The organism is Calothrix sp. PCC 6303, assembly GCF_000317435.1.
Lineage (GTDB): Bacteria > Cyanobacteriota > Cyanobacteriia > Cyanobacteriales > Nostocaceae > PCC-6303.
In genome coordinates this window covers 1153433-1384118 of record NC_019751.1, presented here as the reverse complement: position 1 = coordinate 1384118, position 230686 = coordinate 1153433, and the positions used below count along the sequence as shown (strand labels likewise).

Genomic DNA, 230686 nt, shown 5'->3' with positions numbered 1-230686 from the left:
TAGCACGATTCTCTCGGCTATTCTCACCTTTGCCGTAACTTTACTACTGTTGTTCATGAATGCGATCGCGCAAAATCTCGGTGGGGGAATTGGGGAAATCCTCAACCATTTGTCACTACTGAAACATTACAACGAATTAGTTCAAGGAATTTTTGACACCAGCAGCATCATATTGTTTGCTAGCTACATTATTTTTGGTATTTTTTTAACAGCACAATCAATTGATGCACTCCGCTTTCAGCGACAGTAAAAACCATGGAACAACTCGAAAGACTCCTAAAAATGGCTGAAGATGAACTCACCGAGTACAGCACCGATGCCCGTAAAATTGAAAAAATGCGTCGCAAAATCGGTTTATCTTTGTCCAAAATGCAGCAGGAACAAGTAAAAAAAGAACTACTGGCACAAATGTCAACAGGTGGCATCAATAAGATTGTTGAAGAACAACGGCAAGCAGCAGCTTTACCATTTTGGGGAATTGGTGGTTTAGGTTTATTATTAGGAATTTCCCTCGATCAACCCATCGGTTTAGTTGCTGCGGTAGCCGGAACAGCAGCCGCCATCGCCATTCAAAAATTAGGCTGGAAACTCCAAGCCAAGCGGCTTTTACTCCAAACATTAGAAGATATTGAAGTCCGCTCGAATCAGCTAAAATATGAAAACAAGTAATCCAAAAAAACCTTGGAAATATCTATTTTTACTGGGTCCATTCTTGCTCACAGCAGGTTTAACTACTGGCTTAATTTCCGGGAACTGGGGAATTACTCCCCTCATACTTTTAATACCTGGAATAGTTATAATTATTCTCTGGTTTATTTGGCAAAGTAAACAAAATAAATGGTGGCAAAAACGTTCTACCCAAGCAGGAACCAACGCCATTATTGCCACAATTGCCGTGATTACGATTCTAGGAACTATTAACTTTTTAGGAACCCGCTATCATTTTCGCAACGATTTAACAGAAACCAAATTATTTAGCCTTGCACCCCAATCGCGGGAGTTGGTACGTTCATTACAAAAAAATATCAAAGTATGGATATTTGAGATTAATCAAAATGCCATAGATCGGAACTTACTAGAAAACTACCAAAGACAAAATCCCAAATTTCAATTTGAGTATGTTGATCCCCAAGCCAAACCGGGATTAGTCAAAGAATTTGCCGCAAAACAAGGAGAAGTATACTTAGAGGCAAACAATCAACGTCAATTAGTCCAGGTAATTAACGAACGCGATCGCTTATCGGAAATTAGCCTGACAAATCGTATTCAACAAATCACCAGTGCTAATCCTACCAAAGTTTACTTCCTCCAAGGTCACGGCGAACACCAAATATCTGGAAATGGAGAATCAATTTCCCAAGCAGTACAAGCACTCAACGATAAAAGCTTTACCACCGCAGCATTAAATCTCGTTGAAAAAAATACCATTCCCCGTGACACCAAAGTTTTAGTTATAGCTGGGGCAAAACGTGCGCTATTAAATACAGAAGTTCAAGCCCTTCAAGATTATCTCAACGGTGGTGGTAACATTCTCCTCATGATCGACCCAGATACAGACCTAGGAATCAACCCCCTACTCAACCAATGGGGTGTCAAACTAGATAACCGTCTTGCAGTCGATATCGCAGGCAATGAAGCCTTTGGTCCAGCCGTCCCCATTATCACCGAATACGGCAACCATCCCATCACCAAAGACTTTGGTAATGGCATTTCTTTCTACAGACTAGCACGACCTGTAGACACAACCCCCACACCAGGTATCGAAGCCACACCCTTACTCATCACCAAACCTTACCCCAATAGCTGGGCAGAAAGCGACCAAAAAAGCGAAAAACTCGAATATAACGAAGGCAAAGATCGTAAAGGTCCCCTAACACTGGGAGTCGCACTTTCTCGTAAAGCGGAAACAGTTATATCCCAACCAACACCCACCCCAACTCCAACTCCTACAGCGTCACCAAAGGTAACTCCCACTGCTTCTAGTTCCCCAACTCCAACTCCAAAAACCCTCAAAACCACAGCCGAATCTCGGTTAGTAGTTATTGGCAATTCAGATTTTGCCACCAATGATCCATTTCCCCTGCAACTTAACGGTGATGTCTTTCTCAACTCCGTCACCTGGTTAAGTCAACAAGATCAAAAACCCCTTTCCATCCGTCCGAAAGAAGCAAAAAACCGCCGTATAAATCTTTCAATTGCCCAAATATCACTATTGCGATGGACTTCATTATTATTCCTACCCCTAATTGGTTTTCTCGCATCCGGTTTAATTTGGTGGCAACGAAGATAAGTGAGGTACCCCAACCTGCTTCGCTGAGGTTAGGGCTTCCAACATCACTCGCAGAGCGAGAAGCGGTAGCTAGCAATTATGTTTTGTAACGGGGATTTAACCCCGACACAAAACAGCACGAACTTAACGGGGGCGTGAAAGGCGCAGTAATAAAGGCTTTCCCCTACTCACTACTGCCTTGACGTACTAGGCTGTTGACTCTGTGCTTTTTTGCAGCTAAAAGTTCACGCAATATCTGTGACATAACTTGTTCCTTGTCTCTGGCAAGGAATAGAGATTTGGAGGCTCTGCTTCCAGTCTGGATAAGAGGCAGAGTCTCAAAGTCAGGGTTTCCAGGCAGAGCCTAGAGCACCAGTCCAGTAGAAGATATTGACAAATCAGGCAGAGTATGAATTATTAAAATTAGAAATTTCTTTATTATTAGTTTCAAACATACGAGCAAGAACGTGGAGATTATGAACAACAGCCATACGTCGAAGGTCAAAAAGGTTTTTGCGTAAGCCAATGTAGCGAGCTTTATCTCCTTGCCACTGACCAATATGAGCTAAACTATGCTCAACACTAACGCGCTCGCGGAGTTTCTCACGTCCACTCTGTGTAGTTTGACGTTCCCGTAGCTCTACAAGTAGAGACTCGTCAGGGTGAATAGAGATACTGCGACCTTGCTTACTCTCTGTACATTGAGAGCGTAAAGGACAGGTTTGACATTCGTGTTTGGGGAAGTGGACAACAGTCCCCTCATTAAAGGGTAAACTAACTCCATTGGGACAGCGAATGAAATGATTTTCCCAATCCAGAACAAAGGCATTTTTATCAAAAAAATTACCGTTGCGGACTTTCCATGCCTTGCAAATAATAGTCATATCAGGTGTGCGTTGTTTAACCCAATGACTAGCTAAATATGCACGGTCAATATGTAGCTCTTTGATGTCAAGAGTTGTTACGTTCTGGGCATTTAAGTCGAACTCAATTGCCATAGTTACAGATGCTTCTGGTTCGTTTGCTCTGGTAACACCAACAGCTCTTACCATTTGCAATTCTAAGTCTTTGAAAATATGACGTTTGTAACCATCAATTTTTTGGCTGCGACTTTTACGACCATGACGCATATCCTCATCCTCAATTGAAATGCGTCTATCTTTAGCAACACCTTTACGGAGCTTTGGGGAGCCATCAGATTTCTCCTCAACATCTTGTGATTCAATTTGCCTCGCATCTTCAATGCTCTTGTTGACTTGAGTGCTTGTTTTTTCATCCAAATCAGTTTTTTGTTTGACCCAAGACTCAACTGAGTCTAATGTTTGCAATATTGTAGATAGTGCAACATTACGAGCTTCCGGGTCATCCCAATCTAAATCTAAGGCAGCTTTCAGGCTCGTTCCCGTGATGATTTCTGCACCGATAGTCGCTGTAACGCCTGTAACACCAGAATCGTCCTGTTCATAATTCTGAGCTATTACGAATAATGCTTTCCTTAGTGCATGACCTAACAAATTATACGTGTCTTCCACACGTGCCGCTCCCCATAACGGGCTTGAATCTAAGGCTACTTTTAACGACTTCGGATTGTAACCTTCATGAAAATGTGCCATTTCAACTGTTTTCGCCACAATCCTCTGGTCAAGAGACTTTGACATCAAAAGCGCACGAAATCTAACTAGTGTCCCTTTGCCAAATGGAGCTTGTTCACAATCGAGACAATCTAAAACTAGCTGCCATCGCCTATCCATTTCAATCGCTTCTATTGCCTCGTCATCTGAAACCCCTGTATATGCTTGTAAAATTACTGCAAGTGCAAGTTGTGCTGGTGGTATTGGAGATAAACCAACACTACTGTCCTTGAATACCCTTGCTAACTCCGTTTGGAAGTCTGGGTCAAATAATTCGTGTCGTATTTGCCGCAAAAATACAAATAACTTTGCTTTGCGTATACGTTTCGCAACTTTTTCTTCTTTGCTTGACAGGGAGATTGGAGGTTCCCATATTAATGGACGCATAGTTTGCACTCCTCATACCTTATTCTCCTTATTCTCCTATAAATTAGCCTCTGCAAAAACTATGTATCTTGTCAACTACTTCTACTGGACTGGTGCTCTAGGAACCAGTCGATGACACAAAAACTGTATGAACAAAAAGCGTGAAAATCATATCAAACTTTAGACCCCTAAAGTTAGTTAAATTGCATCTAACTTTCTACGAATCAGACTACTCAAAAAATCGATAATTGTCACCACCACCAAAAGCACCAACATAAATGTCGTCGCTTTGTTATATTCAAACCCATCAATATAACTTTTCAACTCAAAACCAATACCACCTGCACCAACCACACCTAAAACCGAAGCCGCACGGATATTATATTCAAACATCCACAGCGTATAACCTAGGGCAAGTGGTAAAACTTGGGGCAAAATTCCGTATTGAGCAATTTGCCATCTAGAAGCACCAATTACTCGTAAAGATTCTATTGAACGTGGATTAACTGCTTCTATAGCCTGCTGATAAAATTTAGCAAGATAACCTATCGTATATATGGACAAAGCCAACGTACCCGCAGGTGCCCCTAATCCCGTTGCAGCAACGAATATTAAACCGAGAATTATTGATGGTACAGAACGAACTGTATTTTGTAAAAAATTCGCTAACCATTGCAGCCATATCGGTGCAACATTGCTAGAACTTGCGATGGCAATTGGTACTGATACAATAGCCCCAACTGTGGTTCCCCATAGAGACATTTGAATAGTCTGGACTAATGCTTTCCAAGCGTTTTCTAAAACATCGAAATTAGGTGGAAAAAAACGGGAGATAAAATCTGTAACGTAAAACCAAGCATTATTAAGTGTTTCAGTATTAATTCCTATGCCTTCAAGAGACCAAGTATAAATAATAACTAGTAAAAATATAATGGGGATGATTAATAAATTACTTAACCAGGAACGGTTTTTAGTTATTTTTGCTAGGTTTGTCATTGATATACAGTTTGGTTAAGTTGAGCAAATTCTGTAGGCAGGTTATCGCAAATGCCATCATAAATAATACACCCAGCATTGAGAACAATGGCACGTTGGGCAAACTCCATTGCCATACCCAAATCATGCAATACCGTCACAACTGTAATACCGCGATCGCTATTTAACTTTAACAGGGTTTCCATTACCTGTTTTGCTGCGACAACATCCAATCCAGTGATGGGTTCATCAGCAAGGAGAATTTGCGGTGATTGAATCAAAGCACGAGCAATGGCAACTCGTTGCTGTTGTCCACCACTAAGTAAGCTGGTTCTTTGATATGCTTGTTCGCGTAAATCCAGTTGCTGCAAAAGTTCTAATGCTAAATGTTGGTCTTTTTGCGGAAATCCCAATAGAGTTTGCCAAGGTTTTCGTACCCCTAAACGACCACACAAGACATTTTCAACGGCAGATAATTGGGGAATTAACCCACCACCTTGGAACAACATTCCAATTTGGCGGCGAATTTTTGGTAATGTGTGGGAGTTCATTGTGATCCCGTCAATACTAATATTTCCCTTCAGCAAAGGGACAAGTCCAACAAGCGATCGCAATAACGTAGACTTGCCTGCACCATTTAAACCCAACAAAACCACAAACTCACCACGTTGAATCTGGCAATTGACTCCGTTGATAATCGGTCGTTTGAGGGATTTAGAATAGATGCTTTCCAAATTCTGGCAATCAATTACAGTTTCATTCATTATTAAAATATTCCATGTAGAGACGACCCAGTGGGTCGTCTAATCCTTCACGAATCATCCGGTATTATTTACGGATCAATCCCAGCACGTTTGAGAGCATCACGAACAGGTGCCAAATGGCGGGTATGATCAACACGAACTAATTCATTAGAATTGTAAAGATTCCGCAGTAATGAGTTATTTGGCGATTGATTCAGCTTCAACATGGCATTGATTAACCGTTCACGCATAGGTGCTGGAACATCGTCATCAATCGCTATACCATGTGCGGGGACTCCTGGAATTTTGTAGAGAATTCGTAATTGAGCTTTTTCTTGACTGGTAATGTAGGGAGGAAATAGGGCATACTCTGATACTGTGGCAACTTCAGCTTGTCCACGTAACACAGCTTGTAGAGCCTTACTATAGTTACCACCATAGCTAACTTGACCAAAGAAATTGCCCAAGCGATCGCGGTTTTGCACCAACCCGGTTTTAACTAGTTCGCTGGTGGGGAAAATAAAACCTGAACCGGAAGTAGGAGAAGTGAAAGCAATTTTTCTACCACGTAACTGTTCCAGTGTGGCTTTACCCGTATTTTTCCCTTTCAGGGGACTATTGGCAGGAACTACAAAAACAGAATTGTAAGTGTATCTACCAGAGTAGTTATCCCGAACTTCCGCTAAATATAGCTTGGCATTTGCTAACTGCTCTGCCTTCAATGCTGGACGACTGCTCAAAAAAGCTACATCTGCACGATTTGCGCGCAATGCTTCAACTGCTGCGGTATCGTCACCCACTTGCGCTTTCACTGGCATTCCTAATTGTTTGGAAAGAAATGCAGCTACTGAATTGGCTTTATTTTGTAAGTCAGTGGAATCCGATCTGCTAGGAAATACTATTGTTAGACTCTTAGGATTTTGGGCTTGAGCTACAAGATTTGTTAATCCTTCCATTCCACCAACAGAAGCAAATATTCCTGTCAACGCTAATGTCGCAGCACCAGCTCCCAATATAACCTTCTGATTTCTTGACATTGATTAACGTTCCTTACTAAATTTTTGCATTAATATTGCAAATAAATATCAATATTACTAGTATAAATTCTTCAGTATTTTATTCCTAAAGTCAATACTTACAGTTAATTTACTTAGAAATGTGGATTAGAGGGCTTACGCAGTGATATAAAGTATTAAATATGACTTTGAAAAAGTACTCATAAGCTGTTCCGCACCTAGTAGCCTGTCAAAATAAAAATGACGGTTGTAGAGACGTAGCACTACTACGTCTCTACCGGATTGTGGATGTGTATATAACCGTCAAAATAAAATTGACAGACTACTAGTTTTAAAGGGTAATCTAAGGCAGCAAATGCTTTCAGACGCTAAATTATTAAATTTAGATGCGCGTCAGCTTAGTTATTCAGCAAGCCCTAAATAGGGTCTGCTGAAAAAAGCTACAAAGCGAATCTAGATGCCACACAGCTTAAATAATGGTGGTTTTAGAGGTTAGATCTAAAATTCACCCCGCGATTTTTCTCCAAAGTGCATGGTTTTTGAGCATCTAAATGCCATAACCTTGCACTTGTCTGGTTCAACAATGCTTAAAACCCTTGTTTGGCAAAGGTTATAGCTTTAATCAGCAAGCCCTAAATACTTGATTATTTGGCGAGACAAAATTTTTAGATAGTGCTGCATCCCCAGGGATTAGCTGGTTGATCGTTAATACTCACCCAATAGCGCTGATCTGATATCTTCAACATTTCTATTCCTGAAGCATCTGCCCAAAAATCCCATCCGGCAATGCCAGCTTCTCGATCACCATCATGAAATTCTGCCATCCGAAAACCATCCTCCCCCAAAACCTTTAACCCTTGTAATCGACATTGGAGATCGGCGACCATTTGAGAACTTAATGATTTGCCTTGCACATCAGGAACCACAATTACTTTCCCACCAGACCAAGTACCTCTCATTGCCCCGCCATTTGTCATTGTTGAACTCTGAAGTCCCGCTGGTTTCGGTAGACCCATTTTTTTGATGCAAAGCATTGGTAAGACTAGCTTAACGTCAGTATCTCCGCTGTAGGGATTGGTAACAGCATCCGCACCAAATAAAGCATAGGGCTTGCCATCGAGAATGGTTATATTGAGTATGCTCCATGTCATGGCTTTCTGTTGAGATTGCACCTTAACTTCCTCAGTTACGGCGGGGGGAATCGGTGTAGAATGAAACAAGGGACGAGGTTCATCCACCAGGGACACAAGACGCAGGTTGATTGTCACAAAATCCTCTGGCGCGTATTCAAGGGCTTCAACTGTGATAAATTCTTGCTCGCTATGACCAGATAAACCTGTACCTCCAGCCATAAAAGAACGAGAAGCGGACGGCGCTGATTTTAAATATATCTGCTCTGGCTTGAACAAAACGCGAATTAACCCAGTGCTACTGTTTTGACTGATACCAGCTTTAAGGGCTTCTGGGGTACCAACTTGATAAAAGGTGAACCTACCATGATCGTGTACGGGTCGCTCAATCCGTGCTGTGCTATTGCAGTTGATTCTCCAGATACCGACTAGCTGCTCATCAAGATAAACCTCAGCGTCACAGCATCGATGGGATTCATTCTGAAGCAAGATTGTGTATTGTGTACCATGCTTCATTTGAACGTAACCATCTGCTGTTTCCTTACCTTCTGATATGGTGACGGAAAATCCATTGAGTTTCATATTTTTGCTCTGCTATAGCGTTTTAGTTGTAGGGGAACCGTACTCAAAGATGGCAAAAGGTTAAATTAAGTATTGGTATATATCTGTATAATTATAGTTATTTGCTCGTATAAATAATACATCTTTAACTAATGTGGTTACTTGTGCCGTTTTTGTAAATCTTGGCTAAAGATGATTTTGCCTCTACTCCCCTGCTGTCTTCATAACACCTCGTGGGGTGCAGGAAACTCAGTTTTAATCTTGCTGAATTTGACAACTTTGACTTTTATTTTGACGGTTATGTACAAATCCAGAATCCAGTAGAGAAGGGGCTTCCAGTCTTGGTTTTACAATACTAATGATAGAATAGAAGGTGCCATAATCTAGCTCCCGAAGATATTTGGAGGTTATATGACAACTACCACAGATCCTAAATCATCTGTTAACAATTTGCTGCTAAATGTTACAAATGCAAAGCTAACTGTAACGTCAGAGTATTTTGATCAACTTTGCATTGATAACCCAGATCTACGGCTTGAATTAACTAAGGATAGAGAATTAATTGTTATGGCTCCAACGGGTGGTGAAAGTGGTAGAAGAAATCTTGACTTAGCCACCGATGTTAATATTTGGAATCGACAAACTAATCTAGGGGAAGCATTTGACTCATCAACGGGCTATGATTTCACAGCGTTTGGCGGTGGGAAGCTATCACCAGATGTTTCTTGGATTGAGAAGTCTCGGTTGGAGGGGGTAGAAATTGTCGGGTTTATTCCCATTGTCCCTGATTTTGTAATTGAATTGCGTTCGGCGACAGACAATTTGAAATCGTTGCAGGAGAAGATGTTGGAATATCAACGGTTGGGGGTGAGGTTGGGGTTGCTGATTAATCCAAAAAATCAGCAGGTGGAGATCTATCGACTAGGAGCAGCGACGGAGATATTGGAGTCGCCTGATTCCATCGATTGTGGTGAGGTGATGCCAGGTTTTGTGTTGAGTATGAGCAGAATTTGGTAATGTTAAGATTGACTCAACGCTCATCCTTAAACTCACAATATTATCATTCAATTTATTAGGTTCTAAATAGTTGATTATTTGCTAATTAAATCCGATATTTTATTTAAAATACTTGCCACCCCATACAAATCATTATGCCGTCTTTGTAATGTGAATAAATCGGAAAAGCTGTATTCGGGTGTTGGTTGAACTTGCAGTTTGATAAAACGGAATTCGCTACCATTAGTGACTAAGCTATATGCAGGAATTTGGGGAGTTGGGGTTGCCATCATATAGGTTAAGGCTTGGGGAATGGCTTCGATTAAGGAAAATCCTGCTTCTTTTGATTCAATTACTAACACCCATAAAAGTTCTTGGAGAACTAAGATATCAATTCTGCCGCGAACTTCTTCGTCATCTTTTTCTAATGCGATTTTAATGGGATTTTCTGTACGCAGCCGAAATGGTGGACTGTAAAAACCTGCTAGAGATAGTAGAGGAGATATAACAACCAATTTCACTACTTCCTCAGACATGGGATATTTACTGAGGTAGAGAAAATTACTTTTTATTTTGTCTAGGGTTTGTTTTTCAGTTTCGCTTAATTCGGGTAAATCATTTTGCCATTCAGGGAAGAAGCTTAAATCTAAGTTTTCCTGGAGGTTAAATTTTTGTTCGACTTCCCCTAAGCTTAATTCGCTAGCTTGGATTGTTTGTACCATGTTATTTTTGGAGAAATCAAATATCTTCTAAATATAATTTGAGATTACGTGACATAAATGATATCTCGCTCTACATTTTCTCGAATTTGAGGTTTTAATGCCTTCCAAGTAACTAAATCTACCCGACTTCCCAATTGTTCCTCTAAATATAATTTCACGTCCATGTAACGATCGAAAGTAATGGGAGGTTCTAAATCAATTAAGATATCTACATCGCTATCATCTCTTGCTTCATTTCTGGCAACAGAACCAAATAAAGCCAGGGAACGAACACCCAATTTTTTTAAATTTGTTAATAGACTCTTTAAGCTGGCAATGACATCTTCACGCTGCATAAAATTTATCTCTCCAAATAAGTTGTAAATTACATTAAATACGCAATATTGAATGTTCTGGATGTTCTGGATTTGGAATCAAACGTTGATTTTTACAGTCTACTAATAAGTCTAGTGTTTCTAAAACAGTTTGACCAATTAAAATTTCATCGCCAGTGACTAATGTCGCTTCTGTTGTTTCCCTTCCGGCGATTTCAATGATTACGGGTGTAGTTAATCCGACATTTTCTTGTCTGCCGTCTGCATATTTAGCCATTTGTTGACTACGAATTCTCAAACCTAGATACTGGACAATTTCCATTGGAATCACGGTACGTACAGCACCCGTATCTACTAGTGCTTCTGCTTCATAAAAACGTAATTGATTGGGATTAAGTAACCCTCGACTAACTAGTTCTTCATCAATAGAATTGGTTAACTTAACCTTGACCCTAACTTCCCCCATATCTTCATTTTTCACATGTTGCAATCGATTAAATTCAAGCATTTTTATCACCTCATTTCACTAATTAGATTATTCTCAAAATCTAAACTCCCATCAATTTCAAGAGTACATCTGTAGACATTTTGCCGCTGATGTCTGCACCTTCTAATAAACTATCTGCCAAGTCTCTTTTATGCTTGTGTAGATCGACAATCTTATCTTCGATGGTATTTTTTGCTACTAACCGATAAATTGTCACTGGGCGTTGCTGCCCGATGCGGTGAGCGCGATCGCTTGCTTGATCTTCTACGGCTGGATTCCACCAGGGATCCATGTGTATTACATAATCGGCAGCGGTGAGATTTAGCCCTGTACCCCCGGCTTTGAGGCTAATTAGGAATACGTCGCCTTCTCCACCTTGGAAGGCATCGACACGCTTTTTTCGTTCGGCTGCGGGGGTGCTGCCATCTAAGTATTGATACTTAATATTTTGATCTTCGAGGTAGTTTTTAATGATGTGGAGGTGGTCAACAAATTGACTAAATACCAAAGCTTTGTGGCGGTTTTCTAATAAATCCCCTAATACTTCCCCAAACAATTGTAATTTGGAACTGGGTAAATCGCTTTCTGCCATTACTAAACGAGAATTACAGCAAGCGCGACGCAACCGCATAATTTCCGCCAGTACCTGGAGGTGCTTTTGTCCGGCTGTGGAATCGCTGTCGCTGAGTTTAGCGATCGCTTCTCGGCGCAAAGCCTCGTAAAATGCGGTTTCTTCTTTACTTAGTTCCACATGTAACAAAATTTCGGTGCGGGAAGGTAATTCTTGGAGTACCTCATTTTTGATTCTTCGCAGTAGGAAGGGTTGCACCAGTTTTTTGAGTTTGGTTCTAGCTGCTTTATCTTGGTATTTCTCGATGGGGACGGCAAATTTTTGGTTGAAGCTGTCGAAGGAACCCAGTAAACCGGGGTTGATGAAGCGGAATAAGTTCCACAGTTCTCCCAGATGGTTTTCGATGGGGGTTCCGGTGGTGATTAATTTAAACCCAGCTTTGAGATTCATCGCCGCTTGGGAACGTTTGGTAGTCATATTTTTGATGGCTTGTGCCTCATCCAGGACAATGGTTTGCCATTCGATTTGTGCCAGCATTTGGGCAACTTCTTCCTGTTGCAACAAGCCGTAACTACACACCACCATATCGAAAGGTTGGAGTTCGTCGAGGGTTTTTTGGCGGTTGCCGCTACCAAATTGGATGATATTTAAAGTGGGGGCAAATTTTTCGGCTTCGCTGACCCAGTTGCTACAAACGGAGGTGGGAGCGATAATTAAAGTGGCTCCATTTTGAGCGCGGGTGAGGATAACACCTAAAGCTTGGACAGTTTTTCCTAGTCCCATTTGATCTGCTAAACAAGCACCCACACCCCAATGTGATAATCTTGCCATCCAGTTAAAGCCTTCGGTTTGATATTCCCGCAGTTCGGCTTGGAAGGTGGAGGGGATTTCTGGTTGGTAATCTCGCGCTTCCTTCAACCGCTTGATATGTTCCTTCCAATGTTTATCTGCCTTGAATTTGCCCACCTCATCCACAAAATCCTCTAATCCGAAAGTCGCTAGGGGATGGAACCGCATTCCCTTCCCATTGCTTTCCGAATACATCCGTAATTCATCTAGACGTTTGCGGAAAGCTTCCGTCAATGCCACGAATTTGCCATCACCTAGGGGGATAAACCTACTGGGGGTGCGTTCTAGCAATTCCATCAAATTCTGCATGTCCAGCACCAAACTGTCATCTAGTTTCAATTCTCCACTCGCTGCAAACCAATCCTGTTGCCGTTGGATATTCAAACTGAAGTTCTTCAAATCTGCTTGGTGAGAGACGCGGAATTTTTCACCTTCGGGATGTTCAATAATTACCGTATCCCCCAAAGCTTGGAGTTGTAGGAGTAATTCCAAGCAGTCTTCTGGTTCCGGGATTTGCCATTCCCCATTTTCTTCCTCGATTTTACTCAATGTGGGACAGGACGCGATCGCATTCTGCGTCAACTGCTTTTCTTCTCGTAAGTTCCGCTTCGTTTGCAGTCGTTTCCCTGCTATCTCGGCAATTACCGTCTCTCCTCCACTTCCAGGACGGAAATAAGAACCCCCACTCCCAAAAGGGCAGGATAAAAAGGTAATTTTCAACCCATCTGCTAGGGGTAAAAGGTGAACATGGGGAATACTTTGGGCTGGTACTTCCTCTGCACCTGCCATTTCTCCACCAATATCAGAATGGACGGTGACGATACCGGAAACTGCATTAATGGCAGCGAGAACTTGTTTCTCTGCAATTGCGGGGATTTGAAGTTTGTTCTTCTTACCGAGAATTTCGGCGATGCGGCGATGTTCAGAGGTGACTTCAATTACTTTGATACGGGTGGGGGTTTGTTTAATGGTGAGAATTTTGTCCTCTTCTTTAAGTTTGGGAGAAAATTCCAAGGTTAATTTTCCCTGCTTGGTTTTTTTGACGATTAATTCCGGTTCTCCCTTCACAATTTCCACCCTAGTTCCCTTAGTATCTTCCAAAAATACTAGGGGATGTCCGATGAGGGCGCAAATTACCTTAGAGTTGAAGCGATAATCACCTTTGCCGTAGTAGTAAGTGTCATAACTAACTTCAACGCAGCTACAAATCCGTAAATCTTGGGGAGTCAAATAGTCAAACTCTCCCGCCTCCCGCAACCGTTTGAGGGCGATGGGACGACCTTTACTCCATTCTCCCTTTTTATTAATTTTTTGTTCTTTCGCCTGGAGAGTGTAGCTATTATTACTACCAAGCGTCAAAAACCATGCCATCCGATTTTCGCTTTGGATTTGAATCTTAGTCGGTTCCTTATTCAAATTCGCCAAAGCTGTCAAGCATTGTTCCCATTCCTCCACAGGCTTAATTACATCCACAATACTGCTAGTTATCCCAATATCTTCCCGGAGAATTTCCGCTTGGGTATCATAACTACTTTCCGATTTCATCCTTGCCAGTAATTCAGCCGCTTCCATCCCCAACCAGTGGTAGCCTGATGACACAGCATTTTTGTAATAAACCTCTAATAAATCTGAGAGAATTTCGGCACCATCCATATCCACCCAGTAATAGCAAAGAACGTAAAGTAGCACCTCTAAACTATGAGTTTCCCCAGGAAATAAAATATTACCTTCCTGAATAAACCTTTTTTGGGTAACATCCCCGGTATGAACTTGTAGTAATACCTTCAAATAGTAATAAACCATTCTCAACCAATGGTCAGACTGGCGAGCCAACCGGGTAGTATGTTCTAAAGCCTCCTGTAAGGATTTGGGTGAACCCTCCTTAATCAAAGCCAGAATATAAAACACACCACCAGTTGTACTAAAATAAACTGTGCGTTTCCCCGCAGCTTTCCTGAGTTCTGCCAACCCCTGAGTGAAATATGTTGTTGCTCTTGCGTTTTCACCCTGTAAAAAGCACAACCATCCCCAATAGGGAGAAGTGTGATATGTATTCCCCGGTAAAGACTCCAAAATTTCCTGTGCTTCGTCAACACAACCCCGTAACAGGAGTTGTTCTGTCAACATCAAACCCAACAGTTCGGAAGAATGATTACCGGAAGCATCCAAAAAGTTTTCTTGAAGGGTAGCAAAAGCCTCATCCGCAGGCACCAAATGATGGGATGAATATCTTAAAATCATCCACATACAATTGTCATACAAATTATCTGGTAGGCTGGAAATCCACTCCCCATCGAAGGGATTATTGCATACATCTAATAAAATTTCTTCCAGGGATAACTGATTACCCCGGTAGCTAAATTTTTCATAATCTTCAACATGCTTGTTAACAGCATCAGCATCGTGGGAATACAAAGCAATCCGCACTTCTCGAATAAACTGCTGATCATTTTGAAAATTCCGAGCACCATTGTGTGCAAAGGTTCTAACAGGTTGCCCTAAATCCACCGCTTTTGCATACTCAGCAAAATTCCCAGATTTCACCGCATCCCTGGTGGCTATCTCCATCAACAAACTATGACAGCGATAATAGTGCTGTTTGCTTTCCTTCACTATCAAGCCATTTTCAATGAGGCGATTGGTATATGATAGTAGGCTTTGACTAGTAAATATCCTATTTTTTCCATCGTAAATTTCCGCCCGTTCCAAACAACTCACCAAAGAAATAACAGTAAACGGCTCATAAATAATTGAACACAACTGTATAATTTTTTGCTCTAATTGTGATTGCTGGCGGTATTTATCCGCAAGTTGTGCCTGTAGTTTTTGGTTAACAACCTCAAAAGTCATCATGGCGGCAACAGGTATTACTTATAGTTAGTACTGAACTTAGATATTACCAGTTATGTGATGCTTTCTAGCAATTATTAAAGTGAATTATTCAGCATAAAAACCTAAATGGTTAGCGACAGGACGATCGCGCATTGGTAATTTAGTGTGGATAACTGCGTTTAATAGCTTCACTCCATTATTTTCATTGGCAATAGCCAGAGTTGTGGAACCACCCCCATCTAAATTTAGAGCGCTATACACACCCAAATCCACAAATAGTTTTGTCAATTCCGCTTTAGTCATCCCTTCGCTATATAAGGGTTGCTTGCCATCAACTAATACCAACCATAATTTTTTTCCTTCTTTATCTATGCCAACAGCAGCACGGGAATAAGGTTTATCTTTTTTCAAATCTTCTTCTTTTGGTTCTTTCTTTTTGAACTCATATTTTTGGAGATAAAAGCTATTTTTAACTTGATTTTGGAATATTAATACTTCTTCACCTGCTATTCCATGAACCGTACCCTGAGGACAATTTATACTTCCGGTAATTTGCACCCGATTATTCGGAGCAAAACATAAAACATGCCAGTTTTTCTCTGGTTCAGAATAGATTTTGCCATTGGAAATTAATTGCCCCAGGACAAAAGTCTGCTCACTGCTGCGGGGATAGAAATCCCAAGGTGTAGTTTCTTTAAATGGATGAAAGTAGCTACCATTTATCGCTATTTGTAATTTATGCTTAGTTAAAAATTCTGGAACAGTTTGGGCAATTGTTTCACTACTACCATCCTCAACTCCTGGTGTAACAAAAGGCTTGATTTTGGGTTTCGTCAAGTCGATAGTAACAATATGAATTAATAAAGGACGTGGAGTTGATTTAGCAGAACGCTGATAAACAACACCTGGAAATAGCTCTTGTTTTTCATCAATGCGATGAGGGCGCAGAAAATGCAACCAATTATAATAAATTAATGGGAAAGCAAGTAAAATGCCTCCAGCAATGGTCAAGTATTTTTGTGTTTGGGAATATTGATTTAGATAGATATCTAAATGGCTACGTAAATTATTGAGTAAAAGCATTATTCGATTGTACGATTTTTTGCTGTTATTAATTTTCTTTTGTTTGTGAAAAAATCAACACCTGATATATTTAGAGATTATAACTTTTGCTTGAGCCAATTTTATGAATCAACAAGATCGTAACTTTGTTGATAGTAACTTACAAAACCGTTCCTTTCAAGGACTCGACCTACAGGGTGCAGATTTTCGAGGTGCGGATATTCGAGGCTGTAATTTCAGTTACGCACAGTTACAGGGGGCTAATTTTTTAGGAGCGAAAATTGGTCGCAGTCCGAAACTAACAATCATATTAATAGTAGTTGCTGTATTTGTTGCCATCATAAACTTTGTAGCCATTTCTCAAATGAGTTTTGGTGTTGTGGAGAAGACACCAGAGGATACCACTTGGTCGTTTAAAATTGCTTTATTCGTCAGCTTGGCACTAGCCGGATTGAGTAGTGGAATTGCCAGCTTTCTCCAAAATAGTTCAATCTGGCAACGATTAATGAAAATTACCTCCGGTGCCGCATCCGCAGCATTATTGGGTTTTTACTATGGTGGTAGCAGCACAGGCAACAATCCTCAACTAGCGATCGCATCCGCAGCAATAGCCGCTATAATCTCTGCGGTTATCTGTTTTGTGTTTGCTTCCCCATCTCAAGGTTTTTATGGGAAAATTATGGGAAATACTCTCACAAACATTGCGATCGCCATGGCTGGATCGATCAATAATTATGGATTGGCATTTTTAATTAGTAGTTTATCAGCCATTTATTTAAGTTCGGGAAATTTGCTACTGGGAATATTTTATACAATTCTGGCTTTGATTATGGTTGGAATGAGTTTGTTGTGTTTTACTCAAGTTATTAAACAAATTAATAGCGTTACTATAACGTCATTTCAACATGCAAATTTATTAGATGCAAAATTCGACTAAACAATATTCAGTAGTAAGTTAGGAAAATTACTGGTTCCCAGCTACAGCCTAGGAACCAGAAAAAGGCAGCACAAAAACCAAAAAATCCAAGAATCAGCAGCCTAACTTAAATGGTCTTCCAGCAAAGACGCGATCGCATCCGGCTTGATTTGGGTATATTTCTTTCTTCCCATCTGCACCACGCAATTGGGAGCCTTAGAACAACGTTTCATACAGCCTGTGGTGGTAATCTTCACATGCTCATGCAAACCGCGATCGCCTAAAGTCTTTTCTATTTTTGACAACAGGTGTTTACCTCCCCGTTTCCAACACCCAGATTTTTGACAAACCATAATTCTGGCTTTTGGTAAACACTTGCTGGCAGTAGTTTCTACTAATGATACTGGAGTTGCTGTGATGGGACATACAGCCAGTGGCATCACTTCATACGCTTTCAATTTAATTGCATTTTTTCGAGGCGAAAATTTGCTCAATCCAATAACACGAATTGGTACCCCAGGAACCAAAGACAAACCAAGTTCCTTACGTAACTCTTTAGGCAATTTGATTTCTAAACTTCCCACCGCAGAGGATGCAATTGTATTGGATTTTGATAATGATAATTGCAGATACTTGAATTTCTTGTGACTACGATCAACAAAACCCAGAAATTCGCCTTCTAAGTTAAACTCTGATAGCTTCAGGTAATTTTTACCCATTTTATTTTTCATCCAGGGGGTGGGTGTTTTTTCGGCAATTATAGATTGTCTTATTTGTGAAAATATTTAGCTATTTCCCAATAGATACATGACTTCTGACTACTTAAATCTGGAAGTTTCCAGAATTGTCAACTATGTAAGGATTCCCAAAGACCTAATATAATTTACGCCCAGCCCCATGATTTAGTTACCAGGTATCAGAGATTAGTTGGATTCAAATTACCCCTAATTACTGCTAACTATTAAATATGATTAGCACAATTCCAGCATATTTATGACAATAGCTGAAACTCTATAGAGACGTGACATATCAAATCTCTCTTTGCATTTGTGCTGTATCAATTTGGTAGTGTGCCACCCTGTAAAATTATTCTGCCTGATGATGCTAACTAAAAGGCACAAATAAACAGAAATACATTCCTAAACAAACTATTCAAGCTTAGGTTTATTCCTATGATATTCTTTTAGCTTCGTGGGTTTTTGGCAATTTTAGAGGATCTTCCAAATCGTTAAATTCCAATTCCCAGCCGTTTGCCAAAGTAAAAATTTTACCTGCTTCTGAATCAGCTTGCTTAACAACTTCCTCCTCCAAATCTTTCTTGGGAACGTAAACTGTTAAATTTCCTGTGCTATTTTTACGTAGCATTACTTTCATGATTAATCCTTATATTGGTCAGGGTTTTTTTGAATAAGTTCAAGTTCTTTTTTTCGACAACCAATTACAAATCCTGACTCCAGAAAATGTACTGCGTAGATGTAAGAACTCTGTAAAAATGTGCCAATACTGACGACATAACCAATTTCACCTTTATCAGCAAGAACCTTGCCAATTTCTTGACCGGGAAATGTGCCGTCATTCTTCAGCAATTTACGAGTTCTAACTTTATCGCCCATATTGAAAGCGGGTGGCGAATATAATTCCATCTCATCGGATTGTGACATGGGAATACCTCTGCTCTAGTACCAAATTCAAAAGTTCTTGGGTAGTTAAACTACGTTTTTTCTGGGTTGACTCGCGTCGCACCGCATCCAAAACTGATTGAGTTTCTTCACGATTGAGAACAATTCCATGTTGTTGTAACAAACTGGATAGTAGATGACGACCAGAATGTTTACCAACTACCAATTTTCGTTCCCAACCCACTTCTTCTGGTGCGAATGGCTCGTAAGTTGTGGGGTTTTGCATGACACCGTGGGCATGGATTCCTGATTCATGAGCGAAGGTATTTTCACCCACGATTGCTTTCCAAGGTGGAACACTACTACCAGATGCAGCAGCTACCAAACGGGAAAGTTCTAGTAATTTGGGAGTATGAATACCCAAATCAACACCATGCAAGCGTTTTAATGCCATGACTACCTCTTCCAAGGCAGCATTTCCCGCACGTTCACCTAGTCCATTAACAGTGGTATTTACCGATGTTGCACCAGCTTTCAACCCTGCCAAAGCGTTGGCAGTTGCCAAGCCAAAATCGTTGTGTGTATGGATTTCCACAGGTATCTGTAATCCAGTCACTAGTTTTTTGACTTGTGTGTAGGTGGTAAAGGGATCGAGAACCCCCACTGTGTCACAGAAGCGAAACCTTGATGCACCCCATTCTTGGGCATATTGGGTAACATCTTGGAGAAAGCACTCATCTGCCCTAGAAGAATCCTCCCCACCAACAGCAACCCAAAGTCCCTGATCAACAGCAAAGCTGATACTGTCTTTGAGTTGTTGTAGTGTAACTCGCCATTGTCCATGGAACTTGGCAGCGATTTGAATGCCGGAAACAGGTATGGAAATATGAACGCGTCGAAGTCCGCAAGCTATGGAAGCTTGGATATCGGAGATGATAGCGCGGTTCCATCCCAGCAGTCTGGCAGACAAACCTAAGTCAGAAATGGTGGCAATAGCGCGCATTTCTTCCTCACCCATTGCCGGGATACCAACTTCCAACTCATGTACACCGATGGCATCGAGGAATTGTGCGATCGCTACTTTCTCTTGTAAGTTAAAAGCAACTCCTGCTGCCTGCTCACCATCGCGTAATGTTGTGTCATTAATTAGGATTTGGTTCATCTCGAAAATATCCCCAGAGAAGTGTTCGCTATCTCCTTTTTGGGTAAAGTCCCTCAGTTTTTGGGTAATTATGGCTTTGACTGTTAAGGAAATTAAAATTAAGAGCTAGATTTTGACCATGTATTTCAGATACCAGTATTTCTGAAAATCATTTTTATCTAATTCTTATTTGTGAATTTGCAACCCCTATTTACTTTTACCAGTTAGCCTAAATTCATCTGTATAGTAGAAAACGATAAATCATATTATTTAAAAATTATTTTTACTGAAACAACTGGCACTTTTACCGAATAATAACCCTGAAGAGACTTATCAATTATGGTATGGAAGTGTTCAAATTAACTATACACATCCCAAGTAATTGATGGATAATACTTAGTATTTGCATAGGTCATATTCTGCAAAAATACTTAACAACTTATTTGGTTTTCTAACCAATCAAATATTCTTTCTAACTGTTCAATATTTACCAAACCATATTCCCACAACAGCATGGGCAAAGGTGCATTCTCTAACTCCGGATGTCTCAATGCTACTGATATATCGGTTGTTGAAAGGTTAAGCTCACTTTCCAAAAAATGAATAAAATCTGTATTTTTTTGACGTTTAATCATACTCAAGATTCAGTTTATTTACTAAAATCGGTGATTGACTTTCCAAATCATTATGTTTTCCCTAGTTTTAGATAATCTTTTTTACTCGGTTGACAAATATAGCAGGTTATATGACAAATGTCTGTAGCCCATGTTATGCTTGCGTCACTATATATTGATTATGAGTAATGCCAGGTTTCATACAGACTGAAAACAAACCCAAATGCAGATTTATAATCTATCTTGCCTTTGAGTTTGAATTTATCATCTAGTTACAATCATGGCAATAAATATTACCTAGGTAGATAGAAGACTATCTGCCGCTATTATGCTTATAGCAGCTAATACTAAAGTTCTCCCCTCAGTGAGTGACGATTAAATTAATTAAATTTATTAAGGATGTACTCAAGCATCTTCAAGCTAGATAAAACAAGAGTTACAACTTTATATTGGGAGGAGGTACGAGTATTTTAGGATTGATGCACTAGTATTTTAGAAGCAACAAACTGAATATTTATGTACTCATCTGCATCTTTGATATCCCAGATGCTCAGAGAAAAATATAAAAAAGTCGTTGTACTCAAATTTTTGATGCAGGGTATATTACAACGATGTTTCTGTGATGAATTACAAATAGTGATGCTTGCCTGAAAAACTTTAGCGTTATGCAAAATCACGACTTACAGAGGTGTCGCTAGAAGTCTGAGTACAGCGTAACCAAGAAAAACTCGGTTTCTTATATAGGACTGATATTTGATTTATCAAACACACCCTACATATACTTAAATTTTTAAATGCAAACCACAGGCTACCTAGGCTAACAATAATCAAATAGGTTTCTTATAGTATAGTTATAAACTTATAATAATATTATTTTTTTAAGCTTGTTTTCATGAATTTAATTTAGATAAATTGAGCAATCAATCAACACTTAAAAGGTTGGAATAAATACAAAAAGCATAATTCCATAAGTTGGGGCTAATACTTATTTTGATGTTTTTTGGCGAGAAGCAGCAATTAGTAATGGGAAGTGACCTATTATTTTCAAGTTATAGACTTCTTTGCCTAAATCATCTTTCAAGATACTCATTACTCATTTTTTAATATTGGCATCTTCCTATAGATTATATATCTTCAAAAACTAATTAATAAATTATGAGTAGAGACGTAGCATTGCTACGTCTCTACATTATTTTTCGCTGCTATATATGGCAGTTTTCAGAGCAAGCTAATTTCCAATCCCTTGGACTAATTGATCATAACTATCAAAACCTAAGTTATGATATTTTAAAATCCCTTTCTAACATCCTCAATTTATGATGCCTATCTATTTGAAATCAGAATATAAAAACTTTGGCGGAAAACTAGGCTTTTACAAACATCATTCCACTAGTTGTAACTGCGAAATGCGCTTTGCTATTTACCAACCTCCCCAAGCCAAAACTCAAGCTGTTCCCGTTTTATATTTCCTTTCTGGCTTAAGTTCAACAGAAGAAAACTTTATGATCAAAGCTGGGGCACAAAGGTATGCTGCTGAATATGGGATAACTTTGGTTGTACCCGATACAAGTCCTAGAAATACGGGAATTGAAGGTGAAGATGACACTTGGGATTTTGGTTCTGGGGCAGGATTTTATGTGGATGCTAAACAAAATCCTTGGAGTTCCCACTATAAAATGTACAGCTATGTGGTGGAAGAATTACCGCAGATAATTGCCAGTAATTTCCCCGTAAAAGTTGATAAACAGGGAATTTTTGGACATTCCATGGGGGGACATGGTGCCTTAATTTGTGCGCTAAGAAATCCTGAAAAATTTAAATCTGTTTCTGCTTTTGCTCCAATTGTTGCCCCAATCCAATCTCCTTGGGGACAGAAAATTTTGTCAGCCTATATAGGCGATAATAAAGCTGATTGGTATGACTATGATGCAAGTGAGTTAATTAAAAAACACCAGTTTCCTGGTAAGATTTTAATTGATCAAGGTACATCTGATGAATTTATATTAGAACAGTTAAAACCAGAATTATTTATCGCAGCTTGTCATCAGGTGAATCAACCTTTGGAATTACGTTTCCAGGATGGCTATGATCATAATTACTATTTTATTTCTAGTTTTGTTAGGGAGCATATTCAACATCATTTACGGGAATTAGGTATTCAAAATTAGCTTTTATTGCTATTAAAAATAGCCCTTTGCTATCAACTTTAAAATCAGATTTACCCATAACTATTAATTGGTTCGTAGTTTGGCTTTAGCCCACAAAATCTGTGCTAAAGCCAAACTATAGGACTACTATTTGATTTCTGAAAAGACACGTAGGGTGTGTCAGCGACAGCGTAACGCACCATTCATAAGGTTTTGGTGCGTTACGACGTTCCGTCTAACGCACCCTACAGTACCTAATTTTGTTCAAAAATCAAACCGGATTCCTATATATACATTCTTCTAAACCTGATCTATCTTGAGAACTGTAGTTTTCCTTACGTCGCAATAACGTATTTGAAACACTTAAAAAACTCCAGATTTCATTATGGACGAGGTTTAGAAAAATCCTACATTCCAATTACCACACCCCAAAAATAATCTTCAAATGCATCTTCATCTTTGTTGATGTGGAATTGTTTTCCCCAGGAATATACATCTAAGCTGACACGTCCACTATCATCATCTGACCAATCGCCACCTTTAACTGAAATATTACCAAGGATAGGAACCCAATGTGTGGGTAGGGGTAAGAAGGGTTGTTTTCCTCGGAGTAATCCATCTGCGGTAATTAACGCAAATACTACTCCACCTGAATTTATAGCAGTTGTTGCTTGTTCCAAAGCAGCAAATTCACCAAATAAATAGGTATGAATGGTTTTCACTTGACGATAATCAAATAATTCCTTTATCCAACCTTCTATTTCCCAAGATTTAGTCATTCCTGCCAAATTACGGATGATTTCCGGGGAATTTGCCTCAATATTGAAGATAGTATTTTCTGATTCCCGTAATGCTGCCAATACCATCCAATCGCTTTGTGTCATTCTCAATCTTCCCTGACTCCGACGGAGGGTTTGTGATGCTTGGATGAGTTTGGTTTTTCCTTGAAAGCTGCCTTTTTCAAACAGACTGCGACAAATTTGGACGTAGCGAAGAGGTTGTTTGCGGACTAATTCAAAGATAATGGATGCAGGACCACAAAATGGTTGTGCCCCTTGGTTGATTTGGAAGGCATCATTTAACCGCAGTTGCATTTCGGCAAGAAGTTGTTTTTTCTCGACACTTGCCCAAACTCCGGGTTTGGTGGATTTCTCGAAGTCGTTGACTGCTGTGAGTACGTCGGATATTAATAGTTGGGAGTTCATTTTTGGAAATCAGTATAAATAAAATCTACCTATTTATACTGATTAAATCGCGTTAATTACAGAATTTCTCCACACAGCGAGTAAATATTTCAACACCCGTTGCCAAAGCTGTTTCATCAAAATCGAAGCGGGGGTGGTGGTGGGGATATGCTAAATCTTTGGCAGGGTTAGCAGAACCGAGGAAGAAGTAACACCCAGGGATTTCTTGGAGAAAAAATGACATATCTTCACCACCCATGGTTTGGCATTCGGGGACGATGCCGAGGGGAGTTTCTATAACTTCGGTGGCAACTGAACGGACTAATTCTGCCATCTCAGCGTTATTAATTACTGGGGGATACAATAACCAGTGATTGAGGTCATATTTAGCACCGTATCCCTGGCAGATACCACCAATAATTTGGTTGATTTTTTGTGAGAAAAAGCTCGTATATTCTGGGTTGAAGTATCGAATGGTTCCTTTTAAAGTTGCGGTATCTGCAATCACATTCCTCGCATTTCCAGCATGTAATTCCCCCACCGTAACGACGGCAGCATCGAGAGGGTTGACATTGCGGGCGACAATAGTTTGGAGGGAATTGACGATTTGGGCAGCAATAACAACCGAATCCACCGTTTGATGGGGCATGGCTCCATGTCCACCCTTACCAAAAATAGTACAATCGAAGCATTCCACGGCTGCCATTAATGCCCCTGCCCTAACCCCAACTGTCCCTAGGGGAAGATTGTTCCACAGATGTAACCCGATGATGGCATCAACATCAGGATTTTTTAGTACACCCTCAGCAATCATCGGTTTGGCACCACCGGGTGATTCTTCGGCAGGTTGAAAAATAACTTAGGACTTACGCACTGTACAAAATGACTATATTGTGTATCAACGTGAATACGTTGTTTTAGCCTTTTCCAAATTACCCTTTCTTGGTTTATATCGCTTGGTGGAGAACCAAAAAATAAGCTCTAAGCGCTGAAAACCATACCTGCTATTTTGATTTTTCTGTCAATGCGTAAGTCCTATAACTTTAACTTTCCCGGCGAAACTGTGGCGATGTTGGTGGAGGTGGTATGCTGTGCCAAGTGCGATCGCACTATGTCCATCATGCCCACAGGCGTGCATTATTCCCGGATTTTGAGAACAATAGGGGACTTGATTTTCTTCTTGGATGGGTAGTGCATCCATATCTGCCCTGATTGCCAAAGTTTTTATTGGGCTTGGGGATACTTTTTCACCATGGATAATGGCGACTATCCCGGTTTGGGCGATACCTGTTTGATGTTCAATTCCCCATTCTTGGAGTTTTTGGGCAATAAATGCGGATGTGAATTTTTCTTGGAAGCCAAGTTCTGGTTTTTGATGCAGTTGTCTACGCCACTCTACTAACTGGGGTTGGAGGTTGCGAATGGTGAGGCGAATGCTTGACAAATTAGCTGAATTTATGCTGGGGAGTGGGGATATCATTTTGCTTAAAGAGGGAACGAGGAATCAAGAACCCCACCCAAACCCTCCCCGCTAGCGAGGAGGGAAAAAGAAGCTAGTTCCCCCTCCCCGCAAGCTACGGTGTACACACAAGTATCGAATTCCCTATATTTTTTATAATTCCACGCCCGCCAACGGTTGAAACCGCTGTCTAATAGCTGAAGTCATCTACAAGATGACTGAATATTTTTAGTTTTTAGTCCATTTCAATGGACTTTTGCTGTGAGACTGGGATTTTCAATCCCAGGCGAAGTGAGGGATTTACCGACTTGTGTGTACACCGTAGCCCCGCAAGCGGGGTAGGGGGTTACGGGGTGGGGTTATTTATATGGCTCTTGAAATAAAAATGATATCAAAAGTTTTTTGGCAACAATACTTCTAAATCCAAGTTAGATGCAACTTGAGCCAGTTTTTCCACATCTTCGAGATTCTCCAAATATGGAATATGTCCCAACACGGGAACATTGGTGAATTTCTGCACTAATTCGATGGGGGTAAAATCGGCTATCCCCGATTCGCCATCAGGTTGAATAGAGTTGAGAATTATCCCTAAAAGGTTAATTTTAGTTTGTTTGGCGAGGGCAACATTTGCCACAGCATGGGAAATGGAACCTAGTTTGACGGGGACAACCAATACTGTTGGTAATTTCCATTCCCCAGCAATATCCGCCACAGTGAATTCGTTGGTGATGGGGGAACCTAAACCACCCAACGCTTCTACAAGGGTAAAATCAGAATGCGATCGCATTCTGTTCAAACTCTGCCAAACTACACCCAAATCCACCTCTCTATTTTCCCGTGCGGCGGCGATGGGTGGTGCTAAAGGTGCTTGGAAGTATTGGGGTGTTGTTTCCTCAACTGTTTGTTGAAGGTTAAATAATTTTTGGTACCATTCGCAATCTCCGACTCCCGATTGAATCGGTTTCATTAAACCCAGAGTGCGATTGCTGTGGTATTTCTGCCAATATGCCACTAGGGAACTAGTAACAATTGTCTTTCCAGCGCCGGTATCGGTTCCTGTGATGAATAATGTGTTGAACACTTTGTTAATTTTTACTATTTATTATAATTTAGTTGCATCTGGGGTAGGAGTTGGGGTTAATTCAATAAAAGGAGTTTTGGAATCCCCTGGTGTGGGAATAACTGTTGGCTCATTTAAAGGTGGGAGGGGGATTTGAGTCGGGATTGGGTTGGGTGTTTTCCCTTCTTTTGGTGTTTGAGTGGGTGTGGATGTGGGTGTAATGACGGGAAGACTTTGCAATTTAACTGTGAGATTATATTGACTTTCTAATATTCCCGCTACTGGAGTCACTTGAATAATATATTTACCTGTGACGGGTAATATTCCTTGGTAAGCAGGTATTTCCCTAGCAGTAATATCAATTGGCTCGCGGTTGGGTGCCAAAATTGTTAATACCACTTCCCCTGCTTGAATAAAAGATGCGCTTATTTGCTGTCCTTCCTGTCCAAAAAAGGTATATTGAACAGTTTCATTGGTTTTAATTTTGCTATCAACGGTGGCTATATTGGAACTATTAAAGGCGAGCTTTTTACTATAAATTATGGGTTCGCTGACAGTGGGTGATGGGGAAACTTCTAAAGTTGGGGTAGCAGTTTGACTAATTACAGGTGAAGGGAAGGTTTGGGGTGGTAAGACTGTTTCCCGTTCTCTGCTTTGGTTGCGAATAGAACTAACTAATGCCCAAGAACCTACCCCTGCTAAAACCACAACAGCCGTACTAATTGCCGCAACTGCTATGGGACTATCGAGAATAGAACGGGTATTTGGTTCGGGTATGGCTACTGGGGATTTTTTGGGAGTAGGTGGAGTTGGGGCAACTGCTGCGGGTGCAACGGCTAATGTTTGCAAGTTGGAAACTTCTGGAGAATTTACTGGTGTCAGAGATAGTAATGCTTGATTTACTTCATTTGCACTTTGATAGCGATCGCTTGGCACCGAGTTTAACATTTTGTTGAGGATGCGGGCGAATTGGGGATCAACCTGGATAAATTGCTCCCATTTCCAAGTTGCCCTGGTTTCGTCATACATTTCCTGTGGTTGTTTCTTGGTGAGGAGAACTATTGCCGTAACTGCCAACGCATACAAATCGCTGCTGGGATATGCCCTACCTGTTTGCATCTGTTCTGCTGGGGAGTAGCCCAGTTTTCCTACGGGTGTGGGGATAATTTCGCTACCTAGTTGCAGTTTCGTGGCTAATTCCTTAACTACACCAAAGTCGATTAATACCGGTAAGCGATCGCTTTCTCGCTGAATCAGGTTTTCTGGGGAAATATCTCGATGGATTATCCCCCGACTGTGGATATGCTCTAATACAGGTAATAAATTTTTCAGCAAACTCACCACTTCTTTTTCAGTGAAGCTACTTCCTTGATCAAGCAATTCTCGGTATGTTTTCCCCCCAATATATTCTTGTACCAGGAACAATCTTTGATCTTCTTGAAAGCGCTCTCGAAATTGAGGGATTTGACGATGCTGCATCTGGTACAAAATTTCTGCTTCCTGTTGGAATAATTCCTGTGCTTTTTCCCAAGAAAAAGCCCCCGTAGCATTGGGAATCAGTTCTTTAATGGCACAAGGCTCGTTAAAACGCCTTTGATCTTCAGCCAGATAGGTTCTGGCAAACCCTCCTTGACCGAGAATCTTGATAATTTGATAACGATTTTGGAGAATAGTCCCAACAAAAATAGGTGGCTGCATAATTTTATATTAATTAAATTAAATTACAGAGGGATAGTTTTCAGTAAGTCATTGTTGTAGTTTTACTTCATTTTCACATTATTTCTCAGTACACTAAAATGAGAAATACCAGTATTTACATGGATAAATCGTCAATAGGAATGATGATGCCTCGCATATTTTACACCTTGTCTTTACATTCTTTGGATATATTATTTAATTTCAATATCAAGTCTGCTAGTTTATTAATTTACAGTTAGTATCATAAAATATTGAATTGTTCCCGAATTAGGACATGATGGGTGTTCGAGTTCTGAGATTCTCCTTTTATTTATTTAAAAGGTGTAAATCACAGCCGTGGAGTGGAAAATTGGCAAACAGCTATAATTATTACTGCTAGTGCAAAAAGTAAAGTCATTAAATTTCTGGTTGAATCTAGCCTTCCCTGGGGAAAGCTCTTTTGAGCAGCTTGACTTCCATTCTGACTGCCCTAGCGTTGGATATTTCACCAAAATGTTGGGTGTTCGCACCTCAACCAATCAAAATCAGTCACTTCCAAGGACTTTATGTCTTTTAAGCCATCAGGGCTTTGTCAACAAAATAGTTGGGAAATTCGTGAATCATCATCTTACGGAGGAATATTAAATCAGTGAATAGTAAACAGTGAACAGTTATCAGATGATCCTTACTGAAACCTACCGCTTGGAGTGCCACGTTTTCGGAGGCTGTCTTCAAAGAGTCTTCACAGAAAGCTGGTTTGCGAAGGGGTAGACAACACATCACTGATAACTAGTAACTGGTAACTATTGAAATGATCTCGCTGAATATTTCGGACTATTTCGCATAAAGAAGCCAAATCTCGGATGATAAGATTGCCATGAATGCACATCGAGGGTCTGCTGTACTCAGTTCTACTACTTTAAAAGTACAACCACTGCCAACAGCGCTGAATGAAAATAATCGCCTGCGACTATTCTCTGGTTCTGCTAATACAGTATTATCCCAGGAAGTCGCTCGCTATTTGGGAATGGATCTCGGACCAATGATTCGCAAAGGATTTGCGGATGGCGAGTTGTATATCCAAATCCAGGAGTCAATTCGGGGTTGTGATGTTTATTTAATCCAACCCTGTTGTCATCCTGTGAACGATAATTTGATGGAGTTGCTGATCATGGTTGATGCCTGCCGTCGGGCTTCAGCACGACAGGTAACTGCGGTAATTCCTTATTATGGATATGCTCGCGCCGATCGAAAAACGGCTGGTCGTGAGTCAATTACCGCGAAGTTGGTGGCGAATCTGATTACCCAATCCGGGGCAAATCGGGTTTTGGCGATGGATTTACACTCAGCCCAAATTCAGGGTTATTTTGATATCCCTCTAGATCATGTGTACGGCTCGCCTGTAATTTTAGATTATTTAAAGAGCAAGAATTTGGAAGATATTGTTGTTGTTTCTCCAGATGTCGGTGGTGTAGCGCGGGCTAGGGCTTTCGCTAAAAAACTAAATGATGCTCCCTTGGCAATTATCGATAAACGTCGCCAAGCCCATAATGTGGCTGAGGTGATGAATGTGATTGGTGATGTCAGGGGAAAAACAGCGGTGTTGGTGGATGACATGATTGACACTGGTGGCACCATCGCGGCAGGGGCTAAACTGCTGCGTGAAGAAGGTGCAAGCCAGGTTTATGCTTGTGCAACACATGCCGTGTTTTCCCCACCAGCTGTTGAGCGACTTTCCAGTGGAGTGTTTGAGGAAGTGATTGTAACTAATACTATCCCCATTCCCGAACGCGATCGCTTCCCCCAACTTGTGGTGTTGTCGGTGGCTAATCTCCTAGGAGAAACTATTTGGAGGATTCATGATGATAGTTCTGTAAGTAGCATGTTCCGTTAACAACAAATACTAGTGATGCTCCTACACCATACCGCGCTTGTTGGTGTAGGCTTCTCAGGCAATTAATGTTTAATTTCCCAGCAATCAATAACAGCAACTTTCTTCCGCCTGATGAACCCGCAAAGCTGCCTTGTTACTCATCACTCATTACTTATTTTTTAATGTTAGGTTGTTAGCTGACGTTCCAAACTAGCTTCCATACTGCTAGAAAGGAAATGCCCTACAAGAATTCCCGTAGTCAGGTGATAAGAATTTTTATTGAGACGGTGGAGAGTTTCAAAACCACTGCGACGTTGACGATCGTTTAAGACCCGGTAATGCTGCACAATAGTATCAGGACCAATCCAACCTTCACCTTCAATTTGCCCAAGTTGATTGTGTTGCAGCAAAAATGAATAGTTGCGTTCCCCATCATCCATCCTACCTTTATATTGCAATGCAATCTCAGCGCGATCGCTTCCTGGGAAAATTAGCTTTGTTGCCATTGTAAACCAATTGTCCCGGCTCCAAGCAACCAAAGTCATACCCTTGACATTAATTGGCATTCCATCACGTTCTAGCCAACTACCTTGCAGAGTCCAGCGTCCAGGTTCTAAGAGAAAAGCATGTGCCACCTTTTACATTCCTTGTTTTGCTCAACCAGTACCGCCAACACCGCTGATAAATTGGACACAGGGGGCGAATATGTCCAGTATAACCGGAAGAAAAGGAGCAGGGAGCAGGGAGGAGGGGGAATATATAAATTTACTTACTGGAAACAAGGTTGATTCCAAATCAGATCTTTTTTTTTGGGATACTGAACTCCAATCCATCTAATTTGCTACATGTACTTCACCTAAAGGAATTTCATCTGTGGCACCTGTGGCAGATGGGAGATTACCAGGGGTGTTATGCTGTCGCCAATAGGCTAAAACTGCAAATGCGATCGCTTCTTTCAAATCGCTGTTTAATCCCATTTCATCGGTTGTCATCACGGGTATTGGTTCTAACAGAATTTGTAATCTTTTCTTTAAGTACAAATTACGACCACCTCCACCACCAATTAAAACTCTTTGGGGCATCTGTGGTAAAAAGCTTCGGTAATTACTGACAATTGATGCCGCAGTTAGTTCGGTTAAAGTGGCTAAAAAGTCAGCCGAACTAAGTTGATATGGTTGGGCATCACGGATACATTGTTCTAAATATTCCACCCCAAATAATTCTCTGCCTGTTGATTTTGGTGGGGGTAAATGAAAGTATTCTTGAGTTAACCATTGCTCCACTAAAGCTTGGCAGGGTGTACCAGTGGCTGCCCACTCCCCATTCTCATCGTAGGTTTTGATACCCTGACTCAATTGTGTCACTGCTAAATCCAGGATACTATTTCCTGGACCTGTATCCCAAGCGCGAATTTTTTCTAACCAATCACCAGTTTTGGTGGGTATATAAGTAACATTACCAATGCCACCAATGTTTTGGATACATCTAGATTCTTGAGGATGGCTCAATAACGCCGCATCGATTCGGGGTACCAGGGGGGCACCTTGACCACCAAGGGCAATGTCTGCGGCTCGAAAATTGTTAACGGTGGTAATACCTGTAAGGTTGGCGATGACTGCACCACGTCCTAACTGTAAGCTGTAACCAAGGGTTTTTGTCGGGTTTGGGATGCCTTGAATTACTGGCGCTCTGTGGTATACAGTTTGACCATGGGAACCAATTAATGTCGCGGGTTCATGACCTTTTTGGATATCCATTGCAGCCTCTGCGAATGATTGCGCGATCGCATCATCCAATTCAGCTAGTTCTACCATGGAAATAGTCGCACCAGCACAAACTTCTAAAATCCTTTCTCTAAGTTTGGCTGGGTAAGGATAGGTTTGACCTGCAATTAATTTAACTTCGATATCTAAATCTTTACCAGAAATATCTACTATTGCAGCATCAATACCATCAACCGATGTACCACTAATTAAACCAACTATACGAACCATGAAGTTTTTGGTTTTGAGGTAATTTTCAAAATTATACAGGGGAACAGGGGAACAGGGAAAATATAAATGTCCTAATCAAAGTGGCTACAGCTATACCAAACATAACTAGCCTGCGTAGGCAGGCTTTGTTCTTATAGCCCCAGACTTCTAGCTTGAGGGCATTAATCTATTAACTTTTCAAAAGTTCTGATGACTTTTGTTGCAGCAATTCTAATAATTCCTTTTCAATCACTTTATTAACAAACTGGTTTCCCTGTAAATTGAGATGAATATGGTCATGATACAAAGATTTCGGCTCTGAATAGGAGTTAAAGAAGGGGAGAAAATCAATATAATTAATACCTTGAGCTTGAGTAAAATCAACTAAACGTTGTCTGGCTTTTACTTCGTAGTCGTGGGAACCAGGTTTACCAAGTTCCCGCTTTAAAGGTGTCATAACTAGCAAATAAAGACAATTATTTTCTGTTGCCAAAGCTTTAATTTTGGCAATAGCCGTCAAATTTGCCTCAATTCTGTCACCACCTTGTTGTTGAAGTGCAATTAGTTCGGGAATTGGTTGAGGTTTCTGGATATAGCGTTGAAATACTTCCACTATTGCTAACGGGGGCTTAGTTTGGGGATAATTGCGATCGCGTCCCACTGGCAATGATGTTGGTTTCGTCGCAAACAAATCATCAGTATTAATCATCTGCACAATAACTTGCGAACTGAAGCTACCAAATCTTTGGAGATAAGCTAATTCGTTCATTGGTCCCCAGGAATTAGCCGAGGCATTTAATACCTCTACATGTTGTTTATTAATAGTATTTACTGAAGCCAGAGATTTCATCATCAAGCTAGAAACAGTATTTTCCTGATCCGTCCACCAACCTCCATTGGCAATGGAGTCTCCAATTACCAAAATCCGCAAAGTCTCAGCCGCAGGAACTTTCTGGGTGGCAGCACTACGCATAGAATACTGGTTAATCTCAATTAGCTTACCATTACGACGAGTCCGCTGATTCGGCGCAATTAAATACCCGATTTCCTCATCAGCAAGGTAAAGTAAGGGGTTGCCAAACCCAAAACGCCACTTTAATCCAGCTTCCACCAACACAAACAAGCCAAAGGCAATTCCCAAAATCGTTAACAATATCACTTTCATTACTTAGTACAAATGATTAACTAAACGTTAAAAATAATCTGAGTCAAAAGTCATATCTTATACCAATTATTTAGAAATGACCGCTGCTAAATTAACTGAAGTGGATGAGATTATCCATCTTGTTGTCTAAGAGGGTGTGCTTAACTTCCTGTAGATATTCACAGAATATTCCTGTGGTTATCAATTAGTGAATGTTGCAAAAATGAGACAAAATCGTAACAAACACAGTGTGTATTTTGCGAGTTCAGGGACTACAATCGAAACGAACAATCTCATACTGTGAGAAAGAGAGGTTTACGAAGCTATGTCTGATTTAAATCGAGGCATTATGAAGTTTGAGGGTGCCGATTCTCCCAAACTAGTTACAGTTTCCACCGTACTGTTATTAGGCTCAATTGCCGTACTGATTATTTGGGCACTTCAATCTGCCTATGCAGTCAGCTAGAGCTTATAGTGGAAGAATACGGAATTTAAAGTAATAAGATTTTAGAAGTTACGAAAACTTCGTGTTTTTGGTTAATGCAACTTTTATGTCCCCATAAAATTAGGGGCAAACAGCTGTTTGCCCCTACCGAATATTTTCTGTGAATTCATAACCTCCCCTCTTAGCTCTTAGTGTCAACTGCTCTGCGTTACAAAACAGACACATTACTTGTTTTTTAATGCCTGTATAGCCGAAGAGGCAGGGGAGCGGGAAACTGTTCTTGCAAGGAGAAAGATTCACTCTTCTTCGCCGTAGCACCTTGTATAAATTGAAGCTTGACAAGGTTTACAGAATCAAAAAATTATCTCCTGCAATTAATTGCTTTTATAAAAATATTGCTGCACTTTGATGTTTTTGTGGTAAAGTTCCCCAAGAATTGAAAAAATTGTTGTTAGTTTTTGGGTTTTAGATTTTAGAGTTAAATGTAAACTAAAATCCAAATTTGAGGATGCTTGAACTCTGGGGTTTCTTAGTTATATTCGTAATCTGTCCAATTTTGGGAGGATTACCGCTAATTGCTTGGATTACTTTCGCGCTGGCGAAAAAGCAGTTAGCACGGTTCGGAATTGTGAATATGAGCATTGCTGGAGCTTTTTACCATGGGGGAACTCCTGTGGGAATGCTAGCCTTGCTCTCGGAAGCATTTAAGGGTATTGTTGCAGTTCTACTGGCACGGGCTTGTTTTCCTGATGCCTCTGCTTGGGAAATAATCGCCCTAATTACCTTAACTGTTGGTAGATATTGGTTTGCCAAAAGTACCGCTACAATTAACGTCATTTGGGGATTTGCAGTTCATGATCCTTTAGCAACAGCATTTCTGTTGTTAATGGCGACTGTTAGCTTTACAATTATCCGCTCTAGGCAATTTGCCAAGATTGGGATTCTGGTGGTTTTCCCGGTAATTGTGGCGATTTTGCATATCGATGATGGGTTGAGGATTTTTGCAGCGATCGCACTCGCTGTCATCCTAGCTTGGATCGATCAACAACATCCAGATGGTGGGGAAGTATTTAGTCTGGAAACACCAGAAGATTCTCCAGTACCCGCAACCTTTTTCCGTGGGTACCAGGATCTTTTAAGCTTAGATGATGATTTGGAAGCAGTATTTGTCGGTGATAAAGCCGCAAAACTTTCGGAAATTAAACGTTGGGGTTATCCAGTTCCCAAAGGTTGGTTAATTCTCCCCTATGATGATCCTCAAAAGTTAATTGATTTCCTCCAACCATCAGAATTATCGCCCCTGGTGGTGCGTTCTTCGGCGATTGGAGAAGATAGTGAAATTGCCTCTGCGCCTGGGTTATATGACAGTACCCTGAATGTCACCACCAAGCAGGGATTGCAAAACGCGATCGCACGCACCCAAGCATCCCATAATAAACCATCAGCCGTTCAGTATAGAAGTGATACCTATGGTCGCAAGCAACGTAACTTGAAAACAAGCGGTATGGCTGTGTTAGTTCAGCAACAAGTTAATAGCGTCTATTCGGGTGTTGCCTTTAGCCGTGATCCCATCACCCAAGAAGTTGATGCTGTGGTTGTTGAAGCCGTTGTTGGCAACCCCACACAAGTTGTTTCCGGCAGGGTGACACCAGAGCAATATCGCGCCTTTGTAGTGCAAACTGATAATACATCCTTTGTGCATCTAGAAGGCAAAGGTAAAGTCCCCGCCCCAATCATCAAGCAAGTAGCCTACTTAGCTCGGCACTTAGAAGAACATTACTACGGCATACCCCAAGATATTGAATGGAGTTACGACGGTCAAACATTGTGGGTACTTCAAGCACGACCCATCACCACTTTACTGCCAATTTGGACAAGGAAAATTGCCGCCCAAGCAATTCCTGGTATACTGTGTCCCTTAAATTGGTCAATTAATCGTCCATTAGTCAGTGCTGCTTGGGGTGGAATATTCGCTGTGGCAATGGGGGAACGTTCCATTGGATTGGATTTTAATGAAGCCATCACCCTACATTTTTCCCGGACTTATTTAAATGCAACTCTATTGGGGCAAATTTTTCACCGCATCGGTTTACCATTAGAAAGCTTGGAGTTTTTGACTACCAACAGTAAGATAAATATACCTATAGTTGATACCATAGCTAGTAATTTACCCGGTTTCCTTCGCCTAATTGGTAGAGAATTATCTTTAAGACAAGACTTTCGACGTGAACGTCGTCGGCGCTTTATTATTGGTTTGTCACAATTGGCACAAGAAAGTGCTGAAGATTTAGATCCCCCTGGATTATTGGTGCGGATAGAATACACCCTAGATTTACTCAGTCGTGCCACCTATTACAGTGTTTTAGCCCCATTAAGTGCAGCATTTAGACAAAAAATATTTAAAGTCAAAGACTCCGAGATTAATAATAGATTGGCACCGGAAATTGTTGCCATGACAGCACTACAGGAATTAGCGACAGAAGCCAAGAAAATTCTACCTGTTTTTGACCCAGACAATTTATTTGAGGATCTCAATGTTTCCGAAGAAGGGCAAAGAATCCTCTCAGAACTAACACAAATTACCAGACGCTACGGCTATTTAAGTGAAAACAGCGATATTGCTACCCCCACATGGCAGGAAAAACCCGAAGCAGCTAGAGAAATGTTTGTGCAGTTGATGTTGGGAAGTGAACCATCTACTCCAAAACGAAGTCCACGCCGAGGTTGGGTACAAAATCGGGTAGATTTAAATGGGCTGGTGACAGAAACCTACCTGCAACTTCAAGCCGAATTACGTTGGTGCTTTCTGGCTTTAGAAAAACAATGGCTAGATTCTGGGATTTTGCAACAGGCTGGAGATATATTTTTCCTCGAATTTACTGAAATTGAAAAACTCATCACCACACCCGACAACATCACCATTAGCCGTTTACAGGTAATTGTCTGGCAGAGGCGATCGCTTTTAGCACGCGATCGCAATTTGAATACAGCCCCACTTTTGGTGTATGGTGATGCACCACCCATCATACCCGCCTTAATGCCAGCCCTAGAACCCGACCAAGTTATGCAGGGTACCACCGCAAGTCCAGGGCAAGCTGAAGGGCGAATTAAGGTGCTACGAAATCTCCAAGAACTCCCAGAAATTGAACCAGATACAATTTTAGTTATCCCTTATACCGATTCAGGCTGGACAGATTTACTGATTCGCGCTCAAGGAGTCATCGCCGAAACTGGCGGCAGGCTTTCACAATCATGTATCCTGGCTCGTGAATATAAAATTCCCATGATTGTAGATGTAAGTAATGCTACATGGGTACTTCAGGATGGGCAACGTGTCAAACTTGATGCTTCTAGGGGAATAGTAGAAATATCCAACGATTTACGTCCGGAGTAAGGGGAGAATTACTGAATTAAGAAATCGGAAGACAGAAGATAAAAATCCTCAGAAATTGCATAATATTCCAGTTGTCATCCGTATTTATATTCAAGATACACCTATTCTTTATTCCTATCTGTAAAAGCTTCACGAAAAAGTGAAGATCAATACTGACACTTTGAATTAAACACACTATCATTCGATATATCTAAAAGTACCTGAGAGGTTATATGAAAAACACAGTAGTTAGTTCCAACCAAGAAACAAAGTCCGCCAAAAAACGACAGCAGTCTGCCAACTCTATTGATATCGGTTCCCCCAGAGTTCCCATCAAACAGCGCCAAACCAAGCAACAGCAAGAAACACTTAGTGATTGGGCACATGCCAGCTAAAATCAGCTTTCACCTTGGAAGTGTAATAGAAATATTTACCACGATTCGTCAATAACTAGCAATTAATTGGTGGTAAAAAATGATAACTAGACAGGCATATCTCATCCATTTTTCTCTATCTTTAATCCCCCCAATTCCTTCTAAATTCGGATTTGGGGGGATTATTTTATAGCAAATTTATCATATATATGTATATGACTTACGCATTGACATAAAATACTAATAAGTTGCTACGCAGCTAAATCCTATAAATATTCCCCTATCTAGGTGTATTCTGGATTCTGAGTTCTGCATTCCTCAATTAGTTCATGCCCTCACAAATAAAACTCCAACCAGGCACCCTCTGGAATCGTGTCATCACCACAACTGAACAAGCGCTGATATCTGGTGCTTTACTTTCAATTCCTACCGATTGTGAAATTATGGAGGATGAAGGGGTTAATTTTGTTGTCAGAATCTTATCTAACTTAACTCGTAAAAATCAAGCAAAGCAAAAAACCCCTCCAGACTTTAATCCGTTTTTACCATACGAACAAAACTTATGGGTTGCGGATGTTTCCGATACTCACGTCTGTATTTTGAACAAATTTAATGTTGTTGAACATCACTTACTAATTATTACCCGTGATTTTGAATCACAAGAATCCTTATTAACTGCGGATGATTTTATCGCCATGCACGCTTGTTTGGCTGATTTTGATGGTTTAGCGTTCTACAATAGTGGTCAAATTGCTGGTGCTAGTCAAAAACACAAACATTTACAGATAGTTCCTTTTTCCATCAACGAGAATAATATCAAAGTTCCCATTGAACCATTGCTAGCATCTGCCAATTTTCAAGATGGTGTGGGAACAGTAGAAAAGTTCCCATTTATACATGCTTTTGCCAAACTAAACCATGATACCCTTAGCTCTCCTACGGAAGCAGGAAAAGCAACTTGGGAAATTTATCAAAATTTACTGCGAGTGCTAAACCATAACTCAAAACCCTCCCCTTACAATTTACTAGCTACCCGTGAGTGGATTTTGATTGTCACGCGATCGCATGAAGAATACAAGGGTATTTCTATCAATTCTCTGGGATTTGCTGGTAATCTACTCGTCGGCAACCTCCAACAACTAGAATTACTCAAACAATATCGCCCCATGCAGATTTTGCAGCAAGTTGCCTTCCCTAGAAGTTAATTATTTCCCACCCATTCCAGCACTCGATTCCAAGCCCACCAAGGGTCTGGATCTTTTGCCAGAAGTTGACCTTCCTTACTATTAAAATAAACAACATGCCCACCATGGGGAGTTAAGAATAAATCTACCTTGGGGTTGTTGACACAAAGCTGTTTTAACTCTGGAATAATTGCCGGGTCAAAAAATGGGTCATCTTCAGCGTAAATAATCAAAGTGGGTTTATTTAGATGCGGCAGAAAATGTAAAGGACTCGTCGCATCGTAATAACTTTCCACAGAGGGGAAACCTAAGCGGGGAATCACCAACTCATGATCAAATCCCCAAATACCATTAGCCCGCTCAATTGCAGCAGCTTCTATGGTGCCAGGATGAGCATCGTGGATACGCCAAGCTAGCTTTTTCAGCCGGAATGCGATCGCTTTTTCCAAATACTTCCCAATTGGCTGTTGAACTAAATACTTTAACGAGCGATTTGAGTCCACACTTGGACAAATTACTACCCCACCCCCAATATCTTCATCCTTTAGCCCCAAATTCTCCTCACTCTGTATTAACTCCATCCCCGCCTTGACAGCCCACAACGCCAACTGTCCCCCCAAAGAGAACCCCGCAAACCAAAATTTTCCTGGACACCCTAATTGACGCGCCTGTGCCGCAATCCTAACGAAATCTTCCCCCTCGTACAAACCATCTGATGTCAACGCCGGCGAAAGCTCTACCGATTTCCCATGGGCGCGCCAATCAAATAAAACCACCGCATACCCTTCGGCATAAGCTTTACGCCCCAAAATCCTCAATAACCATTGATCATCCAAATCACCCGTAATTCCATAAGTTCCCACAATTGTCCCTCGTGGATTTTCCGGAATTGCCACCAGTCCAAATAACGGTATTGACTTTGCTCCTGTAAAGATTTGTTGCTGATACAAAGGCTCTGGTTCAAAAACCGTTTTCTCCCAATTTCGGCTTGCCCAAGCCGCTGCAAACAGCGTCATCACTAGACCATTCTGTAAAAATTTTGGCGGAATGTATGATGGATAGCACATGAACTCTGGAAATTCTTATATTTTCCATTAATATTTACAATTAATTCATCTTAATATTTATGTTAGATTTAAAAACTTTTTTATAATCAGGAAAGTAATCTTTGTACTCCTCAAAGATTCTTATTTATCGTTAAAAAGTAGTAATAACAATACATAATGCCGAGGATTCTTGTCATAGACGATGACCCCGCTATTTCGGAACTAGTTGCCGTCAATCTCGAAATGGCTGGCTACGACGTTAGTCAGGCGGAAGACGGCATCAAAGGTCAGGCGCTGGCGCTCCAGCTGCAACCCGATTTAGTCATGCTCGATTTAATGCTGCCCAGAGTTGACGGATTTACCGTTTGCCAACGCTTGCGCCGGGATGACCGCACAGCAGAAATTCCAGTGCTGATGTTGACTGCTTTGAGCCAAACCCAAGATAAAGTTGAAGGTTTTAATGCCGGAGCTGACGACTATCTCACCAAACCCTTTGAAGTAGAGGAAATGTTGGCACGGGTGCGTGCTTTGCTACGAAGAACCGACCGCATTCCCCAAGCTGCCAAACACAGTGAGATTCTTAACTATGGCTCTCTCACCCTTGTTCCTGAAAGGTTTGAAGCAATCTGGTTTAATGAAACCGTAAAATTAACCCATTTAGAGTTTGAATTATTACATTGCTTACTGCAACGTCACGGACAAACTGTCTCCCCAAGCGAAATTTTGCGAGAAGTCTGGGGATATGATCCTGACGACGATATCGAAACAATTCGTGTTCATATTCGCCACCTACGGACAAAACTCGAACCTGATCCCCGCCATCCTCGCTATATCAAAACCGTGTATGGTGCCGGATACTGTTTGGAATTACCTGGCACTAACTCATCAGGAGAAACTGCATCAGCATCGGTGGTGGAGTAAATGGACGTATTAGGTTAAGTTAAATTTACTGTAGGGTAGGGTCTGAAATTCTTTTTCCAAGCCTACCCTAAAGAAAGATTGCCCTTACTATCTCATAAAAAAATGGGAGCGCTGCGCTCCCAGTACACTCATTATTGACCAAATTTTTTTCTACGAGTCAACATATAGATTCCTAAACAGGATAAACCTCCAACAACTCCAGATTCTGGAACTCGCGCAGGTGGTTTTACTGGAGAAAGGGCGGAAATCTTACCATAAATAGCTGCGGTTGTAGTTGCCCCCTCCAATACCCGAAACTCTTTTAAATTTGTTTTGCCACCATCTTGGCTAAAACCTGTTAATTCTAAGGTATATTTTTTACCGTTGAAAGCAAAAGTCCGATTGTCTAGTTTAGGTGTGATGTACGCAAAATCTGCATTCTCAATCTCATTTTCAGAAGTATTCGGTGTATTCCTCAAGTTAAAATCAAAATCAAATATTTCATTTTCTTTATTGGGACTATTCAAACCCACATTTAGACTTAAAGAAACTTTATCCACACTAGTGCCGAAAAGTACACTTCCATTAAAGTAAGTTAAATCACCAATTTTGAATAACGAATCTACATTAGTAGTAAAGCTATTTCCCGCAAACTTGAAGCTATTTGCTGGAGTCCCAAATCTGGAATCATCAGGGTCTCCCCAAGTAAAAGAGTCGGTGCCAACACCTGTATATCTTGGCATATTATTGGTGCTACCTGGATCGGGTTTTCCCCATACTCCACTGGAAGCACCAGAGAAAGTTATCGCTCGTATTGGTGTGGAGAGAGTAACTTCGGCGACTGCTGCAACTGTGAATGTTGAGAAAGCCGTGATCAAGAATTGATAAAGTTTCATGTTAGGGTATGACTCCTAACCAGGAGCGCAAATAAAAATGACCGATTTATACACATTAGTAAATTTACGTAATTATTGCCAACCAACCCTAGCAATTTTCATATAATCTTCACGGTTGCTTTTCCTTTTTTCGTGTAAACAAGATAAAATACACCGAAGAAAACCTCTGGTGCTTAATTGCTGTATAGTTTGTCTGATCAAAGTTCACAACTGTAATTTGATGAGGGAGAACTTAGTGATTGCTTCACAATATAGTAAAAAGTTTCATGTTCTATATTTAAATTTTTGGTGAAATTAGATAAAACGTTCCGGAAACGCAATGGTTATTGTTGTACCTGGTAATTCTAGATGAATTGGTTATGTAGGGTCTGCTGAAAAAGTCTTTTAGTGGGGGTAGGGAACGGGGAACAGGCAACAGGGAACAGTTTTACCCTTATTTTTTCCATTTTTTTGTACTCCAATAAATCTGAATGCAAGTTTTTTAAACCTCAAACCCTTATTTCCTTGCACTTTACCCAGATAAAAAATCCTGAAAGTGTTGATAAATAAATGTTTCATAGTTATTCAGCAAGCCCTATGTAGACATCCACAATCTTGTAGAGAGACGTAGCAGTGCTACCTCTCCACAACCGTCATTTTTATCTTGACAGACTAGTAGTTTGCTACTTACAGAAGCCACTCCGTGTCTACCCGCAGGGTATCCCCATCTCAAAACCCGCTTCTTCCTTCTTCATTTGAACTACCTAGGATTAATCAAATTTAATTTTTACAATTGATAAATCATCATCAAAATTATCGTGAGGATTAATAAAATTTAGGTGTTGAATTAGTTGACTCAGATGTTGATTAGAAGTATGGGGTGAATGAGTTAACATTTGAATAAACGATTCTAAACCCCATAATTCTCCATCGGATTTAGTAATTTCATATACTCCATCACTAAAAATATAAAATAGGCTAGATTTTTCAATATTACAAAAATTATCTACATACTTAGCTTCAGGAAACATCCCTACTGGCATTCCTGGTGTGCGTAACAATTTAACTTCATGAGTATTTTTAGATTGACCAGAAATTAAGATTGCTGGTGGATGACCAGCACTAGAATAGACTAGTTGTCGAGTAACGCGATTGTAGACACCATACCAAATAGTAAAATATTTATCATTTTGATGACTCATTTGGAAGGTATCATTTAAAGCCTTTAGAACATCACTGGGTTGGTAATAATTGAGGTTGCGTAAAGCACGCGATCGCAATAGGTTCAAAACCGAGATAGATGGTAATGTTGCTTTCAATCCATGTCCAGCAGTATCCATCAAATAAATAACTAAGTAATCGCGGTCAAGCCAGTAATAATCGAAACAATCACCACCGAGTTGCCGAGAAGGGATAAACTGAAAGTCAATAGAAAATGGTTTTTCCATGGGTGGAGGTAGAAGCGATCGCACATAGTCGGCAGCTTCCATCAGTTCATTTTCTAATATTTGTTTTTGATCCCGTAAGTCACGACTGAGTTGGTGCAGTCGTAATCCTGCACGTACCCTTGCTTGGAGTTCATTTTGTTCGATGGGTTTGGAAATAAAGTCATCAGCACCTGCATCCAAACCTTTGACCCGATCGGCAACTGAGTCTAATGATGTTAAAAGAATAAAAAATGTTGTCGAGAGTTTGGGATGAGCTTTAATCTGTTGACAGACTTCTAATCCATTAATTCCCGGCATCATCCAGTCGCATATAATTAATCCTGGCTGAGATGCGATCGCACTGGCAATTCCTTCTTCACCATTGCTAACAGCAATTACTTCATAACCCTGCTTTGACAGCATCCGCTTCAACAATATTACGACCGCAGGGTCATCATCAATAATTAAAACCTGAAACATACGAGATAGCTGCTCAATATTTTTAACGGTACTCGAAAGTCCCTACCCTCAATGTACTGATAGGGTGGGGATGAATAGCGGGGGTTGAGGATTGCATCTGGAATTGATTTTTGACAAAGTAGTTCCAGATGTATGACGAATCCCGCTTATTTTTCTGGTATGATATTGAGATCTTGAGCATCAATGCCATAAGCGAAAACCAAGCCAATAGGTATATGTTGCAAGAAAACCCTTCGACTTAGCTCAGGGTAAAAGATTTGGGTCTTGGGAACCAGGACTCCTGCCCTTGGAGGGAATGTTAGACCAATAGAACTACGAAATTCTGGAGGCTATTCCCGATGAATTGGGAAGTCCCGTCCGTCTTACGGCGGGTTAGTTCACACTAGTTAACAGTTATCAGTTATGTATTTATCTTTGGGTTGGAGTCCCCTAATTGTGAAGTCTGCCACATGGGGGTGAACTTCACCTAAAAGTGGCAGGTTTGAGTGGGGTTAAATCTCCGATAACTGCTTGCTGATTGTAATTTGTTGCTATCTATTACAAATATCTAATTCAAAAGCGGATTCAACCATCGCAATATTACAGCTTTAAGTTGGTTAAGGTCACGATATGCTTCTTGTTGAAACCATTGTCCCAATGCATCAAATGGTGTGAAATCTCCCTTATTTTGTCCAAACCACTGTCCTAATGCATCTAATGGTGAAAAGGATGAATTAGATTGAAGTTTGAAATCTTGTCCCAAGGGGGTAACATGGGTTCCGGTAAGAATTTGGGTTGCTACCATTCCGGGAAAGCGGGTTTCTAAAATTTCGTGTAAATTTGTGGATTGATCAATGGTGTCATTACTAAATTTAATCAGAAGATTGCGACGAACCCCGTAATCTTCACGAATTAAATCGTTTGTTTGAGCAGGTGATGGGGAAAATTCCACAGCAAAGGGTGATTTGGCAAAACTTGTATTAAATTGTTCCAGGAAAGGAACAGCATCCCGTGCAGCAAAATTATTGAATGAAATTAGGATGTTTCCCGCACGCTTAATGGGGAAAAGACTACCAATAAGTAAATGAAGTTTACAACCCATGCTGTGACCGACTCCGTAGATGGGATAATAACCATTACCCAGTATGCCTCGATCCTCTAAGCGAATTAATACACGCTCAAATTGCAGGAGAACTTGTTGCGCGATCGCACGATGGTCAAATGTATTGACAAATGGTGTCGCAACAATAATATAACCCTGATTTGCTAACTGTTCTAGTAACCAGCGATAGGTTAGGTGGGGTGCTGTTGCCACAAATGCACCTCCCAAAAAATGCACAATTCCAATCGGTTTAGGGGGAATTAGTACCCAACTATCCGTGATTTGCTTCCAATCCATGCCCAAACTATCATCCTCAGTTTCAAAATTCCCAATTTTAGCCAGTATTACCAGACTACAGAGAGCAAAATATTGATACTATTTTTACTTTAAATACTCTCAAAATAGTCTCAGTATCTCCATGTCGTTCTGAATCTGCTTTAAGTACCTTTTCTAAGTAATTCTCAAGCTTTAAGTCCCCAGTAATCAACGACGGCAGTCAATTTTGGATCAGGGTGGCAGGTTTGTGGGATAAACTTCCCCGATAAACTTGCCTTATGTAAATCCGCGTCACAAAACAGACTTATTACTCATTAATCATTACTTATTTTTTAACACTTCTTTATTTTAGAATATTTAGATTCACACAAGGCACTGGTGTTACTCTTGACTCTGTAATCTTTGCATTTCTAACTGTACATCCATGGCAATCTGCAACGCTTCATTGAGAAGTTTTCCATGTTGTGTTGCTCGTTCATCCACTTGCATCGCGCTTAATGCGGGTAAATTACGATCGAAAAGTTCAGTATTTCCCAAGATAAAGTTCTTATTTTCCCGTAACACCCGCTCGGTTTTCAAAGCACGAATTAAATCTGAACGGGTAAGTCGTAGTGCTTCTAAAACTTTTTTTCTTTCTTTGATTTTGACTTCGGGATTTCCTGCTGCTTCAATTTGATCATTAATAAATATGGCTTTTATCACATTATTGTAGCGTTCCACGTCAGCCAATAAAACTTTTAAAGAAGGATTCATTTGTTTACTGACAGTTTGGCGACGCTGTTTCCAAAGTAGATATAATGAGCCTTGGGCGATGAAACTACCACCTATTAATAACAATAGAAATAATATCCACGAAGGAATAGTCAAACCCGGAATAAATAACTTGAGAACAACATCGAAAAATACATAACTGAAGACAACCGTTGCTATCCCAACAAATAATACACTTGCAGCTTCTGAACCCTGGATTTTCTCAATGAATTTATTTAATATTTTTTTAAGTTTATTAGCAATCAAAATTAAATCATCATTCACTGGTAAATTAGTCAATTGTCGCAACTCAATTTGACTGATTTCTAAACCCTGTAAATCATCTTGCACAGTTGGCAATTCCCCGTTTGAAGAAATAGCCTTATATTACTATATATTCATTGAAATCATCAAGGTGACAGATAACATAGTAGAAGTCAGACTGAAAAATTTAATATTTTTGATCTGATTGACAATACACATAAGGCACCATAGATATAAAGTATGCTCTTTATCTCCTTGGGAAAATGCTTTAATCATGGAATCGCAGCAACACAACAAGTCCCGACTCGGATGGTCTTTAGAAGAACGCGATCGCAACTTCATTCAAACGTTGATGCCACTGTTAGAATGGTTATACCAGAACTATTTTCGCGTAGAAACCAGTGGTTGGCATCACATCCCCACTAATGAAAATGAACAAGTTCTAATTGTTGGTTCCCATAACGGTGGACTTGGGTCTCCCGACCTGCCTATGATGATGTATGACTGGTTTAAACGTTTCGGCATCGATAGACCGATTCACGGACTCATGCACCCCAAGGTATGGCAAGCTAGTCCCGATTTAGCCCAGTTAGCGATGAAAGCGGGTGCAATTCCTGCACATCCCAAGATGGCAAAAGCTGCGTTAAGTGGTGGTGCTAGCTTGTTGGTTTATCCCGGAGGTGCACAAGATGTTTTTCGTCCCCATTCCCTGAGACATCAAATTTACTTTGCACAGCGTAAAGGATTTATTAAACTAGCCCTACAGGAAAATTTACCAATTATCCCTGCCATCTCCACAGGGGCACATGATACTTTAATTGTTTTGACTGATTTATACAAAATTCTTCAGCAATTTCACCAGTGGGGAATGCCTTGGCTATTGGGAATAGATCCCGAAGTATTCCCAATTTATATAGGTTTACCTTGGGGATTGGGAATTGGTCCATTGCCGAATATTCCCTTCCCGGTCAAAATTCGTACTAGAGTTTGTCCACCAATCAGATTTGAAAAATATGGAGAAGCAGCGGCAAGCGATCGCGCTTACGTCAATTCCTGTTACAACATAGTTGTGAGTCAGATGCAGCAGGAATTGGATGATTTAGTCAGGGAATCGGCTGTTTAGACAACTTTTGGAGGTCTAATTCCCCTAAATTGTAAGTGAGTAGTGAGTAGTAGGAAAATCCCTTACATACTTCACGGGAAGAATATCTAAGGACTAACTTCTTTTACATTTATTACTCATTACTCATTACTGCCTTGATGTACTAGTTATTCAAACATTTCATTTGAGTAATGCTGAATAACATAATTTTGTGCAGATTCAAAATCAACAACTACTCCATCTAACGTTGCAGTTAGTAAATTATCAATCATCTCTTTAAATTGTGGACTTGGTTTATAACCCATTTTCTTTAAATCGTTACCGTTTAATGGGGCTTGAATATGCTGCAAAATAGTCAGGTATCGCCAAATTTGACCGCGAATTAAACGAGTTGTTCCAGTCCCAATTAAAATTAAAGTTCCTAAGTCATATTGCCGCAGTAACTTCACCACTTGACTATCGGTTTGGGCAATCGAAAAAAATGCGATAATCCTAGCTTCTACATCTTCTAAATTGGATAAGCACCTAATATTATCATCTGACATCTGAAAATTTGTCGCAACTTCCAGGCGATATTCTGGTGCTAGTTGAAGAATAATAGCTTCCAGTTTAATTTGCCAGTGGACTAGTTTACCTTTTTGATCAAACCGTTGTAAACACCGTTGTAAAAAACGCAATTTCCTTAAAAAATCTCGATGAAGTTGGAATTGGGGATGAATACATCTTAAAGCACCCAAATCATTCAATAAAACTAAAGCTGCTTCCCAATAACTTGCTGATAAAATTAGCTTTAATTCTGTTTTTAACCGAGTTTGCAAAGCTGGAGTTTTGCTATTTTCCCTCGCTGTACGTTCATAAACACCACTACTAATTGCATAGCGAATATAGTTTTCGGTTTGTGCTTCCAATTTAAACCCCAAGCGAATCGCAAACCTGACCCCCCGATAAATTCTGGTAGGATCTTCAATAAAGCTATTGGGATGTAAAACCCGCATTTGCCGCATTTGCAAATCTTGTAAACCAGCAAAAAAATCCAGTAACTTACCAGAATCTGGGGGTGTGAGGCGAAATGCGATCGCATTCACGCTAAAATCCCTTCTATACAAGTCTTGACGAATAGAACTTGCTTCAACTTCCGGGTTTGCTGCTGGATAAGGATAAAATTCTGTCCTTGCAGTGGCAATATCTACTAATAATTTTCCCAATTCTGAATTTTGCTGCCAAGATAAAGCTGCCGTCTGGAATGCACCATGAATATCTAAATGTACATCTGGATAAATTTCTTGAATTGCTTTGGCTAATTCCACACCTGCACCCACATCCGCTGCTGCGTGGAAACCATCCACCACCAAATCAATATCTTTAATTTCTAAATAACCCGACTCTTCCCCAGCTAACAGCATATCCCGAACAGCACCACCAACCAAATAAAGATGCCAGCCACGTTTTTCTGCTTCCTGTGCAGCTTGAATTAGTAATTTCCCTAATTCTGGTGTTAATCGACTTTGTAATTCTGCTAAAGTCGGTGTTTGCAATTCTTGATTATTTGTTTGTATGGATAGGTATCGTAAAATGTCACTACGTGTGATAATACCTACTAGTTTTTGTGTCTCAACAACGGGTAAACGCCCAATATCATAGCGAATCATCAAAATTTGCACCTCTGCCAATGTAGTATCAGGGGTAACAAATTTTACAGATGTTGACATATGACTTTCAACAGCAGCATCCTGAAAACCATGGTAGGCAGCAATATCCAAATCACGACGTGAGATAATACCCAATACTTCTCCAGCATCACCAACAACCGTTAGTCCAGAATGTCCATAACGTAACAAAACTTTTTGAGCCTCTGCAACAGTGTTATGGGGATGAATACTACGAACAGGAAAAGACATGAATTCCTTTACAGTTGCCAGTTCCGCTGATTTTGCCAACTCCCAATTCTCCTAATTCCACAACAATAGACTCTTCGATTTTAACTTTGGACTCTAGGCGAAAATCTGATACCTTAAAATTATGCGAAGTTGAGTAAACATTGCACAGTAAAATATTTTATCTTTTAATAATCGTCTGTCTTGGGAGAAGAGATTAATGACCGTAATTTTTCAACTGGCTTTAGTTGCCTTAGTGCTGCTTTCATTCGTCATGGTTGTGGGTGTTCCCGTAGTTTACGCAACCCCTCAAAGTTGGGTTGAATCCAAAAAATTCCTTTGGGTTGGTTCTGGTGCTTGGTTTGCGTTGGTAATATTGGTGGGAGTTTTAAACTTTTTAGTAGTTTAGGCAAGCTTAGTTAAATTTAGCTGAAACCCTGTAGAGACGCGATATATCGCGTCTCTCTTTTATTTTTGAACCAAATCTGGGTGAGATGGGATGTATCGCGTTTCTAAATCACGTAAAATTAAGTAATATTACATTAGATTGCGACTTGTGTTAATTACTCTTGGGTACACTTTCCCCAGGTCCTGCGGTGACAATCACTAATTTATCAGGTTGAATTAGTTCTTGAATTACCTGCTTTACCTGCACCATCGTCACATTGTTAATGCGAGAAGGGAAATCACGGATTTCAGCAGTTGCTAATCCATTACTAGAATTACTGGAAATGATACTAGCAACCTCATCAGGACTAGCTAAATCAACCGGATAGCTGCTGGTAATAGAACGTTTGGCATTGTTGAATTCTGCCTCAGTAATACCCTGTTCCCTAAGTTGTTTTAGTAATCCTAGCGTACTAGCGATCGCTTTCGGCGCGTCACCCGGTGCTGTCTGCATTTGAATCAAAAATGGTCCAGGATTAGCACCTGCGGAAAAGGCACTATAAATACCATAAGTTAAGCCTTGACGATCTCTAATTTCCGTACCCAAACGACTGGATAAGGTATCACCACCCAAAATTTGATTCATGATCAACACAGCGTAGTAACGGGGGTCTTTCCGTGAAATCCCGTTATATCCGATGTAGGTAATCGCTTCAGATTTACCGGGAATTACTGGGTTAAAAGTAGCTATCTTTGTTGGTAATGATACTTTTGGTACTTGAAGAACCGTAGCCTTCCCTGGGGTTTGCCATTTACCAAAAGCTTGATTGAGTAAAGTTTTAACTTGGTTCGGGTCAAAGTCCCCCACAATAGCTAAATTCGTGGTGTCAGGACGGTAATATTGCTTGTAAAAACTCAGCAAATCCTCACGGCTAATTGCCTTCAAGCTGGCTTCCGTCGGGAAGGTGTGGAAGGGATGGTTTTTGGGGTAAATTGCCTGTTGGAACACCCTTCTACCGTAGGATTTAGGATCATCCAGTTGTGCCTTCAAAGCAGTTACAGCGCGCTGACGGGTTAATTCCAGTTGTTCAGGGGGGAAAGTGGCATTTTGCATCACATCCGCCATAGTTTTGACTAATAGGGGCAGATCTGTAGATAAACCTACAGCACCCACCGAGACACCTTCACGACTAGCGCTGAAAGCAACACTAGCACCCTTATCTTCCAGACTTTGCGCCAAAGTTAAAGCATTTTTAGTTGTGGTACCATTCATCAAGTTCACAGCTACTAAATTTGCTGTCCCAGCCTTAGCAGAGATATCAAATCCAGTTCCCGCAACAATTTGACCACTAATATTGATTGTAGGCGTACTGCGATCGCGTAACAAGAAAACCTTTAATCCATTCTTCAATATCACCTGTTCCGGTAACGATTGGGTATTAGAAACATTTGACGCGACTGATTTCGGTAAATATTTAGCTAATTCTGCCGGATCTACAGGTTTTCCAGGGTTAAAATTCTCCACAGTCTTTCCACCACCACCAGCAGAACCTCCTGGTTGTCCATCAGGTTGAGTCGGTTCAAAGAAACCAATGGTTTGTTTGGCTGGGTTCAGGTAGGTTTTTGTTACCCGTTGAATATCTTGGGGTGTAACCTTGGCAATTCCTGCCAAATAACGATCCACAAATTGGTAATCACCAGTAGTAGTCTGGTTATAACCCAATTGAGTCGCTTGGGAAGTAATATCTTGGTTGCCCAAAATAAAGGAAGCTTTCAGCAGGGTTTTAGCCCGGTTTAATTCTGCTGCCGTCACGGGTTTCTGCTGCATCTGAACAACACTTTGTTGCAACACCTCAGCCACCTGTTTCAAATCTTTTCCAGGGGCACCGCTAACGTTAAACTGATACCAACCAGGTTCAATTAGTTCCGATGCAGTAGCACCCACAGAACTCGCCAAACCCGTTTCCACCAAAGCCTGATAAAGTCGAGAACTACGTCCTCCTGTGAGGATGGCATCCATCACATCAATTGCTGGGACATCAGGATGTTTAATATCAGTCAGGGGATAAACAATTTGTAATAGTGGTGTACTTCCCCGCTCCTTCAACACAATTGGTGCTTTTTGAGGTGTAGTTGTAACTTTCTCTACTTTTGGCTGTGCAACCACCTTGGGACGTTTGGGAACCTTCCCAAATGTCGCCTTAATTGTTTTTAATGTGGTAGCAGTATCAAAATCCCCAGTAATTACTAATGCGGCATTATCAGGACTGTAATAGGTTTGGTAATAATTCCGCACCTGTTCTAGGGTAAAATTCTCCACATCAGATTTAGTTCCCCCTACAGGTAAACCATACTGATGATTAGGAAAAGCAGCCCGCATTACAGCCTCACTCAAACGAACACTTGGGGAATTTGCATAACCCTGTAACTCAGAAATAACAACCCGTTTCTCACTTTTGAGTTCCTCTGCACCAATTAATGCATTCTCCATTCTGTCTGCTTCCAGGATGATTAGTGCGTCTAATTTGTCTCGCTGCACTGTTCCATAGTAAGCAGTCATATCGTAGCTAGTAAAAGCATTGAACTGGCTACCCAAAGCACTAAATAACCGCCCAAACTGTACCGGACGGGTTTTTGTCCCTTTAAACAGTAAATGTTCCAGTTGGTGGGAAATGCCGTTTTCCTTAGCCCCTTCATTTCGGGAACCAACCTTATACCAAACTTGAACACTAACTACGGGTGCTGTGTGAACTTCCTTGGTAAGAACAACCAAACCGTTATCTAAAACAGTTTTTTTCACACCCTGAGTGAGAGAAGTTACCGAAGCCACTTTTGTGGGAGTTGCAGCCTGAATCAGATTTCCCGATAGGAAGATGCTACCAAGGAGAAAACTGATAAATAGCCCAACTAAAATCAATGGGCGAAATTTAGGAAAAATCTTCATGGTCAATTATGTCAGAAATTAAGATGCTGAAACCGACCTCTGCTTGGATGGGGAAACCCCTCCAAGTAAGTCGAGTCGCGGAAAGAGAAAACCCAAAGAGTGATCTTTGGAATCACCGTGGCTAGCCTTCGGCGGCAAGCAACAGCCCGGTGAGGATGTCAATACTAGAAGTTTTTTAATTAATTAAATTCCTAGTGTGTCTAAGTAGATAAAAAAATTTAGAAGGCAAAGACAGAACATTGAATAACTAAGCGCATGTTTTTATACTTACTCCTGACTTGCTAAACATCTATCATTTATACAGAATCCTCAAGTTGTGTTCTAATCATGAATTGAGTGTTATGACTGAACCTTATATGTATATGTGCCAAAAAACATGACAAAAATGCCCTCATGTCATTTAAGCAACAAGAGGGCAGGAGGTGTGATGTAAGGAGCAAACTTTAATATTTGCTAAATATTAGCCTAACGAATAGGTGTGACAAAGTAATGGCGATGTTTTGGATATGTTGTGTCAACTACCGGAGAGCATTAATTAGGTAATCGAAGTAAATACCAACTTCGCTTACATCCTCTCCAGACAACATAGAGGTAGTAATATTCTTCATAGCAGCTACGCTTTCAGCAACAGCCTCAATTGGAGTACCAAGAGATCTGTACATTTGGCGAACACCAATAATCCCAATCTCTTCAATTGGCGTAGTGTCTCCAGCCGCAACACTGTAGGTTATCAAGCGCAGATAGTAATCCATATCCCGCAGACAAGTACCAGTCATCTCTTTCCCGTAGGCATTACCACCTGGAGAAACCAGACTTGGACGCTTTTGGAATAGATCTTTCCCAGCTTGTTTAATTATGCGATCGCGGCTCAAGTTTAACACTTGCACCAGGTGCAAACGCCGTTCACTGCTCTTCATAAAGACCCTAATTTGATCTATTTCTCCAGGTTGAAGATACCGAACCTCAGCATCTGCATTCGCAATCATCTTTTTAATAATACTCATTCGCAAATTCCTAAAAGATTTCAATTACTCAGATTCAAAAGTTCAGCTTTTTCCCTAAAGCTGAAAATCATGTTCAGATTAAATTGTGACTTTTCAACCACAACTGGCATCTACAAGATATCCCAAAAGTGAAGTAAGCCTTGACCAGAAAATAGTTCAATTAGGACAGCAGATAGGAAACCAGTCATCGCTAAACGACCGTTCCAAAGCTCTGCTTGAGGTGTGAATCCCCAAATCCAAGAGTTGCGTCTATTGTTAATTGAGAAATCTATATTTGTGTTAGCTGACATGGTTAATCTTCCAAATTTTATGACTGTAACAAATGCCTTAATTGGGTAAATGAATCACTGCTTTAGTGGCTTTACGGAGAGGAGAGATCCATATCTAATTTCCACTGTCTTTTGAGAATTTCCTGATACATAATTTCTCGCAGCATCATATGCTTATGCTGCAATATCAAAAACTCTTGAGTCTGTTCATGAGACATTTGCCCCACTTGCTCGGCAAAGCTTCTAATGCTAAATTCTTGTTCTAAAGTCAGTTCGATAGTGTGTTCCATAACTGCGTCCTCTGATTTTATTACTGTCAAAATTGTCAGTTTGACATTACAGTAGCTATATTTTCTGGCTAGGTTTTTCGTTGATCATTTGAATTCTTTAATACCCGTGTTACAGGAGTGTCATGTCTGTTGGGATCTTTCTTTTGCTTTTTAGTCCCATCAGATTTCTTTTTGGATTTTTTGGCTTCTCTGTTGCCTTTTTTCTCTTTTGACATAATGGTTCTCCAATCGAGTTTTATTGAATGTGATCTTTTAAGTAAGTAGGCAGAAATAAACCGAACTATGTAACAGAACGTAAACTCATCTCAAACCCTTACCCCTACTGCCTACTGCCTACTGCCCACTGCCTTGTCTTAATTACAATTTTCAACACCCACCTACTTATAGCGGTTTTCATATGAGTGAAATACGTTTATCTTGCTCCCCTTTCCCTACAAGGGAAGAGGGGGTTAAGTCACTGTATTGGAGACAAACGAGAATCGCTATATTTATGTGTGATGAAACTTATCTAGAAGCTAACTTTGGTAGTTGCCCTACTTGTTTCAGCGATACTTGTTTAGAAAGGTCGGAATAAGAAAATCCAGGCAAAACCTGCAATAGCTATTAAGCCAAGGTTTAAAAAACGCCCTACCTTCGAGCTTAATCCAAGTGCCTTATCTGCTCTCCCCGCAGTCAAAAGTAGGGACCAGGCTTGAGTTGCCTTGATTTTTTCAAAATGATTGAAATCATCTTTGAAGACGACGGAACTGAACAGAGACGGATTAGTTAAAGCAACATTAGTTTTCATTAGTTTGATTCTTACGTTTTGCAAGAGTGAGGAGGATATACTGTGTGGTAAAATTAGATTTTCTACAAGCTAGTCAACGTACTAATCACACCCAGGTTTCCTCATAGGTGAGAGCTAAAAGTCTATTGAATTTTTCTAAATACTGAGTGAAGTTAAACCGATGCTCATTTATCACGGATTGTTTAGGTTCGATGGCGTAGTCATTCAGCCTACCGAGTTATTCAATCACTAAAGCACTTCTACAGTTTTACTTTCGGTTTTGTGATTCGATATAGACTAAATATAACGCTTTTATTACAAAGCTGCCATTTTTCTTGCCAAATAAAATAAATAATGATATTGAATTTTCTGCTACAAAATACATATTGAAAGCTATGGGGCAGCAACTAGCTTCAGTTGCTGCCCCATGAATAATATTTCCAGCGCTACCAATCGAATGTACAATTTAGGGTCTTATTCTTCAAAACCCTTGTAAAGACGTGGCAACATCTCTACATTTGGATTTATACAAGAATTTAGCAATGCCGTATTATCCGGAAAACTTACGCAGGTGTTAACGCAGGCATTAATACTGTGTCGATGATGTGGATTACACCATTATCAGCAGCAACATCCGGTGTTGTGACTGTGGCATTATTGACCTTTACGCCTTGAGAAGCGTCAATTTTCACATCTTCACCTTCAACAGTTTTAGCTGACTTCAGTTTCACTACATCAGCAGCCATAACTTTGCCGGAAACAACGTGGTAAGTGAGGATTTTTTTGAGTTTTGGAATATCCTTGAGTAACGCATCTACAGTCCCTTTGGGAAGTTTAGCAAATGCCTCATCATTAGGTGCGAAAAGGGTAAATGGACCTTTTCCTTTAAGAGTATCTACTAAACCAGCAGCCTTCACAGCAGCAACCAATGTATTGAAAGAACCAGCAGCAACAGCAGTATCGATGATATCAGCCATTTAGTTTTACCTAGTGAGTGTGTAATTTTGTAACAAGAGCTAGCATTACATCCCACTGTTAGAAATCATGTTTCAGCAAGCGTTTGAAAACGTCTAATTTGTATAATTTCGGCTAAATCATTCCAAAGGTATAGTGAGTTAAACCTCGTCTATTTTGAGAACCGTAGAGCAAACCTTCAAGTCTGAAGTAGCTTTCTTGTATGCCCCTTGCGCTATACGAAGGGATTCATCAGTTTGGGCTTTTGGGGTTATCAACGAACAGAAACTGCTTGCCACTCTTCAATCGCAGTGGATGGGATTTGTAACTCGATCGCGGAACCAGTTACCATCGGTAAAGTTAGGTGAAGGGGAATTTCAGCCTGCAACTGCGGTAGGACAGACTTAATGTCATATTCTGCGACATTCGGTGGGGTTGGTGTATTCTGAGAAATTTCGCTAGAAATATCCTTGGCGGTTAGGGTTTGCCCCATAGATGTTGTTAGCGCCAGTGGTTGAGTGTGATCGAATTTCACCTCATCAGCAAAGCCCACTAGCCGCAGAGAGACAATAGCACTACCTTCAGGATGAATGCGCTTGAAGGCAATTGCCTGCCAGGAATTTCCGGTCTGATCTTGCAGGGTTTGCCGGGATTGATAGAGCATTTGCCCTGGATATTCTTCGATTTGTGTCACAGCAGCAACGGCGGGTAAGGGACTGCAAACAAGCACTAAGACGCAGAGCCAAGCAGCCAGCAGCCAGCGCATCGGGCGAATTTTAGATGCGTTGAAGTAGATAGAGTTCATCACAAAAGTCCTGATAAAGTTAAACAGCAAGTAATAGTTGCAGGGGAATTAGACCCCCAATATTGTTAAAATTTCTGGAAATTTCAGAGTAATTAGGGGTTTTATCCCGAATCGCTTTGGTGTATTACCTGGAGGTTATCGCTTCTCCTGCGGCTTGCCAGGCTGCAAAGCTAGGTGGAAAACCCTGAATATTCTCATAGCCCAATAGGTGCAATGTCATTACCCCCATAGCCGATCGATAGCCTGTTGAACAATACAAAACTACGGGGTTTACCCCGTGGGCATCGCGCACGATTTTGTCCAGATTATGAGTCAAAGTTCGCAGCGGAATATTGATCGCGTTAGGTATATGTCCCGACTCATACTCAGAGGGTTCTCGCACATCCACCAATAGAGTTTGAGGGTTTTCTAACAGGTTTTTCAACCCTCCGACACTGGCAATCGTATAATAGCCTGCGGGAATCGATCCGAGAAAGCGATCTACTTCCGATTCTAGATTGAGGGTTTCTTCAGACATAGTTTGCATCCTTTCTTGAGATATCGATCCAGTCTTCGTAAAAGTTGCTGCTATGATCGGATTTTGCCCAACACCAACCAAGAGGCAAAGCCATAGAGCAAATCCCAGCAATATTGTCTGAGTTAACTTCTTATACATCATGGATTTCTCCTGAAATTAGATTTTCTGGATTTGTTCCGTCAGCCTCAAAAAGAGATGATAAAAATACTCGGTAAAGGTTAGCTGATTGACCTTCGCCAAGTTAGCTACCAAAGCGAACGCTTCGCACCCCTGCAAATAAGCAAGCTACGCAATGACAAATGTATATTTAATTTTGTTGAGGTACTTAGGAACGGGAATTTAATAACATGCAATTTTGCTTGAATATGAAATGGTGCGTTACGCTTCGCTTTTCTTGGATGCCGCAAGGAACCCTACACACCCGACTCTGTGTACTTTATTTAATCCACATTCCTTAAGAAGTTCTGGAGGCTATTCCCGATGAATTGGGAAGCCCACACTGTACTGTTGGCGTTAGCCTGCCGCAGGCATAGGTCAGTGTGTGGTAGTTCACTCTATACTTACGGAGCAATAGCACACAACTTGGTGACTACTTACTACTGATTCCATCAGTGGTTCGTCCACTAATCTCAGTAGGATGGATCTGGTAGAGTGCCATGACTTCCCCGCGACCCCAGGCATCAATCCAGGTTCGATTTATAGCTGGGGAAAGGGTTGGATTTTGATTTTTGACCAATTCCATCACGCGATCGATGTCTTGTTGAAGAGTGATATGCTCGGCTCTACCTGTCACGGTAACGCTGCGCCAATGCTTTAGATCATGAACGTCTTCTACTTGCAAGCAGACTTCTGGATTAGCGTCCATATATTTGGTCTTCATGCCAATTGTGGTGAAGATGTAGATATTTGGCTCTCCAAAATAATACTGCATAGGCACAACGTAGGGATGTCCTTCAAACGTGCAACCCAAATGTCCATGTCCTACTTTCTGTAAGAAATCGTGCATCTCTTTTGTGCTCATTTCATCGATATCTAACATAATTCTCCGGAATAAAGATTTAATTGATTAATCGATTCACAAATGTATTATGGATAGTGTTTCAAAAATGTTGATGCTAAGTTAGATTTAACTGCTTTTCAAGGCTTGGTTCATTCTGTTTAGAGACATTACCCAAAATCCGTTGAGCGATTGCATATGAAGACTGTTGGCAAATTGCTAAACAGTCAAGCATGGTAAGGAACTCGTCAAAATCCAGGGGTTTGGTGAACCATATATCAAACCCAGCATTCAAAGCACGTTGAAGCATCTTTTCATCGACATAGCCAGTCACAGCAATGGCTAGCACTGCTTCTCCTCGCTCTCCAGCTTTGGTTCTTACTTCTTGAATTAGTTTATAGCCATCTTCGTCAGGTAAGGCAAGGTCACTTAGGAGGACATCAGGTTGCCATTGTCTGAATGTCTTCAGAGCAGACTGGGCTAGAAATGCCGTTTGCACCTCCACACCATAGAATTCCAGTAGCAGCGTTATCATGTAACAAAAATCGACGTTATTATCTACAACCAGTACTCGCAACCCTTGGAGGGATGAAAGATTAGTAGGAAATCTATTAAATTTATACATGGCAGTCCCAATTGTGATTTCAGGTGCAACAATGCTAAAAAATCTGGAAACCCTAGGGAGAAGTTAACCGGGCGTAGGGTGACTGATGTCTTAGGAGTAGTCAAGAAATAACTTTTACACTTCGGAAGTTAACTGGAAGAGCATTTCTAACTCAATCAATGTCAAGGTTATTTTGTTGATAAGCCCTATACTGATTGATTCCCCTGTATCATGAGAGGGTGCCGTTTCATTTCTGGGTTGATTTGCTTTATTTGCTTCAGTTACGACACAAAAAGTAAGAAAATAGAACTTACGCAGTGATATTATGCGATCGCGTAATGTCATCTCTAGCAGATCGTGATTTGGCTACCCTTCAATCGAAAGCAAAATTATTGGCTATTCATACTGAGAAATTTCTACTACCACTTAGAAAGTGTATCTCTAACTTTTGTTTGATTTAAATTTAGCCAGTAATCCTATAATTAGAGAATCTATAAAGTTTATAGTGTTGGTAAAAATTGAAGTTATAAATTTCCATTATGAGTTTTATATTTTATGGTCAAGCGATCGCTGCAAGCATCACTTACCGGAATTCAAGAGTCTAAAAGAGCATTTGCCCGGAAGGGGTGGACTCAGGAAAATTTGGCTTTTGAAGTCAACTTGAAAACTCGACAACCAATTTGGCGATTTTTCAGTGGTCGTCCAGTTGAACGTCATATTTTTTTGGAAATTTGTTCCATATTGGAACTGAATTGGCGGGAAATTGCTGCCGATCCCCCAGATGAATTTTTAGATCGGATCGAAGTTCCCCGGGTTCCAACTCTAGATATTGATGCCTTAGTTCAACAAGTGCGATCGCAATGCCGGGAAAAAATTCAAGACCAATGTGGGATATTACAATTATTAGATATCGGTCATCCCGTTGCGATCGATGACATATATATTGATGTCAATATTCTAGAAGAAATTCCCAGTCAACAATGGTTAGATATCTCTAACCTGCAAAACATTAATCGAGAAGAATTTGACCGCTTTGGCTTAGGTGAGATTGAGCAAAAACAAATACCAGGTATGCAAGCAATTGAAACCTACTCCAAGCTGAGGGTGTTGGGTAAACCAGGAGTAGGTAAAACTACTTTCTTGCAACATCTCGCTATTCAATGTAACCGAGGCATATTTGCAGCAAATCTGGTTCCTGTTTTTATCGTCTTGAGGAATTTTGTTGAAGAGTCTAGGATCAGCGGCGAGTTCAGCCTATTAAGCTATATTCGCTCTTACTTTCTCACGTCTAGAATTTTAGACCCCTCAACCATTGAAACCTTGCTTCAGGCAGGCAGAGTTTTAGTGCTGCTTGATGGGATGGATGAAGTTCTTAACCAAGAAAGTAATGCTGTTTTAAGGGAAATTCGCAGGTTTTCGGACAAATACCACAAAAATATATTTGTAGCAACCTGCCGAACAGCAGCTCAAAAGCTAACAATCCGAGGCTTTACCGATGTTGAGGTTGCCCCGTTTACCCAAGAGCAAATTACCACCTTTGCTCGAAAATGGTTTGCAGTATTCAGCAAAACAGGTAATCAAGCTGGGCAAGTACAGTCTGGTAAGTTTATTCAAAAGCTGGACTTACCTGAAAACTGGCAATTTCGCCAACTCGTCATCACACCCCTATTTTTGCATCTTGCTTGCTGGGTGTTCCATGGTCAAGAAAAATTTCCCACTAAGCGGACTGATTTCTATAAGCAAGGGTTAGATCTGCTTTTGGGAAAATGGGATGAAGCTAGAGGTGTTGAACGAGATGACGTTTACAGAGGATTTTTACTACCACAAAAGCTCAAATTATTGAGCCAAATTGCAGCAGCAACCTTTGAAGAGGGTCAGTACTTCTTTGAGCAACGTGTAATTGAGGAATACATTGGTGACTATATTCGGAATTTACCTGATTTACCAATGGAGCCAGAGGAACTGCAATTAGAAAGCGAAGCGGTGCTAAAGGCGATAGAGGCACAACATGGGCTACTAACAGAACGAGCGCGGGGAATTTTCTCTTTCTCCTATCTAGCATTTCAAGAATACTTCACAGCAAGAAAAATCGTCGCTAGTCATAACCTCCAAGCATTGGAGCAAGCTTTGGGAGGATTAGTTAGTCACATCACTGATCCTCACTGGCGCGAAATCTTCCTGTTGACATCTGCCATGCTGCGGAGTGCAGACGGGCTGATGCAGTTGATGAAGCAACACATTGATGCACTCCTCGCCCAAGACCCTTACCTACAAGAGTTTCTGACTTGGGCAAGCCAAAAATCTAGTAATACCCCGTCGCAACCAAAGGTTGCGACAGGACGGGCATTTTACCTTGCCCTTGCCCGAACTCCCCACATAGCTTCTCATTTTGCTTTGGCTTGTACCCTCGATCAGGGGATGTTTCTGGATGTGGTATTAGATGATCTATTGCTGGAATGTGCAATTGATCGAAGCCAAGATTTTGCCTATGCTCATGCCTGTGGAGATGCTCTCGGCAACATTTTAGGTATCGTTTTGGATGCTGGACTCCATAAATCCCTGCAACAACTGAGGGAAGAATTACCGAATCCAAATCAAAACCAAGAAAAATTTCAAGCCTGGTGGCAAATACATTCTTCAGCCTGGGTTGAACAATTAAAAACGACGATCGTTAATTATCGTCATATTGATCACCACTGGCAGTTTAGCAAACAGCAACAGCAAACCCTGCAAAGCTACTACGATGCTAATCAGCTACTGCTGGATTGCTTGAATAGCAATTGTGAGGTGACAGCTAGTATCAGGCATGAAATTGAAGCAACTTTATTATTGCCGACTAAGGAACTTGAAGAGCGGGAATGGCAATAGACTTGTCAAAACAAAATAAAAGACAGGAATAAACCTGTCTTAAAGTCAATAGTCAAACTTCCATTTGACTGGAAATTTGGCATATTATTTAATTTTAAATCTAGAAAAATCCTAGAAATTCATTTCGGCTGCTTGGACTTTCTCTACTTGTTTCTTCTTCAGAACAAGCATGATTTGCGCCAACATGGTTAAGCAAACAAAAGCGACTAACCAACCAACACGGCTAGCGTCTTGAAGGACGATTTCGGCATCTTTTTGACCAAAACCACCAACATTAGGATTATTGGTGAGGAAATCACCAGCTTTTACAGATTGACCTTCTGATACAATTAGCTCTGGTCCAGCAGGAACTTTTTCGGTGACGGTTTCACCAGATTCTTTCTGGATGTTAACTGCATATTTCACATTACCATCACCATCTTCTTCCTTAGCGATTTTGGTAATAGTACCAGCAGCAGGTGCTGTGTATTGGTTATTGTTGCTTCTTTCGCCTGTGGGGTATACTTGTCCGCGTCCACGGTTAGCACCTAAGTAAACAGGATATTTACCAAAGTGAATACTTTTATCGGTTGCGGGGTTAGGAGAAAGAACAGGGAAGACGATTTCCTGGTATTGTTCGCCAGGTAATGGTCCGACGATGAGAACATTATCTTTACCGTCACCGTAGGGTTGGAAATAAACGTCACCAACTTCTTTTTTCAATTCTTCAGAGATGCGATCCTCTGGAGCAATTTTAAAACCTTCTGGCAACATCAAGACTGCACCGACATTTAAACCTACTTTAGAACCATCCGCACCAACTTGTTGGAGATTGGTATCGTAGGGAATCTTAACTACCGCTTTGAATACTGTGTCGGGTAGTACAGATTGGGGAACTTCGATTTCCGAAGGTTTGGCTGCCAAGTGACAGTTTGCACAAACGATTCGTCCTGTCGGTTCGCGGGGGGTTTCTGGGTAGGTTTGCTGTGCCCAAAATGGGTAAGCTGATGCTGCTTGGGGGAAAGCAATGCTACTGCCAAAGAAGAATGTGACAGATGCGATCGCAATTAGCAACGATTTGGTAATTGCTGTAGTCCAGCGGCTTAAGTGCGCTGTGGGGGTGGCTTTTCTCATCTCAATAAGGACAAAGAATTTCTGATAATGTCTAGATAACTTGAAGTCAACTGATTTAGAAATAGTTTTGAGCGCTAAGTATAAGTTCTGAGGGATGAATGCTAGTACAAGAAGGTCTAAATTAGCTTCTAACTAACTCTTTTCTCTGAAACTTTCACTCTTTGCTGTCAAACTATGACCACCAGGGTTCTTCCTCGGTACGGAAGTCGGTTTCTGTCCAAGAGGTGAGTGAGATTTTGTCGTCTTGAACGGCAGCATGGCTCAAAGCCAAAGACCTTGGCGCAGGACCGCGAACGACCTTCCCTGTAGCATCATACTGTGAACCGTGGCAAGGACATTTAAATTTGTTTTCTGCCGCGTTCCAAGGAACAACGCAACCCAAGTGGGTACAAATCGCGTTAATTCCATAGTCGGTGATGGTTTCTTTGCTTTCGACGACGATGTAGGTGGGGTCGCCTTTCAGCCCTTGAACGAGAACGCGATCGCCTACGTTGTGGGAGTCCAGAAATTGGCTCACACTCACGTCATTACCTAAAGCGTCTTTTGCGATCGCTCCACCACCACCTGTACCACTAGCAGGGGGAATAAAATAATTGACAACGGGATACAATGCTCCCAAAGCTACACCAGTTACAGTCCCAAATGTGAGAAGGTTCATGAACTGGCGTCGCCCCATATCGGGAACATCCATCGATTCTGAAAATTCAGCCATGATCTCAGCGCTTTTTTGTATTTTGTTAACAGTTGGATTTGAGTTCTAGTTTTTCTTGAAACTCTTGCCGAAATTCAACAAGAGGCAGGGGGCAGGGGGAAAAGGAGCAGGCGTTCCCAGAGCGTCAGCCGACGGGGGGAAATAACTTCCACGCTTGCCGACAAGCGTTGCCGAATATGGGTTTGATTTCCCCGCTTTTGCTGAGTGGTTATCGTACCCTTGCGTGGAAGCAAGCCACAGTTGGGATTGAATCCCCCGCTTAGTACTACTCCCCCTGGCTCCCTGCTCCCTACCCCTTTTCCTCTTTTTCAAGGTGCTAAGAACCAACGCTATGCCAGAATTCTCCCTTCAAAGTTATTTCTAGCATCTTTTATGGTACCATTACATTTCTTTATATTCCTATCATACTTGAGTCACGTAAATTAACATCATCAAGAAATGTAAAATTAGAGGTGAGAAAATTTTACGAACGAGACAAGAATGACGGGACAAGAATTGCGCCAACTGTTGCTTGATAGATGGGGACGCTCCTATGATGTCCAGTTACGTCGCACACAGGGAAAAATATTCTTACAAATTATGTGGAAATATATAGAACAAGCTTCTTTTCCACTCAGTGAATCAGAATATCAAGAGCATTTGGATAGTATTGCTAATTACTTAAACGCGATGGGGGGAGATACCCAGGTAAAAATATTTATTCAGGAAACGCGGGAAAAACCACGCTTGGGTAAAGCTGTAAGTGTTCCTCTGGATTTGGGGGAACGGGCTGGGGAGTGGCTAATTGATTAGGATGTAGAGACGTGAGATGTCACGTCTGTCTATATTCTGTTACTTCCCAATTAATTTCACAGCACCAATTCCCCCAAAATACAACACCAACACTGCACCAGCTAGTAAACTCTGGGTTAACGGGTCGGTGGAGGGGGTAATAATTGCACCTAAAACAACCGCACCGATAATTACACTCCTCCAACCGGAGAGCATTTGCTCGGATTTGACAATTCCTAGTGCTGCTAGCAGAAATTGAATCACGGGAATTTGGAAGGCTAATCCGGTACAAAAAAGTAATGAGAGAATAAACTCAAAGTATTTTTCGATTGACCATGATTGTTCCACTACATCAGCGCCATAACTGATGAAGAAGTTTAAAGCTGCGGGTATGAGTAAATAGTAGGCAAATACTAACCCACCAAAGAATAGCAAGCTGGAACCTAGCATCACAGGTAGGATTAAGCGGCGTTCCCGTCTGGTTAACCCAGGGAGAACAAATTGGATGATTTGGTACAGGATAAAGGGACTCGATAGCAATAAACCTGTGTAACCTGCGACTTTGAAAGAAACAAAGAAAAATTCCCCAGGTGCTAGCTGTAAAAATTTGATACCTTGAGCGGGAACTTCTAGTAACTGAACCAAAGGTCGGACGAAAACGAAACAAGCGATCGCACTCACGACCAAAAATATCAGTGAGTAGAATATCCTGCGTCGCAGTTCCTCTAGATGATCGAAAACTGACATCTCCACTTCATTTGGCAGATCGTCTAAGGGATCTATCTCAGAATTCCCATATTCTTCGAGTTCTATACTCGATGCTGTCGCTGTGTCATGGGTATTAGTCATGGGTGTTAGTCATGGGTCAAGGAGCAGGAATGCTTTGTTAACTATTGTATCCAACGCTGCCACTACCACAAAAGATTTTTGTCAAATCTGAGGATTTTTCCGGTTGCTTAAGGGTTTAGACTGCATATGTAAGTAGAAAGCAGGGTTGTAAGTATGCTTGACATTTATGAAAGATTCTAATCACAAAAATGGTTTGTGATGCTGCTACAGATTAATCTTTCTCAGGCAAGAAAATAACACTATTTTTCTGCTATTTTGCAAACTTATCTACATCATCATAATGTATCTATTGTTATCTAGTAAATTTATTTTTCCGGAGTTTTTATGCATAGGATATTTTACTTAGTTACGCTTATTCTACCAGCAATTATTTTGAGCATTGGTAGTAGTAATTTTAATCAGGTTAATTTATTTATAAATAGTTTTATAGATCCCAACTCAGCCGAGAGTCTTAAAAATCAGGTTCAAAGCCCAACATATCTAAATCCATATCTAACAGCAGCTAGAGATGATCGTATGGAAGATTGTTTGAGATCAGGAAACTGCAAAGATTGATACATATTCTTAATTAATTATATTTTAATATTAGTTAAATTATTGGATTTATATATCAAATTTTATTAGGAAAATTTGACTGACTTTTTCATGGCTTTTAACAATCTAGAACAATAAATAATATTTATTTTTTAAGATATCTAATCACATATTGGGGAACCAATTAAAACTGATTAAGTCCTAGATAAAGGGTATTTTAACTAAAATTTTGAAGCTTGGCTTTATTTTTTAAAAGCGAAATATTACCCAAAATAAGTGAATTTAGCTTAAATTGTGCTTATTATCGCTATTTATATTTATTTTGTTATTGAGAAAAATATTAATACTTACTGAGTCAATAAAAAGGGGTAGTCTAATCATGCATATATTTTTTATTTATAAATCAATTTACTTATTCAGGTGACTTTAGACAAATTAAATAATAGTTTTGTTGACTATTTTTCGGTAATTCTTATTTACTGAACTAATGAATATAGTACAAAAATGTTTAAAGTTTTCAGATATTTTTTCGATCAAAAATAAATCATATCATTGAAATTTTGTAAAGATACCTATTAAGGAAATCCGGAATCAGTCGATTTGAATGTGTGGTTGGAATAGAAGAAAAATAAATAAACGCAGGAATTATAAATAGGAAATATACTTACCCTGCAAAACGTTAAATTATTTTCCCGAAGCAAATGAGATTGGTTATGCTCAAAGAAGATTTAAAGAGATTCTATCAGGCATCCAATCCGAGCAGACCGCTAATGATGGGAAATGCTGTAGATCGCCAATACTATATCGATTTTGCAGAAGTAAGGGGTGGCAAGATCATCGAAGCGTTGCAGCGCACCATCACCCGGATTTCGCCGGATATGCCAACGTGTCAGTTATTTACAGGTCATATTGGATGTGGAAAATCCACCGAATTGTTGCGACTCAAAACTGAGTTGGAACAAGAAGATTTTCATGTCGTCTATTTTGTTTCCACCCAAGTTTTGGATGTGGTGGATTTAGATGTTACGGATATTTTGCTAGCCATCGCAGGACAGGTGAGTGAGAGTTTGGCAGCGATGAAAATCCAAATCAAACCTAACTATTTCACCCGTTTATTTGGGGAAGTTGTGGATTTTCTACAAACACCGATTGATTTGGGAGTTGAAGCTGAGTTATCGGTGGGAATTGCCAAAATTACGGCTAAAACCAAAGAAAGTCCGAAGTTACGGCGACGTTTGCGGGATTATTTGGAACCCCGTACTGAAAGTATTTTGCAATCTATCAATCAGGAGTTGTTAGAACGGGCAAACAAAGAACTGATTTCTAGAGGTAAAAAGGGATTAGTTGTCATTGTTGATAACTTAGATCGGGTAGATATTCGGCTGTTGCCTTCGGGACGTTCTTTACCCGAACATTTGTTTATCGACAGAGGCGAACAACTCAGCAAACTTAACTGTCACGTAGTTTACACAATTCCCCTCGCCTTAACTTTTTCCAACGATAGCGTGCAACTTCAGCACCGCTTAGGGGGAGGTATTGCCCCGAAAGTGTTGCCGATGATTCCAGTACGTCATCGCAATGGAGATATTTTTGCTCCAGGTTTAGATTTAATGCGAGATTTGGTTTTAGCACGGGCTTTTCCGAATATTGCCCCTGGTGATCGGCTAAAGTTAATTACACAGGTCTTTGATAACCAAGACAGTTTGGATCGGTTGTGTTTAGTTAGTGGTGGTCACGTTCGGGATTTACTAGGGCTGTTATTTGACTGCCTGCGGGAACAAGATCCGCCATTCGATCGTGATTGTGTGGAACTCGTGATTCAACGACACCGAGATTTTCGGGCTAATCCCATTGATAAGCACGAGTGGGAATTAATTTTTCAAGTCGTGAAAGAACAAAGGGTGAGGGGAGACATTGAGTATCACACATTACTACGTAGTTTGTTTGTATTTGAATACCGAGATCGCCAGGGGGCTTGGTTTGCAGTTAACCCAGTTTTAGCCGAGACAGAGAAGTTTAAATCATGGTTGGAAAACACCCAGCAGCAGAAAGTATCGTAGCCGGAAACGAGCGCGCTCTCAAAAGTTTGCAAAGAGCGATCGCATTTTCCCAAGGAGAGTTTTCTTTGTGTTTGGTGTGCTGTAACTATGGGGTATTACGCGATCGCGTAATCCAACAACTGAGGCAAAACGAGGAACCAGGGGACAGCTTAAATTTAGCTCAGGTGTTTCTACCATCCAGCGGGATGAGTTTGTATTCCACCATCCATAACCAATTGGGTGATAATCATACGGATGCATTACTAATTTTGGGTTTGGAGTCGGTGGCATCGTTAGATGATATGCTGCGAACCATCAATCAGATGCGGGATGAATTTCGCAAAAGGCACCAATTCCCGATGGTGTTTTTTGTGAATGATGAATTACTTGGGAAATTGCGGCGATTTGCCCCCGATTTTACCAGTTGGGCAGCAACTCCGATTCGCTTCGAGATGACAACATTAGAATTACGGGGACTACTCCAGGCAAAAACCGATGCATTGTTTGCCGAAATCTTAGATATTCAAAACACAGTTGAGCGCAAGCGTGATTTCCACACTACGTTAGGGGAAATCTGGGACTACAGCAGCTATGAGTTTCGCTGTGCAATTAGAGAATTACAAAATCGTGGGATTGATTTAGAGCCAGAATTAGACGCTTCATTGGCATTTGTGGCAGGTTTAGATGATTATGCTAGTGATCGCGTTGATCATGCGATCGCGTATTTTCAAATCAGCCTCAAATATTGGCAAACCCAAACAGACAATCAACCAATTCCTTCCCCACAGTTTCCCCCTATTCCCCCATCTCCCCAGATGTTGCGGCAAGGAGTAGTAATTTATTACATTGGCTTGTGTTATCTACGTTTAGCTGAACGTACCCACCCAGAACATCGTCAACGGTGGCAGCAAGCAAAATCTTATTTTCAACGCTGTCTACATGTGTTTGAATTGGCACAGCGTGAAGATTTGATGGCTCAATTTATTGGGCAGTTGGCAGAGGTTTTACAGCAACTAGAAGAATGGGATGAGTTAGAGAAGGTAGCAAAACAATCACAGCATCTCCATGAAACCTATGGTAGCCACATGCATATGGCATGTGATTATGGATTTTTGGCACGGGTAGCTGAGAAAAAAAAACAGTGGATGCAGGCAAGTCAATATGCCAGGGTTGCCCTGTGGCAGTTGTATGAAGCCAAGAATAAAAATGATATTCAAGAAAACCTCTTTCCCTGGTTATTGGGACAAATATATCGCTTAACCCTGGCTCAGGTATTGCGAGAATTGGGAGAGGCGAAAATCGCCCAAGAACAACTAGATTTAGCCACTGAAGAACTAAATACAGCTTTAGAAAACAGTGATTACCGTTACGATGCCTTGAGATATATTAGGCTTTTGCGGGGAATGCGATCGCTCTATTTCCAAGCAGGGCTATATTTGGAAGCATTCTATATCCGACAACGCAGACGTTCTGTAGAGCAACAGTACGGCTTACGGGCATTTGTTGGGGCAGAACGTCTCCAACCTCAACGCCAAGCCACAAGCCCTGTATTTGGCTCTCCTGTACCCGATGGCAGTGTAGCATTAGAAATTACTGCCTCTGGAAGAGAACGGGATGTCAATAATTTAATTTCCCGAATTAGCCGTCCTGATCACAAAATTACCGTAATTCATGGACCTTCGGGAGTCGGAAAAAGTTCAACTGTCACCGCTGGATTGGTACCAGCATTGCAACAACAGGCAATTGGTGATCAGATGGCTATACCTATAGTTTTATCTGTTTACACCGATTGGATCAAAGAATTAACCAAAGCAGTCACCGATAATTCCCAATCCAAAATCTTTGACAATCACAACAAAATTGGTCAAGATTTTCAATCCTTAAAGATTTTCAAACCAATTCCTTTAACTCACTCTAAACTAAAACATGGATCTGTTAGCCAAGTTACCCCAGTCAATTCTACAGCTAAAATTATTCAACAATTAGAAGAAAATGGTCGCAATAGCATCATTACAGTTTTGATTTTTGACCAATTTGAAGAATTTCTATTCAGTTGTGTAAATTCTGCAAAACAACAGGAATTTGATCGCTTTTTGCGAGATTGTTTAAATGTGGCATTTGTAAAAGTAATTCTTTCTCTGCGGGAAGATTATCTACATCACCTATTAGAATTTAAACATTTGGCTTCTGTAGAACCCATAAATAATAATATTCTCGATAAAAACATTCGCTACGAATTAAAAAATTTCTCCCGTGAAGATGCAAAAGCTGTAATTCAACGTTTGACGGCACGCAACCCGGAATTATACGGCATGAGGCAACCGTCCGGGTATACTCCCCAAGCTGTATCTCACCTAGAACCAGAACTAATTGATGCTATAGTTGAGGATCTTTCGACTGAATTGGGAGAAGTCAGACCAATTGAATTACAAGTAGTTGGTGCCCAACTTCAAGATGAACGAATTGTCAGTTTGGAGAAGTATCAACAATATCGACCAAATAAATTAATTGAACGTTATATCAGGGAACTAATTCGAGATTGCGGCAAGGAAAATGAACAAGCTGCATTACTAGTTTTATATTTACTCACAGATGAAAATAAAGGTCGTCCCTTTAAAACCCGTGCGGAATTAGCTGCGGAATTGGAAGATTTGGAAAATGTCGAAAAGTTGGAATTAGTTTTAGAGATTTTGGTACGTTCTGGTTTAGTTGTACTTTTTCCAGATGTTCCCGAACGTTATCAACTAATTCATGACTATTTAGTACATCTGATTCGCTACATTCAACAAGCAGAATTCAGCCTCCAAGAACAAGTGAGGAAGCTTCGGCAACAGGTACAAAGCCGGGAACAAGAAGTCGCCAAATTAGAAAGTGAACTGCGTCGAAATAAGCAACTAGTTAAACAACAAGAAACCCAAATTCAACCGGGTGCGGATTTATTAACTGAACTGCGGGAACTGCGAAAACGCGAAGAACTCAGCCGTACCATTAGTGAAAGGTTGGTGGCTGAATTAGAACAGCAAAAACTCCAAGGGGAATTAATCGAGAAAGAAAAACAACAGATTAATCAAGGCAAGGTTAACCGCATTCTCAAAACAGCTTTAGCAGCTTCAATTTTTGGTATCTTAGCTTTAAGCGTCTCCATTGGGATGGCAGTCTACCAAGGTAGACGAACTGCAATTACTGCTACCCTTGCCGCTAGTGCCTCTAGTGAAGCCCTATTTAATTTAGGTCATGATATTGATGCAGTGGAAGAAGGTTTACGGGCTGGATACAAACTGCAAACTGTTTACTCTGCCGATATCATAACTCAGCAAAGTGTCAAAACTGCTTTATATCAAGCTGTTTATGGTATGGGCATTAGGGAAGTTAATCGAATTAATGGACATGTGGGAGAAATTAACTCTATTGCTTTTAGTCCTAATAGTTCTTTAATTGCTTCAGCCAGTAACGATTACACAATTAAATTGTGGCAGGCAAACGGCAAAGAATTACACACTTTGCGAAGTCATAAAAAGCGAGTTAGTAGTGTGGCATTTAGCCCTGACGGGAAAACAATAGTCTCAGGAAGTGCTGATAGTTTAGTGAAGTTGTGGGATATTAATGGCAATTTAATTAGAACATTTACACCTCACGGTGGTGTGGTTAGTAGCGTTGCTTTTAATCCTGTTGATAAAATTATCGCCTCCGGTAGCATAGATGAAACTATCCGGTTTTGGAATTCCCAAGGAAAAATTCTGGAAACTATCTCAGTTAAGGATGGGGGAGTCAGGAGTTTGGCTTGGTCTCCCGATGGACAGATTTTAGCCTCGGCAAATAATAATGGAACAGTGAAGTTATGGGGTCGTGATGGCAAATTATTAGCGACTTCCAAACGACATACCGACCCAGTATTAGTTCTAGCTTGGGCACCAAATGGTAAAACCCTAGTATCAGGGGGTTTAGATCAAAAAATTAACCTTTGGCAGCGTGACGGTAAATGGTTACGGACATTATCGGGACATCGAGGTGGGGTGACAGGGATTACTTTTAGTCCAGACAGTCAAACTATTGTTTCCAGTAGTAATGACAAAACTATTAAACTTTGGACTCTAGATGGAGTTTTGCAAGAAACCATCAAAATAAGTAACAGTTGGATGAATACTGTTACTTTTAGTCCTAATGGGAAAACTTTGGGTTTGGGAAGTCGAGATGCGGTGATTAGTTTGTGGAGTTGGCAATATGCACCACTGAAAAAAATCTCTGCACATAAAGGCTATATTAACAAGTTGAGTATTTCACCCCAAGGTGATTTAATTGCCTCTGCTGGGAAAGATGGAACTGCAAAAATTTGGGATATGCAAGGAAAATTTTTACATCTTCTCACCCAAGAAAAATCAGAAGTTTTAGATGTGAGTTTTAGCCCTGACGGGAAAACTTTAACTTCGGCAGATAAAGATGGCGGAATTAAATTGTGGAGTCGTGATGGCAAACTAATTAGGACATTCACGGGACATAAAAAAGCTGTGTATACTGTTGGTTGGTCTAGTGATGGTAAATTCCTTGCTTCCGCTAGTGGAGATACAACAATCAAACTCTGGAATCCTCAAGGTCAGGAAATATCTACACTATCTGGACATACTGATCCTGTAAACTGGGTGAGTTTTAGCCCTAATGGTCAAATAATTGCTTCTGCTAGTGATGACAAAACAGTGAAATTGTGGACTCTTGATGGTAAATTAATCAAAACATTAACAGGACATAAGCGTCCAGTATTTGCAGTGGCTTGGTCTAGTGATGGTAAAAACCTTGCCTCTGCTAGTATTGATAGTACAGTTAGGTTATGGGACTCTGAGGGAAAAGAAAAAAAGATTTTTAAGAGTGGTGGTGAAAGCTCGATTAATGTTGGTTTTAGTCCAGATGGTCAAACTATTTTCACAGCTAACTCGGAAAAATTGCAACTGTGGAATCTCAAAGGTGCATTAAAGATTGCCATCAAAGCCGATTGGGATGAGTTTACTAGTATAAATTTTACACCTGATGGCAAAACTATAGTTAGCGGCAATGCCAACGGGGAGATAGTTTTTAGGGACACAGTAGACTTAGAACTCGAAAGTTTACTGAAACAAGGCTGTAGCTTTTTAAAGGATTACTTAGATAATAACTCGATTCTGGCATCAAGTGATGCCGATGCTGGTAAACAACGATCTTTGTGTCCCATAAAAAATTGATACAATGTGCGATACTCTTGATGTAAGTGAATATTGCGTTAGCGGAGCTTAACGAAGTTATCGCGCTTTAGAATTAAAGCTAATTTAAATAAGATACACATCCAAACATACGGAATTTTTTTATGAAGAGTGAAGATAAGGCAAAACAAATTATATCGCCTTGGTGGCGCTTGCCTGTTGAAACTCTATTTCCGGATCAAAAGTTTGATGGACAGTTGCAAAACCCTGGGAATGAGCAAATTTTTGATTTTGATGACGTAATCGCATCCGCAAATCCAATCGCCAAAATTACCCAAGAAATCACTTACTACCCAGAAAAAGATCAACAGGAACTCTTTGCTATATTTATTTCTGGACTGGGACAACGCGAACACGAATCTTCAAGAAGAAGTCGTAGATATGCAGAGAAACTTGCTACAGGGATTGTCAATTTGCATAATGCCTCTTTTTTGAAACAGTATCCAATTATTGGTTTTATTAATCATTATCTGGATTGGATTAACGCAGCTTTAGATAGAATTGGTTTATCAGGTAGCTTCGTAATTGTCAATGCAGCAAAGTTAATTAATTATGCAGTAGAAAATAATATTACTTTAAATTTTTCAGGTGATAGCTTAGGGACAATTTTATTGGCAAGGGCAATTAGGCTTGCTAAGAAAAACTTTGTTAACAATCATGCTTTGATGTTTGATTTTCCCACAAGGAAAATTCAAGAAAAAATTTGGGAAAACCGCACTAGTAAGTTGATAAATGTCTTCTTATTTGGTAACGGTTATCGTCAGTGGGTAAAGGGTCCAAATTACATTATGGTTAATATTCAAGGAGATCCTTTGACAGATAAATTCGGAATCACACCCCAAAGAGCAATTAAACAAAAACGAGATGATATCAAATTTTTAATATTTCCCCGTTTGTTTCCAGAAGGTAGCTTTGAAGCTCATAATATGATGTTTACTAACGAACTTCTACGGCAAACTTTCATCAAAAATGAAATTGAAGTTGGTGATTTTTTCGGCTTATATAATAAACTTAATCAAGGCACTCTAGTTATTGCATCAGCAGATGAAGTACCTTGGTCTAGTGATATCAAAGATTATACATGGAATCCAGATAGTCTCAAATCAATTACATTTTAGTAAATTTGCTTTTTTATGGTGTAACATAAATTTGCTTTCCTGCCTCCAAGACATTCAAACCCGACATTCCTATAGAAATCGGGTTTGGTTTTTGTTGGCGTAGCCTGTGCTTTGCACTTAAAAATTTAAGTATATGTAGGGTGTGTTATGTCTTTAGCCTAACGCACCAAAATTCGGAAGAAGGTGCGTTACACTTCGTGATAACACAACGCCAGTCACCTTATGTCGGGGAACCCGCCAACAGTGCTGGCTCCCCTACCTGTGTTTCATAAATCAAATATGAGTCCTATATGCAACATTTTATCAGCAAGGGTAGAATATCTATTCCTGCAAAACTTACACCTTATCTATTTTTATTTCCATCTCTGTTTGTTCTGGGAATTACAGTCTTTTTACCTGCATTCCAAGCATTTTATTTAACGTTTACCAATATTACAGAAATTGGTGGAACTCCTGAATGGGTAGGTTTTAAAAACTTTATTCGGCTATGGAATGACCGCATTTTTTGGCAAACTTTAGGTAATACTCTACTTTATATCACCATTGTTGTACCAATTTTAGTGGTTATTCCTTTAGGTTTAGCTATTTTAGTCAATCAAAAATTACGAGGTATAACCTGGTTTCGAGCGGCTTTTTATAGTCCGGTGGTTATTTCTATGGTGGTTGCTGGGATTGCTTGGGGTTGGTTATATGAGGAGAAAGGATTAATTAATAGTTTACTCAAAAGCGCGGGTATTGTAAAAGAAGGGATTAATTGGTTAGATCCGCGTTATGCAATTTTTAGTGTGATGGCAGTGACTGTATGGAAAGGTTTAGGCTATTACATGGTGATATATTTAGCGGGTTTACAATCTATTCCCGCAGATTTATATGAAGCTGCATCAATTGATGGTTCGGATGGAATTCGTAAGCATTTAGATATTACTTTACCTTTAATGAAACCATATTTAGCTTTGGTATGTGTGATGTCAGCTATTTCTGCAACTAAGGTTTTTGAAGAAATATATATTATGATTCCGGGTGCTAGAAATAGCTCTAAAACTATTGTTTATTATTTATATGAGCAAGCTTTTAATAATTTGGAAATTAGCTATGCCTGTACAATTGGGCTAGTTTTATTTTTCATAATTATGGTGCTGTCAATTTTACAGTTGCTATTTAGTCGGGTTACGAAACATTCAATAGGGTGATTATTTACCCAAAAACTTCTAAATAAACCTTGCCTATTTTGAAAACTGTAGTTTGCAATCGAAATTGTGAGTAGGCATAGCCAGCCCTACGGGCTTATGCTAGTCTGCGACAAGCCGCTATGCGTCTACGCAATGACAAAACTCCACTTTTCATAATTGAGGAGATTTAGATGCTTTGCTAAACTACAATTAAAATTGATTTTGGGAGGAGACAAACATGAAAGCAATGATGATGACTGCACCCGGAAATCCTGAAGTGTTGCAGATGCAGGATGTGCCTAAACCTTCTCCAGGAAATACTGATATCTTGGTAAAGTTGAAAGCGGCAGGTATTAACCCCATTGATGTGAAGTTGCGATCGCGTGGAACGTTTTATCCTGATTCAATGCCTGCTATCCTAGGTTGTGATGGTGCGGGTATAGTTGAAGCTGTAGGTTCACAGGTAACGAAATTCCGCGTAGGGGATGAAGTATATTTTTGTAATGGTGGTTTGGGTAAGCATCAAGGTAATTACGCAGAATATACAACAATTGATCAAGGTTTTGCAGCTTTAAAGCCCAAATCTGTAAGCTTTGCATCTGCCGCTGCTACACCTTTAGTTCTAATTACAGCTTGGGAAGCTTTGTATGAAAGAGGACGCTTAGAACCTGGGGAAAAGGTGCTAATTCACGGGGGTGCTGGTGGTGTGGGACATGTGGCGATACAATTGGCAAAGCTAAAAGGTGCCAAGGTTTGTACCACTGTTAGTTCAGATGAGAAAGCTAACTTTGCTCAACAACTTGGTGCTGACTTGGTAATTAACTACAAGCAGACTGATTTTGTTCAGGCTGTTTTAGACTGGACACAGGGAGAAGGTGTTGATTTAGCTTTTGATACTGTTGGTGGCAAGGTTTTAGAACAGTCTTTCCCAGCAGTTAGGGTATATGGGGACATTGTGACGATTTTGGAACCCAAAGCAGATACTGTGTGGAAAGTAGCACGAAATCGGAATTTGCGGGTGGGGATGGAATTGATGTTGACACCGATGCAGTTGGGAATGCTGGAAGCACAACAACATCACGGGGAAATTCTCGCAGAATGTGCAACTTGGATGGATGAGGGTAAGTTAAAGGTGAGTGTGAGTCAGGAATTTGGGTTGACGGAAGCGGCAAAAGCTCATAAGTTACTAGAAACTGGGTCAATGACAGGTAAAATTGTTCTACTGATTGAATGATGAATGATAGGCGGCATTGAATAATTTAATTTTTGATTTAATTTTTGATTTTGATTTATTTTTTAAAAACGGAGAATTACGGAGAAAGCTAGCAAGTTTTCTCCAGAATATATTCGGTGTCATATTATTTTTTCTAAAGCCGCGTGTGTTTTTATTTGGGTTAATTTGCCCAATCTTAATCTCTTCATTTTTACTACCTTTACCTGTTAATGCACAGTCACAATCAGAACGTGTTGATTTGACAGTTGAGTTACTACAAACTCGGATACATAATCCTGTACTTCATGAGGGTAATCTGACGATAGATTTACAGGGAATGGTGATTGATTTAAGACCCGAAAATTCTCTGTTTCGAGATACCTTCTATCAGTTGTTACGCAAAGAACTCCAAAAAACAGGTACAAAACCTTTAGGATTAGATTTAAGTAATTCTTTGGTGCAAGGTGATTTTATTGGAACTGATTTGGGAGTCAGAACAACTTTATATCCAGATAATATTTCTCCAAATTTTACAATTACTGAGCAGGAACAAATCCAACATCTACGAGATGTATGTTTAAATTATTTGACTTTGGCTTTACCTAGCGCTAAAGATTGTCGTTCTTTATTAGGTAATGGTTCCCCGAATAATCATAGTGATATTAGTGTGTTTCGCAGTCCTCTAAGCATAATTAAAACCCGCTTTAATGGCACTGTACAATTCTCTAATACATTTTTCCTTCAGCCTTTAGATGCTCAAGGTGCTATTTTCAATCAAGGAGTAAATTGGAAAGAGTCAAGATTTAGCCGTGAGATAAATTTTAATAATACATTTTTTCGGAAAATAGCAGATTTTACCAGTACTATATTTTTTGATCGGGCAGATTTTAAAGAAGCACAGTTTCAGGAAACAGCTTTATTTATTAATAGTGACTTTGAAGAAAATGTTAATTTTTCCCAAGCAATTTTTCAACAGATAGCAAAATTCAGCCGTGTGAGATGGTGGGGAAATACTGATTTTTCTCAAGTCAGATTTGCCAATCAGGTACAGTTTACAAAGGGATACTTTCATCAATTTTTACTATTAGCAGAAGCCACATTTGAGCAAGCAGTAACTTTTAGAGAAGCACAATTTAATCGTGTTGTGACATTACGCGGTGCTAGTATTCTCAATCAAGCCGATTTTAGTGATGTTAGATTTGCCCAAAAATCATATTTAAATGTGTCGGGATTGGGTTTTAATTCCAATCAAGCCAAAATTTTAGGTAATCCTGGTGAAATTGGCAAAATGTTGTCTGTTTCTAGTTTACAAGGGAACCAAAATGTGCTTAGAAATTTAGCTCAAAATTTCCGACAGTTGCAGCAAATTGCAGATATGAACCAGTTGGAATATACTAAGCAGCAATTACGGTTGGTGGAGTTAAGTCGTCGCTTATTCGGGACAAATATTAATAGCGCTTCTTTAGAAAGATTAGCAGATTTAGGTTTTTCCCAGACACAAGCAAAGGCAATAATTAACCATCGGCAATTGGAAACCTTTACCACCAAAAATGAGTTACTTACCTTACCAGATGTTGATTTTGAAACCTATATTCAAATAAGCGATCGCATAAACGTGGGAGAACCACTATTATTGGTGGGATGGTTACTGCAAGCTTGGACTTGGTTTGCCCTGTCATTATTGCTGTTGCTATCTGGTTATGGTACAGGTTTCTGGCTGGTGTTCGGTGTGGGCTTGATTGCGATCGCATACTTTGGTTTAATCTATTGGTTGATTGATAAGTTTCGTCGCTTACTTCCTAAAGCAATTATCCCCACTTGCTACGAAACCACGTCAATGCTAACTAGTTTTACAGTTTTTACATTTTTCGGATTGTTGGCAATTTTTCGCAACGCTGAATTCCCTTGGTTGACATTGGGATGCTTGCTATTAATTATCGTCCCAATCCCCATGATTTTAGTTATGCGTCTCTACCAGTTGGGGAGATTTCACGAAAAACTTGATGTATCCTACTTTTGCGAAGATGGAACCATGCGACAACTGAGGTTACTAATTGGCAGATTGCCCGTTATACCTAGGAACCAATCATTCCGCGATCGCTATATGCCAATTCTCTGGGATAAACGGTGGAACTGGCTCAACTATTATGATTTTAGCTTGAATAATTTACTTCGTATTGGTTTTAATGATATTCGTCTACGGGATGAATTTCTCCCCGGTATCATTGCAACTTTAGCTTGGTATCAGTGGAGTTTGGGCGTACTTTTTATTACACTGTTGTTATGGACTCTTTCCCGCACCATTCCTGGATTGAATTTATTGATTTACTTGAAATAGTGAACTAAAATTAATCTAGATATCTGCTCTAGCTACCACAATCGTTGAATAGAATAAGCATCAAAGGCTACATCGGCACTGATGATGGGAATGTTCTCTACCATTGCTTGAGCAATTAGCAAGCGATCAAATGGATCACGATGATGTAGGGGTAGCTTAGAAATGATGGCAAGGTGTTCTGTTGAAATATTTAAAAGCTCGATTCCATTGGCAATAATCTGTTGCTCAACCAACGTTTCAATAGACATTCCCAGATTCAATTTACCCAGATTCAATTTAATTGCAATTTCCCAGATACTCGCAATGCTCACTAGATTATCGTTATTCTCAATCTGCAAGCGTATTTCGGAAGTAATTCTCGTATTTCCGCTTGCAAACCAAATAAAACTGTGAGTATCCAACAACTGTTTCATTCCATGTATTCCCTGAAATCTTCCAACGGTTCGTCAAAGTCTTCTGAGAGTGTAATCAAGCCTTTAGCACTGCCAAACCGTGGACGAGGTTTTCGAGTTGGTTCTAATGTAGCAAGACGCACCACAGGTTGATTATCCTTTAAGATAACAACTTCCTCGCCCTGCAATGCTGCCTCAACCATATTAACCAACTCTGCCGATGCTCCTGTTAAAGAGATTTGCATAGTCACCACCTTTAAAATCTATGCTCCGATTCTATCAAGAATGAGATTTTTTAACCATGTTTGGGCGTTTAAGTCACCTACCTAAAGACGACAGTCCGTTTTGCTTCGGAGTTAAATCCCCGTTACAAAACAGACTTATTACTTGTTACTCATTACTCATTACTCATTACTTGTTTTTTAATCCACTATTCCCGCAACTTGAACTTGACTCAAGCTGTCTTGTGAATAATATTCATCATTAAAGTAGTAGTAACTGTGGTTTTCGTTTCTCGGATCAACTGCATTGACAACTTGCCCTAGGACATTTTGACCAGATTTTTTGAGTAAATCCTTCGCAAACCCCGCACTACCAATATCAGCCACTCCTGGACGCACTACAAATAATACACCATCTGCCATTTGACCCAATGCCGCAGCATCAGCTGCAACGCTAATTGAGGGTGTATCAATAATCACAAAGTCAAAGTTAGCAGCAAACCTTTGAATCAACGTCGCCATCCGCTTGGAGTCTAAAAGCGAAGCTGGACTGGGGGGAACAAGCCCGGAGGTGAGAACATAGAGATTATCCATGACTTGGGTAGTTGCACCCCACATATCCGATTGCCCAACGATAACGTTACTCAAACCCTCGCTGTTAGGTAAATCCCAAATTTGGTGCTGTGAGGGACGGTGTAAGTCGCCATCAACGATTAATACCTTTCGTTCCATTTGCGCGATCGCCATTGCCAAATTCGCCGCCACTGTGGATTTACCTTCTTTTGGCACAGAACTAGTAACAACAATTACTTTTAATTCCTTATCTGCACTGAGGAATTTCAAGTTAGAGCGTAACATCCGGTAGGCTTCACTAATGGGGGAACGAGGAGTTTCTCGGACTACAACCCGTGGAACTGAAGTATCTACATTATTACTAGGTATGAGGGATGATTTTTGTTTATTTAAGGCAGGAATTACACCCAATAAAGTCAATTCCATAAATTCTTTGGCTTCATCAACATTCTTGATGAATTTGTCTCGGCTTTCTACTAAATAGATGGTTGCTAAGGAAGCTAATAAACCTAATAAACCTGCACTCAAATAATTAACCATGGGAGAACCCATTGCTTCATCTGGAACTTCAGCTTGGCTAATAATTTGAGCATTGCCGAGATTTTGACTTTCAGTAATGCGGCTTTCCTGAAGTTTTTGTAGTAATGAAGAATAGGTTGATTGAGCAGCTTGAACTTTCCGTTCTAACTCTCGTTGTTGCTGTTCTAATCTTGGTAAACTTTCTAATCGTTGACGATAGGATGCTTCTAAACCAGATAATGTTGCTAATTGGCTAGCTAATCCTAAGCGTCTGGATTCTAACCCCACTAATTCTGTAGAAATTTTTTGTTTTAAATCCCCAGCTTGGAGATTGCCCAAGGATGGGACTTCGTAACTACCAGAAACATCACCAACTCGGCTTTGCAAGATACTTTTTAAAGCTGCTGCTTTATTCTGTAAATTAATAATTTCTGGATGTGTATCCTGCAAAATAACACGTCTGGTAGCAAGTTGTGATTCTAATTCATGAAGTTCTTTAACTGCATCTTTAACCCCCTCCGATTGGCTCAAGGAAGTCATTGCTACTGCTTGTTGAGAATTCACACCCAGCATAGCGCGAGATGATTGTGCTTGGGCGCTAGTATCGGCAATTTGGGATTTTATTTCATTGATTTGCCTCTGCAAATCCTTAACCATTTCAATAGATTTAGTTGCCTCTTCCTGTAGTGAAACAAGTTTATTTTTCTCTTTAAATTCCCTTAATTCTGCCTCAACTTTCCGCACCATTAACTCGGCACTGGGAACTTGTCTTTCAAGGAATTTGCGTGCGGCTGTAACTGTACTTCGATGGAAAGCAACATTATGCTCTACATAAGAATTCATTACACTGTTAACAACTTCAGCTGCGCCTTTAGGATCATTACCGCTGTAGGCAACTTGCAAGATATCAGTTCCCTTGACATCTTTTACCGATAACTTTTTGATAAATTCACTAGATTTTAGTGGCAACCCTTTATCGTCTTTCAAATTTAGGGTATTAATGGTTTTATTGACGATTGGTAGGGAACGAATTACCTCAGCTTCTGTATTGAGGGGGCTAGTTTTTTGATCTTGGGCAACAGATTCTAATTTCCCAACTTCTGTACCAACACCTGTCAGGGTAGAAATCCCATTATTCCGTTGAAATTGGAGTTTTCCTTCAGCTTCGTATGTTGGTTTTTTTTGAGATGAAGCTATCAGCGATAGTAGAAATATTGGGAAGAATACACCCAATCCTGGAACCCAGCGTCGCTTGAGAATATGCCAGTATTTATCAAAGGTGAAAGATTCTTGATTTTCCATTTGCTTCTATTTTGCCTTCGCTGATAATAATTTATTTCTTAACAAGAAAGATTATAAGGAATTTTATGCCACTATTTTTAAATTTATTTAAGAAACTAGAAAAAATCTGAAAACTATGCATTTACTTGCTGATGAACAGTATAAATTGCATCAATAACTCGTTGTAATTCTTCATCTGTGAGGTTTGAACCAGAAGGTAAACATAAACCATCTTTAAATAGATTTTCTGCCACTTCTCCACCAATGGATTCGCATGATGCAAATACTGGTTGTAAATGCAATGGTTTCCACACGGGACGGGTTTCTATTTGTTGTTTGGCAAGTTCTAAACGCACATGTTCTCTATCTACACCAAATTTTTCAGCATCAATAGTTAAACATGACAACCAACGGGTGCAGGTACCAAAATCAGCCTCCGGCATAAATTTCACACCCGGTAAATTTCCCAAAGCTTGCTGATACACATCAAAATTGTGTCTTCTAGCTGCCACACGCTCGCCCAAAACCTGTAATTGTCCTCTACCAATCCCTGCTAAAACGTTACTCATGCGGTAGTTAAAGCCAATTTCTGAATGTTGGTAATGGGGTGCTGCATCCCTCGCTTGGGTTGCCAAAAATCGTGCCTTGGTGACTAATTCCGGTTGATTGGAAACTAACATTCCCCCACCAGATGTGGTGATAATTTTATTCCCATTAAAGGAGTAAATTCCAATTTTGCCAAATGTCCCGGGAGTTTTTCCCCTGTAGGTTGCACCTAAAGCTTCCGCTGCATCTTCAATCAAAGGAATCTCATATTGGTCACAAATTTGCAAAATCGGCTCAATATCAGCACTTTGTCCATATAAATGAACCAAAAGTACAACCTTGGGTAATTTACCCATTTTGGCACGTTTTTCTATAGCTTCACACAACAAATCGGGATTCATATTCCACGACTTGGTGTCACTATCTACAAATACAGGTTTGGCATTTTGATAAATGATTGGGTTAGCACTTGCTGCAAAAGTCAAAGTTGAGCAAAAAACCTCATCTCCAACACCAACATCCAATAACCGTAAAGCTAAATGAATTGCTGCTGTCCCTGAACTAACTGCTGCTGCATATGCCGCACCTGTAACTTCGCAAAACTCTTGCTCAAAAGCATCAATATGGGGACCAACGGGGGCAATCCAGTTAGTTGTAAAAGCTTCTTGTACAAATTCAAGTTCTTTCTTTCCGATATGGGGGGTAGAAAGTAAAATTGTTTTTTTCATTTTGGCTAGCTTAAATTTAATATTATTTTAAAAAAACTGGAACAAATAAAATGAAATTAATTCCTGATTTTAGGAATTTGATAGGCAAGCAATAAGTCTTACCTAATTATTTATTACCTAAGCCGAAGCATTGGAATTTCTGGTTTGTTCTTCAACTAGGCAATTATATTGTTCTTTATTTCTGATTAAAGGTAAATTCATACAGTCGAGCGATAGGCTGGAAAGAAACTTGTTTCTATAAGCTTTTCTGATTTAGTATTTAATGATTTTGCACGTAAATCTGTCAGATAATTATATTTATTCTCATCTAAAATCAAACGCAATGTCATAAATGTATGCTGGAGTTTTGAAAAGCCTTTTTTGAAAGAATAGACACTATCTTGTGATGCACCAACCCCACCTCCTAAATGTAAAAACTCATTCCCACGCGATTTAGCCCAATATCGAGCATAATCTGTCTCTAAGCTACTAGGAGATAAATGAATAAATTTATCCTTTGTTCCCCCTAAAGTACTTTGAATTATTCCACAAACTTCAGTATATATACCGACACAAGCGACTTCATTTTCGTACTCTACTATACATAAGTGGAGTTTATCTCTTAATATTTTTCCCATTTCACGATAGTAATCTAAATCAAAAGAATAATATCCTTGTGATGCTCCCACCCGATTCATTGTCTCTTGATAAATGTTTGTAAATTCATCAAGATATTCACTCAAAGGAACTATTCTTGCCTCCATTCCCAAACGTTTACATTTATTGATTGTACTTTTGTGACCAGACCTTGTTGATGACCATATTTGTGATTCAGTAATTCTTAAATCAATAGATATTGTTTGTCCATTAATTATCAAGTTATCTTCTGATAAAATCTCACAAAAATTCTCATTGAGGATTGGATGCATTCTTAAAAATACCGAACAAACTCCCTTAGAACTGAAAATTTGCTTCATTTCTCGCATTGCTTGTTTTACAAACTCTAGATTATTTTTAGCGGCTTCACTTAAGAGGATTCCGGTATAACCATAGGGTGATAAAACGTCAAAAATTTCGTTTTTAGTTGCTTGTTCGGGAACTATATCATCACAACTACGCAATAAATAAGGAACAAAAAAAATCTGATCGCCATCAGCAATCAAAATAGCTTCAGGAATTGCTTTTGTTCTTCTTGCTTCCAATAAAATATATTCAGGCAAATGATAAATATCATGCCGGATAGTTTGTAATGTTTGTGACCACAATGAATCAGTTAAGCCGATGACTTCTATTTGCATAAATTTAAATATTATTAAATACTAATTAAGACTTGCTAGCTGTATTCACATGGCATTACTTCGTCAGACCAAATTTCAGGAAATACTACCGGATCTGTGTAGTCTGGTTCCCCATTAGGTAATTTACGGCAAATTGAATCTAGAAAATGGTGAATTTGTCTACCATTATTCCAATAGGGTTGATAGCAATTTGTTTCATCTTGTAAATGAACTGCCATAGCCAAACGAACTTGGTCACTAAGATTGGGATAGCTACCATGAATGGTCCAACCATGATGAAAGCTAATCTGACCTTTTTTCATTACCATTGGAACTTCAACTACATTTTTACCCTCTTCAATATATTTTTGCAAGATTTTAGGTAAATCTTGCTGATTAAAATCCCTTAAATGTTCTGTTCCCGTCCACTTGTGGCTACCATCAACCACGACTAAGGGAGCACGGTTCTCTTCCGAATCGTAAAAAGGTATCCAAGCTGCAAGTAATTTATTGGAGGTACAGTTAGAAGAATAGGCATGATCAGTATGCCATCCTACTGCTCCCTTTCCTAGCGTCTGAGTCGGTGCTTTATAAACTAACTGGTCTTCAAATCGTCGAATACTTTTACTTCTAGTTAATCTGGCTGCGATCGCACCAATAATTGGTTGTAGAGCCAGCTGTTTCAACTCGTTTTTTTGCAAAGAGACAAATTCATTGTTGCGAATTTCATCTCCATCTCCTGACTGCCAATTACTATACCCAGTTTGAGAAGGAAGCGTGGTATCTCTTTCTCCTTGATAAAATTTTTGACTGCCAATGATTGCTTGGTCTATGATTTCATCGGGAATGACTCTGGGAGAAATGTACCAGCCATGGTCCTCGTAAAAAGTAATATCTTCCTCGGTGGGTAAAAGTGCTGCCTGCTCTGGTGATAAATAGTAAGTAGTGGTTTTCATAGAAAGATTTTTTATTGTTTTGATTTCAATTAAGCTAAGGAATGTGAATTAAATTATAAGTGCAAAACTTGGTTGAAACCTTTTTTAAACTTATCGAAGGTTAGTTAACGATTTATTCTATCGGTTTTTTTGAAATTATTGTACTACATTCTTAATACAACAAACCTTTTCCAGAACCAAAATCAACTAAAGTATACTTACTTAAAACTCTTGGAATCGACGATAAAATATTTCTAAGTGTTTTCAAAGGAAGTGGATCGTAAATAACTCCATATTCTCTATTCTTGCTTTTTATAGTTAGTTTAGTTAAGTGAATAGAACCGCAGGTATCAACATTATATTTTTTATCAAATTCCTTATCAAAGTATAGACCTACAAGTCTACGTAATAAGGGAAAACCATTTTTTAATATATCCTGAGCTAGTTCTAAAAAAGTACGTTCACTCACAAACTGACGTATTTTTACAAGGATAGATGCAGGATTATCAACATTTTCTTTAAGTTTGAAAATCATAGTCAGACTCCTTGCAAAATCAAATTTATTGCCCAATATAGCACAACATTAATTGGTCACTTTATGATTCAAGCATTTTTCTCGTGCTAATTGTCTTTATTCATTCCTTAGCTTATAGTAATTGAAATATTCACCATTTAGAGTATTCCAAATTGCTTCTTGAGAAAGTCGCGTTCAGCCAAAATATATTGAAAATACAGTGTTTATTCTGAGTAATTAGTCTGAACCACTTTTGCAGGACAACCATATGCTAAACATCGTGATGGCAAGAATGTAACTACTACTGAACCTGCACCACAGGTTGTATATTCTTCAATATATATATTTGGAATGACTTTTGATCCAACCCCTAAGAATACTCCTTTTCCCAACTTTACTGTACCGCAGAGGTGACATCCTGGTGATATATGACAATAATCTTCAATAATACAATCATGATCAATAGTTGCTCCTGTATTTATGATGACATGATTTCCAATTTTTGAGTCTGTATTAATCACAGAATTAGACATAATTACCGTACCGGAAGCAATTTCTACACCGCAACCAATTTGGGCGGAAGGATGAATTGCAGTAGTAAATGAATAACCATAATTATCTAGTTTTTTGGCAATATGACGACGAATTTGATTATTCCCAATTGCCACAATCCATTGACTGCGATCGCATTCAATTTCTGCTAGTATTTCCGGTGAGTTTTTTTTTACAGGTATACCATGAATATGGGTTAATCCTAATGGTGGATTGTCATCAACAAAAGCTGTTACTTTTCTCTCCTGTTTACATAAAATATCTGAAATAACTTTTGCATGTCCACCACAACCATATAAATATATATCCATACTTATCCCCTAAAGGAAAACAGTTATTACCAAAAATTTTTACGAAAAAAATATTATCTTCTATTGATAAAAGTTCTAACTGTTTCTCTGGAAACCTAAAGCTTGATGTTGACTAGTTCTGAACATTGACTTGACTGTTTTCACTCACGAAATAAATGAGAAGCATTGATTGAGGAACTATAAAAATCCGACAAATCAATTAATTAATTTTCCTGCAATTAACCTTTAAATTCTTCTGATGTGGCATAACCTTCTTGGCTAATCCCATCTTGCTGTAATACCTTGAAGACTGTCATAGCAAATATCTTCAAATCCAGTAACAAATTCCAGTTATCTACATACCAGATATCCCACTTAAACTTGTCTTCCCAACCAATGGTATTACGACCATTTACTTGTGCCCATCCTGTAATTCCAGGCTTTACTTCATGACGACGTGCTTGTTCTGGCGTGTAGCGATCAAGGTACTGAACTAGTAATGGACGCGGACCGATAAAACTCATATCACCCTTGACCACATTCCAGAGTTGGGGGAGTTCATCCAAGCTAGTCTTACGCAGCAACTGTCCAAAAGCAGTCAAACGCTTTTCATCAGGGAGAAGATTACCTTGTTTGTCTCTCCCATCTGTCATGGTGCGGAACTTATAAAACTGAAAAATCTTGGAGTCTTTACCTGGACGGGCTTGGGTAAATACCACTGGACTACCCATTTTGAAGTAAATAGCGATCGCAATTACCAACATCACTGGTGATAGCAACAATAATGCAGTGGCTGCCACTATCCGGTCAAATGCATACTTGATAAATCGAATACGATTTAACCAACTAATAAATCGAAGATTTCCACTAATCATACTTGTATATCCTTATACTTTATACCATCAGCAATCCCTGTAGACTCTTTAGAGTCGCTATTGTGATGAATGCTTACTAAGTCGTAGCGGCAAAACATCTGCATTCGGGAAAAATAAGCATTGAAATTCCTCAGCAACCTTGATTTGATTGCAGCATGTTAGATATTCAAAAGTTTGCAATTACTGACCCATGGAGAGTGTATCCGGATTAAAGGCAGATCTGTTGCCAATCTGGCATTAAATATTTTGTGGATAAAATTCTGTTAGACCTGTAACACTATACAGATAAAGCCTCCGCATACAATTGGTCATGTAACTTAATCACTTGTTCTAGTTCAAATACTGCCATGCGATCGCGTCCCCGCTGCGCTACAATACCAGCTTCTATAGGGTTGTCTAGCACGTAAGCGATCGCATTAGACAAACCTTCTACATCTCCAACTTCCACCAAAAATCCACAACCATCTTTTAATAAATCCTGAGTTCCACGAATTGAAGTACCAATCACAGGAGTTCCCAAACTCATAGACTCCATTACACATCTAGGTAAACCTTCCTGCTCTGAAGCCAGTAGAGTAGCCGTTGCTACGCGCATTAAAGTCGGGATATCTTGGCGTAATCCCAAAAAGCGCACTTGCTTCTGTACCCCCAATTCAGACGTTAACTCTTGCATTTTGTCCATCAGTGGACCATCTCCAGCAAAAGCCAAGCAAACTTCAGACTTAGCTAGTTTGGCAAATGCTCTTAGTACATCTTCAGGATGTTTACGAGGTATCAACTCAGCTACCGACAGCAACAGTTGTGTCTCTGCTGTTAAACCTAATTCCTGACGTACCTCCTCAACTTCTCTATCAGAAATCTTATCAGGATTGTAATAGTCTAAATCTACCCCAATTCCTGGCATATAGCAGAGATGCTGGGGTGAGACTAGCTGATGACGTTTTGCTGCTGCTTCATCCTCATGGTTAATCACAACTAAATAGTCTGTCCAATTACCCGCAAACTTTTCCAAACTCCGAAAAACAGCATTTTTCAGAGGTTTTCCAGCAGGATGAAAATGAAACCCGTGAGCGGTGTAGATAACTTTGGTTTTGAGTTGCTTTCGCAGATTTCTCAGTGCATAGCGCGTAACAAAAGCCGCAACTGGGGTATGTACATGCACGATGTCATACTGTCCTCTAGTAACAATCTCTTGAATTGCACTGGGGGTTTTGAGAAAGTTACGGGGATCTAGAGGATTACGCGACCATTCCACATCCCATACACGATCAAAAACCTGATGACAGCGATCACAAGCAGAAATCCCACAAGCGATCGCATCAACTTGCCAACCTTGATTACGAAAATGTTGGGCAAATGGTAGTAAGAATGCACGTAAAGTAGCGGGAATTGTTGCTACCATTAGAATTTTTTTCATTTTTGCCTTTATAAAATTGTTTAGGAGTTAAATTGGCACATATCATCAATTTCCACAGATTTAACAACTCTCATACAAATGTTCATATTTAGATACTATAGAATCCAATGAAAATGAGTTAATAACTCTGGAACGAGCAGCTATTCCTAATTTGTCTCTCGCTTCCATATCCATAGCAATTAATTCTTGCCAAGCATCTGCTAAGGCTTCTGGATTCCTTGGAGGAACAACTTTTCCTGTATCACCTACAATCCAACTAGCATCACCAACATCCGTCACCACACAAGGTACACCACAAGACATTGATTCTCCTACAATTAGGGGAAAGGCTTCCCCGTAAGCTGAAGCCATTGTCATAATATCTAAAGCTGGAATAATGTTAGGGATATCTTGACGTTCTCCTAACAAATAAGTTTTATCTTCTAATCCTAACTGCTTAATTTTATCAAGTAGAAAATCATTTTTATTATCAACATTAGTCCCTGCCAAAACAAATTTAACATCGGGAAATTTTTGAGATAACAATACAGATGCATTCAGAAAGTTAAGATGATCTTTCATCGGGTGAAAGCGGCACATCAAACCAATTAAAATACAATCTTTTGATAAATTTAATTCCTTTCTAAACTTTAATCTCGATTCGACCGATGGTTGAAATGATAAAACATCAAAACCATTAGGAATAACACAACTATTTTCACAGCTATACCCTATCGCCTCATGCTGTAGTTTACTATTTTTGGAAACAAAAATAGTTTTAGCGATAAATCTAGAAAAATATCCACATACCCTAATGATTACTCTAGTCATACTTTTTTCTAATTCTAGAGATTTAATTGAGTGGTGAATACTCCAATAAACATGACTAGGGTTTGATGAGAATAAATTAGCAAAATAAGCTGCTAAATTACCATGGTACATCCACCCTTGAATCACATCTGGTTTGACTTCATTAACAATCTTCATTAATTGCCTGAAAGTATTTGGAGTTGGTACCCCTCTTTTCATTCCCAAGGAGTACACAGTAATTCCTAAATTTTCTAATGGAATCCCAAAGGTTCCGTAATCCATCAGCGAAACAACGCTTGCTTGAAAACGTTGTTTATTTATCTTAGTAAGTAACTGGTAAAGCATTACTTCTGCACCGCCAGTACCAAGTCCAGTAATAATAAATATCACAACAATAGGTTTGTTGTTAGAGGTATTATGATTAGATAGTGAGATTTCATTCATGATTTAAAAAAAAGATAAATATCAAACAGTGGAAGTTTTGTTGATAATAAACAGTAATGCAAAGATAGATGTTAACAGAGCAAAATTACTGGTAAGAAAAATTCGTGGATCTCCTGCTGGTTGGAAATCTATCCAGATTATTGCAACTAAAGGGTATAAAAAAATCATCCAATCTATTTTATTTAAATGATTAACTAGAACTATTTCTATGTAACGACCAATCCAACCATATATATATGTGACTAAAACCAAACCTAACCATGAAAAGCTGTAAATTCCAAATGCTAAAAAAGCTGATGGAATTTCAAAATCATTCGTTCCCACAATGAATTCAGTATTGTAATAAGAAACAGTATTTGGTTTTTCAAAATTTAGAATTTTTTGTGGGATGAAAGAAATAAACCCATAAAACCAATCAACAAATAATCGCATATCATAGTTACTGGTAAAAGAAGCATCAAGTGAATGTATGGGATATGCAAAATTTGATAATATTTTCAAGAACCCTGAGCCAGAATCATCTTCTCTAGATTCGGAAAAGGTATTGACAACCCCATCCAAACCTTCAGATATTGCGCTTAAGCTCCAAAATAATTGTTTGCCAAATAATATAAATAATAAACTGAAGCCAGCAATTGATAAAAAGGGTAAAGAAAAAAGACGTTTTGTTTTTAAGGTATAAGCAAAGCAAAAAACTAATAAATAATATATAAATTGAGCACGACCAGCTGATATAGAAGTTGCAATAAAAGCAGATAAAAAAGACAAACAAAGTCCCAAAATATTTTTCAATTTATATTTAGTATTTTTATTAAAAAGCAGAGAATAACTAAATAAATAAGATGACATAAAACAATAATTCATCAAATGCTTGAAAAATAGTAAAGGACCACTATCTAATAAGCTTGAACGAATTAATGTAGCATTAGTTAATGCATTAATTACACCACCAAATTGCATACCATATATATGAATAGATAGCATAGAGATAATTAGCAAGGTAAAGGCATATAAGATTATTGTCTTATCACCGTTGCTTTTAATAATTACCTTTTTTCCTAATCTTTGTGCTGATTTAGAAAAAAAACCAAAAAGTACAAAAAAATATCCTATATAAACAGCTATTAAAGTTTTTATATTACTGCTATAAATTTTATCTGATATACTCAGTTCATACCTTGAGTTACCTATATCTGCTTCTAAAAAAAAGCCAGGTAAAGGGTAAAGTAATACAAAAATAATATGAAATAGTGTTAAAAAATCAGGCTTCAATATTTTTTTTCTATTAAATTCTACAAAAAAAATAAAAAAGATTAGACCTAGGTATGCACTGGCTAGCATATTCTTATTCCTTTTATAATTTTACGCATATCCCAATAATTTTAGATATTTATTAGTTCCCTGTTCAATGGAAAAATCAAGAATCTTTTGCTTTAAAATATCCCTGTTTAAAGGTGATTCAAGTAAATCTGACATAGCAGACGATAATGCTCTTGGATCCCCAACTGGAACTAAAGATCCATATTTACCTGCTTCTAAAATTTCACTTGGACCACTAGGACAATCAGTTGCAATGACAGGACACCCACAAGCCATTGCTTCAATTAAGACAGTTGGTAAACCTTCCCAGCGGGATGATAGCACATATCCATTTGCTCGGCTCATATATGCATATGGGTTATCAACAAATCCAGGTAAAGAAACATCTTCCCTCACTCCTAGTTTATTAATCAGTTCTTCTAATTCACTTCGTTTTTCACCCTCACCTAGAATAAGCAAACGAGCATGTCTTTGTTTTCTTAAAAGTGCAAAAGCTTGGATCAAATTCATAAAATCTTTCTGCTCTGTCAACCGTCCTACAGCTAAAAATACAGGTGGTGAACCTTTTCTAAACCACGGATGATCCAAAGATGATTTGGCTTTATTAATCAAATCAAAATCAACAATCGGATTATATATAGTACGAACTTTTCCTTTACTTAGATTTAGCTGACATTCCAAATCTTGGGACACACCTTGTGAAACACCTACGATAGTATCGGCATAAGGATAAAGTTTTCTCATTAATGGAGTAAAAAACCTAGCTCGTATTAACTTGGATTTAGACGCGGATAATGTATTATGTTCTACAAGTATAACTTTGCTTTCGGTGCGAGATATTTTCTTTGCTAAAACAGTAGCTAAGTTAGCCTCACTTAAATGAGAAATAATAGCATCCGGCTTGTGCTTTCGTAAGTAATTCGATAGAGGTAGAATAGATTTTAGCGATCGTCCGGCTGCTAAGTTAATCACCCTAACTTTGTCTGGTATTTGACTCAGATATGGTCCATCTGCATTAATTAAAACTAAATCCAGAGAAACATTAGTCTTCAACATCCCTTTGAGCAGATTAATAACTATTTTTTCTGCTCCACCACCATGCAAATTAGGTATAAAAGTAGCAATTTTTTTGATAGCCATAGTTTTTATTAATTAGATTAGATAATTATTTAATATAAATTTTAATTCTTTTTTCTATCGACTGTTTTGTCAACTAACTTTTCCCAAGATTGAACAATTTTTTTTAATTCAAATCTCTCAATTCCTTCTGAGGCATTTTTACTTAGACGTTGACGTTCCTGTGGATCAGATATTAACCGAGCAATTGCTGTACTTAAAGACGATATATTTTCATTTTCTACTAAAATTCCATCTATTCCGTCACGAATAATTTCTCTAGGTCCACTAGGACAATCAGTTGATATTACAGGTAAACCACATGCCATTGCTTCGATAATAACATTTCCAAATCCTTCATAACGAGAAGATAAAACAAATATATCTGCACATTTTAAAATAGGAAATGGATTATGAAGTCTTCCTGGGAATACTACTTTATCATTTAAACCCAAATAGTCTCGCCTACTTTCCAGTTCTAAACGAAGCTCTCCTTCTCCTAAAATTAGTAGTTGCCAATCAGGATAAATACCTGCAATCTTGTGAAAAGCATCTAATAAAATATCAAAACCCTTTTGCTCAGTTAAGCGACCCATTGCCACTATCAATTTTTTGTTTTTATCCAAACCTGGTATCTCGGAAAATATATTGGTATTGTCACAGCTTGTATCTATATTTATGGCTAATGGGTTATAAATTATGGCTCTTTGTTTTTTAGGCAACCAATAAAAATATTCATCAACACCTTTACTTGTACTCACTACTTGATTAGCAAGAGGATAAGTTAATCTTCGCAAGTACTTCCATATACTTTCTGTGGCAACATCTGGATTATTTTGCTCACTAACAAACACTGGATACTTTGTATTAACCAAAGCTAGCAATGTTAAAATGTTAGTTGTATCTAAAATTGATATAACAATATCAGGATTAATTTCTGCAACTGTTTTTCTTACGACCCAAAGGCGATAAATATTATTAAAAATTCTTTCAATGAATGTTGATGAGTTTTTAGCAATATCTAATGCCCTAACATTAATTTTATCAGGCAGATTGTAAAAATATGACTTATCGCTAGAAATGCTAATTAAAGATACTTCATACCCTTTATTGATAAAACCTTCAGAAAGTAGAATTATAGCTCGTTCTGCGCCTCCTGAACTTAAACTTGGTGTTATAAATGTTATGTGTGCCATAAACTATATTGGGGTGAATAATTATTTGTAAAGGATAAATATGAAATGAAAGTCATCAAGAAATATTGACTTTGCTAGTTTGGGGTAATTTTTTAATCACATAGATAAGTAAGTAAGAAAAGCAAAACATATATATACAACTTGTTGATAAGGCAATGCCTTTAATTCCCATCCAATGTATAAAAACAAAGTTCAACGAAATATTTATAGCTAGATTAAAAATTGATACTTTGACAAGTACGTGATTAAAAGTTAACGAATTAATCAATATAACTACCAAAATATTAGCGATATAAAAAGGTATCTGTAGTGCAAAACATGCTTGAATTTGAGACACTAATTCCGCATCAGATGCTGTAAAAGAACCTTTTTCTAATAAGAACTTAATTATATTTTGTGAGAACAGAATGATAAATATAGTTAAAGGTAATGTAGTTGCAAATATAAGGGATAGATAGCGCTTGAGGGTATGACGTACACCAGCCCAATCTTCATGGGCAATCATTTTTGAAAAGTAAGGAGTAACAACGGTTCTTAATGCAGTAACAGCTAGGTTTATGGGTAATACGGTTAATTTATTACCATAACTTAGTGCTGCAACACTTCCAGGTGCTAACATCGCAGCCATCGAGTCATCCACTAAACCAGCACTTGAGATTAGACATGCACCAGCAATAATTGGTCTATATACGTTAGTTATATGACGCAGATTGTTATTAAAACCATACCATCTTGGTACCACTGAAGTGCCTTGTTTATGTAGTGCAAAGCCGATAACAATAACTTCTAAAAATGTGCCACATAATAAACCTCCTGTTAAAGCAAATGCCCCCAGTGAATTAGTAAGTAGCAGAAATAAGACGCTAGTAGTGGGAGTAATGATTGGAGTAATGGAGGTCAATGCGAAACGTTCACCTGCATTTAAAATGGCTCCCCACACAGTAATCACTCCAGATAAGATAATTACTGGTGCGATCGCATACAGAAGCTGAAAAGTTAAATCTAGTTTTTCGAGGCTGAAGCCTGTAGCTATTTTTGGCAAATACAATGGTGCGCTAATCAATAATAGTACTGTTGTCAATACAAGTACTCCTACCCCGCAAAAAGTTGCTCCAGAAAAAAGTTCTTGAGCAGCTTCCTTACCTTCTTGCTCACGGACTCGAATATAAGTAGGAATCAAAGCAGCATTAAATGACCCCGCTACTACATTAATAATGAATGCTGGAACTACATAAGCAATTAAAAAACAATCAAGTGCATCCCCAATGCCAAATTTCCAGGCAACAATTAATTCTTTTGCGATAGTCACTATTTTCACAAAAGCTGTGATCAAGATAACTGTCACTGCCGAACCAAATATTTTTCGGTTAGTTGATCCGCTAGTTAGATTATTCCAGAATCCAAAAATTGTTTTGTAATTTACTTTTTTTGTCATTGATATTTATTCCCATCAACACATCATATAACTATTAAAGTTCTGAAAGTTTTCATCGTGGCTTAAAAAAATATTGACCTGAATAGGTATTATTTTTATTAAAATCTACAGTCACTGTATGCAACAAAGAATTATAACCTGTAGAATTTTCCCAAACATCTTTATTGGCAAACCTAATTGAATATTCTGGACGCTTATATAGTTTGGGGGACATATCCGGTAAGTTTAATAAAACTTGATAACTCCCGGTATTTATCGACTCTGGAATACCGGCAGTAATGTCAATAGTTTTTTTCTGATTGTGTATCCAGGTTCCAAGATTTTGCTCTATAACTAAATAATATTCATCTTGAGTTTCTATGTTTCGTAATATTATCTCTATTTGATGTTGATTGTAAGGACTAGCCCATCCACTGTTATTAATTTCTAATTTGATTGAAAAAATACCGCCCGGATTTGATTTTTGTGTAATTGTTGAACTGAGTAAATTGAAACGGTAGCCTAATTTTTTACTAATTGTGTCGATACAGCCTTGCAATTTCCATTTGTTAAATATTTCTTTACCATCTTTAATACTTGTATTTAGTGTACTCCAGCGCATTTGTTCTAATTCTCTTAATGCGTTTGAACAATCATAATATTTGCCTGTATGATCTGTACTTGTAAGGGTACATACTTCTCCACCTTGTAAGACATACATATTTTCCTTATTTAAAAATTTTTTTTGTTGAGCTATCTCAAATGAATCGATACTTTTGTATGTTCCTCCGTCATCTATATCAGCTAAAAAACAATCATTATGAAATCCGACTCTTGCTCTATTACTCAGGTTAAGAGCTTCTTCTTCTGTCAAATTGTTATTATTTTGAAAAATATCTGTTTTATCATGCGGATATCGAATCGCTACCATTCTCTGACTTGGCAAAACCGCTAAAATTTTGAGCAATATTTCTCTTTTAATACTAATATCTTGATCTAAGCCATTTGTAGAACTATGCCATTCTCCCCAACGACCTATAAATCCTGCTTCCATATAGGCAATTACATCATAATTTTTTTGTAAAATAGGCTTTAATTGCTCAATATGAGATAATATGATATCTTTTGGAGCATCAGCATTATCTTCAAGCCAATTATAGGAAAAACGAATAATCATTTTTAGCCCTGCTTGTCGAGATAGGTTGCAGTCATTAGATATCATAGTCAGATAATTTTCAGAGATTTGCTTATCTCTAAATTCTGATAGAAGATAGATGCGTTTTATTAAGGAAATTCTATCCTGTTTAATTTTTTGTAAATCAATCAAATTTAAAGGATATACTTTGTCTTTTTGGTCATTTTCTAGTGGATCAAATGATACATAAAAACCTCGTTCTGGATTTTCAAAATTTTCATCGCTAACTTCATAATATGTAGTGATACTAGTTGAAGCACCTGTAGGTAATATAGTTTGATATGCAAATAAAATTACCAAAAACATCAGTATCAAACATTGTATATATCTTTCTAGCTTCATTAAAGCTGACCACCTTAATAATTTCTAGTTTATACTCTTCGCGGATGAATATTGCTTAATAAAGTATCACTTGATGTCGTATTACTGATATTTTTTATCAAGGCATCAGAAAATGAATTATTACCTAAATACTTCGGTTTATAACCTGGTACTATTTGCTCTAACAAAAACATGATGGAGTTTGTATCGTTCTTAGTGGCAGACTGACATAAAGCATCTACTGTAATGCCCAAGTTTCTGGGAATAATTCTGCTAGCATTCCTCACCATAAACAGCTTTTCATGTTCGGTTGGATCGTATTCTTCTCCTTCAATAAACAACTCTTCAAATAGCTTTTCCCCTGGTCTAAGTCCGGTGAACTTAATTTCAATATCTTTGTTAACTTCGTACCCAGAAAGACGAATTAGTTCCTCTGCTAAATCAACAATCTTCACAGGTTCACCCATATTCAACATTAATACTTCACCTCCACGTCCAAGTACTGCTGCTTGCAGGACTAATTGAACTGCTTCGGGAATAGTCATGAAGTAGCGACAAATATCAGGATGGGTAACTGTGATCGGTCCACCTGCGGCAATTTGTTGTTTAAATGTGGGTACAACGCTACCCCGACTGCCAAGAACATTGCCAAAGCGGACGGCAACGTATGCTTTGCCACTTTGTTTTGCTGCTTCCAAAACTAACATCTCGGCAACTCGCTTGCTAGCACCCATGACATTTGTAGGATTGACTGCTTTGTCGGTGGAAATCATCACGAAATGATTGACGTTGTACTGCAATGCTAAGGTGACTAGATTTTGAGTCCCGATGACGTTGTTTGTGATGGCTTCTCCAGGATTTGTCTCCATCAGAGGGACGTGCTTATGTGCAGCTGCATGGAATACGACATCGGGCTGGAATTTCTCAAAAGCATGTTTAAGTCTGTCTCGAAACCGAATATCGGCAATGAATGTGAGTATATCGGGTGTATGTCCTTGAACTTTGCCATCATGCTTGAGGACTTGAACAACTTGTTGAAGTTCTTGCTGAATGTTGAATATGGAGTTTTCACCATGTCCCAGGAGTATAATTTGTGATGGTTGGCATTTGAGGATTTGCCGGGAGAGTTCGCTACCAATGGAACCACCTGCACCTGTAATTAAAACTTTCTTCCCTTTGATGAATTGGGATACCTGGTGAACGTCTGTTTGAACTGGTTCACGACGGAGTAAATCTTCGATGCGAACATCTCTGATGCTTTCTACTCGAACACGTCCGTTAAGAATCTCATGAATTCCAGGTAAGGTACTGGTGTGAATCCCTGTTGCTTGACAGATGTCAACTATTTCCCGAATCACTTGCCCAGCTACGGTTGGCATGGCAATGATAACTCGATGGATACCCATTATCTGGACTATTTCCGGAATGCGATCGCATCCTCCCACAACTGGGATACCACGGATCCTCAAGTTTAGCTTTTGGGGATCATCGTCAATGAAGGCAACCGGACGCAACCCTAGTTGTGGACTACGTTGCATATCTTCAACTAACGAAATGCCTGCACTTCCCGCACCTATTATCAATACTGGTTGTTGAGGATTGAATACTGACCTTCTCTGTTTAATTCGCTCTGTCACACGAAAACTAAATCTCAATCCACCAATAAATACACATGATAGTAATCCATCGATAAATGGTAGTGATTGTGGTAGTTCATCAACCGTAAATGGCACTGTACTATCAAGAATATCAAACACGATTGCCTGAACTACCACTGCTGATGCAGTCAAGACAATTACATATACTAATTCTTCGATACTTGCATAGCGCCAGTAACGGCGATAAAAACCAAGGCTCCAGAAAACAGAAATTTTAATAAGTATGAATAGTGCTGTTGCAATAGTTAAATCTGATAGGTATTCCTGGATGCTAAGATTCCCATCCAATCTTAATATCAGTGCTAACAAAGGGGTAATAGAAAAGATAATAATATCTAGGCAAAATAGATGACGATTTCGCAATTTTAACAATTTACTGGATAGGCTATTGAGCAATTTTTGAACAATCCAGTGGGAAATAAAAAATAACAAGTTCATATCCGTCAAACCCTCCTAGAGAAAAATTTCATCATCTGAGTGCCGAATAATTTTATTTGGACTGGAACTAGTAAAACATGGTTGGCTATATATTATTAATTAAATAATACTGCTGACCAGCTAACTTCTATAGAAACATTAGCTACCTATAGCTATCTATCTATTAAATTCAATTAGATGAAGTCTTCACTACCAAAGCTGATTTTTGAAAACTCAAGTTACTATCTTTCCATCTATATACAGCTTACATTTAAATTCTATTTAAGTTGCTTGATCTACATTCTCAACATCTAAAATTATGATTTGTGATAAGGCTTTGGTAAACATCTAAATTAATATTTTATCTATATAGATATTTAAATGTACTTCACATTCGCTAATTGCTCACTTACTTCGTAATACAACTATTTAGTTTTATAGTAATTATTTATGACATACGACTCGATATCCTCAATAAAATTTTTTAAAAATGAACTTTATCTCACAAGGCAAGTTGTCAGATACTTAAACTGAAGGTGTTTAAGGTCATTATTAATAAATGCTGCTTTTTATCTATCTGTAGTCTTTGTATCAGTTTTCAATATTTATTTTGTGCCAATTTGGCAGAACTTTGATGCAGAAGTTGAATAACCTGATCTCTGCTGTCTATAAATTACGCAATTTGGCACCGGGAATTATATTTTTTTATAGCATTGACTAAACTATAGTGAGAATATTTTTCACTCACAGGTCTTGGAAAGGGTAAAAATAATCAAAAAGTCAGACTAAGTGACTATTTGTAGGGTGTGTGACGCTACGACAATATAATCAGGGAATCATTAATATTTCTAGCGTCACGCACCGATGATAACTACGGTTCGATTGGTACGTTATTAAAAAGCAAGTCTCTAATAATTTACCAAGTAAACTTTGAGCGTCTTGATAAAGTTTATGACTTATTAGTCGTACCCGGCATTTTTGGGCAGCCCACTAGATAAATCCCCGCATTGTAAAATTCTGTGTCAGTCACAAAATCTCTCAATAATTTGGGAATCTGAATACTTTCGTTGAAAAAAGTACTAATTTTTCTAAACCTTAGCTTCCAACGACTTGAGTAATTCTGTGTTGACTCCAGATTCCCGTGTCAGGGCAATTTTTCCAGTACGGGCAATTTCTTTGAGACCAAACTTTTGTAGTACTTGAACAATCGCCACCATTTTACCAGGATCACCCACGACTTCAAGAGTCAATGAATCTTCAGCAACATCTACGACTCGCGCTCTAAATATTTGAGCTAGTTCGACAATTTCCGAACGATTGCCACTACTTGCATTTACCTTCAACAGCATCAACTCCCGTTCAACACAGGGTGTTTCTGTTATATCTAGGACTTTGAGGACGTTAATTAATTTGTACAGCTGTTTGGTGAGTTGTTCAATAATGCGGTCATCACCGGGTACAACCATCGTGATTCTGGAAATTCCTGATTTCTCAGCAGGTCCAACGGCAAGGCTTTCAATATTAAAGCCACGGCGGGCAAATAAACCAGCGATGCGAGAGAGAACTCCTGCTTCGTCTTCTACAAGTACGGAAAGGGTGTGTTTCATGATTGCCTACGCAAGCTAGGATGGGGAATGAATATCCTGCAATGCTGACTGGAGTGTGATAGTGAAAGTTTAGAAGTCTATTTTAAACTTAAACCTGTACGGAATTTCTATTTATTTTCAAATTTAGTTGCGTTGATTTTTCTGACATCTTCTAGTGTGTTGCAGTTAAAGAAAATTTCCGGGACAGAATCAGGTAAAACAGCAACGGGATTTTGTGCCAACCATTTTTGGAAAGAACGTCCACCCTGATTGATAAATTCGTTCAAATGAGGTAAGCAAAGTTGGCGGTAAAAGCCACATAGGGGTTCCCAACCTTTGTCATGTTTGACAAGTGCAGCGATGAAATGGTCTTCTGTTTGAGTTAATTTATTTGCCCAGGCTTTGAGAGTTTGCACATCTAAATTTGGTAAATCACAAGCAAGTAATAGTACCCACTCTGTTTCTACTGTTGCTAATGCTTGGGCAAAGCCCACAAGTGGTCCATGGTTTTGAATATCGTTAAATTCCTCTGATATATGCATTTCTTGTACAAAATTACAAGTATGCGGCAACAATTGTTGATAACGTTCTTGCCAAGGGGTCACTACTAGGACTCGCTGGGAGCAAGATGCAGCAACTTCATAGACTTTTTGCAGAAGGGGTATTCCATTAATTTGCATTAGGGCTTTATCTTGCCCCATTCGTGAACTTTTCCCTCCAGCTAAGATAATGGCTGTTAGAGAAACTTCCTCTGACTTAGTGAGTCCGTCGGTAGAATCAATTTCCATAGTGCTAGTGGTATGTCAATAGGACTTACGCAATAGTAACGAGGAAACAAGACTTTGAGTAGGCGTAAGCCAGCCCTTCGGGCTTATGTTACTCTACGTAGCTTGCTTCTCCGGAGGAGTGAAGCCGTTCGCGCAGCTTGTCGCTTTGCGACTCAACATCTACCTTACGTCGCAATGACGTAACTGCGTAGTGATTGCGTAAGTCGTGATTTAATTAGAATTCTCTAAAAATATGTTGTAATTTCGTTAGTATTTCGGTAAAGCAATATTTACACAGCCTAGAGTAAGCCTGATCCATACAGGGGGAGGTGTAAGCTGATGTGCAACAAGCCCTACATAAGCCAAAAACACAAAATAATTGTAGTGCGGGCAGCGTTCGATGGTTCCTGAGCCTGTCGGAACGAAGTGTACCGGAGGTAAGGACTGAGCGCTCACGCCGAAGTCTTGCCCGTGTCTTATATATAGTGTCTTATATAAAAATTAGATGCGTGGCAGCTAACTCTGATAACGTTAGCTCTGTAGCTAATCAGAATTAGAATTTGGAGGAAGCAGCACGATATTAGTAGTGGGAGTGGTTGTTGCTAAGTTTGAGCGACGCAAGTCTTTGGCACTTTGAATTTTTGCCAAGGGCATGACATTTGGAGTTTCGCTCAATGATGGTATTGGCTTGCTGGGGATTGAGGTGTTTGAACTAATGGCTGCTAAAAGGTGAAGTAAAAAAGTGATGATGGCAGCTTGTATGAGTTTTTCCAGCATAGCTTCTCTCTCCAGGGGGATGACAGCAAAAGTAAAAGTGTTATGTGCCAATTTACTTTGTACTTGGATCTACCGATTGGATTAGATCATATCCGGATGAATTGGGCTAAAAATGGCGATAATGTTACAAATCAACACTATAAAGGAATATTTAAGGATTTTCTGGAGAATTTTGCTGCTTATTTCGGTACTCCATTTTTTGTTCGGTTTCCTGGCAAAACCATCTACCGCAAGATATCGATAAAATGTACCTAAAGTAACTATGAGCAGACTGCATGATTCCTATCGTCATTGAACAATCAGGTCGCGGTGAACGCGCTTTTGATATCTATTCCCGCTTATTGCGTGAACGCATTCTGTTTTTAGGGCAGGCTATTGATAGCAATGTGGCTAATTTGATTGTTGCCCAACTTTTATATTTAGATTCTGAAGATTCGGAGAAGGATATATATATGTATATCAATTCTCCTGGTGGATCGGTGACGGCGGGTATGGGTATTTTTGATACGATGAAGCATATTCGTCCTGATGTCTGTACGATTTGTACAGGACTTGCTGCAAGCATGGGTGCTTTTCTGTTGAGTGCTGGAACTAAAGGTAAGCGGATGAGTTTACCTCACTCACGGATTATGATTCACCAACCTTTGGGTGGGGCACAAGGACAAGCAACTGATATTGAAATTCAAGCTAAAGAAATTCTTTATCACAAACGTCGTTTGAATGAGTACCTGGCTGATCATACTGGACAACCTTTTGAGAAGATCTCAGAAGATACTGAACGCGACTTTTTTATGTCTCCGGAGGAAGCGAAAAATTACGGCATCATTGATGAGGTGATTGATCGTCATGCGGCTGGTAGTCGTCCGATGGCTATTGTTTAATAGTTAACAGTTAAGTGTTATCAGTAAAAAATCCCACCAATTGGTGATAGGTGTTGGTGGCGGATTTAAATCCGTCACTATGTACCCTGATTAGTGATAACTGTTTAACTGTTTACTTAGAGGGTGTTTATTAATACAATATTAAGTAGGTGTGTTACGGCTTAATAACTACTTCGGGTTGTTCATCGGATTTTTTGAGCCGTAACGCACCGATTATTTGGTGGGTTAGGCTTGAAGCTTTTCTTTGATGCCGCAAGGAACCCTACGCACCCTACGCTTTAATAATTATTTTATAAACAGGCTCTTAGATATTTTTGGCAGATATATCGGAACTAGCGAATTTTCTAAAATGTCGGTTCTAAGGGTAAAGGATCCATGGGTGTGGGTTGAGATTCGAGATATCTCAAGAAATCTTCTATTTCCTCGGTGCTGAGGAGATGACGCGATCGCTTATTGTAAGTGTTAATCAAATATTCTCTACCTTGGTCGGTTGTCCAACCTAAACGCTGCATTTGTACGCCAATTTTGGCAATATCATCTGATTGATCGATAGTCTCAGCTTTTTTCTTCCGTTTGCTGCTGCTAGTGGCTGTTGTTGCCGTAACTGGGGGAACTTCTTCGATAGGTGTATAACTGCGTGGAGTAAATGGCATGACGTTAGTGGATGCAACCGGGGGAAACTCTTCTTCTGGTGGAGTAAACGGCATAACGTTAGTGGATGTAACCGGGGGAAACTCTTCTTCTGGTGGAGTGAACGGCATGACGTTAGTGGATGCAACCGGGGGAAACTCTTCTTCTGATGGAGTAAATTCATTGCTTATCGCCAAGTCTTCCATCGGTTGCTCAAAAAATGTTGTTGCAGCAGTCTCAATTTGAGGCTCAAATGGCAATTCTGCTAAGAACGGTTCTGGTTGAGTTGTTTCCATTGTCGCTGGAATTGCTGGAAACTGATCTTCTGATGGTTCACTGACATCAAAATTATAGCTGGGTTGCTCAACTGGAATTTCGGTTTTGGTTGCAGTTTTAGTTTCTGCTTTCTTTTTCGTTTTGGTGGGGGTTTCTACAGGTGTGGATTCTATAACCTCAGTTGTAGCTTGTGGTTGCTCTTGGGGCTGTTCTTGAGGCTGTTCCAATACTTGTGGGATGGGTGCAACCACAACATCGACACGCGGAGAAATATTAGTTAGATTTAATACAGATAAAGCTCTTTCTCTCGCACGGTCTTCAGCTTCTTCAATAGTTTCAGCTGATGCCATTCCCGTCGCATAGGTAGTATTATTAACAAAGTTAGAGACAGTCTCACCCTGTAACGGCGAGGTATCTCTGACTTTAACTGAAACTTTAACTATATACTTGCCGTGATAAATCTGAACTAACTCACTAATGAGGCTACCTGTCGGATATGAGTTATGGAATGCTGCCAACATAAAAAAAACCTGGGGTTTGAGGGTGTAGAGATGAAGGGTAGAGGGAGAATTAAAACAAGTCGCAATGGGCTACGCCCCGCTGCGCTAACGCAAGTCGCAAGTAAGTTTTGTGACGGGGATTTTACAAGGCAGCTTTGATTTGTGTTAATCCGCAATTCATGCGCTTCGATTGTAGCATGTGGTATTAGCAGTAGTTTTTGGCTACAACTGATAGAGTCCATGTAATTTTGCTGTCAATGATGTACTATTTACTCAATTTGATATCCAGAAGTATTTTCGGGAATGACGCTCTAAACCTACAATAATGGAGTAATGGTTTTACCTCACTGTTTTGTCAGTTATTTATCTAACTGTTATCGATTCTACATTTGTACAGTTGGTTTCTGGCAATTTATCCTAGTAAAAAGTCGGAGTCCTATGACCTAAAAGCACCTACCAGTTGCACAATTTAACACCTGTGATTTTCTCAAGTCTCAATCTTGAATTTCCTTCCGGGAGGCTAAATTAAATCCAGCCTGCCATTATCAAGTAGAGATAAACAGCTTTACAAAAGTCACTGTGTCCTAACTAACACCTAGGAAATAGCCAACTACACAAGCTAGCGGCTGTTTTGGGAAATAACCCATCAAAGGTCATTAGTTAGATTGTTGAACTCAAGGTAGTTCTTGGATGTAGATCAACTCTAAGGTTGTCGTGCAGTGAGAAGTTTCGCAGGAAGTATTACTTCTTGGGCAAACTTCGGTCGTCCTCTCGCAGGACTGTGAGGTTCACAAGCAAGGAACCATATTTACAACACCCAAAAAATGATGTTTTGACCAAAGGTCGGTTCACTGCATGGAATTTTCAATCGCTACACTCCTTGCCAATTTCACCGATGATAAATTGGTAGCTCGCAAACTGTTAGAAAAAAAACTCGGTTGCGAGGATGAAGTCAGTTTAGAAAAATTACAAATTACATTGGAGGTTTTAGAAAAGCTGGGGATTTTGGTGAAGGAACGAGGTAAATATCGCCGTGTACCCGAAGAAGGAGTAATTGAGGCAAAACTGCGCTGTTCTAGCAAGGGTTTTTGCTTTGCAATTCAAGATGTGGAAGCTGCTGAGGATATTTATATCCGCGAGAGTCATTTGAGTAATGCTTGGAATGGCGATCGCGTTTTGGTGAAAGTCCTGAAAGAAGGTAGCCGTCGTCGTTCTCCTGAAGGTGAAGTTAAGTTGATTCTCGAACGCTCGAATCATACTCTCTTAGCCAGAATTAAGCAGGTAGAAGCAGGCTTTCGGGCTGTTCCTCTAGATGATCGGTTATTGTTTGAATTGAAGCTTCAAGCAAATAATGGTCATTTTGAGGAAGCCATTGACCACTTAGCACATGTGGAGGTTCTGCGGTATCCTCTGGCACAGTACCCCCCTCTGGGGCGGGTTGTGCAAATTCTTGGTAGTGATGCAGAAGCGGCTGCCGATATCGATTTAGTCACCTGTAAACATGACTTATCCCGGACTTTCTCAGATAACGTGTTGGATGCTGCGAGCAAGTTATCTAAGAAAATTCTCAAGGCTGATTTAAAGGATCGCTTGGATTTGCGTGGTAATTTCACCATCTCACTAGGTAGTAATTCTGACTCTAAGCTGGTAGAAAATGCCTTGAGTTTGGAACCTGCTGAAGATGGAAATTTGCTATTAGGTTTCCACATCAGTGATGTTTCCCACTATGTCCAACCAGACGAAATCCTTGACCGTGAGGCACTCAAACGGGGACGGACAGTGTATTTGGGCGAATTAGTCCTACCCATGTTCCCAGAGGGGGTAATCGAAAGATGTGCATTGGTGGCAGGAAGCGATCGCTTAACTGTTTCGGTGCTGATTGAGATTGAGCCAAAAACCGGGAAAGTCGTAGATTGGCGAACTGAACCCACCGTTATCAAGGTGGATAAACACCTAAGCGAACAACAAGCAACCGACATTCTCAAGAGTACAGGCAGAAAAACCAAAGATACTGCCGAAATTAAAGAGATGTTAACTCAGTTGCAAAGCTTAGGCAGCTTGCTCAAACAAGCACGGGTTAGTCGTGGTAGCCTCCAGTTAAATTTACCATCCACCCAAAACCCCTACTACGACGAAGGAACCCTCGGCTGTGTAATCGGCAGTGATTCACCAGTGCGATCGCTCCTTTCAGAAGTGGTGCTACTTGTCAACCAATTGATGGCAGTCCATTTCAATGCTTTAGCAATTCCCGCAATTTGGCGTGTCCAAGGAGTACCAGATTCGGAAGATGTCCAAGAAATGCTCAAATTAGCGATTAATTTGGGAATTGAACTCATGCTTCCGGAAGATGTGGATGTTCAACCCCTAGATTACCAACAGCTAACTCAGGTATTTGCCGAATCAGCTTCTGAGCAAGTCTTAACTTACCTATTACAAGACACCCTCAAACCAGCAGTTTACACAACTAATAAAGCTGCACACTTCGGATTAGCATTACCCGAATATCTGCACTTTACATCCCCGCTACGACGCTACCCGGATTTACTCATACAACGGGTTTACTACAGCTTGATCGAAAATGGACGCGATCGCCGTAACACCCGCGTGAAGGAAAGAATCAACTTACGTTCCTCCAACAGCCATGATGAAATCAACTGGAACGTTTTAGCACCCGAACTGCAATCGGAAATCCAAAGCGATTTGGCAAGGGTAATCACCCAACTCAACGATAGGGAAAAGGAAGTTCAAGAAGCAGAAGCCGATTTAGCAGGTTTACAACGTGCTTCGTTGATGAAACAACGCATTGGTGAAGTCTTCAATGGTGTAATTACTGGTGTTCAATCATACGGGTTCTTTGTGGAAATCGAAGTTGCACCCGGCGAAAACAACATCAACACCATCACACCCTTGCGAGTCGAAGGATTAGTACACGTCAGTTCCCTCAAAGACGACTGGTACGAATATCGGGCAAGGCAACAGGCATTATTTGGACGCAAAAATCGTGCATCCTATCGATTAGGCGATCGCGTTGCCGTTCAAGTTAAGAGTGTTGACTACTATCGTCAGCAAATCGATCTAGTAACCGTAAATAGCGAAGGTATCGCTAAAGGTTACGGTATCAACGACGACGAAAACCATATCTACCCAGAAGTTGATATGGAACCCGATGAACTTCAAGGTTACGAAGACGAAGATTGAGAAAAAAGTAAGTAGGGAAGAAGGGGGATAGATATCCTTTAACTGGGAGCGCAGCACCAGCAATAAATCAAATAAACTCATTTTATCCCCCACTCCCCCACTCCCTCACTCCCCCACTCCCCCACTCCTCACTCCCCCCATTCTGTGTCAAAAAAACCCCTCATTGTCGCTGTCTCAGGAGCATCCGGACTCATATATGCTGTTCGTACCCTCAAATATCTACTTGCTGCCGACTACCACATCGAACTAGTTGCTTCCAAATCCGCACAAATGGTTTGGCTGTCAGAACAAAATATCCGAATGCCATCAGAACCCATTCAACAGGAAGAATTTTGGCGACAACAAGCAGGTGTAGAAACTGCGGGAAAGCTGCGTTGTCATCATTCCGGGGATGTCGGGGCAAACATAGCTAGCGGTTCCTTCCGCACCCTAGGAATGATTGTAATTCCCTGTAGCATGAGTACTGTTGCCAAAATCGCCACGGGTTTAAGTTCCGACTTACTCGAACGTGCGGCAGATGTACAACTCAAGGAAGGGCGTAAACTAGTTATAGTACCCCGTGAAACTCCTTTTAGTGTCATCCATCTACGAAACCTCACTACCCTAGCTGAGGCAGGAGTCCGCATAGTTCCAGCAATTCCCGCTTGGTACCATAATCCCCAAACCATCGAAGATTTAGTTGATTTTGTAGTTGCCCGTGCCTTAGATCAATTAGATATTGATTGTATTCCCCTACAACGTTGGGAAGGAAGAAAATAATGTATTTTTAATAAGGGTCTTTAATCATGAGTTTGTTGAGCAACAGAATCTAGATCTATTTTCCCAATTAACCCGCACCCCTATTGAGATATGCCTGTAATTCGTTTAATACTCTTAGTGACAATATTAGGGGGACTAACATTACTGTTAGCATACAACTGGTCGCCAGTACTACCATTGAAATTTTTTGGTATGGCAACTCAAGGATTACCCTTAGCAATGTGGATTTTATTTAGTACTGCTGCGGGTGCGGCAACAACTGTATTTATTAGCGGTTTGTTTGGATTCTCAAATTATTTTGGCAGAAAAACCCAACAAAATAAAGTCAAATCAGCTTCAGCATCACAGCGTACCCAGACTTCTCGTGAAGAAGAACCCACAGGTAGCTATGGGAATTCTTCCACCAGGGGAGAAAATAAAGACAAACTACGGGATTCTACTTCGGAGAGAGTTAGCGATCGCGTAAACCAAAAACTAGATAATGAATATGAGGATGATGACGATTGGGACATGAACCGAAATACTGATGATTGGGAATTTGACTCAGAAGAAGAAACTCCCCCTCAAAATAGAAAACAAAGAGTGAGGGACACTGACAACTATCAACCCCAACGACAGCCAAAAAACACCCCTCAATCAAATTCTACCTATTCCTACAGCTACCAAGAACCCAAAGGTTCCAGTGTTGGCAAAACAGAATCAATTTATGATGCCGATTATCGAGTCATCATCCCACCCTATCCATCATCACCTGAGGAAGCACCCACCAAATTACAAGATGAAAGCGAAGATAATGAAAATCAGGATGATGATTGGGGTCTTTTCGACGAAGATGATGATTTTGAAGACGAAGATAAACCTTCAGACGGCGATTCATCCAGGGTATCACGCCAAAATAATAACCGAAAATAACAACCAAACCTCGTCCATAACCAAAATAACCAAAAGTGGAGTTTTCTCAGGCTTTACTCCTGCAAAGAAGCAAGCTATGTCTACTCACAATCTCGACTTCAAACTACAGTTTTCAAAATAGGCAAGGTTTGAATACTTTGAAAGCGAATGTTGCATAGCCAGATGAAGCTAGATTTTACAATCTTCCCGCGATTCTTGCCTCACTTTACCCATCATTGCTGCCTCCTGCAAAGCCATAAAAGCATTAAAGTCTTCTAACTCATACCTACTTGCCAGTAAGCACCGTAGCTGATTTTCTGCTTCCACTGTCAAATAACCCTTGCTTAAAGCTTCTTTAGCTATATCACGAATTGTATCCATGTTAAAACCTCACTACGCCACACCTACTTTTTCAGGCTGATTCCAATCAAATATGCACAAAGAATCAATGTCTCAACCATTTATTTTGTGAAGCTGTTTTCTCGTAGTTAGAGCCATAAGTAATGTTTTACACCTCATCTCGAAGACTTTCAGATTCAAAGCATCTTGACTACGACAAAAGTAGATAAATTCCAGTAACAAAAACAACCAATATTACACTTATTCGATTGTAGTTGGCTTAGAAAACAACCTGATTTTAGAAGTCTCAGTTACATAACTGCCGCTGACTAATACTGCTGACTTGTAATATTTTAATAAAGTTTCAGTCAAGCAAATTTAAAACTTCTGTTAAGTCTAAAGATATCGAAGCATTTATTCCTAAGTCACCTAACAACTGTTATCAAATTCGTTATAAATTCATTCTTTGTTTATTATGTCTTAATCTAAATATCGTTAATATTACCTATGTAGAATAATATAGTTATTATCGTAAAAATGGCAAATAGTGATTTTCATCCGCAAGAAGAGGAATTTATCGAAGCAAGAAACTATTGGGAATTGGAAAAACTATATATTGATTTAGCATCCTCAAAAGGAAAAGCTTTGACACCCGTTGAAAAGAAGTTTTTAAGAGGTTTACTATGTGGGTTTAGTCCTGCGGAAATTGCCACTACAGTTTATAAAAGCCGCAGTAGTAGCACTGTCAGAGTATATCTTTCCAATGGTTTGTACAAGTATTTAGAGGAGATGTTAAGTAACCAAACTCAAACAAATGTGAAAATTAAAATTTGGAGTCGAGTAACTCAGTTATTAGAGAAAGCAGGATATAAAAAAAACAGTTTAATTGAAGCAGATAATCACCTAATTAATAAAAATCAACCTGATAATAATTGCACACCAGTTAAAAATTCTCAACAAAATTGGGGTGAAGCTGTCGATGTAAGCATTTTTTATGGAAGAAAAGCTGAAATTATTCAACTCCAGCAAGCAATTATTGAAGACAAATCCCAGTTGATATTTATCTTGGGAATAGCTGGAATTGGTAAAACAGCTTTGTCAATCAAGTTAGCACAACAAGTTCAAGATAACTTTGAATTTGTATTTTGGCGTTCACTACATCTAACTCCATCTCTAGATATAATTCTCAATCAATTGATTGAGTTTTTATCACCTTTAAGTGAGTTAAAAGCTACAGACACAGTTGAAGAAAAAATTAATCATGTACTTGAATATCTACGAACTTATAAATGTCTAATAGTGTTTGATGCTTTCGACTCAATTTTAACTAGCGAATCACCTGATCAAACTGTTGTCCACTTGGAACAAGCACCTAGAATTAGACAAATTGATATCAATCAGGAATCTAAACTACACCAGATTCATTATCGTCCAGGTTATGAAAAATATGGTGATTTAATTCGACGCTTAGGTGAATCGCAACATCAAAGCTGTATTTTAATTACAAGTCGTGAAAAGCCTCAAGAAGTAAATGCTTTAGGAGGAAATATACAAAGGGTTCAAAACTTTAGTTTAACCGGATTATCCGACAGCGAAAGCGCTGAGGTACTGAAAGCAAAAGGTCTGACTAATTTAAAACTAGATGAATGTGAATTTTTAAATAGTATATATAATGGTAATCCCCTATTTTTAAAAATAGTTGCAAGTACAATTAAAGACTTATTTTTTTGTGATATAGGTAGCTTTATTGAACAACAAACAATGATTTTTGGTGAGATAAGAACTATTTTAGATAGCCAATTTCACAGTTTAAATCTGATTGAGCAGCAAATATTGTACTACTTAGCATTTAATTCAGACTTGTTGTCTTTAGCGCAAATTAATAAAAATATTGCACCCAGAATATCGCAACGCTTAATTTTGGAAGCAATGGAATTATTGCAAAGAAAATCTCTAATTGAGCATCAAGATTATAAATTTACTATTGCACCTGTTTTTGTTCAATATTTGACGGAGAGATTAATTGAGGAAAATCTGATATTTAGTCATCAACAAAAAGCTTCTTTCTTAATTAATCATTCTTTGTTTGAAAATTATTTAAAGAAACATTTTCGTGCAAGCAGTCAATAAACTTTGAGCGAAGATGATTATCAGCATAAGAGTGTCTTAATCAAGATTAATATGAATTCCCATAATCAAAAACTAGGTATTGATAAAATTATGCTTTCAGTGAAAAAAAAATCACATAAGCTAAATTTGGGATAGCTTAGAGATCCAAATAATTCTTTGTGTGTGTTTGGCAATTGAGGCGTTCTAAGTGATACACTATTGTTTGTATATTTGTTCGATAATTGTTAGAAAGTGTTCGATTTTATTTTTTTAGAAATTGCTATTATTTTCTCCCAGCTTCAACTGTTAAACTCTCCGAAAATATTTAATGTATGTTTGTAGAGTTTGCGAAATAAACCTTTTTAGTCATGTATCAGATATGGTGGTGTTTTTTCGGATTTTATGAAGACAAGCACAGGCATTTATCAGGTATTTTCAGTAAAATCTTTGTTTTATTTATTACTATTGATCAGCATTGTTAGTAGTGTTCTTGTTCTCTACCAATTTAGCTGGAGTGGTTTTGGACAAGATTCAAATAAATCAAAAAGTATAGAGACAACAATCAAAGACGGAAAGATCATTAGTGTTAAGAAAACTGAAACTGAACATTTTCAATCAGGTAAGACACTTTGGGATTGGTTAGGTTTAGGTGGTACTTTGGCAATTCCAATCGTTTTATTTCAGTTTCAATCTAATGAACAACGGCGAGCAGAAAAGCGAGTTAAAGTTGAAAAAGAGCAAGCTGAAGAATTAGCGAAAGTTGAAAAGGAACAGGCTGAAAAGCGAGAAAAATTTGAAAAAGATATTGCTGAAGCTAATTTACGTGAAGAGGCTTTTCAGGATTATATTGACCGGATGGCAGCAATTTTAATCAATAAAACAAGTCGAGATGAATTATTTATTGGTAAAGATGGAAGCAATAGTAAAGATAACTCTGTTCGAGATGTAGCGCGTATAAGAACAGTAACTATATTGCGAAGACTAGAAAATGATATGGAGCGTCAAAATAGAATTTTACATTTTCTACAAGATACTGAGCTTTTACCATTTATACTACAAACTGCTAACTTTAGTGGAATTAATCTTAATGGCATTAAGCTCAATGGTGTTAGCCTAAACGGTACTAACTTTACCGATGCTAATCTTAGTGGAGCTAATCTTAGTGAAGCTAATATAAACGGTGCTAACTTTACTGATGCTAATCTTAGTGGAGCTAATCTTAGTGAAGCTAATATAAACGGTGCTAACTTTACTGATGCTAATCTTAGTGGAGCTAATCTTGAGAATTCATATATACAAGATACAAAATTTACAAATGCCGATTTAAGTAATGCAAGGCTTGTAAATGCTAATACATGGGACGAAGAAATGATAGATAATAATTTTGAATTTGTATATGATGATGAATGCGATCCTCAATATAATGGATATGAAAGATGGTACTCTACAAATTTTTCTGGAGCAAAACTCACTAATACTAACCTGAGATTTACTAATTTGAAAGCTGTAAAAGATTTGACATTAGAACAGATTAAAGAAGGAAAAAATTGGGATGAAGCTATATATAATAGCAAATTTTTGAAAAAAATTAGGATTGCCAAAACCATTACGAGACATCATAGATACAATGCTTGAAGATACCAATGAGGATGAGGATATTGATGTTGAAAAACTTATTGGCTATCAAGTTGAAATCAGAAATTATATTGACAGCGACACAAAAAAAGTAATCAAAGGGGAAATGACTGGGTTTAGTAAATCAAACAAATATGTGAATGTAAAAACTTCAGATGGAGAACAGTTAAATAAAGTTAAAATAAAACAAGTTTATATTTATATTCCTGAGTGTTAGTTTTTTGAAAGACGCAATATATGCTGTCTCTACAAGGTTTTTGCTTTTCTGTACTTTATTGATCAAAAATCTGCTGTAATGATGATCTGAGTGTTGATCTGTAGATTTTGAGTAATGAACGATTTATTAAAAGGACTTAATTTATACTTAGTCGGAATGATGGGTGCTGGTAAAACGACGCTAGGTCGTTTATTAGCAAAAGATTTAGGCTATGGCTTTGTAGATAGTGATGATGTAATTACTAAAGCCGCAGGTAAAAATATTAGCCAAATATTTGCGGAAGATGGAGAAGATGCATTTCGTCAATTAGAAAGTGATGTCCTCGGACAAATTGCTGCTTTTACCCGCTTGACAATTGCGACAGGTGGGGGAATTATTTTGAAGCGCGAAAATTGGAGTTATTTGCGTCAGGGTTTAGTGGTGTGGTTGGATGTCCCTGTTGCAGAATTGGAAAGACGGTTGAGGGAAGATACAACCCGACCATTATTACAGGATACTGGGCTGGAAGAGAAACTGGTATCGCTGATGGAAACGCGGTACCCACTTTACTCCCAATCTGACCTCAAAATTACCATCCAAGCCGGAGAAACACCCGCAGATATTGCCCAACGTATCATCAGGGATATACCCAGTGTGTTGAAAAATCCTGATAACAACTGAAATTAGGGCAAACGGTTGTTTGCCCCTACTGAGAACTGCGATAAATTACAAGTTTCTGGGTTGACTTCCCCTAATTCTGAGCACATAGGTGGGATAATCCGTATGTAGAAATTCTCGGTCACAAGTTAAGCTTAAATTAAAGCAGCAAATTATAGTGCTTTTTATTCTTCTTACAAACTATTTTTGAAGGCACAGCCACCCAAAAAAGTTTGCGCTAAATACCTATTGCTGTTGATTTATTGATTTATAAATTTTAAGGCTTGAGATCAAGGGAATGCTAGACCAAATTTTTGATTATCTTCATTTTCATGTCAGTGTTGAAGCACCGATAGTCCTGCTGGTGTTGATTTTCCTAGAGGCTATATTATCAGCTGATAATGCGATCGCACTTGCGGCAATTGCCCAAGGATTAGGGGACAAAAAACTCGAACAACAAGCGCTGAACTTCGGTTTGGTGGTTGCCTATGTGTTGCGAATCACTCTTTTGTTAACAGCGACATGGGTACAGCAATTTTGGCAGTTCGAGCTACTGGGTGCATCTTACTTGTTGTGGCTGGTGTTTCAACATTTTACCTCCGAAGAAGACGAAGAACATCAACATCATGGTCCAAAATACGCTTCATTGTTGCAGGTAATCCCTGTCATTGCCCTCACCGATTTAGCCTTTTCGTTAGATAGTGTTACTACTGCGATTGCTGTATCGAATGAAACTTGGTTAGTAATTACTGGAACTACAGTTGGTGTGATTACACTGCGGTTTATGGCTGGTTTGTTTATTCGCTGGTTAGATGAATATGCTTACTTGGAAGATGCAGGTTATATTACTGTGGCTTTAGTGGGGTTACGGTTGTTGCTGAAAGTTGTGAACGATGCACTCGTACCACCACAGTGGATTATGGTAAGCGCGATCGCACTCATCCTCGCATGGGGTTTTTCCAAACGTAACAAATCTGAGGAAACTCCCGTTGTTGCTGAAATTGAAGAACTAGAAAAACAAGAAGCAACAAAATAAGTTAACAACGTGATGTATTCGGTTTGCAGCAGTTTTCAACTATTTGAAGCACATCAAAGGTAGGGGTTTAGCAATGCTAAACCCCCTACATCGTGGTCTATTTACCTAAAAATAGTTGTAGGTTCAAGAACAATTTTATTTTGATACACAATTAGTAGATGAATTCCCAATCCTGTAGAGACGTAGCAGTGCTACGTCTCTACGTTATTATTTACTCGTACAACCAGGATTTAATTTGAGGTTCCCAGCTAACTAGTTCCTCATCCTTGAACCACAGCGAAACCTCTTGCTGTGCAGTTTCCACAGCGTCAGAACCGTGGATAATATTACGACCAATATTAACCCCAAAATCACCACGAATAGTTCCAGGTTCCGAAGCAAGAGGATTAGTTGCACCAATCATTTTTCTTGCAGCTGCCACAACCCCATCACCTTCCCAAACCATTGCTACAACTGGACCAGATGTAATAAAATCTACCAACCCAGCAAAGAAAGGTCTTTCACGGTGAACACCGTAGTGTGACTCAGCTAATTCACGGCTAACCTTCATAAATTTTAAGCCAACCAGTGTAAAACCTTTAGTTTCAAACCGACGGATAATTTCACCCACAAGCTGACGTTGCACACCATCGGGTTTAATCGCTAAAAAAGTGCGTTCCATTATCTTACTCCTGGAAATTTTTAACTAGTCCAAGGACAATAGTCCACAGTCGAGGGGTAATAGTCAAGAGCAAATGTCCGATTAGATAGTTATTCCCCATTTCCTGTTCCCTGTTCTCCAAAAACTATTATTCAGTTAACTTCTCCACCCAGCGATGAATGAGTTAAATTTAATATTCGTGGGCGATACGTGGAGATATAGTAAAAAATGGGTGTTGAGTCAACTGCTAAGACTAATGAGGTGGTGAATCCTCCCGCTAATGCCAAAAAAGCAGCATTGGAGATTAGTAAAAAGCAAAAACAGCTACTTTTACCGAGTAATACGCAAAATTCCTCAAATCAAAGTTGGACAATTGAGAATAGCGAAGATTTGTACCGGATTGAAGGTTGGGGACGACCTTATTTTTCCATAAATGCAGCTGGACATATTACAGTTTCCCCGAAAGGTGAAAGAGGTGGTTCCCTAGATTTGTTTGAATTGGTAAATTCCCTCAAACAGCGAAATTTAGGACTTCCCTTGCTAATTCGCTTTTCTGATATTCTTGAAGATCGAATTGAACGGTTAAACGCTTGTTTCGCAAGAGCGATCGCACGTTACAGTTACCCCGGTGTTTACCGTGGTGTTTTCCCTGTAAAATGCAACCAACAACGCCATTTAATCGAAGATTTAGTTAAATTCGGTAAACCCCATCAATTCGGCTTAGAAGCTGGTTCTAAACCAGAGTTAATGATTGCTCTGGCACTATTGGATACCCCTGGAGCATTGCTGGTTTGCAACGGCTACAAAGACCGTGAGTACGTGGAAACCGCAATGTTGGCAACGAAGTTAGGACAAACCCCCATCATCGTCCTAGAGCAGATAGAAGAGGTGGATTTAGTTATTGAAGCTCACCGTCAATTGGGAATTAAACCAATTTTAGGTGTTCGTGCCAAACTTAGCACCCAAGGAATGGGACGTTGGGGAACATCATCGGGAGATCGGGCAAAATTTGGGTTGACAATTCCCGAAATTATTGAAACGGTGGATAAACTTCGTAATGCCGACTTGCTGGACTCTCTGCAACTATTACATTTCCACATCGGTTCCCAAATTTCCTCCATTCATGTCATTAAAGATGCCATTCAAGAAGCCAGCCAAATCTATGTAGAGTTGGCAGCTTTGGGAGCAAACATGAAATATCTGGATGTGGGTGGTGGTTTAGGTGTGGACTATGATGGCTCCCAAACTAACTTTTACGCCTCCAAAAACTACAACATGCAAAACTACGCCAATGATATAGTGGCGGAGTTAAAGGATACTTGTACCGAAAAAGGAATTGCAGTCCCAACATTAATCAGTGAAAGTGGACGCGCGATCGCATCTCACCAATCAGTCCTAATTTTCGATGTCCTCAGTACTTGTGAAGTTAATCGGGAAAAACCGGAAGCACCCAAAGAAGGGGAATCCCACATCATTAACTATCTTTGGGAAACCTACCAATCAATCAACAACGAAAACTTCCAAGAACTCTACCATGATGCAACCCAATTTAAAGAAGAAGCCATCAGTCGCTTTAAATTAGGCATCTACAGTCTTACCGAACGTGCCAAAGCAGAACGCCTTTACTGGGCTTGCTGTCATAAAATATTACACATTACTCGTCAGCATGAATACGTGCCTGATGAGTTGGAAGATCTAGAGAAAATAATGGCTTCCATCTATTACATCAATCTGTCAGTGTTTCAATCAGCACCAGATTGTTGGGCAATAGATCAACTTTTCCCCATCATGCCTATTCACCGTTTGGGAGAAGAACCTACACAAAGGGGAATTTTAGCAGACCTCACTTGCGACAGCGACGGCAAAATCGACAGCTTTATCGATTTGCGGGATGTCAAATCAGTTTTGGAACTCCACACATTTAATCGTGGTGAACCTTACTACCTGGGAATGTTCCTTAACGGTGCCTACCAGGAAATCATGGGTAACTTACACAACCTTTTTGGCGATACTAACACCGTCCATATTCAACTTACACCCAAAGGCTACCAAATTGAGCATGTAGTCAAAGGTGACACCATGAGGGAGGTTGTTAGTTATGTTCAATATGATGCTGAAGATATGGTGGAAAATATTCGTCAGCGTTGCGAATTGGCTTTAGAAGAGAAGCGCATCACCATCGCCGAATCTCAAAGGTTGTTACAAACCTATGAACAGAGTTTGAGTAGATATACTTACTTATCTTCCTGAGAAATTATAGATCCCCGACTTCAATAAGTCGGGGATCTGAATACCCGCATTCTTTGCTAGATTTGATCTCAAACTAATGCTGTTGCGAAAATACTTCTACCACTCTTTCAACCTCTAAATCCATCAAGTAATCAACAGTCCAATTGCTACAACGTTGCAACATGTGGAATGGATAATTATTGGCAAGTCCCACAACCTGCATCCCTGCACTTTTGGCAGTTTGAACCCCAATTAAACTATTCTTGATTGCTAAACACTCGCTTGGTTGTAAGTTTAAATCAGGGAATTGTTGGTTTAAGCGTTCAACTGCCAGTAAATAACCATCAGTTTCTGATTGACTATTTGGGATGTCATCGTCGGCAATAATAACTTGAAATAATTCTGTTAAATTGGCACGTTGGAGTACGATATCTATCTCTTGGCGAATGGCACCACTAACTAAACCAATTTTCACAGCCTGGGAATTATCATCTGAAACATTATGCAAGCTTCGCACTTGGAAGAGCAAGTCTTCTAAACCGGGATATATGGGTAACTTCTCTAGCTTTTCCAACTCTTGTAAGTATGCTTCAGACTTTTTATGCAATAATTTTGTCAAGTATGCCTCATTAACCACCCTACCACGATTATTTAACAAGTCTCGCAAACAAGCGCGATCGCTCTTTCCAAACCACGTACATTCATATTCACCTTGAGTTAGGGTAAGGTTTTCCCCAAGCAATAATTGCTTAATCAGTTGTTCCTGAATTGATTCGTCGTTGATAATAACGCCGTTAAAATCAAATAAAATTGCCTTTAAGCTCATTCGATTTTGGATTAATTGGACGTTTAGCTTGCTGTAGCTGGTAGAGAAATCTTAACCTTTTGAGGGGCTACAAATACCAATCTCCTTCAATATTTAAGAAAGTCTTGGAGGAAAGGTGATTACAGCAGTTTTCATCTATTCCAACCATATCTAGTACAGTTCGGCGGAAATAAAGCTACCATTAAAAACGGCTGAAAAGCTTATAAAATCATCTTTCTTTCTTTTGCCTTAAGGTACTAGTAGTCTGTCAATTTTATTTTGACGGTTTATATACACATCCACAATCCGGTAGAGACGTAGCACTGCTACGTCTCTACAACCATCATTTTTATTTTGACAGACTACTAGTAGTATAGGATTTAGCAATTATGGTTCACTGATTTTCAAACGCTGGGGAAGGAAACCCTTGTAAATCTCCTTCAGCAAACGACTTTGGACTATAGCTACGCACATTCATCTGTGATAAACCAGCTTCAGCCGAAATAGGTTTGACTCCGGAGGTAATTTGATGAATCCACCACATATCCTGAGTTTGCACAGCCTCAAAACCTGCTGTCCCCATCCAAGCATCCACACTACCCATCCCATAATCACGGATATATGGTTCTTCAAATACATCATTTAGCCATTCCGTTTGTCGGAGTGTCCGCTGACTCCCATCTAAAATTAGGATTTGTCCCCCCGATGTCAATAAGCGGAAACTTTCTTGGAGAATCTTTAAGGATATAGCTGGAGGTGTTTCGTGAAATAACAAAGATGCGGTGACTAAATCAAAACTTGCATCAGGGTATCCAGTTTTTTCGGCGTTACCATGGCGAAAATGGATATCTAAAGCCGCAGCTTCAGCTTTATGTTCTGCCCTCACCAACATATATGGTGATAAATCTAAACCAATAATCTCAGCTTCGGGAAATTTTTGCTTCAACATCAAGGTTGTTGAACCTGTACCGCAACCTAAATCTAAAATTCGACGTGGTTCAACTTTGACAGCATCAATTAAACCTTGACGAATCCAAGTTTCATTTGGTGGTAAAACATATTGAGTAATTGGATCGTAGCTTACCGCAGCATTTGATGTCAGATATCCACCTTCAATCCCGTGGAAATTTTGACTACTATAATAGGACGGAATTTCAACATCTGCCCGACGAATGCGATCGCTCTCTCGATCCCAGTCTATACTTTTGGCATATTCCCCCAAGGCTTTCTCATCAATCAAAAGCCTCACTAACGGGGATAGAAAATGCTCCCATATTGTATCTTGACGAATTGGCATAGTTATTTCTCAGGATTTATCACAAATTTTTTTCACAGAGCAAAAGTTTAAATCTAAACCTTTACTTGACTAAGATAATAAAGTTAACAAAAACACACATACCTTAAAAATTGTAATGGATGTTTCCCAAGTTTGGTTGATGCTGATTCCCGCTGAGGAAGTAGATACAGCAAATTTAATTTATGGAATCGCTGTAAATACCTTTACGTAAGTAGGCATAAGTAAAATAAACTATGTAACTAACTGCAAATTTAACTCAAAGTCTTACCCCAACTGCCTTGTTATAACGACAATTTTTAACACCCATCTACTTAGATATAATCTGTCTATTTATATCTAGCTGCTGAATTTTGCATCATTAACCTGCTACCATGCCCAATCATAGAATTTACAACAACGCACAAAATTTATATTTTCCTTACAATTTCTTCTTCAAAAATTTGATATGATGTTATCAATGCAAACAATATGTTTGCTCCTCACACCACACTTAAGTTCCCTTGACAGTCAGATGTAAGGGAGCTTTTTTTTATCATAAGTGGGAAGCTTTAAAACAAGCTTATAAAATAATCCGAGGTTTATCTTATTTCTCACCAAAATCAAGATTTGGGAATAGTTAAATATCAACCCAAATCTCGACGGCAAGCCTTTTTAGACTTTTCTCCATATACCACTTGACAAAACCTGCCATCGCTTAAGTTGTCACCAATAGACTCTGGGTGGAAACGCTACTGAGTAAGGCTTTCACATTAAGTTGACAGGTATGGGAGAATTCCCATGTTGAGCTTTTTCTGCTTCATGTTATGAGAACTGAAGTAATGCTTTAGAACTTATCCTGCTTCGGTACAACTTTTTCCACCATCAACCCAAAATCAAAGGGAATCTCTCAGTTTTTCAAATATCTACAAGAAGTGTAGATTTATAGTAGTTGAACATTGATGAGTTTTTTTAGTCAGTTAGCTTGGGTGGAGGCTTTGCGTAACCCAAGCTACCAAATACTGTTTTTAGCTTTCCAAGGCGATCGACCCACATCCTCCATTTTCATACCAATAAGGTAATAAATTGTGATACAAACAAATTGATTGTAATGAAAGGAACATAGCCGATAATGACGAAGTGATCCAAAAATAAACAGTAATCTTACTGAAAAATTCTGGTAAATGCTTGATAATACTTCCATCTGCCAGTAAATATACAGTTATGCTCTGTTGCCTTAACCCAGCTTGCCATAATCCACCTGTACCTGATGGTGAAGAATATTGCCCTAATTGCCATGTTCCCTTAGTAATACTGAGAAATCGCTATCGTCCGGTTAAATCCTTGGGTGGTGGTGGTTTTGGCAAAACCTATTTGGCAGAAGATACAGACAAGTTGAACGAAAAGTGTGTCATCAAGCAGTTTGCACCACAAGTTCAAGAAACAGCAGCACTGCAAAAGGCGACGGAATTATTTGAACAGGAAGCGAGAAGACTGCAACAGTTAGGAGAACACCCACAAATTCCCACTTTGTTGGCTTATTTTCAAGAAGATAGTCGTTTATATTTGGTGCAGCAGTTTATCGATGGGCAGAATTTACTCAAACAACTGCAACAGCAAGGAACTTTCAGCGAGGGAAAGATACGGGATTTATTGCAGGATTTGTTAAGTATTCTCCAGGTTGTACATCAACAAAAGGTAATTCATCGAGATATTAAGCCAGATAATATAATTCAGCGTGGAGATGGCAAAATTGTTTTAATTGACTTTGGTGCCTCCAAGCAACTGACAAAAACAGTGATGACAGCAAAAGGAACAACAATTGGTACCTTTGGTTATGCACCGTTGGAGCAAATGCAGGATGGAAAAGTTTATCCAGCCAGCGATTTATATAGTTTGGGTGCAACTTGCTTTCATTTATTGAGTGGAATTCATCCTTGGCAATTGTGGAAAAGTCAAGGTTATGGGTGGGTGAGGAATTGGAGACAGCATTTACAGCAAGCAGTGAGTGAAGAATTGGGGCAAATTCTGGATAAATTGTTGCAGGAAGAATATCAGCAGCGCTATCAGTCGGTTGGGGAAGTTTTACAAGATTTGAATTTCCAGCCAGTAATTGCAACCCCAGTATTACCTTTAGCTTCTACAGTAATTCCTCATTCACTAGCATCAATATTAGCAGCACCACAAAGATTATTAAAAAAGCTATCCAAACAAAATTTTAATTTCAGAAAAATATTACTGGTGGGTACTGCGATCGCATTAGTTGGAACTCAAATATATGGTTATGTTCGCTATGGCTTATTTCCAACTAATCCGATATCTATAAATACCAGCATACCAAGCGGAGTTTTATTACAAAGAACCCTCAAAGGGCATTCTAAAGGGGTTACTTCCATCGCCGTTAGCCCAGATGGCAAAACCCTTGCCAGTGGTAGTCAGGACAAGACCATCAAATTATGGAATCTAGTAACAGGAGAGCAAATCCGCACCATTACTGGGCATTCTGACTTAGTTTGGTCTGTCGCCATCAGCCCAGATAGCCAAACCCTTGCCAGTAGTAGTCGTGATAAGACCATCAAATTATGGAATCTAGCAACAGGAGAGCAAATTCGCACCATTACTGGGCAATCTGACTTAGTTGTCGCCATCAGCCCAGATAGCCAAACCCTTGCCAGTGGTAGTCAGGACAAGACCATCAAATTATGGAATCTAGTAACAGGAGAGCAAATCCGCACCCTCACAGGGCATTCTCGCTCTGTTCAGTCCGTTGCCATCAGCCCAGATAGTAGAACCCTTGCTAGTAGTAGTTCTGACGGAATCATCAAACTGTGGAATCTAGGAACGGGAGAGGAAATCCGTACCCTTACAGGGCATTACGGCCCAGGGGATTCTGGCCTAGTTAAGTCCGTCGCCATCAGCCCAGATGGCAAAACCCTTGCCAGTGCTAGTTTTGACAAGACAATCAAACTGTGGAATCTAGCAACAGGAGAGCAAATCCGCACCCTCACAGGGCATTCTGACTGGGTTATTTCCCTCGCCATCAGCCCAGATGGCAAAACCCTTGTCAGTGGTAGTTATGATGGCACCATCAAACTGTGGAATCTGGAAACAGGACAGCAAATCCGCACCCTCACAGGGCATTCCCGCCCAGTTAATTCCGTCGCCATTAGCCCAGATGGCAAAACCCTTGTCAGTGGTAGTGATGACTACACCATCAAAATTTGGCGGTTGAAGTAAGGATTACACTTTTAAATACACAATGAGCAAAGTAGATATCCAGGGAATTTGTTTGGAACTATATTTTGGCAATTTTAGCGATTTTAGCGAAATGATAGTTTCATTGGTGTGATGCTCTGTGGTGGTGTTATGCGATATTTCGCCTTGGCTAGGTCTGACCTACGCTAAAATTAAAGCATTCAAAAAGTGGAGAAGCTAACTTTGAAAATCTTTAACATAACTATCTCTAATCTAGATGATGACATCAAATATCGTCTACAAAAACAAGCCGAAAAACATGGTCGTTCTCTTGAAGAAGAAGCTAGAGAAATTCTTCGCTCTGCTTTAACAGAAAATAACGAAGATACATCAAATATAGCTACTATAATTAAGCAGCGTTTTGCGAATTTGGGAGACTTTGAGTTACCTGAATTTAAGAGGGAACCTATCCGCGCCGTCTCAACATTTGAAGAATGATTATTCTTGATACAAATGTCTTGTCAGAATTAATGAAGCCCAAAAAATCTGAAATAGTTCGTAATTGGGCTGTTCAACAATCTTTAACTGATTTGTTTACTACGACAATCACTCAAGCAGAGATTCTTTATGGTATCGCTTATCATAAATTGAAATTGAGCATCAAAAGCGTCGCTACGATAATTACTATAAAATTTCAAGTAAGATGAAATCAGCGAAAGAGTATTGCTGTTCCATAATCACAATCGATAAAATGCGATCGCACTGTAACGAGATGATAGTTTCATTGGTGCGATGCTCTGAGGTATTAGTATTGCGATATTCCTACGGAACGCTGCGCGAACGCAATCTTTATATAAGGTTGGATGAAACGAAGTGGAACCCAACATAACTAACTGAGAAAAATCACAAATTTTTAACTGTTGTCAAAGATAATTAATATTTATGTTGTCTAGGACTTACGCACTGTACAAATTAATCATGTAATGCATCCTGTGAAAATAGGTCATTCCAAGGTTTTATTAAATTGATATGTAAAGCCGCGCAGTAGGGGTTTAGCAGTGCTAAACCCCTACAACAAACCTGGTTTTACCTGCAACTATATTTTGCCTTTTTTGTCAATGCGTAAGTCCTATTGTCTACGAAACTGTCGAAAGACGCGATGTATCGCGTCTCTACATTTCTAATAATTCTATTAAAAACAACTCGGCATTATTCCATTCCTAAATTCTGAACCAAAAATGCCCATTTATCGCTCGCTTCCTCAATTACTTTAGTTGTGGGTTTTCCTCCACCATGTCCAGCTTTAGTTTCGATTCTAATCAAAACTGGGTTACTACCTTTGTGCATAGCTTGGAGTGTAGCAGCAAATTTAAAACTATGTGCGGGAACTACCCTATCATCATGATCTGCTGTGGTAATTAATGTTGCGGGATATTTTACCCCTGGTTTTAGTTGATGCAAGGGTGAGTAAGCATATAGTGTTTTAAATTCCTCGGCATTTTCAGATGAACCATATTCGGAAGTCCAAGCCCAACCGATGGTAAATTTGTGGAAGCGTAACATATCCATGACACCCACAGCAGGTAATGCAGCAGCAAATAAATCTGGACGCTGCGTCATGCAAGCACCCACCAATAATCCCCCGTTGCTGCCACCAGCGATCGCTAGTTTCCCAGAACTGGTATATTTATGCTTAATTAACCATTCGCCTGCGGCGATAAAGTCATCAAATACGTTTTGCTTTTGGTGTTTCATTCCTGCTTGATGCCATTCTTCTCCATATTCGGCACCACCACGTAGGTTGACGCTGACATATACACCTCCCATTTCCATCCATGCTAAATTACTCAGTGAGAAGCTGGGAGTTAGGGAAACGTTAAAACCACCATAACCATATAAATAGGTGGGATTATTCCCATCTAATTTGATGCCTTTTTTATGGGTAATAAACATGGGAACTTTTGTCCCATCTTTGCTCTCATAAAATACCTGTTTTGTTTCGTAGTTTTCTGGCTGAAAATCTACTTTTGGCTGTCGATAAATTTTACTTTTATCTGTTTTAAAGTCGTAATGATAAATAGTCCCTGGAACTGTAAAACTGGTAAAACTATAAAAAGTTTCCGTATCACTCCGTTTGCCATTAAAGCCACCAACGGAACCAATTCCTGGTAATTTCACCTCTTGAATAAATTTCCCTTGTAAATCAAAAATCTTGATTTGACTTTGAGCATCTTTGAGATAGTCAACTACAAATTGATGGTTAATAATTCCCGCACTTGTTAGTGTTTCCTGGTTTTGAGGAATAATTTCCCGCCAATTACTATTTTCGGGATGTTTTGTATCAATGGCAAGAATCCGTCCACGAGGTGCATTTAAATCTGTGCGGAAGTAAAAAATACTTTCATCATTATCAATAAAGCTAAAATCGGCTTGAAATTCATTAATTAGTTCAATAACTTCGGCATCTTTTTTGGTTAAGTCTTTGTAGAAAAGTAAGTTTTTTGGGCTAGTTCCTAACCATACAGAAATTAGGAGATATTTACCATCTTCACTTACAGAACCATTGAAACCCCATTCTTTTTGGTCAGGACGTTGATAAATTAATGTATCTTCCGATTGAGGATTACCAATTTTATGATAATAGAGTTTTTGATAGTAATTAACTGCCTCTAATTTAGTCTTTTCATTAGGTTCATCATAGCGACTATAGAAAAATCCTTTGTGATCTTTCGTCCATGATGCACCAGAGAATTTAATCCATTTTAAGTTGTCTTCTAAATCTTTTTTCGTTTCAACATTGCGGACTTTCCACTGTTGCCAATCAGAACCAGATACCGATAAACCATAGGCAATTAGTTCACCATTCTCACTAACTGATAAACCAGCAAGCGATACAGTTCCATCTTCTGACAGTTTATTTGGATCGATTAAAATTTCTGGTTCATCATCTAGATTCTTCAGAGTATAAAGTACACTTTGATTTTGTAAGCCATTATTTTTAAAGAAAAAGTAACGATTTCCCGATTTAAAAGGGGTACCATATTTTTCATAATCCCAAAGTTGGGTGAGACGCTGCTTAATTTTGTCTCTAGCGGGGATTTGATTGAGATAGCTATTGGTTAATTTATTCTGTGCTTCCACCCAAGTCTTGGTTTCTGGGGAGTCAGGATTCTCTAACCAGCGGTAAGGATCAGCAACTTGGATACCATGATAATTATCAGTTTGTTCGCTTTTACGAGTTTGTGGATATGTTAAACCTTGATTAATAGTCATAATTTTACGAGTATTGGGTACTTTTACATGGTACAAAAGTTGTTCCTGACTGGTTTGATTTTGATCTGGTAAATCTTGTAAGTCAGAAATCCGTGCGGTTATAGGTGGTACAAAGCTGATATAGGTAATGATTGTGACTAAGAATATGACAATTGTTTTTTTCATCTCAGGTGGTTTAACAGCTATGGATTAGGAATCCAAATTCTAGCCGATTATCCAATTTGCCACGAAAATGTTGCTGTGATTGGGAAACTATGGTAAAAGCCTTATATTAAAAGACTTTTGAGCCGAATATACCACCAAGTTGTAAAGAAATGAAGCTGATGACAAAGATACAAGGTTTAAGTCTTAAGGAAGTTAAAGCCAAGCAATTGGCTGGTGAGAGCAATAATGCTAAGTTACCTACTAGTCGTTCTTATACGCAAATTTTCCGCGAAAATCTGTTTACGTTTGTAAATGCGGTGTTTTTTGCCATTAGTGTTATTTTCCTATTTCTAAGACGACCTACAGATGCCATATTTGTTGCTTCTATTGTCTTCAGTGGTGTCATTATTGGGATTGTTCAGGAAATTTGGGCAAAACAGAAGCTGGAAAAAATTGCTTTGCTGACTCGCCCTGTAGCCACTGTAGTTCGTGATGGTGAGGAACATACAATTGAACCTGCAGAAATCGTGTTGGGAGATATTTTAATTCTCCGTCCTGGTGATCAGATTCTGGTGGATGGGGAGGTGGTAGGTGAGGGGAAAATTGAGGTAGATGAATCATTATTAACTGGGGAATCTGACTTAATTCCGAAAGTAGAAAATAAACCTGTTTATTCAGGTAGTTTTTGTGTAAGTGGGAGTGTTTGTTATGAAGCCAAGAAAGTGGGTGTGGATACGATTGCCTATCAGCTAATGGTGGGTGCAAGGGAGTTTCGCCAAGTTTATACACCTCTGCAAATGGAGATAAATTTGATTATTCGAGTTTTTCTCTTAATCGCTTGTTTTTTGTGGATATTAATTACTATTAGTTTTTTTATTCGTTCTCAATCTTTAAATGAAATTATTCAAAGAGCAGCTGTAATTGCTGGTTTGATTCCGGCTGGTTTATTAATTGCTATTACTATTTCCTATGTGACAGGTGCAGTGAGGATGTTTGGACAAAATATCCTCATCCAACAAACTAATGCTTTGGAATCTTTAAGTAATGTTGATGTATTATGCTTAGATAAAACGGGAACTTTAACAAGTAATCAACTTAATCTCCAGGAAATTATCCCAATAGATATTTGTGAGAGTGATTTGCGGTCTAAATTAGGTAACTATGCTGCCACTACGAAGGGTGGAAATAAGACTAATGAAGCAATTTTGCTGAGTTGTCCTGGTTATCAAAAGCCGACTGTAACTGAGGTTGCCTTCTCAAGCGATCGCAAGTGGAGTTTAATCACGTTTAATGGTGAGAAGGATCCCGAAACCTATATATTATCTGCTCCCGAAAAAATATTAGATAAGATCCAATTGGATGCTAAAAATTATGATTATATTCAACAAAAAATAGAAGCTGGTTTACGGGTATTGCTATTTGCCAGGACTCCCGATGCAATTATTGAAGATCCTGATATTCCTCAGTTACCCGAAAATATAATTCCTTTAGGTATTCTAGTTTTTAATGATCAACTACGCATTGGAGTTAAGGAAACATTGCAAGGTTTTGTTAAAGCTGGAATTACTCTCAAAATTATTTCTGGAGATAATCCCAAAACTGTCGCGGCAATTGCTTCTCAAGCTGGTTTTAGCGATGAAATTAAGATAATTTCTGGTACAGAATTAGCTGAAATGGACGAAGCACAATTTAATAGTGCTGCTAAAAACTATAACGTGTTTGGAAGAGTGACACCACAGCAAAAAGCCCAACTTGTCAAAAGTTTGCGGGATGCAGGACATTATGTAGCTATGACTGGTGATGGTGTGAATGATGTTTTGTCACTAAAAATGGCTAATTTAGGAATTGCGATGGAAAGTGGCAGTAATGCAACCAGAGGTATTGCAGATATTGTTCTCCTCAAAGATTCCTTTGACACCTTACCGAATACTTTCTTAGAAGGGCAAAGAATTAGAAATGGAATTCGGGATGTGATGAAACTATTTATGGTGCGTCTATCTTGTATTTCGTTACTGATTTTTGCTACAGCAATTGTGACTGATAGTTTCCCATTGATGAATAAACATAGTGCAATTGTAACCCTAATTGGGGTCGGTTTACCAACTACATTTATTCCAATTTGGGCGCAACCTGGAGAACAGCCAAAACGTAGTATGATCCGTTCAATTCTGAATTTTATTCTCCCGGCAACTATCACAATAACTTTAGTGGCTTTGATGGTGTATCTATATTACTTAATTGATGCAATTATAGATTTGCCTCCCACTGCCAGAATGCATCAGGTGAGTTATGATTCTCCTCGCACCGCTTTAGTGACGATTTTAGTATTCTGTGAGTTACTATTAATTCCTTTTCTCAAACCACCAACAACAGCTTGGGTAGCTTCAGAACCTTTAAGTGGAGATTGGCGTTATACAATTTTATCAGGAATTTTAATTGTAGTTTATTTGCTGATTCTATATATTCCGCCAATTCGTGAGTTTTTTGAATTAGCTCCTTTATCGCCAATTAATTGTTTATGGCTGGGATTAATTGCCTTAGAATGGTGTTTGGTGATCCGGATAATTTGGCGAAGTAAATTTTTAGATCGTTTTTTAGGTGTTGATTTAGATTGAAAAATAGCTGAATCAAATTTTTAAAAATATATGTTTGAGATATGTATTTGTATTAATCTGCTCAATGATTGTTATTTATTAAAACTCTTTGTTGTTGTCAAATGAATCAAAATCCTCAATTAAAGAACATCAAATATCCAGTAAGTATATGGGAAATAGCGGCTGTGTTCTTGAGTGCGATCGCACTCGCCGCTACAGGTACTATTGGACTAGGGTTGAAGTTTACCAATAATGCCTTTAAACCGGAGAGGGCAAAGCTATTTGCCGACAGCATCATAGATTACAAGTTTCCTGGTGGTTCCCAAGGGGTGCTAGGATTTAAAATTGCAGGAGCAGAAATTGCACTGGTGAGTGATGGAAAGAAAAAACCAGATTTGCAACTTTTTGCTGCCAGGATTGTTAATGATAGTCAAATGAGTGAAGATGATATTAATCAGGTACTTGATGGTGCTTTTTTAGGCGAAGAAGATAATTTTGTTGTCAATAGTTCTCGTTCAGAAAATAATACACTGTGTAAGTTACCAACAGTAATCGCAATTAAGGAAGGACAATTAAAGCAAGTAGCTAGCAATAGCTCTGTAAGTAAATTTGCTATAACTTATAAAGGTTCTGTTGTCGTTGAGAGACAGCGATATTTTGTAGCGATATTAAGTAGTGGTCAGAATGCAAAACAAGACGCAAAAAATCTATTTAATTCTCTACAGTGTAAGTTTCGTAATCGTTAGTTTACTCATAACCCCGACTTTTTAAATAAGCCGGGGTTCTAGGTTTATTTACAAACCTAATGCGGCTAAAACATCACCTGCATGGGTTGCTGTAGAAACAGCATCATCAACATGAGTAATTTTACCGTTGCTATCAATAACAAAAGTTACGCGTTTAGCGTAACCACCACCATCAACATCAAAGGCTTTAACTAGGCTTTTATCAGTATCTGCTAAAAGGGGAAAATTAAGGTTATATTTTTGGGTAAAAGCCTGGTGTGAAGCTTCATCATCAACACTGACACCTAGAACAACAACATCCTTACTCTTGTATTCTGATTCAGCATCCCGGAAGCTGCAAGCTTGCTTGGTACAACCTGGTGTGTCATCTTTGGGGTAGAAATATAGAACTACAGTTTTGCCTTTGAAATCAGACAAAGAAATAGTATTTCCGTTGGTATCTTTGGCGGTAAATGCTGGGGCATTGGAACCAACTGCTAAAGGCATAATTGATATTCCCTGTTTCAAGATTACTGATTGTGATTTTACAATACTTTACAATAAATAAAACCCAGAAAAATAAACTGGGTTTTTTTTGAGAAAATAAAAATATTTGGATTAAATCCCCAACTCCGTGATAAATATGCCTTTCGCTGATTCTTCAACCCCAAGTACCCTAACTTTTCCTCAGCATATCCTGGAACGTGCAGAGCGATCGCTTGTTTGTTCTCCCTTTAATTTTGCGTTGTTTGATGCCATGCGTAGGGATCGTGTTGCCATGAATGCAGTCACTGGGAATGACGGTGTAAGCAACGGTTACACCAAATACCCCATTTCCGAGTTAGCGGCAGATAATGCCTTAGCATGGCTGATTCAGGTGGGGGTGCTGCGACGGGAAGTGGATGGACAGGGAATTACCGATAGTTTTCGACTCACACCCCTAGGTAGAAGGTTAGTAGAACAGTGTCAGAGTCAAAATTGGCGTAATTCTACATTAAGCGATCGCATCAACGATACAATAACCCGTTGGCTAAGACTACCTTTTTAGGCATGAATCTGGGAACCCTAAAAATGATAGGAATAGAGGTTTTGCGGTTTTCCCACCATGTCACATTTGATTTTAACTTCCCAAGTTTCAGGGACAAGGGTTACAAAGGTATCACCAGGGTATAAAGCATCAGAACAGCCAGCCTTAAACAAGTCACCAACACCCGAAATTTGGGCTATGACTGCTGGAGGAACTGCTTTATTTACCGTTGCTTTAATTATTTACGGCAAACTGAGCATCGACAAATTAAAAAAAAGAATTAGATTTGAAAAATTCCGAAATAAGGAATTAGAGAAGAAATTCAAATTAGCCTTAGAAACAATTCGCAAAATGGAAACCAACCCTGATTTAATCAATTCTAGGGACTTTAACCTCGATTATTTGCGAATGCGAATGGCTGAAGAGGTATTTCATTATGCAATTGTCAACCAAGTTAAAATTAAGGTTAAAGATAAAATTACCCAAGCACTACGTCCCAATAATGCCCAACAAGGCATCATCGGTATCGCTAATAGTGGGGGACGACAAATAGATGAAATTTTTGATGTTGAATACGAAACAGCCACCACAGGACAAACAATAAAACGGGTTCTGTTTCGGATTCAAATTAGGTTAATGAAATTACCAACTCAAACTACTTCCACAACCATCAACCAAATCATTGATTGTGTCGAAACTTACCTCAGTCCCGCTGAAGATCATGATACTTGGCAACCTACAATCCAAGGAAGAATTGCCCACATGCAATGGGATCAGAAGGCAAAACCAACCCCATTGCTGGTATTGGAACAATCAAATGAGGGGGTAAATGTGACATTTCGTACCAACCGACAGCCTAACGCTATCGTCCACTCAGAGGCTAAGAAAAAATAGCAATTTAAGATTTCTTAAAATCAGTAGGAAATCCACTTTCAATACTCAAAACTATATTTTGAGAATCACGAGATAAAACACCATCTTCCATATTAATAATCCGATCAGCGATATCCAAAATCCGGTTATCGTGTGTCACCAACAAAATAGAAGTACCTTGTTCTTTTGCTAAACGCTGCATTATTTCTACAACATCTCTACCAGATTGACGATCTAAAGCTGCTGTTGGTTCATCTGCAAGTACCAATGAAGGATTATTTACCAAAGCGCGGGCAATAGCAATCCGTTGTTTTTGTCCACCAGATAGATTATCAGGGTAGTAGCTTACCCTTTGTGCCAAACCTACCGAACGTAACATATTTTCTGCTCTGTTTACAGCTTCCGGTTGAGAAACAGAATCATCTAATTCCACTGCCATTTGCACATTTTGTCTAGCAGTTAAAAATCCTAATAAGTTATGGGCTTGAAAAATAAAACCAATTTTTCGGCGAATATTTACAAGTTTTTGTTGGTTAGCACGGTATAGTTCTTCCCCCAGGAATTTTAGACTTCCTTCTTGAACAGAACGTAAACCACCAATCAAACTCAACAAGGTTGTTTTTCCCGAACCTGATGGTCCAGTCATAATCACAATTTCACCGGGAAAAATATTTAAATTAATATCAAATAAAATTTGTTTTCGTAGTGAACTCCGACCATAGTAATGATTGAGGTGGCTAATGGAAATTACTGGCTCTTTTCTATTCATCTATCATAATCCTTAACTCTGAGAAATAACTATTAGAAAATATCCGCTGGGTCGGCAGCTTGGAGCTTCCTAACTGCAATTGTTCCGGAAAGAAAGCACATCAAAATTGTCAAAATTAAAACTATGATGGCTCTTTCAAAGGTCATGAAAATAGGCAATAAAGTAGCCTCCCTTGCTTTCTGATAAAGAAAGAGAGCCGAACCAAACCCCGGTATATATCCTAAAATAGCTAAAATAAATGATTCTTGAACAATCACATTTAATAGATATCTATGGGTATAACCGATTGCTTTCAAGGTCGCATATTCTCCTAAATGATCGGTGACTTCTGTGTAGAGAATTTGGTAAACAATTACGGTTCCTACAATAAAACCCATAATTGCCCCTAGGGTGAAAATAAAACCAATTGCTGTATTTTTTGCCCAGAAATCTCGCTCAAAGTCGATATATTCCTGTTTGGTAAATACTCTAATTTCGTCAGATAGATATTTTTCTAATACCTCTTTCACCTGGAGGACATTACTTCCTGGTTTTAATTGCACTACCCCAACTTCAATTAATCCAGGCTGCCGATTATTATTAAATATCCTTAAAAAGTTAGTATCACTAGTTAAGATATTGCCATCTGCACCAAAGGAAGCACCTAATGTAAAAAGTCCTCCAACTTTAACTTTACGTCGTCGAACTTCAGCCGTAACAATCTTTCCTTGGGTAAAATCTGTAGCAATAGGACCAAATTCTAACCGAGATGAACGGTCATACAAAATCACATCGGCTAACTTGATTTTGTCGAGATTTTCAGCGACACCCGGTAGATTAAATATATTTCTTTCGGGATTAAATCCCATCACAAAAATATTTCGGGTGCTGCCTGTAGTAGGGTTTTTCCAGCTAGTAATATCTACATAGATAGAGTGAACAGAGTCAACTTCCTTAATATCCAAAGCTTGAAACAAACGCCTCTGAGAGAAGCTTTTCATCGAAATTAAAGAATTAGACTGATTACTAATTAAGACAATATCCGCTTGCAAACTAGTATGAAAACGGACATTGCTGTAATACAGTGAGTCTTGAAAACCCAACTGCATAAACAACAAAATGTCAGCAAAGGCAATTCCAGCTAATGCCACAATTAAACGAGTTCTTTCGCGTGTTAATTGCAACCATGCTAAAGGTATTTTACGGATCATGTAGAGATTCTAAATTTGAGAATTAGGAGTCAGGAATTAGTGATTAACTATGCCCTTTAAATTGCAATTTGAACTAATACTTTGGCAAATGTTAAACCAGAAACAGTTTCGCTTTCTTTGCTGGGTAGAGCGATTTTAACTTCCACAACTCTGGCATCAACATCGGCTGCGGGATCTGTATTCAGTACGTCTTTTTTACCAACTTTGCGACCAATTTCGGTGACAGTTCCTTGTAATTGTCCGCTAAAAGCCCCGTTATCACTGGTAATAATTGCTTTTTGTCCAAGACGGACTTTTCCAATATTATCTTCAGGAATCTCTGCAACCACCAACATCTCATCCGTGCGTCCAATTTCGGCGATTCCCTCAGCAGTCATGGATTCTCCGGGTTTGGCATGAATTTTGAGAACTTCACCAGCAGTTGGGGCTTTGATATAGCTTAAATTGATTTGGGCTTCGGCTTGGCGAAGATTTGCGATCGCATTGCTGACTTGTGCCTGTGCTATCTGGATATCTGTAGGGCTGACATCCCGAATTTTGTTAAATTTAGCGGCTTCTTCATCAATTTGTCGCTGCAAACTGGCTATGGTTTTCGTGCGGTTAGCTTGAGCTTCTATAATCTGCTGTTCTAGAGTGGTGATGGTTTTGGCTTGATTTGCCCTTGCCTCTGCTACCTGTTGCTGTAAAGTAGCGATCGCTCTTTTGCGATTAGCCTCACTTTCTGCTACCTGTTGCCCACTAGTTTCCGCATTTAATCTTCTTCTATCCCGCTCCTGTTCCGAAATTGCCCCTTCCCGAAATAATTTATCATAGCGACCAAATTCTGACTGAGCATTGCGTCTTTCAGCTTGGGTGCGGGATACTGTTGCTTGCAAACTATCTGTTTGTCCTCCCAATTCCGCTTGTAACCGCTTCACTGTGGCATCTTGGCTAACTCGTTCACCTTTGAGTTGCGCTTGCAAACGGTTAATTGTCGCTTGTTGAGAATCAGCTTCACCCCTTAATTGTGCTTTCAAACGTCCAATAACTGCATTTTGCGCTTGGATATCTCGTGGCGAACCAGCTTTGACATTTGCGAAATTTGCCCGTGATTCCTGTACCTTGGCTTTTGCCTCTTCTACAGCAGCTTGATTTCGAGAAAAATTATCTAAAACTGCAATAATTTGCCCCTGTTTAACACGTTCACCTTCCCTGACTAACATCTGTTCAACCCGTGAAGCAGCATCAACACCAGCAGTGGGTGCTGATAACCTGATCACTTCTCCCTTAGGTTCCAAACGTCCTAAAGCATTAATACTGGATGCAACTGAACTTACAGGCACAGGTTTGTCATTCACATTTGTGAGCTGCTGCCATTTGGCAATAGATAATACTCCCGCTGCAATTAATAACGGTACGAAGACAGCAACGCCCCAAGAAACTTCTGATTTTCCGCGTGGCTGCTCGCCTGTTCTTGATTCGTCTGGCGACCTCGACATGATTTTGTTGCCCGTTGGTGTGAGTTTTGCTAATGAAACTATGGTGACTACAGGTTTTTGAAAACACCCAACAACCCAAAATAAATAAGTATCGTCTGAACAAAAATTTTCCTCACATAAATCAACGGATATCTAAATTAATGTTGTTTGAAGTATGTGAGTTAGGGACTTACAGCAAATAAAATATCCTGTGGTTTGGGTAGCGTTCGATGGTTCCTGAGCCTGTCGGAACGAAGTGTACCGGAGGTAAGGACTGAGCACTCACGCCGAAGTCTTGCCCGAAAACAGAGGCACGGATGCTCCGTAGCGCAGCTTCCCGTAGGGTAGTTTGGCGGGATGGAAACCGACACCGCCAACTTCTCTCTGTTTCACAATAAAAAATTGGATAATTATTTACTTGGAAGCCCCTTAGGATTATGACGGGTTGTAATTGACTACCAAGGAAAAAATATCAGTATCTTTTCGTTGATCAGATATTTATCAATAAATAAGGACTTTCGAGATGTTAAATAATGTACTTTATCGATGAACTCCTTGCCAGATAAAGATACTGTTTAATTTATCTAATGCAAATATTTTGGATACTACAGAGTTTTTCAGAAACGTCATAGGTGAAAATCAGGTACTAAATACTAGAATCTCAAGACTAGAGAATATATTTTTATTCTCTATAGTTTGATACGTGAAATTCATTCTGAAGCTGCAAAATTTTGGAATATATAGGTAGTTTATGAGTAACACTAATAATGTTTTTTAGGAAAAATTATAAAAACATTTTGAAAGGTTATATTTGTTGTTGAGGCAACAAATGTAAATGTTTTCATTTTCTCAAGTAAATTAGATTATTAGTATAGATAAATACCTAAAATTATTGGTTTCATTATTTGCAGAACGAATAACACATTTCTATTCGCAATCTTAGACCTATTATTTCTAACTGTTTGCTCGTGATTAACTTTATCAAATATTCATCAAATGGTGATGTATTATCAAGTTCCTATGATTATTTACCAATCAGAACTTAGAGGATGTTTGAAAAGTCCTCATGTCGGTAGCAAAACGTTCTAGATCCCCCTAAATCCCTTTTTAAGGGGAACTTTGATTCCATTTCTCCACTTTTACAAGCTACGGTGTAAACACAAGTCGGTAAATCTCTCACTCCGCCTGAGATTGAAAATCCCAGTCTCACAGCACAATTCCATTTCAATGGACTAAAAACCAAAAATATTCAGTCATCTTCTAGATGACTTTAGGTATTAGACGGCGAGCAGTGCGTTGCGGGGGTTCCCCCCCCGTTGTAGCGACTGCGGTGGGTTTCAACCGTTGGCGGGCATGGGATTATACTTGTGTGTACACCGTAGCCTTTTCAAGGGGGCTAGGGGTAGGCTGTTGACTTTGAGATGATTTTCACGCTTTTTGTTCATACAATTTTTGTGTCATCGACTTGGTACCTAGGCTCTGCCTCTTATCTGGAATGGAAGCAGAGCCAAAGGACATGCATTCTTTGTGTCCGGTAAGGAATGCATGTCCTTTGGGCTATACACAAGGATTAGAGATGCTTCGCGTTACTTTCAATGAATGTAAATATTTTTATTTATGTACTTATAGGGCTTTTCAGGATTCGATAACGTTTGTGCTGTTTTGGCTAACCCGAAACCTTAGTTTTATTTTTAATTACCAGCGGTTGCAAAGGCAAATTGCCGCTAGAAGGGTTTACTAAGTCAGAGGAAGTCTTGCTGCTACGCGGTGAAGTCTTTGTGATCTCTAATCTATCTAAGACTTGCAAACCCTCAAAAGCAGCTTCTCTGACAATTTGTTCCTGTTCTTGGGTGAGTAAAAGCTGTAAATATTCGGCAATATTTTTTTCTTCTTCCCCATCCACACTAGAATTCTTGAGTAACTTTGTTAGTTGACGAATGGCAATAAGACGTTTGAGAGGATTAATATCAGTTAATTGTGAGATTAAGCGATCGCATTCTCGCTCGTCCCGGTTTCCATAAATACTTATAGTTAGCCACACTAATAAACCTAGGGTTAAAAAAGTCCCTAAGCCTTGTAATATTACTGCACTGGCAACCCAGCCATTATCTGAGTGTAGCCAAATCGCTACCGCCATATAACTCATAGTAGATGCGATCGCACCACTAAATACAGCCATAGTTAGGCGGCGATTTTGAGGATGTAAGAATTTACTCAACTCTTGCCAACGCTGTCGCCAGTCTGATGCTTGAATTGAATATACCGAACCCATGGCTCCAAAGCCAATAAGCAAAGCAAAAACTAACTTCCAGTTCCATAACAGCATGGCAACAAGGACAGTCAAATACCCCAGAACTCTTCCTGGTTCTCGATAACGTTTTAAACCTCGTTGCTTTTTGGCTCCTATCTTGGATACTGGAAGCATCCAGTTGGGTACTTGGTTGATTAATTGCTGCCAAGAAGACGAAGCCTGTGCCACAGTATTTACCTACTTGATTACCAGACTATATAATATATATCTTTTGGGTCAGATTTGCAGAGCTTTTCTTCTTTTCGTGATTACAGCAGTAAAAATCAGCTAAACCACAAGCCTGAGAATATCACCTACAAGAGTTCTTTGCTCAACTTATCGATACTAAATGTTAAGAATAATTGAGTCGAATAAATTAGGTTTTTGCTGGTTTACTGGAAAAATCACAGTTTATTGCCTAAAAACAGAAACTGAGGTCATCAATTGTAAATTGACCATCAAATGCACGGAAAGTAATATGTTGGATATTCTGGGCTTTGACTGTTAACTTTGTGTTGGGTAGATTTTTGGAGTCAGAGTTGTTGAGATTTGCACAGGGCAATGTGCTTTGATCTAGCAGTTTGCGATCGCGTCCATATGCCGAAAGCACAAGTTGCTGTGAACTAGTAACAAAAGCACTAAACTCACAAATTGGTCTGGTGAAGGTTGCCTCCATAAAACCATTTTTGGGTGCAGCCATCAGCACAATTGAACTGAAACGTGTGGGAAATGCTGGGTTAGAAGGCTGTATTGCTATACAGTTTTCAAACTCGATACCAAACTCTTGATATTGATTCTTAACTACTTCAAAACACTTTAGCTTTTCTAAGTTGAGGCAGATTGTGTCAGATGTGGCATTTATTTCTGCTACACTCCTAGACTCATTCACATCCATGACCCAACTCAAGGCTTTATTCTGGATACCAGATTTATTGAGTGCAAACTCAGTTTTTTTAGAGTATACAAATTTGTGTAATTGAAGACTATCAAGTTTCACCATGATACCTCCATGAATGATTATTAATAAATGAAAAATTAATTTTCTAAACATTTGTTTAGTTAAGGTATTGTTAATTAACTTTTGAATTAATACAAATTATAAAGTCCAATTTAATTGGTAAATCGCGCCACTGTATCAGCTTAATAGACTTATCAAGCTTTTAAGGGATTTGATTCTTGCTTGACTTTGTAAAAGTATCTGAAAGTTTTACTTATTCAGTTACCCAGTTTACTCGAACTGTTACATTTGTAATGAGTCTTTCGTTAGATTAACATAAAGCACTGTAATTACCTAAAACTTAAGTGATAGTCACTAGACATCTAGTTATCAAGATCATAGTACCTTTGACCAAATATAGATCTGGAGAAAGTCTAAAAAATTACCATATCTTCATAAGCAATCTACTTAGTTCATATCTACTTGATTTTGATTTGGGATTATCTGACTAAATAAAACAGGGAGCAGAATTACTTACCCAATTTATTGGGAATTCCCTCACAACCTCCAGGAATGGTTCCGCGAGTTTTTTCCCCTCCCCAAGCACAGCAGTAGTAGCGACTAGATTCTGACATCCGTTGAGCATTGCTAAAGTCAACATCTTCAACCACAGCACCTGTATGTTCACCTGTTTGGTAATTGGGAGGCTTAGTTCGACTACGGGGTGATGCAGTTTCCGCAGAGCCAAAAAAGAAGCAAGTTCCGTTTAAATCGGTATTGCTCAGGTCGGAATTATATAAAATGCTGCGTGATAATATAGCTTTAACTAAGTCACAACCACTTAGATCTGCACGAACTAGATTCACTTCTGAAAGATCTGTCCAGCGGAGATCAGTTCCACTGAGGTCTGCACCTGCTAACATCACTCCTAAATCGATCACACGCAAGCCGGTAAGGCGATCTTCAGCATATCCACCACTACCATCTAGTATGGCTCGTCCGAGATGGCGATCGCGCTTTAACGGCGTGAGTAGTTTTGAACGCGAAAGAAAGCGGATAATTTTAGCTTTCCCATTCCCATCAACGCTACTGAGAATAGCGGCTGTACGTCCTTCTGCGATCGCTCTTTCTTGGGGCCAGTCTTCCAGTAACCCTTCTTCATCCAAGACTAAATCAGAAACCCCTTGGAAATAGGAATCGATGGTTTGTTGTTGGGTAATAATATTTTGTTGGACGGTAAGTAAATTTTGCTGAATCGTTAAGTCTTTGGAAATCACATACTGTCTCCAAGCTACGTAAACAGCAATCACGGCAATGAAAATTTGTCCTAACGCACCAAACCATTCAGCCAAGGTTCCTGATGCTTCCCAATTTACTCTCCTTCCCCAGCGGAGAATATCATCACCAATACCAGTGAAGCGAACTATGCCGATAATAGAGGCAATTAATCCGAAAAAACCCACAAAAACTGCTCTATCTTGGGGTGAAAACCACTCACTAATCACTTCAGTCAGCCATGGTAGCAGCATTGCTAGGGACAAAATTAGTGTAAGAACAGTTCCAATTGCCCCAATTAACCAATTATTAATGATAATCCCCGCAAAAATCAGCGATACCGCCACCAGAAGCAACAAAAATGCTCTGGGTTTCACCACTACAGCATTACTAGAATGTCCTTTAAATAAAGAACGTGATTGACGCATTGCAGTGGTATTTTTCGGCGATTGTAGCGATGATATCGCAGCTAAAGCCTGTTGTGTAGTTAATCCATCTGGAATTAAATCACTAGCACCATCAAAATCATCAGGTTGCAAATTGTCTTCCGAGAGAGATTCAGGATTTTCGTAATGGGATGAGTTAGATTCAATCGTCATGCTTTCTTTGATTTAGCCCAGCAGTCATAACTTACGCCATTATAAGCCCATGGTTTAAAGTATCCGCCGCATCCGGGGAAATCATTTGAGCGAGCCAAAAATTAAAAAGGAAAGGCTAACAACCGTTAGCCCTTACAATTTTCAACAGATGGTGTTTTTTAACTGTTATCTGTTCCCTGTTAACTGATTAAGCACCTACTGATTCCTTCGCAGCATATAAAACTTCGGCATTGATATCTTTAAATCCTCTTTCCCGCGCAAATTTTTCGGTGTTGCGCTTCACTTTACCCCGCACAAAACCGGGAATCTTGTTTAATTCTCCCAAACCGTCTTTTGTCCAGCTTAAATCCGATTCTGCCGAAATACCTTTGGTAATTACTTCTTTGGTATCATGTCCACCAAATATTTCTAACAGGTGATCTTCCATTCCCAAGGTGAAGGAGTTATACACCAAATCAGTAACTTGGTTAGTGCCTTCGTAACCTAAAAATGGCTTGTAACCGATGGGAAAATTTTGAACGTGGATGGGTGAAGCAATCACACCACAAGGAATATCCAAGCGTTTACCAACATGACGTTCCATTTGAGTACCGAAAATAGCCGATGGTTCCACCCGTGCGATCGCATCTCCAATTGCGGCGTGATCTTCGGTGATAATAACTTCATCACAATATTCACCAACTTGTTCGCGGAACCAATCAGCATCGTATTTACAGTAGGTTCCTGCCCAAACCACATGAATACCCATTTCCCGCGCTAAAATCTTTGTCATTGCCGCTGCGTGGGTACTATCACCGAAAACAACGGCTTTTTTCCCGGTGAGGTTTTGACAATCGATGGAACGTGAAAACCATGCAGCTTGGGATACATTTAAGGTTTGATGTTCAATAAACCCTTCGTAATTAACATCAGCACCTTGAGCATTAATTACCTGCTGAATTTTACGGATGCATCTAGCTGTTTCCACTACACCCATGGGTGTAGTATCTACGTAAGGCATTCCAAATTCTTTTTCCAAATATTCAGCCGCCATCACACCTAGTTCGCGGTAAGGTATAAGATTAAACCATGCACGCGGTAGATTCTTTAACTCGTGAACAGAGGCACCTTCAGGAATCACCGCGTTAACTTCAATACCCAAATCAGCCATGAGTTTTTTCAACTCAGTACAATCATGTTGATTGTGGAAACCCAGAGTAGAAATACCAATGATATTAACTGAGGGTTTTTCGGTTTTAGCTGTGGGTAGTTCGCCTTTTTTCCGCGCTTTTTCGATATATAGTTCCAGAATTTGCTGCAAAGTCCGATCCGCAGCTTGTAATTCATTCACCCGATAATGGTTAACATCCGCCAGCATCACATCTGATTTTGTATCAATCGATGCCCTCTCCACAAAATTCGCCAAATCTTCTTGGAGAATACTAGAGGTGCAGGTAGGAGTCAGAATAATTAAATCAGGATGTTCTTCAGCATCTTTGCGGGTGATATTATCTACAACTTTTTCCTGTGAACCCCGCGCCAACACATTCCGATCTACTACACTTGTTGTCACCGGAGTAAAATTGCGTTCCCGTGACAGCATCGAACGCATCACATTAAAATAATCATCACCCAAGGGAGCGTGCATAATTGCATGGACGTTTTTAAAAGAGGTGGCAACTCGCAATGTACCAATATGTGCAGGACCCGCATACATCCAGTAAGCTAATTTCATTTATGTATTCTCCCTTTGAGATTCAACAATGATATTTGATAACGTGTGAGAAATTGGGAATGATAAAACTACAGTGCGATTATGCGGTATTTATAGTTTCAGTAGGCTGAATTACCTACAGAACAAAAATGCACAATCGATCAAATTGCTCAACGCTTCTCATCTTCGCAAAACTTCCCCTTTCAGGAAAGTAATGTTGCCAAAGTTAATAAATATAACTTAATACTTTGGGATAATTCTTATCTATTTTCTCTACAATCTTTTACCGAAAATAATGGGTTTAAAGCCCCGTCCTTCTAGGACGGCTTTTTATTGATTAATTCATCAATGTAATCTCTCAGTTTATTTTGCCAGTCAGGAACATCTTTTAGTGCATCTTTTTGTCCAATTCTACCTCTAAAACAAATAGGACTTGCATCTAAAGGGTTTTCGCTGGTAAAACCTAATTTATGTTTTTTCTGAAAAGTCATTTTCATATCCTGCATGTATGTGTATACTAATATATATGCCACATAAAGCCAAATCATGAAAGCCAGGTATCAATATCGTTTCTATCCAACAGAGCAACAGCAGCAGAGTTTAGCTCAGTTGTTTGGTTGCGTTAGGGTAGTCTGGAACGATGCCTTGGCAATTTGTAAACAGTCGGAAAAACTGCCGAGTAACAACGACTTGCAAAAGTTGGTGATTACCCAAGCTAAAAAGACTGATGAACGTATTTGGTTATCTGAGGTGTCCAGTGTCGCGTTGCAACAGTCAGTTGCAGATTTGGGAGTAGCCTATAAGAACTTTTTCGATTCTCTCAAAGGAAAGCGCAAAGGGAAAAAAGTAGGCAGTCCAAAGTTTAAAAAGAAAACTAATCAACAGTCAGCCCGTTTTGTAAAAACAGGTTTCTCACTTCAAGGGGAGCAGGTTTATCTAGCTAAGATTGGTAATGTTAAACCAATTTGGTCTAGAGAATTACCGTCATCGCCTAGCTCGGTAACAGTAATCAAGGATTGTGCTAATCGCTATTTACTCAGCTTTGTAGTAGAGATTGAGCCTGTTAATATTGATGCTAAAAACCAAAGTATTGGTATTGATTTGGGAATCAAAACTTTTGCTGTAATGAGTAATGGTGAAAAAGCTGAAAGCCCAGATTATTCATTCTTAGATAAGAAAATTCGTAAACTTCAAAAGAAGTTGGTGCGACAACCGAAAGACTCACAACGAAGAAATAAGACTCGGATTCAGATTGCAAAACTGCACAATCAAATCGCCGATACCCGTAAAGACTTCTTGCATAAGCTATCTACCAAAATAGTGAGTGAAAACAAAGCTATTGTTTTGGAAGATTTAAACGTATCTGGGATGGTTAAAAATCGTAAACTATCTAGAGCGATTAGTCAGGAAGGGTGGAGAGAATTTAGGACTTTGTGTGAAGGGAAGTCTGAGAAACTTAACCGAGATTTTCACGTTATAAGTCGATGGGAACCTACAAGCCAAGTTTGTTCAGAATGTGGTTATAAATGGGGCAAACTCAATTTAAAAGTTAGGAAGGTTCAGTGTTTAAATTGTGGCACTGAACACGACCGAGACGAGAATGCAGCAAAAAATATAAACAAAGTCGGGATAGGGCATTGCCACGACTCTAAACGGACACAGAGACAGAGTAAGACTACTATCGCCTGGTAGCATCAGTCAGTGAAGTGTCAAGTGTTTCCCCGCTCCTTTAGGACGGTGAGTATGTCAATTTAATCTGAAGGTGGATGAGATGACACTTCCAAAATAAATTTGTGGGAATGGATCAAAAGTGATTTAGGAATGGGTATTAAATAAAATGCAAGTTTTTATTTTGTGGAACAGGCATCCTGCCTGTACAAATTAGATTAACGGGCAAGATACCCATTCCACAAGATATGTATATTATCTAATTGCTAATTGTTAGCGCTAATTCTTCACAAATGTCTTCTAGTACCTCAAGGCAGTAGTGAGTAGGCAGTGGGGGAAAGCCGTTTATTACTGAGCCTTTCATGGTCAAATAACGGTCTAGTTATTTACGCCATGCTGTACTAGTTGACATCCTCCCCACCTTACTTCGTTGTAGCTTGCTTCTGCGAAGTAGTAGGTGGGGATTCCAAAGATCACTCTTTGGGCTTCTTCTTTTCACGAGATAACAAAGTTTTCAATTATGATAGTGTTCGTTGCCAAAACTGTAACCGACTAACAGTCATATTGATTTTAATGTCATAGTCACATTAAAGACTTTAGGGGACAAGGTGACACCATGAAGCAGAAATTTAGTCAGGCTGGGGAGAATTTTCGCCAAAGACGTTATGGTGTAAGTCTGGGGAGACGTTACGCTTTGGCAGCCACCAGTGTAGTTTTGATGGGGGTTTTAGGCTGTTCGCAGCTTAATAGTGGTTCTGGTGCTTTCGCAGAGTCGCGTTTACCCAATAGTGAGTTGCCTATACCAAAACCAAATATGAATTTAGATCCTAAATTAGTAGCAGCAAATACAAAATTCGGTTTTAAATTATTTTCAGAAATTAATCAAGAGAATAAAGAAGAAAATATATTTATCTCTCCATCCAGTGTAGCGATCGCACTAGCGATGACATACAATGGCGCTCAGGGCAAAACCCAACAAGCAATGGTAAAAGCATTGGAGTTGCAAGGGTTGAACTTACAGCAAATCAACTCTTCCAACGCGGCTTTGAAATCACTACTGGAAAATCCCGATACTCAGGTACAGTTAACTATCGCTAACTCTCTTTGGGCAAATCAGCAAGTGGCTTTCAAAGCTGATTTTCTCCAGCGCAATCGAGATTTTTACAAGGCAGTTGTATCAAATATTGATTTTAGTAGTGCTGATACACTAGATATTATTAATGGTTGGGTGCGAGAAAATACCAAGGGTAAGATAGAGAAAATTGTTGACGCAATTGACCCTAACCAAGCAATGTTCTTGATTAATGCCATTTACTTCAAGGGTAGTTGGACAAATGCCTTTGATGCTAAACAAACCACTGAGTCTCAATTTTACCTAGCATCAGGGCAAGCAAAAAAACATCCTCTGATGTCGCAAAAGGGCGAGTATAAATATTTAGAAACTGACGAATTTCAAGCTGTGAGTCTGCCTTACGGGAAAGATGGCAAAGTGAGTTTTTATGCTTTTCTCCCCAAAGAAAAATCAAATCTCCAAACCTTTGCCCAAACTTTGAATGCTGAGAATTGGGAAAAATGGATGAATCAATTTAGTACCCGTGATGGCAGCGTCAGTTTACCGCGCTTCAAGATGGATTATGAAATAGATCTCAAAGATTCTTTAGTTACTTTGGGAATGGGTGAAGCATTTGGCAATAAAGCTGATTTTTCCGGGATTGGCAAAAACTTAGCAATTAGCGAAGTTAAACACAAAACCTTTGTAGAAGTTAACGAAGAAGGAACTGAGGCAGCAGCAGTCACTTCAGTGGGTATTAGGGCAACATCTGCCATCATAAAACCAGAACCATTCGAGATGGTGATTAATCGTCCCTTCTTTACTTGTATCCGCGACAATCAAACTGGAAGTATTTTGTTTATGGGTTCAATTGTTGATCCTAGCTAGTACAAGAAGGCAGGAGGCAGGAGGCAGGAGGCAGAAGGAATAAAGATGTTTATATGAGCTTTTTAGCCATTTTGTAGACGCGTTCGCTCTTAGCGTTCCCGCTAGGGTAGCGGCTTCTCGTAGAGTATGCTTGCCTTATTTGCGCCAAGCTGTACTAGTTTGTTGTTGGAGGGTTTTGACTAATTGGGTGTTCTTAGGTGTTCCGCGTCTTGAATCTTTAGGCTGAATCATCAAGAAGGTAGAGGTGGAGGATTTTTGACCACTGCTGATTGCGAAGATGGTTCTGGTGCAGCCACCTCGACAGTTACACTTTCACCAATATCTAAACCACTACCACGCCGAATCGAGCTTAAAATAGTTTTGATCACAACAGCGCTGGGGACAGCGAGAATTACACCTAATAATCCCGCAATGCGGGCACCTGTGAGAACCGAAATTAGAGACCAAACAGGGTTAAGTCCAGTAAAACTACCCAAAATTCTCGGTGCAATCAAGTTTTCTAGGATTTGCTGAACGATTACCGCCGCAATTAGTACCCTCACCCCCATTGTAAAATCCTGAAGTGCCACCAAAGAAGTTGTGAGGATAATTCCCACCGAACCCCCATAGGGAACAAGTGCCATAATTCCAATTGTCAAACCAAAAAGCAGCCCGAATGGCACCTTCAGCCAAAGGAAAGTTGAAATTAGGGCTGAAGCCATGCAAATTGAGACAATTAACTGGGTGATAAAGAAATTTTGGAAACTCAAGCGCACAGTCTGCGAAAAGGGTTCACGGAATTTAGCAGGCAACCAATCTACCAAACTTTGCCACAATTCTGGTCCGTGCTGTAAGAGATAAAAAGTCAGCACCATCGTCAGCAAAAAGTCAAGTATGCTGGTAAAAGTAATGACCGCCAGGTTCAAAACTTGACCTGCGATCGCTTGCAGCTGTCCCTTAACACGATCGTTAATTTGAACTACCAATGCATCCAAATTAACTGGTAAACCCACAACCTCAGCTTTTTCGTTCAGCAGCATTAATTGCGATCGCCCAGAGTCAATTAACTCCGGAATTCGAGCCACTAATTGTTGTGCTTGTGTTAGCGCCAGAGGGAACAATGTCACCCCTAATGCTAGTAAAATTGATAAAGCCAGTAAAAATACTAGTATGGAAACTTGTTCGCGTCGGGCACCCTGACGTTCCATCCAAATTACAGGATAGTTAAGCAGAAAAGCTAATACCGACGCTCCAACCAAAATAACTATGAGGGAATGAAAATAATCGAAAATGGACGAAATTGCCCATCCATTTAACACAAGTAGCGGTACAAATAATACAATTGCCAGTAATCGTACTATCGGTGTTAGTGTTTGCCACCAGTTGAGGAGCTTGCGTGTCTGCATCTACTAATTGCGGGATAAAAGTAAATATATTTTTTTTATGAACTTGGAGGAGATTCCTCGTAGTTTCACTAAATCTATTATCTCTGACTCAACGACCTGATTCATCTGTCTTGCATAGGATTGCACGAAATTAAATGAAAAAAAATCGTCGATTGAAAAAATCACAGTTTTATAACTCCTTAGATAATAAGTTAGAGGGGCAACAATCAGAGGACGGGTACCTCCACGAAGTTGACTTAGAAGCCTCGTCTTTGCGTAGCGAGGACTCTGGGACATCCAGCATTCAGTTACTTTTATATTTGATTCCGGTTGTGGGATTTTTTCCCTCTTTGTGGACACTATATACCCGGCAGGGTAATCGGGAACAATTGACAGCCAGCCGCTTGTCTATTACTTTGGCACTGACTTGGATTGTCGGATACTTTTTTTTGGGAACAGGGGCAGAGACTTCCGGATTCTTCACGCTACGTCTGCTGATTCTCAATGGCTTTTTGACATCTGGCTATTTTTTAGCCAGTATATGGTTGATATTGAATGCATTACGCGGGCGGAATCAGCGGGTACCAGGATTTAGCCGTTTTGCTGAACGTTTTTTTAGTAAGTACCTTCAATAACTATTTAACCTGAAATTGTCCACAGTAATTTTACGATCTTTGTATCCTATTACTCAAAACATGAAAATAGTATTTCCTATGGCTCTAGTCAAAATCCCTTGAATATTGCCATACTGCTATTAAAACATCGTTAGCATCTCCGGATTAGCTATAACTGGAAGAGAAAAATAGGAAAAATACTATCTATAAGTGTTTTGATGAATACCGCAGTATTAATTTTTGCACTGGTAATCTAAGAATTAATGAACATAAATTGATTTCCCTATTGTCATCAGTAGAACTACTCAGAGAGACTTTGCTTTTACAAGGTAAAGGTGAATCTTTTTCTGACTTCGTGAATATTATTTAGTTTAAGTGTGAGGCAGTCAGTGACCAGTCAAAGAACTTCGCCGGAAGAGAAATATTCGATGGATACCACTAAAGTTAGCGATTCTTTAATACCAAAGATTAAACCTGGACGTTGGTTATTGTTTTGGATGGGAATGAGCGGAATTGCCATGGTATCAGCGACTGCCGGAGCATTATTGGCGGTTTCCTTAACGGGGACTCCGTTGATGCAGGCAAAGCTAAGTGCATCTGAAGCTGCGGTGTTTGATAGCGATCGCATTTCGGGTGGAGGGCTACGTTTTTCGGAACTAACCCGTCCTGTTAATGTTTTAGTCATGGGGATGAGCGTCTTACCACCCGATGTTAAAAATCCCTCAGATGATCAAAAAAAACTCGGATATCTTCCCCAAGTCAATTCCTTTGATGGTCTTTCTGATGTAATGCTGCTGATTCGTTTTGATCCAGAGCAGAAAAAATTAGTTATGCTTTCTGTACCTAGGGATACCCGTACTCGGATTGAAGGACACGGAGTCAAAAAAATTAATTCTGCCAATACTTTTGGTGGACCTGCACTTAGCGCCACAAGTGTCAGCAACCTTCTAGGAGGGGTGGGTATTGATCGTTACGTGCGAATCAATGTTTTAGGTGTAGGTAAGCTGGTAGACGCTTTGGGAGGGGTGACAGTGTATGTTCCCAAAGATATGAAATATCAAGATGATTCTCAGCATCTCTATATCAATCTCAAGAAAGGCAAACAGCATCTCAATGGTGATAAAGCTTTGCAGCTACTGCGCTACCGTCATGATGAAAATGGTGATATCGGGCGAATTCAGCGTCAACAAATCGTCATTCAAGCATTGATGGAACAAGCACTCAAACCCAGTACTTTAACGCGAATTCCGGAAGTTTTGAATGTGATCAAAGAAAATATTGATACAAATCTTTCTGTCGAAGAACTATTAGCTTTAGCTGGTTATGGTGCAAGAACAAACCGCTCAAACATCCAGCAGCTAATGGTTCCAGGACGTTTCAGTGAGAAAAATGAGTATGATGCTAGTTACTGGATTCCCAATAGCGATCGCATTACTAAGCTAATGGGTCAGCACTTCGCTCTAGAAGTATCTAGCAAAAATGATCAAAATGAACCAACTAGACTAAGAATTGCCGTTCAAGATAAAACAGGTGATGAGACAACAAATTTAGAACCACTAGTCAGAACTCTCAACAAAGCTGGTTATAATAACGTTTATATTTCTAAAAGTTGGGGTGAACCCCTAGATATTACCCATGTTGTTGCTCAACAAGGTGATAATGACAGCGCTGAATTAATCCGCAATTCTTTGGGCTTTGGCGAAGTACGTGTAGAAAGTACTGGTAACATCGGTTCTGATATTACTATCCAAGTTGGTAAAGATTGGCAAAAAGGGGGTACCTTACCAACTTTTCCAGTTCAACCGTAACTCGATCCTCGGAGTTTTCAATCGTGCATCGGGAAATTTTCTTAGGAAGTCATTGTTTAGCTGAAACAATGACTTTTTGCTTGTTATGGCGTTTCTATATGAACAGTGACGTTTGCTTCACTCTGCAATAGTAAAGCTGAAAAAATAAGTAATTAGTAATGATACCAATTCAAATAATGATTGCAACACATCAAACAATAGAGACGTAGCACTGCTACGTCTCTACAAATATCTATCTGCCGCATTGTTTTTTCAAATTGGTATGAGTATGTTTTGTCACGGAGATTTAGCGCAAACTTAACGGGGGCTGTGCCTCCGTTAAAGTTTGTAAGACAGACCCCGATACAAAACGCATTGCCGTCGTTCATTGCTGGGGAATTAAACCCCGAAACTTTGTTAAAGATTTGCAGTTGATTTTTAACAGTCTGATGTTGATGATTTACCTTGACATACATTACGGATAAATATTGAGGCAATAATTATAAAGCCCAAAGCTCCACCGGGTTCAGGAACTTTACGTTTTTCTTCCTTATTCCATTTCACACTAGCGATCGCGCCACTGCCAGGATAGCGGTACTGTAATTTGACAATATCATCAAAACCCTCTGTACTAAAGCTATATAGGGAGTTATCACCCCGGGCACTACTTTCTTGAGTGATAGTCACCGATTTTTGATTTTGGGGCTGTCCATTTGTAACTACTGCGTTAGTATTTGTATAACTTTTGCCTTCACCTTGTGAATTTGGCTTATAGGTACCGTTGTTTCTTTTCAGATGTGTTTCTTTATGTCCCTTAATTAGGCTCAGGGCATCAACTTTAAACTCATTTCCACTTTTATCCCAAGCAAAAATTTCTAAGAACTTCCCTCTACTATCTTGATCATCATCCATGTCTAACAGGGAAAAACCAGTTAAATTGACTGGAGCATTAAAAAAATCAAAGGTGATCCAGCCACCGTTTGCTTCATCATCTGGATCATCTGCATTTTTAACACCTGTAATTTTACCACTTGCATTAGTTTGCCAGCCATCTTCTTGAATAATTAAGACATTACCCTGTTCTTCAGTTCCCCAAGTAGTTCCAGTTCGCAAATCGTTATCACCACCAGTAAAGCTAGTGGAGTTACTTTTAAACAAGACTAAAGGCTCTGAACTATTAGGTTTATCTTTACTGTTGGCGCTAATTTTAACTCCCCAATCCTGCCATTGATTACCAATTCCTAGTGAATTACCAGCAGTTGAATTCGTAATTTTTTCACCATTGGCTTTTTTCTCAAAATCTAAATTATATTCTTTTTTGACTGTGTAAAATCCTGATGCAGAAGCTGTTGAAGGAGATAGGATACTGACAGTTGCAGCAATTAAACTAGCCTTAAATAATACGGATAAAAACTGATTTTTTTTGCTAGGTAGATATTGCATATTTTAATATTATGTGGGCTTCGCTGATGTTATATTTACTATCGTAATGCCTGTTAAAAATAATCAAAACCTGTATTAATACTATAATTTTCGTGAAGATTCTGTAGATAAAATCTATCTTTCAGGCTTTTAATATAATGTTCGTATGACATAATTTATTTTATAAAAAATAGGTAAAAAATAGGTAAAAAATAATTAAACATCGATAACTTATTATAAATATTTCAATAAATAAAAATATTGAATAACTTGATAAAATCATGAGATTTATAAAATATCAATATTAAGTCCACCTCCATGGACTAAGTGTATATTTATGGCGTTTCGGTATAAGTCCTCTTGAAGACAAAAAGACTGATCAATCGAAAAGTTCAACAAACATCAAACTAATCACTGCTTTTTGTCAATGAATACCCGATAATGAGAACAACGCTTCACAGTTCTTAACTATTGGGGAAATCGGAGAAAAATGGCACGCGATTTACGGGGATTTATCAAAATATTGGAAGAAAGGGGACAATTACGGCGAATTACTGCCCCTGTTGATTCAGAATTAGAGATCGCGGAGATTTCTAACCGGATGCTGGCTAAAGGTGGTCCCGGTTTGATATTTGAGAATGTTAAAGGTGCTGAATTCCCCGTTGCTATCAATTTAATGGGGACGGTGGAACGTATTTGTTGGGCAATGAATATGGAACATCCTTTGGAATTGGAGGAATTAGGAAGAAAGCTGTCGATGTTGCAGCAACCCAAACCACCCAAGAAGATTTCCCAAGCGATTGATTTTGGTAAAGTTTTATTTGACGTTGTGAAGGCAAAACCGGGACGGGATTTTTTCCCTGCTTGTCAACAAGTCGTGTTCCAGGGTGAAGATTTAGATCTAAATAAGATACCAATGATCCGACCCTATCCCGGAGATGCCGGAAAGATCATTACCCTAGGATTAGTGATTACCAAGGATTGTGAGACTGGAACACCAAATGTAGGTGTGTATAGATTACAACAACAGTCCAAAAATACCATGACCGTACATTGGTTGTCGGTGCGGGGTGGTGCGAGACATCTACGCAAAGCAGCCGAAAAAGGGCAGAAATTGGAGATTGCGATCGCACTTGGTGTAGACCCCTTAATTATTATGGCAGCAGCGACACCTATTCCTGTAGATTTATCAGAATGGCTGTTTGCTGGACTCTATGGAGGTTCGGGGGTAAGTTTGGCTAAATGTAAAACAGTAGATTTGGAAGTCCCCGCAGATTCCGAAATCGTCTTAGAAGGAACAATTACACCAGGGGAAATGTTACCTGATGGTCCTTTTGGCGATCACATGGGATATTACGGAGGTGTGGAAGATTCACCCTTAGTCCGTTTCCACTGCATGACACACCGCAAAGACCCAATTTATCTAACCACATTTAGCGGTCGTCCTCCCAAGGAAGAAGCGATGATGGCGATCGCACTAAATCGGATATATACACCAATATTACGCCAACAGGTAAGCGAAATTGTAGATTTTTTCCTCCCCATGGAAGCACTCAGTTACAAAGCAGCAATTATCTCAATTGATAAAGCATACCCTGGACAAGCACGACGGGCAGCTTTAGCATTTTGGAGTGCATTGCCACAATTTACTTATACCAAGTTTGTCATTGTAGTAGACAAAGATATCAATATTCGAGATCCACGTCAGGTAGTATGGGCAATAAGTTCTAAAGTTGATCCTACCCGCGATGTTTTTATTCTCCCCAATACACCCTTTGATACCCTAGATTTTGCCAGCGAGAAACTGGGTTTGGGGGGACGTATGGGTATCGACGCAACCACCAAGATTCCCCCAGAAACTGAACATGAATGGGGTGAACCCTTAGAATCTGACGCAGATGTTGCCGCGATGGTGGAAAGAAAATGGGCTGAATATGGTTTGGATGATTTGAAATTAGGAGAAGTTGACCCCAATTTGTTTGGTTATGATATGAAATAATTATAAAATTACACAAGCATTTTTGGGGAAATCTGTTAATTTGTAGGGTGCGTTAGATGCAAGAATATACCTCACTTTAAACGGGAATTTTAATGCATTGTAACGCACCAATAAATCTATGAATATAGAAAGACATCCAATATATTTCGATGCAACTAGATTTATGTGGTTGAAAACATTATGAACTATGTAAAATATGCCAGCAAATAGAATTAGAAAAGCAGTGATTCCCGCAGCAGGTTTTGGCACAAGGTTATTTCCCAGTACCAAAGTTGTTAAAAAAGAACTTTTTCCCATTATTGATCGAGATGGCAGAGCCAAACCTGTAATTTTATTAATTATTGAAGAAGCAATTAAAGCTGGAATTGAAGAAGTTGCAATTATTGTTCAACCAGATGATAAAAAGATATTCAAAACCTTATTTAAAAGACCACCCAGTGCCGAACTTTTTGAAAAACTATCCCCTGAAAATCAAGTATTTAGTAAGTATTTAGTAGATTTGGGCGACCGAATCACAATTTTAACTCAAGACCGGCAGGAAGGTTACGGACATGCTGTCTACTGTGCCAAAAAATGGGTTGGAGATGAAGCATTTTTATTAATGTTAGGCGACCATATATATACATCTTACGGTGAAAAATCCTGCGCTGCTCAAATTTTGAATATTTTTAATCAAGTTAATCAGAGTGTAATTGGTTTAACTAAAGTTACATCTGAATCATTACATCAGGTTGGTTGTGTCACTGGTATTTGGCAACAGCAAAAAGATGTACTTTCCGTCACCCAAATAGCAGAAAAACCATCCATTGATTACGCACATCAAAATTTAAGGATGGATGGACTTTGTGAAGATGAGTTTTTAAGTATTTTTGGATTATATGCACTAACCCCGACAATTTTTGATTGTTTAGAACAAGATATTCAGAATAACAAGCGGATGAAAGGTGAATTTCAGTTGACTACTTGTTTAGATAGCTTGCGTCAAATAGAATCAATGACGGGTTATTTTGTGAATGGAAAATGTTTTGATATCGGTTTACCTAGTGCTTATTTACAGACTTTAATAGATTTTAAAAATCGATAAATTAGCGATTATCTGAGTATGTAATTAGAGAATTTGATGAAACCGCATTCGCTGTGTTTTCTACTGCCCTTTACCCATTTGCATCAGCAGCCGTTGAATTGCTAGCAAATCATCAGCTTCTGGTGCCTTAATTAAATAGGTTTCCAAATCGTTTATGGCTTGGGAGAACTGACCTAACTGGTAGAATATCAAACCGCGATCGCGTAATTCCAAAGTCGTATCTGGAAACACTAACAAAATTCTCTCCACCGCTGCTAAAGCTTTTTCTAATTCCTGCTGCTTCAAGTAGATATATTTGAGGTTTGATAACATCCGTGCCAAAATCTGACTAGTTGTCACCTTGGGTAAAAACTCTGGCTGTAACTTTACAGGTTGTTGGTATATTTGGCTGAGTTTTTCTTGACAATCTTGGAGAAACAAAATTTCCCCATCATTAAAAGCATCAACAAAAATTTCCATATTGGGAATATCTGGACGAATCAGAAAATGTCCCGGCATTCCTATCCCCACCATCGGAAAATTAATTCGGCGAGCAAGTTCTAAATATACCACCGCCAAACTGATGGGAATTCCCAAACGTCTCTCAATTACGTCATTTAAAAAACTATTACGGGGGTCATAATAGGTCTCTTTATTCCCAGAAAAGCCTAAATCACCGTAAATATATTGATTTATAGTTTGAATTACCCGCATCGGATACCGTTCGACTGGCAAACGTTCTTGTAATTCACCAGCCATCGTATCTAAAATATTCAAATATTCTTCTGGATCAATACTGGGATATTCTTCCTGAGCAATATATAAAGCCGCCCTTGCCAAATCAATGTACTCATCAGGCTGCTGAACTTCCAAATAAAAATATTGCCGCGCTGATGAGGAAATCATAGATAAATTCTAAGTCAATGGTCAAAAATAAATAACACAAAATACTATTGGGCTGCTTCTTCAAGTCCCATTATCCCCGCCTGTTGTCCATTTTCACAATCGAAACGGTTGTTTATTTTCTGTTCATCTTATCCTAAACCTGCTTCAGCGATTAAAATGTTTTTTTCTGATCATTTCAAAGGTAGGGGTTGGTTTGTGCGTAGTCCAGCCTTAGCTATCAGAGTTTTCTAGTGGGGATAGGAAATTTTTAAGGATTCCACCGAAGAGGCAGAGAGGAAACCCTTCCCATCTGCGCGGAGCAAAGAATGGGTAGGAATTCCCCAAATATTCCCGAAATACCAGCCAACAAGCTTGTATTCAAGATCAAAGTGAAATGGCATGGCGTTGCTCCTGGCACAAATAGTAACAGGGGCAATTTTCTTATCATAGCGATAGTATCTATATATACAAATTAATATTGACAAAAAGTTAAACCGACGGCAGTTTTTTCCCCTTCTACACTGGCGTAGCTGCCGATTTTAGGCTATTCTGCATAAGAATCAATTTATGAGTAAGACTGTCGTCGTTCAGTGCTACTCTGGAAGATGAATATAGCTTGAAATTCAAGCGTCAAACGACTCTATCTGAAATTTAGCTTCAATCAATAGGACCCAGCATGGTCACCACCGCAGAAAAAACAAACATTGGTTACATTACTCAAGTTATCGGTCCAGTTGTAGACGTTAAGTTCCCCGGCGGCAAAATGCCCCCTATCTACAACGCTTTAACCATCAGAGGCACTAACACAGCCGGACAGGAAGTCTCTGTAACTTGCGAAGTACAGCAGTTACTAGGAGACAACCAAGTACGAGCTGTTTCTATGAGCTCGACTGAAGGTTTGGTACGTGGAATGGAAACCTATGATAACGGTTCCCCCATCAGCGTACCAGTTGGTAAAGCCACGCTGGGTCGGATTTTCAACGTTCTTGGCGAACCTGTTGACAATCGTGGACCTGTCAACAACACCGAAACCCTACCAATTCACCGCGATCCTCCCAAATTTACCGATTTGGAAACTAGCCCTTCGGTGTTTGAAACTGGGATTAAGGTTGTTGACTTGTTAACTCCCTACCGTCGTGGTGGCAAAATTGGTCTATTTGGCGGTGCTGGTGTTGGCAAAACCGTTATTATGATGGAATTGATCAACAACATTGCTACCCAACACGGTGGTGTGTCAGTGTTTGCGGGTGTGGGCGAACGCACTCGTGAAGGAAATGACCTTTACAATGAAATGATGGAATCTGGGGTAATCAACAAAGATAACCTGAATGAATCCAAAATCGCCCTAGTCTATGGTCAAATGAATGAGCCACCCGGAGCAAGAATGCGGGTTGGTTTGTCTGGTTTGACAATGGCTGAGTACTTCCGCGATGTCAACAAGCAAGACGTTTTGTTGTTCGTCGATAACATTTTCCGCTTCGTTCAAGCTGGTTCTGAAGTTTCAGCGCTATTGGGTAGAATGCCTTCAGCGGTGGGATATCAACCAACATTGGGTACCGACGTGGGTGCGCTGCAAGAACGGATTACCTCCACAAATGAAGGTTCTATCACTTCGATTCAAGCTGTATATGTACCTGCGGATGACTTAACTGACCCCGCACCTGCTACTACCTTTGCTCACTTGGATGGTACAACAGTATTATCTCGTGGTTTGGCTTCTAAAGGTATTTATCCAGCGGTGGATCCATTAGGTTCCACCTCCACAATGTTGCAACCTGAAATTGTTGGTGGCGATCACTACGATACAGCACGGGCAGTTCAATCAACTTTGCAACGTTATAAAGAGTTACAAGATATCATTGCGATTCTTGGTTTGGATGAGTTATCTGAAGATGACCGCTTAATCGTAGCGCGTGCTCGTAAGGTTGAGCGCTTCTTATCACAGCCTTTCTTTGTGGCTGAAGTATTTACAGGTTCCCCTGGAAAATATGTGAAGTTGGAAGATACAATCAAGGGCTTTAAGATGATTTTGTCTGGTGAATTGGATGATTTACCAGAACAAGCCTTCTATTTGGTGGGTGACATCAACGAAGCGATCGCTAAAGGCGAAAAAATGAAAGGCTAAATCATTTAGCCCAGCGGTCAACAAGTCGAGAATTGGTAGTTGAGCTATTGATTCTTGACTATTGACCATAAATATGATATGTAACTCACTAATTAAGGTATGACATTAACCGTTCGTGTAATTGCCCCAGACAAAACAGTCTGGGATGCTATGGCTGAAGAAGTCATTTTGCCCAGCACCACAGGACAGTTGGGTGTTCTCACCGGACACGCGCCGATGTTAAGTGCCCTTGATACGGGTGTGATGCGTGTACGTGCCGATAAGGGTCAAAGCTGGACTGCGATCGCTCTCATGGGTGGCTTTGCTGAAGTCGAAGAAAACGAAGTCACAATTTTGGTTAACGGAGCCGAACGAGGTGACAACATTAACCTAGATGAAGCTCGTTCAGCCTACAGTGAAGCTCAAAGCCGTCTAGATAAAGTTGCAACTGACGACAAACAAGCACAAATTCAAGCTACTCAAGCTCTAAAACGCGCTCGCGCTCGTTTTCAAGCGGCTGGTGGTCAAGTATAAACACTTGAATGGTAGGTATAAAAACCTACCATCTTGCTTTAATTGCTAGACTCACCTTCGTGCTTACGCTTCAATATCAATAAAGTAATATCATCTAAGGGTACTTGCTTGCCGATAAATTCACGAAAGTCGTGAATTACAGCTTGCTTTATTTCTTCAGGTGATTGTTGCCAATTTTCTTTAATAATTTGCATCAAACGCTTCAACCCGTAATTTACCTTCTTACTATTTTCAGCTTCAGTTAATCCATCGGTATACAACACCACAGCATCACCAGGATAGAGATGGACATCCGCGTAAGCGATAAATTTAGTAATATCTTCTTCTAAACCAATAGTAAATCCTAAATCAGCCGTGTCAACTCGTTGAATTAGACCACCACGACGCACAACTAACATTTCTTCATGCTGTCCGGAAATACGAATTTTCCCATTTTGATAATCCAGCAAACATAAAGACATGTTTTTATCAGTATTCATCCGTTGGGCACTATGATAAATTGTCTGATTGAGAACACTTAGAAATTTTTTCGGATCGGTTTCATTACTAGTTAACAGGGTACGCATAGCGGTTTGTACCATCAACATCAACATTCCGCTTTCCAAACCGCTTCCTGTGACATCTCCAATCCCAATTTTCACACGACCTTCGTGGGAAATAACATCATAATAATCACCACCCATATCGCTAGCTGGTTGCATGAATCCAGCAATATCTAAATCAGGTATTTTATCCAAATCTTCCTGTTTTGGTAAAATCATTTTTTGGACTTCTCGTGTCCAATCTAATTCAGCTTTGATGCGAATATTCTCAGCTTCTAGACGTTTGCTTAAATCATAAATCTCAGCATTTGCTTTTTCGATTGCTGCATCACCATCTCGTAGTTTACGTAAGCTATGGGAAAGTAGTACAAAAAAGTTAATCAGTGCTAGGAATAAACCAGCCGTTTGCACGATTTGCAAAATACTAGCCTTGTTATCAGCATTTCTTTGTTCTTCCGTGGTTAGCTGATTCATCAAGTCTAGCAGCTTTAAGTTGTTCTGAGAAGCATACGCGATCGCATCTTGTAACAAAGCTTCTGGAAGTGCGTCTTTAGAGTTCGTAATTAAAAGCAACTTTTGTTTGTAGGGTTCCCAAATTACTTTAGCATCTTGGATAATCTGCTTACCTTTTGCTCCCGCAGCAGGATCTAAAAACACTGGTTTTCCGTCTCCACCAGTAACCATTTTGCCGACTTCAAACCCTGATAGAGTCTCATCAAATAATTTAGTACTTAAAGCTAATTCTTCTTTATAATTACTCCAACCTTTTTCTGTTGATTGAAATAACTTCACTTGCAGTAAAGATTTAGTCATACGCTGTGAAAGCATTCGCTGTCTTCCAGCTAAATTTATCTTTACAGCATCACGTTTCAAACTTGAAGAAACTATCACATTAGGTAGCAGTACACCCAAGTCGAAAGATAAGAAAAGAGCAGCAGATATCAAAATAGTTCGATATTTTGAATTATTTTTTAACGTATTCAGCTTATCTTTTTTATTGAATTTCATATGTATTTATAACTCTTTGATTTTTCAAGTATTGCAAATATAAATCATCTAAAAAAAGGTCAACTAATTAAAAACTTTTTCAGCATTTTGCTTAAGTATAACTAACGTAATATCATCTAGAAGATATTGCTGACCAATATATTTCCACAAGTCATCAATTATCGCTTGCTTAATTTCCTCAGCGTCCTTTTCCCAGTTATGTTTTACAACTTGAGTTAAGCGTTTTAATCCATAAAGCTCACCATTTGCATCTTCTGCTTCAGTGATTCCATCTGTATAGAGAACTATGACATCACCAGGCAATAATTGCACATCAGCATAAGCAACAAAATCAAAAATATTTTCTTCTAAACCAATCGGAAAACCTAAATCACCTGTATCTATTCTCTGTACCATCCCACCTCTACGGACTATCAAAACTTCTTCATGCTGTCCAGAAATCCGAACTTTCCCATCATGATAATCTAACAGGCATAAAGTCATATTTTTATCAGAATCCATCCGCTGGACATTTTGATAAATGGTTCTATTGAGAATATCTAAAAACTTTTGTGGGTCACTTTCTCTTGATTCTAATAAGGTGCGAACAGCAGTTTGTACCATCAGCATTAACATCCCGCTTTCTAAACCATGTCCAGTAACATCCCCAATCCCAATTTTGACATGTCCATCTTGCTGAAGTACATCATAATAATCACCACCAATATCACTAGCAGGTTGCATAAAACTGGCAATGTCTAAATCAGTTATCTGTCCAATCTCTTGTGGCTTAGGTAAAACTCTTTGCTGTACCTCCCGCGTGAAATCTAATTCCGCTTTCATCCTCAAATTTTCATTATTTATATGATTATTAAGTTGTTGAAATTCTTGATTAGATTTTACAAGTGCGATGGCTATGCTATTAAAAGACTGAACAACTTGTCCCAACTCGTCACGATTATCTAAAGTAATATCAAAAGAAGTATCATCTACTACATTTCCTTTTTTAAAATTATCATTAATCATCCGTTTAGAAGCTATGTCTAGGCTATAAACCGTTTGTTTTACACCTAGATAAAAACCGATAAAAAGATAAGTAATTAAAATAAGAATAAGTGATGTAAAAATTGACAACAATATTTGCTTTCCTGCAAAAGTATCGATCCGCTTTTGAAGAAGTATATCTAATTCAGTTAAACTTTTATCCCATGATACGTAGGTTTTTTTGAGACTTCGTTCAGATGCTGTTATAAAACCCTCATAAATAATAGGATTAAAATTATTATTGAAAGGTACTGTTGTTTGTGTAAGTAAATCAATAGTATTATTTAGTAGTTCAATATTTGCTTCTAACTTAGGACGCAGATTTCCTGTAGGGTTATCATTAAATGAATTCTCTACATTTTTTCTCAACTCCTGATTATATTGTTTTAATATAGCCAATAGTTCAATAAGCTTAACCCTATCATTTATAGAATCTTGTTGACGCAAAATAATTGATTGGGAATGTAACTTAATTTCTCCTAAAGTTCTTTGGATATTTGGTAACTTTAACAAAGTTGCATCCATCATATAGTATGTGTCAATATCTGGATCTAAAATCAAATTAGACTCATCCCCTACATGTACTCTTAATGCATCTAATTGTTGAATTAGGGAACTATATTCAGCATTGATTAATTCGGGTTTAACTGTATCCTGGCGCTGTTTGATTTTTTGCCAACTATCTTTAATTATGTTAAATTTTTCGGTAGTGTTTAAACTGGAAGAAAATTCTTTATCCGCAGTTTCTAATAATTTAAATGCTTGATCAATATCTTTTTTTATCCTCTGAATTTCTTGGTTATTTTCGTTAGTGACAGGGTTATTATTAAGGAACTGTAATTTCGGGATATCTTTCCATAATTTACTCCAAGGACGTAAATAGGCATTACCAAGCATTTCCTTTTCAGTGAAATCATTCTTATTTTGAATTTCTGACCATAAAAGAAAAAATGTCAAGCCTAATGGCAAAATAAAAATTGAGCTAATGAGGATAAATTTTTGAGAATATTTAAAGCGATTCATTAGGTTAATCGCTGGAACAAATATCGATTTCATAGTGTTAATTATGCGAAGATAATGTGAAATTTGAAAAGGAACTTATTTGTTGCTTAGAGGATGTTTAAAAAGTCCTCTTGTTGGTATTAAAACCTTCTCTACTTCCTCCCTGCTAAAAAAGGGATCTCCAAGTGTCCAAAATCACTGCTAAACACTTTTCAAGCATCCTTTTAAAATGAGTAATATATTTACCTAAAAAAGATGAATTATTGTAAAGTTAATTACTTAACAGGAATATCAATCTGAGATCTAAACCCAGTTGTCTATAAAACTGGGTTTTATTATCTAATAAAAATTCAAAATTGCTTATTTTATTGCGAATGTAGCAGTGGATTTATTTTATCTAAGCATCATTATTTTTAACATGAATCAGAAGCTTAGTTTTATCATCAACTTGCTATAAATTCACCAAAAAGCCAGTTATTGTAAATCAGATGCACAGAAATACTGAATTTAGATAACTATAATTCAGATATACTGTGTGTTGTTTGATTAAAAGCCGTTTTAACTAAATTAATTTGAGAGTTAAATTGGGCATCAAGCGTTGTAAATTTTTTAAAGATTTACCTTGCCAGGGTATAGTATTAGACCCCAGTATCATCATATGAATAGCTTTTTTACGCATTCCGATCACAAATTTTGAAAGCATTGTGATTCCAGAACTATTGAGAAAATCTAAATGACGTAAATTCAAAGTTATTCTTGGTGGATCACTCTCCGCGACTTCCTCTAATAAACTGAGAATTGGAGAGTAATCTTCTGTCCCGTTTAGTCTAAGTGTGCCGCTAAAATTAATTGTAGCTGCACTTACATCATACCAAACTTGATAATTTTCGCCTTTAACTTCCATTGTTCAAATATTTTGCTATTGTGGACATATGATAATATTCTAAATAGTCAACTGTACCATTGTGGTGACAGCAACTATCTCTGGTTTTTCTTGGATCAATTGAAATTTCCAGCCTAACATTGCTGAATAATCATTGACCATGCTCAATAAACCCAAACCTGAACTATTTCCAGTCTCATCATTAGCACTTTTCTCCATTTGCTTAAAATACATTTCATTTGGGTCTGAACTAGTTAGTTCTTCAATAAAGTCAACAAAGGTTTGAATAGATTCGGAACTAATACTATTACTGACAAAAAAACGAATTTGATCAGCATCTAATTGCAGTTGAATTGTAACTGGATACTTGACTCGGTAGTTACAATACTTCATCGAATTTTCTAACAATTCGTTAGCAATATAACTAGCTGCTCCTTTTAATTCATTTTGGCGTTGAATTGACTCAGGATTATCGTCATCTTTAGGAACAAATGTTCCTAAATAATCAGCCATAAAATCAGCCGACAATCCATTATTCCGCCAGCGTTCTTTGATGGGAATTGAAGAAGGTGAAAATTTGAGAGTTAGTTGATCTTGGCTTAATGGTTTATCGACAAAATAGCCAAATATTTTATTAGAAATCGAGGTGACATAAGTCATAATCAGAAAATATGGTAATGGGTTTTAATGTTTATTGTGTTATTTACACATTGTCTATGAATTGGGTATCTATCTAACTTGTTCGCAAGCAAATTAACTGTTCTGATTTATTTTTTAACTTCAAGTTGTTTATACTAGATATCTAGGTTAACAACAAAGCTCACATTACAAATGAATGATCAAATAGATTAGTTAATTAATTATTAGCGAAACCTATCTGTATATGTTGCATATAAATAATCTATTCGACTTCAGTATTTGTACCAAAAAAATAATTAACATTACTAAAAGTCTAAGTATGGGTCTAAATGCTTAAACAAACCGAATGGATGGCTTTATTGGTGTCATGCAAATCTTGCTTGATCAACATTGATCAATCGGTTATGTCTTTGAAAGATCTATTTTTTGATAGTATCAGTATTAATACTGAAGTATTTTTGAGTTAAAGATACTCTAAAAAACCTAATAAATCCACTGATTTCAATACTATTCTTTAAGCTTAAAGACAATATGCAAGTTACAAAAGTTAATTAAATGATGCATAAATAAACCATTTACGCGAAGTATGACAGCCTGTCGTTTGACTATCACTCCTATGAACATGAGAATGTAAAAGGAATATTGCACTTAATAATTTTTTGTTACAGAGGGAACACGTAATGAAAAGAATTGTATCTGTATTGCTGTTGGGCATTACCATCTTCACATTTGCCTTTAACCGTCCTGCGTTAGCTGATGCTACCCTTGGCGCAAAGGTTTTCAGCGCCAACTGTGCTCAATGTCATGCAGGTGGTAAGAACTTGGTTAACGCTGCTAAGACTTTGAAGAAAGAAGATTTGGAAAAGTACTCTATGTACTCTGCTGAAGCTATTATCACCCAAGTTACTAAAGGCAAAGGCGCAATGCCTGCTTTTGGCGGACGTTTGAATGCTACTCAAATTGAAGATGTAGCATCTTATGTATTAGAACAGGCTGATAAAGGTTGGAGCTAGAAATAGTTCATAATTTAGTTAAGGTTCGCTAAGGGCATCTGCTCATGGGTAACTTTATGTAAAGCTTAAGTTTTTAAGCTGGTAGAGACGCGATCGCGTCTCTACAATTTTGTATGTAAACCTCGTCTAGATTGGAAACTTAGTTTTCCGTAAAGACTTGATTAGGCGTAGCCAGCCCCACAGGCTTATGCTACCTTACATCGCTGTTTGAGGTATTTGAATTGCTAAAAAAACTCTGAATTTCATCATGGACGAGGTTTAAGTAGTTCTTAGAGATTTATATGCAGCGATTAATTAGGCAGATGACGACGATTGCGCTTGCCTTTGCGATGGGGCTACTGTTATGTAGTCAAAACACCTTTGCGCTTTCTTATCCTCAAACTTCGGCAACTGAGATTTTCCAGTCTGGAATAAAAAAGTTAGAATTTGGCAACTATTTAGATGCAATCAGCGATTTTACTCAAGCTATAAACTTAAAAGATGATTTTGCAATTGCCTATAGCAATCGCTGTCTTGCCTACCTACAACTTCAAGATTACGGCAATGCGATCGCTGATTGCAATCAAGCCATAGATTTAGCACCACATAACTTGGAAGCATATCTAAATCGTGGGATTGCTTATTATCGCCAAGGAGATTATACCACAGCTATCGAGAGCAACAATCAAGCAATTGCTCTTAAACCAGGAAACTTTCGGGCATATTACAACCGAGGAATTGCTACCGCTGCTATGGGAGAATATGATCATGCGATCGCGGACTTCAATCTGGCTTTATCTTTGGTTACTGATGTTCACAGTTATTCCCTAGCCGAAATTTATAATGATTTAGGTTCAGCACAGTTACACCTGACAAACTTTGATGCTGCTAAACATAATTTTTCTCTGGCAATTCGCTTCAACCCAGATGATTTTCGTGCTTATTTTAACCGGGGTTGCGCTTGTGGTAGAAATCATGATTATCCAAACGCAGTCAGAGATTTTAGCCACACAATCAAACTTAATCCAGCTAATGCTCAAGCCTATTTAAATCGCGGGATTGCCCAACATAATTTAGGTTATGAAGAAGCTGCACTTTCTGACCTAAAGATAGCGGCAATTTATTTTGAAAAACAAAACAAAAATTTAGCTTATGAACGGATACTGAATTTAATTAAAGTTGTTCAAAAGCAAATATCACTAGAGTCTGTTATTGGTTAATAAAGCGCTACTCAAAAGAATATATTTTAATTGGGATACTTCGGGGTATTCCTAGTCCCATTGGTAAAATGATTAGAAGTTATTTTTATAAGTTAATTTTTCGGAAAGTAGGGAAATCTGTTAATATTGAACCAAACGTCCGTTTCATCGGTACAGATACAATAGAAATTGGTGATTACGTTCGCATCTACAACGGTAGTTATGTTAGTAATAAAGGAAATAGAATTTATTTTGAAAATAATGTTTCCATTGACCATGGTGTAGATATTAGAGCCTACGATCAAGAAGGTGATCACATAATTATTGGAGAGAATACTTATGTGGCTCCTTATGTTTGCATGGCTAGACCTGGTTTGATAAAAATTGGATAAAAGTGAGCAATCTTTGATTTGAGAAGCGATCGCATTCTCTACATATCCCTGGTGTTGACTGTCCTAAGTCTAATCCGACACCAAAATTAGCGATCGTATGGCATAATTACTGTGCCAAAATATACTGCAAACACAATATAGCTTGAGACGTTGTAATTTTGATGATTGGAGATAAATTGAATATCGAGACAGTAAAACGGGAATGGTTTTCAAATGTTCGCGCTGATGTTTTAGCTGGTGCGGTGGTAGGACTGGCTTTAATTCCAGAAGCGATCGCGTTTTCAATTATCGCTGGTGTTGATCCCAAAGTTGGTCTATATGCTTCCTTTATTATCGCCGTAATGACTGCTTTTTTAGGGGGCAGACCGGGGTCAATTTCGGCTGCAACCGGGGCAATGGCACTGTTGATGATAGATTTGGTGAAACTGCATGGTTTACAGTTTTTACTAGCTGCAACTTTCATCACGGGGATAATTCAAGTATTATTTGGTATTTTTAAACTAGGTCGTCAGATGAAATACGTACCTAGAGCCGTGATGTTGGGATATATCAACGCTTTGGCAGTGTTGATTTTTATCGCACAGTTACCCCAACTCATAGGTAAACCCATAGAAGTATATATTTTAACAGCTATATCCCTAGCAATTATTTACATTCTCCCCCGGTTTACCAAAGTTGTTCCCTCTCCCTTAGTGACATTAGCGGTGATGACCATCGCTGCGATCGCGCTAAAGTTAAAAGTGCCCACCGTCGGGGATATGGGAGAACTACCCACAGCACCACCCTTATTTGCTCTTCCTCAAGTTCCCTTCACCTGGGAGACTTTACAAATTATTTTGCCCTATTCCTTCACCTTGGCAATTGTGGGTTTATTAGCTTCCTTCCTCACCGCTTCCTTGGTGGATGAACTCACCGATACCCCCAGCGATAAAAACCAAGAAGCCAAAGGTCAAGGTATAGCAAATATTATCACCGCATTTTTTGGGGGAATGGCTGGTTGTGGAATGATTGGACAATCGGTAATTAACATCCAATCGGGGGGTCGAGGACGCTTATCAACCCTTTGTGCGGGGATTTTCCTGCTGTTTGCCATTTTAGCCCTGCAAGATTGGGTCAGACAAATGCCAATGGCTGCCCTCGTTGCCATCATGATTATGGTGTCGATTGGTACATTTCGCTGGTCATCCTTTAGGGATATTCCCCGCATTCCCCGCACTGAAACCCTCGTCATGTTAACCACAATGTTTATGACAATTTTTACCCGTAATTTTGCTTTGGGTGTGGCAATGGGAATCATCATGAGTACGGTGTTTTTTAGCCGAAAAATTGCCAAATTGGTGTTTGTAGATAAAGCACTAAGTGAGGATGGGAGCCATCGCACCTATAAAGTGAGCGGACAAATTTTCTTTTTATCGAAGGAAGAATTTTTAGAATCCTTTGATTTTGGGGAAGTAGTCGATCGCATCACCATTGATTTAACCAATGCTCATTTGTGGGATCAAGGTGCAGTAGCGATACTGGACAGAATTGTCTTGAAATTTCGTCGCAATGGTGCCGATGTGGAATTGGTGGGATTGAATCAAGCCAGTGCCATATTAGTTGAGAAATTAGGAATTCACAATCAAAAAGAGGCTTGATTTTGCGTAGCCACTTAGCCACTTCGTGCTGTTATTTAGAGATGATTCTGATTGTTTCTAAGGTGCTATCTGCTAAACCTGTAATTGTCCCCCCCATTCTTTGAACTGTAATTAAATATTCAATGGCAGATTCGCGGATAATTTCTCCTGGGATTAATATGGGAATTCCTGGTGGATATGGACAAATAGTTTCAGCAGATATATATCCGATACTTTTTGATAATTTAAGAGTTTGAGTAGGGCTAAAAAAGGCTTGGCGAGGTGATATTTTATAATTATTTATTAATGTCTGATGTTGGGGAAGTGCCGTTATGTTAGTAATTTCTAAATTCAGCTTGTTTGTAGTACTAAATTGAGATTTTAATTCATGAAAGCCTTGAATTAGTTGCTCTATATCTGCTAGGCTGTTTCCAATACTAATAATAGATGTGACATTTTTGAGTGATGCGAGTTCACTTCTGATATTAAGTTTTTCTTCTAATATTTCATCAGCACTGAATCCAGTTAAACCTAAACCAGAAACATTCACTGTTAAGCGAGTTTTATCTAAAGCCTGAAAGCCAGATAAATTTTCTTGATTTGGACTTTCTAAAACTGATAAACCGGGAATCTGACTAATTTGCTCTTTTGCCCTATCTGCGAGTTTTAAAGTCTGCGACATGAGACTTTCACCAAACAAAGCCATTTGCTGACGTGCTGCATCCAAAGAAGCCATTAGAATATAACTAGGGCTGGTGGATTGAACTAACTGTAATGCTTTGGATACGCGATCGCTATCCACCAGGATACCTTGTAAATGCAGCATTGATGCTTGGGTCATGGCACCAAGGGTTTTGTGGATCGATTGTACTGTAATATCGGCACCTGCTGCTAAGGCTGATATTGGTAAATCACGGTGGAAAGCGAAGTGTGCGCCGTGTGCTTCATCAACCAATAATGGGATATGATGCTGATGGGCAATTTTAGCGATCGCATTCACGTCTCCACAGACCCCGTAGTAGGTGGGGTAAACCATCATTACTGCTTTGGTGTCGGGATGTGCTTCCAGTGCAGCGGCAATAGCAGCAGCTGTGATACTGTGGGCTATATCGAGAATCGGATCGTACTCAGGTTCAATGAATATGGGGATTGCGCCGGAGAGAATTAACCCAGCGATCGCCGAGGAATGTACATTTCGTGGGAGGATAATCTTATCGCCCATGCCACAGGTGGCTAAAATTGCCGCTTCCACACCACAGGTTGAACCATTCACCAAAAACCAAGTTTTTTCCGCACCAAATATATCTGCGGCAAGTTCCTGTGCTGCTAGGATAGCTCCTTCCGGTGCAAATAAGTTATCTAATTCGGTTAATTCTGGTAAATCAAAGCGGAAAACTGCCTCACCAAAGGTATCTAGCAAAGTTTGAGAAACCCCTGCACCCTTCTTATGTCCTGGAGTGTAGAAAGGTGCATGGAGTTGGTTAGCACATTCGATGAGCGCTTTTACTAGTGGCGTTTCGTGATGCGATCGCTTATTGGTCATTCTGGTATTTAGCGGTACTATTTGAATTACACACCAATACCAAAACCTTGTCTAGATGTTCCGGTGGAACGTTTTTAGCTAAGGTGTATTTACCTGAAAATTTCTGTAATTTAGATTATTCATCATCAGTGATTTCAAAGTCGCTGTTGTTACAAATATTGACACGATGAATTTCTTGATCATCTTCATCTTCCCCCATAACTTTCATATCATATAAACAGTTATTTTCCCGATCTTCAAATCTCAGATTCACTGATTGACCTTGCCAAATAGTTTTATCATGAATATCATCAACCAAGTTTTTTCCCCATTTGTCTTCACCTACGCGTGACATATGAACTTCACGAATTCTAAAGCTACTATGATTGCGTAATTTGATGTGGCACAATTCTGCCAATGCAACCTGTGAACTCAAAGCTGTGGTTGAGATGAATAGTGCCGCGATAGTAGTTTTTTTACCACGGTTGAGCAGAGATTTTCCCATCGTCAGTATGACCTTCTAATAAAATGTTCTATTGTAGATAGAATAACTCTACATAGATTTATAGGAATACAACATAAATTATTCTTTAAATGATTTTAGTTAGTGGCTAACATTTGATAATTAGAAGAGAAGATAGTTATTGATGAGCAATTTTTGAAAAAAGTAGATTTTTTCGAGTTGGCGATGTCCTACTGGTTTGATGTGATGTAAAATTAATTTTTGAGATTTATACATGTCTTCCCAACCCCAGCAGTAACCTACTTCCGAACCCAGAATTAGATCAAACATCTCGTTAGGAAATGCTTCAGGTACGTGCATAATTTAAAATCGTACATGAGGAAGTTGTTGGCAGCACTGAATTGCTTTACTCTAGGGAAAATCTTGTTAATGGGTATTTTTTGAGTTACTAACACGAATAATGAAATAACTAATTGATAAAGCCAGAACTGCTAAACCTAAACCAATAATATCAACTCCTTCAACTTTATCTAAGTCGAGAATAATGATTTTTCTAGCGACGGCAATTAGGGAAGTTACAATCACCAATTCAACTTGGAGAACATGTTTTTTCAAATATCCAGTAATATTTTCGAGTATTTCTAGAGCAATCAATACATTCAAAAATAATCCAAAAACCTTGAATAAAGTTTTATAAAAACCGTCATATTCTGATAAAAATAGCTCTTTAAAAGTGAAATTTACCAGATCAAAAATAGCAACTCCAATTACAAATAGCATACAGATTGCAAGAATCTTGGCTACTACTACCTCGATATTTTCTACAAGATGCGTAAAATTTTCATCTCTAAAAACTTCTCGAAATGATTTGAATGTTCTCCTCATCTGGCATTTCCCCTTATAAAGTAGTAAATCGAGTGTAAAAACACAAAAGAAAAAGAATCTGGATAAGTTAGATTGGCGAAGATAGTCACTTCTGATAACTATTAGCTGGTATTTAGTGAGTCTCTTTTGCTGTTTTGTCATAGCCAAAGCTAGAAAAATTACAATAATTTATCAAGAAATCATTGTTTTAAGGTCAATTCTTTTTGCGTATAAAAATAGTTATTAATTGAGGTAAATCCAGCCAAATACTGTATTTATATAGTTTTTGAATTAGGCTGTCCTATATTTCTCCCTAGCTATTGCTTTTGAAGATATATTATTGGGTACATATTCATTCAAAATTACTATAAATAAGCAAGCAGGAAAATTTATAAGTACAGTAAAATTTGTCTAGGACAAGGCTCCTAAACAACTGAGTTTTGAATTATTGATTAAAAAATTGAGAATAATATCAGCTTAACATTCGGATGGTTCCAATTGATAGCGATTAATCATCAAATTAATACTTACAGGTATTAGGCTAACCGCGCAAGCTTTCAATTCTGGTTGGAAAGAATCGGGACAGGATATGGGATGGGTAAGAGTATTCGCTTCAGCATTATCAGCCCAAAGCGCGCCCCAATGGATAGGTACGAAAACTGTACCGGGAGAAATTGACTTTGTAACCTTTGCGGTGAAGCGGCTGATACCACGACGCGATCGCACTTCAACCAAAGTACCATTTTTAATGTTCAAATCATCGGCATCGCGGGGATGTATCTCAATGAAGGGTTCTGGATACATCTGGGCGATTTTTTCAATTCTTCCGGTGCGGGTTTGGGTGTGCCAATGTCCGTAAACCCTTCCTGTGGTTAGAATGTAGGGAAAATTAGCATCTGCTGGTTCTGCTAACCCCAGGGAATGGGAGGGAATAAAATTAGCCCGTCCATTTGGTGTCGGGAAGTAATGGTTTGTGTAGAGTCTGGGAGAATTTCCCCACTGAATCGCCCTTTCTTGGTGAAGTCGTTCATGACTAATATCACTCATATCACAAATACGACCTTGAGTTAGCTGCACAAACTCACTGTAAACTGCGGCAGAATCAACAAACTGAAATTTATCGCCAAAACCTAGATACTCGGCAACCTCAGCGAAAATTCTCCAATCTGCTTTTCCTTCCCCTACAGGTTCTCGGAATGCCTCACACAGAGTCACAATGCGTTCCGAATTCGTCATTGTCCCAGTTTTTTCCCCCCATTGCGCCGCAGGTAGTAAAACATGGGCAAAAGCTGCGGTTTCCGTGGGGTAATATGCGTCTTGGAGAATAGTGAAGGGTGATTTTTTCAGCGCGGCTTTGGTACGTTCCAAATCTGGTAAACTCACCGCTGGGTTAGTAGCTACAACCCAAAGCAAATTTACATCCCCAGTTTCTAAACCTGTAATAATATCCCAAGCAGTACGTCCATTTTTGGGGTTAATGTTGCCGGGGGGAATTTGCCAGAATTTTTCTACTTCTTGGCGGTCTTCTGGATTAGTAATGAAGCGATATCCAGGTAATAAATGTGACAATCCTCCAACCTCTCTCCCACCCATGGCATTAGGTTGTCCAGTAAGGGAAAATGGTCCCGCCCCAGCTTTGCCAATTTGACCTGTAAGCAGATGTAAATTGATGATGCTGGTGACTTTAGCAGTTCCTTGGGATGATTGATTTACACCCATTGACCACAGGGAAAGGAGATTTTTTGCTTCTCCCCAGTAACGGGCTGCGGTTTCTAGTTCTTCAACGGAAATACCGCAACTTTCAGCAACTTTTTCAGGGGGATAGTGTTGAATTAGTTGAGTAAATTCACTGAAATTATTAGTACATTTTTCAACAAATAGTACATCTGCTTTTCCCCATTCCAACAACAAGAAAGCAATCCCATTGAGGAAATCGATATCACTACCAGGACGAATTGCTAAATGTAAATCAGCAACCGCAGCGGTGGGAGTACAACGAGGATCGACGACAACTAGTTTGACGTGGGGATTTTTTTTGTGATGTTTCTGAAAGCGATTAAAAACAATCGGGTGACACTCGGCAGTATTAGAGCCAATAATAAAGGCACAGTCGGTAATTTCTAGGTCATCATAGCAACAGGGGGGACCATCCGAACCTAGGCTTTGGGTATAACCTTTAACAGCACTAGACATACAGAGACGGGAATTAGAATCAAAATTATTAGTTCCCAAACAGCCTTTCAGCAGCTTTTGAGCTACATAATAATCCTCCGTCTGCATCTGTCCAGAGCCATACATACAAAAAGCATCAGCCCCAAAATTAGTAATTGTGGCTTGAATGCGATCGCTAATCAACTCCAACACCTCCTCCCACGTCACCCGCTGAAATTCTTCATCCAGGGATTCCCGCACCATCGGATACAAAAGTCGATCTTTATCAATAGATTCAGCAATAGTTGCACCCTTAACACACACCATACCAAGGCTTGATGGGTGAGTGCGATCGCCTCTCACTTTAAAGTTAGGAATTTTCGATGTTTCCCCAGGTGTAGAAGTAGATAAAACCTCCAAACCACAACCAACACCACAATAGGGACAAAGAGTTTTAGTAATTTCAGCCACGATATGCAACCCGCAAAATTCCAATAACTGTAGAGACGCGATACATCGCGTCTCTCTTAATTTTGTATTCCACAAAAACACACATTATTCTGCCGCATCATCCTGGGCAAACTTGTTATACAAAAAGTCCAGCGCATAGTTCCGCAACTCGTAGTAAGCTGGATCTTCCATCATTTTGGTGCGATAGCCCTGTATAGACGCATCAGCAGTACGTGGACGATCAAAAGGCATCTCTAAAATTTCGCCAATCTTGGCAGCGGGACCATTTGTCATCATCACCAAACGATCAGCTAAAAATAACGCCTCATCAATATCATGGGTAATCATCAACACCGTAATTTGATAATCACGCCAAATTTTTAATAATTCTTCCTGTAATTCCTCTTTAGTAATCGCATCCAGAGCCCCAAAAGGTTCATCCAAAATTAGAACCTGGGGACGAATAGATAAAGCCCTGGCAATCGCCACCCGCTGCTTCATCCCCCCAGAAATTTGACCAGGTTTTTTATCGGCAGCTTCCAGCAATCCCACCATCTCTAAATGTTCTTTGACAATTGCTCGTTTTTCTGCTTCTAACTTCTTCGGATACACCGCATCAACCGCAGTATAAACATTATCAAAAACCGACATCCACGGCAACAAACAATAATTTTGGAACACCATCATCCGGTCTGGTCCCGGTTCGGTAATCTGTTGATTTTGTAACCTGACTTCTCCCTCAGTCGGAGTATTAAACCCCGAAACCATATTTAGTAAAGTTGATTTGCCACAGCCAGAATGACCAATAACACAAATAAATTCTCCTTCCTTTACTGATAAATTTATCCCGTCTAAAACAACATTGGGACCTTTAGCACTAGGATAGATCTTAGTTAGATTTTCAATTACTAAAAACGGCTCATTTTTAACTGGCATGGATTGAATATTGATACTGGAATTAGTTATTTGCATTGGTATTTTTTTGTTAATAATAACTTTCGACTCTTAAAAATGAGAAAACTCTCAATTATCATGCTGTAGCTTGCGTCTTCGTAAGGAATTTTCTTTTACCCTTGTGAAGTAAATACTCCTAAATAAACGCTTCTTCAACTTGAATCTTATCCTTTATTTCAAAACTATTTAGATATTCAATTGGATCAGAAGCGTTGAAAACCTTACCATCAAACATCAAAATCGGTGTGTCGCGTCCAATATCTAGGAAACCCAATTCACGGGCAGCTTTACCATAGACATCAGTCCGACAAACCCGTTCAAGAATATCCACCCAGTTTTTCGGAAAACTAATCAAACCCCAACGGGCTAACTGAGTCAAAATCCACAGCATTTCACTACGTTCAGGGTAATTACTCTTATTTACATAAAACTGGTTAAACTTATTCAGGAATTTTGCTTCTGTACCGTCACCACGATTATAAGGATCAATAAATCCAGGACGAATAAATCCAGGATCAATACCCAAGTATTCTGGGCGACACATCAATTCAACAATTTCTTCCCGATGGCGTTGATCATCGCAGTATTCACAAGCTGCCAACAGTGCTTTCACTAATGCCAAATGTGTATTTGGGTGCTTTTCTGCCCAATCTTCCCTTACACCCAATACCTTTTCGGGATGCCCTGACCAAATTTCTAAATCAGTAGCAATAACAAAGCCCAATCCTTCACTTACAGTACGGGAATTCCAAGGTTCCCCCGCACAATAACCATCAATGGTACCAGCTTTCAAACTAGTCACCATTTGCACAGGTGGAATAACTGTTAAGTTGACATCCCCATCAGGATTAATTCCCCCAGATGCCAACCAATACCGCAACATCAAGTTTTGCATCGATGCTGGGTGAACAACTCCCAAAGTATGGGAAGTTTCAGAATCTTCACTCAAAGCCAGCTTCAAATCTGCAAGGGTGCGGACACCTCGATTGTAAAACTTATTACTCAAAGTAATAGCGTTACCATTCCGAGAAAGGGTAATTGCACTCACAATTGGCACCGGAGTTTTGCCACCAGCACCCAAAGTTAAAGCCAAAGGCATCCCAGCCACCATTTGGGCTGCATCTAGTCTTCCTGTACCAACACCTCTAGCAATTTCTTTCCAACTTGGTTCCCGACTCAAGTTAACTTCTTCTATCCCGTACTTTGCAAAAAAGCCTTTTTCCTTAGCAACAATTAATGGTGCAGCATCATTAAGGGGAATAAAACCCAAGTCGAGAGTCACCTTTTCTAAACCATTGCGTGATGTACTGTACTCCACCACTGATTTCGAGACTTTAGCCGCTGCTGTCCGTTTTTTGGCTTGTTTTTGCTGATTCAGAAAGTAGATAATTTCATTTCGCATCGCATAGTAACTGGGATGCTTCACAACCTCCAAACGTTGACGAGGACGAGGTAGGGGAACATCCAAAATCTGTCCAATATGTGCCTCTGGTCCATTGGTTAGCATCACAACGCGATCGCTAAGTAGTAAAGCTTCATCTACATCATGTGTCACCATGACACAGGTAAGCTGATTTTCATTGCAGATTTTCATCAGTTGTTCCTGCAAGCTACCCCTGGTTAAAGCATCCAAAGCGCCAAATGGTTCATCAAGTAATAATAACTTGGGACGAATAGCTAAAGCCCGCGCAATGGAAACCCGTTGTTTCATTCCCCCCGATAACTCATTTGGTAGTTTGTGTGCGGCATTGCGGAGACCAACTAAATCAATATGATGTTCAACAATACCTCGACGTTCACCTTTAGGTTGATTTTTGTAGACTTCATCAACAGCCAAAGCAATATTTTCCCGCACCGACAACCAAGGTAATAGTGAATAGTTTTGAAACACCACCATTCTGTCTGGTCCAGGTTCGCGTACTTCTTTTCCTTCTAAGGTGACACCGCCAATTGTGGCACGATCTAAACCAGCAATGATATTTAATAATGTTGATTTACCACAACCTGAGTGACCAATTAGAGAAATAAACTCGCCTTGTTGGATCTTTAATTCAATGTTTTTAAGGGCAATATAAGTTTTGCCATCAGGTAAATTGAAAGTGCGATCTACATGGTCAATTTCAACAAAAGTATTCATAAATTTTAGGATTTATATGTTTAATTTTGGCTGTTATAGTAATTTGAAAAAAGAATACAACACATGGATAAACGCAGCAGTTGGAACCCCACCCCCTAACCCCTACCCCGCTTGCGGGGAGGGGAAACTAAATTCTTGTTCCCTCTCCCCAAGCGGAGAGAACTTGGCGGGAGAATTCTTCTTCCGCCAAAGTTCGGGGAAGGGTAATCAAAGAGAAGCCGCTACGCGCCTATAGGGTGGGGTTCTTGATTAAGAGTGCTACAGAATATATTTTTTCAAAAACTACTTTTTTCAACTTTGTTTCATCTTCCTATTTTTGTTCTGCGGGAACTACTAAACTCGCAACCCAACCAATTAATCTATCAAGGATTAAACCAACTAAACCAATATAAACTAAGGCTAAAACTACCTGACCTAAATCACCACTATTGTAAGCATCCCAAATAAAGAATCCTAATCCACCAGCCCCATCGCTACTACCAGCATTCACCATTTCAGCGGCAACAATTGCCAACCAAGCTAAACCAATCCCAATTCTTAATCCACTGAAAATATAGGGAACAGCCGCAGGAAAGAGAATTTTGAAGAAATATTTGTGTCCACTTAGTTTGAGTACACGGGCAACGTTGCGATAATCTTGGGGGATTTGTTGCACGCCAACTGTGGTATTAATGACGATGGGCCAAACTGAAGTAATAAAAATTACGAAGATAGCTGCTACTTCACTTTTACTAACACTTCCAATGGATGGGACAGCCGACAAAGCTATTGGCAACCATGCTAAAGGAGGAACTGTTCTTAAAATTTGAAAAATTGGGTCTAGGGCTTCAAACATTAATTTGTTTGTCCCTGTTAAAACTCCCAAAGCAATACCAATTGTTGCCGCAAAGAAATAACCATAAGCAACCCTTTGTAAACTTGCAAATAACTGAAAAGCTAAACCTTTGCCGTCATCATCATTGAGGAAGGGATTGAGAAAATATTTTTGAACTTTCGCGTCAGAAATAATTTTGAGAGGGCTAGGAAACTCGGCAGTGGGACTAGAACAAAGTATTTGCCAAATAACTAGAAAAATGAATATGGCAACTAGAGGGGGAATTGCTTTTTGCAATTGTTTAGTAACTTGTGAAGCTAGCTTAGATGTTTGAGTAGCTTTATTCGTGCTTCCAGCTATTCTTAGTGCCATATTTATACTTTAGATTGGTGAGGTTGGCGGGGAAAGCGATTGGTGTGAGAATTTATAAGTAAAATGGCTGTTAAGTATTTGGCTTTTTGGGCGTTGCTGATTTGATGTATGAAAACGATTTTCTGTAATGTAAGAAATCCTTGGAAGAGGCAATATATTGCGTCTCTACATTTTAAATTCATACCGTAATTCAGTAACGCCGCTTTTTGCTAATAACTAATAACTAATTAGGCTTTTTTGATTGTCAAACTCTTCAAATAAGCATCTGTGTCGGCGGGGTCAAATTTCACGCCCAAGATATCTTCTACTCCCCTGGAGTCACTTGTGGGGATTGCGGCAGTTTGGTTAATGGCTTTTGCTGCTTCTTTCCAAAGATCTTCGCGGTTAACTTTATCCACTAGCTTCTTGATGTCAGTATCTGCGGGAAGTTGACCCCAGCGGATATTTTCGGCAATGAACCAAGCATCATGACTCTTGTAGGGGAATGAGGTGTTGTTTTCCCAGAACTTCATTGCTACAGGACTTGCGGCTTCAATTCTACCTGTACCATAGTCGATTTTACCCTTAGAGCGATCGCTTATTGCTGTCGCGTCTACTTTTAGGTACTTACCTGTAGAAATGATTTTTGACATTTCGTCTTTATTTTCGGCTTGATCACACCATATTTGTGCTTCCTGTACTGCCATCAATATTGCTGTTGCGGCTTGAGGATTTTTATCTACCCAATCTGAACGCATTGATAGGGCTTTTTCAGGGTGATCTTTCCACATTTCCCCTGTCACCAGTGCTGTATAACCAATTTGTTCTTGAACGAGTTTACCATTCCAAGGTTCACCAACACAGAATGCATCCATTTTTCCAGATTTCATGCTGGCAACCATTTGTGGTGGGGGAATAACGATGATTTCCACATCTTTTTCAGGATCTATTCCTCCTGCTGATAACCAGGAACGCATCCATAAATCGTGGGTTCCACCGGGAAATGTCACAGCACAGGTAAGTTTTTTGCCACCAGTAATTAGTTGTTTGAGTGGAGAACTATCTTTACCTAGATTGAGTTCCTTGTATTTATTAGAAACTGATATCCCCTGACCATTAGTATTTAAACGTGCCAAAATATACATTGGAAGGGGCTGTTTAGTTTTGGTAATGGCTCCCGCTGTCATTAAGTAAGGCATGGGACTGAGAATATGCGCTCCATCAATACCACCACCTTCAGAACCGAGTTCCAGGTTATCACGGGTTGCCGCCCAGGATGTCTGTTTCACAACCTCAACATCGGTCATACCATATTTCTTAAATAAACCCTTTTCGTAGGCAATAATTAGGGGTGCAGAGTCGGTGAGGGCTATAAATCCTAATTTGGCTTTGGTGGTTTCTAACTTGGAACCATTTGCCACTGGTGCTACTGAAGGAGTTGTTCCACCTGTAGAACTGGAGTTATCTACATTTGAACCATTGGAGGAACAGCCATGTACCAGGAGGGTTCCTGCTGCGGTTGCACCTGCGGTGATAATAAATTTTCTGCGGGAGAGGTTGCTCATTTTTTTAAGTTCTCAGAATAAATTTTGACTGTATGAGATCCCCGACTTCTTCGAGAAGTCGGGGATCTAAGACTTTCTAACTTTTGGGTGTCGCACCAAAGTGTTCTATAAGTAAGTTGTGCAATACAGGCTGCAAGTCTTCACAAGCAATGCCTTTGGTGACACAAGTTCCCAAACGGGCTTCTTTACCGACTTTTCCGCCCATATATATGTCAACTCCTTCCACAGCCTTGCCGTTTTTGCGGACTTTGGTACCCATTAAACCGATATCGGCGACTTGGGGCTGTCCGCAAGAGTTGGGACATCCTGTCCAATGAATACGAACTGGATTGGTAAAATCCAATTCTGCTTCTAAAGCTTTGATTAGCTCTAAAGCTCGATTTTTGGTTTCTATTAGGGCAAAATTACAGAATTGTGCACCTGTGCAAGAAACAAGCGATCGCATTAATGGTTCAGGGACTATTTTAAATTTATTCAGTAGAGGCTCTGTAGTCAATATTGCTAAATTGTCATTGGAAATATTCGGTATAATTACGTTCTGTTCTACTGTGAAGCGAAGTTCACCACTACCATAGACTTCTGCTAAACGTGCTAATTCAAACATACTGTCAGCGTTGAGTCTACCTACCGGAATCTGTAAGCCAACATAGTTGAATCCTGGCTGTTTTTGGGGAAATATTCCCAAATGATCGCGTTTTTCCCAATCTATTTCATCTTTTGCTGCTGCTGGCAGTAAAGATTTTCCGATTTTTGTTTCTACTTGTTGGCGGAATACCTCAATTCCCATTTCGTCAATTAGCCACATCAGGCGAGCTTTTTGCCGATTTGCACGCAAACCATGATCTCGAAATACTTCCAAAATTGCTCGACAGACTGCAACCACTTCTTCTGGTGCAACCCAAACATCCAAAGGAATCGCAGCATCACATCGCTTTGCCGAGAAGAAACCACCAACCAAAATGTTAAATCCAAAAGTTTGGGAAGAATCTTCTTTAAAGGCGGGAATAAAAGCTAAATCGTTGATTTCTGCATGAACTGAATTATCACGTCCACCAGTAATGGCAATATTAAATTTACGTGGCAAATTACTAAATTCGCTGTTTCCTTCTCCATTGTTGGTGATCATGTCTTGGATTTGCTGTACCAATTCGCGGGTATCAAACAACTCCGCAGCATCTAAACCCGCCACCGCATCACCAGTAATATTGCGGACATTATCCATTCCTGACTGGATTGTGGTTAAACCAACTTGTTGAAAGTGACGAAAAATCTCTGGTAAATCTTCAATCCTAATTCCCCGCAATTGAATATTCTGTCGGGTAGTAAGATCCGCGTAACCATCATCTCCATAACGCTGTACTACTTCTGCTAAGACACGCATTTGATGACTATTCAGAATTCCGTTAGGTATCCGCATCCTCATCATGAATTTACCAGGAGTTACTGGGCGAAAAAAGACACCCAGCCACTTGAGGCGATGATCTCTATCTGTTTCATCCATCGCCTCCCAACCCAAAGCTGCAAATTGTTCGATTTCTGCTTTGACAGCAAGTCCATCTTTTTCCGCCTTAAACCGCTCAAATTTATTTAAACTTGTGGCGGTAGTAGTCGCTGCGTTTGTCATGGGGAGTTAGGTAGTAAGAGTTAGGAACTAAAAAATAAAGACTAAGTAACCAAGGGATTTACTTTTGAAATAGAACAGCACTTGATTTTTTTCCTTTGGGTTTTAATCTCTATTTGTTATTCCCTAACTTTGTAGCAATTTACTTTTTCTTAACGTAATGTTGAATTTTTTTTTAAATCGTATAAACGGTTACTAAATCTTAATCACATTGCTAAAAGCGTATTTTCACTATGCAGTTTTTACATCATGACTGAAGAATTTTAAGCAAAAAGTACTTTCTAATTTGAGTGCGATCGCAGTTAATTGGAAATAGGGTAATGAGTATCACCGCATCAATCGCCGCGATTTATATCCAGGAAATGAGAATGAGTATAGAAATAGACAAAAAAATCACCCAGAAATCACTGGAATCAGCGCTGTTACAACTGGAAAATGGAGATTTTCAGCAACGTTGGGAAACCACTAAAGTATTGATTAAACTCGGTAATATTGCCATTCCTTCACTGATTGAGATCCTGAATGACGAAGATGCAGAAGATGAATTGCGATGGTACGCGGCGAAAATTTTGGGTGATTTGAAAGATGCTGAAGCTATTCCCCCATTAATGGAATTACTACAAACCACTGATAACGAAGAATTGCAAGTAATGGCTGCTTCGGCACTGGGGCAAATTGGTGTTGAGGCAATTGCAGCACTTTCTTTGCTACTTGCTGATGATACAACACGTCTAATGGCAGTGCGATCGCTTGCTTATATTCGTCACCCAGAAATCATTACACCTTTATTGAGTGTGGTGGATGATGCTCAAGTAGATATCCGTGTAACTACCATTGAGGCTTTAAGTAGCTTTCATGATCCGCGTGTTGTTTCGGTACTGCTTCGCGCAATTGATGATCAAAATGATGCTGTACGTCTCCAAGCTATATTAGCTTTGGGTTTCCGTCCAGATTTACGGGAACAGCTTGATTTGGTATCAAAATTCAAAGCAAAACTTTATGACTCCAATTCTGAAGTTGCTCATGTAGCAGTGTTATCCTTGTCGCGGATGGGAGGTGACACTGCATCTCAATATCTATATGAATTCATCGCATCCCCACAAACACCAATCAAGTTACAGTTAGAGGCAATTCGCGCGCTAAGTTGGTTGGGAACAATCTCCGCTTTAGAATATCTCCAAAACTTACTCAACAAAGTCCAATCCTTGACGCTATGGCAGCAAATTGTTGTGGTTATTGGCAGGATTCAACAGCCAAACCTGACTGCTAAAGCCTCAGAAATCTTGATGGACATGTTGCGGTTATCTCATCCAGCCATTGAAGCGGGTAGTATCCGCAGTGCGATCGCATTTGCCCTAGGACAGCTTGGTTCTATCCAAGCAATTGAACCCCTACAACAACTAATAACAGATCATGATGACCTTGTACGAATTCATGCGATCGCTTCTTTAAAAAATTTGTCAGCGCAATAGGTATGATATTTTTCGGCTTTGTTTGTCAGTCCTTGTTATTTCGTGCAAATTGCTGTGATTAAGCCCTTTATGATAGCATAGGTAATTAATTTTGCTATCTGTTTTCACCAAGTCAGAGAAACTTCTTCGTCGTCATAACCATGCGATCGCCTAACTAGTAACTTAGGTTATTATTTCTTTCACTGATACTTGGTAAAAAAAAGTTGCTAAAAAGTAACTAGATGTAACAAACCTTACCAAATTCCGAGAAAAAATCCGTTAGTTTAATCACAGCCATCAATGTAATTCAGGCTACAAATAAATGCGCGTAGAGCAGTTACAAGCTTTTCTAGCGATTGCAGAAGCAGGTAGTTTTCAAGGAGCAGCGCGACAATGCGGTGTCACTCAATCTACCGTAAGTCGTCAAATTCAGGCACTAGAAATCCACTTAGGATTGGAATTATTTCATCGTACTAACCAGGCAAAACTGACACTAGCAGGTGAGCGTTTGCTACCAAGAGCGCGGAAAATTTGTCAGGAATGGCAAAGTGCGACGCAAGAAATTTCTGACTTAGTAGCTGGAAGGCAGCCGGAACTATGTATCGCAGCAATTCATTCTCTCTGCTCTTATTACCTGCCACCAGTATTACAAAAATTTTGCCATAACTATCCCGAAGTCCAATTACGGGTAACATCATTAGGAAGCGATCGCGCTCTCAAAGTCCTTAAGGATGGACTGGTAGATTTAGCGATTGTCATGAATAATCGCTTTCTTACCACCAGCCGTGAAATGGTAGTGGAATTGTTATATGAAGAACCCATCGAAATTTTAACCGCAGCTACGCATCCCCTGGCACAATATGAATATGTTCCTTGGTCAGAATTGATTCGTTACCCACAAGTAGTATTTAAAGATGGCTATGGGATGCAACGCCTAGTACAGGATCGATTTGATCGTCTTGAAGCTACACTCCAAGCAGTATTGGAGGTAAACACCCTAGATGCCTTTCGGGGAATAGTACGTCAAGGTGAGCTAATTGCATTATTACCCCACTCAGCCCTAGTTGAAGCCCGAAATGATCCAACTTTAGCTGTACGTTCTTTGGCAACTAACTTGAATGTAGCAGATGGTGCAGCCTTAAATCGTCGTGTTGTCATGGTGACAACAAATGATCGTCTGCAAATCCCCCCAATCCGAGATTTTTGGGAATTAGTAAAGGAGAACATTCCACCTAAGAGTGATTCAATTTTACTTTCAGCAAGTTAAAAAACTCAACTTTAAAAGTGAATAGGAAACTCTTAACCGGGAACAGGGAACAGGAAACGGGGAACAAAGTTGGTAACTGGTAACTGGTAACTGATTTATGAGCAATAAATTTCGAGATTTACTAAAAAAAGTAGGTAGCGGTAATCATACATCACAAAGTTTGAGTCGCAGTGAAGCTGCGGACGCAACCAGAATGATGTTACTAGGTGAAGCAACACCTGCTCAAATTGGTGCATTCATGATTGCTCATCGTATCAAGCGTCCCACAGGTGAAGAATTAGCGGGGATGTTAGATGGTTATGAGGAGTTGGGACCAAAACTTCAACCAATTGCATCCCAACGCCAAGTTATGGTTTTAGGTATACCCTATGATGGTAGAACCCGTACTGCTCCTATAAATATAGTGGTAGCGCTGATGTTAGCAGCAGTGGGACAACCTGTGATCATGCACGGAAGCGATCGCTTACCCACGAAATACGGCTTACCATTAGTAGAAATCTGGCAGGGTTTAGGAGTTGACTGGACTAATTTATCTTTAGAAAGAACCCAAGAAGTGTTTGCTAAAACTGGTATTGGTTTTATCTATACACCTAAGCATTTTCCCTTAATTAATCAGATATGGGAATACCGCGATCAACTTGGTAAACGTCCCCCCTTTGCCACTATGGAATTGATGTGGAAGCCCTATAATGGTGATGCTCACATCGTTTGCGGGTATGTACATCCGCCCACAGAAGGGATGTTTAAAGAAGCATTGAAACTACACGGAGCTACAAAATATACGACTATTAAAGGCTTAGAAGGTAGCACCGATTTACCACGCGATCGCACTGCTATTATAGGTTTAGGAAGTGCCGATGGCAGCATTGAAAGATTACACCTAAGTCCTCGTGAATATGGCTTTTCAACTCAAAATGTCCCCTTGGAAACCACCACAGAATTAATTACAGCCATCGAGGAAATATTAACAGGAAAACCTGGAGAATTAATGCAAACCGCCTTATGGAATGGCGGGTTTTATTTATGGCGTTGTGGGATTTGTTCTGATATTAGTATCGGGATTCGTAAAGCTGAAGAACTACTAATTAGTGAGGCTTTAGTTGCAAAACTCCAACAATTAATTCAGGTAATTGCATCACTTTCTCCTCGTTTTGTTCAGGGTATTGGAGTTTAATAGTAATGGGATGAAAATGGCAGCAGATTTGATGAATATATAGTAGAACATGAAAAGCAAAAAACCCTAGAGAAGTTACGGTGAGATATTTATTTATATTTAAAAGAAATGTAGCCTGCCGTAATCAAAAAATCTACCCTGAGTAAGATTAATCTCCCACTATCGTAGCTATTCAATATTGAAAATCTAGTGAATAATTAAACTCGTGAAAGCAACATGTCATGTTCTACATTATTGCATTTCATTTAAAATCAGCTACATACCTATACAATTATTTCCACAATGAAAACGCAAATTCCACTACAAGTATGGGTACAAGCGATCGCACGGGGACTGTATCAACTTGGTTCCGCATTTCTCATATTTTACACCCCCATCATCTTTGTTAACTATGGAAATTTGACTGCTACAGAAGTCGGATTCGCGGTTGGTGGTGGTGCCGTATCTGGTTTTGCTGGTAATATCCTGGGTGGTATACTTACAGACTCGCCGCGATTTGGGCGCAAGTTAACTTTGTTGATGTCTGCTGGTTGCGCGATCGCGTCTACAACTTTAGCGGTGTTTACAGATAGTTTACCGTTTCTATTAATGGTGAATATCATCTTTGGCATCAGTACGGGTTTGTACTGGACTGCGGCAGATGCTTCTGTTATGGATATAACAACACCTGAACAACGACAAGAAGCTTTCTCTGTATTAGGTGTTGCCGATAATCTGGGTTATGGCATAGGAACGCTAAGTGGGGGACTGTTACTAAAATTACTCCATCCTGTGGAATTGGTATTTGCTGCGGGTGCAGTTGCATTCCTGGGTTTATTTATTCTTTTGGCTGTTGCGATGCAGAAAATCCAACCAGAAGCAAGTAACACTCAACAAATCCAAAAAGGTTGGCAAACAGCTTTAACAGATAAAAGACTAATGATTTATCTGTTGGTGAACACATTATTTATCACCTACATGGCTTTAGTCGGTGGCACATTACCCCTATACTTTGTCAACTTTGCCGGGACATCAGATGCAACTGTTTCTAACTTATTTACCTTTGGTTATGTTGGGTTAGGTGCATTGTTACAGCTTCCTGTCATCAAAGCAGTAAGTAAGCTACGTTATATAACTTCCTTAATGATTTCCATCGGCATTTGGGGTGTTGGTTTCCTTTTGGTTGGGCTATTGAAATATTTGCCCAATTCAGGAGAAGTGTATCAAATTGCCATCTTCGGAGTCTTTGCCATCGCCACCATTATTTACAAACCCACATCTTCAGCTTGGATTTCCCAACTATCCCCACCATCACTACGGGGAGTGTATACTGCGATCGCATATCAATGCTGGGCTATAGGATACGTTATTGGTCCGATTATCGGGGGTTGGGCAATCGATCAAACACCTACAGTTGCAGGGAATACATGGCTATTTATCGCTTTGAGTACCCTTTCTGGGTTAGTGGTATTGCAGCTATTGAATCAGCAAAATTCCACATCCACAGAAAAAATTGTCACTGAAAATTAAGTTTGGTAGAGAAATATAGAGACGCGGCATATCCCCCTCTCCATCCAACTTTACAACACCCCAAAAACATGTCCGATAAAAGGCGTACCCAATCTTATCAAGTAACTGATACCAACTTTCGACTTATAGACATTTCCACACCAATCAACTTTGAACAAGTTACCAGTGTTATCGCTTTTCCCTTCACTAATGACGGTAAATTAGTCACAGTTAAGCTTCAACGCGGATTAGATGTTCCTGGTGGACATGTACAAACAAACGAGACTTCTGTAGAAGCAGTTGCACGTCGAGAAACCTTAGAGGAAGCAGCAGTCACATTAGGAGAAATTTCCATAATAGGAATCATTGAATCAGAATATTTTGGTACAGAACCAGATCAACTTACCTATATTCTTGCTGTCACTGCTTTTGTCGCTGAAATCCACCCATTTACAGCCAATGAAGAAGTTTCTACACGTTTAATTATCACTCCAGAAGCCTTTTTAGAAGAATACGGGATCAATCGACAGAATACTGTTGTCAAAATAATGGCAAATTTGGTTAGTAATGCCCAGGCTTATCTCAAGTTAAAATTATCTACAGAGAACACAGATATTTAAAGCAATCAACAGAACTCACAATCGTCTGTCGGTGATGGAGAGAGGAATCACAATGGAAGTACAAAAAGTTAATTGTCAAGAACAATGCGTCAATGGCTGCATTTTGGGTGATAAATGCCCCAACATAGAATTTAGGGAAGCCGCATCCAATTTTATTGAAGGTACTTCCCTTGATGATATGTTGCAAATTGCGGAAGCTGCACGCATGAAAAAACTTACGGAACCCCCCAAATGGGTTATTCCGGAAGATATTTAACCGCTTTGCATAATTCCGCATACTTTTAGAAGTTGGAGATGTCAGTACTAGTAGTCTGTCAAGATAAAAATGACAGACTACTAATTTTTATTTGCAAAAAGTTGACTTTCTTTGACATCAGGTTCTAAAAAATCTTCTGCTTGAAGAATTTGGAAAAGATTGATATTTTGTTCCAATAAACAAGCATGACCGCTTTGTGGTAGTATCACTGTCTGCGAATTGGGGAATATTTGGGATAAACGCTCAATTTCTGGGATGGAAGGCAAAAGTCGATCCTCAATACTGCCCATAAGTAAAATTGGTTGTCGAAGCCGTCGCAATTTAGCTTCATCAATATCAAACTCCCGCAGCAAGGATAATCGCCACAAAATAGTCTCAGAGGGGATTGAACGAATAGTTTTGAGAAGTTCTTCCCTGTCACTATTTGAAATCTGCGTCAATGCAACTAAAAATGGTAATAAACCCACAGCTGCCACATCATAAATCCAGGGTGGCAGTAAATTCATTAATGGCGATGCCCAAGTATACCACGAACGCAGGCGAAAACTGGAGGCGGGATTGATCAAAATAATTCGTTTAAATATCTCTGGTGCTTGAATTGCGACTTTTTGCGCTAAACAACCTCCAAATGACTCACCGCATAGGTAAACCGAACGTTGAGAATTTTTTCCTAATTCTGTATAGATTAAATCTAAAACATTTCTGCTCAATTCGTCCCAACTTGTTAAGTCTTGACGGGGAATTGCCAGACAACGCACATCGAACCCAGCTTCTAAACCCGCAGTTTGCGATCGCAATAATTGTCCAGTACCATCCATTCCTGGTAAATAGATAAATAATGGATAGTCAGGTTGGATTTTTTTTGTCGTTAAGAAGCACGGCTTCAAGTTTACTTTTGTCAAATTCATTTGTTATTAGTCATCTTGGTGTGAAAATTGTCATATATATCATGGTAAAAAATTTTTGCGACTACGTACTGTTAAATGGCTACTTTTAAATTTTATTTGAGTGCTTGAGCTAGATACAGGAGATTTCTGGTAAATGAGTTATAGAAAGGAAATATAAAGCCCTCAAAACTATAAAGCTTAGTATGACAGGGAAAAGATGCCTCCGAAGTAAAATTATTTTTTGTAAAGCAGTGCTAAACCCCTACAGGATATGCATGTGTTGCAAGAGTTTTTTGAATCGATATCAGCTAATTAGCACTATTCTGGGATTTATTTTCCATGAGGGTGCGATTTGTGTTACAGCTGTACTCAAGGACTGATAAACACATGGTTATGCTTAATACCAGAAATTTCACTGCGTTAAGTTCTTTTCGTACAGCTGCCAAAGCAGGTGAATTTTTAGTTACTGCTGAAGTAGCACCACCAAAAGGAGGTAATACAGAACACATGCTAGCAATGACGGCGACTCTTAAGGGGAGAGTTCATGCCATTAATATAACTGACGGTAGCCGCGCAGTTTTACGGATGTCATCTTTAGTTGCGTCGCTAATTTTACAGGAAAATGGGATTGAACCGATTTGTCAAATGGCATGTCGGGATCGAAATCGCATCGGTTTACAAGCCGATTTAATGGGGGCACATGCAGTGGGAATTCGGAATATCTTAGCGTTAACAGGAGATCCTGTAAAAGCAGGCGATCACCCTACCTGCAAAGGTGTATTTGATTTAGAATCAGTACGTTTATTGCAAGTGATTCAAAAGCTGAACATAGGTTTGGATGCAAACGATAAACCACTAACAGATGGCTCATTAGATTTATTTCCCGGTGCCGCGATTGATCCACAATGTCCCAGTTTTTCGGGGTTGCAGAGTCGATTTGAGAAAAAATTGGCAGCTGGGGCGCAGTTTTTCCAAAGTCAGTTAATTACGGATTTTGAAAAACTAGAAAAATTCATGGATGCGATCGCTTGCGGTACCAACAAGCCGATTTTAGCAGGAATATTTCTTTTAAAGTCGGCAAAGAACGCCGAGTTTATTAATCGGGTAGTACCGGGGGTAACTATTCCTCAGCATATTATCGAGCGTTTAAGGGCTGCAAAAGACCCCTTGGAAGAGGGAATGAAAATTGCCGCCGAACAGGTGCAAATTGCTAAACAATTGTGCCAAGGTGTGCATATGATGTCAGTCAAGCGTGAAGATTTGATTGCACCAATTCTCGATATGGCTGGGGTTAAACCTGTTAATTTAGTTACTAAGTAAACATCATATCGACGAATTTCAACAAGAAGCAGTTCTTGCTGGGGGAAAAGAAGCTTTCTAGAAATGACCCCTAACCGAAAAATTTGGGATACAGAGTTACGTCGTTCTCCGACGGCTTTAAAGTAATGAGTGAGGAGTAATAAGTGAGGAAATAATTTTTAATCTTGACTTATTACTTATTACTTATTACTCCAGAATCAGAACCCTGTGGCAAAATTTATAGAGTCGTTCCACTTCTAAAATTATTCCCAGCATGAACCCAACAATTCCGAATCTCCCTAGTGTTTACGAACCCAGTGCCACAGAAGCAAAGTGGCAGCAGTTTTGGGAAGAAAATGATATTTACAAAGCTGACCCCAGCAAAGAGGGGGAATCTTACTGTATTGTGATTCCACCCCCAAATGTAACTGGTAGTTTACATATGGGTCATGCTTTTGATAATTCTCTAATTGATACACTGGTGCGCTACCAACGAATGAAGGGAAAAAATGCGCTGTATCTACCAGGAACAGATCATGCCAGTATTGCGGTGCAAACTATTTTAGAGAAGCAACTCAAAGCAGAGGGGCAAACTCGTTATGATTTGGGACGGGAAAAGTTTTTAGAACGTGCTTGGCAATGGAAGGCAGAATCTGGGGGGACAATCGTCAACCAGTTGCGACGCTTGGGGGTGTCGGTAGATTGGACACGGGAAAGGTTTACTTTGGATGCTGGGTTATCAAAGGCTGTTTTAGAAGCTTTTGTTCAGTTGTATGAGGAAGGGTTGATTTATCGCGGTGAGTATTTGGTGAATTGGTGTCCCGCTTCCCAGTCTGCGGTGTCGGATTTGGAGGTGGAACAAAAGGATACCAAGGGTAATCTTTGGCACTTCCGGTATCCGCTGAGTGATGGAACTGGTTTTGTGGAAGTAGCTACAACACGTCCAGAGACAATGTTGGGGGATACGGCGGTAGCGGTAAACCCGGATGATGAGCGGTATAAAAGTTTGATTGGTAAGACTTTGACTTTGCCAATTATGCAGCGGGAAATCCCCATTATTGCTGATGAGTTGGTTGATCCGAAGTTTGGAACTGGTTGTGTGAAGGTGACACCAGCACATGACCCCAATGACTTTGCCATGGGTAAACGCCACAATTTACCCTTTATCAATATTATGAATAAAGATGGCAAGTTAAACGCCAATGCCGGAGAGTTCCAAGGACAAGATCGTTATGTTGCCAGAAAGAATGTGGTAGCACGGTTAGAAACAGATGGATTTTTAGTCAAAATCGAGGATTATCAGCACACCGTACCATATAGCGATCGCGGTAAGGTACCAATAGAACCTTTGCTGTCAACTCAGTGGTTTGTCAAAATTCGCCCCATGGCTGATAAAACCCTGCAATTACTTGATGGGCAAGCTTCTCCCCATTTTGTTCCCCAACGCTGGACGAAGGTTTACCGCGATTGGTTGGTGAAGTTGGAAGATTGGTGTATTTCTCGACAACTTTGGTGGGGACACCAAATTCCCGCTTGGTATGCGGTAAGTGAGACGGAAGGACAAATTACCGACACCACCCCTTTTGTTGTTGCCAAAAGTGAAGCGGAAGCGCTGGAAAAGGCAAAAACTCAGTTTGGGGAAGCAGTAAAATTAGAACGAGATCCTGATGTTTTGGATACCTGGTTTTCTGCGGGGTTATGGCCCTTTTCCACTTTGGGATGGTCGGATAAAACCCGTGATTTAGCTAAGTATTATCCCACTAGTACCTTAGTTACTGGTTTTGATATCATCTTTTTCTGGGTAGCTAGAATGACAATGATGGGTGTACATTTCACGGGAAAAATGCCCTTTAAAGATGTCTATATCCACGGTTTGGTGCTGGATGAAAAAGGCAAAAAAATGTCGAAGTCGGCAGGAAATGGAATTGATCCGTTACTGTTGATTGATAAATATGGTACCGACGCAGTACGCTACACCGTAATTAAAGAAGTTGCAGGTGCAGGACAAGATATTCGTCTCGATTACAACCGCAAGGAAAATAAATCCCTGTCGGTGGAAGCTTCGCGGAATTTTGCCAATAAACTGTGGAATGCTGCCAGATTCGTCATGATGAATCTTGATGGACAAACCCCCGCAGAATTAGGAATACCCCAACCCCAGGAATCTAGCGATAAGTGGATTTTGTCACGGTATAACCAAGTAGTTAAACAAACCAATAATCTCACCAGTAATTACGCTTTGGGTGAGGCAGCAAAAGGCTTATATGAATTTATTTGGGGTGATTTTTGCGACTGGTATATTGAGTTAGCCAAATCTAGATTACAAAGTGATGCAAATCCGGTTTCCCGCAAAGCTGCACAGCAAATTTTAGGGTATGTATTGGAAGGGATTTTAAAATTGTTGCATCCCTACATGCCACATATTACCGAAGAAATTTGGCACACCCTGACACAACAACCGACAGATTCTAAGCAGAGTTTATCTTTGCAGCGGTACCCAGAGGTTGATGAAAGCCAAATTGATAGTAATTTAGAGGCAGAATTTGATTTACTATTTGGGACAATTCGGGTAATTCGGAATTTGCGTGCAGAAGCAGATGTGAAACCTGGTGTTAAGGTTGCCATCAATCTGCAAACAGAAAGCAGTAAAGAAAAACAAATCCTCACAACAGGTGAGGTTTACATCAAAGATTTAGCCAAAGTTGAACAATTAACCTTTGGGAATCAGGAACAAGTAAAAAACACAGTCAGTCAGACAACACAACTAAGTTCCCAGTCGCGGAAAATTAATTGGCGATTTGTCTTCAAGGTGTTGGGTGCTTTATACTTGTTGCGAATCCTCATAGCTGCTGGTGATGCTTTGGATGATATCCCCCTAGCTGGGAAATTTTTTGAAATTATCGGTTTTGGCTATTCCAGTTGGTTTTCAGCCAAAAGTCTATTGAACACCGAAACCCGAAAGCGGTTTTGGAAACAGATATTTGGTGCTGCTGACAGCTTCCAGTCTAACTTGACAATCGCTGAAAACAATGTGCAGCAAGTTGTTGAGAATACAACCCCACCAAAAGAAGAAGCAATTGCTGGAGTTGTGGGGACTGTGCAGGTTATCTTACCGTTAACAGGTGTCGTTGACATTCAAGCTTTTTGCGCTAAGATTCAGAAAAAAATCGAAAAGCTGGAGTTAGAAGCTAAGTCTCTTTCGGGAAGACTAAGTAACGCTGGTTTTGTCAGCAATGCTTCAGAGGAAGTAGTACAGGGTGTGCGAGATAACCTCACAGAAGTAGAAACCCAAGTTGAGATTTTACGCGATCGCTTGCAGCGTATTCAAGACCATGGCTAACAATAAGTTAGGATAGTTATAGAGAATTGGAAGTTGGGAGTTTGCAGCCGTGAATTTAAAATCAACGGCTATTACAAAACTCCCAACAGATGTTTTCTAGGTTGTAGATGTATTATTTAAAAAATAATTTTTGGGTTTGAAATCAAAATTAATTCTCAAAAAATTAGATTCATAATTCCGAATTTAGCAATTTTAACTTTAAACATATTATATTATTTATAAATTATGTGGTACCTAGCTCAAGTACATAAAAATGAATTTTTAGAGCAGCGGCAATTACGTTTATTAGCACGCCAAGAAGCCGACAACATGTGGGTAATCATCCCCGAAGAGGCATTTATTTTATTAGGAAAAAGTAACTTATTATCCGAAAAATTACTAGTTTTAGTTGAACTTTCACCAACAGGTGATATCAACAGAATTGAAGAAGCGACAGATTGGATATTAAGTTTAGTCCAAACATATTTAGTCAATGGTGTTACACCCGACTCTTTGCAACAAGAGTTTGAACGTGCTGAACAATGGCGACAACATTTAACTTTACAAAATCAAGATTTGGCACGCCGTTCTTTAGAATTGGAAGCACGTCGAGAACAAATTCAGGCTTTAGAAGAAAGTTTGAAAAAAGATAAAGGTGAAATTTCCCCAGATGAATAAACATGAACTACCAGCCCTAAAACCAAAATCATTAGCCACTAGTTATTAAGTTAAACTCTTCTACGAAAAGCTCATATCAATAACTAACAGCTAATGACTAAACTGTACTAGTCTGGAATCTCCAGAAAATTACCTAATACCTGCCAATTGACGGTAAGGTACATCTCTGACGAAATCAACATCCAGTGAAAGTTGCTGTGGTTGATTGCCAGTAGCGTTGAGACTTTGAGCCATTGCCAAGAAGTTTGCTGGATCCCCCGCTTTTGCTTTCTTCTCTTGGGGAATATAACGACGCACTTCTGTTTGCCAGATAATTTGGGGGAAACCCAATTTCCGACGGGTATATTCTTCGTAACGTGGAGATTTGATGTTGAATGGTAATTCACCTTCAGATCTTCCAGGAAGATTACGACGACGTTGGAAAGGAACAATTGAGTAACCAAAGTTGTCGAGATACTCTTGACTGTCTAGCAATTGGTCGATAAAACCGCGAATACCTTTGGTTGCAACTACGATTGACCAAGCAATTTTCTCACGTTCACTGTAAACATCACGTCCTAGCACGCGCTGTACGCATTGTTCAACAAAACGATAGTTGTTGTTGAGATCGTAGAAACTTTTCTTAAAGGTATTTGAAAGAACCAAACCACGAATGAAGTCACGTACGGTAATTTGACCGTTGCGAAGTTGTGATTCAAGGTATGGTTCACGATCAGCTTTAAAGGCATGGAAAAAAATCTGACGGTAAGCCGCTTCGATTAGATTACCCATGTCAGAGCTGGATAGCAGGTTATCTGTTGAGAAAACCCTAGGCTGATCATCACCCGCTACTTCGTAGCTCGCCACACGTTGGTTTTGGCTTTTTGGCGCGTATTGTATTAATGGAAGTGCCATGGTTAAACCTCCATGAGGTTAATCAAAATTAACAGTTATTAACTTCCCAGCAAACTAGGTATACCTAGCTTGGTCAGGACTTTCAGTCTCGCTAGGAATCCTACAAATCAGATTAATCATCTTAACTTGTAGTTTGATTCCCCTGCGCTAACACAGATGGTTGATTTTCCAATCCGTATCAAGATTTAGTGACGTATGATTAACGCACTTAACTTAGCGTACTTGGTTTTGCGCTACCACTGAAATTATGACAAAGGTTTTTTGTCAAAAAAAGCTACGATTCTAGAGAAAAGCTTCCTCTAAAATATGCAGCCTTTGAATTACCTTGCTACATTAGCAAGATTAGCTTTTGTAGTGAGGTTTACAGTAAATCAGTTATGGATAATTTTAAGGGAGTAGTTGAAGCAAAATCGCAGGATTATGATAAAAATTTACAAAACATAAAATTTGACTAAGTTTCATGAATAGCGATCGCATATCAGCAAAAAAGGGGAAAGTTAGTTATCCCCCTTCTAATTGATTAATTTGTTATATTTGATACATAGCTTATGAGCAAAGTCAATACTATCACCCCAGTAAAAAGTAGAACCACTCCCGATGCAGCTTTCCAATCAGCACCACGGATAAAATTCCGTAAGTTGAATGGCTCAACTGGATTATGGAAACGATAAATATTATTGATACCAGGCTGATTATCGCGCCAATGAGCATCATATCTCGCCATCCGAGCAAACGGTAATTCTCCTTCAGAGCGTTGTGGCAAAATTCGTCTTCTTTGGAAAGGAACCGTACTGTAGCCAAAATTACTCAAATATTCGTCGCTCCCCAACAAATCATCAACAAAGCCCTTTAACCCCTTAGTTGCTAAAACTGTTGACCACGCCAATTTTTCACGTTCATTATATACTTCTCGTCCTAAAATCCTTTGCACACACATCTGAGCAAAACGATAATTATTATTCGTGTCATAGTTACGTGAGCGAAAAATATCTGAAGTAGCTAATCCTCGAATAAAATCACGCACCGTAATTTGACCAGCTTTAAGTTGTGATTCCAGAGCCGTTTGACGTGAAAAAACAGTCATTTGCTGTTCATTAAAAATCTGTCGATATGCCGCAGCAATTAACACATCAAAATCCGAACCTGTCAGCAAATTATCGGTTGTAAAAATCCTTGGCTGTTCATCACCAGGAATTTCATAAGCAGCAACACGTTGATTTTGTGATGAGGGTGAGTAATCTAATAAGGGGATAGGCATTGTTATATTTCTCCAATCAATTAACATCTACGCTGAGATTTAGCAGAGATATACCAATTATTTAGTCAACAAGCTCTTCGTTGAAGTTAGCTTGTAACCACTCTTCCCAAATTTAGACTACGGGATAAAGTTTAATATAATCAGCAGATGACATAAACTTTGACAATTAGTAATTTTGTGTAACTATATTCTTATTTATTTGATAGTTATGATTAGTAATTAAAATCCCTGTACCTCTGTTTTTACATTTCACCCATCCAAAAAGCTAAAGGATTTTGAGTAGAACGACAATAGGGCCAGCTACGTAATTTTAATTCAATTTTCATTTCATCATCTGTTGGTGGTTCCAAATTTAACCCTAAGCATAGATGATGTAAAACATCAGCAAATTGTTGATTATGCCCAGCATTACCCACATGAGCATGAGCATATTCATGAGCAACTAAACTCAACCAATCCTCCGGTGCGATTCGTCCAACATCAATCAGAATAATTATTGGCTTGGACAAAATATTACACAGTCCATCAATTCCAAATGACTGAGCCAAAGGAGCCCCAAAAATTTTAATATGATGACGTTCTTGGGGATGAAAGCATTCGTGACAGGCTTGGAGATATTCTTCAAGTTGGGCATTTACCTGAGAAATATTATTACCAATCCAGGTACAAATTTTGATTTGGTCGCTTTGAAGAGTTCTTGTATAATATCCCCACAAAGAATTTTCGATATCGACCATTCCTGGTTCCAAAGCGTAACTTTGTACCACCCGCAGATATTCGTTACCACGAGCAAATGCATCTGTAAGTTGGGAATAGCTCATTTTCGAGAAAGCGATCGCACTTAAAAAAGAAGTAAGAGAACTCCACAAATAAAGATGACCCAATATTGTGGGATAGGCAGCGTTCGATGGTTCCTGAGCCTGTCGGAACGAAGTGTACCGGAGGTAAGGACTGAGCGCTCACGGCGAAGTCTTGCCTGTCCTTGTATTAGTAGCAGGCAAGATGCCTGCACCACAAGAAATTTTGGGATATTTTTTATTTGGAAGTCTCGAATGAGTAATGAGTCTGTTTTCTGACGGGGATTTAGACCACGCAGGGGACTTAAACCAGCAAACATGGTTAAGTTAAAACACCAAGTCATATATTACTCAACAATTAGGAAATTAAACCAGAACGGTGATATATAAAAACTTATCGGCATTTTTACGCTTTTCTCCTAGCTCGAAAACCGTACAGCAAAAATCTTCTGCTACATCTGTTACAGATTGTTACTTTATCTCTCATTTCTGAGACTTGGATCACTACCTTCTTTTATTCTTCAAAAGTAACTTGTTGAGAAAAACAAGTTTTAGTAATCCACTTACGACTAAGGAGAACTCAATGCTTGACGCTTTTTCAAGAGCTGTAGTTGCTGCTGATGCCAGCACTTCGACCGTTTCTGATATTGGTGCTCTCAAAGCTTTTATTGCCAGTGGTAATCGTCGTCTTGATGCAGTTAACGCGATCGCTTCCAACGCCAGCTGCATGGTTTCTGATGCTATCGCTGGGATGATTTGCGAAAACCAAGGCTTAATCCAAGCTGGTGGTAACTGCTACCCTAACCGTCGTATGGCTGCTTGCTTACGCGATGGCGAAATCGTTCTTCGCTATATTACCTACGCTATTTTGGCTGGTGATGCTTCTGTTCTTGATGACCGTTGCTTAAATGGTCTTAAAGAAACCTACGCTGCTTTAGGCGTACCCACCACCTCTACAGTTCGTGCTGTTCAAATCATGAAAGCTCAAGCTGTAGCTCACATCCAAGACAACCCTAGCGAATCTTTTGCAGGTGCTAAGTTACGCAAAATGGGTGCTCCCGTTGTAGATGACCGTTGCTCTTCACTCGTTGCTGAAGCATCTAGCTACTTTGATCGTGTTATTAGCGCTCTCAGCTAATTACAGAGCCAATATTTAAGTTTGCCTTTGGCTACTTTAATTGAGAATAACTTGTTAACACATCTAAATTTTTGGAGAAGTATAAAAACATGAAATCAGTTGTTACTACCGTTATTGCTTCTGCTGATGCAGCAGGACGTTTCCCTAGCTCCTCTGACTTAGAATCAGTTCAAGGTTCTATCCAACGTGCTTCTGCTCGTTTAGAAGCTGCTGAAAAACTAGGCAGCAACCTTGATGCAGTTGCTAAAGAAGCTTACGACGCTTGTATCAAGAAGTATTCCTATTTGAATAATGCTGGTGAAGCTAATTCTACTCCTACTTTCCAAGCTAAGTGCCAACGCGACATCAAGCACTACCTACGCTTAATCCAATACAGCTTGGTTGTTGGTGGTACAGGTCCCCTCGACGAGTGGGGTATTGCTGGTCAACGTGAAGTTTACCGTTCTTTGAGCTTGCCTACCGCTCCTTACGTTGAAGCTCTAAGCTTTGCTCGTACCCGTGGTTGTGCTCCTCGTGATATGTCAGCTCAAGCTTTAGTTGAGTACAATGCTCTTCTTGACTACGCTATTAACTCCTTATCCTAGTTTATTTGGTAGGGTTTAGTATCCTACTTGAAAGTCTGGAAGTTCTTCTTGCATTGCCGCATTTGGTTGTGGAATGTTGAAGCACTTCCAGACTGCTTTTTGTTTTAAAATTTTATTTTAAGATTAGGGCTGAGATCCCAATGGGATCAGGCAAGTTGAATTTATGGACAAACGTTTTTTTAGTTTCTTTAATTTAACAGAAGAGCAAGCGATCGCCCTTTTAGATACTCCTCAAGACCAGATTAGTGAAAATGATTCCCGCTATATTGCTGCTTCCCATTTGATAAATTTTCCCACAGAGCAGTCTATTCAGGCTCTGATGCGGGCTGTACAACAAGATGATCCCGTTTTAGAGAATCGCATTGTTCGTCGTAAGTCTTTGGAAACTTTGGGGAGACTGAAGGCTGAACAGGCATTACCCCTAATTCGTAGTTGTTTGGGAGATGAAGATTGTTATACGGTAGAAAATGCAGTTTGGGCGATTGGGGAAATTGGAACTCAAAATTCAGAAATACTCGAAGAAATTGCCGGACTATTAGCTAAACCGAAGCAAACCTATCGAGTTATTATCCATACCTTAGCTAAATCTAACTACAAACCTGCCTTAGAAAAGATTCGCCACTTTGTTGACGATAGTGATGTACCGACTGCTAGTGCTGCAATTACAGCTGTTTGTCGGTTAAGCCAAGATTACTCTGATATGGGTAAAGTGGTGGCAATATTACAAAATCCAGCGGTATTAGGACGCAGGTTAGCGATTCAGGATTTGATCGATGCACGCTACTACACAGCTATTCCTGATATCAGTAGATGTCCTGTATCTCTAGTTTTTCGCCTCAGAGGGATTCGGATGTTGGCAGAGGCTGGAATCCAAGAGGGAAAGGTCACTTTTGAAACGATTCAACCCGCTCTAGAACAATCTTTGTTTGATCATCCAGAAACTCTGAGTTTAGTACATCGCTACGAGGAACTTCCCCCAATTTCAGCTTTAATTCGGGGATTATATGAAACAGATTTTGGTCGCTGTTATTTAGCTAGTAAGCTGCTGATTGAACAATATGCTGAAGCTGCCCCCTCTGCCCTATTCCAAACCTACGAAGAAGAAGCTTATACCGACTATGGCGCTCATTTTCATGTAGTTAAATTATTTGGTTGGTTAAAACATGCTCCAGCCTATAATTTATTATTGGAAGCTTTACAGAATCAACAACCCCAATTTCAAAAGTCACGGGCAGCAGCAGCGATCGCACTGGGAGAATTAGGCGATCCCGCTTGCATTCCATACCTCAAAGCTAGCCTAGAAACTAAAATATGGGATCTGAAATATGCTGCCCTCATGTCATTAGAAAAACTAGGGGATACTAGCGGACGGGAAATAGCAGCCGCCGATGAAGATTGGTTAGTTCGTGCCAAAGCTGAACAACTCTGTGCCACCCTTTCTTGTTAATCTTATAACTGTTATTAGCTGCGTTCAATGTATTGAAACTAACAGGAAAGTCAAAATAATATGGGGATATTTCACTAATATTAAAACCCCTGTATATCAGGTTTTCAACCTTTAATAAAAGACTAAAAATCATGACAACAGATGCTCTTTTTGACAAACTAAAACACCCGAATCCTCACATTAGAGACCGGGCAATGGTAGAAATTGTTGAAACCCGTGACGAAAATACAATTAGTCGTTTAATAGGTATTTTAGACGATGATGATGTAGTGTATCGTCGCGCTGCTGTCAAGCTTCTGGGATTATTGGAAATGGATGTTGTATCCCCCTTAGTAGATGCTTTGCTTCACAGTGAAAATGTGACTGTACGAGGTAGCGCCGCTAAAGCTTTGGCTCAGGTAGCAATCAATTATCCCGATCAGCCTTTCCCCGAAGTAGGTTTACAGGGTTTAAAGACGGCAATTAATGACCCTAATCCGGTTGTTCATATCGCTTCAGTGATGGCTTTAGGTCAGATGGGTTCGCCTGCATTTGATATTTTGGTAGAATCTTTGACAACTACAGACAATGTGGCAGTACAGGTGGTCATTGTTAATGCCCTAGCTTCTCTAGGAGATCCACGCTGTACTGAAATTCTCACGACTTTTGCTAATGATGAATCGGTGGATTCCTATGTGCGGGAGTCAGCTGTAAGTGCTTTAGCTCGTTTGGATTTAGTCATGAAGAATCAGAGAAAATAGTGATTTATTGGTAAAAAATTTAACGCGCTTAATTTATCCCCGTTCATATATGAGTAATACATCTAACGCCCCAGTTGAATCTGAGCAAGCTTCCTTACAACTAGCGATCGCTCAAACCGATGCTTTACTAAAAGAGGTCAACGAACAAATGACCCTCGGTACTTTTGATTCAGAAAATAAAGAAGTTTTGGCGCGTCTGGTGGAAAGCTTGGGAGATACCAGAGGTCTAGTTCGTCTACGATGTGCTGAAACTCTAGGAGAAATTGGCAAACCTGCAACGCCTTTTCTGTTAGAAGCCCTAGCTAATCATCCCAATGTGGTAGTCAGACGGGCAGCAGCGAAAACCCTAACCTTGATTGCCGATCCTGTTACTGTACCCAATTTACTCCATGCTTTCCTCAATGATGAAGATACAGTAGTTAGGGGGTCTTCCGTTGGTGCGATGGCAAGAATTGGGGAACCTTCGGTTACTTCCCTATTGGAGATTTTAGCAGATAGTAATTTGCCAGAAAGTACCAAAGGTCATGCTGCTTGGGCTTTAGCCTTTATTGGAGCAGAAGCAAAGGAATATTTATACAAAGCCCTAGATTCGGATTCTGTGGATGTTCGCTGTGCAGTAATTGGCGCGATCGCTAAAGTTGCTCAGGAGGAACCGAAAGCAGATTTATTCGAGATTTTAATCAAAGCTCTTACTGATAGTAACGTGGATGTACGTTGTGAAGCCGCAGCCGTCTTAGGGAATTTAGCTTATCAACCCGCCATGCCAAATCTCATTGAGTTATTGGATTATCAGGATGGGGACAGTCGTAAATCAGCCGCATTAGCGTTAATGAAAATGAGCGATCGCGCTGCCTTAGAACCCCTAAATAATGCGTTAGTCAAGGAAACTGAAACAGGGGTTCAAAATGTCATCAAACTGGCAATTTCTCAAATTGAGAAATCACTTCTTGATCAGTAAAATTAACCCTTTATGGTAGAATTAGGCTCAAACTTTCTAAAGTTGTCTTCAGCGTTATTGGATGCAAGGTTTCCAACTCTTTGGTAGCTCGGCAAAGCAGACGTGTTCGCTTTTCTGGGGTAAGTCCTTGGACATAGCTAAAGTCTGCTCCAGCAATACTTTCAAAATCTTCAAAATCCGCACCTGTCAGATCAGCTGCCCGCAAATCAACCCCAGACAGATTTGCTCCATTCATCCTGGCATTACGCAAAAAAGCCCCTGTCAAAAAGCACTTTCGCAAGTCAGCTTGAACCAAACGCGCCGAGCGCAAATTTGCTCCCGTTAAATCGGCTCCACTTAGATATGCACCCAAAAGATTCGCTTCCTGAAGATCCGCATTGCGTAAATTGCAAACATTTAAAGGCTCTCCGTTTAAGTTGGCTCTCGGTCCAATTGCTCCAGATGTTTTATACATAAATCCTTCTGGAAAGATAGTTTGGCTGTCATACCTGGCACCTTTCATTGTTGCGTCCATTAAATTGGCACCAGTCAGATCAGCACCACTTAGATCTGCTCGATACAAACAAGCTCCCTGTAGGTTAGCTTCTCGCAGGATAGTTTTGCTTAAACTTGCTCCTCGAAGATCAGATGCACTCAAATTGGATGCCGTAAGATTCGCTTGACTCAGATTCGCTCGAATCAGCGTTGCTCCAGATAAATTAGAGTTTTGTAAGTCGAATCCAGTGAGATCTATTTGGTAGAGGTCTGCTTGAATTAAAGCCTCGCCAATTTTAATCGCTGCTAGAACATCTTGTGGGCTTCTCTGAGGCTGTCTGCCTGTTATCGATTGCAATTCTGACATTGTTGTTGATCAATACGATGCTATGTCTAATTTACAATCATAAGGTTGGCAACGCTTCTATTTTGTTGAGGAGAATTTATGATATTTTCACCACCAATGACGATGATGGATTTTTTTCGCAAAAGCGAAGGAATTTGGTATATCCAACGCACAGTACATAATTTTGATCTGACAGCAGATGAGTCAGGAGAATCGAAAATTCATGTACAAGTTATTAATCAAAGGGATCCACGGATCAAATTAGTTTGTGAGCCACAAGGGATCGATAGTGCGATCGCATCTGGAGGAGCGAGCTTTATGTGGCAAGCCCATGAAGAAAATAGTAAGGAACCTGATCCTGATAAAGCGGCGGTATTAGTTGATGTACCAGATGATGAAACGGGACGATCTGGCAAGCTGCTTAGGAACCAAGGCTACGTAGAACGAATTCCTGTAATTAGCCGTTACTGGTTTGGTCAGGATGGAATTTTAACCATTGATACTGAATATGAAAATAACCAAGGGCAAGAGCGCTGCTGGTTCATTAACGATGATTTTCGGGTACGAGTCAGCACCATCAGAATGATGAACGGCGTATATTTAATGACCTACTGTTCTGAAAGACGCTGTGTCTCGGATACCGATTTAAAAAATCTACTTGAGCAGAATTTAGTCAGAGCCTCGGCAAGCACAACGCAGCATCAGTGATTACTGGGTGATTGTATGGAGGCTTTTGAGTGTTACACCATAAAAATCGTCACGGATTATAAATCCCCAACTTCCTAAAGAAATTGGGGATCTCAATACTTAAAGAATAAGTACTGCGGACTTACCAACCCAATACAGACGAAGATTGTAATTGAGCATCTGCATCTAAGTTCGGTGTCTCAACTTCAGCATCAACACGGCTTTCAACACAGTAAGAGGCTGTGCTAAAACCTCCAAAGCGTTTCACTGTACTAGTTCGCATCCGCATATTGGGACCAGCAAACCAAAATCTCTCAATGGAACTCATGGTTTCGTAGTCAGTGGTTAGTACTAAACCATCTTCTTCATCCATGTGAAATTCTCCAACAACAGGCATGATCTCTGCATACCCACGTTCCCGTAATAATTTGCCTTGACGAGGGTTATCTGCATCGGGAACGATTGCAAAAATCGTTTTACCTTCGTGGTTTTCCTCTCCTTCTCGATCCCAAGCCATTGTTCCTAGCCAACGTACCCGTGAACCCCCCACCGATAAATTAGGATCAACTTCGTGCATTTGACAAAGGCTGATAATTTCCGGATCGTCTGCATCTAAAGTTTCTACCTGAATTTCCGATTCACCTGTTTCCGAACGTTTAAATGCTAGGTGGTGTGTTGCCCTTGTAGACTTCCATCTTCCAGCACTCAATCGAAAAAATTCCATTGCGTCCATCTAACTTTTGGCTCCTAACTGCTGTTTCCTATGGTTGATTTATTTAGCTTGGTATTGATCTAATCTTAATTACTAAGGTACAGCGACTCTATGTTTGCTTTCAATCTGCTCCGTCATAATTTTTATCGCTTATTACCTTTGTATTAAGTTTTATATACATGATTAATCATAGCTTGACAAAGTAGTTGATTTAACAATCATGTGATATATTAAGAGAAGTTACAAATATTGCTTTAGTGGCAATTTTCGGTGCTATTGGCATAGCCTTGACACCCAAGAATCGTAGCCCCACTGTAAGCGATTCGGTTATTAACAGGAGTGACTTATGGAATTCCCAACCCAATTAAGCATAGAGCAGCAGTTTCGCTTGCAAACGCTCAAAGAACAAGTGAAAAGTCTCAGCCAACAAGAAGCTCAGGACTTTTTGCTAGAAGTGTTACGGCAGATGATGGTGAAAGACAATTTGGTGAGACACTTAATCAAACAAGCATGATTTAGCAAACACCTTGATGTTTGTATTGCATCGCACAAACTTTAGTAAGTATTTCAAATCAACCTAAATAAATCGAATCAGCGAGCCTAGGTAAAGTGAAGTGAACTTAATTTACCTAGGCTCGCTTGGTTGTCAGCTAATACCAATGTTTATTTCCGCCTACTTACTTAAATAAATTATTCAAACAAAAACTCACAGAGACGAAATATGTCACATCTCTAACGGTTTTCAGTTATGATGAATCCTTTATGAATAAACAAGAATTGCGGCGTAATCTGCTAAAAAAACGTCAGTTGATGACACAGCAAGAGTGGAAAGAAAAGAGCGATCGCATTTCTGCCCAATTACTAGATTTTCCGTTGTTTCAGGAAGCTAAAACCATTTTGGCTTATTTCAGTTTTCGTCAAGAACCTGATTTAAGTTGTTTGTATAAAAATTATCACCATCGAAAAATCTGGGGTTTTCCTCGCTGTGAAGGTAAAAGTTTAATTTGGCATATCTGGAAACCTGGAGATGCTTTACAAACTGGTGCTTATGGGATTAGTGAACCTGATATTCAGAACCCTTTAATTAAATCTGCTGAAGTTGATCTAATTCTAGTTCCATCTGTTGCTTGCGATGCGCTCGGCTACCGTTTAGGCTATGGTGGCGGTTACTATGATCGTTTGTTAAGTTCACCACAATGGAAAAATCCGGTAACTATGGGAATCGTCTTTGAATTTGCCTATTTCCCTGAGTTACCCATCGAAGCTTGGGATCAACCCTTAAATTATATTTGTACTGATACGGGAATCAAGATTCAAAACTAAAACTGTTCCAATGCATATTTCCAAACATATAATAATTTGACTTTAGATGACTAATTCTCAAGTGCGAAATTCCCAACTGAAGATAGCTGGTACCTATTTGTTGCTGAGTGCGATCGCATTCGCCACGCTCTTCCCATTATTATGGCTAATTGGCACGGCACTCAAATCCCAATCGGAAAATATATTTCAATCACCACCCCAACTTTTACCTAGCCAACCAACACTTGATAACTTTATTACGGTGTGGCAAAGCAACCCCTTGGGGCAATATCTCCTCAACAGCACTGTGATTGCCGTGGTGACTGTTATTCTCAACTTAATATTTTGCGCTTTAGCAGCTTATCCCCTCGCCAGATTATCATTTCCCGGTAGAGATTGGATTTTCATCCTCATCGTCTCAACCATCATGATTCCATTTCAAATCTTGATGATTCCCCTCTATATCCTGACTGTGCAGTTAGGTTTACTGAAGCGAGAATTTGGTGAATTTGGCACCTATTTAGCAGTAATTTTCCCTAGTTTAGCCAGTGCTTTTGGAATTTTCCTCCTCCGTCAAGCATTTTCCAGTGTCCCTAAAGAAATAGAGGAAGCTGCAAGAATGGATGGTTGTTCTGAACTAGGAATCTGGTGGTTTATTATGTTACCAGCAATTCGTCCAGCCCTAATTACCCTGGCAATATTTGTATTTATCGGTTCCTGGAGTGACTTTCTTTGGCCCCTCATTGTCATCCAAAACGAAAATCTATACACTTTACCTTTAGGGATTGCCAAGCTTGCAGGAACATTTTCCCTGGATTGGCGTTTAGTGGCTGCTGGTTCGGTAATTTCTATAATTCCAGCAATGGGATTATTTTTATTTCTGCAAAAATATATCGTCCCAACTGATGCGGGTAGCAGTGTAAAGGGTTAAGTTAAGCTTGAAAATACCACATGTTCCCAACTTCTTGAAATCAGTCGGGGATATTTTCATTGCCAAGTGGTATTTTTAACCCAGAGACATCTATAGGGATTTTGGGGTATGGGATATATTCTGGCGTTAGATTTGGGCACAACTGGAAATAGGGCGTTTATATTTGATATCAATGGTAAAGTTATCGCCCAAGCATACAGGGAATTGGCGCAGTATTATCCCCAACCGGGCTGGTTAGAACATAATCCCCAAGAGATTTGGCAGGATACTTGTTGGGTGATGGAACATGCTATTAAAAATGCCCAAATTAACCCAGATGAAATTGTTGCTATCGGTTTAACGGTACAGCGGGAAACCTGTTTACTGTGGGATAAAACCACCGGAGAACCGCTGTATAATGCCATTGTTTGGCAAGATAGACGTACAGCAGCTTTTTGTCAGCAACTCCAGGAAAAAGATAATGCAGATTTGATATACGAACGCACTGGCTTGGTACTTGATGCTTATTTTTCGGCTAGCAAGTTAAGATGGTTACTAGATCAATGTCAAGATGTTCATCTCAACAATATATTGGCTGGAACAATCGATACTTGGATACTCTGGAAACTTACTGAGGGTAAAGTCCACGCTACCGACCATAGCAATGCTAGCCGGACGATGTTAATGAATTTGGCTACCTGTCAATGGGATTCACAATTGTTGGAGTTATTTCAGGTACCTATAGAGATATTGCCGCAGATTCAACCAAGTTTTAGTGAATTTGGATTTACTAGTACTGCAATACTAGGAGTACCAATTCCCATCACCGCAGTATTGGGAGATCAGCAAGCCTCTTTATTCGGTCACAATTGTACTAGTCCCGGTTTAATGAAATGCACCTACGGAACTGGGAGTTTTTTGGTAGCAAATACAGGGAATCAGATTATTCGTTCTGGACAAAAGTTAATTTCTACTTTGGCATGGACTCAAGTCAAAAATCACCAGTTGCAAATTAACTATGCTTTGGAAGGGAGCATGTTTACAGCGGGAGCATGTATTCAGTGGGTACGCGATCGCTTAAAATTAATAGCGACTGCTGCTGAAAGCGAAATTATGGCAAACCAAGTTACTGATAACGGCGGCGTATATTTTGTACCAGCATTCAGCGGACTAGGGGCACCCCATTGGGATATGGATGTGCGGGGGGCATTTTGGGGACTTACAGGTGGTGTACAATCACAGCATATAGTGCGTTCCGTCTTAGAAGCGATCGCGTTCCAAGTCAAAGAGGTAGTTCAAGCGATAGAAACATCCAGTTCCATCCCCGTGCAACAACTAGCTGTAGATGGTGGCGCTTGTGAAAACAATTTTTTGATGCAGCTACAAGCGGATATTTTGGGAATTCCTGTAGAACGTCCCGTTATGCGTGATACTACCGTTCAGGGTATAGCATTTGCCGCTGGATTAAGAGTGGGATTTTGGGATAGCGATGAAGTTTTGCTTTCCCAACGGCAAATTGAACGAATATTTGAACCCAGACAGGAACAAAATAAAGTTCTAGATGATTTTCACCGCTGGCAAAAAGCAGTTGAATTAACTAAATCTTGGCAAAATTGAGAGGAAAAGTTATTTCTAGGGACTTCCAGAAAATAAAATATCCTGGAGTTTGGGCAGCGTTCGATGGTTCCTGAGCCTGTCGGAACGAAGTGTACCGGAGGTAAAGTAGCGCTCACGCCGAAGTCTTGCCCGAAAAAACAGGCAAGATGCCTGTTCCACAACAGAAAATTGGATAATTATTTAATTAGAAGTCCCCTAGGACTGACCCTTTCAAGGTGGGTAGCGACTAACGATCTAAACCCGGTTTCTTCTGTCATTTCCCCCTGCCCTCTCCCTCTTATTCATAACTAATCCAGTCACTCCAGCTACCAGCATAAAGCTTCCCTGTGGAAATCTCAGCCAAATCTAAAGCTAGCAAATTCACGCAAGCAGTCACCCCAGAACCGCAATAAACTATGATTTCTGGAGAATTTTCCACATCTTGCCATCTTTGACGTTGAAGTTCTGGGGAAATTGCGTAACCAGAATTATCGGTTACATCTTGCCAAGGATAATTAACCGCACCGGGAATATGACCAGCAATTTTATCAATAGGTTCGTGAATTCCATGATAGCGATCGCGTTCGCGGGAATCAACTAAAACAGCCTCAGCTAAATTTTGCTGTTTTTTCACATCAGCTATATCCACCACCATGTGGGGTTGAACTTGGGGAATAAAACTAGCTGTTTTCGCTTCAGAAATCACATCAGTTACAGGGTACCCAGCACTCATCCACCCAGCAAAACCACCATCAAGCACAGCAACTTGCTGATGTCCCAAGTAGCGCAACAACCACCACAATCGGGATGCAAATGCGAAGCGTGAATCATCATAAGCAACAACTAGAGTTTTTTGAAAATCCACACCCATTGCTGCTAACTTAATTCCTAACTCCTCTGGTTTAGGTAAAGGATGTCTGCCACCATGTTCTTGTACAGGACTGGATAAATCCTCATTTAAATTCAAATAGTAAGCACCGGGAATATGACTAACTTGATATTGTTGCCAACCTAATTGCGAATCCGCAAGAGAAAACCGACAATCAATAATCACAACCTGATCACGATTCTCAAACAAGGATTGGGCAGAAATAATTGAAGATTTGTTTATCATAAATATGTACTGAGACAGAATTAATTACACTCTTTTTTTTCTTGTTCCTGTTCCCCCTTTATCTGCACCAATCAATTTAATTTTGTTTTATCCATCTACTGATAATGCCAGACTCCGAAATGTTTTCCCCAAAACTTACAAGTGATGGTTCATTCACTTTTTTTTCGCAAGAATTTAACGAATTATTTCACAGCCATTTTGGAGCGCGTCAAGAAAGTTTTCAAAAGTTTGCATATCCAACCCAGCTACAAACCCAAGCTCAAAAACCAGTATTACGACTGTTAGATATTTGTTACGGGTTAGGGTATAATACCGCAGCCGCCCTACAAACTATTTGGGAAACTAATCCTCATTGCCAAGTGGAAATAATTGCTCTAGAGCAAAATTCATCAGTTCCCCAAGCTGCTATCGGCGAGGATATTTTTCAACAATGGGACTGTAAATATACAGATATTTTGACTCAAATAGCATATCACCATCAAATTCAAAATCAACATCTTACAGCTAAACTTCTAATTGGTGATGCAAGGCAAACAATCTTACAAGTCATCACATCAGGTTTTCAAGCAGATGCAATTTTTCTCGATCCATTTTCACCTCCCCAATGTCCCCAACTATGGACTGTGGAATTTATCAGCTTAGTTGCTAAGTGTTTACACTGGCAAGGTCTTCTGGCGACCTATTCCTGTGCTGCATCCGTAAGAGTTGCCCTTTTAACTGCTGGTTTAGCAATAGGTTCAACTTCACCAGTGGGGAGAAAATCTCCAGGTACAGTTGCAATGCCATTAGCAGCAGAAACCTTCTATCAACAGATCGATACTCATAAAAATATCCCGATTATCTCGTCTTTTCCCCTTTCTGCGGCAGAAATCGAACATTTACAAACCCGTGCAGCTGTTCCCTATCGGGATCCTCAGCTACAAGACTGTGCTTCTATAATTAGGCAACGACGGCAGCAAGAGCAACTAAACAGCACTTTAGAAAGCACTTATCAATGGCGAAAGCGCTGGAGTTTAGGATAAATCACAAACATTTAAGGGTGAACGCTCACTTGGTGATGAAATAATGTTACGTATTTTACATAATATTGAAGTGATTTCCAATATCTTATTATAAAATAATTACTTAATTTACTTGATTTTACTTACGTACAAGCAAGCCTAGACATGGCTGTACTTGTAGCAAAAAACTCAATAAATCGGGAATGGCTCCATTTTCTGCTATTTAAGTAGTTATCTATAGCTGTCCTACTTTGCACATTTAGCTAGATTTTCCATGGAAATAAACAAATTACATTGCAATTTCGATGAGTTTTGTGATCACGATCACTTATGTATAGATTAGTCTGTCACATATATATATGACATGAGCATGATTAAATCATTAGTATCAAGGAAAACTATGTACTATCACATAGTTTTGTTAGGGAGTTACAGTGTTAACAAACTCTTATACGTAGAAATAAATCCAATTTTTAGCAAACTCACACTAATTATTCCCTGATTAACTTTGCTGGGAGATACTTAAGTAAATCCCTAACTATCTCTTGTAAATTCGGATAGCGAATCTAATTATTCAGAAATTTCCGATTACAATTTACCAAATTAGACTTTTTGGGTTAATTATCGTGTTAGTAAATCTCAGTAAAAAACCTGATTTAACATTCGTAGAGATTGTTCATACTGGAATTGAATATTGGGGAATAATTTAAAACACCCTAAATACTTTCAATAAGAACTCAGCCAATTTAGATATCATAACTTGGATATAGAGGTCGTTTACACTGCCTACAATGTCTAAGAGATTTCAATACTGAACACTATAAACTTGTAAATTTCTTCAAATTGGAGTACCTTCGTGGTTCATAAATCCAATTATACAGGCTCTACTTCCGAGAATTCCGGTCGTTTGAATTCTTCAGCCGTTGCTCCCAGTATCTGTCAAAATCCAAATCAAGGATTACATACACAGCAAAGTTATTCACCCAGCAGATCAAAAGAGGAACCTCTTTTAGAAGCAGTGAATGCTGTAGATACCTGGCTTAACTCTGATTCTAATGCTAAAAGTATTTCCTTGATTTCATTTGTGCAGCAAGTCGAAGGGTCGAAAGTGAATGGTTCTGATTTAGATGTACCCAAAGTTTTAGTTGTAGATGATCATTCTGCCAGTAGAATGGCAGCAGCAGCCTTACTAGCAATGGAAGGCTATGAGGTCATCGAAGCTGACAGTGGCTACACTGCCATTACACTCGTGACCCAAAAGCAGCCAGACTTGATTTTATTAGATGTAATGATGCCGGGAATGGATGGCTTTGAAGTTTGTCAAAAAGTCAAACAAGACGAACAAACCAGACTAATTCCAGTAATCTTCATTACCGCTCTCAACGATAAGCGATCGCGTATTCACGGGATCGAGGTTGGGGCAGATGACTTTCTCACCAAACCTTTTGATCGCTTAGAATTGGCAGCACGCGTCAAATCATTAGTTCAACAAAAACGCTTAAATGAAGATTTAGACCACGCTGAAAAAGTCCTTTTTTCCATCGCCACAGCCATCGAAAGCCGCGATCCCAACACGGGAAATCACTGCGAACGACTTGTCAGCCTAGGAAAAGCTTTTGGCGAATATCTCCACCTTTCGCGCAACCAAGTCAGAGATTTAATGTGGGGTGGATATTTACACGATATTGGCAAAGTTGGTATCCCAGATGCAGTTTTACTCAAGCACGGAGGCTTGACAAGCGAAGAATGGGACATCATGCAGCAGCATGTAAAAATCGGTGAAAGAATTTGCCAACCCCTACGAACTATGCGGGGAGTTATTCCCATCATTCGCCATCATCACGAACGCTGGGACGGTTCTGGATATCCAGATCGACTCAAAGGTGACGAAATTCCCTATCTGGCACAGGTTTTTCAGATCATTGATATCTATGATGCACTGACCAGCGAAAGAACCTACAAGCAAGCCTTTACCCCCGATAACGCAATCAAAATGATGTGGGAGGAAACCAATAAAGGTTGGCGCAACCCCGAACTGATGCAGCAATTTAGCTCCTTTGTTTTAGGTCGAAGCTGATTCAATGAGAAAATTTAAATTAACTTGTTTAGTGAGCAATCCAAAATGGTATGAGTTAACTTATCGTAATTCACACACAGATGATCGCTAATTATGGTAGTTGTAGCAATTCTGGCAGCGGGACGGGGTACAAGGATGAAATCAAACCTACCCAAAGTATTACATTCATTGGGTGGGCGATCGCTTGTCGAACGAGTAATCCATAGTGTTGAACCCCTTTCACCCTCACGCAAGATGGTTATCATTGGATACCAAGCTGAAGAAGTAAAGACAGCTATGGAGCCAATTTCGGGTTTAGAATTTATTGAGCAAACGGTACAACTGGGAACAGGTCACGCAATTCAGCAATTATTGCCGCATCTTCAGGGCTATGAAGGTGATTTGCTGGTGTTAAATGGCGATGTGCCTTTGCTACGTCAAGAAACCATGAAAAACTTGCTGCATACCCATCAAGAAAATAAAAATGCTGCCACTATCCTGACTGCTTGCTTACCCGATCCTCAAGGTTATGGACGGGTTTTTTGCAATGCTGAGAACTTTGTTCAGCAAATAGTCGAGCATAAAGACTGTACAGATGCCCAAAAACAAAATCGCCGTATTAATGCAGGAATTTATTGTTTCCGTTGGCAAAATTTAGAACAGGTCTTACCATATTTAGAAGCAAACAATGCTCAGAAAGAGTATTATCTAACGGATGCTGTCACCCAAGTTAACCCCGTAATGGCTGTTGATGTCGAAGATTATCAAGAAATCTTAGGTATCAATGACCGTCTTCAATTAGCAGATGCCTACGAAATTTTACAACAGCGTGTCAAAGAACAATGGATGATGGCAGGTGTCAGTATCATTGATCCTAGTAGTGTGACAATTGACGAAACTGTAGAATTACAACCAGATGTAGTTTTGGAACCCCAAACCCACATTCGCGGAAACACAGTGATTTGTAGTGGTAGCCATATTGGACCTGGATGCCTAATTGAAAATAGCGAAATTGGTGCCAATGTGACGGTACGCTATTCCGTAATTACCGATAGTTGTATTAAGGCAGGTAGTAAAGTTGGTCCATATGCTCACTTACGTGGTCATGCTGAAGTTGGCGAAGGTTGCCGCATTGGTAATTTTGTAGAACTGAAGAAAACTAAACTTGGTGATAAAACTAATGTTGCCCACCTTTCCTACTTGGGTGACACCACAGCTGGTTCTAAAGTTAATATTGGGGCTGGAACCATTACAGCTAATTATGATGGCGTAAATAAGCATCCCACCCAAATAGGCGATCGCACTAGCACTGGAGCTAATACTATTTTAGTAGCACCCGTTACTCTGGGAGATGATGTGTACGTGGCAGCAGGTTCCACAATTACAGAAAATATCCCCAATGATTCTTTAGCCGTTGCCCGCACGCGTCAAATTATTAAAGCTGGCTGGGTATCCAAGAAGAAAAAAAGTCAACAGTGAGCAATTATCAATTAAGGGGGAACTTTTAACTGGCAAGAGGGAACAGTGAATTCATGGGAAGGAAATTTAAGCAAGGCAGCTTTCTAGGCAGAAAGCTGCCTTATAAATGCCCGAACTTCCCACCCTCTGAAACGAGAAAATTAGAAATAAGGGTAAAACTGTTCCCTGTTAAGAGTTCCCCGTTCCCTACCCTCACTAGAAGACTTTTACAGCTAACGCTGCGCTACGCGTTTCTTGGATGCCCGAAAGGGCTATACAGCAAACCCTAATTAGACCAAGATCTATAAAGTTAATTACTACTTGTAATATTTGTTTGTGTAATGCGTTAGGTTAAGCCTAACCGCAGGAATTATATTTTTACATTTAAGATTTATCAAGAAGATCAATCCTGCAAATAGCGCAGAATATCAATATCATGCTTTTGTTTTTCTAATCAGACAATTTAAAATTACTTATATCTATCTTTTATTTTAGCTTGTAAATTCAGCCAAAATATGTTTTTGGGGCTTTAGTCTGCACAAATGTAAAGAACTACTTAAGAAAATTAATTCTTACTAGAAAAACACTACAAAATGATCAATTGATAACACTAAAAGTTCCTAGTCCGAGATTTACGCTGTGTGAAAGGAGGACAGCACAACTATTCGATTCAACTCTAATTAGATGGGTGTCGAATCAAATATGACAAAGTATGAAAAATGATCATTTTCAAGTTTTATTACGCTTTTTTAAAGCATTAGCAGATGAAAGTCGATTAAAAATTTTGGGGATTTTAGCACATCAAGAATGCAGTGTTGAAGAATTAGCTGCATTACTCCAGCTTAAAGAACCGACCGTATCGCATCATTTGACTAGACTAAAAGAGTTACATTTAGTGACTATGCGTCCAGAAGGGAACGCCCATTTATATCAGCTAAATGCTGTAGAATTAGAAAATATCAGTCGTGAGATTTTTACACCTGAAAAAATGGCTTCTTTAGTTGGAACCGTAAATATAGAAACCTGGGAAAACAAAGTATTAAAAACCTATATTGAAGGTGATTTTCAGAATATAGAAGCCTCTGTACGACTTAAAGAAATTCCAGCTAGTCGCAAAAAGCGTTCGGTTGTACTGAAATGGTTGGCAAGCAAATTTGAGCTAGGAGTTGATTATCCAGAACAAGCAGTGAACGACACCATCAAGCGATACCACCCCGATTGTGCTACCTTACGGCGCGAACTAGTTAGCTATGAATTTATGAAACGTGATCAGGGGATATATTGTCGTTCGGTACAGTAGCGATACAGAACAGAGTTTGAATAAATGAGGTACGGGTAAAACTGAAAATACTGAAATATCAGTATAATTTGTATATTTTTTTGAATATACATTTATATAGATTGTTATATTTTTAACAGGGCTTATCTGCACAAGTCTATGATGAACTGAAGCTACCGCACCATCAGCAATTTCAGTCATTTTATTCCCTATAGAAGGATGATAGCTTTGTAAAAATATGATCAAGTTTTTACCCTGTATCTTATTTAATACTGATATCTAACCACAGATAGATTGACATTCAATGTGTATACACGTAAGTATATACTTTGGGAAGTAATTATAATCATACCTCTACTCACTATTTTTACTTAAATATAAGAAAGGTTTATGGAAAAACTTTACATAAAATTGTCAAGATTCATCAAAATTATACAAATAATCTTTCCATAAATAATTAAGTTTATATAAAGACGGTACACTAAATTTTACCGGTCATGAGCTACTAACACTCAGTACAGCTTAGTTATCAATAACTATTAGCAGGACTTTTGGGTGAATAATGTAGCGTTTGAATGGCAATGATCTGCATCAAACTGAATACCAGTAGGTTTTTATAATGTTAAGAAAAATCATAGTACCAACCGTAGTAATTTCCGGTACAGTGTTAGCTTGTTTTAGCGCTCTGTTGGTTTTACAAGGCTCGAAACCAGTAGAGATCCAAATGGATAACCGCCAAGTTTTTTATGGCGAACTTAAAGATGTATTTACCCCTCCAGTTGCTGGATTAGTTAGTATAGCGATCGCAGTCACGACAGCGACGGTAATTGGGTGTCAACAATCCCTTAAGGAATCATCTGGTTTGCAGCAAAGAATATCTGCACTTGAGCAGCAAATATCCGATAGAGAATCAGAAATTGAGGCACTCAAACTTGCTCCCGAAAGTCCAGTTCTGGCTAAACTAGATTGGTTTTTAGAACGCGATCATTTTCATGCTCAACAAGCGCAAATAGAAACTCTACCGCTAGAAGAAGTCTTATCCTCATTTGAACCAGTTGCTGAACCTGTAGTTAAAGCAAATCCAGGTTATGAGTATCAAGTAATTACATCGAATTCTGCATCAGTGCAGGCAGCAACTTCGATGTTTGCCACCGTACAGCCTTTTGCTGGTTTGAATCGTCGGAAATAAGAACCCGTTTTTTTGTTCCCTATGTTTTTGATATTTGTTAGAAGACGTAGCGCTGCTACGTCTCTAATACTTTTAGCAAGCTCTAAGTTTCCGGATAATCATCATCGTATCCACCATTGCCGGGTAACTGAGGGTTTTTCTTTGGTATATATCCACCTAAGTCAACTGGTTGAGCCTGAAATCCGGCTATTTGCAACGACCACTGTGCCTTAACTATATCCCGCAAGTTGGGGCTTTCAATAGATTCAATTAGCATAATAGCTTGTGTTTGTCTATCGTCAGAACGCAATCGATCATAAAGTTCAGTAGCGCGTTTACGTGTTCCCTCTGCTTGACGAAAAAATAATGCGGCTACAGCTTCAATAGCAATTCCGGGAAGGGTATTCAGCAAGGCGATTTCCGGTTCTTTTGCCCTTAAAGCAGTAAAACCAGTATACATAATTAATAAAAATCCAAATGATGCTGCTGTAATACTAAACCAAAATTGTGATGCGGCTTGAGAAAGTGCTTGGGTGTGATAATTATGAATCAATTCTGCTGCAACTGTGCGGAATCTTTCCTCAGTCTCATCAAGATTCTGGGTAATGCCGGGTTTACAATTTTGAAGTCTGGAATGCTGAACTGCGATCGCAAGTTCTTCTGCTCCTTTAAGTTCTTGTTCTAACTGCTGTTTATTTTTCCCTGATAAAACCGAAGTTGCTAAACCCAATACACTCAAGCTAACTGCTGTGACTCCCCCTACGAGAATCGGATAACCAACTTCATTGGTATCAAAGTTTTGAATTTGATTACTACTAGAATTTAAGGAGCCAGAAGACTGTGACAAAGCTGGTTCAACTGCTATAGCCAGGGTAAAAATTGAGGAAGCGATAAAGCTATGCTTGAAGAGTGCGATCCTTCTTCTGGGAATAGGTGTCGCTGTGGCATAACCGCAAAATTTCTTCCCAAATATAAGATTGAATTTAGAGATTATTTTATACAAAATTAGTGCCTGTAGATGCTATGTTTTCGTGCTTTTGGGTATTTTTTGTTTAAAAGCAGACATACATTATATGAAAAAATTCAGTGTTTGGTGCTTGTGGAGAAAATATAAGATTTAATTGTTCAGCGATTCCAAAGTAATACTTCAAATCTAAAAGCCTAGCAAATACAAGACTTTTGGCTTATCTCCCAGGAAAGTCGATAATTTGATGCAGAGCAAGCAGAGTTAAGATTAGACCATAAGTTAATCTCGTTCACTCGCTAATTACTTTCTATGCAAACTCAAGTTGTTTACTGGATACTTATCGCGGTTATGGTTATCGGTATCGTTGGTGCTGTGGTTCCAGCGCTTCCAGGTACCAGTCTGATTTTAGCCGCAATTGTGATTTGGGGTTTTGTCAAAGGTTCTTGGGCAGCTATCAGCACACCTTTGATTGTGACGGGTATCGTGCTGTTACTCAGTATAGGGATAGATTTTTTAGCTGGTTACATTGGTGCAAAAAAAGCTGGTGCTAGTAAATGGGGACAAATAGGAGCTTTTGTGGGCTTGGTGGTGGGATTTTTTGGTTTGTTGCCTGCACTTCCTTTCGGAGGTCCATTGTTAGGAATGTTACTTGGTCCATTACTAGGGGCAATTATCGCTGAGTATTTATTTTGCCGAAATTGGCAAGTTGCCATTAAAGCTGGTGTCGGGATAGTTGTGGGAACATTAGTGGGGAACCTGATTCAAGGTTTACTTGCGATCGCATGTGTGATAGTTTTCCTATTTTCTACTTGGGGACAAGTGTTTGGAGGATAAATATTCCAAAATCGTAAAAAAATGAGTAGATGTGACTCTACTCAAATAACGAGAAGGATTAAATTTGTAGAAATAAATATAGATTAGATGTAAACCTGATAATTAATAATTAAATCAAACTCAATAGATGCGAACCTGATAATTTTATTTGTAAGAAGTGGTAGATGAATGATTTGCAAAGTAAATCTAGACTAGTTGAATTTGACTGCTTTGCTGTTGCGACGACGATTCAAACCAAACATTGCAGCCAATCCTAAAGCACCCAAGCTTGCATTTACACCAGGTTCAGGAACTGCTGTACCTTGGAGAGTCACGCCATCACCAGTGTTGAAGCTAATACCATCTTTATCTGGATTTTGACCTAATTGACCTAGTTGAATCTCGAAGTTTTTAACATTTCTCAATGTGATTTCTTGAAGACCATCATTAGGACCAGCAGCAGCGATGAGGGATGCGAGTGTTTGACTTACACCATTAACTTTTATGACTCTTGTGGAATCTTTATATTCAACGTCATGCAAGCTCAATACTAATTTTGATACAGTTTCGCCAAGGAAATCAAAGTTGAATAAACCAGTTTCCAAGCGACCTTTTTCTAATGGTTTGCCTTTGTTATCCAAAGCAACAGGACGTAACCAAAATTGACCAAGGGGGGTATTTGTTCCTTCATCTAATTTGCTTGCACCATTATCACCAAAAAAGCTGATATTAACACCACTTTTTTTATAAGTGTTAGCTGTATCTCTGTTGTCTGAGAATAGAAGACTAGCTTTGTTGGTGTCGTTATAAGCAAGACTTTTAACGGTAAAACCAAAAGATTGGGTTTGAATGCAATTTGCGTTGGAAAGGCAAACAGAAGTGTTGTTATTTTGTAGAAGTGCAACTTCACCTTCTTCACCTAAATCGAAGCTGCTAAAGCCTGCTGCATGTGCCGCAGATGACATACTTAAAGCACCAAGACTAACAGTAGCAACTGTTGTGATTTTGACAATTGAATTTAACTTTTGCATGTTTTTTAAAGTTGTTATTGTTTGTTTTGTTGGCTGTTTGCAGTTGTTTTGCTGCTTTTTTGTTTGCAATGTACAAATACTATTCCGCCTACAACGTCAGTGTCACCCCTTAAGGTGAAGGTTTATTCTAACTTGACCACAAGAATAATTTTGGGAAAATTACTTAGATATTGAAATTTAATCAATACTGGTACTTATTCAAAAAGTGTAACAAAATAAGCTTTGCTCGAAATATGAATACTGCTAAAATCCCCTTTCTTTAACTAGATTATTAATCTCTTCAAAAAATTGCAGTCATCAAATATAAAGTTGGATGAGTAAAAAGGAAAGAAAAAGCTTATAAATCAATCAATTCAAGCAAAAAAAACTCGTAAGTAGAAAGCTCACGAGTTAGTAGATTAGGGTTTTTCGGCTGAGGTGTCTAAGATAAAGCTCTTTTGGCTTCAGATGCGATCGCGTCCACGTCATCATTGGCTAAAACCTGTAAAATAGATTTGGCTTTCTCTCCACCTAATTGATCTAAAGCCAAAACTAGACGATGACGAACCTGCCAATCTGGGTTATTTGCATATGTCTCTAACAGGGGAACCGCTGCGGGATTGCCAAGTTCCCCAAAAGCACTAATAGCGGTAATCTGGACTAATCCATTATCTGATGTTAGAGCTTCTTGGAGTAATTCAAAACCCCGTGGTTCCCCCAATGCTCCTAAAGTAGCAATGATACTTAATTGCACAATCCACTCTGGGGTGCTGTGATAAAGCTGTTGCAAGTCGTCAAAAGCTTCCACTAGTTTTAATGCTCCTAAACAATCGGCAGCAGCAGCTTGAACATCTGGCTCTTTGTCTTTTAAAAGGTTGCGGAGTAAACTTAGGGATAACTGTAAATCTTGATCGCCTAGGGTATCCATTTGACTGGTGGCTGAGTAACGAACACGAGTACTAGGATCTTTAATAGCAGTTTGCAGCAGTTCAAAAGCAACTTGAGGTTCTAAATCTCGAAACTGATTTACAGCGCGTAAGCGATCGCCTAAATCTTCCGAAGCTAGTAATTCCTTAACTGATTCCGGAGTAATAGTCATTATAGTTATCTCACTGTTTTTTTAAGCTAACTGTAATTTTCCGTTATTTCCGGTGCATATCACCATAACTTATCCGGGACAGTGAGAACAATCACACTATTAGAGGATGTTTTAACGGGATATTTTAGGGTTTATTTGAAAAAATACTTATATTACAAACTTAAAGAACAAGAACAGTTAATTAAATCAGTGAACAGTTATCAAGGTGTATGGTGGGGGATTTAAACCCAACGATAAACACATCACTCTTGACTGATAACTGATAACTGGTTAAAGTGATTAACTGTCTGTTGGCAACCTTGAATTTATCGAGATTTTCGACCAATAGGTTTAGATGTTACTCCCTTTTCATACCGTAAAGTATATATCCCAGTAGAATGTAATACTCTATACCATTTACCTTGTTGAACACCAATAGAAAGCATTTTACCAATATTCATTTTGGCAGTTCTTGATTCTTCTTCCGACAGATTATCGCCATATAACTCTTCTACCATTGAGTCAATTTGAAAATGCATATCGGGGTTATAGCGCATCAAAATTAAAATCGCGTTGGAAATTGAGTAGTCGTAAAACTCAGGAAGCATCGGAATTGTCCCTGGTTTTCTGCCTACAGTAACTTTCGGAATATCGGAAATGTCAACTACTGGTGGCTTGGGATTTGATGGTGGAGTTTGTTCAATTTCCTGGGTAGGATTTTCTGGGGGATCAGTTGGTGTAGCCTCTTGATTATTCTGAAAAGAATTGGGTTCTAAAAATGCTTGTGTTGAATATTCCGACTTAAAGTGTGCTGGTAATACAGCTTGGTTTTCGTGGATATATCCCGACATTAGCCCTTCGATAGCGGCAACTTGCTGGCGAATAAAAGACAAACGACGTTCTAAATCTGACGTTTCCAGAATATAGCGATCGCGTTCGGCTTCAAGTAATCTAAGAATGGATGGATATTCAGTCATGTTAAATACAATATCTCAAAACTTTTAACTAGTTTCTCAAAATTTGCCCCTGTAATTTTTCTCTTCAAGCTTCTTAATAACTCTTCAGATAGATGCAAAGAACTAAATTATAGCTGTAATGTATGTTTACGATGTAACAAACCTGAATACAACTGGAGGAGTTGTTCACGGTTCGTAACAACCGTATTGCAAGCTTTAGAGTGACTTTATTAGTCACAATAAATCTAATTTCAGCAATTCGGATCGAAGCCCTAGTAATAGGACTTTTACCTACTGAACCAGTACAAGCTATGAAAATTGCTCAGATTGCTCCCTTGTGGGAAACAGTTCCGCCTTCTACCTACGGTGGAATTGAGTTGGTAGTGAGTCTTTTAAGCGATGAACTTGTGCGTCGCGGACACGATGTGACATTGTTCGCATCGGGTGATTCCCAGACGCTAGCACGCTTAGAGCCTGTTTACCCTCGTGCTTTACGCTTGGATCCCGACATTAAAGAACACATAATGTACGAGATGCACGAGGCGAGTGAGGTTTATCAGCGGGCAGCTGAATTCGATATCATCCATTCCCATGTAGGGGTGTGGTCTTTAGCTTTAGCAGCGATGGTTTCTACTCCTACAGTTCATACTCTCCATGGACAGTTCACCAAGGACAGTAGCCGGGTTTTCTCTTTGCATCGGACACAACCGTATGTGAGCATCAGTAACTCTCAACGAAAACTTGATTTAAATTACATAAACACTGTGTACAATGGTATTGACACAGATGCCTATACTTTCAACCCCAAGCCTCAGCAACCTCCATATCTGGCTTTTCTAGGGCGCTTTTCCCCAGAGAAAGGTCCACAACATGCGATCGCCATTGCCAAAGAAACAGGATGGCACCTAAAAATGGCTGGGAAGGTAGATGTTGTTGATAAAAAGTTTTTTGACAGCGAAATAGCACCCCACATAGATGGTAAACAAATCGAGTTCATCGGTGAAGTGAACCATGCTCAAAAGGGCGAATTACTGGGTAATGCCAGTGCCACATTATTCCCCATCACCTGGCAAGAACCTTTTGGTTTGGTAATGGTGGAATCGATGGCGGCTGGTACACCTGTAATTGGGATTAACATGGGTTCTGTCCCAGAGGTTATCCTCAATGGAGCAGCTGGTTTCGTTTGCGAAACCTACGCAGAAATGGCAGCAATGATTCCGAAAGCTTTGGAATTAGACCGCCAAGAATGCCGCAACCATGTGGTTAATAACTTCAGCAAGGAAAGAATGGTGGATGGATACCTGGCTGTCTATGAGAAGATGCTCAGTGATCGTCAAGAACAAAATTCATTCTTCAACACCTTGAGATCCTCTTTAGAATCTCTAACCTCAATCAAGTTTTAGTGACAGGTTAGATTAGCGAGATCCCCGACTTCTTTAAAGGAGTCGGGGTTCTTTCGTTTTTATCTCTCAGTCATCTATGCTACCGCGAAGCCTGTATGCTGGCGAACTTTAGGATGGCGGAAACCAAGAACAATATCTTCTTTCGGGATACCTGCTGCCATCAAATCACCAACTACACCCTCTTCAGTGTCATCATATTGAATCCAAACTTTGTTATTTATTAGACTGATGTGTATCGGTGTCGCATGGAGGTATTGATCGCCACTCCAGCCAATATCTAAAATCAAATATTGCCCGCGATCCTCATCAAATAGTACTTTAGATTGGTAACTATCAGGTACGGCTGTACGATCGTCTGCATGGTTTCGGAGAACGCTTTTAATGATTTCTCTGTATTTTAATTGGGTATCCATCCTACAATTGCCTCACTTTCATCATCAAAGACAACTAATTTGACAATTTGGTTCTTGAGCAGAACTTGCCCTAACTCTATTGTAAACACGCTATTGAAAGTGACTTGAGAAACAGCGAGGTATAAAATTCGCGCATCACCCATCTCATCCAGAATCTGGCGGTAAAGAACATATTGTCCCAGAGCTTGCTCCAAATCTTTCACGTCAGACTGTCCCACGAAACTCTTTACCTCAACCAGGATTTTTCTAGTTGCGTTTTCGGCACTAATCAGACGTTCTGCACCTAAATCGACAGACAAGCGTTTTTTACCAATAGCTACAAAACCGTGTTTCTCATTTTATGAAAAACGGTGAGATATCAAATCACGGAAATAATATCTGTAAATGCAATGCGAAGTTTGCGCGACGTAAGTCGCGCAAACTTCGCATAACTGAGATATATTTAATTGTTAGAAACTACTACAGAATCTCAACTCTTGGTTGTGATGTTGGTGAAAACTGACCGCGAGGTAACTTCATCAACAGGTGCTTACCTGCTTTAAAAGAACGGGCAAGATATTCGCAAGCTTCAATAGGTCTTGCATGTTCACCACAAGTAAACACATCAGCAGCAATATAGCCATTTTCGGGCCATGTATGAATCGAGATATGGGATTCTGCTAATAATGCTAGAGCAGTAACACCATATGGGGTGAACTGATGTGCTATTTTATCAAGCAAGGTTGATTGTGCAGTTGTAGCAGCTTCTTCTAAAGTCCGTTTAATGAACTCAATATCATTGAGCAACTCTGTTGGACAATTGTAGAGTTCTAATATGCAGTGAACGCCAACAGGTGCTGGTGGACAATCGTGAGAAAAATCGGTAAGAGTAGACTTTAATTCTTCTTCGGATTTGAGTTGAAGTCTAACTGATTGGGAACGTTCGAGTTGAATAGTTGCAACTCCACTAGTTGTACTAGGTTCGGAAACAAAGCTGGTATCAACACCATTAACTGCTAATTCGCTCACGGTACCGCCGCCAACTTTATAACGCAAATCTTCCATTTTGTTCTTCCTACAAAAAACATAAAAAAATTGACAATTTTGTTTTGTTGTGTGAATTTAACTAGTAAACTGAGGTCATTTAATACCTCTACTAGTTTTCCCACAAGCCAACTATCATAGCAGTTTTTTTCGGGAGTCAACAAGTTTTTTTGAAATGATGTTTTGTTAGTTGCCAGTAATCAGGATCCAAACTGGTAAAGTTAATAATATGAATGCCGAGCCGAGCGCGATCGCACTGACAGTCAACTGCCGATCAAGATTAAAAGCTTCAGCCAGGATTAAGGAAGCGAACGCTGGAGGCATTGCCATCTGTAAAATAATAACTAGGGCTGTTTTCCCAGTAATTCCCAATAGGGGCAAAAAAGCGCTGATGATCAAAGGGACAATTATCATCTTGACGGCGACACTCACAGCAGCTAAAGGCAAACTATCCCAGGATTGAATTTGACTTAGCCGCATCCCAATCAAAGTTAAAGCCGCAGTCAAAGCTGTCCAAGCCAAAGTATCCAAACATAAAATAGTTAAGCTAGATAAATGCACCTGCCGCAACTGTAAACCCAATCCAAAACTCCATAGAGTCGGATTAATTAAAATCACTTTAGCCATTTGCCAGTAGCTTTTTTGCTCTTCACCAAACCAAGCAGCTATCAACACCCCCAAACCATAGGCACCGATGGTACTTCCTAAAAGATCATAAAATAAAGCCCAAGCAAAGTATTCAGTCCCAACAATTGATAAGGCGATCGGATAACCCAGATAGCCTGTATTTCCTACCATTGATGTCAAAATTAAACTACCTTGGGTTGACTTAGGCAATGAGGTTTTTTGCTTTTTACCAAAATACCCTTGACACTTAATTGCCAACCAAGCTAAAACAACACCCAGAAAAAGCGCAACATATGCAACCGCAGGTGCAACCCAAATTTGCCCTGACAAATCAGCCTTGCGGAGAAATGCCACGACACTGATGGGAACCCCAAACCAAAAAAGAAACTGTCCCAATCTAAGCGGGACTATTGATGGTAGTATGCGTCCTAGGATAAAACCAAGCAATACTAATCCCACCAACTTGATATATAGTTCTGGAAGATTTGCCATTTCAAGAAAAGATAAACTATTGGCGGATGATAGGAAAAAATAGGAGAAAGAAGAAAAAACGCGGGGACAAAGGAGGCAACTTGAAAAAGTAGGAGTGAGATTTGTACGTTGTTCTGATCAAAAAATAATTTCCGACGTTAGTCAAAAGAGGCAGTCCAAATGAAAAAATCACCATCGTACATGTAACTGTCTTCTTTACTACTCCCTACTTCCTACTCACCACTCACTTAGATATTTGTGTTAATTACTCTTCAGTCTACAATCGTTATGGTTTATGGTCATTGCAACAAAACAGGAGTTAGCCCTTGAGTAACGCTGGTTTTTCAGGAAAGCCGAAAAAATCATCTCCCAATTCCGGTGACGATATCCCGGCAGCGTTACGCGATACCCCTGATGTAGCGCCGAAAACCTCCATTCGATTACCAATTTTGATTTTGGGTGGAACTGTAGGGTTTATTGTATTGGCAACACTCAGTGGTTTTTTGTTTTTTGCCAACGACTCACGTCGCGCAAGCGTCGCACCCAAAAACAAGGCTAGTCAGGAAGCACCACCAGCTACATCTACGGTGGCTGAACCATCACCAAGTGACCCGGATACTGATCAAGCCAAAGTAAATGGCTCTTTACTAGGACATTTACCCTACACAGAAGCCCCAGAGTCAGAACTAGCAGCCATTTCTAGCGATGGACGTTATCGAATGATCAACTCTGCCGCACAGCAATTTTTGGCAATGCAACAAGCAGCCCGCAGTGCAGGAGTAAAATTAGTACCAATTTCGGCATTTCGCTCTATTAAAGAACAAGAAACCCTATTTTTTGGTATTGCTGCCCAACGCAACCAAACACCCGCAGAACGGGCTTCTTTATCAGCACCCCCTGGTTACAGCGAACACCACACAGGTTACGCAGTTGACATTGGAGATGGGGCTGTTCCATCAACAAATTTAAACAGCAACTTCGAGCGAACCAAAGCATATCAATGGTTAGTAGAAAATTCTCCCAAATTCTACTTTGAGATGTCCTTTCCCAAAGACAACCCCCAAGGTGTAAGTTATGAGCCATGGCACTGGCGTTTTGTCGGTGATACCCGCAGTTTGGAGATGTTTTATAAAGCGAGAAATCTCAAGCCAGTTCAGAAGTAAATAAAATATTCTATGGTTTGGGCAGCGTTCGATGGTTCCTGAGCCTGTGGAAGGACTGAGCGCTCATGCCGAAGTCTTGCCCGAAAAGATTGGGATGCTTTGTAGCGCAGCTAGTCCCTAAATAACTGTTTGTCCTAAGTTGTGCTTTATTCAAACTCAAAGCATCAGCGCTATAAATATCCCTAGCGCTTGTTATGCTTAAATTATGAGCCTTTTCAGGGGTCATGTTTAGATTTTAAATTGCTTATGATGGGATTTACTGCCTTAAAATAATTGATTGGTTCTGCGACCTACTAAGTAAAAACCGATATGACCACTAGCCAGGACACGGTACGGGCTTTGCGTGAGGCTTTACAATTCTCTCCCGATAACGTACCCCTCAGACAACATTTAGCAGATACGCTTTTGAGTTTAGAATTAGCTCAAGAAGCCGAGCAAGAATATCGCTATGCTTTAGTTTTGAAACCAGAAGCCGTGGATTTAAAGCTGGGTTTAGCTAAAAGTTTTTATCAACAGGGAAAACAATCTCAAAGTTTGGTGATTGTTGAGGATTTAGTTAAACGTTCCGAATGTCCAGCGCTTGCCTACATACTCCATGCCCGTTTGTTGTTAAATGCCGGTGCATTACAGCAGGCTACGAGACAATATGAAAATGCGATCGCAGTTGATAACAAAGTGGCTGATTTGGATTTAGCCCAACTTTTGGGAATTGAGCCAAATTATCCTAGTCGAGATGCAATTGCGAATCGAGTCACAGATCCAACTACGGATGATTTAATGGAGTTTGGCGATAGCAATTTAGAACGTCCTGAAGTTTCCTTCCAAGATGTCGGAGGAATGGATACAGTTAAAGATGAAATTCGCCTGAAAATAATTTATCCTCTCACCAAACCAGAATTATATCGAGCTTACGGTAAAACCATTGGTGGTGGAATCCTTCTTTATGGTCCCCCAGGATGTGGAAAAACATACTTAGCTCGTGCCACCGCTGGAGAAACACATTCCAATTTTATCTCAGTCGGCATCAATGATGTTCTCGACATGTGGCTAGGAAATAGTGAGCGCAATTTACACGAAATTTTTGAACAAGCCCGCGATCACCAACCCTGCGTGTTATTCTTCGATGAAGTTGACGCACTTGCAGCCAATCGAACTGATCTCAAACAAAGTTCTAGTCGAATGGTGATCAATCAATTTCTCTCAGAATTGGATGGTGTCAAAAGTTCCAATGATGGGGTCTTAATTTTAGCTGCTACAAATGCCCCCTGGCACTTAGATAGTGCTTTTCGTCGTCCGGGTCGTTTTGACCGGATTCTATTTGTTCCACCACCAGATAGAGTCGGTAGAGAATCAATTTTAAGGTTACTGTGTCAAGGTAAGCCTGTTGATGATATTGACTACAATTATGTGAGTAAGAAGACTGAACATTTTTCCGGTGCAGATTTAAAAGCAGTGGTTGATGTGGCAGTGGAAAGGAAGTTACAGGAAGCAATTAAATTTGGAATTCCCAAACCATTAATCACAAAAGATTTGGTGTCAGCAGCAGCCAGCGTTAAACCCTCCACGAAAGAATGGTTTGCAACCGCTCGAAATTACGCCCTCTACTCCAACGAGGGGGGTTTATATGATGATATTTTGAAGTATTTGAAAATTTGACTTGTGTCAAACGAGTTTTATAAAAACCCTGCGGGGTCAATTGGCGTGCCATCCCGACGGACTTCAAAGTGCAGATGGGGACCTGTGGATAATCCGGAGGAGCCGATGGCGGCGATTTGCTGTCCACGTTGGATTGACTGACCTTCGGTAACAAATAGTTCGCTACTATGTCCGTAAAGGGTGCTGATGCCTTTACCATGATCGATAATTACGGCTCTTCCATAACCACCGTACCAGCCAGCAAAAATCACAGTTCCCGAATCTGCCGCTCGAATGGGACTACCATAATTACCTGCAAAGTCGATTCCAGAATGAAAGCGACGATAGCCGAGAATGGGATGGATTCGCCAGCCAAAGGAACTACTGATACTAGCGTCACTAGGGAAGCCAAAGATACCAGTACCGCTGGTGAATTTTTTACCTAGGGCTTTTGCTGCTGCTTCACGGGCTTGGGAAATTGCTATTTTCTGTTGAATCAGGCTGGTTAAAGATTGGGAATCTTGTTCTAGTTGATTTTCGGCTGCTGCGAGGGCAATGCGATCGCTATTTAATCTCAGCACTAGTTCTTGCTGGGATGCGGCTTGGGTTTGGTAGTCACTTTTTTGGGCTAATAGTTGTTGCCGAATCAAATCGATTTCGTTTTTTACCTGTTCAACACCAGTTTTTTGTTGAATAATTTGGTTTGCTTCGGCTGTCAATACCTGTAAAATTTTTTGATCTGCTTGGTAAACTTGTTTCAAATGTTGCCGACGGTTCAAAAAGTCATTGATACTGCGACTTTGAAGTAAAACAGTCCAACCAAGACTAGTGGGAGAACGTTGCAGGAAGCGTAACCGCGCCACTGTAGCATTTTGTCTTGCAGCATAGGAACTTTCCGCCACAGCCAAATCTGCTTGGAGTTGTTGAAGACGTGTAGTTGCTTGCTGAAGGCGAGTTTCGCTATCTTGAATATGATTTTCTGTGGTTTGGAGATTTTGCTCTAAACCATTAAGACGAGTTTGGGCTGCATCCTGTAAATTGGTTATGCGATCGCGTTCTTGAATAACTTGTTGTTTTTGCTGCTTTACCTGTTTTTGTTGCTGCCGCAATGTCTCAATTGGAGCATTCTCTACTGGTAATTCTCCCCATGTTGGTGTTGACAAAGAAGCCATCAAGATGTAAAAAGCACAACTCAAAACCCCAACCAATCCTAAAAATAATTGCTTTCTTTTGATATTCAAGCGTTTCATACTGTTAAATTAAGCAAAAGCAGGCTGCAAAAACCAACAGTATTGTTCCCAAAAAAATCTGTAAAATCACAACCTTTTGGCAAATTGGCAATTGTTTGTCAGATACGAACATAAATATATGCCTATGTCAGCATGATTGCATATATCACGCAACGAGGTCGTATGAGTGCAGGTAGAGCAATTCTCTTAATTAGTCTTGTAATTCCCGGTTTAATCATCATGGGTTCGTCACTTTATTCCTATGATGCCGATTACAACGCCCTAAACAGAACCGAAGACTATATCGAAAGATTAGCACGGGATGGAGGTGGCAGTACTCGACAACTGGATTTTGCCTATCATCGCAGTTTGTCACATCGTATCAACGCTTTTAGCGATGGTACTTGGGGATTTATCGGTGCATTGATTGCAGCTATTGGGGTTCACGGTATTGTGACAAGTAATGATGATGATGATTTCAGCTTTAAGCAAGATTTCAAACAAGATAAAAAAAGAGCTTAGAAAGCAATTAGACATCTCTGGAAGAAATTATGTGTTTCTAAAAACCTTTAATGAATAAGTTTAGAAAAACATTTCTAGAGATGTCTATTTCTCCTGCTCTGTTGTCTATGATTTAAATCATGTTTAAGTAATAGACACACAACATGCTGCCATCGTTAGGTAAGGGACTTAGAGGACTCCACAAAAAAGATGATCCAATATTGTGGGATAGGCATCTTGCCTGTTCTTGCATTAGTAGCAGGCAAGATGCCTGCACCACAATAAATTTTGGGATATTTTTTTATTTGGAAGTCTCTTAAACCCCCAAAGTTCGTTAATTATTTAACTTCACTAGCTTCAAACATTTTTACTTTACCTGATTTGACAGCAACTACTACATCATAAGTAGAACAATAAGCAAAGGTTGTATTATTAGCTTTATTATATAAATTCACAACCATCCCCGCACCACCTGGTTGAACAGAAATTGGGTCTAAATCACCAAAGAAATAACGACGTAACTCATCTCCGCTACCAAACATACCTTTGTGCTTAGTTAGCATTTCAATTTTTTGAGAAACAGTCAAACCTGTTGCATCTTTTTTTGCCTCTTTGACAGATGCATTATTTTGAGAAGTTTTGACTGTCATTATATTTATTTCTTTTGCTACTGCTTGATTTGATTGCGAGTTAAATCCATTGACTGAAGCACTACCAATTGCAATAAAACCTGTAAGAGCGACAATTGTGGCGATATTTTTGAGTTGCATGATTTTTGAAATCCTTGAGTGAAAAGGGATGGGATTAAAGTGTTAATTTGATAGGCTATAGAATCACTTGAAACATCTGAATTTGATGTCAATAGTTTCTCTGCCTTTCTTATTTATCAGCATGGATCTGATTCCTGATTTTTCCCTGAGAATCAGGTGAAATGAAGTTAAAACCTTGTCTATTTATTTTTCATCGAGACGTTTCGCTAGAACTTCCAAACACAGTTTTGGTATTGATGTGTGATTCAAATAGATTAAAATTGCTGTAATCAACTATCTTCAACAGCAAAGCCTTGAATAATCTAACTAAAATTGCCAAGGAATTTCAACTATATGGTTCCGTGATTGATGTCCAAGAATTTGGGAATGGAAATATTAACGGTACCTATTTAGTCACCTTGGATGTTTCTGAAAACAAGCATTTTATTCTCCAGCGAATCAATACTCAAGTTTTTCATCAACCAGAGTTAGTGATGCAGAACATGAATGTTTTTACCCAGCATATTGATCAAAAAGTCAAAAAATATCCTTTTGCTAATAACCGTCGCTGGGAAATCCCCCTGGTATTGAAGACACAGGAACAGCAGGACTACATAATTGATTCTAACGGTTCATTTTGGCGAGCGATTAGTTTTATTGAAGGTGCGACAACCTTTGATACAGTTCAGGATAATCAGCATGGGAATGAGGTGGGTTACGTTTTGGGAATGTTTCATAACCTGATTAGTGATTTACCCTGCGAACAATTGGCTGATACTTTACCAGGATTCCATATTACACCTAGATATTTAGAAAATTATCATCAGGTTTTGCAACTACATAACCCTAAAAATCCATCAACTGACGTAAAATACTGTTTAGACTTTGTACGCGATCGCGTAAACTGGGCGCATGTCTTAGAAAATGGCAAATCTCAAGGACAACTATGTTTGCGTCCAACCCACGGCGACCCCAAAGTCAATAATATCATGATTGATAATGTCACGGGGGAAGGCATTAGCATCATCGATTTGGATACAGTTAAGCCCGGTTTAATCCATTATGATATTGGTGATTGTCTTCGTTCTAGTTGCAATTCTCTAGGAGAAGAAACTCAAACCTGGGAGAATGTTGTTTTTGATACTGATATTTGTCAAACTGTACTCCAAGGTTATCTTGGTGTTGCCAAAAATTTTCTCACAGATGCTGATTACAAATATATATATGACGGTATTCGTTTGATTGCGTTTGAATTGGGACTACGATTTTTTACTGATCATTTAGCTGGTGATATCTATTTTAAAACTAAATATCCAGAACACAATTTAGCCAGAGCGTTAGTACAATTCAAACTTACCGAAAGTATTGAATCTCAGGAAGTTTCTATTTGTAACATCATCCACGAACTTCGATGAATCAGCAAGCTTTTTCTCTACTACCATTTAAACTACAGCAAATCCAAGATTTAGGATTGAATCTAAAAATTATCGGAAATATTGCGCGAAATCGCAATAAGTTGGTAATTAACTATCAAGTTATTGGTGATATAGCAGAAGTTATCATACCTCAAGGCAATAATTTACCAATTCGTCAAAATGAACTTTGGGAAGAAACATGTTTTGAGTTGTTTTTAGGAATTAAAGATTCTCCTGGGTACTGGGAATTTAATCTTTCTCCAAATGGTAATTGGAATATTTATAGATTTGACGACTATCGTCAAGGAATGAGAGAGGAAAACACTATCAAATTTCTCCCATTTAGGTTTGATCAAAAAGCCGATACTTTATTATTAACCTTAGAATTTGATTTGGAATCGCTGATTTCTATAAATGATTTATTAGATGTTTCTATCACCAGTGTAATTAAATTTAAAGATGAAACCCTGAGTTATTGGGCAATAAGTCATTCTGCTCAAGTAGCTGATTTTCATCAACGAGATAGCTTTGCTATTCAATTATAGGACTCATATTTGATTTATGAAACACAGGTAGGGGAGCCAGCACTGTTGGGGGGTTCCCCGACATAAGGTGACTGGCGTTGTGTTGTCACGAAGTGTAACGCACCGTCTTCCATATTTTGGTGCGTATACCCTACATATACTTAAATTTTTAAGTGCAAAGCACAGGCTACGCCAACAATAATCAAATCAAAATTGTACTTAACATCACAGAAATTAACATTCTGCTTTCATCATTCAGATTTAGTTTTTTTTACTAATTCTGTGTTTTTATGAACAGTTTCCAGTCTGAGATTTTTCTAATATAAATAGAACCTACGCAAATCAAAATTCCCATTGCCACCAAAACGCAAAGCATAGGGCATAAAAGAAACGAACAGCATGTCGCTTTTCGAGTCAGTTTAGGGAAGCAATCTCACACTATTACTTCTAATGACGCAATCGCATTACTTATGGGTAAGTTCTATAATCAATAATCTGTCTTTCCAAAGAAAATAGCATTCTTCCTAATTTTTATTAATAAGTAAAATCTCAAAGACTTACAAATATTTATCTCAGATATCAGAAAAATTATGTGTGTAACTTGCGGTTGTTCAGATGATGCAGAAGTCACAGTTACTAATTTGGAAAATGGAAAAGTAGAATTAGTTGAATCTCATGATCATTTACACCATCACCATCATCACAATCAACATTCACACACTCATACTTTAGCAGATGGGACTGTAGTAACTCATACACATGAACAGCAAACTTTAGCAGCAACTGCAATTCATTCACACAATCAAACTATATCTTTAGAACAAAATATTTTAGCTAAAAATAACTTAATAGCTGCTCAAAATCGTGGTTGGTTTAAAGGTAGAAACATTTTAGCCATCAATTTAATGAGTTCTCCAGGTTCTGGTAAAACAACTTTATTGACCCGAACTATTAATGATTTAAAAAGCCAGCTAACTATTAGTGTAATTGAAGGCGATCAAGAAACAACTAATGATGCTAAAAAAATTCAAGATACAGGTTGTAAAGTTGTCCAAATTAATACTGGTGCAGGTTGTCATTTAGATGCAGAAATGATTGATCAGGGTTTGCAACAGCTAAACCCTCCATTAGATTCTGTTGTGATGATAGAAAACGTTGGAAATCTTGTTTGCCCAGCTTTGTTTGATTTGGGAGAAAACTCGAAAGTTGTGATTCTTTCAGTGACAGAAGGAGAAGACAAACCAATCAAATATCCACAGATGTTTCGTAATAGCCAAGTTATGATTTTGACAAAAATCGATCTATTACCTTACATTAAT

The 230686-nt window shown here is 39.4% G+C and carries 193 protein-coding genes and 4 pseudogenes (2 of these 197 cut by a window edge); 84 read left to right on the top strand and 113 right to left on the bottom strand.

The window, feature by feature from the left end:
• The 3 genes in view from CAL6303_RS05685 to CAL6303_RS05675 are tightly spaced (at most 5 nt apart) and all read left to right on the top strand, a layout consistent with a single transcriptional unit that may run on beyond the window.
• On the top strand, positions 1-250 hold the 3' end of the coding sequence (locus tag CAL6303_RS05685; protein WP_015196891.1) for an ABC transporter permease. 551 nt of this gene lie to the left of the window's left edge; only the last 250 of its 801 coding nucleotides appear in the window; the start codon falls outside the window, past its left edge; its stop codon occupies positions 248-250.
• Positions 251-255: 5 nt separating this feature from the next.
• Complete coding sequence (locus tag CAL6303_RS05680; RefSeq protein WP_015196890.1) at positions 256-669, top strand: hypothetical protein; 414 nt, start codon at positions 256-258, stop codon at positions 667-669.
• Positions 656-2290: a GldG family protein gene (locus CAL6303_RS05675; RefSeq protein WP_015196889.1), complete on the top strand. Its 1635-nt coding sequence runs from the start codon at positions 656-658 to the stop codon at positions 2288-2290. Before CAL6303_RS05680 ends, CAL6303_RS05675 begins: the two co-directional genes overlap by 14 nt.
• Positions 2291-2667: 377 nt before the next feature.
• Here CAL6303_RS05675 and CAL6303_RS05670 read toward each other — a convergent pair whose 3' ends face one another.
• The 5 genes from CAL6303_RS05670 to CAL6303_RS28365 all read right to left on the bottom strand — a co-directional run bounded on the left by CAL6303_RS05670 (position 2668) and on the right by CAL6303_RS28365 (position 8712).
• Positions 2668-4287 (bottom strand): IS1182 family transposase, encoded by a 1620-nt coding sequence (locus CAL6303_RS05670; protein ID WP_015195906.1) that lies wholly within the window; start codon positions 4285-4287, stop codon positions 2668-2670.
• A 177-nt stretch (positions 4288-4464) separates the two neighbouring features.
• Positions 4465-5262 carry a phosphonate ABC transporter, permease protein PhnE gene (gene phnE / locus CAL6303_RS05665; RefSeq protein WP_015196888.1) on the bottom strand — a complete coding sequence of 266 codons (798 nt, stop codon included), beginning with the start codon at positions 5260-5262 and terminating at the stop codon, positions 4465-4467.
• Entirely contained in the window at positions 5259-6005 is a 747-nt protein-coding gene (locus tag CAL6303_RS05660) for a phosphonate ABC transporter ATP-binding protein (protein WP_015196887.1), read from the bottom strand. The genes phnE and CAL6303_RS05660 overlap by 4 nt, the downstream gene beginning before the upstream one ends.
• 68 nt (positions 6006-6073) lie before the next feature.
• Positions 6074-7021: a phosphate/phosphite/phosphonate ABC transporter substrate-binding protein gene (locus tag CAL6303_RS05655; protein ID WP_015196886.1), complete on the bottom strand. Its 948-nt coding sequence runs from the start codon at positions 7019-7021 to the stop codon at positions 6074-6076.
• Between the two features lie 644 nt (positions 7022-7665).
• The gene (locus CAL6303_RS28365; protein WP_015196885.1) at positions 7666-8712 is read right to left on the bottom strand and encodes a hypothetical protein; all 1047 of its coding nucleotides are present in this window, start codon (positions 8710-8712) and stop codon (positions 7666-7668) included.
• A gap of 390 nt (positions 8713-9102) precedes the next feature.
• On the opposite strand from CAL6303_RS28365, the gene CAL6303_RS05645 reads away from it, so the two are divergent.
• Positions 9103-9708, top strand: coding sequence for a Uma2 family endonuclease (locus CAL6303_RS05645; protein WP_015196884.1), 606 nt, complete (start codon positions 9103-9105; stop codon positions 9706-9708).
• 74 nt (positions 9709-9782) lie between these two features.
• On the opposite strand, the gene CAL6303_RS05640 is transcribed toward CAL6303_RS05645, so the two are convergent.
• From CAL6303_RS05640 to CAL6303_RS05620, 5 genes are all read right to left on the bottom strand, one after another.
• On the bottom strand, positions 9783-10409 hold the full coding sequence (locus CAL6303_RS05640) for a type I restriction endonuclease (protein WP_015196883.1): 627 nt from the start codon (positions 10407-10409) through the stop codon (positions 9783-9785).
• A gap of 44 nt (positions 10410-10453) precedes the next feature.
• Entirely contained in the window at positions 10454-10744 is a 291-nt protein-coding gene (locus tag CAL6303_RS05635) for a nucleotidyltransferase family protein (protein WP_015196882.1), read from the bottom strand.
• A gap of 34 nt (positions 10745-10778) precedes the next feature.
• Positions 10779-11231, bottom strand: a complete 453-nt coding sequence (locus CAL6303_RS05630; RefSeq protein ID WP_015196881.1) for a clan AA aspartic protease — start codon at positions 11229-11231, stop codon at positions 10779-10781.
• A gap of 40 nt (positions 11232-11271) precedes the next feature.
• Positions 11272-15483 (bottom strand): DEAD/DEAH box helicase, encoded by a 4212-nt coding sequence (locus tag CAL6303_RS05625; protein ID WP_015196880.1) that lies wholly within the window; start codon positions 15481-15483, stop codon positions 11272-11274.
• A gap of 84 nt (positions 15484-15567) precedes the next feature.
• Positions 15568-16545: a phosphodiester glycosidase family protein gene (locus CAL6303_RS05620; protein ID WP_015196879.1), complete on the bottom strand. Its 978-nt coding sequence runs from the start codon at positions 16543-16545 to the stop codon at positions 15568-15570.
• 103 nt (positions 16546-16648) lie between these two features.
• Here CAL6303_RS05620 and CAL6303_RS05615 point away from each other — a divergent pair, with 103 nt between their 5' ends.
• Positions 16649-17461, top strand: a complete 813-nt coding sequence (locus tag CAL6303_RS05615) for a pentapeptide repeat-containing protein (RefSeq protein WP_015196878.1) — start codon at positions 16649-16651, stop codon at positions 17459-17461.
• 101 nt (positions 17462-17562) lie between these two features.
• Here the strand turns inward: CAL6303_RS05615 and CAL6303_RS05610 are convergent, their stop codons facing one another.
• From CAL6303_RS05610 to CAL6303_RS05590, 5 genes are all read right to left on the bottom strand, one after another.
• Positions 17563-18159, bottom strand: coding sequence for a (2Fe-2S) ferredoxin domain-containing protein (locus CAL6303_RS05610; RefSeq protein WP_015196877.1), 597 nt, complete (start codon positions 18157-18159; stop codon positions 17563-17565).
• Positions 18160-18610: 451 nt separating this feature from the next.
• Positions 18611-18814: a putative nitrogen fixation protein NifT gene (gene nifT / locus CAL6303_RS05605; RefSeq protein WP_015196876.1), complete on the bottom strand. Its 204-nt coding sequence runs from the start codon at positions 18812-18814 to the stop codon at positions 18611-18613.
• Positions 18815-18816: 2 nt separating this feature from the next.
• Positions 18817-19101, bottom strand: a complete 285-nt coding sequence (locus CAL6303_RS05600; RefSeq protein ID WP_015196875.1) for a nitrogen fixation protein NifZ — start codon at positions 19099-19101, stop codon at positions 18817-18819.
• Complete coding sequence (gene nifV, locus CAL6303_RS05595; protein WP_015196874.1) at positions 19085-20221, bottom strand: homocitrate synthase; 1137 nt, start codon at positions 20219-20221, stop codon at positions 19085-19087. The genes CAL6303_RS05600 and nifV overlap by 17 nt, the downstream gene beginning before the upstream one ends.
• 410 nt (positions 20222-20631) lie before the next feature.
• A complete protein-coding gene (locus CAL6303_RS05590) occupies positions 20632-20835 on the bottom strand; it encodes a DUF2949 domain-containing protein (RefSeq protein WP_015196873.1) in 204 nt (67 codons plus the stop codon).
• Between the two features lie 1134 nt (positions 20836-21969).
• Here CAL6303_RS05590 and CAL6303_RS30230 point away from each other — a divergent pair.
• Together CAL6303_RS30230 and fghA are read left to right on the top strand one after the other, a co-directional pair.
• Positions 21970-22134: a hypothetical protein gene (locus CAL6303_RS30230; protein ID WP_015196872.1), complete on the top strand. Its 165-nt coding sequence runs from the start codon at positions 21970-21972 to the stop codon at positions 22132-22134.
• Positions 22131-22982, top strand: a complete 852-nt coding sequence (fghA, locus tag CAL6303_RS05585) for an S-formylglutathione hydrolase (RefSeq protein ID WP_015196871.1) — start codon at positions 22131-22133, stop codon at positions 22980-22982. Before CAL6303_RS30230 ends, fghA begins: the two co-directional genes overlap by 4 nt.
• A 386-nt stretch (positions 22983-23368) precedes the next feature.
• Here the strand turns inward: fghA and CAL6303_RS05580 are convergent, their stop codons facing one another.
• The 5 genes and pseudogenes from CAL6303_RS05580 to CAL6303_RS05560 form a co-directional block, all read right to left on the bottom strand.
• A complete protein-coding gene (locus CAL6303_RS05580; protein WP_015196869.1) occupies positions 23369-24166 on the bottom strand; it encodes a hypothetical protein in 798 nt (265 codons plus the stop codon).
• 52 nt (positions 24167-24218) lie between these two features.
• Positions 24219-24998, bottom strand: a pseudogene (locus tag CAL6303_RS05575) (amidohydrolase); the annotation flags it as partial.
• A 183-nt stretch (positions 24999-25181) separates the two neighbouring features.
• Positions 25182-25625: pseudogene (locus CAL6303_RS05570) on the bottom strand (M20 metallopeptidase family protein); the annotation flags it as partial.
• A 370-nt stretch (positions 25626-25995) separates the two neighbouring features.
• Positions 25996-26685, bottom strand: a complete 690-nt coding sequence (bioD, locus tag CAL6303_RS05565) for a dethiobiotin synthase (protein WP_015196868.1) — start codon at positions 26683-26685, stop codon at positions 25996-25998.
• Between the two features lie 21 nt (positions 26686-26706).
• On the bottom strand, positions 26707-28362 hold the full coding sequence (locus tag CAL6303_RS05560; protein ID WP_015196867.1) for a protein kinase domain-containing protein: 1656 nt from the start codon (positions 28360-28362) through the stop codon (positions 26707-26709).
• A gap of 856 nt (positions 28363-29218) precedes the next feature.
• Between CAL6303_RS05560 and CAL6303_RS05555 the strand changes: the two genes are divergently transcribed.
• A complete protein-coding gene (locus CAL6303_RS05555; RefSeq protein ID WP_015196866.1) occupies positions 29219-30235 on the top strand; it encodes a ribose-phosphate pyrophosphokinase in 1017 nt (338 codons plus the stop codon).
• Positions 30236-30399: 164 nt separating this feature from the next.
• On the opposite strand, the gene CAL6303_RS05550 is transcribed toward CAL6303_RS05555, so the two are convergent.
• The 3 genes from CAL6303_RS05550 to CAL6303_RS05540 all read right to left on the bottom strand — a co-directional run bounded on the left by CAL6303_RS05550 (position 30400) and on the right by CAL6303_RS05540 (position 33352).
• The gene (locus CAL6303_RS05550) at positions 30400-30849 is read right to left on the bottom strand and encodes a hypothetical protein (protein WP_015196865.1); all 450 of its coding nucleotides are present in this window, start codon (positions 30847-30849) and stop codon (positions 30400-30402) included.
• Between the two features lie 198 nt (positions 30850-31047).
• Positions 31048-32208: an anhydro-N-acetylmuramic acid kinase gene (locus CAL6303_RS05545; RefSeq protein WP_015196864.1), complete on the bottom strand. Its 1161-nt coding sequence runs from the start codon at positions 32206-32208 to the stop codon at positions 31048-31050.
• A gap of 169 nt (positions 32209-32377) precedes the next feature.
• Positions 32378-33352 (bottom strand): SGNH/GDSL hydrolase family protein, encoded by a 975-nt coding sequence (locus tag CAL6303_RS05540; protein WP_015196863.1) that lies wholly within the window; start codon positions 33350-33352, stop codon positions 32378-32380.
• Positions 33353-33656: 304 nt separating this feature from the next.
• On the opposite strand from CAL6303_RS05540, the gene CAL6303_RS30685 reads away from it, so the two are divergent.
• The 4 genes from CAL6303_RS30685 to CAL6303_RS05525 all read left to right on the top strand — a co-directional run bounded on the left by CAL6303_RS30685 (position 33657) and on the right by CAL6303_RS05525 (position 38728).
• Positions 33657-33797 carry a hypothetical protein gene (locus CAL6303_RS30685; RefSeq protein WP_015196862.1) on the top strand — a complete coding sequence of 47 codons (141 nt, stop codon included), beginning with the start codon at positions 33657-33659 and terminating at the stop codon, positions 33795-33797.
• 487 nt (positions 33798-34284) lie between these two features.
• A complete protein-coding gene (locus tag CAL6303_RS05530; RefSeq protein WP_015196861.1) occupies positions 34285-37170 on the top strand; it encodes a glycerol-3-phosphate acyltransferase in 2886 nt (961 codons plus the stop codon).
• Positions 37171-37382: 212 nt separating this feature from the next.
• Positions 37383-37544: a hypothetical protein gene (locus CAL6303_RS30680; RefSeq protein ID WP_015196860.1), complete on the top strand. Its 162-nt coding sequence runs from the start codon at positions 37383-37385 to the stop codon at positions 37542-37544.
• A 308-nt stretch (positions 37545-37852) separates the two neighbouring features.
• Positions 37853-38728 (top strand): ATP adenylyltransferase family protein, encoded by an 876-nt coding sequence (locus tag CAL6303_RS05525; protein ID WP_015196859.1) that lies wholly within the window; start codon positions 37853-37855, stop codon positions 38726-38728.
• Here the strand turns inward: CAL6303_RS05525 and CAL6303_RS05520 are convergent.
• The gene (locus tag CAL6303_RS05520; RefSeq protein WP_015196858.1) at positions 38725-39774 is read right to left on the bottom strand and encodes a YheT family hydrolase; all 1050 of its coding nucleotides are present in this window, start codon (positions 39772-39774) and stop codon (positions 38725-38727) included. The two genes, CAL6303_RS05525 and CAL6303_RS05520, sit on opposite strands and share 4 nt — an antisense overlap.
• 156 nt (positions 39775-39930) lie before the next feature.
• On the opposite strand from CAL6303_RS05520, the gene CAL6303_RS05515 reads away from it, so the two are divergent.
• Positions 39931-40674 (top strand): response regulator transcription factor, encoded by a 744-nt coding sequence (locus CAL6303_RS05515; RefSeq protein WP_015196857.1) that lies wholly within the window; start codon positions 39931-39933, stop codon positions 40672-40674.
• Positions 40675-40805: 131 nt separating this feature from the next.
• Here the strand turns inward: CAL6303_RS05515 and CAL6303_RS05510 are convergent, their stop codons facing one another.
• The 4 genes from CAL6303_RS05510 to CAL6303_RS05495 all read right to left on the bottom strand — a co-directional run bounded on the left by CAL6303_RS05510 (position 40806) and on the right by CAL6303_RS05495 (position 45893).
• Positions 40806-41549 (bottom strand): choice-of-anchor K domain-containing protein, encoded by a 744-nt coding sequence (locus tag CAL6303_RS05510; RefSeq protein WP_015196856.1) that lies wholly within the window; start codon positions 41547-41549, stop codon positions 40806-40808.
• Between the two features lie 749 nt (positions 41550-42298).
• Positions 42299-43435: a PP2C family protein-serine/threonine phosphatase gene (locus CAL6303_RS05505; protein WP_015196855.1), complete on the bottom strand. Its 1137-nt coding sequence runs from the start codon at positions 43433-43435 to the stop codon at positions 42299-42301.
• A 547-nt stretch (positions 43436-43982) separates the two neighbouring features.
• Positions 43983-44813 carry a DUF1350 family protein gene (locus CAL6303_RS05500; RefSeq protein ID WP_015196854.1) on the bottom strand — a complete coding sequence of 277 codons (831 nt, stop codon included), beginning with the start codon at positions 44811-44813 and terminating at the stop codon, positions 43983-43985.
• 360 nt (positions 44814-45173) lie between these two features.
• The gene (locus CAL6303_RS05495) at positions 45174-45893 is read right to left on the bottom strand and encodes a hypothetical protein (protein WP_015196853.1); all 720 of its coding nucleotides are present in this window, start codon (positions 45891-45893) and stop codon (positions 45174-45176) included.
• Positions 45894-46080: 187 nt separating this feature from the next.
• On the opposite strand from CAL6303_RS05495, the gene CAL6303_RS05490 reads away from it, so the two are divergent.
• On the top strand, positions 46081-46929 hold the full coding sequence (locus tag CAL6303_RS05490; RefSeq protein WP_015196852.1) for a lysophospholipid acyltransferase family protein: 849 nt from the start codon (positions 46081-46083) through the stop codon (positions 46927-46929).
• Between the two features lie 146 nt (positions 46930-47075).
• Here the strand turns inward: CAL6303_RS05490 and CAL6303_RS05485 are convergent.
• Positions 47076-48821, bottom strand: a pseudogene (locus tag CAL6303_RS05485) (CBS domain-containing protein); the annotation flags it as partial.
• A gap of 181 nt (positions 48822-49002) precedes the next feature.
• Between CAL6303_RS05485 and psbZ the strand changes: the two are divergent.
• The gene (gene psbZ, locus CAL6303_RS05480) at positions 49003-49191 is read left to right on the top strand and encodes a photosystem II reaction center protein PsbZ (protein WP_015196850.1); all 189 of its coding nucleotides are present in this window, start codon (positions 49003-49005) and stop codon (positions 49189-49191) included.
• 150 nt (positions 49192-49341) lie between these two features.
• Here psbZ and CAL6303_RS05475 read toward each other — a convergent pair whose 3' ends face one another.
• The 11 genes from CAL6303_RS05475 to CAL6303_RS05430 all read right to left on the bottom strand — a co-directional run bounded on the left by CAL6303_RS05475 (position 49342) and on the right by CAL6303_RS05430 (position 58340).
• On the bottom strand, positions 49342-52113 hold the full coding sequence (locus CAL6303_RS05475; protein WP_015196849.1) for a M16 family metallopeptidase: 2772 nt from the start codon (positions 52111-52113) through the stop codon (positions 49342-49344).
• Between the two features lie 518 nt (positions 52114-52631).
• A complete protein-coding gene (locus CAL6303_RS05470) occupies positions 52632-53117 on the bottom strand; it encodes a phycocyanin (RefSeq protein ID WP_015196848.1) in 486 nt (161 codons plus the stop codon).
• Between the two features lie 110 nt (positions 53118-53227).
• Entirely contained in the window at positions 53228-53407 is a 180-nt protein-coding gene (locus CAL6303_RS05465; protein ID WP_015196847.1) for a chlorophyll a/b-binding protein, read from the bottom strand.
• A gap of 71 nt (positions 53408-53478) precedes the next feature.
• Complete coding sequence (locus CAL6303_RS05460; RefSeq protein ID WP_015196846.1) at positions 53479-53676, bottom strand: NblA/ycf18 family protein; 198 nt, start codon at positions 53674-53676, stop codon at positions 53479-53481.
• 68 nt (positions 53677-53744) lie between these two features.
• A complete protein-coding gene (locus tag CAL6303_RS30675) occupies positions 53745-53891 on the bottom strand; it encodes a hypothetical protein (RefSeq protein WP_015196845.1) in 147 nt (48 codons plus the stop codon).
• Between the two features lie 341 nt (positions 53892-54232).
• Entirely contained in the window at positions 54233-54463 is a 231-nt protein-coding gene (locus CAL6303_RS05455; RefSeq protein ID WP_015196844.1) for a hypothetical protein, read from the bottom strand.
• Between the two features lie 542 nt (positions 54464-55005).
• Complete coding sequence (locus CAL6303_RS05450; RefSeq protein WP_015196843.1) at positions 55006-55419, bottom strand: fasciclin domain-containing protein; 414 nt, start codon at positions 55417-55419, stop codon at positions 55006-55008.
• A 251-nt stretch (positions 55420-55670) separates the two neighbouring features.
• Positions 55671-56201 (bottom strand): DUF3122 domain-containing protein, encoded by a 531-nt coding sequence (locus CAL6303_RS05445; protein WP_015196842.1) that lies wholly within the window; start codon positions 56199-56201, stop codon positions 55671-55673.
• Between the two features lie 124 nt (positions 56202-56325).
• Positions 56326-56718 (bottom strand): rhodanese-like domain-containing protein, encoded by a 393-nt coding sequence (locus CAL6303_RS05440; RefSeq protein ID WP_238993774.1) that lies wholly within the window; start codon positions 56716-56718, stop codon positions 56326-56328.
• 589 nt (positions 56719-57307) lie between these two features.
• On the bottom strand, positions 57308-57757 hold the full coding sequence (locus CAL6303_RS05435) for a pyridoxamine 5'-phosphate oxidase family protein (protein WP_015196840.1): 450 nt from the start codon (positions 57755-57757) through the stop codon (positions 57308-57310).
• Between the two features lie 76 nt (positions 57758-57833).
• Positions 57834-58340 (bottom strand): response regulator, encoded by a 507-nt coding sequence (locus CAL6303_RS05430; protein WP_015196839.1) that lies wholly within the window; start codon positions 58338-58340, stop codon positions 57834-57836.
• Between the two features lie 534 nt (positions 58341-58874).
• Between CAL6303_RS05430 and CAL6303_RS05420 the strand changes: the two genes are divergently transcribed.
• A complete protein-coding gene (locus CAL6303_RS05420) occupies positions 58875-61187 on the top strand; it encodes an NACHT domain-containing protein (protein WP_015196837.1) in 2313 nt (770 codons plus the stop codon).
• Between the two features lie 111 nt (positions 61188-61298).
• Here the strand turns inward: CAL6303_RS05420 and petA are convergent, their stop codons facing one another.
• Both petA and petC read right to left on the bottom strand, forming a co-directional pair.
• Positions 61299-62300, bottom strand: a complete 1002-nt coding sequence (petA, locus tag CAL6303_RS05415) for a cytochrome f (RefSeq protein WP_015196836.1) — start codon at positions 62298-62300, stop codon at positions 61299-61301.
• A 172-nt stretch (positions 62301-62472) separates the two neighbouring features.
• Complete coding sequence (petC, locus tag CAL6303_RS05410) at positions 62473-63012, bottom strand: cytochrome b6-f complex iron-sulfur subunit (protein WP_015196835.1); 540 nt, start codon at positions 63010-63012, stop codon at positions 62473-62475.
• A 480-nt stretch (positions 63013-63492) separates the two neighbouring features.
• On the opposite strand from petC, the gene CAL6303_RS05400 reads away from it, so the two are divergent.
• A complete protein-coding gene (locus CAL6303_RS05400) occupies positions 63493-63804 on the top strand; it encodes a DUF3067 family protein (RefSeq protein ID WP_015196834.1) in 312 nt (103 codons plus the stop codon).
• Between the two features lie 39 nt (positions 63805-63843).
• Here the strand turns inward: CAL6303_RS05400 and tatC are convergent, their stop codons facing one another.
• Complete coding sequence (gene tatC, locus CAL6303_RS05395; protein WP_015196833.1) at positions 63844-64632, bottom strand: twin-arginine translocase subunit TatC; 789 nt, start codon at positions 64630-64632, stop codon at positions 63844-63846.
• A gap of 1247 nt (positions 64633-65879) precedes the next feature.
• Between tatC and CAL6303_RS05390 the strand changes: the two genes are divergently transcribed.
• The 6 genes from CAL6303_RS05390 (at position 65880) to CAL6303_RS05365 (ending at position 78271) form a co-directional block, all read left to right on the top strand.
• Positions 65880-67226: a P-loop NTPase fold protein gene (locus CAL6303_RS05390; RefSeq protein WP_015196831.1), complete on the top strand. Its 1347-nt coding sequence runs from the start codon at positions 65880-65882 to the stop codon at positions 67224-67226.
• Positions 67190-72415, top strand: a complete 5226-nt coding sequence (locus tag CAL6303_RS05385) for an eIF2A-related protein (RefSeq protein WP_015196830.1) — start codon at positions 67190-67192, stop codon at positions 72413-72415. Before CAL6303_RS05390 ends, CAL6303_RS05385 begins: the two co-directional genes overlap by 37 nt.
• Before the next feature lie 122 nt (positions 72416-72537).
• A complete protein-coding gene (locus CAL6303_RS05380) occupies positions 72538-73551 on the top strand; it encodes a hypothetical protein (RefSeq protein WP_015196829.1) in 1014 nt (337 codons plus the stop codon).
• A gap of 290 nt (positions 73552-73841) precedes the next feature.
• Complete coding sequence (locus CAL6303_RS05375; RefSeq protein WP_015196828.1) at positions 73842-74741, top strand: carbohydrate ABC transporter permease; 900 nt, start codon at positions 73842-73844, stop codon at positions 74739-74741.
• A gap of 217 nt (positions 74742-74958) precedes the next feature.
• Positions 74959-75954: a zinc-dependent alcohol dehydrogenase family protein gene (locus tag CAL6303_RS05370; protein WP_015196827.1), complete on the top strand. Its 996-nt coding sequence runs from the start codon at positions 74959-74961 to the stop codon at positions 75952-75954.
• Between the two features lie 163 nt (positions 75955-76117).
• Positions 76118-78271, top strand: coding sequence for a pentapeptide repeat-containing protein (locus tag CAL6303_RS05365; protein WP_238993819.1), 2154 nt, complete (start codon positions 76118-76120; stop codon positions 78269-78271).
• 32 nt (positions 78272-78303) lie between these two features.
• On the opposite strand, the gene CAL6303_RS05360 is transcribed toward CAL6303_RS05365, so the two are convergent.
• From CAL6303_RS05360 to CAL6303_RS05265, 20 genes are all read right to left on the bottom strand, one after another.
• On the bottom strand, positions 78304-78684 hold the full coding sequence (locus CAL6303_RS05360) for a type II toxin-antitoxin system VapC family toxin (RefSeq protein WP_015196825.1): 381 nt from the start codon (positions 78682-78684) through the stop codon (positions 78304-78306).
• The gene (locus tag CAL6303_RS05355; protein WP_015196824.1) at positions 78681-78908 is read right to left on the bottom strand and encodes a type II toxin-antitoxin system Phd/YefM family antitoxin; all 228 of its coding nucleotides are present in this window, start codon (positions 78906-78908) and stop codon (positions 78681-78683) included. The genes CAL6303_RS05360 and CAL6303_RS05355 overlap by 4 nt, the downstream gene beginning before the upstream one ends.
• Before the next feature lie 177 nt (positions 78909-79085).
• Positions 79086-81278, bottom strand: a complete 2193-nt coding sequence (locus CAL6303_RS05350; protein WP_015196823.1) for a GumC family protein — start codon at positions 81276-81278, stop codon at positions 79086-79088.
• A 113-nt stretch (positions 81279-81391) separates the two neighbouring features.
• The gene (locus CAL6303_RS05345) at positions 81392-82531 is read right to left on the bottom strand and encodes a DegT/DnrJ/EryC1/StrS family aminotransferase (RefSeq protein ID WP_015196822.1); all 1140 of its coding nucleotides are present in this window, start codon (positions 82529-82531) and stop codon (positions 81392-81394) included.
• 197 nt (positions 82532-82728) lie between these two features.
• Complete coding sequence (locus tag CAL6303_RS05340) at positions 82729-83808, bottom strand: peptidoglycan bridge formation glycyltransferase FemA/FemB family protein (RefSeq protein ID WP_015196821.1); 1080 nt, start codon at positions 83806-83808, stop codon at positions 82729-82731.
• 35 nt (positions 83809-83843) lie between these two features.
• Positions 83844-84743: a phytanoyl-CoA dioxygenase family protein gene (locus CAL6303_RS05335; protein WP_015196820.1), complete on the bottom strand. Its 900-nt coding sequence runs from the start codon at positions 84741-84743 to the stop codon at positions 83844-83846.
• Positions 84744-84894: 151 nt separating this feature from the next.
• The gene (locus CAL6303_RS05330; RefSeq protein WP_015196819.1) at positions 84895-85257 is read right to left on the bottom strand and encodes a hypothetical protein; all 363 of its coding nucleotides are present in this window, start codon (positions 85255-85257) and stop codon (positions 84895-84897) included.
• Between the two features lie 203 nt (positions 85258-85460).
• Positions 85461-86099, bottom strand: a complete 639-nt coding sequence (locus tag CAL6303_RS05325) for an acetyltransferase (protein WP_015196818.1) — start codon at positions 86097-86099, stop codon at positions 85461-85463.
• Between the two features lie 218 nt (positions 86100-86317).
• Complete coding sequence (locus CAL6303_RS05320; protein WP_015196817.1) at positions 86318-86953, bottom strand: sugar transferase; 636 nt, start codon at positions 86951-86953, stop codon at positions 86318-86320.
• Positions 86954-87230: 277 nt separating this feature from the next.
• Positions 87231-88370: a glycosyltransferase family 4 protein gene (locus CAL6303_RS05315; RefSeq protein WP_015196816.1), complete on the bottom strand. Its 1140-nt coding sequence runs from the start codon at positions 88368-88370 to the stop codon at positions 87231-87233.
• 60 nt (positions 88371-88430) lie between these two features.
• Entirely contained in the window at positions 88431-89603 is a 1173-nt protein-coding gene (locus CAL6303_RS05310) for a glycosyltransferase family 4 protein (protein WP_015196815.1), read from the bottom strand.
• A 21-nt stretch (positions 89604-89624) separates the two neighbouring features.
• The gene (locus CAL6303_RS05305) at positions 89625-90944 is read right to left on the bottom strand and encodes an O-antigen polymerase (protein ID WP_015196814.1); all 1320 of its coding nucleotides are present in this window, start codon (positions 90942-90944) and stop codon (positions 89625-89627) included.
• A gap of 21 nt (positions 90945-90965) precedes the next feature.
• On the bottom strand, positions 90966-92063 hold the full coding sequence (locus CAL6303_RS05300; RefSeq protein ID WP_015196813.1) for a glycosyltransferase: 1098 nt from the start codon (positions 92061-92063) through the stop codon (positions 90966-90968).
• Positions 92064-92104: 41 nt separating this feature from the next.
• Positions 92105-93235 carry a glycosyltransferase family 4 protein gene (locus CAL6303_RS05295; RefSeq protein WP_015196812.1) on the bottom strand — a complete coding sequence of 377 codons (1131 nt, stop codon included), beginning with the start codon at positions 93233-93235 and terminating at the stop codon, positions 92105-92107.
• Between the two features lie 55 nt (positions 93236-93290).
• Positions 93291-94670 carry a murein biosynthesis integral membrane protein MurJ gene (gene murJ / locus CAL6303_RS05290; RefSeq protein ID WP_015196811.1) on the bottom strand — a complete coding sequence of 460 codons (1380 nt, stop codon included), beginning with the start codon at positions 94668-94670 and terminating at the stop codon, positions 93291-93293.
• A 52-nt stretch (positions 94671-94722) separates the two neighbouring features.
• Positions 94723-96186 (bottom strand): DUF4832 domain-containing protein, encoded by a 1464-nt coding sequence (locus CAL6303_RS05285; RefSeq protein WP_015196810.1) that lies wholly within the window; start codon positions 96184-96186, stop codon positions 94723-94725.
• Between the two features lie 29 nt (positions 96187-96215).
• Complete coding sequence (locus CAL6303_RS05280; protein ID WP_015196809.1) at positions 96216-98261, bottom strand: polysaccharide biosynthesis protein; 2046 nt, start codon at positions 98259-98261, stop codon at positions 96216-96218.
• 1067 nt (positions 98262-99328) lie between these two features.
• Positions 99329-99847, bottom strand: a complete 519-nt coding sequence (ilvN, locus tag CAL6303_RS05275) for an acetolactate synthase small subunit (protein WP_015196808.1) — start codon at positions 99845-99847, stop codon at positions 99329-99331.
• Positions 99848-99954: 107 nt separating this feature from the next.
• Positions 99955-100614 carry a molybdenum cofactor guanylyltransferase gene (locus tag CAL6303_RS05270; protein ID WP_015196807.1) on the bottom strand — a complete coding sequence of 220 codons (660 nt, stop codon included), beginning with the start codon at positions 100612-100614 and terminating at the stop codon, positions 99955-99957.
• 522 nt (positions 100615-101136) lie between these two features.
• Complete coding sequence (locus CAL6303_RS05265; RefSeq protein ID WP_015196806.1) at positions 101137-101370, bottom strand: hypothetical protein; 234 nt, start codon at positions 101368-101370, stop codon at positions 101137-101139.
• Positions 101371-101645: 275 nt separating this feature from the next.
• Here CAL6303_RS05265 and clpP point away from each other — a divergent pair, with 275 nt between their 5' ends.
• The gene (gene clpP, locus CAL6303_RS05255) at positions 101646-102251 is read left to right on the top strand and encodes an ATP-dependent Clp endopeptidase proteolytic subunit ClpP (protein ID WP_015196805.1); all 606 of its coding nucleotides are present in this window, start codon (positions 101646-101648) and stop codon (positions 102249-102251) included.
• A gap of 344 nt (positions 102252-102595) precedes the next feature.
• Here clpP and CAL6303_RS05250 read toward each other — a convergent pair whose 3' ends face one another.
• Positions 102596-103678: a hypothetical protein gene (locus CAL6303_RS05250; protein ID WP_015196804.1), complete on the bottom strand. Its 1083-nt coding sequence runs from the start codon at positions 103676-103678 to the stop codon at positions 102596-102598.
• Positions 103679-104512: 834 nt separating this feature from the next.
• On the opposite strand from CAL6303_RS05250, the gene CAL6303_RS05245 reads away from it, so the two are divergent.
• The 3 genes from CAL6303_RS05245 to CAL6303_RS05235 all read left to right on the top strand — a co-directional run bounded on the left by CAL6303_RS05245 (position 104513) and on the right by CAL6303_RS05235 (position 108526).
• Entirely contained in the window at positions 104513-106855 is a 2343-nt protein-coding gene (locus CAL6303_RS05245; protein ID WP_015196803.1) for a ribonuclease R family protein, read from the top strand.
• 144 nt (positions 106856-106999) lie between these two features.
• Positions 107000-107614 (top strand): flavin prenyltransferase UbiX, encoded by a 615-nt coding sequence (locus tag CAL6303_RS05240; RefSeq protein ID WP_015196802.1) that lies wholly within the window; start codon positions 107000-107002, stop codon positions 107612-107614.
• A gap of 90 nt (positions 107615-107704) precedes the next feature.
• Entirely contained in the window at positions 107705-108526 is an 822-nt protein-coding gene (locus CAL6303_RS05235) for a hypothetical protein (protein ID WP_015196801.1), read from the top strand.
• A gap of 168 nt (positions 108527-108694) precedes the next feature.
• Here the strand turns inward: CAL6303_RS05235 and CAL6303_RS05230 are convergent, their stop codons facing one another.
• Positions 108695-108886 carry a hypothetical protein gene (locus CAL6303_RS05230; RefSeq protein WP_015196800.1) on the bottom strand — a complete coding sequence of 64 codons (192 nt, stop codon included), beginning with the start codon at positions 108884-108886 and terminating at the stop codon, positions 108695-108697.
• Positions 108887-109381: 495 nt separating this feature from the next.
• Between CAL6303_RS05230 and CAL6303_RS05225 the strand changes: the two genes are divergently transcribed.
• The 5 genes from CAL6303_RS05225 to CAL6303_RS05205 all read left to right on the top strand — a co-directional run bounded on the left by CAL6303_RS05225 (position 109382) and on the right by CAL6303_RS05205 (position 114477).
• Positions 109382-110974, top strand: coding sequence for an NB-ARC domain-containing protein (locus CAL6303_RS05225; RefSeq protein ID WP_015196799.1), 1593 nt, complete (start codon positions 109382-109384; stop codon positions 110972-110974).
• 381 nt (positions 110975-111355) lie between these two features.
• Positions 111356-112588, top strand: a complete 1233-nt coding sequence (locus CAL6303_RS05220; protein ID WP_015196798.1) for a pentapeptide repeat-containing protein — start codon at positions 111356-111358, stop codon at positions 112586-112588.
• A complete protein-coding gene (locus tag CAL6303_RS05215) occupies positions 112581-112805 on the top strand; it encodes a hypothetical protein (protein WP_015196797.1) in 225 nt (74 codons plus the stop codon). Before CAL6303_RS05220 ends, CAL6303_RS05215 begins: the two co-directional genes overlap by 8 nt.
• A gap of 114 nt (positions 112806-112919) precedes the next feature.
• Positions 112920-113465, top strand: a complete 546-nt coding sequence (locus CAL6303_RS05210) for a shikimate kinase (RefSeq protein WP_015196796.1) — start codon at positions 112920-112922, stop codon at positions 113463-113465.
• Positions 113466-113739: 274 nt separating this feature from the next.
• Positions 113740-114477, top strand: a complete 738-nt coding sequence (locus tag CAL6303_RS05205) for a TerC family protein (RefSeq protein ID WP_015196795.1) — start codon at positions 113740-113742, stop codon at positions 114475-114477.
• Between the two features lie 211 nt (positions 114478-114688).
• On the opposite strand, the gene ndk is transcribed toward CAL6303_RS05205, so the two are convergent.
• Positions 114689-115138: a nucleoside-diphosphate kinase gene (ndk, locus tag CAL6303_RS05200; RefSeq protein ID WP_015196794.1), complete on the bottom strand. Its 450-nt coding sequence runs from the start codon at positions 115136-115138 to the stop codon at positions 114689-114691.
• Positions 115139-115345: 207 nt separating this feature from the next.
• On the opposite strand from ndk, the gene speA reads away from it, so the two are divergent.
• Positions 115346-117367 carry a biosynthetic arginine decarboxylase gene (gene speA / locus CAL6303_RS05195; RefSeq protein WP_015196793.1) on the top strand — a complete coding sequence of 674 codons (2022 nt, stop codon included), beginning with the start codon at positions 115346-115348 and terminating at the stop codon, positions 117365-117367.
• 73 nt (positions 117368-117440) lie between these two features.
• Here the strand turns inward: speA and CAL6303_RS05190 are convergent, their stop codons facing one another.
• On the bottom strand, positions 117441-118172 hold the full coding sequence (locus tag CAL6303_RS05190; protein WP_015196792.1) for an HAD family hydrolase: 732 nt from the start codon (positions 118170-118172) through the stop codon (positions 117441-117443).
• A 373-nt stretch (positions 118173-118545) separates the two neighbouring features.
• Positions 118546-119448 (bottom strand): class I SAM-dependent methyltransferase, encoded by a 903-nt coding sequence (locus tag CAL6303_RS05185; protein WP_015196791.1) that lies wholly within the window; start codon positions 119446-119448, stop codon positions 118546-118548.
• A gap of 1200 nt (positions 119449-120648) precedes the next feature.
• Here CAL6303_RS05185 and CAL6303_RS05180 point away from each other — a divergent pair.
• From CAL6303_RS05180 to CAL6303_RS05170, 3 genes and pseudogenes are all read left to right on the top strand, one after another.
• Entirely contained in the window at positions 120649-122661 is a 2013-nt protein-coding gene (locus CAL6303_RS05180) for a serine/threonine-protein kinase (protein WP_015196789.1), read from the top strand.
• Between the two features lie 207 nt (positions 122662-122868).
• Complete coding sequence (locus CAL6303_RS05175) at positions 122869-123117, top strand: FitA-like ribbon-helix-helix domain-containing protein (protein WP_041740280.1); 249 nt, start codon at positions 122869-122871, stop codon at positions 123115-123117.
• Positions 123114-123302: pseudogene (locus CAL6303_RS05170) on the top strand (PIN domain-containing protein); the annotation flags it as partial. The gene CAL6303_RS05175 and the pseudogene CAL6303_RS05170, both read left to right, overlap by 4 nt.
• A 526-nt stretch (positions 123303-123828) precedes the next feature.
• Here the strand turns inward: CAL6303_RS05170 and CAL6303_RS05165 are convergent.
• A complete protein-coding gene (locus CAL6303_RS05165) occupies positions 123829-125892 on the bottom strand; it encodes a prolyl oligopeptidase family serine peptidase (protein WP_041740278.1) in 2064 nt (687 codons plus the stop codon).
• Positions 125893-126215: 323 nt separating this feature from the next.
• Between CAL6303_RS05165 and CAL6303_RS05160 the strand changes: the two genes are divergently transcribed.
• On the top strand, positions 126216-128651 hold the full coding sequence (locus CAL6303_RS05160; RefSeq protein ID WP_144051004.1) for an HAD-IC family P-type ATPase: 2436 nt from the start codon (positions 126216-126218) through the stop codon (positions 128649-128651).
• A gap of 101 nt (positions 128652-128752) precedes the next feature.
• On the top strand, positions 128753-129376 hold the full coding sequence (locus CAL6303_RS05155; RefSeq protein WP_015196784.1) for a hypothetical protein: 624 nt from the start codon (positions 128753-128755) through the stop codon (positions 129374-129376).
• Between the two features lie 48 nt (positions 129377-129424).
• On the opposite strand, the gene CAL6303_RS05150 is transcribed toward CAL6303_RS05155, so the two are convergent.
• Positions 129425-129862 (bottom strand): peroxiredoxin, encoded by a 438-nt coding sequence (locus tag CAL6303_RS05150; protein ID WP_015196783.1) that lies wholly within the window; start codon positions 129860-129862, stop codon positions 129425-129427.
• Positions 129863-129998: 136 nt separating this feature from the next.
• Here CAL6303_RS05150 and CAL6303_RS05145 point away from each other — a divergent pair, with 136 nt between their 5' ends.
• The gene (locus CAL6303_RS05145; protein WP_015196782.1) at positions 129999-130403 is read left to right on the top strand and encodes an Npun_F0494 family protein; all 405 of its coding nucleotides are present in this window, start codon (positions 129999-130001) and stop codon (positions 130401-130403) included.
• Between the two features lie 57 nt (positions 130404-130460).
• A complete protein-coding gene (locus CAL6303_RS05140; protein WP_015196781.1) occupies positions 130461-131276 on the top strand; it encodes a hypothetical protein in 816 nt (271 codons plus the stop codon).
• A 4-nt stretch (positions 131277-131280) separates the two neighbouring features.
• Here CAL6303_RS05140 and CAL6303_RS05135 read toward each other — a convergent pair whose 3' ends face one another.
• From CAL6303_RS05135 to CAL6303_RS30670, 8 genes are all read right to left on the bottom strand, one after another.
• Positions 131281-132024: a DevA family ABC transporter ATP-binding protein gene (locus tag CAL6303_RS05135; RefSeq protein ID WP_015196780.1), complete on the bottom strand. Its 744-nt coding sequence runs from the start codon at positions 132022-132024 to the stop codon at positions 131281-131283.
• Positions 132025-132056: 32 nt separating this feature from the next.
• On the bottom strand, positions 132057-133214 hold the full coding sequence (gene devC / locus CAL6303_RS05130; protein ID WP_015196779.1) for an ABC transporter permease DevC: 1158 nt from the start codon (positions 133212-133214) through the stop codon (positions 132057-132059).
• Between the two features lie 56 nt (positions 133215-133270).
• Positions 133271-134692 (bottom strand): HlyD family efflux transporter periplasmic adaptor subunit, encoded by a 1422-nt coding sequence (locus CAL6303_RS05125; protein WP_015196778.1) that lies wholly within the window; start codon positions 134690-134692, stop codon positions 133271-133273.
• Positions 134693-136337: 1645 nt separating this feature from the next.
• Positions 136338-137150 (bottom strand): hypothetical protein, encoded by an 813-nt coding sequence (locus CAL6303_RS05120; protein ID WP_015196777.1) that lies wholly within the window; start codon positions 137148-137150, stop codon positions 136338-136340.
• Between the two features lie 229 nt (positions 137151-137379).
• Positions 137380-137961 (bottom strand): hypothetical protein, encoded by a 582-nt coding sequence (locus CAL6303_RS05115; protein ID WP_015196776.1) that lies wholly within the window; start codon positions 137959-137961, stop codon positions 137380-137382.
• 467 nt (positions 137962-138428) lie between these two features.
• Positions 138429-139772: a pentapeptide repeat-containing protein gene (locus CAL6303_RS05110; protein WP_015196775.1), complete on the bottom strand. Its 1344-nt coding sequence runs from the start codon at positions 139770-139772 to the stop codon at positions 138429-138431.
• 187 nt (positions 139773-139959) lie between these two features.
• Positions 139960-141486, bottom strand: a complete 1527-nt coding sequence (gene bchB / locus CAL6303_RS05105; RefSeq protein WP_015196774.1) for a ferredoxin:protochlorophyllide reductase (ATP-dependent) subunit B — start codon at positions 141484-141486, stop codon at positions 139960-139962.
• Positions 141487-141782: 296 nt separating this feature from the next.
• Positions 141783-141956, bottom strand: coding sequence for a hypothetical protein (locus CAL6303_RS30670; RefSeq protein WP_015196773.1), 174 nt, complete (start codon positions 141954-141956; stop codon positions 141783-141785).
• A 55-nt stretch (positions 141957-142011) separates the two neighbouring features.
• Here CAL6303_RS30670 and CAL6303_RS05100 point away from each other — a divergent pair, with 55 nt between their 5' ends.
• Complete coding sequence (locus CAL6303_RS05100; RefSeq protein WP_015196772.1) at positions 142012-143157, top strand: RNA-guided endonuclease InsQ/TnpB family protein; 1146 nt, start codon at positions 142012-142014, stop codon at positions 143155-143157.
• Between the two features lie 592 nt (positions 143158-143749).
• Positions 143750-145072: a serpin family protein gene (locus tag CAL6303_RS05095; protein WP_015196771.1), complete on the top strand. Its 1323-nt coding sequence runs from the start codon at positions 143750-143752 to the stop codon at positions 145070-145072.
• Positions 145073-145302: 230 nt separating this feature from the next.
• On the opposite strand, the gene CAL6303_RS05090 is transcribed toward CAL6303_RS05095, so the two are convergent.
• On the bottom strand, positions 145303-146457 hold the full coding sequence (locus CAL6303_RS05090) for an AI-2E family transporter (protein WP_015196769.1): 1155 nt from the start codon (positions 146455-146457) through the stop codon (positions 145303-145305).
• A gap of 134 nt (positions 146458-146591) precedes the next feature.
• On the opposite strand from CAL6303_RS05090, the gene CAL6303_RS05085 reads away from it, so the two are divergent.
• Both CAL6303_RS05085 and CAL6303_RS05080 read left to right on the top strand, forming a co-directional pair.
• Positions 146592-147071, top strand: a complete 480-nt coding sequence (locus CAL6303_RS05085; RefSeq protein ID WP_015196768.1) for a hypothetical protein — start codon at positions 146592-146594, stop codon at positions 147069-147071.
• Between the two features lie 368 nt (positions 147072-147439).
• Positions 147440-148858, top strand: coding sequence for an LCP family protein (locus CAL6303_RS05080; RefSeq protein ID WP_015196767.1), 1419 nt, complete (start codon positions 147440-147442; stop codon positions 148856-148858).
• Positions 148859-149275: 417 nt separating this feature from the next.
• On the opposite strand, the gene CAL6303_RS05075 is transcribed toward CAL6303_RS05080, so the two are convergent.
• Positions 149276-150280, bottom strand: coding sequence for a hypothetical protein (locus CAL6303_RS05075; RefSeq protein ID WP_015196766.1), 1005 nt, complete (start codon positions 150278-150280; stop codon positions 149276-149278).
• Between the two features lie 469 nt (positions 150281-150749).
• On the opposite strand from CAL6303_RS05075, the gene CAL6303_RS05070 reads away from it, so the two are divergent.
• Positions 150750-152258 (top strand): UbiD family decarboxylase, encoded by a 1509-nt coding sequence (locus CAL6303_RS05070; protein WP_015196765.1) that lies wholly within the window; start codon positions 150750-150752, stop codon positions 152256-152258.
• Positions 152259-152454: 196 nt separating this feature from the next.
• Positions 152455-153342, top strand: a complete 888-nt coding sequence (locus tag CAL6303_RS05065) for a UTP--glucose-1-phosphate uridylyltransferase (RefSeq protein WP_015196764.1) — start codon at positions 152455-152457, stop codon at positions 153340-153342.
• Between the two features lie 60 nt (positions 153343-153402).
• Here CAL6303_RS05065 and CAL6303_RS05060 read toward each other — a convergent pair whose 3' ends face one another.
• On the bottom strand, positions 153403-154227 hold the full coding sequence (locus tag CAL6303_RS05060; protein ID WP_015196763.1) for a SirB1 family protein: 825 nt from the start codon (positions 154225-154227) through the stop codon (positions 153403-153405).
• Between the two features lie 227 nt (positions 154228-154454).
• Positions 154455-154607, bottom strand: a complete 153-nt coding sequence (locus tag CAL6303_RS30225) for a hypothetical protein (RefSeq protein ID WP_015196762.1) — start codon at positions 154605-154607, stop codon at positions 154455-154457.
• Positions 154608-154882: 275 nt separating this feature from the next.
• Between CAL6303_RS30225 and atpD the strand changes: the two genes are divergently transcribed.
• Entirely contained in the window at positions 154883-156331 is a 1449-nt protein-coding gene (gene atpD / locus CAL6303_RS05055) for a F0F1 ATP synthase subunit beta (protein ID WP_015196761.1), read from the top strand.
• 99 nt (positions 156332-156430) lie between these two features.
• Complete coding sequence (atpC, locus tag CAL6303_RS05050) at positions 156431-156844, top strand: ATP synthase F1 subunit epsilon (RefSeq protein WP_015196760.1); 414 nt, start codon at positions 156431-156433, stop codon at positions 156842-156844.
• Between the two features lie 38 nt (positions 156845-156882).
• Here atpC and CAL6303_RS05045 read toward each other — a convergent pair whose 3' ends face one another.
• From CAL6303_RS05045 to CAL6303_RS05030, 4 genes are all read right to left on the bottom strand, one after another.
• The gene (locus CAL6303_RS05045) at positions 156883-158394 is read right to left on the bottom strand and encodes a SpoIIE family protein phosphatase (RefSeq protein ID WP_015196759.1); all 1512 of its coding nucleotides are present in this window, start codon (positions 158392-158394) and stop codon (positions 156883-156885) included.
• A 63-nt stretch (positions 158395-158457) separates the two neighbouring features.
• Positions 158458-160473: a PP2C family protein-serine/threonine phosphatase gene (locus CAL6303_RS05040; RefSeq protein ID WP_015196758.1), complete on the bottom strand. Its 2016-nt coding sequence runs from the start codon at positions 160471-160473 to the stop codon at positions 158458-158460.
• Between the two features lie 508 nt (positions 160474-160981).
• Entirely contained in the window at positions 160982-161323 is a 342-nt protein-coding gene (locus CAL6303_RS05035; RefSeq protein WP_015196757.1) for a slr1659 superfamily regulator, read from the bottom strand.
• Between the two features lie 39 nt (positions 161324-161362).
• The gene (locus CAL6303_RS05030) at positions 161363-161962 is read right to left on the bottom strand and encodes a slr1658 superfamily regulator (protein WP_015196756.1); all 600 of its coding nucleotides are present in this window, start codon (positions 161960-161962) and stop codon (positions 161363-161365) included.
• Between the two features lie 659 nt (positions 161963-162621).
• Here CAL6303_RS05030 and petJ point away from each other — a divergent pair.
• From petJ to CAL6303_RS05010, 4 genes are all read left to right on the top strand, one after another.
• A complete protein-coding gene (petJ, locus tag CAL6303_RS05025; protein WP_015196755.1) occupies positions 162622-162954 on the top strand; it encodes a cytochrome c6 PetJ in 333 nt (110 codons plus the stop codon).
• 281 nt (positions 162955-163235) lie between these two features.
• Entirely contained in the window at positions 163236-164153 is a 918-nt protein-coding gene (locus CAL6303_RS05020; protein ID WP_015196754.1) for a tetratricopeptide repeat protein, read from the top strand.
• Between the two features lie 68 nt (positions 164154-164221).
• Positions 164222-164524, top strand: coding sequence for a hypothetical protein (locus CAL6303_RS05015; protein WP_203225943.1), 303 nt, complete (start codon positions 164222-164224; stop codon positions 164522-164524).
• A 161-nt stretch (positions 164525-164685) separates the two neighbouring features.
• Complete coding sequence (locus CAL6303_RS05010; RefSeq protein WP_015196753.1) at positions 164686-166161, top strand: SulP family inorganic anion transporter; 1476 nt, start codon at positions 164686-164688, stop codon at positions 166159-166161.
• 31 nt (positions 166162-166192) lie between these two features.
• Here CAL6303_RS05010 and CAL6303_RS05005 read toward each other — a convergent pair whose 3' ends face one another.
• The 10 genes from CAL6303_RS05005 to CAL6303_RS04960 form a co-directional block, all read right to left on the bottom strand.
• On the bottom strand, positions 166193-167683 hold the full coding sequence (locus CAL6303_RS05005) for an aminotransferase class I/II-fold pyridoxal phosphate-dependent enzyme (RefSeq protein ID WP_015196752.1): 1491 nt from the start codon (positions 167681-167683) through the stop codon (positions 166193-166195).
• Positions 167684-167798: 115 nt separating this feature from the next.
• On the bottom strand, positions 167799-168167 hold the full coding sequence (locus tag CAL6303_RS05000) for a hypothetical protein (protein ID WP_015196751.1): 369 nt from the start codon (positions 168165-168167) through the stop codon (positions 167799-167801).
• Between the two features lie 120 nt (positions 168168-168287).
• Positions 168288-168485 (bottom strand): hypothetical protein, encoded by a 198-nt coding sequence (locus tag CAL6303_RS04995; RefSeq protein ID WP_041739123.1) that lies wholly within the window; start codon positions 168483-168485, stop codon positions 168288-168290.
• A 66-nt stretch (positions 168486-168551) separates the two neighbouring features.
• Entirely contained in the window at positions 168552-169010 is a 459-nt protein-coding gene (locus CAL6303_RS04990) for a phosphate-starvation-inducible PsiE family protein (RefSeq protein ID WP_041739120.1), read from the bottom strand.
• A gap of 456 nt (positions 169011-169466) precedes the next feature.
• Entirely contained in the window at positions 169467-171611 is a 2145-nt protein-coding gene (locus tag CAL6303_RS04985) for a molybdopterin oxidoreductase family protein (protein ID WP_015196749.1), read from the bottom strand.
• Between the two features lie 84 nt (positions 171612-171695).
• Complete coding sequence (locus CAL6303_RS04980; RefSeq protein WP_015196747.1) at positions 171696-172562, bottom strand: nitrate ABC transporter ATP-binding protein; 867 nt, start codon at positions 172560-172562, stop codon at positions 171696-171698.
• Positions 172563-172680: 118 nt separating this feature from the next.
• Positions 172681-174681, bottom strand: a complete 2001-nt coding sequence (locus CAL6303_RS04975; RefSeq protein ID WP_015196746.1) for a nitrate ABC transporter ATP-binding protein — start codon at positions 174679-174681, stop codon at positions 172681-172683.
• 310 nt (positions 174682-174991) lie between these two features.
• Complete coding sequence (gene ntrB / locus CAL6303_RS04970) at positions 174992-175867, bottom strand: nitrate ABC transporter permease (RefSeq protein ID WP_015196744.1); 876 nt, start codon at positions 175865-175867, stop codon at positions 174992-174994.
• Positions 175868-176094: 227 nt separating this feature from the next.
• Positions 176095-177411: a CmpA/NrtA family ABC transporter substrate-binding protein gene (locus CAL6303_RS04965; protein ID WP_015196743.1), complete on the bottom strand. Its 1317-nt coding sequence runs from the start codon at positions 177409-177411 to the stop codon at positions 176095-176097.
• A gap of 76 nt (positions 177412-177487) precedes the next feature.
• Entirely contained in the window at positions 177488-179035 is a 1548-nt protein-coding gene (locus CAL6303_RS04960; protein ID WP_015196742.1) for a ferredoxin--nitrite reductase, read from the bottom strand.
• A gap of 317 nt (positions 179036-179352) precedes the next feature.
• Here CAL6303_RS04960 and CAL6303_RS04955 point away from each other — a divergent pair, with 317 nt between their 5' ends.
• From CAL6303_RS04955 to CAL6303_RS04930, 6 genes are all read left to right on the top strand, one after another.
• The gene (locus CAL6303_RS04955) at positions 179353-180504 is read left to right on the top strand and encodes a HEAT repeat domain-containing protein (RefSeq protein WP_015196741.1); all 1152 of its coding nucleotides are present in this window, start codon (positions 179353-179355) and stop codon (positions 180502-180504) included.
• 301 nt (positions 180505-180805) lie between these two features.
• Positions 180806-181750: a LysR family transcriptional regulator gene (locus CAL6303_RS04950; RefSeq protein ID WP_015196740.1), complete on the top strand. Its 945-nt coding sequence runs from the start codon at positions 180806-180808 to the stop codon at positions 181748-181750.
• A 97-nt stretch (positions 181751-181847) separates the two neighbouring features.
• On the top strand, positions 181848-182924 hold the full coding sequence (locus tag CAL6303_RS04945) for an anthranilate phosphoribosyltransferase family protein (protein WP_015196739.1): 1077 nt from the start codon (positions 181848-181850) through the stop codon (positions 182922-182924).
• 282 nt (positions 182925-183206) lie between these two features.
• Positions 183207-184433, top strand: coding sequence for an MFS transporter (locus tag CAL6303_RS04940; protein WP_015196738.1), 1227 nt, complete (start codon positions 183207-183209; stop codon positions 184431-184433).
• 68 nt (positions 184434-184501) lie between these two features.
• Positions 184502-185032 (top strand): NUDIX hydrolase, encoded by a 531-nt coding sequence (locus CAL6303_RS04935; RefSeq protein WP_015196737.1) that lies wholly within the window; start codon positions 184502-184504, stop codon positions 185030-185032.
• 52 nt (positions 185033-185084) lie between these two features.
• The gene (locus tag CAL6303_RS04930; protein WP_041739116.1) at positions 185085-185288 is read left to right on the top strand and encodes a hypothetical protein; all 204 of its coding nucleotides are present in this window, start codon (positions 185085-185087) and stop codon (positions 185286-185288) included.
• An 80-nt stretch (positions 185289-185368) separates the two neighbouring features.
• Here CAL6303_RS04930 and CAL6303_RS04925 read toward each other — a convergent pair whose 3' ends face one another.
• The gene (locus tag CAL6303_RS04925; RefSeq protein ID WP_015196735.1) at positions 185369-186196 is read right to left on the bottom strand and encodes an alpha/beta fold hydrolase; all 828 of its coding nucleotides are present in this window, start codon (positions 186194-186196) and stop codon (positions 185369-185371) included.
• Between the two features lie 372 nt (positions 186197-186568).
• On the opposite strand from CAL6303_RS04925, the gene CAL6303_RS04920 reads away from it, so the two are divergent.
• The 3 genes from CAL6303_RS04920 (at position 186569) to CAL6303_RS04910 (ending at position 191471) form a co-directional block, all read left to right on the top strand.
• Complete coding sequence (locus CAL6303_RS04920) at positions 186569-187495, top strand: methylenetetrahydrofolate reductase (RefSeq protein WP_041739114.1); 927 nt, start codon at positions 186569-186571, stop codon at positions 187493-187495.
• A gap of 253 nt (positions 187496-187748) precedes the next feature.
• Entirely contained in the window at positions 187749-190814 is a 3066-nt protein-coding gene (locus CAL6303_RS04915) for a valine--tRNA ligase (RefSeq protein WP_015196733.1), read from the top strand.
• 225 nt (positions 190815-191039) lie between these two features.
• Complete coding sequence (locus CAL6303_RS04910) at positions 191040-191471, top strand: hypothetical protein (RefSeq protein ID WP_015196732.1); 432 nt, start codon at positions 191040-191042, stop codon at positions 191469-191471.
• Positions 191472-191600: 129 nt separating this feature from the next.
• On the opposite strand, the gene CAL6303_RS04905 is transcribed toward CAL6303_RS04910, so the two are convergent.
• The 3 genes from CAL6303_RS04905 to CAL6303_RS04895 form a co-directional block, all read right to left on the bottom strand.
• A complete protein-coding gene (locus tag CAL6303_RS04905; RefSeq protein ID WP_015196731.1) occupies positions 191601-192365 on the bottom strand; it encodes a phycobilisome rod-core linker polypeptide in 765 nt (254 codons plus the stop codon).
• 520 nt (positions 192366-192885) lie between these two features.
• Entirely contained in the window at positions 192886-193623 is a 738-nt protein-coding gene (locus CAL6303_RS04900; RefSeq protein ID WP_015196730.1) for a phycobilisome rod-core linker polypeptide, read from the bottom strand.
• A gap of 242 nt (positions 193624-193865) precedes the next feature.
• Positions 193866-194492, bottom strand: coding sequence for a hypothetical protein (locus tag CAL6303_RS04895; RefSeq protein WP_238993773.1), 627 nt, complete (start codon positions 194490-194492; stop codon positions 193866-193868).
• Positions 194493-195003: 511 nt separating this feature from the next.
• Here CAL6303_RS04895 and cpeB point away from each other — a divergent pair.
• The 5 genes from cpeB (at position 195004) to CAL6303_RS04870 (ending at position 199287) form a co-directional block, all read left to right on the top strand.
• Complete coding sequence (gene cpeB, locus CAL6303_RS04890) at positions 195004-195558, top strand: C-phycoerythrin subunit beta (protein WP_015196727.1); 555 nt, start codon at positions 195004-195006, stop codon at positions 195556-195558.
• 89 nt (positions 195559-195647) lie between these two features.
• Entirely contained in the window at positions 195648-196142 is a 495-nt protein-coding gene (locus tag CAL6303_RS04885) for a phycocyanin (RefSeq protein WP_015196726.1), read from the top strand.
• Between the two features lie 163 nt (positions 196143-196305).
• Positions 196306-197589, top strand: coding sequence for a HEAT repeat domain-containing protein (locus tag CAL6303_RS04880; protein ID WP_015196725.1), 1284 nt, complete (start codon positions 196306-196308; stop codon positions 197587-197589).
• A gap of 131 nt (positions 197590-197720) precedes the next feature.
• A complete protein-coding gene (locus CAL6303_RS04875) occupies positions 197721-198329 on the top strand; it encodes a HEAT repeat domain-containing protein (protein ID WP_015196724.1) in 609 nt (202 codons plus the stop codon).
• A gap of 49 nt (positions 198330-198378) precedes the next feature.
• The gene (locus CAL6303_RS04870) at positions 198379-199287 is read left to right on the top strand and encodes a HEAT repeat domain-containing protein (protein WP_015196723.1); all 909 of its coding nucleotides are present in this window, start codon (positions 198379-198381) and stop codon (positions 199285-199287) included.
• A 10-nt stretch (positions 199288-199297) separates the two neighbouring features.
• On the opposite strand, the gene CAL6303_RS04865 is transcribed toward CAL6303_RS04870, so the two are convergent.
• Positions 199298-200128: a pentapeptide repeat-containing protein gene (locus CAL6303_RS04865; RefSeq protein WP_015196722.1), complete on the bottom strand. Its 831-nt coding sequence runs from the start codon at positions 200126-200128 to the stop codon at positions 199298-199300.
• Between the two features lie 78 nt (positions 200129-200206).
• Between CAL6303_RS04865 and CAL6303_RS04860 the strand changes: the two genes are divergently transcribed.
• Entirely contained in the window at positions 200207-200815 is a 609-nt protein-coding gene (locus CAL6303_RS04860; protein ID WP_015196721.1) for a phycobiliprotein lyase, read from the top strand.
• A 121-nt stretch (positions 200816-200936) separates the two neighbouring features.
• Here the strand turns inward: CAL6303_RS04860 and CAL6303_RS04855 are convergent, their stop codons facing one another.
• On the bottom strand, positions 200937-201527 hold the full coding sequence (locus CAL6303_RS04855) for a phycobiliprotein lyase (protein WP_015196720.1): 591 nt from the start codon (positions 201525-201527) through the stop codon (positions 200937-200939).
• A 325-nt stretch (positions 201528-201852) separates the two neighbouring features.
• Here CAL6303_RS04855 and CAL6303_RS04850 point away from each other — a divergent pair, with 325 nt between their 5' ends.
• The 4 genes from CAL6303_RS04850 (at position 201853) to glpK (ending at position 205335) form a co-directional block, all read left to right on the top strand.
• Positions 201853-202020 carry an NblA/ycf18 family protein gene (locus CAL6303_RS04850; RefSeq protein WP_015196719.1) on the top strand — a complete coding sequence of 56 codons (168 nt, stop codon included), beginning with the start codon at positions 201853-201855 and terminating at the stop codon, positions 202018-202020.
• 248 nt (positions 202021-202268) lie between these two features.
• The gene (locus tag CAL6303_RS04845; RefSeq protein ID WP_015196718.1) at positions 202269-202829 is read left to right on the top strand and encodes a 5-formyltetrahydrofolate cyclo-ligase; all 561 of its coding nucleotides are present in this window, start codon (positions 202269-202271) and stop codon (positions 202827-202829) included.
• Positions 202830-202875: 46 nt separating this feature from the next.
• Complete coding sequence (locus CAL6303_RS04840) at positions 202876-203739, top strand: carbohydrate ABC transporter permease (RefSeq protein ID WP_015196717.1); 864 nt, start codon at positions 202876-202878, stop codon at positions 203737-203739.
• Between the two features lie 108 nt (positions 203740-203847).
• The gene (gene glpK / locus CAL6303_RS04835) at positions 203848-205335 is read left to right on the top strand and encodes a glycerol kinase GlpK (RefSeq protein ID WP_015196716.1); all 1488 of its coding nucleotides are present in this window, start codon (positions 203848-203850) and stop codon (positions 205333-205335) included.
• 277 nt (positions 205336-205612) lie between these two features.
• On the opposite strand, the gene CAL6303_RS04830 is transcribed toward glpK, so the two are convergent.
• A complete protein-coding gene (locus tag CAL6303_RS04830; protein WP_015196715.1) occupies positions 205613-206428 on the bottom strand; it encodes a sulfurtransferase in 816 nt (271 codons plus the stop codon).
• 104 nt (positions 206429-206532) lie between these two features.
• On the opposite strand from CAL6303_RS04830, the gene CAL6303_RS04825 reads away from it, so the two are divergent.
• The 5 genes from CAL6303_RS04825 to CAL6303_RS04805 all read left to right on the top strand — a co-directional run bounded on the left by CAL6303_RS04825 (position 206533) and on the right by CAL6303_RS04805 (position 213411).
• Positions 206533-207450 carry a tRNA (5-methylaminomethyl-2-thiouridine)(34)-methyltransferase MnmD gene (locus tag CAL6303_RS04825; protein ID WP_015196714.1) on the top strand — a complete coding sequence of 306 codons (918 nt, stop codon included), beginning with the start codon at positions 206533-206535 and terminating at the stop codon, positions 207448-207450.
• Between the two features lie 835 nt (positions 207451-208285).
• Positions 208286-209506, top strand: coding sequence for a two-component system response regulator (locus tag CAL6303_RS04820; protein WP_015196713.1), 1221 nt, complete (start codon positions 208286-208288; stop codon positions 209504-209506).
• 93 nt (positions 209507-209599) lie between these two features.
• Positions 209600-210964, top strand: a complete 1365-nt coding sequence (gene glmU / locus CAL6303_RS04815) for a bifunctional UDP-N-acetylglucosamine diphosphorylase/glucosamine-1-phosphate N-acetyltransferase GlmU (protein ID WP_015196712.1) — start codon at positions 209600-209602, stop codon at positions 210962-210964.
• Positions 210965-211655: 691 nt separating this feature from the next.
• Positions 211656-212243: a metalloregulator ArsR/SmtB family transcription factor gene (locus CAL6303_RS04810; protein WP_015196711.1), complete on the top strand. Its 588-nt coding sequence runs from the start codon at positions 211656-211658 to the stop codon at positions 212241-212243.
• A 598-nt stretch (positions 212244-212841) separates the two neighbouring features.
• The gene (locus CAL6303_RS04805; RefSeq protein WP_015196710.1) at positions 212842-213411 is read left to right on the top strand and encodes a hypothetical protein; all 570 of its coding nucleotides are present in this window, start codon (positions 212842-212844) and stop codon (positions 213409-213411) included.
• Between the two features lie 82 nt (positions 213412-213493).
• Here the strand turns inward: CAL6303_RS04805 and CAL6303_RS04800 are convergent, their stop codons facing one another.
• Complete coding sequence (locus tag CAL6303_RS04800) at positions 213494-214393, bottom strand: TRADD-N-associated membrane domain-containing protein (RefSeq protein ID WP_015196709.1); 900 nt, start codon at positions 214391-214393, stop codon at positions 213494-213496.
• Between the two features lie 273 nt (positions 214394-214666).
• Between CAL6303_RS04800 and CAL6303_RS04795 the strand changes: the two genes are divergently transcribed.
• Positions 214667-215191 carry a DUF456 domain-containing protein gene (locus CAL6303_RS04795; RefSeq protein WP_015196708.1) on the top strand — a complete coding sequence of 175 codons (525 nt, stop codon included), beginning with the start codon at positions 214667-214669 and terminating at the stop codon, positions 215189-215191.
• A gap of 191 nt (positions 215192-215382) precedes the next feature.
• On the opposite strand, the gene CAL6303_RS04790 is transcribed toward CAL6303_RS04795, so the two are convergent.
• The 3 genes from CAL6303_RS04790 to CAL6303_RS04780 all read right to left on the bottom strand — a co-directional run bounded on the left by CAL6303_RS04790 (position 215383) and on the right by CAL6303_RS04780 (position 218235).
• Positions 215383-216201, bottom strand: coding sequence for an LEVG family PEP-CTERM protein (locus CAL6303_RS04790; protein ID WP_015196707.1), 819 nt, complete (start codon positions 216199-216201; stop codon positions 215383-215385).
• Between the two features lie 421 nt (positions 216202-216622).
• Positions 216623-217279, bottom strand: coding sequence for a phycobilisome degradation protein NblB (gene nblB, locus CAL6303_RS04785; protein ID WP_015196706.1), 657 nt, complete (start codon positions 217277-217279; stop codon positions 216623-216625).
• Between the two features lie 305 nt (positions 217280-217584).
• Positions 217585-218235: a hypothetical protein gene (locus CAL6303_RS04780; RefSeq protein WP_015196705.1), complete on the bottom strand. Its 651-nt coding sequence runs from the start codon at positions 218233-218235 to the stop codon at positions 217585-217587.
• Between the two features lie 290 nt (positions 218236-218525).
• Here CAL6303_RS04780 and CAL6303_RS04775 point away from each other — a divergent pair, with 290 nt between their 5' ends.
• Positions 218526-219617 (top strand): glycosyltransferase family 4 protein, encoded by a 1092-nt coding sequence (locus CAL6303_RS04775; protein WP_041740272.1) that lies wholly within the window; start codon positions 218526-218528, stop codon positions 219615-219617.
• Positions 219618-219691: 74 nt separating this feature from the next.
• On the opposite strand, the gene CAL6303_RS04770 is transcribed toward CAL6303_RS04775, so the two are convergent.
• The 4 genes from CAL6303_RS04770 to CAL6303_RS04755 form a co-directional block, all read right to left on the bottom strand.
• The gene (locus CAL6303_RS04770; RefSeq protein WP_015196703.1) at positions 219692-220030 is read right to left on the bottom strand and encodes a XisI protein; all 339 of its coding nucleotides are present in this window, start codon (positions 220028-220030) and stop codon (positions 219692-219694) included.
• A complete protein-coding gene (locus tag CAL6303_RS04765; protein WP_083866293.1) occupies positions 220015-220344 on the bottom strand; it encodes an element excision factor XisH family protein in 330 nt (109 codons plus the stop codon). The genes CAL6303_RS04770 and CAL6303_RS04765 overlap by 16 nt, the downstream gene beginning before the upstream one ends.
• 145 nt (positions 220345-220489) lie before the next feature.
• Positions 220490-221074 carry an adenosylmethionine decarboxylase gene (speD, locus tag CAL6303_RS31380; RefSeq protein WP_015196701.1) on the bottom strand — a complete coding sequence of 195 codons (585 nt, stop codon included), beginning with the start codon at positions 221072-221074 and terminating at the stop codon, positions 220490-220492.
• Between the two features lie 165 nt (positions 221075-221239).
• Entirely contained in the window at positions 221240-222172 is a 933-nt protein-coding gene (locus CAL6303_RS04755) for an AEC family transporter (protein ID WP_015196700.1), read from the bottom strand.
• 305 nt (positions 222173-222477) lie between these two features.
• On the opposite strand from CAL6303_RS04755, the gene CAL6303_RS04750 reads away from it, so the two are divergent.
• Both CAL6303_RS04750 and CAL6303_RS04745 read left to right on the top strand, forming a co-directional pair.
• Positions 222478-223314: a D-alanyl-D-alanine carboxypeptidase family protein gene (locus CAL6303_RS04750; protein WP_015196699.1), complete on the top strand. Its 837-nt coding sequence runs from the start codon at positions 222478-222480 to the stop codon at positions 223312-223314.
• 309 nt (positions 223315-223623) lie between these two features.
• Positions 223624-224970, top strand: coding sequence for an ATP-binding protein (locus CAL6303_RS04745; RefSeq protein WP_015196698.1), 1347 nt, complete (start codon positions 223624-223626; stop codon positions 224968-224970).
• 17 nt (positions 224971-224987) lie between these two features.
• On the opposite strand, the gene CAL6303_RS04740 is transcribed toward CAL6303_RS04745, so the two are convergent.
• Positions 224988-226199: a murein hydrolase activator EnvC family protein gene (locus CAL6303_RS04740; RefSeq protein WP_015196697.1), complete on the bottom strand. Its 1212-nt coding sequence runs from the start codon at positions 226197-226199 to the stop codon at positions 224988-224990.
• 162 nt (positions 226200-226361) lie between these two features.
• On the opposite strand from CAL6303_RS04740, the gene CAL6303_RS04735 reads away from it, so the two are divergent.
• Complete coding sequence (locus tag CAL6303_RS04735; protein WP_041740270.1) at positions 226362-226700, top strand: hypothetical protein; 339 nt, start codon at positions 226362-226364, stop codon at positions 226698-226700.
• Positions 226701-227017: 317 nt separating this feature from the next.
• On the opposite strand, the gene CAL6303_RS04730 is transcribed toward CAL6303_RS04735, so the two are convergent.
• A complete protein-coding gene (locus CAL6303_RS04730; RefSeq protein ID WP_015196695.1) occupies positions 227018-227449 on the bottom strand; it encodes a hypothetical protein in 432 nt (143 codons plus the stop codon).
• Positions 227450-227742: 293 nt separating this feature from the next.
• Here CAL6303_RS04730 and CAL6303_RS04725 point away from each other — a divergent pair, with 293 nt between their 5' ends.
• From CAL6303_RS04725 to hypB, 3 genes are all read left to right on the top strand, one after another.
• Positions 227743-228843: a phosphotransferase enzyme family protein gene (locus CAL6303_RS04725; protein WP_015196694.1), complete on the top strand. Its 1101-nt coding sequence runs from the start codon at positions 227743-227745 to the stop codon at positions 228841-228843.
• Complete coding sequence (locus CAL6303_RS04720) at positions 228840-229388, top strand: DOMON-like domain-containing protein (protein ID WP_015196693.1); 549 nt, start codon at positions 228840-228842, stop codon at positions 229386-229388. The genes CAL6303_RS04725 and CAL6303_RS04720 overlap by 4 nt, the downstream gene beginning before the upstream one ends.
• 569 nt (positions 229389-229957) lie before the next feature.
• Positions 229958-230686, top strand: partial view of a hydrogenase nickel incorporation protein HypB gene (hypB, locus tag CAL6303_RS04715; protein WP_015196692.1) — the 5' portion only. It continues 126 nt past the right edge of the window; only the first 729 of its 855 coding nucleotides appear in the window; its start codon is at positions 229958-229960; the stop codon falls past the right edge of the window.

What these genes read in the sequence shown, in the direction of transcription:
- CAL6303_RS05295 (WP_015196812.1), bottom strand. Translation starts at nt 93,235, where the DNA reads ATGGCACACATAACATTTATAACACCAAGTTTAAGTTCAGGAGGCGCA.
- CAL6303_RS05020 (WP_015196754.1), top strand. Translation starts at nt 163,236, where the DNA reads ATGCAGCGATTAATTAGGCAGATGACGACGATTGCGCTTGCCTTTGCG.
- CAL6303_RS05350 (WP_015196823.1), bottom strand. Translation starts at nt 81,278, where the DNA reads ATGGAAAATCAAGAATCTTTCACCTTTGATAAATACTGGCATATTCTC.
- glmU (WP_015196712.1), top strand. Translation starts at nt 209,600, where the DNA reads ATGGTAGTTGTAGCAATTCTGGCAGCGGGACGGGGTACAAGGATGAAA.
- CAL6303_RS04960 (WP_015196742.1), bottom strand. Translation starts at nt 179,035, where the DNA reads ATGACAAACGCAGCGACTACTACCGCCACAAGTTTAAATAAATTTGAG.
- CAL6303_RS05330 (WP_015196819.1), bottom strand. Translation starts at nt 85,257, where the DNA reads ATGATTTTCAAACTTAAAGAAAATGTTGATAATCCTGCATCTATCCTT.
- CAL6303_RS05655 (WP_015196886.1), bottom strand. Translation starts at nt 7,021, where the DNA reads ATGTCAAGAAATCAGAAGGTTATATTGGGAGCTGGTGCTGCGACATTA.
- CAL6303_RS05140 (WP_015196781.1), top strand. Translation starts at nt 130,461, where the DNA reads ATGTCACATTTGATTTTAACTTCCCAAGTTTCAGGGACAAGGGTTACA.
- CAL6303_RS05505 (WP_015196855.1), bottom strand. Translation starts at nt 43,435, where the DNA reads ATGTTTCAGGTTTTAATTATTGATGATGACCCTGCGGTCGTAATATTG.
- CAL6303_RS05035 (WP_015196757.1), bottom strand. Translation starts at nt 161,323, where the DNA reads ATGGAAGTTAAAGGCGAAAATTATCAAGTTTGGTATGATGTAAGTGCA.
- CAL6303_RS05475 (WP_015196849.1), bottom strand. Translation starts at nt 52,113, where the DNA reads ATGAAGATTTTTCCTAAATTTCGCCCATTGATTTTAGTTGGGCTATTT.
- CAL6303_RS05520 (WP_015196858.1), bottom strand. Translation starts at nt 39,774, where the DNA reads ATGTGCTATCCATCATACATTCCGCCAAAATTTTTACAGAATGGTCTA.
- CAL6303_RS05110 (WP_015196775.1), bottom strand. Translation starts at nt 139,772, where the DNA reads ATGACGATTGAATCTAACTCATCCCATTACGAAAATCCTGAATCTCTC.
- glpK (WP_015196716.1), top strand. Translation starts at nt 203,848, where the DNA reads ATGGGATATATTCTGGCGTTAGATTTGGGCACAACTGGAAATAGGGCG.
- CAL6303_RS05630 (WP_015196881.1), bottom strand. Translation starts at nt 11,231, where the DNA reads ATGCTTGAATTTAATCGATTGCAACATGTGAAAAATGAAGATATGGGG.
- CAL6303_RS05625 (WP_015196880.1), bottom strand. Translation starts at nt 15,483, where the DNA reads ATGATGACTTTTGAGGTTGTTAACCAAAAACTACAGGCACAACTTGCG.
- CAL6303_RS05400 (WP_015196834.1), top strand. Translation starts at nt 63,493, where the DNA reads ATGACGGGACAAGAATTGCGCCAACTGTTGCTTGATAGATGGGGACGC.
- CAL6303_RS05660 (WP_015196887.1), bottom strand. Translation starts at nt 6,005, where the DNA reads ATGAATGAAACTGTAATTGATTGCCAGAATTTGGAAAGCATCTATTCT.
- CAL6303_RS04775 (WP_041740272.1), top strand. Translation starts at nt 218,526, where the DNA reads ATGAAAATTGCTCAGATTGCTCCCTTGTGGGAAACAGTTCCGCCTTCT.
- CAL6303_RS05465 (WP_015196847.1), bottom strand. Translation starts at nt 53,407, where the DNA reads ATGTCAGCTAACACAAATATAGATTTCTCAATTAACAATAGACGCAAC.
- CAL6303_RS05450 (WP_015196843.1), bottom strand. Translation starts at nt 55,419, where the DNA reads ATGGCTGATATCATCGATACTGCTGTTGCTGCTGGTTCTTTCAATACA.
- CAL6303_RS04755 (WP_015196700.1), bottom strand. Translation starts at nt 222,172, where the DNA reads ATGGCAAATCTTCCAGAACTATATATCAAGTTGGTGGGATTAGTATTG.
- atpC (WP_015196760.1), top strand. Translation starts at nt 156,431, where the DNA reads ATGACATTAACCGTTCGTGTAATTGCCCCAGACAAAACAGTCTGGGAT.
- CAL6303_RS05380 (WP_015196829.1), top strand. Translation starts at nt 72,538, where the DNA reads ATGAAGAGTGAAGATAAGGCAAAACAAATTATATCGCCTTGGTGGCGC.
- CAL6303_RS05610 (WP_015196877.1), bottom strand. Translation starts at nt 18,159, where the DNA reads ATGGGTAAAAATTACCTGAAGCTATCAGAGTTTAACTTAGAAGGCGAA.
- CAL6303_RS04770 (WP_015196703.1), bottom strand. Translation starts at nt 220,030, where the DNA reads ATGGATACCCAATTAAAATACAGAGAAATCATTAAAAGCGTTCTCCGA.
- CAL6303_RS04955 (WP_015196741.1), top strand. Translation starts at nt 179,353, where the DNA reads ATGAGTATCACCGCATCAATCGCCGCGATTTATATCCAGGAAATGAGA.
- CAL6303_RS04845 (WP_015196718.1), top strand. Translation starts at nt 202,269, where the DNA reads ATGAATAAACAAGAATTGCGGCGTAATCTGCTAAAAAAACGTCAGTTG.
- CAL6303_RS04790 (WP_015196707.1), bottom strand. Translation starts at nt 216,201, where the DNA reads ATGCAAAAGTTAAATTCAATTGTCAAAATCACAACAGTTGCTACTGTT.
- CAL6303_RS04735 (WP_041740270.1), top strand. Translation starts at nt 226,362, where the DNA reads ATGAGTGCAGGTAGAGCAATTCTCTTAATTAGTCTTGTAATTCCCGGT.
- ndk (WP_015196794.1), bottom strand. Translation starts at nt 115,138, where the DNA reads ATGGAACGCACTTTTTTAGCGATTAAACCCGATGGTGTGCAACGTCAG.
- CAL6303_RS05305 (WP_015196814.1), bottom strand. Translation starts at nt 90,944, where the DNA reads ATGCTAGCCAGTGCATACCTAGGTCTAATCTTTTTTATTTTTTTTGTA.
- CAL6303_RS04780 (WP_015196705.1), bottom strand. Translation starts at nt 218,235, where the DNA reads ATGACTGAATATCCATCCATTCTTAGATTACTTGAAGCCGAACGCGAT.
- CAL6303_RS05590 (WP_015196873.1), bottom strand. Translation starts at nt 20,835, where the DNA reads ATGATTAAACGTCAAAAAAATACAGATTTTATTCATTTTTTGGAAAGT.
- CAL6303_RS05600 (WP_015196875.1), bottom strand. Translation starts at nt 19,101, where the DNA reads ATGTCACAATCCGATGAGATGGAATTATATTCGCCACCCGCTTTCAAT.
- CAL6303_RS05065 (WP_015196764.1), top strand. Translation starts at nt 152,455, where the DNA reads ATGCCAGCAAATAGAATTAGAAAAGCAGTGATTCCCGCAGCAGGTTTT.
- CAL6303_RS05335 (WP_015196820.1), bottom strand. Translation starts at nt 84,743, where the DNA reads ATGAAAACCACTACTTACTATTTATCACCAGAGCAGGCAGCACTTTTA.
- CAL6303_RS05525 (WP_015196859.1), top strand. Translation starts at nt 37,853, where the DNA reads ATGCCCTCACAAATAAAACTCCAACCAGGCACCCTCTGGAATCGTGTC.
- fghA (WP_015196871.1), top strand. Translation starts at nt 22,131, where the DNA reads ATGATGCCTATCTATTTGAAATCAGAATATAAAAACTTTGGCGGAAAA.
- CAL6303_RS04965 (WP_015196743.1), bottom strand. Translation starts at nt 177,411, where the DNA reads ATGAGCAACCTCTCCCGCAGAAAATTTATTATCACCGCAGGTGCAACC.
- CAL6303_RS04990 (WP_041739120.1), bottom strand. Translation starts at nt 169,010, where the DNA reads ATGAGGAGAACATTCAAATCATTTCGAGAAGTTTTTAGAGATGAAAAT.
- CAL6303_RS05510 (WP_015196856.1), bottom strand. Translation starts at nt 41,549, where the DNA reads ATGAAACTTTATCAATTCTTGATCACGGCTTTCTCAACATTCACAGTT.
- CAL6303_RS04910 (WP_015196732.1), top strand. Translation starts at nt 191,040, where the DNA reads ATGTGGTACCTAGCTCAAGTACATAAAAATGAATTTTTAGAGCAGCGG.
- CAL6303_RS05235 (WP_015196801.1), top strand. Translation starts at nt 107,705, where the DNA reads ATGCCTGTAATTCGTTTAATACTCTTAGTGACAATATTAGGGGGACTA.
- CAL6303_RS05580 (WP_015196869.1), bottom strand. Translation starts at nt 24,166, where the DNA reads ATGAACTCCCAACTATTAATATCCGACGTACTCACAGCAGTCAACGAC.
- CAL6303_RS05225 (WP_015196799.1), top strand. Translation starts at nt 109,382, where the DNA reads ATGGCAAATAGTGATTTTCATCCGCAAGAAGAGGAATTTATCGAAGCA.
- CAL6303_RS05070 (WP_015196765.1), top strand. Translation starts at nt 150,750, where the DNA reads ATGGCACGCGATTTACGGGGATTTATCAAAATATTGGAAGAAAGGGGA.
- CAL6303_RS05675 (WP_015196889.1), top strand. Translation starts at nt 656, where the DNA reads ATGAAAACAAGTAATCCAAAAAAACCTTGGAAATATCTATTTTTACTG.
- nblB (WP_015196706.1), bottom strand. Translation starts at nt 217,279, where the DNA reads ATGACTATTACTCCGGAATCAGTTAAGGAATTACTAGCTTCGGAAGAT.
- CAL6303_RS05325 (WP_015196818.1), bottom strand. Translation starts at nt 86,099, where the DNA reads ATGGATATATATTTATATGGTTGTGGTGGACATGCAAAAGTTATTTCA.
- CAL6303_RS05045 (WP_015196759.1), bottom strand. Translation starts at nt 158,394, where the DNA reads ATGAAATTCAATAAAAAAGATAAGCTGAATACGTTAAAAAATAATTCA.
- CAL6303_RS05530 (WP_015196861.1), top strand. Translation starts at nt 34,285, where the DNA reads ATGCTTGAACTCTGGGGTTTCTTAGTTATATTCGTAATCTGTCCAATT.
- CAL6303_RS05460 (WP_015196846.1), bottom strand. Translation starts at nt 53,676, where the DNA reads ATGGAACACACTATCGAACTGACTTTAGAACAAGAATTTAGCATTAGA.
- CAL6303_RS05670 (WP_015195906.1), bottom strand. Translation starts at nt 4,287, where the DNA reads ATGCGTCCATTAATATGGGAACCTCCAATCTCCCTGTCAAGCAAAGAA.
- devC (WP_015196779.1), bottom strand. Translation starts at nt 133,214, where the DNA reads ATGATCCGTAAAATACCTTTAGCATGGTTGCAATTAACACGCGAAAGA.
- nifT (WP_015196876.1), bottom strand. Translation starts at nt 18,814, where the DNA reads ATGAAAGTAATGCTACGTAAAAATAGCACAGGAAATTTAACAGTTTAC.
- CAL6303_RS05490 (WP_015196852.1), top strand. Translation starts at nt 46,081, where the DNA reads ATGGAATCGCAGCAACACAACAAGTCCCGACTCGGATGGTCTTTAGAA.
- CAL6303_RS30675 (WP_015196845.1), bottom strand. Translation starts at nt 53,891, where the DNA reads ATGTCAAAAGAGAAAAAAGGCAACAGAGAAGCCAAAAAATCCAAAAAG.
- CAL6303_RS05040 (WP_015196758.1), bottom strand. Translation starts at nt 160,473, where the DNA reads ATGAAATCGATATTTGTTCCAGCGATTAACCTAATGAATCGCTTTAAA.
- atpD (WP_015196761.1), top strand. Translation starts at nt 154,883, where the DNA reads ATGGTCACCACCGCAGAAAAAACAAACATTGGTTACATTACTCAAGTT.
- CAL6303_RS05470 (WP_015196848.1), bottom strand. Translation starts at nt 53,117, where the DNA reads ATGAGTATTATTAAAAAGATGATTGCGAATGCAGATGCTGAGGTTCGG.
- CAL6303_RS04940 (WP_015196738.1), top strand. Translation starts at nt 183,207, where the DNA reads ATGAAAACGCAAATTCCACTACAAGTATGGGTACAAGCGATCGCACGG.
- CAL6303_RS04925 (WP_015196735.1), bottom strand. Translation starts at nt 186,196, where the DNA reads ATGAATTTGACAAAAGTAAACTTGAAGCCGTGCTTCTTAACGACAAAA.
- CAL6303_RS04870 (WP_015196723.1), top strand. Translation starts at nt 198,379, where the DNA reads ATGAGTAATACATCTAACGCCCCAGTTGAATCTGAGCAAGCTTCCTTA.
- CAL6303_RS05615 (WP_015196878.1), top strand. Translation starts at nt 16,649, where the DNA reads ATGAATCAACAAGATCGTAACTTTGTTGATAGTAACTTACAAAACCGT.
- CAL6303_RS05370 (WP_015196827.1), top strand. Translation starts at nt 74,959, where the DNA reads ATGAAAGCAATGATGATGACTGCACCCGGAAATCCTGAAGTGTTGCAG.
- CAL6303_RS05085 (WP_015196768.1), top strand. Translation starts at nt 146,592, where the DNA reads ATGAAAAAAAATCGTCGATTGAAAAAATCACAGTTTTATAACTCCTTA.
- CAL6303_RS04995 (WP_041739123.1), bottom strand. Translation starts at nt 168,485, where the DNA reads ATGCACGTACCTGAAGCATTTCCTAACGAGATGTTTGATCTAATTCTG.
- CAL6303_RS05345 (WP_015196822.1), bottom strand. Translation starts at nt 82,531, where the DNA reads ATGAAAAAAACAATTTTACTTTCTACCCCCCATATCGGAAAGAAAGAA.
- CAL6303_RS05185 (WP_015196791.1), bottom strand. Translation starts at nt 119,448, where the DNA reads ATGCCAATTCGTCAAGATACAATATGGGAGCATTTTCTATCCCCGTTA.
- CAL6303_RS05005 (WP_015196752.1), bottom strand. Translation starts at nt 167,683, where the DNA reads ATGACCAATAAGCGATCGCATCACGAAACGCCACTAGTAAAAGCGCTC.
- CAL6303_RS05310 (WP_015196815.1), bottom strand. Translation starts at nt 89,603, where the DNA reads ATGAATGAAATCTCACTATCTAATCATAATACCTCTAACAACAAACCT.
- CAL6303_RS04935 (WP_015196737.1), top strand. Translation starts at nt 184,502, where the DNA reads ATGTCCGATAAAAGGCGTACCCAATCTTATCAAGTAACTGATACCAAC.
- CAL6303_RS05645 (WP_015196884.1), top strand. Translation starts at nt 9,103, where the DNA reads ATGACAACTACCACAGATCCTAAATCATCTGTTAACAATTTGCTGCTA.
- speD (WP_015196701.1), bottom strand. Translation starts at nt 221,074, where the DNA reads ATGGAAGATTTGCGTTATAAAGTTGGCGGCGGTACCGTGAGCGAATTA.
- CAL6303_RS05385 (WP_015196830.1), top strand. Translation starts at nt 67,190, where the DNA reads ATGGTTGGAAAACACCCAGCAGCAGAAAGTATCGTAGCCGGAAACGAG.
- CAL6303_RS05435 (WP_015196840.1), bottom strand. Translation starts at nt 57,757, where the DNA reads ATGTTAGATATCGATGAAATGAGCACAAAAGAGATGCACGATTTCTTA.
- CAL6303_RS04720 (WP_015196693.1), top strand. Translation starts at nt 228,840, where the DNA reads ATGAATCAGCAAGCTTTTTCTCTACTACCATTTAAACTACAGCAAATC.
- clpP (WP_015196805.1), top strand. Translation starts at nt 101,646, where the DNA reads ATGATTCCTATCGTCATTGAACAATCAGGTCGCGGTGAACGCGCTTTT.
- CAL6303_RS05180 (WP_015196789.1), top strand. Translation starts at nt 120,649, where the DNA reads ATGCTCTGTTGCCTTAACCCAGCTTGCCATAATCCACCTGTACCTGAT.
- CAL6303_RS04825 (WP_015196714.1), top strand. Translation starts at nt 206,533, where the DNA reads ATGCCAGACTCCGAAATGTTTTCCCCAAAACTTACAAGTGATGGTTCA.
- CAL6303_RS05560 (WP_015196867.1), bottom strand. Translation starts at nt 28,362, where the DNA reads ATGCAGCCACCTATTTTTGTTGGGACTATTCTCCAAAATCGTTATCAA.
- CAL6303_RS30225 (WP_015196762.1), bottom strand. Translation starts at nt 154,607, where the DNA reads ATGCCATTTCACTTTGATCTTGAATACAAGCTTGTTGGCTGGTATTTC.
- CAL6303_RS04900 (WP_015196730.1), bottom strand. Translation starts at nt 193,623, where the DNA reads ATGCCTATCCCCTTATTAGATTACTCACCCTCATCACAAAATCAACGT.
- CAL6303_RS05280 (WP_015196809.1), bottom strand. Translation starts at nt 98,261, where the DNA reads ATGAACTTGTTATTTTTTATTTCCCACTGGATTGTTCAAAAATTGCTC.
- CAL6303_RS05220 (WP_015196798.1), top strand. Translation starts at nt 111,356, where the DNA reads ATGAAGACAAGCACAGGCATTTATCAGGTATTTTCAGTAAAATCTTTG.
- CAL6303_RS05015 (WP_203225943.1), top strand. Translation starts at nt 164,222, where the DNA reads ATGATTAGAAGTTATTTTTATAAGTTAATTTTTCGGAAAGTAGGGAAA.
- CAL6303_RS04975 (WP_015196746.1), bottom strand. Translation starts at nt 174,681, where the DNA reads ATGAATACTTTTGTTGAAATTGACCATGTAGATCGCACTTTCAATTTA.
- petA (WP_015196836.1), bottom strand. Translation starts at nt 62,300, where the DNA reads ATGAGAAAAGCCACCCCCACAGCGCACTTAAGCCGCTGGACTACAGCA.
- CAL6303_RS04885 (WP_015196726.1), top strand. Translation starts at nt 195,648, where the DNA reads ATGAAATCAGTTGTTACTACCGTTATTGCTTCTGCTGATGCAGCAGGA.
- CAL6303_RS04875 (WP_015196724.1), top strand. Translation starts at nt 197,721, where the DNA reads ATGACAACAGATGCTCTTTTTGACAAACTAAAACACCCGAATCCTCAC.
- CAL6303_RS04810 (WP_015196711.1), top strand. Translation starts at nt 211,656, where the DNA reads ATGAAAAATGATCATTTTCAAGTTTTATTACGCTTTTTTAAAGCATTA.
- ntrB (WP_015196744.1), bottom strand. Translation starts at nt 175,867, where the DNA reads ATGGCACTAAGAATAGCTGGAAGCACGAATAAAGCTACTCAAACATCT.
- murJ (WP_015196811.1), bottom strand. Translation starts at nt 94,670, where the DNA reads ATGACAAAAAAAGTAAATTACAAAACAATTTTTGGATTCTGGAATAAT.
- CAL6303_RS04850 (WP_015196719.1), top strand. Translation starts at nt 201,853, where the DNA reads ATGGAATTCCCAACCCAATTAAGCATAGAGCAGCAGTTTCGCTTGCAA.
- CAL6303_RS28365 (WP_015196885.1), bottom strand. Translation starts at nt 8,712, where the DNA reads ATGAAACTCAATGGATTTTCCGTCACCATATCAGAAGGTAAGGAAACA.
- CAL6303_RS04830 (WP_015196715.1), bottom strand. Translation starts at nt 206,428, where the DNA reads ATGATAAACAAATCTTCAATTATTTCTGCCCAATCCTTGTTTGAGAAT.
- CAL6303_RS04930 (WP_041739116.1), top strand. Translation starts at nt 185,085, where the DNA reads ATGGAAGTACAAAAAGTTAATTGTCAAGAACAATGCGTCAATGGCTGC.
- phnE (WP_015196888.1), bottom strand. Translation starts at nt 5,262, where the DNA reads ATGACAAACCTAGCAAAAATAACTAAAAACCGTTCCTGGTTAAGTAAT.
- CAL6303_RS05500 (WP_015196854.1), bottom strand. Translation starts at nt 44,813, where the DNA reads ATGGATTGGAAGCAAATCACGGATAGTTGGGTACTAATTCCCCCTAAA.
- CAL6303_RS05515 (WP_015196857.1), top strand. Translation starts at nt 39,931, where the DNA reads ATGCCGAGGATTCTTGTCATAGACGATGACCCCGCTATTTCGGAACTA.
- CAL6303_RS04880 (WP_015196725.1), top strand. Translation starts at nt 196,306, where the DNA reads ATGGACAAACGTTTTTTTAGTTTCTTTAATTTAACAGAAGAGCAAGCG.
- CAL6303_RS04920 (WP_041739114.1), top strand. Translation starts at nt 186,569, where the DNA reads ATGCTTAATACCAGAAATTTCACTGCGTTAAGTTCTTTTCGTACAGCT.
- CAL6303_RS05000 (WP_015196751.1), bottom strand. Translation starts at nt 168,167, where the DNA reads ATGGGAAAATCTCTGCTCAACCGTGGTAAAAAAACTACTATCGCGGCA.
- CAL6303_RS05270 (WP_015196807.1), bottom strand. Translation starts at nt 100,614, where the DNA reads ATGGAAATTGATTCTACCGACGGACTCACTAAGTCAGAGGAAGTTTCT.
- CAL6303_RS04980 (WP_015196747.1), bottom strand. Translation starts at nt 172,562, where the DNA reads ATGCAAATAACTAATTCCAGTATCAATATTCAATCCATGCCAGTTAAA.
- CAL6303_RS05190 (WP_015196792.1), bottom strand. Translation starts at nt 118,172, where the DNA reads ATGAGCTTAAAGGCAATTTTATTTGATTTTAACGGCGTTATTATCAAC.
- CAL6303_RS05375 (WP_015196828.1), top strand. Translation starts at nt 73,842, where the DNA reads ATGCAACATTTTATCAGCAAGGGTAGAATATCTATTCCTGCAAAACTT.
- CAL6303_RS04950 (WP_015196740.1), top strand. Translation starts at nt 180,806, where the DNA reads ATGCGCGTAGAGCAGTTACAAGCTTTTCTAGCGATTGCAGAAGCAGGT.
- bchB (WP_015196774.1), bottom strand. Translation starts at nt 141,486, where the DNA reads ATGAAATTAGCTTACTGGATGTATGCGGGTCCTGCACATATTGGTACA.
- CAL6303_RS05540 (WP_015196863.1), bottom strand. Translation starts at nt 33,352, where the DNA reads ATGAAAGTGATATTGTTAACGATTTTGGGAATTGCCTTTGGCTTGTTT.
- CAL6303_RS05360 (WP_015196825.1), bottom strand. Translation starts at nt 78,684, where the DNA reads ATGAAACAGTTGTTGGATACTCACAGTTTTATTTGGTTTGCAAGCGGA.
- tatC (WP_015196833.1), bottom strand. Translation starts at nt 64,632, where the DNA reads ATGACTAATACCCATGACACAGCGACAGCATCGAGTATAGAACTCGAA.
- CAL6303_RS05355 (WP_015196824.1), bottom strand. Translation starts at nt 78,908, where the DNA reads ATGCAAATCTCTTTAACAGGAGCATCGGCAGAGTTGGTTAATATGGTT.
- cpeB (WP_015196727.1), top strand. Translation starts at nt 195,004, where the DNA reads ATGCTTGACGCTTTTTCAAGAGCTGTAGTTGCTGCTGATGCCAGCACT.
- CAL6303_RS05300 (WP_015196813.1), bottom strand. Translation starts at nt 92,063, where the DNA reads ATGGCTATCAAAAAAATTGCTACTTTTATACCTAATTTGCATGGTGGT.
- CAL6303_RS05555 (WP_015196866.1), top strand. Translation starts at nt 29,219, where the DNA reads ATGAATGCACATCGAGGGTCTGCTGTACTCAGTTCTACTACTTTAAAA.
- CAL6303_RS05010 (WP_015196753.1), top strand. Translation starts at nt 164,686, where the DNA reads ATGATTGGAGATAAATTGAATATCGAGACAGTAAAACGGGAATGGTTT.
- petJ (WP_015196755.1), top strand. Translation starts at nt 162,622, where the DNA reads ATGAAAAGAATTGTATCTGTATTGCTGTTGGGCATTACCATCTTCACA.
- CAL6303_RS05150 (WP_015196783.1), bottom strand. Translation starts at nt 129,862, where the DNA reads ATGCCTTTAGCAGTTGGTTCCAATGCCCCAGCATTTACCGCCAAAGAT.
- CAL6303_RS05160 (WP_144051004.1), top strand. Translation starts at nt 126,216, where the DNA reads ATGACAAAGATACAAGGTTTAAGTCTTAAGGAAGTTAAAGCCAAGCAA.
- CAL6303_RS04805 (WP_015196710.1), top strand. Translation starts at nt 212,842, where the DNA reads ATGTTAAGAAAAATCATAGTACCAACCGTAGTAATTTCCGGTACAGTG.
- CAL6303_RS05060 (WP_015196763.1), bottom strand. Translation starts at nt 154,227, where the DNA reads ATGATTTCCTCATCAGCGCGGCAATATTTTTATTTGGAAGTTCAGCAG.
- CAL6303_RS05165 (WP_041740278.1), bottom strand. Translation starts at nt 125,892, where the DNA reads ATGACTATTAATCAAGGTTTAACATATCCACAAACTCGTAAAAGCGAA.
- CAL6303_RS04740 (WP_015196697.1), bottom strand. Translation starts at nt 226,199, where the DNA reads ATGAAACGCTTGAATATCAAAAGAAAGCAATTATTTTTAGGATTGGTT.
- CAL6303_RS05680 (WP_015196890.1), top strand. Translation starts at nt 256, where the DNA reads ATGGAACAACTCGAAAGACTCCTAAAAATGGCTGAAGATGAACTCACC.
- CAL6303_RS30685 (WP_015196862.1), top strand. Translation starts at nt 33,657, where the DNA reads ATGTCTGATTTAAATCGAGGCATTATGAAGTTTGAGGGTGCCGATTCT.
- CAL6303_RS04905 (WP_015196731.1), bottom strand. Translation starts at nt 192,365, where the DNA reads ATGGCACTTCCATTAATACAATACGCGCCAAAAAGCCAAAACCAACGT.
- psbZ (WP_015196850.1), top strand. Translation starts at nt 49,003, where the DNA reads ATGACCGTAATTTTTCAACTGGCTTTAGTTGCCTTAGTGCTGCTTTCA.
- CAL6303_RS05320 (WP_015196817.1), bottom strand. Translation starts at nt 86,953, where the DNA reads ATGATTAGTGGAAATCTTCGATTTATTAGTTGGTTAAATCGTATTCGA.
- nifV (WP_015196874.1), bottom strand. Translation starts at nt 20,221, where the DNA reads ATGAACCAAATCCTAATTAATGACACAACATTACGCGATGGTGAGCAG.
- CAL6303_RS05155 (WP_015196784.1), top strand. Translation starts at nt 128,753, where the DNA reads ATGAATCAAAATCCTCAATTAAAGAACATCAAATATCCAGTAAGTATA.
- CAL6303_RS05095 (WP_015196771.1), top strand. Translation starts at nt 143,750, where the DNA reads ATGAAGCAGAAATTTAGTCAGGCTGGGGAGAATTTTCGCCAAAGACGT.
- CAL6303_RS05030 (WP_015196756.1), bottom strand. Translation starts at nt 161,962, where the DNA reads ATGACTTATGTCACCTCGATTTCTAATAAAATATTTGGCTATTTTGTC.
- CAL6303_RS04860 (WP_015196721.1), top strand. Translation starts at nt 200,207, where the DNA reads ATGATATTTTCACCACCAATGACGATGATGGATTTTTTTCGCAAAAGC.
- CAL6303_RS05430 (WP_015196839.1), bottom strand. Translation starts at nt 58,340, where the DNA reads ATGTATAAATTTAATAGATTTCCTACTAATCTTTCATCCCTCCAAGGG.
- ilvN (WP_015196808.1), bottom strand. Translation starts at nt 99,847, where the DNA reads ATGAAACACACCCTTTCCGTACTTGTAGAAGACGAAGCAGGAGTTCTC.
- CAL6303_RS05075 (WP_015196766.1), bottom strand. Translation starts at nt 150,280, where the DNA reads ATGCAATATCTACCTAGCAAAAAAAATCAGTTTTTATCCGTATTATTT.
- CAL6303_RS05230 (WP_015196800.1), bottom strand. Translation starts at nt 108,886, where the DNA reads ATGGATACAATTCGTGATATAGCTAAAGAAGCTTTAAGCAAGGGTTAT.
- CAL6303_RS05090 (WP_015196769.1), bottom strand. Translation starts at nt 146,457, where the DNA reads ATGCAGACACGCAAGCTCCTCAACTGGTGGCAAACACTAACACCGATA.
- CAL6303_RS04865 (WP_015196722.1), bottom strand. Translation starts at nt 200,128, where the DNA reads ATGTCAGAATTGCAATCGATAACAGGCAGACAGCCTCAGAGAAGCCCA.
- petC (WP_015196835.1), bottom strand. Translation starts at nt 63,012, where the DNA reads ATGGCTGAATTTTCAGAATCGATGGATGTTCCCGATATGGGGCGACGC.
- CAL6303_RS05100 (WP_015196772.1), top strand. Translation starts at nt 142,012, where the DNA reads ATGAAAGCCAGGTATCAATATCGTTTCTATCCAACAGAGCAACAGCAG.
- CAL6303_RS04730 (WP_015196695.1), bottom strand. Translation starts at nt 227,449, where the DNA reads ATGCAACTCAAAAATATCGCCACAATTGTCGCTCTTACAGGTTTTATT.
- CAL6303_RS05135 (WP_015196780.1), bottom strand. Translation starts at nt 132,024, where the DNA reads ATGAATAGAAAAGAGCCAGTAATTTCCATTAGCCACCTCAATCATTAC.
- CAL6303_RS04745 (WP_015196698.1), top strand. Translation starts at nt 223,624, where the DNA reads ATGACCACTAGCCAGGACACGGTACGGGCTTTGCGTGAGGCTTTACAA.
- CAL6303_RS05455 (WP_015196844.1), bottom strand. Translation starts at nt 54,463, where the DNA reads ATGAAAACTAATGTTGCTTTAACTAATCCGTCTCTGTTCAGTTCCGTC.
- CAL6303_RS05250 (WP_015196804.1), bottom strand. Translation starts at nt 103,678, where the DNA reads ATGTTGGCAGCATTCCATAACTCATATCCGACAGGTAGCCTCATTAGT.
- CAL6303_RS05285 (WP_015196810.1), bottom strand. Translation starts at nt 96,186, where the DNA reads ATGAAGCTAGAAAGATATATACAATGTTTGATACTGATGTTTTTGGTA.
- CAL6303_RS05245 (WP_015196803.1), top strand. Translation starts at nt 104,513, where the DNA reads ATGGAATTTTCAATCGCTACACTCCTTGCCAATTTCACCGATGATAAA.
- CAL6303_RS05440 (WP_238993774.1), bottom strand. Translation starts at nt 56,718, where the DNA reads ATGTCTGAAGAAACCCTCAATCTAGAATCGGAAGTAGATCGCTTTCTC.
- CAL6303_RS05620 (WP_015196879.1), bottom strand. Translation starts at nt 16,545, where the DNA reads ATGCTTTTACTCAATAATTTACGTAGCCATTTAGATATCTATCTAAAT.
- CAL6303_RS05265 (WP_015196806.1), bottom strand. Translation starts at nt 101,370, where the DNA reads ATGCTGGAAAAACTCATACAAGCTGCCATCATCACTTTTTTACTTCAC.
- CAL6303_RS05215 (WP_015196797.1), top strand. Translation starts at nt 112,581, where the DNA reads ATGCTTGAAGATACCAATGAGGATGAGGATATTGATGTTGAAAAACTT.
- CAL6303_RS04855 (WP_015196720.1), bottom strand. Translation starts at nt 201,527, where the DNA reads ATGGACGCAATGGAATTTTTTCGATTGAGTGCTGGAAGATGGAAGTCT.
- CAL6303_RS30230 (WP_015196872.1), top strand. Translation starts at nt 21,970, where the DNA reads ATGAGTAGAGACGTAGCATTGCTACGTCTCTACATTATTTTTCGCTGC.
- CAL6303_RS04915 (WP_015196733.1), top strand. Translation starts at nt 187,749, where the DNA reads ATGAACCCAACAATTCCGAATCTCCCTAGTGTTTACGAACCCAGTGCC.
- CAL6303_RS05115 (WP_015196776.1), bottom strand. Translation starts at nt 137,961, where the DNA reads ATGGTGAAACTTGATAGTCTTCAATTACACAAATTTGTATACTCTAAA.
- CAL6303_RS05205 (WP_015196795.1), top strand. Translation starts at nt 113,740, where the DNA reads ATGCTAGACCAAATTTTTGATTATCTTCATTTTCATGTCAGTGTTGAA.
- CAL6303_RS05640 (WP_015196883.1), bottom strand. Translation starts at nt 10,409, where the DNA reads ATGGTACAAACAATCCAAGCTAGCGAATTAAGCTTAGGGGAAGTCGAA.
- speA (WP_015196793.1), top strand. Translation starts at nt 115,346, where the DNA reads ATGGGTGTTGAGTCAACTGCTAAGACTAATGAGGTGGTGAATCCTCCC.
- CAL6303_RS05315 (WP_015196816.1), bottom strand. Translation starts at nt 88,370, where the DNA reads ATGAAAAAAATTCTAATGGTAGCAACAATTCCCGCTACTTTACGTGCA.
- CAL6303_RS30680 (WP_015196860.1), top strand. Translation starts at nt 37,383, where the DNA reads ATGAAAAACACAGTAGTTAGTTCCAACCAAGAAACAAAGTCCGCCAAA.
- CAL6303_RS05390 (WP_015196831.1), top strand. Translation starts at nt 65,880, where the DNA reads ATGCTCAAAGAAGATTTAAAGAGATTCTATCAGGCATCCAATCCGAGC.
- CAL6303_RS05445 (WP_015196842.1), bottom strand. Translation starts at nt 56,201, where the DNA reads ATGAACTCTATCTACTTCAACGCATCTAAAATTCGCCCGATGCGCTGG.
- CAL6303_RS04795 (WP_015196708.1), top strand. Translation starts at nt 214,667, where the DNA reads ATGCAAACTCAAGTTGTTTACTGGATACTTATCGCGGTTATGGTTATC.
- CAL6303_RS05420 (WP_015196837.1), top strand. Translation starts at nt 58,875, where the DNA reads ATGGTCAAGCGATCGCTGCAAGCATCACTTACCGGAATTCAAGAGTCT.
- CAL6303_RS05210 (WP_015196796.1), top strand. Translation starts at nt 112,920, where the DNA reads ATGAACGATTTATTAAAAGGACTTAATTTATACTTAGTCGGAATGATG.
- CAL6303_RS05125 (WP_015196778.1), bottom strand. Translation starts at nt 134,692, where the DNA reads ATGTCGAGGTCGCCAGACGAATCAAGAACAGGCGAGCAGCCACGCGGA.
- CAL6303_RS05145 (WP_015196782.1), top strand. Translation starts at nt 129,999, where the DNA reads ATGCCTTTCGCTGATTCTTCAACCCCAAGTACCCTAACTTTTCCTCAG.
- CAL6303_RS05635 (WP_015196882.1), bottom strand. Translation starts at nt 10,744, where the DNA reads ATGCAGCGTGAAGATGTCATTGCCAGCTTAAAGAGTCTATTAACAAAT.
- CAL6303_RS05340 (WP_015196821.1), bottom strand. Translation starts at nt 83,808, where the DNA reads ATGCAAATAGAAGTCATCGGCTTAACTGATTCATTGTGGTCACAAACA.
- CAL6303_RS30670 (WP_015196773.1), bottom strand. Translation starts at nt 141,956, where the DNA reads ATGACTTTTCAGAAAAAACATAAATTAGGTTTTACCAGCGAAAACCCT.
- CAL6303_RS04840 (WP_015196717.1), top strand. Translation starts at nt 202,876, where the DNA reads ATGACTAATTCTCAAGTGCGAAATTCCCAACTGAAGATAGCTGGTACC.
- CAL6303_RS04945 (WP_015196739.1), top strand. Translation starts at nt 181,848, where the DNA reads ATGAGCAATAAATTTCGAGATTTACTAAAAAAAGTAGGTAGCGGTAAT.
- CAL6303_RS05545 (WP_015196864.1), bottom strand. Translation starts at nt 32,208, where the DNA reads ATGGTTCGTATAGTTGGTTTAATTAGTGGTACATCGGTTGATGGTATT.